The organism is Serratia sp. CY55921 (genome assembly GCF_052167655.1).
Taxonomy (GTDB): domain Bacteria; phylum Pseudomonadota; class Gammaproteobacteria; order Enterobacterales; family Enterobacteriaceae; genus Serratia; species Serratia ureilytica.
On sequence record NZ_JBJNMU010000001.1, the window covers coordinates 2592005 to 2815530 of the forward strand.

224 protein-coding genes, 1 tRNA gene, 1 other RNA gene and 1 other annotated feature (1 of these 227 cut by a window edge) are annotated in these 223526 nt (G+C 60.1%); of the genes, 75 read left to right on the plus strand and 151 right to left on the minus strand.

The genetic code is table 11. The annotated features are described in order from the left end of the window. Nucleotides 1-92 precede the first annotated feature (92 nt). Nucleotides 93-1313 (plus strand): MFS transporter, encoded by a 1221-nt coding sequence (locus ACJ8M3_RS12600; RefSeq protein ID WP_033651115.1) that lies wholly within the window; start codon nucleotides 93-95, stop codon nucleotides 1311-1313. Between the two features lie 245 nt (nucleotides 1314-1558). Next, nucleotides 1559-3250 (plus strand): YbaL family putative K(+) efflux transporter, encoded by a 1692-nt coding sequence (gene ybaL, locus ACJ8M3_RS12605; protein WP_004940247.1) that lies wholly within the window; start codon nucleotides 1559-1561, stop codon nucleotides 3248-3250. A gap of 54 nt (nucleotides 3251-3304) precedes the next feature. Here ybaL and ACJ8M3_RS12610 read toward each other — a convergent pair whose 3' ends face one another. From ACJ8M3_RS12610 to ACJ8M3_RS12665, 12 genes are all read right to left on the minus strand, one after another. Continuing rightward, nucleotides 3305-4609, minus strand: coding sequence for an inosine/guanosine kinase (locus tag ACJ8M3_RS12610; RefSeq protein WP_033651114.1), 1305 nt, complete (start codon nucleotides 4607-4609; stop codon nucleotides 3305-3307). Nucleotides 4610-4699: 90 nt separating this feature from the next. Beyond that, nucleotides 4700-5662 carry a ferrochelatase gene (hemH, locus tag ACJ8M3_RS12615; RefSeq protein WP_004940253.1) on the minus strand — a complete coding sequence of 321 codons (963 nt, stop codon included), beginning with the start codon at nucleotides 5660-5662 and terminating at the stop codon, nucleotides 4700-4702. A 119-nt stretch (nucleotides 5663-5781) separates the two neighbouring features. Further along, nucleotides 5782-6945 carry a glycerate kinase gene (locus tag ACJ8M3_RS12620; RefSeq protein ID WP_089196661.1) on the minus strand — a complete coding sequence of 388 codons (1164 nt, stop codon included), beginning with the start codon at nucleotides 6943-6945 and terminating at the stop codon, nucleotides 5782-5784. 9 nt (nucleotides 6946-6954) lie between these two features. Next, nucleotides 6955-8220, minus strand: coding sequence for a GntP family permease (locus tag ACJ8M3_RS12625; protein ID WP_089196660.1), 1266 nt, complete (start codon nucleotides 8218-8220; stop codon nucleotides 6955-6957). Nucleotides 8221-8339: 119 nt separating this feature from the next. Next, complete coding sequence (locus tag ACJ8M3_RS12630; RefSeq protein WP_089191266.1) at nucleotides 8340-9473, minus strand: sugar diacid recognition domain-containing protein; 1134 nt, start codon at nucleotides 9471-9473, stop codon at nucleotides 8340-8342. A 165-nt stretch (nucleotides 9474-9638) separates the two neighbouring features. Next, nucleotides 9639-10283, minus strand: a complete 645-nt coding sequence (gene adk, locus ACJ8M3_RS12635; RefSeq protein WP_004940261.1) for an adenylate kinase — start codon at nucleotides 10281-10283, stop codon at nucleotides 9639-9641. A 202-nt stretch (nucleotides 10284-10485) separates the two neighbouring features. Further along, on the minus strand, nucleotides 10486-12351 hold the full coding sequence (htpG, locus tag ACJ8M3_RS12640) for a molecular chaperone HtpG (protein ID WP_033651110.1): 1866 nt from the start codon (nucleotides 12349-12351) through the stop codon (nucleotides 10486-10488). A 142-nt stretch (nucleotides 12352-12493) separates the two neighbouring features. After that, the gene (recR, locus tag ACJ8M3_RS12645; RefSeq protein WP_004940263.1) at nucleotides 12494-13099 is read right to left on the minus strand and encodes a recombination mediator RecR; all 606 of its coding nucleotides are present in this window, start codon (nucleotides 13097-13099) and stop codon (nucleotides 12494-12496) included. Continuing rightward, the gene (locus ACJ8M3_RS12650) at nucleotides 13099-13428 is read right to left on the minus strand and encodes a YbaB/EbfC family nucleoid-associated protein (protein WP_004940264.1); all 330 of its coding nucleotides are present in this window, start codon (nucleotides 13426-13428) and stop codon (nucleotides 13099-13101) included. Before ACJ8M3_RS12650 ends, recR begins: the two co-directional genes overlap by 1 nt. Before the next feature lie 41 nt (nucleotides 13429-13469). Then, nucleotides 13470-15428: a DNA polymerase III subunit gamma/tau gene (dnaX, locus tag ACJ8M3_RS12655; RefSeq protein ID WP_047025747.1), complete on the minus strand. Its 1959-nt coding sequence runs from the start codon at nucleotides 15426-15428 to the stop codon at nucleotides 13470-13472. After that, nucleotides 14073-14137, minus strand: a sequence feature (DnaX frameshifting element). It overlaps the preceding gene by 65 nt. Nucleotides 15429-15520: 92 nt before the next feature. Continuing rightward, nucleotides 15521-16072, minus strand: coding sequence for an adenine phosphoribosyltransferase (gene apt / locus ACJ8M3_RS12660; RefSeq protein ID WP_019454166.1), 552 nt, complete (start codon nucleotides 16070-16072; stop codon nucleotides 15521-15523). Between the two features lie 268 nt (nucleotides 16073-16340). Then, nucleotides 16341-16721, minus strand: a complete 381-nt coding sequence (locus ACJ8M3_RS12665; RefSeq protein ID WP_016928835.1) for a DUF454 family protein — start codon at nucleotides 16719-16721, stop codon at nucleotides 16341-16343. A 134-nt stretch (nucleotides 16722-16855) separates the two neighbouring features. Between ACJ8M3_RS12665 and priC the strand changes: the two genes are divergently transcribed. After that, complete coding sequence (priC, locus tag ACJ8M3_RS12670; RefSeq protein WP_033642112.1) at nucleotides 16856-17392, plus strand: primosomal replication protein PriC; 537 nt, start codon at nucleotides 16856-16858, stop codon at nucleotides 17390-17392. A gap of 108 nt (nucleotides 17393-17500) precedes the next feature. Beyond that, complete coding sequence (rsmS, locus tag ACJ8M3_RS12675; protein ID WP_016928837.1) at nucleotides 17501-17680, plus strand: pleiotropic regulatory protein RsmS; 180 nt, start codon at nucleotides 17501-17503, stop codon at nucleotides 17678-17680. A 31-nt stretch (nucleotides 17681-17711) separates the two neighbouring features. On the opposite strand, the gene mscK is transcribed toward rsmS, so the two are convergent. The 3 genes from mscK to acrR form a co-directional block, all read right to left on the minus strand. Further along, nucleotides 17712-21104 carry a mechanosensitive channel MscK gene (gene mscK, locus ACJ8M3_RS12680; protein ID WP_089196659.1) on the minus strand — a complete coding sequence of 1131 codons (3393 nt, stop codon included), beginning with the start codon at nucleotides 21102-21104 and terminating at the stop codon, nucleotides 17712-17714. A gap of 100 nt (nucleotides 21105-21204) precedes the next feature. Next, on the minus strand, nucleotides 21205-21558 hold the full coding sequence (locus ACJ8M3_RS12685; RefSeq protein WP_042783805.1) for a DsrE/DsrF/TusD sulfur relay family protein: 354 nt from the start codon (nucleotides 21556-21558) through the stop codon (nucleotides 21205-21207). 11 nt (nucleotides 21559-21569) lie between these two features. Further along, a complete protein-coding gene (gene acrR / locus ACJ8M3_RS12690) occupies nucleotides 21570-22229 on the minus strand; it encodes a multidrug efflux transporter transcriptional repressor AcrR (RefSeq protein ID WP_033642109.1) in 660 nt (219 codons plus the stop codon). Nucleotides 22230-22371: 142 nt separating this feature from the next. On the opposite strand from acrR, the gene sdeX reads away from it, so the two are divergent. The 4 genes from sdeX to ykgO all read left to right on the plus strand — a co-directional run bounded on the left by sdeX (nucleotide 22372) and on the right by ykgO (nucleotide 27317). Beyond that, complete coding sequence (gene sdeX / locus ACJ8M3_RS12695) at nucleotides 22372-23559, plus strand: multidrug efflux RND transporter periplasmic adaptor subunit SdeX (protein ID WP_033642108.1); 1188 nt, start codon at nucleotides 22372-22374, stop codon at nucleotides 23557-23559. 17 nt (nucleotides 23560-23576) lie between these two features. Next, nucleotides 23577-26723 (plus strand): multidrug efflux RND transporter permease subunit SdeY, encoded by a 3147-nt coding sequence (gene sdeY, locus ACJ8M3_RS12700; RefSeq protein ID WP_060659858.1) that lies wholly within the window; start codon nucleotides 23577-23579, stop codon nucleotides 26721-26723. A 186-nt stretch (nucleotides 26724-26909) separates the two neighbouring features. Then, nucleotides 26910-27164 (plus strand): type B 50S ribosomal protein L31, encoded by a 255-nt coding sequence (locus tag ACJ8M3_RS12705; RefSeq protein ID WP_004940303.1) that lies wholly within the window; start codon nucleotides 26910-26912, stop codon nucleotides 27162-27164. A 12-nt stretch (nucleotides 27165-27176) separates the two neighbouring features. Continuing rightward, a complete protein-coding gene (gene ykgO, locus ACJ8M3_RS12710; protein WP_004940304.1) occupies nucleotides 27177-27317 on the plus strand; it encodes a type B 50S ribosomal protein L36 in 141 nt (46 codons plus the stop codon). Between the two features lie 105 nt (nucleotides 27318-27422). Here the strand turns inward: ykgO and ACJ8M3_RS12715 are convergent, their stop codons facing one another. Genes ACJ8M3_RS12715 through ACJ8M3_RS12725 form a run of 3 tightly spaced genes read right to left on the minus strand, consistent with a single transcriptional unit; the run spans nucleotide 27423 to nucleotide 29894 of the window. Further along, nucleotides 27423-28301, minus strand: coding sequence for a metal ABC transporter substrate-binding protein (locus ACJ8M3_RS12715; protein WP_033642106.1), 879 nt, complete (start codon nucleotides 28299-28301; stop codon nucleotides 27423-27425). Between the two features lie 25 nt (nucleotides 28302-28326). Continuing rightward, nucleotides 28327-29184, minus strand: a complete 858-nt coding sequence (locus ACJ8M3_RS12720) for a metal ABC transporter permease (RefSeq protein ID WP_047572431.1) — start codon at nucleotides 29182-29184, stop codon at nucleotides 28327-28329. Further along, nucleotides 29181-29894 carry a metal ABC transporter ATP-binding protein gene (locus tag ACJ8M3_RS12725; RefSeq protein WP_069100193.1) on the minus strand — a complete coding sequence of 238 codons (714 nt, stop codon included), beginning with the start codon at nucleotides 29892-29894 and terminating at the stop codon, nucleotides 29181-29183. The genes ACJ8M3_RS12720 and ACJ8M3_RS12725 overlap by 4 nt, the downstream gene beginning before the upstream one ends. A gap of 409 nt (nucleotides 29895-30303) precedes the next feature. Here ACJ8M3_RS12725 and ACJ8M3_RS12730 point away from each other — a divergent pair, with 409 nt between their 5' ends. The 3 genes from ACJ8M3_RS12730 (at nucleotide 30304) to ACJ8M3_RS12740 (ending at nucleotide 31439) form a co-directional block, all read left to right on the plus strand. Continuing rightward, entirely contained in the window at nucleotides 30304-30657 is a 354-nt protein-coding gene (locus ACJ8M3_RS12730; RefSeq protein ID WP_342184916.1) for a hypothetical protein, read from the plus strand. A gap of 159 nt (nucleotides 30658-30816) precedes the next feature. After that, entirely contained in the window at nucleotides 30817-31185 is a 369-nt protein-coding gene (tomB, locus tag ACJ8M3_RS12735) for an Hha toxicity modulator TomB (protein ID WP_004940312.1), read from the plus strand. Between the two features lie 50 nt (nucleotides 31186-31235). Beyond that, entirely contained in the window at nucleotides 31236-31439 is a 204-nt protein-coding gene (locus ACJ8M3_RS12740; protein ID WP_004940313.1) for an HHA domain-containing protein, read from the plus strand. A 281-nt stretch (nucleotides 31440-31720) separates the two neighbouring features. Here ACJ8M3_RS12740 and ACJ8M3_RS12745 read toward each other — a convergent pair whose 3' ends face one another. Further along, nucleotides 31721-32239, minus strand: coding sequence for a cytochrome b (locus ACJ8M3_RS12745; protein WP_033651103.1), 519 nt, complete (start codon nucleotides 32237-32239; stop codon nucleotides 31721-31723). A gap of 52 nt (nucleotides 32240-32291) precedes the next feature. Next, nucleotides 32292-33719, minus strand: a complete 1428-nt coding sequence (gbpA, locus tag ACJ8M3_RS12750; protein ID WP_046688371.1) for an N-acetylglucosamine-binding protein GbpA — start codon at nucleotides 33717-33719, stop codon at nucleotides 32292-32294. Nucleotides 33720-33972: 253 nt separating this feature from the next. Between gbpA and gspS the strand changes: the two genes are divergently transcribed. Next, nucleotides 33973-34335 carry a type II secretion system pilot lipoprotein GspS gene (gspS, locus tag ACJ8M3_RS12755; RefSeq protein WP_033642100.1) on the plus strand — a complete coding sequence of 121 codons (363 nt, stop codon included), beginning with the start codon at nucleotides 33973-33975 and terminating at the stop codon, nucleotides 34333-34335. Here gspS and ACJ8M3_RS12760 read toward each other — a convergent pair. The 16 genes from ACJ8M3_RS12760 to ffs all read right to left on the minus strand — a co-directional run bounded on the left by ACJ8M3_RS12760 (nucleotide 34332) and on the right by ffs (nucleotide 47455). Next, a complete protein-coding gene (locus ACJ8M3_RS12760) occupies nucleotides 34332-35147 on the minus strand; it encodes a prepilin peptidase (RefSeq protein WP_089196657.1) in 816 nt (271 codons plus the stop codon). The two genes, gspS and ACJ8M3_RS12760, sit on opposite strands and share 4 nt — an antisense overlap. 15 nt (nucleotides 35148-35162) lie before the next feature. After that, entirely contained in the window at nucleotides 35163-35627 is a 465-nt protein-coding gene (gspM, locus tag ACJ8M3_RS12765; RefSeq protein ID WP_033651100.1) for a type II secretion system protein GspM, read from the minus strand. After that, entirely contained in the window at nucleotides 35624-36778 is a 1155-nt protein-coding gene (gene gspL / locus ACJ8M3_RS12770; protein WP_089196656.1) for a type II secretion system protein GspL, read from the minus strand. The genes gspM and gspL overlap by 4 nt, the downstream gene beginning before the upstream one ends. A 3-nt stretch (nucleotides 36779-36781) precedes the next feature. Further along, on the minus strand, nucleotides 36782-37684 hold the full coding sequence (gspK, locus tag ACJ8M3_RS12775; RefSeq protein WP_197775623.1) for a type II secretion system minor pseudopilin GspK: 903 nt from the start codon (nucleotides 37682-37684) through the stop codon (nucleotides 36782-36784). Next, nucleotides 37681-38295 (minus strand): type II secretion system minor pseudopilin GspJ, encoded by a 615-nt coding sequence (gene gspJ / locus ACJ8M3_RS12780; RefSeq protein WP_060659863.1) that lies wholly within the window; start codon nucleotides 38293-38295, stop codon nucleotides 37681-37683. The genes gspK and gspJ overlap by 4 nt, the downstream gene beginning before the upstream one ends. Next, nucleotides 38292-38639, minus strand: coding sequence for a type II secretion system minor pseudopilin GspI (gspI, locus tag ACJ8M3_RS12785; RefSeq protein WP_232094496.1), 348 nt, complete (start codon nucleotides 38637-38639; stop codon nucleotides 38292-38294). Before gspI ends, gspJ begins: the two co-directional genes overlap by 4 nt. Continuing rightward, nucleotides 38551-39126 (minus strand): prepilin-type N-terminal cleavage/methylation domain-containing protein, encoded by a 576-nt coding sequence (locus ACJ8M3_RS12790; RefSeq protein ID WP_145957711.1) that lies wholly within the window; start codon nucleotides 39124-39126, stop codon nucleotides 38551-38553. Before ACJ8M3_RS12790 ends, gspI begins: the two co-directional genes overlap by 89 nt. Beyond that, complete coding sequence (gene gspG / locus ACJ8M3_RS12795) at nucleotides 39123-39551, minus strand: type II secretion system major pseudopilin GspG (protein ID WP_033644207.1); 429 nt, start codon at nucleotides 39549-39551, stop codon at nucleotides 39123-39125. Before gspG ends, ACJ8M3_RS12790 begins: the two co-directional genes overlap by 4 nt. Before the next feature lie 41 nt (nucleotides 39552-39592). Continuing rightward, a complete protein-coding gene (gspF, locus tag ACJ8M3_RS12800; protein WP_089197670.1) occupies nucleotides 39593-40804 on the minus strand; it encodes a type II secretion system inner membrane protein GspF in 1212 nt (403 codons plus the stop codon). Continuing rightward, the gene (gene gspE / locus ACJ8M3_RS12805; RefSeq protein WP_060659865.1) at nucleotides 40794-42290 is read right to left on the minus strand and encodes a type II secretion system ATPase GspE; all 1497 of its coding nucleotides are present in this window, start codon (nucleotides 42288-42290) and stop codon (nucleotides 40794-40796) included. The genes gspF and gspE overlap by 11 nt, the downstream gene beginning before the upstream one ends. Then, a complete protein-coding gene (gspD, locus tag ACJ8M3_RS12810) occupies nucleotides 42287-44251 on the minus strand; it encodes a type II secretion system secretin GspD (protein ID WP_080376444.1) in 1965 nt (654 codons plus the stop codon). Before gspD ends, gspE begins: the two co-directional genes overlap by 4 nt. A 51-nt stretch (nucleotides 44252-44302) precedes the next feature. Beyond that, nucleotides 44303-44806 carry a type II secretion system protein N gene (locus ACJ8M3_RS12815; RefSeq protein WP_046688363.1) on the minus strand — a complete coding sequence of 168 codons (504 nt, stop codon included), beginning with the start codon at nucleotides 44804-44806 and terminating at the stop codon, nucleotides 44303-44305. 30 nt (nucleotides 44807-44836) lie between these two features. Then, nucleotides 44837-45280: a winged helix-turn-helix domain-containing protein gene (locus ACJ8M3_RS12820; RefSeq protein ID WP_226772955.1), complete on the minus strand. Its 444-nt coding sequence runs from the start codon at nucleotides 45278-45280 to the stop codon at nucleotides 44837-44839. A 434-nt stretch (nucleotides 45281-45714) separates the two neighbouring features. Next, nucleotides 45715-46209, minus strand: coding sequence for a FidL-like protein (locus ACJ8M3_RS12825; protein ID WP_033642090.1), 495 nt, complete (start codon nucleotides 46207-46209; stop codon nucleotides 45715-45717). After that, nucleotides 46194-46991, minus strand: coding sequence for a winged helix-turn-helix domain-containing protein (locus tag ACJ8M3_RS12830; RefSeq protein ID WP_046688362.1), 798 nt, complete (start codon nucleotides 46989-46991; stop codon nucleotides 46194-46196). Before ACJ8M3_RS12830 ends, ACJ8M3_RS12825 begins: the two co-directional genes overlap by 16 nt. A gap of 367 nt (nucleotides 46992-47358) precedes the next feature. Continuing rightward, nucleotides 47359-47455: signal recognition particle sRNA small type (ffs, locus tag ACJ8M3_RS12835), an RNA gene on the minus strand. 156 nt (nucleotides 47456-47611) lie between these two features. Between ffs and ACJ8M3_RS12840 the strand changes: the two genes are divergently transcribed. After that, a complete protein-coding gene (locus ACJ8M3_RS12840; protein ID WP_089196654.1) occupies nucleotides 47612-47926 on the plus strand; it encodes an MGMT family protein in 315 nt (104 codons plus the stop codon). A 64-nt stretch (nucleotides 47927-47990) separates the two neighbouring features. Here ACJ8M3_RS12840 and ACJ8M3_RS12845 read toward each other — a convergent pair whose 3' ends face one another. Next, complete coding sequence (locus ACJ8M3_RS12845; RefSeq protein WP_033642087.1) at nucleotides 47991-48482, minus strand: YbaY family lipoprotein; 492 nt, start codon at nucleotides 48480-48482, stop codon at nucleotides 47991-47993. 231 nt (nucleotides 48483-48713) lie between these two features. On the opposite strand from ACJ8M3_RS12845, the gene tesB reads away from it, so the two are divergent. Further along, complete coding sequence (gene tesB, locus ACJ8M3_RS12850) at nucleotides 48714-49577, plus strand: acyl-CoA thioesterase II (protein ID WP_033642086.1); 864 nt, start codon at nucleotides 48714-48716, stop codon at nucleotides 49575-49577. Nucleotides 49578-49667: 90 nt separating this feature from the next. Here tesB and amtB read toward each other — a convergent pair whose 3' ends face one another. The 5 genes from amtB to ACJ8M3_RS12875 all read right to left on the minus strand — a co-directional run bounded on the left by amtB (nucleotide 49668) and on the right by ACJ8M3_RS12875 (nucleotide 55707). Then, the gene (gene amtB, locus ACJ8M3_RS12855; RefSeq protein WP_047572447.1) at nucleotides 49668-50954 is read right to left on the minus strand and encodes an ammonium transporter AmtB; all 1287 of its coding nucleotides are present in this window, start codon (nucleotides 50952-50954) and stop codon (nucleotides 49668-49670) included. A gap of 35 nt (nucleotides 50955-50989) precedes the next feature. Then, a complete protein-coding gene (glnK, locus tag ACJ8M3_RS12860) occupies nucleotides 50990-51328 on the minus strand; it encodes a P-II family nitrogen regulator (RefSeq protein WP_004940327.1) in 339 nt (112 codons plus the stop codon). A 278-nt stretch (nucleotides 51329-51606) separates the two neighbouring features. Beyond that, entirely contained in the window at nucleotides 51607-53385 is a 1779-nt protein-coding gene (gene smdB / locus ACJ8M3_RS12865) for a multidrug efflux ABC transporter permease/ATP-binding subunit SmdB (protein ID WP_089196652.1), read from the minus strand. Then, on the minus strand, nucleotides 53378-55153 hold the full coding sequence (smdA, locus tag ACJ8M3_RS12870; protein ID WP_089196651.1) for a multidrug efflux ABC transporter permease/ATP-binding subunit SmdA: 1776 nt from the start codon (nucleotides 55151-55153) through the stop codon (nucleotides 53378-53380). Before smdA ends, smdB begins: the two co-directional genes overlap by 8 nt. 92 nt (nucleotides 55154-55245) lie before the next feature. Continuing rightward, complete coding sequence (locus ACJ8M3_RS12875) at nucleotides 55246-55707, minus strand: Lrp/AsnC family transcriptional regulator (protein ID WP_004940330.1); 462 nt, start codon at nucleotides 55705-55707, stop codon at nucleotides 55246-55248. Between the two features lie 122 nt (nucleotides 55708-55829). On the opposite strand from ACJ8M3_RS12875, the gene ACJ8M3_RS12880 reads away from it, so the two are divergent. Then, on the plus strand, nucleotides 55830-56870 hold the full coding sequence (locus tag ACJ8M3_RS12880; protein ID WP_089196650.1) for a PLP-dependent cysteine synthase family protein: 1041 nt from the start codon (nucleotides 55830-55832) through the stop codon (nucleotides 56868-56870). Between the two features lie 60 nt (nucleotides 56871-56930). Here the strand turns inward: ACJ8M3_RS12880 and cof are convergent, their stop codons facing one another. Then, on the minus strand, nucleotides 56931-57755 hold the full coding sequence (gene cof, locus ACJ8M3_RS12885; RefSeq protein WP_069100182.1) for an HMP-PP phosphatase: 825 nt from the start codon (nucleotides 57753-57755) through the stop codon (nucleotides 56931-56933). Between the two features lie 104 nt (nucleotides 57756-57859). Here cof and ACJ8M3_RS12890 point away from each other — a divergent pair, with 104 nt between their 5' ends. Beyond that, the gene (locus ACJ8M3_RS12890; protein ID WP_069100181.1) at nucleotides 57860-59596 is read left to right on the plus strand and encodes an SgrR family transcriptional regulator; all 1737 of its coding nucleotides are present in this window, start codon (nucleotides 57860-57862) and stop codon (nucleotides 59594-59596) included. 94 nt (nucleotides 59597-59690) lie between these two features. Further along, complete coding sequence (gene queC, locus ACJ8M3_RS12895; protein WP_033644204.1) at nucleotides 59691-60389, plus strand: 7-cyano-7-deazaguanine synthase QueC; 699 nt, start codon at nucleotides 59691-59693, stop codon at nucleotides 60387-60389. Nucleotides 60390-60433: 44 nt separating this feature from the next. Here queC and ACJ8M3_RS12900 read toward each other — a convergent pair whose 3' ends face one another. The 9 genes from ACJ8M3_RS12900 to bolA all read right to left on the minus strand — a co-directional run bounded on the left by ACJ8M3_RS12900 (nucleotide 60434) and on the right by bolA (nucleotide 71072). Continuing rightward, nucleotides 60434-60835: an acyl-CoA thioesterase gene (locus ACJ8M3_RS12900; RefSeq protein WP_069100180.1), complete on the minus strand. Its 402-nt coding sequence runs from the start codon at nucleotides 60833-60835 to the stop codon at nucleotides 60434-60436. Between the two features lie 154 nt (nucleotides 60836-60989). Continuing rightward, nucleotides 60990-61370: a ComEA family DNA-binding protein gene (locus tag ACJ8M3_RS12905; protein WP_033642074.1), complete on the minus strand. Its 381-nt coding sequence runs from the start codon at nucleotides 61368-61370 to the stop codon at nucleotides 60990-60992. A 138-nt stretch (nucleotides 61371-61508) separates the two neighbouring features. Next, the gene (gene ppiD, locus ACJ8M3_RS12910; RefSeq protein WP_046688356.1) at nucleotides 61509-63392 is read right to left on the minus strand and encodes a peptidylprolyl isomerase; all 1884 of its coding nucleotides are present in this window, start codon (nucleotides 63390-63392) and stop codon (nucleotides 61509-61511) included. Nucleotides 63393-63570: 178 nt separating this feature from the next. After that, nucleotides 63571-63843: a nucleoid-associated protein HU-beta gene (gene hupB / locus ACJ8M3_RS12915; RefSeq protein WP_004940351.1), complete on the minus strand. Its 273-nt coding sequence runs from the start codon at nucleotides 63841-63843 to the stop codon at nucleotides 63571-63573. 216 nt (nucleotides 63844-64059) lie between these two features. After that, a complete protein-coding gene (gene lon / locus ACJ8M3_RS12920; protein WP_019454189.1) occupies nucleotides 64060-66414 on the minus strand; it encodes an endopeptidase La in 2355 nt (784 codons plus the stop codon). 194 nt (nucleotides 66415-66608) lie between these two features. Next, nucleotides 66609-67880 carry an ATP-dependent protease ATP-binding subunit ClpX gene (gene clpX / locus ACJ8M3_RS12925; protein ID WP_004940354.1) on the minus strand — a complete coding sequence of 424 codons (1272 nt, stop codon included), beginning with the start codon at nucleotides 67878-67880 and terminating at the stop codon, nucleotides 66609-66611. A gap of 143 nt (nucleotides 67881-68023) precedes the next feature. Further along, nucleotides 68024-68647: an ATP-dependent Clp endopeptidase proteolytic subunit ClpP gene (gene clpP, locus ACJ8M3_RS12930; RefSeq protein WP_103682133.1), complete on the minus strand. Its 624-nt coding sequence runs from the start codon at nucleotides 68645-68647 to the stop codon at nucleotides 68024-68026. A gap of 438 nt (nucleotides 68648-69085) precedes the next feature. Continuing rightward, entirely contained in the window at nucleotides 69086-70390 is a 1305-nt protein-coding gene (tig, locus tag ACJ8M3_RS12935) for a trigger factor (protein WP_031300019.1), read from the minus strand. A 367-nt stretch (nucleotides 70391-70757) separates the two neighbouring features. Next, nucleotides 70758-71072 (minus strand): transcriptional regulator BolA, encoded by a 315-nt coding sequence (bolA, locus tag ACJ8M3_RS12940; RefSeq protein ID WP_004940361.1) that lies wholly within the window; start codon nucleotides 71070-71072, stop codon nucleotides 70758-70760. Between the two features lie 314 nt (nucleotides 71073-71386). On the opposite strand from bolA, the gene ACJ8M3_RS12945 reads away from it, so the two are divergent. The 8 genes from ACJ8M3_RS12945 (at nucleotide 71387) to ACJ8M3_RS12980 (ending at nucleotide 80294) form a co-directional block, all read left to right on the plus strand. Continuing rightward, on the plus strand, nucleotides 71387-71965 hold the full coding sequence (locus tag ACJ8M3_RS12945) for a lipoprotein (RefSeq protein ID WP_033642071.1): 579 nt from the start codon (nucleotides 71387-71389) through the stop codon (nucleotides 71963-71965). 51 nt (nucleotides 71966-72016) lie between these two features. Then, nucleotides 72017-73495, plus strand: coding sequence for a muropeptide MFS transporter AmpG (gene ampG / locus ACJ8M3_RS12950; protein WP_033642070.1), 1479 nt, complete (start codon nucleotides 72017-72019; stop codon nucleotides 73493-73495). Nucleotides 73496-73935: 440 nt separating this feature from the next. Further along, a complete protein-coding gene (gene cyoA / locus ACJ8M3_RS12955; protein ID WP_033642069.1) occupies nucleotides 73936-74886 on the plus strand; it encodes a cytochrome o ubiquinol oxidase subunit II in 951 nt (316 codons plus the stop codon). 3 nt (nucleotides 74887-74889) lie between these two features. Beyond that, the gene (gene cyoB / locus ACJ8M3_RS12960) at nucleotides 74890-76881 is read left to right on the plus strand and encodes a cytochrome o ubiquinol oxidase subunit I (RefSeq protein WP_033642067.1); all 1992 of its coding nucleotides are present in this window, start codon (nucleotides 74890-74892) and stop codon (nucleotides 76879-76881) included. After that, on the plus strand, nucleotides 76871-77485 hold the full coding sequence (locus ACJ8M3_RS12965) for a cytochrome o ubiquinol oxidase subunit III (protein ID WP_004940367.1): 615 nt from the start codon (nucleotides 76871-76873) through the stop codon (nucleotides 77483-77485). Before cyoB ends, ACJ8M3_RS12965 begins: the two co-directional genes overlap by 11 nt. Next, a complete protein-coding gene (locus tag ACJ8M3_RS12970) occupies nucleotides 77485-77823 on the plus strand; it encodes a cytochrome o ubiquinol oxidase subunit IV (RefSeq protein WP_004940369.1) in 339 nt (112 codons plus the stop codon). Before ACJ8M3_RS12965 ends, ACJ8M3_RS12970 begins: the two co-directional genes overlap by 1 nt. Nucleotides 77824-77840: 17 nt before the next feature. After that, entirely contained in the window at nucleotides 77841-78731 is an 891-nt protein-coding gene (cyoE, locus tag ACJ8M3_RS12975; protein WP_025301761.1) for a heme o synthase, read from the plus strand. Nucleotides 78732-78929: 198 nt separating this feature from the next. Continuing rightward, a complete protein-coding gene (locus ACJ8M3_RS12980; protein ID WP_025301760.1) occupies nucleotides 78930-80294 on the plus strand; it encodes an MFS transporter in 1365 nt (454 codons plus the stop codon). 34 nt (nucleotides 80295-80328) lie between these two features. Here the strand turns inward: ACJ8M3_RS12980 and ACJ8M3_RS12985 are convergent, their stop codons facing one another. Next, a complete protein-coding gene (locus tag ACJ8M3_RS12985) occupies nucleotides 80329-80820 on the minus strand; it encodes a YajQ family cyclic di-GMP-binding protein (RefSeq protein ID WP_004940373.1) in 492 nt (163 codons plus the stop codon). 182 nt (nucleotides 80821-81002) lie between these two features. Between ACJ8M3_RS12985 and panE the strand changes: the two genes are divergently transcribed. Then, complete coding sequence (panE, locus tag ACJ8M3_RS12990) at nucleotides 81003-81914, plus strand: 2-dehydropantoate 2-reductase (RefSeq protein ID WP_033642065.1); 912 nt, start codon at nucleotides 81003-81005, stop codon at nucleotides 81912-81914. Continuing rightward, complete coding sequence (yajL, locus tag ACJ8M3_RS12995) at nucleotides 81877-82467, plus strand: protein deglycase YajL (RefSeq protein ID WP_442514689.1); 591 nt, start codon at nucleotides 81877-81879, stop codon at nucleotides 82465-82467. Before panE ends, yajL begins: the two co-directional genes overlap by 38 nt. A 66-nt stretch (nucleotides 82468-82533) precedes the next feature. Here the strand turns inward: yajL and thiI are convergent, their stop codons facing one another. Next, entirely contained in the window at nucleotides 82534-83982 is a 1449-nt protein-coding gene (gene thiI / locus ACJ8M3_RS13000; RefSeq protein ID WP_033642063.1) for a tRNA uracil 4-sulfurtransferase ThiI, read from the minus strand. 160 nt (nucleotides 83983-84142) lie between these two features. On the opposite strand from thiI, the gene xseB reads away from it, so the two are divergent. The 4 genes from xseB to ACJ8M3_RS13020 all read left to right on the plus strand — a co-directional run bounded on the left by xseB (nucleotide 84143) and on the right by ACJ8M3_RS13020 (nucleotide 88315). Continuing rightward, the gene (gene xseB, locus ACJ8M3_RS13005; protein ID WP_033642062.1) at nucleotides 84143-84406 is read left to right on the plus strand and encodes an exodeoxyribonuclease VII small subunit; all 264 of its coding nucleotides are present in this window, start codon (nucleotides 84143-84145) and stop codon (nucleotides 84404-84406) included. 5 nt (nucleotides 84407-84411) lie between these two features. Then, nucleotides 84412-85332, plus strand: a complete 921-nt coding sequence (gene ispA / locus ACJ8M3_RS13010) for a (2E,6E)-farnesyl diphosphate synthase (RefSeq protein ID WP_033642061.1) — start codon at nucleotides 84412-84414, stop codon at nucleotides 85330-85332. A gap of 34 nt (nucleotides 85333-85366) precedes the next feature. Continuing rightward, nucleotides 85367-87232 carry a 1-deoxy-D-xylulose-5-phosphate synthase gene (gene dxs / locus ACJ8M3_RS13015; protein WP_122004309.1) on the plus strand — a complete coding sequence of 622 codons (1866 nt, stop codon included), beginning with the start codon at nucleotides 85367-85369 and terminating at the stop codon, nucleotides 87230-87232. A gap of 108 nt (nucleotides 87233-87340) precedes the next feature. Further along, nucleotides 87341-88315 carry an aldo/keto reductase gene (locus tag ACJ8M3_RS13020; protein WP_122004308.1) on the plus strand — a complete coding sequence of 325 codons (975 nt, stop codon included), beginning with the start codon at nucleotides 87341-87343 and terminating at the stop codon, nucleotides 88313-88315. 32 nt (nucleotides 88316-88347) lie between these two features. On the opposite strand, the gene pgpA is transcribed toward ACJ8M3_RS13020, so the two are convergent. The 6 genes from pgpA to nrdR all read right to left on the minus strand — a co-directional run bounded on the left by pgpA (nucleotide 88348) and on the right by nrdR (nucleotide 92464). Further along, nucleotides 88348-88842 carry a phosphatidylglycerophosphatase A gene (pgpA, locus tag ACJ8M3_RS13025; RefSeq protein ID WP_033634010.1) on the minus strand — a complete coding sequence of 165 codons (495 nt, stop codon included), beginning with the start codon at nucleotides 88840-88842 and terminating at the stop codon, nucleotides 88348-88350. Beyond that, on the minus strand, nucleotides 88835-89827 hold the full coding sequence (gene thiL / locus ACJ8M3_RS13030) for a thiamine-phosphate kinase (RefSeq protein WP_033642058.1): 993 nt from the start codon (nucleotides 89825-89827) through the stop codon (nucleotides 88835-88837). The genes pgpA and thiL overlap by 8 nt, the downstream gene beginning before the upstream one ends. Before the next feature lie 52 nt (nucleotides 89828-89879). Further along, the gene (gene nusB, locus ACJ8M3_RS13035; protein WP_004940384.1) at nucleotides 89880-90296 is read right to left on the minus strand and encodes a transcription antitermination factor NusB; all 417 of its coding nucleotides are present in this window, start codon (nucleotides 90294-90296) and stop codon (nucleotides 89880-89882) included. Between the two features lie 20 nt (nucleotides 90297-90316). Continuing rightward, a complete protein-coding gene (gene ribH / locus ACJ8M3_RS13040; protein ID WP_004940385.1) occupies nucleotides 90317-90787 on the minus strand; it encodes a 6,7-dimethyl-8-ribityllumazine synthase in 471 nt (156 codons plus the stop codon). Nucleotides 90788-90894: 107 nt separating this feature from the next. Continuing rightward, nucleotides 90895-92004 (minus strand): bifunctional diaminohydroxyphosphoribosylaminopyrimidine deaminase/5-amino-6-(5-phosphoribosylamino)uracil reductase RibD, encoded by a 1110-nt coding sequence (gene ribD / locus ACJ8M3_RS13045; RefSeq protein ID WP_442514690.1) that lies wholly within the window; start codon nucleotides 92002-92004, stop codon nucleotides 90895-90897. 10 nt (nucleotides 92005-92014) lie between these two features. Then, entirely contained in the window at nucleotides 92015-92464 is a 450-nt protein-coding gene (gene nrdR / locus ACJ8M3_RS13050) for a transcriptional regulator NrdR (RefSeq protein WP_004940387.1), read from the minus strand. A 176-nt stretch (nucleotides 92465-92640) separates the two neighbouring features. Here nrdR and ACJ8M3_RS13055 point away from each other — a divergent pair, with 176 nt between their 5' ends. Continuing rightward, the gene (locus ACJ8M3_RS13055) at nucleotides 92641-93201 is read left to right on the plus strand and encodes a DUF3251 domain-containing protein (protein ID WP_046688354.1); all 561 of its coding nucleotides are present in this window, start codon (nucleotides 92641-92643) and stop codon (nucleotides 93199-93201) included. A 65-nt stretch (nucleotides 93202-93266) separates the two neighbouring features. Here ACJ8M3_RS13055 and secF read toward each other — a convergent pair whose 3' ends face one another. The 5 genes from secF to queA all read right to left on the minus strand — a co-directional run bounded on the left by secF (nucleotide 93267) and on the right by queA (nucleotide 98751). Then, nucleotides 93267-94235 (minus strand): protein translocase subunit SecF, encoded by a 969-nt coding sequence (secF, locus tag ACJ8M3_RS13060; protein ID WP_019454209.1) that lies wholly within the window; start codon nucleotides 94233-94235, stop codon nucleotides 93267-93269. Nucleotides 94236-94245: 10 nt separating this feature from the next. Further along, a complete protein-coding gene (gene secD / locus ACJ8M3_RS13065; RefSeq protein ID WP_071845087.1) occupies nucleotides 94246-96093 on the minus strand; it encodes a protein translocase subunit SecD in 1848 nt (615 codons plus the stop codon). A 24-nt stretch (nucleotides 96094-96117) separates the two neighbouring features. Beyond that, nucleotides 96118-96450 (minus strand): preprotein translocase subunit YajC, encoded by a 333-nt coding sequence (yajC, locus tag ACJ8M3_RS13070; RefSeq protein ID WP_004940391.1) that lies wholly within the window; start codon nucleotides 96448-96450, stop codon nucleotides 96118-96120. A 33-nt stretch (nucleotides 96451-96483) separates the two neighbouring features. Further along, a complete protein-coding gene (gene tgt / locus ACJ8M3_RS13075; RefSeq protein WP_016928877.1) occupies nucleotides 96484-97608 on the minus strand; it encodes a tRNA guanosine(34) transglycosylase Tgt in 1125 nt (374 codons plus the stop codon). A gap of 72 nt (nucleotides 97609-97680) precedes the next feature. After that, entirely contained in the window at nucleotides 97681-98751 is a 1071-nt protein-coding gene (gene queA / locus ACJ8M3_RS13080; protein ID WP_033651079.1) for a tRNA preQ1(34) S-adenosylmethionine ribosyltransferase-isomerase QueA, read from the minus strand. A gap of 120 nt (nucleotides 98752-98871) precedes the next feature. Here queA and ACJ8M3_RS13085 point away from each other — a divergent pair, with 120 nt between their 5' ends. The 3 genes from ACJ8M3_RS13085 (at nucleotide 98872) to ggt (ending at nucleotide 102284) form a co-directional block, all read left to right on the plus strand. Beyond that, nucleotides 98872-99453, plus strand: a complete 582-nt coding sequence (locus ACJ8M3_RS13085; RefSeq protein WP_033651078.1) for an ACP phosphodiesterase — start codon at nucleotides 98872-98874, stop codon at nucleotides 99451-99453. A 229-nt stretch (nucleotides 99454-99682) separates the two neighbouring features. Then, the gene (locus ACJ8M3_RS13090) at nucleotides 99683-100285 is read left to right on the plus strand and encodes a peroxiredoxin C (protein WP_004940403.1); all 603 of its coding nucleotides are present in this window, start codon (nucleotides 99683-99685) and stop codon (nucleotides 100283-100285) included. 235 nt (nucleotides 100286-100520) lie between these two features. Further along, nucleotides 100521-102284, plus strand: coding sequence for a gamma-glutamyltransferase (gene ggt, locus ACJ8M3_RS13095; RefSeq protein ID WP_046688352.1), 1764 nt, complete (start codon nucleotides 100521-100523; stop codon nucleotides 102282-102284). Nucleotides 102285-102337: 53 nt separating this feature from the next. On the opposite strand, the gene malZ is transcribed toward ggt, so the two are convergent. Continuing rightward, entirely contained in the window at nucleotides 102338-104161 is a 1824-nt protein-coding gene (gene malZ / locus ACJ8M3_RS13100; protein WP_442514691.1) for a maltodextrin glucosidase, read from the minus strand. A gap of 246 nt (nucleotides 104162-104407) precedes the next feature. On the opposite strand from malZ, the gene ACJ8M3_RS13105 reads away from it, so the two are divergent. From ACJ8M3_RS13105 to ACJ8M3_RS13120, 4 genes are all read left to right on the plus strand, one after another. After that, nucleotides 104408-105664: a mechanosensitive ion channel family protein gene (locus tag ACJ8M3_RS13105; protein WP_122004305.1), complete on the plus strand. Its 1257-nt coding sequence runs from the start codon at nucleotides 104408-104410 to the stop codon at nucleotides 105662-105664. Between the two features lie 132 nt (nucleotides 105665-105796). Next, nucleotides 105797-106066, plus strand: coding sequence for a hypothetical protein (locus ACJ8M3_RS13110; protein WP_122004304.1), 270 nt, complete (start codon nucleotides 105797-105799; stop codon nucleotides 106064-106066). An 85-nt stretch (nucleotides 106067-106151) separates the two neighbouring features. Then, the gene (locus ACJ8M3_RS13115; protein ID WP_033651073.1) at nucleotides 106152-106430 is read left to right on the plus strand and encodes a type II toxin-antitoxin system RelE/ParE family toxin; all 279 of its coding nucleotides are present in this window, start codon (nucleotides 106152-106154) and stop codon (nucleotides 106428-106430) included. After that, complete coding sequence (locus ACJ8M3_RS13120; RefSeq protein WP_025160069.1) at nucleotides 106430-106717, plus strand: HigA family addiction module antitoxin; 288 nt, start codon at nucleotides 106430-106432, stop codon at nucleotides 106715-106717. Before ACJ8M3_RS13115 ends, ACJ8M3_RS13120 begins: the two co-directional genes overlap by 1 nt. Nucleotides 106718-106762: 45 nt before the next feature. Here the strand turns inward: ACJ8M3_RS13120 and proY are convergent, their stop codons facing one another. From proY to phoB, 5 genes are all read right to left on the minus strand, one after another. Next, entirely contained in the window at nucleotides 106763-108169 is a 1407-nt protein-coding gene (proY, locus tag ACJ8M3_RS13125) for a proline-specific permease ProY (protein ID WP_033651183.1), read from the minus strand. Between the two features lie 73 nt (nucleotides 108170-108242). Beyond that, the gene (gene brnQ, locus ACJ8M3_RS13130) at nucleotides 108243-109559 is read right to left on the minus strand and encodes a branched-chain amino acid transport system II carrier protein (RefSeq protein ID WP_021504688.1); all 1317 of its coding nucleotides are present in this window, start codon (nucleotides 109557-109559) and stop codon (nucleotides 108243-108245) included. 485 nt (nucleotides 109560-110044) lie between these two features. Continuing rightward, entirely contained in the window at nucleotides 110045-111007 is a 963-nt protein-coding gene (locus ACJ8M3_RS13135; RefSeq protein WP_122004303.1) for a PstS family phosphate ABC transporter substrate-binding protein, read from the minus strand. 14 nt (nucleotides 111008-111021) lie between these two features. Further along, nucleotides 111022-112338, minus strand: a complete 1317-nt coding sequence (gene phoR, locus ACJ8M3_RS13140) for a phosphate regulon sensor histidine kinase PhoR (RefSeq protein ID WP_033642047.1) — start codon at nucleotides 112336-112338, stop codon at nucleotides 111022-111024. 24 nt (nucleotides 112339-112362) lie between these two features. Then, nucleotides 112363-113052, minus strand: coding sequence for a phosphate response regulator transcription factor PhoB (gene phoB, locus ACJ8M3_RS13145; protein ID WP_004940438.1), 690 nt, complete (start codon nucleotides 113050-113052; stop codon nucleotides 112363-112365). 215 nt (nucleotides 113053-113267) lie between these two features. On the opposite strand from phoB, the gene sbcD reads away from it, so the two are divergent. The 3 genes from sbcD to licT all read left to right on the plus strand — a co-directional run bounded on the left by sbcD (nucleotide 113268) and on the right by licT (nucleotide 118828). Next, nucleotides 113268-114500, plus strand: coding sequence for an exonuclease subunit SbcD (gene sbcD / locus ACJ8M3_RS13150; protein ID WP_033651069.1), 1233 nt, complete (start codon nucleotides 113268-113270; stop codon nucleotides 114498-114500). Then, the gene (gene sbcC, locus ACJ8M3_RS13155) at nucleotides 114497-117748 is read left to right on the plus strand and encodes an exonuclease subunit SbcC (RefSeq protein WP_089196638.1); all 3252 of its coding nucleotides are present in this window, start codon (nucleotides 114497-114499) and stop codon (nucleotides 117746-117748) included. The genes sbcD and sbcC overlap by 4 nt, the downstream gene beginning before the upstream one ends. A 231-nt stretch (nucleotides 117749-117979) precedes the next feature. After that, nucleotides 117980-118828: a BglG family transcription antiterminator LicT gene (gene licT, locus ACJ8M3_RS13160; protein WP_033642044.1), complete on the plus strand. Its 849-nt coding sequence runs from the start codon at nucleotides 117980-117982 to the stop codon at nucleotides 118826-118828. On the opposite strand, the gene ACJ8M3_RS13165 is transcribed toward licT, so the two are convergent. The 3 genes from ACJ8M3_RS13165 to mak form a co-directional block, all read right to left on the minus strand. Further along, nucleotides 118825-119211: a type II toxin-antitoxin system VapC family toxin gene (locus tag ACJ8M3_RS13165; protein ID WP_089196637.1), complete on the minus strand. Its 387-nt coding sequence runs from the start codon at nucleotides 119209-119211 to the stop codon at nucleotides 118825-118827. The two genes, licT and ACJ8M3_RS13165, sit on opposite strands and share 4 nt — an antisense overlap. Beyond that, nucleotides 119208-119441 (minus strand): type II toxin-antitoxin system Phd/YefM family antitoxin, encoded by a 234-nt coding sequence (locus ACJ8M3_RS13170; protein ID WP_004940455.1) that lies wholly within the window; start codon nucleotides 119439-119441, stop codon nucleotides 119208-119210. Before ACJ8M3_RS13170 ends, ACJ8M3_RS13165 begins: the two co-directional genes overlap by 4 nt. Nucleotides 119442-119543: 102 nt before the next feature. Next, nucleotides 119544-120458, minus strand: a complete 915-nt coding sequence (gene mak / locus ACJ8M3_RS13175; RefSeq protein ID WP_046688346.1) for a fructokinase — start codon at nucleotides 120456-120458, stop codon at nucleotides 119544-119546. Between the two features lie 216 nt (nucleotides 120459-120674). Here mak and rdgC point away from each other — a divergent pair, with 216 nt between their 5' ends. Beyond that, nucleotides 120675-121586 carry a recombination-associated protein RdgC gene (gene rdgC, locus ACJ8M3_RS13180; RefSeq protein ID WP_004940461.1) on the plus strand — a complete coding sequence of 304 codons (912 nt, stop codon included), beginning with the start codon at nucleotides 120675-120677 and terminating at the stop codon, nucleotides 121584-121586. Between the two features lie 65 nt (nucleotides 121587-121651). Here the strand turns inward: rdgC and ppnP are convergent, their stop codons facing one another. From ppnP to ACJ8M3_RS13230, 10 genes are all read right to left on the minus strand, one after another. Continuing rightward, on the minus strand, nucleotides 121652-121942 hold the full coding sequence (ppnP, locus tag ACJ8M3_RS13185) for a pyrimidine/purine nucleoside phosphorylase (RefSeq protein ID WP_004940463.1): 291 nt from the start codon (nucleotides 121940-121942) through the stop codon (nucleotides 121652-121654). Nucleotides 121943-122094: 152 nt separating this feature from the next. Then, nucleotides 122095-122886, minus strand: coding sequence for an energy transducer TonB (locus ACJ8M3_RS13190; protein ID WP_089196636.1), 792 nt, complete (start codon nucleotides 122884-122886; stop codon nucleotides 122095-122097). A 2-nt stretch (nucleotides 122887-122888) separates the two neighbouring features. Further along, nucleotides 122889-124220, minus strand: a complete 1332-nt coding sequence (locus tag ACJ8M3_RS13195) for an HlyD family type I secretion periplasmic adaptor subunit (protein ID WP_060432541.1) — start codon at nucleotides 124218-124220, stop codon at nucleotides 122889-122891. Next, nucleotides 124217-125995 (minus strand): type I secretion system permease/ATPase, encoded by a 1779-nt coding sequence (locus ACJ8M3_RS13200; protein ID WP_047572472.1) that lies wholly within the window; start codon nucleotides 125993-125995, stop codon nucleotides 124217-124219. The genes ACJ8M3_RS13195 and ACJ8M3_RS13200 overlap by 4 nt, the downstream gene beginning before the upstream one ends. A 72-nt stretch (nucleotides 125996-126067) precedes the next feature. Next, a complete protein-coding gene (locus ACJ8M3_RS13205; protein WP_033642038.1) occupies nucleotides 126068-126634 on the minus strand; it encodes a heme acquisition protein HasA in 567 nt (188 codons plus the stop codon). Nucleotides 126635-126712: 78 nt separating this feature from the next. Next, nucleotides 126713-129412, minus strand: coding sequence for a TonB-dependent receptor (locus ACJ8M3_RS13210; protein WP_046688343.1), 2700 nt, complete (start codon nucleotides 129410-129412; stop codon nucleotides 126713-126715). A 157-nt stretch (nucleotides 129413-129569) separates the two neighbouring features. Then, nucleotides 129570-130523 carry a FecR family protein gene (locus ACJ8M3_RS13215; protein ID WP_033642036.1) on the minus strand — a complete coding sequence of 318 codons (954 nt, stop codon included), beginning with the start codon at nucleotides 130521-130523 and terminating at the stop codon, nucleotides 129570-129572. Nucleotides 130524-130599: 76 nt separating this feature from the next. After that, on the minus strand, nucleotides 130600-131100 hold the full coding sequence (locus ACJ8M3_RS13220; protein ID WP_033642035.1) for an RNA polymerase sigma factor: 501 nt from the start codon (nucleotides 131098-131100) through the stop codon (nucleotides 130600-130602). A gap of 143 nt (nucleotides 131101-131243) precedes the next feature. Further along, nucleotides 131244-131444, minus strand: coding sequence for a YaiA family protein (locus ACJ8M3_RS13225; protein WP_015376810.1), 201 nt, complete (start codon nucleotides 131442-131444; stop codon nucleotides 131244-131246). 47 nt (nucleotides 131445-131491) lie between these two features. Further along, nucleotides 131492-131896: a nuclear transport factor 2 family protein gene (locus ACJ8M3_RS13230; RefSeq protein ID WP_089196635.1), complete on the minus strand. Its 405-nt coding sequence runs from the start codon at nucleotides 131894-131896 to the stop codon at nucleotides 131492-131494. A gap of 96 nt (nucleotides 131897-131992) precedes the next feature. On the opposite strand from ACJ8M3_RS13230, the gene ACJ8M3_RS13235 reads away from it, so the two are divergent. Continuing rightward, nucleotides 131993-132736: a helix-turn-helix domain-containing protein gene (locus ACJ8M3_RS13235; RefSeq protein ID WP_089196634.1), complete on the plus strand. Its 744-nt coding sequence runs from the start codon at nucleotides 131993-131995 to the stop codon at nucleotides 132734-132736. Between the two features lie 36 nt (nucleotides 132737-132772). Here the strand turns inward: ACJ8M3_RS13235 and aroL are convergent, their stop codons facing one another. The 4 genes from aroL to ACJ8M3_RS13255 form a co-directional block, all read right to left on the minus strand. Then, nucleotides 132773-133297 (minus strand): shikimate kinase AroL, encoded by a 525-nt coding sequence (aroL, locus tag ACJ8M3_RS13240; protein ID WP_033642032.1) that lies wholly within the window; start codon nucleotides 133295-133297, stop codon nucleotides 132773-132775. A gap of 109 nt (nucleotides 133298-133406) precedes the next feature. Beyond that, on the minus strand, nucleotides 133407-133925 hold the full coding sequence (locus ACJ8M3_RS13245; protein WP_047572482.1) for a GNAT family N-acetyltransferase: 519 nt from the start codon (nucleotides 133923-133925) through the stop codon (nucleotides 133407-133409). Between the two features lie 53 nt (nucleotides 133926-133978). Further along, on the minus strand, nucleotides 133979-136102 hold the full coding sequence (locus tag ACJ8M3_RS13250; protein ID WP_089196633.1) for a TonB-dependent siderophore receptor: 2124 nt from the start codon (nucleotides 136100-136102) through the stop codon (nucleotides 133979-133981). After that, the gene (locus ACJ8M3_RS13255; RefSeq protein WP_046688335.1) at nucleotides 136095-137210 is read right to left on the minus strand and encodes an ABC transporter substrate-binding protein; all 1116 of its coding nucleotides are present in this window, start codon (nucleotides 137208-137210) and stop codon (nucleotides 136095-136097) included. Before ACJ8M3_RS13255 ends, ACJ8M3_RS13250 begins: the two co-directional genes overlap by 8 nt. 216 nt (nucleotides 137211-137426) lie before the next feature. Between ACJ8M3_RS13255 and ACJ8M3_RS13260 the strand changes: the two genes are divergently transcribed. Further along, nucleotides 137427-137888: a GNAT family N-acetyltransferase gene (locus ACJ8M3_RS13260; protein ID WP_033642028.1), complete on the plus strand. Its 462-nt coding sequence runs from the start codon at nucleotides 137427-137429 to the stop codon at nucleotides 137886-137888. Here ACJ8M3_RS13260 and ACJ8M3_RS13265 read toward each other — a convergent pair whose 3' ends face one another. After that, nucleotides 137889-138446 (minus strand): class I SAM-dependent methyltransferase, encoded by a 558-nt coding sequence (locus ACJ8M3_RS13265; RefSeq protein WP_033642027.1) that lies wholly within the window; start codon nucleotides 138444-138446, stop codon nucleotides 137889-137891. It abuts the gene before it with no gap. Between the two features lie 240 nt (nucleotides 138447-138686). Next, on the minus strand, nucleotides 138687-138971 hold the full coding sequence (locus tag ACJ8M3_RS13270; protein ID WP_033634035.1) for a YdgH/BhsA/McbA-like domain containing protein: 285 nt from the start codon (nucleotides 138969-138971) through the stop codon (nucleotides 138687-138689). 310 nt (nucleotides 138972-139281) lie between these two features. On the opposite strand from ACJ8M3_RS13270, the gene ACJ8M3_RS13275 reads away from it, so the two are divergent. After that, nucleotides 139282-140457, plus strand: coding sequence for a low temperature requirement protein A (locus tag ACJ8M3_RS13275; protein ID WP_089196632.1), 1176 nt, complete (start codon nucleotides 139282-139284; stop codon nucleotides 140455-140457). 200 nt (nucleotides 140458-140657) lie between these two features. Here the strand turns inward: ACJ8M3_RS13275 and ACJ8M3_RS13280 are convergent, their stop codons facing one another. After that, on the minus strand, nucleotides 140658-142019 hold the full coding sequence (locus ACJ8M3_RS13280; RefSeq protein ID WP_089196631.1) for an esterase-like activity of phytase family protein: 1362 nt from the start codon (nucleotides 142017-142019) through the stop codon (nucleotides 140658-140660). 425 nt (nucleotides 142020-142444) lie between these two features. Between ACJ8M3_RS13280 and aqpZ the strand changes: the two genes are divergently transcribed. Continuing rightward, nucleotides 142445-143140, plus strand: coding sequence for an aquaporin Z (gene aqpZ, locus ACJ8M3_RS13285; protein WP_033642023.1), 696 nt, complete (start codon nucleotides 142445-142447; stop codon nucleotides 143138-143140). A 56-nt stretch (nucleotides 143141-143196) separates the two neighbouring features. Here aqpZ and ACJ8M3_RS13290 read toward each other — a convergent pair whose 3' ends face one another. Continuing rightward, nucleotides 143197-143967 carry a class I SAM-dependent methyltransferase gene (locus tag ACJ8M3_RS13290; protein ID WP_089196630.1) on the minus strand — a complete coding sequence of 257 codons (771 nt, stop codon included), beginning with the start codon at nucleotides 143965-143967 and terminating at the stop codon, nucleotides 143197-143199. Nucleotides 143968-144084: 117 nt separating this feature from the next. Here ACJ8M3_RS13290 and ACJ8M3_RS13295 point away from each other — a divergent pair, with 117 nt between their 5' ends. From ACJ8M3_RS13295 to ACJ8M3_RS13305, 3 genes are all read left to right on the plus strand, one after another. Further along, a complete protein-coding gene (locus ACJ8M3_RS13295) occupies nucleotides 144085-144888 on the plus strand; it encodes a helix-turn-helix transcriptional regulator (RefSeq protein WP_033642020.1) in 804 nt (267 codons plus the stop codon). A 107-nt stretch (nucleotides 144889-144995) separates the two neighbouring features. Further along, on the plus strand, nucleotides 144996-145727 hold the full coding sequence (locus tag ACJ8M3_RS13300; RefSeq protein WP_033642019.1) for a DUF2076 domain-containing protein: 732 nt from the start codon (nucleotides 144996-144998) through the stop codon (nucleotides 145725-145727). A 95-nt stretch (nucleotides 145728-145822) separates the two neighbouring features. Next, nucleotides 145823-146371: a GNAT family N-acetyltransferase gene (locus ACJ8M3_RS13305; RefSeq protein WP_060659894.1), complete on the plus strand. Its 549-nt coding sequence runs from the start codon at nucleotides 145823-145825 to the stop codon at nucleotides 146369-146371. Here the strand turns inward: ACJ8M3_RS13305 and ACJ8M3_RS13310 are convergent. From ACJ8M3_RS13310 to ACJ8M3_RS13335, 6 genes are all read right to left on the minus strand, one after another. Beyond that, nucleotides 146362-146613, minus strand: coding sequence for a hypothetical protein (locus tag ACJ8M3_RS13310; RefSeq protein ID WP_033642017.1), 252 nt, complete (start codon nucleotides 146611-146613; stop codon nucleotides 146362-146364). The genes ACJ8M3_RS13305 and ACJ8M3_RS13310 overlap by 10 nt on opposite strands. Nucleotides 146614-146699: 86 nt before the next feature. Continuing rightward, a complete protein-coding gene (locus tag ACJ8M3_RS13315) occupies nucleotides 146700-147152 on the minus strand; it encodes a thiol-disulfide oxidoreductase DCC family protein (RefSeq protein WP_089196629.1) in 453 nt (150 codons plus the stop codon). A 75-nt stretch (nucleotides 147153-147227) separates the two neighbouring features. Further along, nucleotides 147228-147557, minus strand: coding sequence for a hypothetical protein (locus ACJ8M3_RS13320; RefSeq protein WP_033651052.1), 330 nt, complete (start codon nucleotides 147555-147557; stop codon nucleotides 147228-147230). 239 nt (nucleotides 147558-147796) lie between these two features. After that, on the minus strand, nucleotides 147797-148972 hold the full coding sequence (locus ACJ8M3_RS13325; RefSeq protein WP_033651051.1) for a type I restriction endonuclease: 1176 nt from the start codon (nucleotides 148970-148972) through the stop codon (nucleotides 147797-147799). A 313-nt stretch (nucleotides 148973-149285) separates the two neighbouring features. Next, nucleotides 149286-149912 carry an isochorismate family cysteine hydrolase YcaC gene (gene ycaC, locus ACJ8M3_RS13330; RefSeq protein WP_004928476.1) on the minus strand — a complete coding sequence of 209 codons (627 nt, stop codon included), beginning with the start codon at nucleotides 149910-149912 and terminating at the stop codon, nucleotides 149286-149288. Between the two features lie 116 nt (nucleotides 149913-150028). Next, nucleotides 150029-150910 carry a pirin family protein gene (locus ACJ8M3_RS13335; protein WP_442514692.1) on the minus strand — a complete coding sequence of 294 codons (882 nt, stop codon included), beginning with the start codon at nucleotides 150908-150910 and terminating at the stop codon, nucleotides 150029-150031. 125 nt (nucleotides 150911-151035) lie between these two features. Here ACJ8M3_RS13335 and ACJ8M3_RS13340 point away from each other — a divergent pair, with 125 nt between their 5' ends. After that, nucleotides 151036-151944, plus strand: a complete 909-nt coding sequence (locus ACJ8M3_RS13340) for a LysR family transcriptional regulator (protein WP_033642013.1) — start codon at nucleotides 151036-151038, stop codon at nucleotides 151942-151944. On the opposite strand, the gene ACJ8M3_RS13345 is transcribed toward ACJ8M3_RS13340, so the two are convergent. Both ACJ8M3_RS13345 and ACJ8M3_RS13350 read right to left on the minus strand, forming a co-directional pair. After that, nucleotides 151945-152328: a VOC family protein gene (locus ACJ8M3_RS13345; RefSeq protein WP_047572496.1), complete on the minus strand. Its 384-nt coding sequence runs from the start codon at nucleotides 152326-152328 to the stop codon at nucleotides 151945-151947. A 2-nt stretch (nucleotides 152329-152330) separates the two neighbouring features. After that, nucleotides 152331-153113, minus strand: a complete 783-nt coding sequence (locus tag ACJ8M3_RS13350; RefSeq protein WP_033642011.1) for a DeoR/GlpR family DNA-binding transcription regulator — start codon at nucleotides 153111-153113, stop codon at nucleotides 152331-152333. Between the two features lie 138 nt (nucleotides 153114-153251). Here ACJ8M3_RS13350 and ACJ8M3_RS13355 point away from each other — a divergent pair, with 138 nt between their 5' ends. Beyond that, nucleotides 153252-153941, plus strand: a complete 690-nt coding sequence (locus tag ACJ8M3_RS13355) for a hypothetical protein (protein WP_060659897.1) — start codon at nucleotides 153252-153254, stop codon at nucleotides 153939-153941. Between the two features lie 106 nt (nucleotides 153942-154047). After that, complete coding sequence (locus ACJ8M3_RS13360) at nucleotides 154048-154665, plus strand: hypothetical protein (protein ID WP_033642009.1); 618 nt, start codon at nucleotides 154048-154050, stop codon at nucleotides 154663-154665. Nucleotides 154666-154700: 35 nt separating this feature from the next. Here ACJ8M3_RS13360 and ACJ8M3_RS13365 read toward each other — a convergent pair whose 3' ends face one another. The 3 genes from ACJ8M3_RS13365 to pagP form a co-directional block, all read right to left on the minus strand. Beyond that, nucleotides 154701-154964: a putative hemolysin gene (locus tag ACJ8M3_RS13365; protein WP_019454261.1), complete on the minus strand. Its 264-nt coding sequence runs from the start codon at nucleotides 154962-154964 to the stop codon at nucleotides 154701-154703. A gap of 51 nt (nucleotides 154965-155015) precedes the next feature. Then, nucleotides 155016-155504 carry a DUF2501 domain-containing protein gene (locus ACJ8M3_RS13370; protein WP_033651046.1) on the minus strand — a complete coding sequence of 163 codons (489 nt, stop codon included), beginning with the start codon at nucleotides 155502-155504 and terminating at the stop codon, nucleotides 155016-155018. A 126-nt stretch (nucleotides 155505-155630) separates the two neighbouring features. Continuing rightward, nucleotides 155631-156221: a lipid IV(A) palmitoyltransferase PagP gene (gene pagP / locus ACJ8M3_RS13375; protein ID WP_033642007.1), complete on the minus strand. Its 591-nt coding sequence runs from the start codon at nucleotides 156219-156221 to the stop codon at nucleotides 155631-155633. A 1047-nt stretch (nucleotides 156222-157268) separates the two neighbouring features. Between pagP and ACJ8M3_RS13380 the strand changes: the two genes are divergently transcribed. After that, nucleotides 157269-158948 (plus strand): alpha-keto acid decarboxylase family protein, encoded by a 1680-nt coding sequence (locus ACJ8M3_RS13380; RefSeq protein ID WP_089196628.1) that lies wholly within the window; start codon nucleotides 157269-157271, stop codon nucleotides 158946-158948. A gap of 52 nt (nucleotides 158949-159000) precedes the next feature. Here ACJ8M3_RS13380 and ACJ8M3_RS13385 read toward each other — a convergent pair whose 3' ends face one another. Continuing rightward, nucleotides 159001-160104, minus strand: coding sequence for a DUF1615 domain-containing protein (locus ACJ8M3_RS13385; protein WP_089196627.1), 1104 nt, complete (start codon nucleotides 160102-160104; stop codon nucleotides 159001-159003). 178 nt (nucleotides 160105-160282) lie between these two features. Here ACJ8M3_RS13385 and tehB point away from each other — a divergent pair, with 178 nt between their 5' ends. Next, nucleotides 160283-161146: an SAM-dependent methyltransferase TehB gene (gene tehB, locus ACJ8M3_RS13390; RefSeq protein ID WP_089196626.1), complete on the plus strand. Its 864-nt coding sequence runs from the start codon at nucleotides 160283-160285 to the stop codon at nucleotides 161144-161146. On the opposite strand, the gene ACJ8M3_RS13395 is transcribed toward tehB, so the two are convergent. Together ACJ8M3_RS13395 and ada are read right to left on the minus strand one after the other, a co-directional pair. After that, nucleotides 161141-161854, minus strand: a complete 714-nt coding sequence (locus tag ACJ8M3_RS13395; protein WP_089196625.1) for a 2OG-Fe(II) oxygenase — start codon at nucleotides 161852-161854, stop codon at nucleotides 161141-161143. The genes tehB and ACJ8M3_RS13395 overlap by 6 nt on opposite strands. Then, nucleotides 161851-162906: a bifunctional DNA-binding transcriptional regulator/O6-methylguanine-DNA methyltransferase Ada gene (gene ada, locus ACJ8M3_RS13400; RefSeq protein ID WP_042783753.1), complete on the minus strand. Its 1056-nt coding sequence runs from the start codon at nucleotides 162904-162906 to the stop codon at nucleotides 161851-161853. The genes ACJ8M3_RS13395 and ada overlap by 4 nt, the downstream gene beginning before the upstream one ends. A gap of 237 nt (nucleotides 162907-163143) precedes the next feature. On the opposite strand from ada, the gene leuE reads away from it, so the two are divergent. Continuing rightward, nucleotides 163144-163782 (plus strand): leucine efflux protein LeuE, encoded by a 639-nt coding sequence (leuE, locus tag ACJ8M3_RS13405; protein WP_089196624.1) that lies wholly within the window; start codon nucleotides 163144-163146, stop codon nucleotides 163780-163782. A gap of 159 nt (nucleotides 163783-163941) precedes the next feature. Then, complete coding sequence (locus ACJ8M3_RS13410; RefSeq protein WP_089196623.1) at nucleotides 163942-165441, plus strand: aldehyde dehydrogenase family protein; 1500 nt, start codon at nucleotides 163942-163944, stop codon at nucleotides 165439-165441. A 33-nt stretch (nucleotides 165442-165474) separates the two neighbouring features. Here ACJ8M3_RS13410 and feaR read toward each other — a convergent pair whose 3' ends face one another. The 3 genes from feaR to ACJ8M3_RS13425 all read right to left on the minus strand — a co-directional run bounded on the left by feaR (nucleotide 165475) and on the right by ACJ8M3_RS13425 (nucleotide 167793). After that, nucleotides 165475-166374 (minus strand): transcriptional regulator FeaR, encoded by a 900-nt coding sequence (gene feaR, locus ACJ8M3_RS13415; protein ID WP_089197668.1) that lies wholly within the window; start codon nucleotides 166372-166374, stop codon nucleotides 165475-165477. Between the two features lie 139 nt (nucleotides 166375-166513). After that, a complete protein-coding gene (locus tag ACJ8M3_RS13420; protein WP_033651040.1) occupies nucleotides 166514-167155 on the minus strand; it encodes a DsbA family protein in 642 nt (213 codons plus the stop codon). 233 nt (nucleotides 167156-167388) lie between these two features. Continuing rightward, complete coding sequence (locus tag ACJ8M3_RS13425) at nucleotides 167389-167793, minus strand: Exc2 family lipoprotein (RefSeq protein WP_089196622.1); 405 nt, start codon at nucleotides 167791-167793, stop codon at nucleotides 167389-167391. A gap of 192 nt (nucleotides 167794-167985) precedes the next feature. Here ACJ8M3_RS13425 and ACJ8M3_RS13430 point away from each other — a divergent pair, with 192 nt between their 5' ends. Continuing rightward, nucleotides 167986-168234, plus strand: coding sequence for a hypothetical protein (locus ACJ8M3_RS13430; RefSeq protein WP_016928938.1), 249 nt, complete (start codon nucleotides 167986-167988; stop codon nucleotides 168232-168234). Here ACJ8M3_RS13430 and ACJ8M3_RS13435 read toward each other — a convergent pair. After that, nucleotides 168231-168998, minus strand: a complete 768-nt coding sequence (locus ACJ8M3_RS13435) for an NAD(P)H-dependent oxidoreductase (protein WP_089196621.1) — start codon at nucleotides 168996-168998, stop codon at nucleotides 168231-168233. The genes ACJ8M3_RS13430 and ACJ8M3_RS13435 overlap by 4 nt on opposite strands. 84 nt (nucleotides 168999-169082) lie before the next feature. Between ACJ8M3_RS13435 and ACJ8M3_RS13440 the strand changes: the two genes are divergently transcribed. The 6 genes from ACJ8M3_RS13440 (at nucleotide 169083) to ACJ8M3_RS13465 (ending at nucleotide 175220) form a co-directional block, all read left to right on the plus strand. Then, the gene (locus ACJ8M3_RS13440; protein WP_046688317.1) at nucleotides 169083-169463 is read left to right on the plus strand and encodes a winged helix-turn-helix transcriptional regulator; all 381 of its coding nucleotides are present in this window, start codon (nucleotides 169083-169085) and stop codon (nucleotides 169461-169463) included. A gap of 128 nt (nucleotides 169464-169591) precedes the next feature. Continuing rightward, nucleotides 169592-171193 (plus strand): ABC transporter substrate-binding protein, encoded by a 1602-nt coding sequence (locus ACJ8M3_RS13445; protein WP_033641991.1) that lies wholly within the window; start codon nucleotides 169592-169594, stop codon nucleotides 171191-171193. Between the two features lie 269 nt (nucleotides 171194-171462). After that, entirely contained in the window at nucleotides 171463-171987 is a 525-nt protein-coding gene (gene cybB / locus ACJ8M3_RS13450; protein ID WP_089197667.1) for a cytochrome b561, read from the plus strand. 53 nt (nucleotides 171988-172040) lie between these two features. Further along, nucleotides 172041-173327, plus strand: a complete 1287-nt coding sequence (locus tag ACJ8M3_RS13455; protein WP_089196620.1) for a hypothetical protein — start codon at nucleotides 172041-172043, stop codon at nucleotides 173325-173327. Further along, nucleotides 173324-174499 carry a hypothetical protein gene (locus ACJ8M3_RS13460; RefSeq protein WP_089196619.1) on the plus strand — a complete coding sequence of 392 codons (1176 nt, stop codon included), beginning with the start codon at nucleotides 173324-173326 and terminating at the stop codon, nucleotides 174497-174499. Before ACJ8M3_RS13455 ends, ACJ8M3_RS13460 begins: the two co-directional genes overlap by 4 nt. Nucleotides 174500-174515: 16 nt before the next feature. Then, nucleotides 174516-175220 carry a hypothetical protein gene (locus tag ACJ8M3_RS13465; protein ID WP_047572518.1) on the plus strand — a complete coding sequence of 235 codons (705 nt, stop codon included), beginning with the start codon at nucleotides 174516-174518 and terminating at the stop codon, nucleotides 175218-175220. Nucleotides 175221-175223: 3 nt separating this feature from the next. Here the strand turns inward: ACJ8M3_RS13465 and ACJ8M3_RS13470 are convergent, their stop codons facing one another. Continuing rightward, a complete protein-coding gene (locus ACJ8M3_RS13470) occupies nucleotides 175224-176321 on the minus strand; it encodes a hypothetical protein (RefSeq protein WP_033641987.1) in 1098 nt (365 codons plus the stop codon). A gap of 502 nt (nucleotides 176322-176823) precedes the next feature. Here ACJ8M3_RS13470 and ACJ8M3_RS13475 point away from each other — a divergent pair. Beyond that, nucleotides 176824-177357, plus strand: coding sequence for a hypothetical protein (locus ACJ8M3_RS13475; RefSeq protein WP_033641986.1), 534 nt, complete (start codon nucleotides 176824-176826; stop codon nucleotides 177355-177357). A 50-nt stretch (nucleotides 177358-177407) separates the two neighbouring features. Here ACJ8M3_RS13475 and ACJ8M3_RS13480 read toward each other — a convergent pair whose 3' ends face one another. The 8 genes from ACJ8M3_RS13480 to gpt form a co-directional block, all read right to left on the minus strand. Next, nucleotides 177408-177626 (minus strand): TM2 domain-containing protein, encoded by a 219-nt coding sequence (locus tag ACJ8M3_RS13480; RefSeq protein WP_033641985.1) that lies wholly within the window; start codon nucleotides 177624-177626, stop codon nucleotides 177408-177410. A gap of 429 nt (nucleotides 177627-178055) precedes the next feature. Next, nucleotides 178056-178835, minus strand: coding sequence for an alpha/beta hydrolase (locus ACJ8M3_RS13485; RefSeq protein WP_089196618.1), 780 nt, complete (start codon nucleotides 178833-178835; stop codon nucleotides 178056-178058). 261 nt (nucleotides 178836-179096) lie between these two features. After that, nucleotides 179097-179172: transfer RNA gene (locus tag ACJ8M3_RS13490), tRNA-Thr, on the minus strand. A gap of 191 nt (nucleotides 179173-179363) precedes the next feature. After that, a complete protein-coding gene (gene proA, locus ACJ8M3_RS13495) occupies nucleotides 179364-180617 on the minus strand; it encodes a glutamate-5-semialdehyde dehydrogenase (RefSeq protein ID WP_015376739.1) in 1254 nt (417 codons plus the stop codon). 9 nt (nucleotides 180618-180626) lie between these two features. After that, entirely contained in the window at nucleotides 180627-181730 is a 1104-nt protein-coding gene (gene proB, locus ACJ8M3_RS13500; RefSeq protein WP_015376738.1) for a glutamate 5-kinase, read from the minus strand. A gap of 116 nt (nucleotides 181731-181846) precedes the next feature. Continuing rightward, nucleotides 181847-182248 (minus strand): sigma factor-binding protein Crl, encoded by a 402-nt coding sequence (crl, locus tag ACJ8M3_RS13505; protein WP_033651027.1) that lies wholly within the window; start codon nucleotides 182246-182248, stop codon nucleotides 181847-181849. 60 nt (nucleotides 182249-182308) lie between these two features. Further along, nucleotides 182309-183556: an esterase FrsA gene (gene frsA / locus ACJ8M3_RS13510; RefSeq protein ID WP_033637216.1), complete on the minus strand. Its 1248-nt coding sequence runs from the start codon at nucleotides 183554-183556 to the stop codon at nucleotides 182309-182311. A gap of 141 nt (nucleotides 183557-183697) precedes the next feature. Continuing rightward, on the minus strand, nucleotides 183698-184156 hold the full coding sequence (gene gpt / locus ACJ8M3_RS13515; RefSeq protein WP_033651025.1) for a xanthine phosphoribosyltransferase: 459 nt from the start codon (nucleotides 184154-184156) through the stop codon (nucleotides 183698-183700). A gap of 339 nt (nucleotides 184157-184495) precedes the next feature. Between gpt and pepD the strand changes: the two genes are divergently transcribed. Further along, entirely contained in the window at nucleotides 184496-185956 is a 1461-nt protein-coding gene (gene pepD / locus ACJ8M3_RS13520) for a beta-Ala-His dipeptidase (RefSeq protein ID WP_046688291.1), read from the plus strand. A 42-nt stretch (nucleotides 185957-185998) separates the two neighbouring features. On the opposite strand, the gene dinB is transcribed toward pepD, so the two are convergent. Beyond that, entirely contained in the window at nucleotides 185999-187060 is a 1062-nt protein-coding gene (gene dinB, locus ACJ8M3_RS13525; RefSeq protein WP_033641978.1) for a DNA polymerase IV, read from the minus strand. Nucleotides 187061-187243: 183 nt separating this feature from the next. Between dinB and ACJ8M3_RS13530 the strand changes: the two genes are divergently transcribed. From ACJ8M3_RS13530 to ACJ8M3_RS13540, 3 genes are all read left to right on the plus strand, one after another. Continuing rightward, entirely contained in the window at nucleotides 187244-188140 is an 897-nt protein-coding gene (locus tag ACJ8M3_RS13530) for a glycerophosphodiester phosphodiesterase family protein (RefSeq protein WP_089196617.1), read from the plus strand. Nucleotides 188141-188528: 388 nt separating this feature from the next. Then, a complete protein-coding gene (locus tag ACJ8M3_RS13535; RefSeq protein ID WP_072022492.1) occupies nucleotides 188529-189047 on the plus strand; it encodes a type VI secretion system amidase effector protein Tae4 in 519 nt (172 codons plus the stop codon). Beyond that, nucleotides 189044-189253 (plus strand): hypothetical protein, encoded by a 210-nt coding sequence (locus tag ACJ8M3_RS13540; protein ID WP_033651022.1) that lies wholly within the window; start codon nucleotides 189044-189046, stop codon nucleotides 189251-189253. The genes ACJ8M3_RS13535 and ACJ8M3_RS13540 overlap by 4 nt, the downstream gene beginning before the upstream one ends. 136 nt (nucleotides 189254-189389) lie before the next feature. Here ACJ8M3_RS13540 and ACJ8M3_RS13545 read toward each other — a convergent pair whose 3' ends face one another. From ACJ8M3_RS13545 to ACJ8M3_RS13585, 9 genes are all read right to left on the minus strand, one after another. Continuing rightward, entirely contained in the window at nucleotides 189390-189809 is a 420-nt protein-coding gene (locus ACJ8M3_RS13545; protein WP_047572539.1) for a putative T6SS immunity periplasmic lipoprotein, read from the minus strand. 176 nt (nucleotides 189810-189985) lie between these two features. Beyond that, nucleotides 189986-190213: a (Na+)-NQR maturation NqrM gene (gene nqrM, locus ACJ8M3_RS13550; RefSeq protein ID WP_016928987.1), complete on the minus strand. Its 228-nt coding sequence runs from the start codon at nucleotides 190211-190213 to the stop codon at nucleotides 189986-189988. Between the two features lie 7 nt (nucleotides 190214-190220). Beyond that, nucleotides 190221-191252 carry an FAD:protein FMN transferase gene (locus tag ACJ8M3_RS13555; protein ID WP_047572543.1) on the minus strand — a complete coding sequence of 344 codons (1032 nt, stop codon included), beginning with the start codon at nucleotides 191250-191252 and terminating at the stop codon, nucleotides 190221-190223. Next, nucleotides 191253-192476 (minus strand): NADH:ubiquinone reductase (Na(+)-transporting) subunit F, encoded by a 1224-nt coding sequence (gene nqrF / locus ACJ8M3_RS13560; protein WP_033634097.1) that lies wholly within the window; start codon nucleotides 192474-192476, stop codon nucleotides 191253-191255. A gap of 15 nt (nucleotides 192477-192491) precedes the next feature. Continuing rightward, nucleotides 192492-193088: an NADH:ubiquinone reductase (Na(+)-transporting) subunit E gene (gene nqrE / locus ACJ8M3_RS13565; RefSeq protein ID WP_004930235.1), complete on the minus strand. Its 597-nt coding sequence runs from the start codon at nucleotides 193086-193088 to the stop codon at nucleotides 192492-192494. Between the two features lie 6 nt (nucleotides 193089-193094). After that, nucleotides 193095-193724 carry an NADH:ubiquinone reductase (Na(+)-transporting) subunit D gene (locus tag ACJ8M3_RS13570; RefSeq protein WP_004930232.1) on the minus strand — a complete coding sequence of 210 codons (630 nt, stop codon included), beginning with the start codon at nucleotides 193722-193724 and terminating at the stop codon, nucleotides 193095-193097. Then, complete coding sequence (locus ACJ8M3_RS13575) at nucleotides 193717-194511, minus strand: Na(+)-translocating NADH-quinone reductase subunit C (protein WP_033641975.1); 795 nt, start codon at nucleotides 194509-194511, stop codon at nucleotides 193717-193719. Before ACJ8M3_RS13575 ends, ACJ8M3_RS13570 begins: the two co-directional genes overlap by 8 nt. Next, nucleotides 194501-195742, minus strand: a complete 1242-nt coding sequence (locus ACJ8M3_RS13580; protein WP_016928991.1) for an NADH:ubiquinone reductase (Na(+)-transporting) subunit B — start codon at nucleotides 195740-195742, stop codon at nucleotides 194501-194503. Before ACJ8M3_RS13580 ends, ACJ8M3_RS13575 begins: the two co-directional genes overlap by 11 nt. Before the next feature lie 3 nt (nucleotides 195743-195745). Further along, the gene (locus ACJ8M3_RS13585; RefSeq protein ID WP_089196616.1) at nucleotides 195746-197095 is read right to left on the minus strand and encodes a Na(+)-translocating NADH-quinone reductase subunit A; all 1350 of its coding nucleotides are present in this window, start codon (nucleotides 197093-197095) and stop codon (nucleotides 195746-195748) included. 552 nt (nucleotides 197096-197647) lie between these two features. On the opposite strand from ACJ8M3_RS13585, the gene dpaA reads away from it, so the two are divergent. Further along, nucleotides 197648-198415 (plus strand): peptidoglycan meso-diaminopimelic acid protein amidase, encoded by a 768-nt coding sequence (dpaA, locus tag ACJ8M3_RS13590; RefSeq protein ID WP_033641973.1) that lies wholly within the window; start codon nucleotides 197648-197650, stop codon nucleotides 198413-198415. Here dpaA and ACJ8M3_RS13595 read toward each other — a convergent pair. Together ACJ8M3_RS13595 and lpcA are read right to left on the minus strand one after the other, a co-directional pair. Then, the gene (locus ACJ8M3_RS13595; RefSeq protein WP_019454310.1) at nucleotides 198350-199153 is read right to left on the minus strand and encodes a class II glutamine amidotransferase; all 804 of its coding nucleotides are present in this window, start codon (nucleotides 199151-199153) and stop codon (nucleotides 198350-198352) included. The genes dpaA and ACJ8M3_RS13595 overlap by 66 nt on opposite strands. 103 nt (nucleotides 199154-199256) lie before the next feature. Continuing rightward, nucleotides 199257-199838 (minus strand): D-sedoheptulose 7-phosphate isomerase, encoded by a 582-nt coding sequence (lpcA, locus tag ACJ8M3_RS13600; RefSeq protein WP_004930220.1) that lies wholly within the window; start codon nucleotides 199836-199838, stop codon nucleotides 199257-199259. 246 nt (nucleotides 199839-200084) lie between these two features. On the opposite strand from lpcA, the gene fadE reads away from it, so the two are divergent. Both fadE and ACJ8M3_RS13610 read left to right on the plus strand, forming a co-directional pair. Then, on the plus strand, nucleotides 200085-202541 hold the full coding sequence (gene fadE, locus ACJ8M3_RS13605; protein WP_004930218.1) for an acyl-CoA dehydrogenase FadE: 2457 nt from the start codon (nucleotides 200085-200087) through the stop codon (nucleotides 202539-202541). 289 nt (nucleotides 202542-202830) lie between these two features. Next, on the plus strand, nucleotides 202831-202983 hold the full coding sequence (locus tag ACJ8M3_RS13610; protein WP_004930217.1) for a Hok/Gef family protein: 153 nt from the start codon (nucleotides 202831-202833) through the stop codon (nucleotides 202981-202983). A gap of 73 nt (nucleotides 202984-203056) precedes the next feature. On the opposite strand, the gene ACJ8M3_RS13615 is transcribed toward ACJ8M3_RS13610, so the two are convergent. From ACJ8M3_RS13615 to mtnK, 10 genes are all read right to left on the minus strand, one after another. Further along, on the minus strand, nucleotides 203057-204100 hold the full coding sequence (locus ACJ8M3_RS13615; RefSeq protein WP_046688284.1) for a HoxN/HupN/NixA family nickel/cobalt transporter: 1044 nt from the start codon (nucleotides 204098-204100) through the stop codon (nucleotides 203057-203059). Between the two features lie 40 nt (nucleotides 204101-204140). Beyond that, entirely contained in the window at nucleotides 204141-205118 is a 978-nt protein-coding gene (yut, locus tag ACJ8M3_RS13620; RefSeq protein ID WP_164120074.1) for an urea transporter, read from the minus strand. Nucleotides 205119-205137: 19 nt separating this feature from the next. After that, complete coding sequence (locus tag ACJ8M3_RS13625) at nucleotides 205138-206085, minus strand: urease accessory protein UreD (RefSeq protein ID WP_033641970.1); 948 nt, start codon at nucleotides 206083-206085, stop codon at nucleotides 205138-205140. Further along, entirely contained in the window at nucleotides 206082-206717 is a 636-nt protein-coding gene (ureG, locus tag ACJ8M3_RS13630) for an urease accessory protein UreG (RefSeq protein WP_033641969.1), read from the minus strand. The genes ACJ8M3_RS13625 and ureG overlap by 4 nt, the downstream gene beginning before the upstream one ends. Nucleotides 206718-206736: 19 nt before the next feature. Beyond that, on the minus strand, nucleotides 206737-207423 hold the full coding sequence (locus ACJ8M3_RS13635) for an urease accessory protein UreF (protein ID WP_042783734.1): 687 nt from the start codon (nucleotides 207421-207423) through the stop codon (nucleotides 206737-206739). After that, on the minus strand, nucleotides 207420-208016 hold the full coding sequence (gene ureE, locus ACJ8M3_RS13640) for an urease accessory protein UreE (protein ID WP_442514693.1): 597 nt from the start codon (nucleotides 208014-208016) through the stop codon (nucleotides 207420-207422). The genes ACJ8M3_RS13635 and ureE overlap by 4 nt, the downstream gene beginning before the upstream one ends. 12 nt (nucleotides 208017-208028) lie before the next feature. Beyond that, nucleotides 208029-209744 carry an urease subunit alpha gene (locus ACJ8M3_RS13645; RefSeq protein WP_033641966.1) on the minus strand — a complete coding sequence of 572 codons (1716 nt, stop codon included), beginning with the start codon at nucleotides 209742-209744 and terminating at the stop codon, nucleotides 208029-208031. 3 nt (nucleotides 209745-209747) lie between these two features. Then, a complete protein-coding gene (locus ACJ8M3_RS13650) occupies nucleotides 209748-210194 on the minus strand; it encodes an urease subunit beta (RefSeq protein ID WP_197789985.1) in 447 nt (148 codons plus the stop codon). Nucleotides 210195-210249: 55 nt separating this feature from the next. Next, a complete protein-coding gene (locus ACJ8M3_RS13655; protein ID WP_025160087.1) occupies nucleotides 210250-210552 on the minus strand; it encodes an urease subunit gamma in 303 nt (100 codons plus the stop codon). A gap of 511 nt (nucleotides 210553-211063) precedes the next feature. Beyond that, nucleotides 211064-212263 (minus strand): S-methyl-5-thioribose kinase, encoded by a 1200-nt coding sequence (mtnK, locus tag ACJ8M3_RS13660; RefSeq protein ID WP_442514694.1) that lies wholly within the window; start codon nucleotides 212261-212263, stop codon nucleotides 211064-211066. 146 nt (nucleotides 212264-212409) lie between these two features. On the opposite strand from mtnK, the gene mtnA reads away from it, so the two are divergent. Then, on the plus strand, nucleotides 212410-213438 hold the full coding sequence (mtnA, locus tag ACJ8M3_RS13665; protein ID WP_069099966.1) for an S-methyl-5-thioribose-1-phosphate isomerase: 1029 nt from the start codon (nucleotides 212410-212412) through the stop codon (nucleotides 213436-213438). Nucleotides 213439-213455: 17 nt separating this feature from the next. Here the strand turns inward: mtnA and ACJ8M3_RS13670 are convergent, their stop codons facing one another. From ACJ8M3_RS13670 to ACJ8M3_RS13680, 3 genes are read right to left on the minus strand one after another with little or no spacing between them, the layout of a single operon-like run. Then, nucleotides 213456-213998, minus strand: coding sequence for a 1,2-dihydroxy-3-keto-5-methylthiopentene dioxygenase (locus ACJ8M3_RS13670; protein ID WP_033641961.1), 543 nt, complete (start codon nucleotides 213996-213998; stop codon nucleotides 213456-213458). Next, nucleotides 213995-214684: an acireductone synthase gene (gene mtnC / locus ACJ8M3_RS13675; RefSeq protein WP_046688277.1), complete on the minus strand. Its 690-nt coding sequence runs from the start codon at nucleotides 214682-214684 to the stop codon at nucleotides 213995-213997. Before mtnC ends, ACJ8M3_RS13670 begins: the two co-directional genes overlap by 4 nt. After that, on the minus strand, nucleotides 214681-215295 hold the full coding sequence (locus tag ACJ8M3_RS13680) for a methylthioribulose 1-phosphate dehydratase (protein ID WP_163964504.1): 615 nt from the start codon (nucleotides 215293-215295) through the stop codon (nucleotides 214681-214683). Before ACJ8M3_RS13680 ends, mtnC begins: the two co-directional genes overlap by 4 nt. A gap of 164 nt (nucleotides 215296-215459) precedes the next feature. Here ACJ8M3_RS13680 and ACJ8M3_RS13685 point away from each other — a divergent pair, with 164 nt between their 5' ends. Both ACJ8M3_RS13685 and ACJ8M3_RS13690 read left to right on the plus strand, forming a co-directional pair. Further along, the gene (locus ACJ8M3_RS13685; protein WP_033641958.1) at nucleotides 215460-216620 is read left to right on the plus strand and encodes a pyridoxal phosphate-dependent aminotransferase; all 1161 of its coding nucleotides are present in this window, start codon (nucleotides 215460-215462) and stop codon (nucleotides 216618-216620) included. After that, entirely contained in the window at nucleotides 216608-217381 is a 774-nt protein-coding gene (locus ACJ8M3_RS13690) for an amidohydrolase (protein WP_033641957.1), read from the plus strand. The genes ACJ8M3_RS13685 and ACJ8M3_RS13690 overlap by 13 nt, the downstream gene beginning before the upstream one ends. Here ACJ8M3_RS13690 and hpxK read toward each other — a convergent pair whose 3' ends face one another. The 7 genes from hpxK to ACJ8M3_RS13725 all read right to left on the minus strand — a co-directional run. After that, complete coding sequence (gene hpxK, locus ACJ8M3_RS13695; protein WP_197665288.1) at nucleotides 217382-218626, minus strand: allantoate amidohydrolase; 1245 nt, start codon at nucleotides 218624-218626, stop codon at nucleotides 217382-217384. Then, nucleotides 218623-219867, minus strand: a complete 1245-nt coding sequence (locus ACJ8M3_RS13700) for a pyridoxal-phosphate-dependent aminotransferase family protein (RefSeq protein WP_033641955.1) — start codon at nucleotides 219865-219867, stop codon at nucleotides 218623-218625. Before ACJ8M3_RS13700 ends, hpxK begins: the two co-directional genes overlap by 4 nt. 46 nt (nucleotides 219868-219913) lie before the next feature. Next, nucleotides 219914-220657 carry an amino acid ABC transporter ATP-binding protein gene (locus ACJ8M3_RS13705; RefSeq protein WP_033641954.1) on the minus strand — a complete coding sequence of 248 codons (744 nt, stop codon included), beginning with the start codon at nucleotides 220655-220657 and terminating at the stop codon, nucleotides 219914-219916. After that, nucleotides 220638-221294 (minus strand): amino acid ABC transporter permease, encoded by a 657-nt coding sequence (locus ACJ8M3_RS13710; RefSeq protein ID WP_033641953.1) that lies wholly within the window; start codon nucleotides 221292-221294, stop codon nucleotides 220638-220640. Before ACJ8M3_RS13710 ends, ACJ8M3_RS13705 begins: the two co-directional genes overlap by 20 nt. Then, nucleotides 221294-221959, minus strand: coding sequence for an amino acid ABC transporter permease (locus ACJ8M3_RS13715; RefSeq protein WP_033634112.1), 666 nt, complete (start codon nucleotides 221957-221959; stop codon nucleotides 221294-221296). Before ACJ8M3_RS13715 ends, ACJ8M3_RS13710 begins: the two co-directional genes overlap by 1 nt. Before the next feature lie 12 nt (nucleotides 221960-221971). After that, nucleotides 221972-222763 (minus strand): transporter substrate-binding domain-containing protein, encoded by a 792-nt coding sequence (locus tag ACJ8M3_RS13720; RefSeq protein WP_033641952.1) that lies wholly within the window; start codon nucleotides 222761-222763, stop codon nucleotides 221972-221974. Between the two features lie 216 nt (nucleotides 222764-222979). Then, on the minus strand, nucleotides 222980-223526 hold the 3' portion of the coding sequence (locus tag ACJ8M3_RS13725) for a MurR/RpiR family transcriptional regulator (RefSeq protein WP_033644199.1). The gene runs 293 nt beyond the window's last position; 547 of the gene's 840 nt are visible here — the last part of the coding sequence; the start codon falls outside the window, past its right edge; it ends in the stop codon at nucleotides 222980-222982.

Genomic DNA, 223526 nt, shown 5'->3' on the forward strand with positions numbered 1-223526 from the left:
TGTGAGTCTGATTATTTCAGATATGGTAAAAATTGAACGCCCTGCCTAAGATGTCATCTCTGTGCTCAACAACTTATCAGGCTAATAATAATATGACCGACAGTAGCCAAAGCGCGATGCCGCCCGCCAAGGGCAGTACGGTAAAGAGGACCGCTTTCTCCATCCTTGGCGCCATCAGCGTGTCTCACCTGCTCAACGATATGATCCAGTCGCTGATCCTGGCGATTTATCCGATCCTGCAAGCCGATTTCCACCTCAGCTTCGTGCAGATCGGTATGATCACCCTGACCTATCAGCTAACGGCTTCCCTGCTGCAACCGCTGATCGGCTATTACACCGATAAACACCCGCAGCCTTACTCACTGCCTATCGGCATGGGCTTTACCCTGTCCGGCCTGCTGCTGCTGTCGGTGGCGAACACCTTCCCGCTGGTGCTGCTGGCAGCGGCGCTGGTGGGCACCGGCTCATCGGTATTCCACCCGGAATCCTCGCGCGTGGCGCGCATGGCCTCCGGCGGACGACACGGCCTGGCGCAGTCGCTGTTCCAGGTCGGCGGCAACTTCGGCAGCTCGCTCGGCCCGCTGCTGGCCGCGCTGATCATCGCGCCTTACGGCAAAGGCAACGTCGCCTGGTTCACGCTGGCGGCGCTGCTGGCGATCGTGGTATTGCTGCAGGTCAGCAAGTGGTACCAACATCAGCATCGGGCGGCGAAAGGGCAGCCGAAAAGCCCCGCAATGCTGAAACCGCTGCCAAAACGTACCGTCGCCTACTCGCTGGGCATTCTGCTGGTGCTGATTTTCTCTAAATACTTCTATCTGGCCAGTATCAGCAGCTATTACACCTTTTATCTGATACATAAGTTCGGCGTTTCGGTGCAGAATGCGCAAATTCACCTGTTCGCCTTCCTGTTTGCGGTGGCCGCTGGAACCATCATCGGCGGGCCCCTTGGCGACAAGATAGGGAGAAAATACGTTATTTGGGGCTCAATCCTTGGTGCAGCGCCATTTACGCTTATTTTACCCCATGCATCCCTGTACTGGACCGGCATTTTGACGGTGATCATCGGGGTTATTCTCGCCTCAGCGTTCTCCGCCATCCTGGTCTACGCACAGGAGCTGATCCCCGGTAAAGTCGGCATGGTTTCCGGTTTATTCTTCGGTTTTGCTTTCGGTATGGGCGGGTTAGGCGCGGCAGTTCTTGGTTATGTCGCGGATTTGACCAGTATCGAGCTGGTCTACCAAATCTGTGCTTTCCTGCCGCTGATCGGCATTATTACCGCGCTACTGCCCAATATGGAGCATAAACCGCAATAACCCCGCGAACTGCCCGGATGAAAGTATTTATTCATCCGGGTTATCCTACGGATAAATCAATGTTATTTGGTTTATCTGGCACAAAACCCCCTCATTGACGCGCCTTAAGCGAAATCCTCTGCTTTTTTACAAAAAAGACCAAATTAGCCAAGCAAGCCGCGAACAAATGCAATAAACTAAATGTATCTTTTCGTAACTTTGTTGCGTTTCTCCCGTGCCGCGATGCATAGCCAGAAGGAGTATGGATGCATAATTCAACACCGCTCATCACCACCATCGTCGGAGGGTTAGTACTCGCCTTCCTCCTCGGTATGCTGGCGAACCGCCTGCGCATCTCACCCCTGGTGGGATATCTGGCCGCAGGGGTGCTCGCCGGCCCGTTCACCCCCGGTTTCGTCGCCGATACCTCACTGGCGCCGGAACTGGCGGAAATCGGCGTTATCCTGTTGATGTTCGGTGTTGGCCTGCACTTCTCTTTGAAAGACCTCCTCGCAGTAAAATCTATCGCCATACCCGGCGCCGTGGCGCAGATAGCCGTCGCTACCCTGCTCGGCATGGGGCTGTCCAAGCTGCTCGGCTGGGATCTGATCTCCGGCCTGGTGTTCGGCCTCTGTCTCTCCACCGCCAGCACCGTGGTGCTGCTGCGCGCGCTGGAGGAGAGGCAATTGATCGACAGCCAGCGCGGGCAAATCGCCATCGGCTGGCTGATCGTCGAAGATTTGGCGATGGTGCTGACGCTGGTATTACTGCCCGCTTTCGGCAATATGCTGGGCAACGATAACGCCAGCAGCAGCCAGCTGCTGATGGAACTGGCGCTGACCATCGGTAAGGTCATCGCCTTCATTGCGTTGATGATCGTGGTCGGCCGCCGTTTGGTGCCGTGGATCCTGTCGAAAACCGCCAGCACCGGCTCGCGCGAGCTGTTCACCCTGGCGGTGTTGGCGCTGGCGCTTGGCATCGCCTACGGCGCGGTGAAGCTGTTCGACGTCTCCTTCGCGCTGGGCGCCTTCTTCGCCGGCATGGTGCTGAACGAGTCCGAGCTGAGCCACCGCGCGGCGCACGACACCCTGCCGCTGCGCGACGCGTTCGCGGTGCTGTTCTTCGTCTCGGTTGGCATGCTGTTCGATCCGATGATCGTGATTAACGAACCGCTGGCGGTGCTGGCGACGCTGGCGATCATCGTGTTCGGCAAATCCGCCGCCGCGTTCCTGCTGGTGAAAATGTTCGGCCACTCCAAGCGCACCGCGCTGACCATCTCCGCCAGCCTGGCGCAGATCGGCGAGTTCGCCTTTATTCTGGCGGGCCTCGGCATCGCGCTGGGCATGATGTCGGAACACGGGCGCAATCTGGTGCTGGCCGGCGCCATTCTGTCCATCATGCTCAACCCGCTGCTGTTCACCCTGCTGGAGCGCTATCTGGCCAAAACCGAAACCATCGAAGAGCAAATCCTCGAAGAGGCGGTGGAAGAAGAGAAGCAGATCCCGGTGGACATGTGCAACCATGCGCTGGTGGTCGGCTACGGCCGCGTCGGCAGCCTGCTGGGCGGCAAACTGGCCGAGGCGGGCATTCCGCTGGTGGTGATCGAGAACTCCCGCCCGCGGGTGGAAGCGCTGCGCGAACAGGGCATCAAGACGGTGCTGGGCAACGCCGCCAATCCGGAAGTGATGGATCTGGCGCGGCTCGACTGCGCGCGCTGGCTGCTGCTGACCATCCCCAACGGCTATGAGGCCGGCGAGATCGTCGCCTCGGCGCGCGCCAAGCGGCCGAACATCGAGATCATCGCCCGCGCCCACTACGACGACGAGGTGGCCTACATCACCGATCGCGGCGCCAATCAGGTGGTGATGGGTGAACGGGAGATCGCTAACAGCATGCTGAACATCCTGCAGCTGGATACCCTGAGCGAAGAAGAAAAAATGGGGGGCTGCCCGATCTGAGGCACCGCGCACAAAAAAAGGTCCGGCATGCCGGACCTTTTCTTTTTCAGCGGGTTAACGCTCCCAATAGGACTCTTCCAGGCTGTCTTCGCGCTCCGGCAGGCCACGAGTGAGACGCGGCGAATGCTGGTTCAACACCTGGTAGCTGACGCGGTTGGCGTATTTGCACACCTGCGCCAACGAAGAGTATGTCAGGTAACTGCGCACGTGCTTGCTCGAGTTCGGCACGTTGTGGCGGTGATAACCGTTGGCGGCGATATCGTGCAGCAACGCCGACAGCGCGCCGTCGCCGGCGCCGTTGGTGTTCATGATCTTCTCCGGCCCGCCCATATACGGCGCGATGTGCGAGTAAACGCGCAGCGGATGCTCACAGTGTTCGCGACGCATGGCGCGGCTGAACTCGTAGCGGTTGAACTCGGCGATATGCCCCGGCAACAGCGGGTGCTGGGTCTGACGCTTGTTGGCCTCTTCGGTGTAGCCCGCCATATACAGGCCGTTCGGTCCGGCGGTGCACAGCACCAGATCCACCCACTCCAGCGCCATGTCCGAGGCGGTCAACGGATCGCTCAGCCCGGTCAGCTCCAGCGCTTCGTCTTCGTTCATCGCCAGAATGGTCACATTTTCCTTCAGGAAGTCGCGCCACCACTGCGGGTTGTCGGCGATCACGTACTTGGTGCCCAGGGTTAGCACCACCGGCACATCGTGCTTTTTGGCATACTCGATCGCTTGCAGGGTAGCCTCCTTTATCGGCTCCCCTTCCTTGCAGCGCACCAGATAAGAGCTCAGCACCAGCGCCGACGCGCCGGCGATCACCTCTTCAGGGATGCTTTCCGGGCGCAGCTGGTTCATCTGGCCGGGGTTGATGGCGAAGGTGCGCTCGCCGCTTTCGCCGATCAGCGTGAAACAGCGGCCGATGGCGCCGTCAACGCCCTGCAGATAGTTAAGATCGGTGCGGCTGGAGGTATTGCACAGATAACGGTAGGCGTAGCTGCCGATTTTCACGTTGCTGCACATCACGCCGAGCAGCACCGAGCGGTCGTCCGCCAGCACCGAATAGTTGTGCATGGTGTTGCCGATGGTGCCGCCGGCGAACTGATGGGTGACCAGGTTGTTTTCATTCAATTCCTGATACAGCGCCTCGGCGACGTCATCTTCGATCACCAGAGAGTGGCCCAGGCTCAGGCCGTAGCGCTGGACAAAAGCGTCGTCCACTTTCGCCTCGATATCCACCAGCGTCTGGTCGATGCCGACGATATACGAGGTGCTGATTTCACTTTCGGGCTGGGCCTGCTGCAGAAGCGGATCGCGGGCGCTCACCGGGAAATAGTGTTTGGACTTGCGTTTACCAGGAAATTTCATGTGATTGGTGGTGGTGGCGGTTTAACAAGCGGAGAATGTTAACACATCCCCGCCCGATCACGATGCACCTAATAGACAGATTATGGATGATTACAGACGCTGCGCCACCAACTGCTGCATCATATCGATATGCGCCGGCTCGTCGTTCAACGCTGAGATGTACTCAAACTTCTCGCCGCCGGCCTTAAGGAAGATCTCGCGGTTCTGCTCTTTAATCTCTTCCAGCGTTTCCAGGCAGTCCGCCGAGAAACCGGGGCAGATCAGCTGAATGTGCTTCACGCCCTGCGCCGGCAGCCCTTTTAGGGTCTCATCGGTATACGGCGTCAGCCAAGGCTCGCGGCCGAAGCGCGATTGGTACGTCATCATCACCCGCTCCGGCGCCAGCGGCAGCGTGGCGCTCAGCGCACGCAGCGTATCCTCGCAGCGCTGCGGGTAGTCGTCGCCCAGCCGCGCATAACGTTTGGGGATGCCGTGGAAAGACAGCACCAGCCGGTCCGGCTGGCCGTGCTCGGCGAACGAGCGCTCCACGCTTTGTTGCAGCGCGGCGATATAGGCCGGGTGTTCGGCGTAATCGCGAATGAAGGCCACAGAAGGCAAGCGGCGATAGCCTTTCAGCACCCGCGCCACGCCATCCCATACCGCCGCGCTGGTGGAACAGGAATATTGCGGATAGAGCGGCAGCACCACCAGGTTGGTCACGCCCTGCGCCAGCAGCTTGTCGATGGCTTCCGCCAGGCTCGGCGAACCGTAGCTCATGCCCAGCTCCACCGGCGTATTCGGCATGCGCGCCGCCAGCGCCCGCTGTTGGCGGCGGCTGTACACCAGCAGCGGCGAACCCTCTTCCATCCACACCGACTGATAGAGTTTAGCCACGCGCGGCGAACGGATCGGCAAGATCGCGCCGTTGAGGATCGGCCACCAGATCAGCGGCGCCGTGTCGACCACGCGATCGTCACTGAGGAATTCCTTCAGATAGCGTTTGACCGCCGACGAGGTCGGCGCATCTGGCGTGCCCAGGTTCACCAGCAATACGCCGTGTTTCTCTTGCTTCATCTCAGTTCCCCTCATTTCCTTTCCGGCCGGCATTCCGTTCTGGGTCGGGATGTCAGCAGCCATTAATGCCGGCTATTGTAACGGAAAAGTCCTGCGTCGAAACCGATAACAGCAACAGGCTATGCCTGTGGGCTTCCCCCTTGCGCCAGTTGCCATACCGCCGCCACGTTGCGCGCCGTCACCTGCAGATTGCGATCGGCGCTCGCCAGCGCGTCTTCCAGCGTCACGATGCGATCGAGTACCGAAAACGCCGCATCGATGCCGTGTTGATGCACCACCGAATAATCCGGCGTCAGGCTGCCGGCGATGGCGATCACCGGCACCCCGTGGCGCTTGGCCACCCGCGCCACGCCGATCGGCGTTTTGCCGTGGACAGACTGGCTGTCCAGCCGCCCTTCGCCGGTAATCACCAGATCGGCATCGCGCACCGCCTCATCCAGGCGCAGGGTTTCGGTGACGATCTCGATGCCCGGTCGCAAGCGCGCGTCGAGCATGCCGAGCAGCGCCGCCCCCATGCCGCCCGCCGCGCCCGCGCCCGGCTGGGTGAGCACGGCGCGGCCGGTTTCCCGTTCCAGCAGTTCGCCATAGTGATGCAGCGCCGCATCGAGCTGCGCCACCATCTCCGGCGTCGCCCCCTTCTGCGGCCCGAACACCGCCGAGGCGCCCTTTTCGCCGCACAGCGGGTTATCGACGTCGCAGGCGGCGGTTACGCTCACCCGTTGCCAACGCGCATCCAGCCCGGCGAGATCAAGATGCGCCAGCTGCGCCAACGCCGCCCCGCCCACCGGCAGCGGCCGGCGATCCTTATCCAGCAACTTCACGCCCAGCGCCTGCATCATCCCGGCGCCGCCGTCGTTGGTGGCGCTGCCGCCGATGCCGAGAATGATCGCCTTCACGCCGCGCTCCAGCGCCGCCAGCATCAGTTCGCCGGTGCCGTAACTGGTGGTGATGCGCGGATCGCGCCGGTTGGGCGGCGCCAGGTGCAGCCCGGAAGCGGCGGCCATTTCAATCACTGCGGTTTCGCCGTCGCCCAGCAGGCCATAGAACCCCTGCACCGGCTCCCCCAGCGGCCCGGTGACCGTCACCTGAACGATTTCACCGCCGGTGGCCGCCACCATCGACTCCACCGTGCCTTCACCGCCGTCCGCCATCGGCAGCTTCACGTAGTGCGCCTGCGGGTAAATCTGACGGAATCCCCGCTCGATGGCGTCGGCGACGCCGAGCGCGCTCAGGCTCTCTTTGAAAGAATCCGGGGCAATAACCACTTTTTTCAGCGTTTTCATCACTGTTCCTTATCCCGCCAGGTTAAATACGCCAAACATCAGCGCCGAGATTGCCGCGATGGTGAACCCCACCAGCGTTTCATACGGCAACAGTTTGAGCCGCTCGTGCACCGCCATATTGACGCTGCCGCCGGTGGCGTGGAAGAAGCTGCCGTGCGGCAGGTGATCCAGCACCGTGGCGCCCGCATGGATCATCGCCGCGCCGGCCAATCCGCTCACCCCCAGCTCAAGCAGCGTGGAGCTGAACACCCCGGAGGCGACGGCGGTGCCGGCGGTGGTCGAGGCGGTCGCCATCGACATCAGCGCGCCGGACAGCGGCGCCAGCAGCCAGGCCGGCAGCCCGGTGTGCGTCAAACCGGTAATCAAGACATCCTTCAGCGCCGAGTTGGCGATAATGCCCGCCAGCGTGCCGGTGCCGAGCAGCATGATCGCCACCGGCGCCATGCGCGACAGGCCGGAGACCATAAACTGATTGCACTGACGAATGCGCCCCATCAGCAGCGCGCCCACCAAACCACCGGCCGGCAGTGCGATCAGCGGATCGACGGCGATACCGGCGATCGGCCGCAGCGACAGCAGCAGGATCGCCACCAGCGGCGCGCTGATCGCCGCAGCGAAGCCCGGCCGCGCCCCTTCGGCATGCTGAGTCAGCTCTTCAGCCATCACCCTGCTACCTTTATCGCTCAGGCGACGCGCCAGCAGATAGGCCACCACCAGGCCGCACAGCCCCGGCACGATGCCGGCCATCATCACCGAGGTGAGCGGCACGTGGAAGTTGTCCGCCGCCGCGATGGTGTTCGGGTTGGGCGACATCACGTTGCCGGCCTTGCCGCCGCCGATCATCGCCAGCAGGATCGCCGCACGAGAAATGCCGGCCTTTTGGGCGATCGACAGCGCGATCGGCGCGACGGTGATCACCGCCACGTCGATAAACACCCCCACCGCCGTCAGGATCAGTGTAGCCACCGCCAGCGCCAGCAGCGCGCGGGTTTCGCCCACCTTGCGTACGATAGTTTCGGCGATGGTGTGCGCCGCGCCGGATTCGATCAGCACCCCGGCCAATACCCCCGCCGCCAGAATGCGCATCACGGCGTTGGTGATGCCCTGCGCCCCGCCGATCATCAGCGTCACGGTCTGCACCAGATCGGCGCCGCCGCACAGCCCGCCCGCCAGCGCGCCGGCAATCATGCCGTAAGCCGGTGGAACCTTGCGTAGAATCAGGACGATGGCGACGGCTAACGCCACCAGCGCCCCCAGAGTGGATACGGTTGTCATTGTTGTTTTCTCCGTGGTTGATGTGCAGGCCAACATATCCCGCGCGCCCGGCGTTGGCCTGAGGGGAAACAACAAAAAATCGCCGAAGGAACGGCGCGGAATTTGTGGGTTGGCACAACTCAGTCGTGCATCAGCATGCCGATATACAACCGCAGAGAGTCAGTTAATTGATTGATTTTCATGCCGGTTATGGCTTCGATGCGCTGCAGGCGATAGCGCAGGGTATTGACGTGAATATGCAGCTGCGCGGCGGCCTGCGTCTGATCACAATTCTGCGAAAAATAGTGGCGCAGCGTGGCGCGCAGCACGCCTTTTTCATCCTGTTCGCCCAGCGTCCGCCAGGGACGCCCCAGCTCTTGCGCTCGCCAGTCCTCCCCGAGATCGCACAGCAGCGACGGCAGCGGATAGTCGTGGTAGAACAGCGTGGCGTGGCGCAATTTCAGGCGCTGCGCCATCGCCTGGGTGGCGCGCGCGGTCAGGCTGGAGCGGTAGGCGCTTTGTGGATCGTCGTAGAAACCGCCGACGATCAGCCGCACCCGAAAGCGGTGCTTGAGCTGGTTTTGCAAACGCTGCGCCTGTTGGCGCTCCAGCTTCAGGCTCCACTCGCCTTGCGCCATGCTGGCCGGGCGCAGCAGGGTCATTTCATTGAAGCCGGTAATGGCGATCAACGCATCGCGCTGGGTGGCCTCCAGCTCAGCCAGCAGTTCGCGCAGCAGGTGCGGCTGCGCCTCTTGCAGCTCGACGATCCAGACGATGCGCGCCTGGCGCAGATCCAATCCCAGATACGCCGCCATCGCTTCCAGCGACGCCGTGTTCGGCTGCGGCTGCAACAGCTGGTTCGCCAGCTCTTCCCGGTAGCGTTTTTCCCACTGGTGCTGATCCAGCAGCGCCGCCTGCTCCACCATCATCTCCGCCGCCATTTTGACCAACTCGGCGTAGGCGCGCACCTCGGCCGGCTCGCCGGAAATGCCGATCACTCCCACCCGCTGATTGCGAAAGCTGAACGGCAGGTTGATGCCGGGCCGCACGCCCTTCAGGTGTTCGGCGGTGGCGCGGTCGATTTCCACCACCCGATTCTCCGCCAACGCCAGCACTGCGCCTTCATGGCGCTGGAACAGGCGCTGTGGGTTGCCGGAAGCGATGATCACGCCGTTGCTGTCCATCACGTTGACGGAATGGCTGATGATGCCCATCGCCCGCTGGACGATCTGGCGCGCGGTGGCTTCCGCCAGAAGTTTGGTCTGTCTGAGCATGCCCGGCTCCCTGCTGAGGATGAAAACGCAGGCTTGTTATACGCCATTTGGCGCGAGCGATTAACGGTCACGGCCGCAACAAGCCGCCGCGATCACAATTTAACGGGAAAACGGCAAAAAAAACGCCGGGCCACAGGCCCGGCGTCATGCACAGCCAGCTTGCTATCAACCGAGGATAGTCGCCAGCTCTGCGCTCACTTCGGCCACCTTGCGGGTGCCGTCGATTTTGCGGTATTGGGTGTTGCCCGCTGCCGCTTCTTTGCTGTAGTAAGAGATCAGCGGCGCGGTCATCTGATGGTATTCCACCAGGCGCTTGCGCACGGTCTCTTCCTGATCGTCCTTGCGCGTGGTCAGCTCTTCGCCGGTCACGTCGTCTTTGCCTTCCACCTGCGGCGGATTGAACTTCACGTGGTATACGCGGCCGGACGGCGCGTGCACGCGGCGGCCAACGATGCGGTCAACGATCAGCTCGTCCGGCACGTCGAACTCCAGCACGAAGTCCACGTTGATGCCGGCTTCTTTCATCGCGTCAGCCTGCGGAATGGTGCGCGGGAAGCCGTCCAACAGGAAGCCCTTGCGGCAATCTTCCTGAGCGATGCGCTCTTTGACCAGCGCGATCACCAGCTCATCGGTCACCAGCTTGCCGGCGTCCATGATCTCTTTCGCCTGCTTGCCCAGTTCACTGCCGGCCTTCACGGCTGCGCGCAACATATCACCGGTGGAGATTTGCGGAATGCCGTATTTCTCCATGATGAATTGAGCCTGAGTACCTTTACCAGCGCCCGGAGCGCCCAGCAGAATGATACGCATTGCGTAAATCCCCTTGCTATGTAGTTTTTATAAAATTGCGAAAACGCTCAACGATACCATTTCAGGGGGGGCAGGCTCAAGGCGCGCGAAGGAAATCGATTGCGGAACATGCAAAAATTCAAGCGAACAAAAGAGGGGAAAATGCGGGGAAAAACCGGAAATGCGCCCCTAACGGTGCCGTTAAGGGCGCATATAATCAACTTCAGGCGGACAGCAACTTGTTCATGCGGCGGATGAACAGGTTCGGATCCTCCAGCGTGCCGCGTTCAGCCAACAGCGCCTGATCCAAAAGCAGGTCGATCCACTCGGCGAAATGTTCGTTATCGCCCACGTCGGATGCGCGTTTGACCAACGCATGCTCAGGATTAAGCTCGAAAATGTACTTCACTTCCGGCGCCTGCTGGCCCGCAGCGGCGAACAGCTTGGCCATCTGGGTGCTCATCTCGTCGGCGTCGGTCACCACGATCGCCGGCGTATCGGTCAGGCGGTGCGTCAGACGCACATCCTTCACGCGGTCGCCCAGCAGGGTTTTCACGCGTTCGATGAACGGTTCCAACTGCTTCTCGGCCGCCTTCTGCTCTTCGGTTTCATCCGCCAGTTTATCCAGCGTTTCATCCGCCTTGCTGACCGACTGGAACGGCTTGCCGTCGAACTCGGTCAGGTAGCTCATCATCCACTCGTCGATGCGATCGGACAACAGCAGCACTTCGATACCTTTCTTGCGGAACAGCTCCAGATGCGGGCTGCTCTTGGCGGCGGCGTAGCTGTCGGCGGTGATGTAGTAAATCTTTTCCTGCCCTTCCGCCATGCGGCCGACGTACTCTTCCAGCGACACGGTCTGCGCCGAGCTGTCGCCATGGGTGGTGGCGAAGCGCAGCAGTTTGGCGATCGCTTCCTGGTTGCCGTTATCTTCCGCCGGGCCTTCTTTCAGCACCAGACCGAACTGCTGCCAGAATTTCTGGTAGCCTTCGGCGTCGTCTTTGGCCAGCTTATCCAGCATCTGCAGCACGCGCTTGGTCAGCGCGCCGCGCAGGTTCTGCGTCACGCGGCTGTCTTGCAGGATCTCGCGCGATACGTTCAGCGGCAGATCGTTGGAATCGATCAGGCCGCGCACGAAGCGCAGATAGTTCGGCATGAACTGCTCGGCGTCGTCCATGATGAACACGCGCTGCACGTACAGCTTCAGGCCGTGCTTGTGATCGCGGTTCCACATGTCCCACGGCGCCTGCGCCGGGATATACAGCAGGCTGGTATATTCCTGCTTGCCTTCCACCCGATTGTGGCTCCAGCTCAGCGGATCGGTGAAATCGTGGGCGATGTGCTTGTAGAACTCTTTGTACTCTTCGTCGGTCACGTCAGCCTTGCTGCGGGTCCACAGGGCCTGCGCCTTGTTGATCTTCTCCCAGGTGACGGTGCCGTCTTCTTCGTTCTTGCTTTCGATCTCTACCGGCAAGGCGATGTGATCGGAATATTTGCCGATCACCGAGCGCAGGCGCCAGGCGTCGAGGTACTCATCTTCGCCTTCGCGCAGATGCAGGGTGATTTCGGTGCCGCGGGTCTCTTTAGTGATGTCGGCGATGGTGTAGTCGCCTTCACCGGCGGACTCCCAGAACACGCCCTCGTCATCGGCGGCGCCGGCCGCGCGGGTGCGCACGGTCACTTTGTCCGCCACGATGAACGCCGAGTAGAAACCGACGCCGAACTGGCCGATCAGTTGGCTGTCTTTCGCCTGGTCGGAACCGATGGATTCCAGGAACGCTTTGGTGCCCGATTTGGCGATGGTGCCGAGGTTTTCGATCACTTCTTCGCGGCGCATACCGATGCCGTTGTCGGCAATGGTCAGGGTGCGCTGCTCTTTATCGAAGGACAAACGCACGCGCAGCTCGCCGTCGCCGGCATACAGCTCCGGCGCGGACAGAGCGCGGAAGCGCAGCTTGTCGGCGGCGTCAGAGGCGTTGGAGATCAGCTCGCGCAGAAAAATTTCTTTGTTGGAGTACAGCGAATGGATCATCAAATGAAGCAGCTGTTTTACTTCAGACTGGAACCCGCGGGTTTCTTGACCTTTCATACTCATTGATTACCTCAAAGACAATGGCTACCAAAATCGAACAATGAGGATCAGATGAGGGTCAGGGTCTTGTTTTTCAAGCGGACGGCGGGAAATTTTTGGCAAAAAACAATGGGGCCGGGCGGCCCCATCCGGGAAAACATCAGAACTTGATGGCGTGGCGCCCCGCCAGCGAATGCGACAGCGTGGTGCCGTCGACCATCTCCAGCTCGCCGCCCACCGGCACGCCGTGGGCGATGCGGCTGGCGAGCACGCCATACTGGCCACACATCTCGGCGATATAGTTGGCGGTCGCCTCCCCTTCCACCGTCGGGTTGGTGGCGAGGATCACTTCGGTGATGCTTTCCTTTTCCAGCCGTTGCTCCAGGCGATCCAGACCGATATCGCCCGGCCCGATGCCGTCCAGCGGCGACAGATGCCCCATCAGCACAAAGTAGCGCCCGGCGAACTGGCCGGTCTGCTCGATGGCGTGGATATCCGCCGGGCTTTCCACCACGCAAATCTGGCCGTTTTGCTGGCGGCGCGGATTGGCGCAGATGGTGCAGACGTCCTGCTCGGTGAAGGTGCGGCAGTCGGCGCAGTGGCCGATCTCCGACATCGCGCGAGTCAACGCTTGCGCCAGGCGCATGCCGCCGCTGCGATCGCGCTGCAGCAGCTGAAACGCCATGCGCTGCGCCGATTTCGGGCCGACGCCCGGCAGGCAGCGCAGCGCCTCCATCAGGGATTCAAGGAGCGGGCTGGTTTGCATCAGAACGGCATCTTGAAGCCAGGCGGCAACTGCATGCCGCTGGAGACGGAGGCCATTTTCTCTTTCTGGGTCTCTTCGATGCGGCGCGCGGCGTCGTTAAACGCAGCGGCGATCAGATCTTCCAGCATCTCTTTGTCGTCTTCCATCAGGCTTGGATCGATTTCCACGCGGCGGCAGTTGTGCGCGCCATTGATGGTGACTTTCACCAGGCCGGCGCCAGATTCGCCGGTCACTTCCAATTTGGCGACTTCTTCCTGCATCTGCTGCATTTTTTCTTGCATTTGCTGGGCTTGCTTCATCAGGTTGCCCAGACCGCCTTTACCAAACATAGTCGTCTCTCGTCGCTAGGGCCGCGCACATCGCGCAGCGTTTAAAGGGGGCGAATACTCTCTTCATCCAGATCCGCGTCGAAGAATCGGCGCAGCGTCTGAATGTTGGTATCCGCTTCGATGGACTGGCGCGCCTGCGCCAGCTTTTCCTCATAGATGGCTTGTCGCCATTCCAGCGGGGTGCGCTCCGCCGGATTATCGTCCTCCACCACGGTCAGCTCGATCGGGCTGCCGTACAGCTCACCGAGCGCGTCGGCCAGCGTCTTCTGCGCCGAAGGCGAATTCAGATGGCGCTGCGAAGACCGCAGATGGAGGCTAATCTTGCCCGGCTCCGGCTGCTGCTTGAAGGCGTTCAACGCCAGCTGCTGCACCAGTTTCGGGATCTTCAGCTTATCGATTTCCGCCGCCCAGGCGTCGCGCTCCAGCGACTCCACCACCAGCTTGGCGGCCAGCTCCGGCGTTTTCTCGTGCTCCAACGCCGTGCGCAGCGCTTTCGGCGTCGCCAGCGGTTCCGGCGCCGCCTCGGGCTCGGTCTGCGCGCGCCAACGATAGGCTTCCGGTTTCGCCGGTTTTTCCGGCACCTTCTTCTCCGCCAGGCGCTGCTGGCTGCGCTCGGTCACGGAAGCCAAACGCCCCAGCGCCGAGTTTGCCGGCCGCGCTATTCCTGGCGCCGCCGGCTCATTCTTTTTTGGTGTGGATGCTCCCTGCTGCCGTTGCAGCTGGGACCGCGCTTTCAACAGCTGGGCGGTGGCATCCGGTAAAGGGGTCGATGATTGTCGCTGCGGCGCGGCCGGCTGCCCTAGCGGCGGCGGCGCGTCCTGAAACTGCGGCGGCTGTGGCGATGCGGCCTGCTGCGGCTGCGCCATCGGCGTCGGCGCGGTCTGCACCAACGCCACCGGCTCCGGGATCACCGCTTTCGGGTGAAACGCCAGCGCGCGCAGCAGGGTCATCTCAACCCCCATGCGGCGATCCGGCGCATAGGCCAGCTCTTTGCGGCCCACCAACAGCGTCTGGTAATAGAGTTGCACATCGGCCGGCGGCAGGGTGCGCGCCAGCTCACGCAGCCGTTGTTCCACGGCGGCGTAGTGGTTGTCGAGCATCGAAGGCAGCAGTTGCACCATCGCAATGCGGTGCAGCAACGCCAGCGTCTCCACCAGCAGGTTTTCCCAATCCACGCCGCGCGAAGCGGCCTGCGCGACCTGCGCCATCACCTTTTCACCGTCGGCGCTGACCAGCGCTTCGAGGATCGCCAGCGGCTGCTCGTCATCGAGCGTACCGAGCATCTGGCTGACGGTGGCGGCGGTCACCTGCCCCTGCCCCATGGCGATCGCCTGATCGGTCAGGCTCAGCGCATCGCGCATGCTGCCGTCGGCGGCGCGCGCCAGCAGCTGCAGCGCGCGGGCGTCGCTGGTGATCTGCTCCGCCGTCAGCACCGTTTCCAGCTGCTGGCGGATCTGATCAACGTCCAGCGCTTTGAGGTGAAACTGCAGGCAGCGGGAAAGAATGGTCACCGGCAATTTTTGCGGATCGGTGGTGGCCAACAGGAATTTGACGTGCGGCGGCGGCTCTTCCAGCGTCTTCAGCAACGCGTTGAAGCTGTGGCGCGAGAGCATGTGCACTTCATCGATCAGGTAGACCTTGAAGCGGCCGCGCGCCGGCGCGTACTGAACGTTGTCCAGCAAATCGCGGGTATCTTCCACCTTGGTTCGGGAAGCGGCGTCGATCTCGATCAGATCGACGAAGCGCCCCTGCTCGATCTCGCGGCAGTTGTCGCATTGGCCGCAAGGCGTGGCGGTGATGCCGGTTTCACAGTTCAGGCCTTTGGCCAGCAAGCGGGCGATGGTGGTTTTCCCCACGCCGCGCGTGCCCGAGAACAGATAGGCGTGATGGATCCGCCCCAGCGAGAGGCCGTTGGCCAGCGCGGTCAGGACATGTTCCTGGCCGACCACGTCTGCGAACGTTTGAGGGCGCCACTTACGGGCGAGAACCTGATAGCTCATTAATACCGGAGAAGTCGAGTAATCTGGAGGGTCATGCTAACACAGCCCCGCGGCAATCCGCGAGGCCGTTGTGCCCAAGGGGCGATGCCGCATCAATGACCGGCGAAGTCCACCAGGCAGTAGCAGTCGATGCCCAGCTTGTTCAGACGCGCTTCTCCGCCCAGATCCGGCAGGTTGATGATGAACGCGGCGTCTTTCACTTCACCGCCCAGACGGCGGATCAGTTTGGTGGTCGCTTCAATGGTGCCGCCGGTCGCCAGCAGATCGTCCACCACCAGCACTTTGTCGCCCGCGGTGATGGCGTCGGTGTGGATCTCCAGCTTGTCGGTGCCGTACTCCAGCTCATAGCTTTCGCTGAGCGTGGCGCGCGGCAGTTTGCCCGGTTTGCGCACCGGCACGAAACCGACGCCCAACGCCAGCGCGACGGGCGCGCCGAACAGGAAACCACGCGCTTCGGTACCCACCACCTTGGTCACGCCCGCTTCGCGATAGCGCTCAACCAGCAGCTCGATGCTGGCGGCGTAGGCCAACGGGTTTTCCAGCAGGCTGGTCACGTCGCGGAACAGGATGCCCGGCTTCGGATAATCCGGGATGGTTTTGATACTGTCTTTAATAAACTGAAGCTGCTGCGCAGTAGCGGTCATAATTGTTGCCTGATAAAACTGCCTGAAAACCGGCGCGCCGCTCACCCGCCGCCCCCGGGTGAAACACACCGGAGAAAAAATGGCAGGCGATCCGCGCACGAAAACGCCCAAATCTATGCAAACTGGCGGACAAATGCAACTCTCCCCTGCATCTTTCAACCCGCAGCGTTGTTGACCGCACGCATTACTTACCTAAGTAAGCACCCGGGGATGCCTGCGTTTGTCGCCTGGCTGCGGCTTGAAAGCTATTGAGGAGTTTAAGGTACAATCAGCGCTGTTTTTGTTGCGGCAGATCAATAACCGGCAGGCGCAGCATAAAGGTCAGCAAAATGGCCAACATCAGCAGCAACAGCCCGCGCACCCACCAGATTTTCACCAGCCACAGCGAACAGGCGAAGGTCAGCACGATCACCAGCACCGCTTTCCACTTCGCCCCCGGCGGCAGCGCGCGATGCTGCTGCCAATGGCGCAGATAAGGGCCAAACCAGGAACGGTACAGCAGCCAGTGATGAAAGCGCGGCGAAGAGCGGGCGAAGCACCAGGCGGCCAACAGCAGGAACGGCGTGGTCGGCAACAGCGGCAACACCACGCCCAACGTCGCCAGCACCACCGCCAACCAGCCCAAAATGATCAATAACCCACGCGTCATGCGATTCTTCGCTCCTCAATCGGTTGCGGCTTACTGTAGCATCGGCGCCGCGCCGGCGGAATATGCATGCGACGCTTGTTTCAGGACGGCATCGCGGGCAAGCTTACGCCTGTTGAAATCAAGAGGGAGCTTATGTGAGCACTCAGCGTCTATTACAGGTGTTGGCACAGCAGATCGCGGCGCTGGCGGCCGAAGTCAGCCCGCGCGGCGACGCCCCGATCCCGCAGGCGCGGTTCGACGCCGCCCTGTTCGCCAACCGCGGCACGCGGCTGCGCGACTACCTGGCCGAAGTGGAGAAAAACTTCGCCCAGCTGCAAAACGCCGCTAACGACAGCCGCGCCAGCCAGGTGGCTTTTCTGGCCGAAAAACTGGTGGCTCAGATCGCCGCCCTGCAGCGCGAGCTGGCGACCCAGGCGCTGCGGCGCAAGAATCAGCCGAAGGAAGCCCCCGAGGTCGATCTCTACCACAAGCTGGCCGAGCATCAGGATTACGAACGCCGGCTGATCGCCATGATTCAGGATCGGGAAAGCCTGCTGGGGCGCCAGACCACGCTGGCGGCGCAGCAAAAGCTGCAGCACGAGCTGGCGGCGCTGGAGGGGCGGCTGATGCGCTGTCGTCAGGCGTTGGCGCGCATCGAGCGCAATATCGAGCGCAAAGAAAACGGTTTTTGAAGATTTATCACAATATTTTAATGATTATTCCCCGGTTGCGCGCCGGGTTCACTATACTCTGCCGATACCCGAGTTATTCATCCCATTAATTAAATAAGCGCAGGTGCTATGTCTCTGGAAAACGCCTCACCCGAACTGCAGCTGGCGGTAGACTTGATTTACCTGCTGGAATGCAACGAGATCGATCCGGCCACCGCGCTGGCGGCGCTGGATATCGTCAAACGGGATTATCAGGAAAAGCTGCAGCGCGCCGGCGTCACCTCTCCCTATCTGCCTGCCGGACAGTAACCGGGGACAGCGCCGCTGTCCCTTTCGCCTCTCATTGCTTATCCGCCGCCGTCTGGCCGCCGTCGTCCGGCGACAGCGTTCTTTTCACTTCCTGCACTTCATTGCCCTGCTGGTTATGCAGATACACCTCCAGCTGGTTGAAGGCGATGTCGATGCCGTTTTCCCGGCACAAGCGGTCGATTGAGCGATTCAGTTCGTCCACCGTGTAGCTGCGATCGCGCAGTTCCCGCACATAGAGCCGCAGTTCGTGATCCAGCGTGCTGGCGCCGAAGTTGAGGAAGAACACCTGCGGTTCGGGATCGGTCATCACCCGCGGGTTGTCGTGCGCCGCCTGCAGCAGCACCTTTTTCACCTTGTCGAGATCGGAGCCGTAGGCCACGCCGATCTTGATCAGCACGCGGGTGATGGTATCGGACAGCGACCAGTTGATCAGACGCTCGGTGACGAACGCCTTGTTCGGAATGATCACCTCTTTGCGATCGAAGTCGGTAATGGTGGTGGCGCGAATGCGGATCTTGCTGACCGAACCGGAGAAGGTGCCGATGGTGATGGTATCGCCGATGCGGATCGGGCGTTCGAACAGAATGATCAGGCCGGAGACGAAGTTGGCGAAGATCTCTTGCAGGCCGAAGCCCAGCCCGACCGTCAGACCGGCGGCCAGCCATTGCAGTTTGTCCCAAGATACGCCGAGCGATCCCAGCGCAACCACGGCGCCCACGGCGGTAATCAGGTAAGTGAGCACGGTGGTGATAGCGTAAGACGCCCCCTGCCGCAGTTGCAACCGCGACAGCACCACCACCTCCAGCAAACCGGGCAAGTTGCGGGTGAGCACGTAGGCGACAATCACTGCGGCGATCGCCACCATCATGTTGCCCAGCGTCACCGCCTGCGACACGCTGCTGCCCGCCACGGTGCTGGTGTAATGCCACAGCGTGATGCTGTCCAGATAAGCGATGACCGTCACCAGATCCGACCAAATGGCGTAGAAGGCGCTGGCGAAGATGGCGAACAGCACCAGGGTGGTCAGGCGCAGCGACTGCTGGTTGATCTGATCGAGCGCCAGCGGCGGCTCTTCCACCACCGGTTCGCCGCCTTCGGCTCCTTCTTTCGCCACGTTTTGCCGCCGCGCCAACGCGCGCCGGTAAGCCAGACGCCGCGCCGCCACGCTCAGGCCGCGCAGCGCGGTCAGGTATACGATATTCCACAGGAAAAACAGATACAGGCTGTCTATCCAGCGGCTGGCCAGCCGCAGCGTGGTATAGAAGTAGCCGGCGAACATCAGCCCCAGCAGGATCAGCGGCGTGGCGGCCAGCGCGGTGACCACCACCAGCCGCACGGCATGCGAGCCTTTTTCACGCCAGCTGTCGCGGCACAGCGGAAACACCAGCACCGTGAGCAGCGCCAGCGTCAACATCACCACGATCTGGCCGATCACGTCTTCCACCAGACGCAGCGGCGCTTTCTCGCCCAATACCGACCAGAAGATCAACGGCTGCAGCGCCAACCCCAGCCGCAGCGTCTGACGGCGGTAATGCGCGCACAGGTTGGCGCCGAAGTTGAAATGCCGCTCGGCGATGCCGCCCGGTTTCAGCATGCGATAGCTGAAGCCGAACACCAGCCACGACAGCGCCAGCTGCTGCGACAATGCCCATATAAAGTCGCTGATGCCGAAATCCGCGCGATACATCCAGAAACCGACGCCGAGGAGTAACGCGGCGCCGGGCAACACTTTCAGCAAGGTCAGCGCGATGGCCTTCGGCGTGTGCAGTTGGCCGTCGCGCTTAAGTTGCCCCACGTCGTTGGCCAGCTTTTGCAAATGGCCGTCGATCAGCCGGTAGCGCCAGCGCAATACCCCGATCGCCAACAGCATCGGGATCAGGAACACCAGCGCATTCAGCCCGCCCTGCACCAGCTTGCCGCCGTCGAATTTGAGATCGAGACCGGCGAGCTGATCGCGCACCGCCTCGGGCATCGCCTTCAGCCACGCCAGATCGACCGGCTTGTTGCTGTTGACCCAGAAGATCTGCTGGGTCAGCGTATCTTGCAACGAACCGTAGACGCTGGTCAGCTGCTGCTGATTGATCTGCAGGTTGATCGACAGCGACAGCTGGTTGCTGAGCTGCTTGTTCAGCTGATCCAGCAGCTCGCGGCGCATATCGACGATCTCGTTTAACGCGTCGATCACCTCCGGGCCGGCCTTTTCCTTGCTTTCGGCCACAAGCTGGTTGATGTAATCCTCTCCCTTGAACAGATCGTCGCGTTGCTGATTGATATCGAACTGCTCCAGCCGCAAATCGGCGATGCGCGTGTCCATATCCGCCAACAGCGTGCCCTGCGGCAGGCTCTGCTGCTGCTGATACAGGATGCGCGACAGCACCAGGCTGCCCTTCAGCACCTGGATCTGTTCTTTCAGGTTACGCTCCGCCTGCAGCCCGCGGTCGAGCCAGTTTTTGACCCGAATGTTCTGCTGGAACAGGGTGTTGCTCTCTTCGGTGGCGGCGATCAGCCGCTGGCTCAGCTGGCGGTTGACGTCCAGTTGCTTGCTGACCAGCTGATCGTGCTGAATATCGGTGGCGTCTTCCGGGTTCTGCGCCTCTTTGGCGGTCTTTTCAGACAGCGTCAAACGTTTGCTGTTGACGATCTCCTGCAGCAACTGTACCGAGCGATCCAGCGCGTCGATATGCGCCGTGGTGTAATCACGCTGTTTTTGCAGCAGATCCTGCAGCGTGGTATTGGCTTCCAGACTTTTGCGCTGCAGCTCCAGCTGCGCGTTGAGCAACGCCTGCTCGGTGGTCAGCATCACCTGCTGGCTGTTGCGCAGCGAATCTTGCCCCGGCGTCTGGCCGCTGAGCTGGCTGCGGATCTCCTGCAGGCGCTGCGAAGCGGCGTACATGGTGCTTTGTACTCGTTCAGGCTGGGTTTGCAGCGACACCAGTTGGCTGTTGTAAGTAGAGAGGCTCTCCTGCGCGCTTTGCAGCTCGTCGAGCGTTTGATACAACCGGCTTTCCAATTGGCGCAGCGACAGCGGCAACAGCGCGGCGCGCGCCGCCGCATTGTCTACCGGCTTCTTCAGCGCATCCAGTTCAGCGGTCACCTGATTGAGCTTCGCCGGCGCCTGCTGCACCTGCTGTTTAAGCTGCGCCGCGTCCTGCCGATTGCGCTCGATGGCGTCCAGCAGCTCCAGCGTGCGGGTTAAATCCTGTTGGGACAGCTTTTCGACCGGCGTCAGGGCTTTTTGCTTGTTCAGCGCTTCCAGCTGGCTTTGCACTTCGCTGCGCTGCGGCAAATCGCCGTTCAGCGCCGCCTGCACCGGCGAGCTCAGCGCGCAAATCAGGAAAAGGAGTGTCGCGGCGGCGATGTGCCGCCGGCATGCGCCGACAAACGAGCGCGGCGTCAGAGAGGGCAGAGTCAACCAGCGATGCATGATTTAGCTTCGGATCGGTTAAGAAGCCTGAAGATTATCACGATCGCCGGCGGGCAACGAACAACAAAAACGTTGCCGGTGATGTCCCGTTGTCGCGAAATCAGAAAGTGAGCACTTTCTCCGCCGCCAGCGTCCACTGCGCCAGTTCGACCAGCGTGCCGATCTCCACGCCGTCCGCCAGCGGCAAGCGGCTGACGCCGCGCGCGTCGGCGCAGGTCTTGCACAGCTTGACCGGCACCTGCTGCGCGGTGAGGATCTCCAGCATCTGCTGCAGATGGTATCCTTCGTGCGGCTGCTGTCCTGCCAGCCCGGCCACCACCGCGTCGGACATCAGAAACAGCCGCAGGTCGAGACTGCTTTGCTGCTCTTTCAGCGCGATGGCCAACCGCAGCGCATTGAACAAGGATTCATGGCCATAGGCGGCGCCGTTGGCGATGAGAACAACTGATGACATGAAATCTCTCCTTATAAAGGAAGGCGGTCGACGTCGGGGTTGAGGCGCAAGGTGGGGCAAAACTGCAGCATCTCCAAAAACGCATCGACCAGCGCTTCGGCTTCGGCCCGCAGATCGAAACTTTCCGGCATAAACAGCCAGTTTTCCATCAGGCCGGTGATATAACCGCGCAGGATGATCGCCGCACGGCGGGTATGCAAATCGGCGGGCAATTGCTCGTGGTGAATGCAGTTATACAGCACCGCTTCGATGCGTTCGTAGCCGGCGAGGTACAGCACCTTGCGCGAATCCAGCAGCGGCATCATTTCACCGACAAACTCGCATTTGTGGAATATAATCTCCATCAACGCCCGCCTGCGGCCGTCTTCAACCGTAGACGTCAGAATGTAAATCAGAATTTCCCGGATAACCCGCAGTGGATTATCGGGAAACTTTGCCTGATACTCTGTTTCGAGCTGGTCAATTTTCGGCTCGGTAGATTCCCAAACTTCATTAAACAGGTCTACCTTATTTTTGAAGTGCCAGTAAATGGCTCCACGCGTAACCCCGGCAGCGGTGGCAATATCTGTCAGTGACGTTGCAGCAACGCCACGTTCAGAGAACTCTCTCACCGCAGCATCGAGGATTTGCTGTCGGGTTTCTTGCGCCTGCTGTTTGGTTTTTCGTGCCATGGCATTGTTATTTAGGGGGAGTGTGATTTACATACATTCGCGAATGTATGTACCATAGCACGCACATATAATTAACGCAGCAATGGGTTTTAAAGCTTGTGATCCATTGATCATTTTGAAATCGGACACTTGAGGTTTTTCTATGAACAAAAACAGAGGGTTAACGCCTCTGGCGGCCGTTCTGATGCTTTCAGGCAGCTTAGTGCTAACAGGATGTAACGATAAAGAAACCCAACAGCAAGGCGCCCAACAGCAGGCTCCTGAAGTGGGCGTAGTCACTTTGAAGGCCGAGCCTCTCAATATCACTACCGATCTTCCTGGCCGCACCGCTGCGTATCGCATCGCCGAAGTTCGCCCTCAGGTCAGCGGCATCATCCTGAAGCGTAACTTCGTTGAAGGCAGCGATATCAAGGCCGGGACGTCTCTGTACCAAATCGATCCCGCGACCTATCAGGCCAGCTACGACAGCGCGAAAGGCGATTTGGCCAAAGCGCAGGCCAGCGCTTCCATCGCGCGCGTGACGGTAAACCGCTACAAGCCATTGCTGGGCACCAGCTACATCAGCAAGCAGGACTACGACAACGCCGTGTCCACGCTGCAGCAAGCGGATGCCGCCGTGGTGGCCGCCAAGGCCGCCGTGGAAACCGCGCGCATCAACCTGGCGTACACCAAGGTGACCTCTCCGATCTCCGGCCGCATCGGCAAATCTGCCGTGACCGAAGGCGCGCTGGTCAGCAACGGCCAGGCAACCGCCCTGTCCACCGTGCAGCAGCTGGATCCGATGTATGTCGACGTCACCCAGTCGAGCACCGACTTCCTGCGCCTGAAGCAAGAACTGGCCAGCGGCGCGCTGAAGCAGGAAAACGGCAAGGCCAAAGTGAAACTGATGCTGGAAAACGGCACCGAATACGCGCAGGAAGGCACGCTGGAGTTCTCCGACGTCACCGTCGATGAGACCACCGGCTCCATCACCATTCGCGCCCTGTTCCCTAACCCGAACGATACGCTGTTGCCTGGCATGTTCGTGCGCGCCCGTCTGGACGAAGGCGTACGCAGCGATGCGTTGCTGGTGCCTCAACAGGGCGTCACCCGCAACCCGCGCGGCGACGCGACGGCGTTGGTGGTAGGGGCAGACAACAAAGTTGAGCTGCGCACGCTGAAGGCGGACCAGGCGATTGGCGACAAATGGCTGGTTACCGATGGCCTGAAAGCCGGCGATCGCGTCATCGTCACCGGCCTGATGAAAGTGCATCCGGGCGCGCAGGTAAAAGTGCAGGAAGTTGACACTCAGGCGCAAAAACAGCCGCAGTCTGAAGCGCAGAAGTCATAAAAAGGAGCCTGTAATACATGGCTAAGTTCTTTATAGACCGCCCAATTTTCGCCTGGGTAATCGCCATCATCGTCATGTTGGCGGGGGTGCTTGCAATAATGAAACTGCCAATCGCGCAGTATCCCACTATTGCACCACCGGCGGTGAGTATTTCCGCCAACTACCCGGGCGCAGATGCCAAAACGGTGCAGGATACCGTCACACAGATTATCGAACAGAACATGAACGGTATCGATAACCTGATGTACATGTCCTCCACCAGTGATTCCTCTGGTAGCGTCACCATTACCCTGACGTTTGAGTCCGGCACCGATCCTGACATCGCGCAGGTTCAGGTCCAGAACAAACTGTCGTTGGCCACCCCGCTGCTGCCGCAAGAAGTTCAGCAGCAGGGCCTGAAAGTAGAAAAATCCAGCAGCAGCTTCCTGATGGTGGCCGGCTTCGTTTCCGACGATCCGAACATGACTCAGGACGATATTGCGGACTACGTGGCGTCCAACATCAAGGACCCGATCAGCCGTTCGTCCGGCGTGGGTGAAGTGCAGCTGTTCGGTGCCCAGTACGCGATGCGCATTTGGCTGGATCCGAACAAGCTGAACAACTACCAGCTGACGACCACGGATGTGACCTCCGCCATCACCGAGCAGAACAACCAGATCGCCGCAGGCCAGCTGGGCGGCCTGCCGCCGGTGCCGGGGCAGCAGTTGAACGCCTCGATCATCGCGCAGACCCGTCTGACTTCGCCGGAAGAGTTCGGCAAGATCCTGCTGAAGGTCAATACCGACGGTTCCCAGGTGCGCCTGCGCGACGTCGCTCACATCGAGCGCGGCGCGGAAAGCTATGCCGTTACCGCGCGTTATAACGGCAAGCCTGCCGCCGGCCTGGGTATCAAACTGGCGACCGGCGCCAACGCCTTGAACACCGCCAAAGGTGTGAAAGACGAGCTGGCCAAGATGGCGCCATTCTTCCCGCAAGGGATGAAAGTGGTTTATCCGTACGACACCACCCCATTCGTTAAGATCTCCATCAACGAAGTGGTGAAAACGCTGATCGAAGCCATCATCCTGGTATTCCTGGTGATGTATCTGTTCCTGCAGAACTTCCGCGCGACGCTGATCCCAACCATCGCGGTGCCGGTGGTGTTGCTGGGGACCTTTGCGATACTCGCGGCGTTCGGCTTCTCGATAAACACCCTGACGATGTTCGGCATGGTGTTGGCGATCGGCCTGCTGGTGGATGATGCCATCGTGGTGGTGGAAAACGTCGAGCGCGTCATGTCCGAAGAGGGGCTGCCGCCGAAAGAAGCTACCCGTAAATCGATGGGCCAGATCCAGGGCGCGCTGGTGGGTATCGCCATGGTGCTGTCGGCGGTATTCGTGCCGATGGCGTTCTTCGGCGGTTCAACCGGCGCCATCTATCGTCAGTTCTCGATCACCATCGTGTCCGCGATGGCGCTGTCGGTGCTGGTGGCCTTGATCCTGACACCGGCGCTGTGCGCCACCCTGCTCAAACCGATCCCGAAAGGCGATCACGGGGTTAAAACGGGCTTCTTCGGCTGGTTTAACCGCATGTTCGAGAAGAGCACGCATCACTATACCGACAGCGTGGGCAACATTCTGCGCAGCACCGGCCGCTACCTGATCATCTACCTGCTGATCGTGGTTGGCATGGGCCTGCTGTTCCTGCGTCTTCCTTCTTCGTTCCTGCCGGACGAAGATCAGGGCATCCTGTTGACCATGGTGCAGTTGCCTGCCGGCGCCACCGAATCCCGCACCAACAAGGTGTTGGAAGAAGTCTCCGACTACTTCCTGAACAAGGAAAAGGACAACGTGGTTTCGGTGTTTACCGTCGCGGGCTTCGGCTTCAACGGTAACGGCCAGAACAACGGCCTGGCATTCGTCAGCCTGAAAGACTGGGGTGAGCGTCCAGGGGCCGGGAACAAGGTGGAAGCGATCGCGGGTCGCGCCATGGGCGCCTTCTCGCAGATTAAAGAAGGCCTGGTGTTCCCGTTCAACCTGCCGGCGATCATCGAACTCGGTACCGCAACCGGCTTCGACTTCGAGCTGATTGACCAGGGCGGCCTGGGGCACGAAAAACTGACCGAAGCGCGTAACCAGCTGTTGGGCATGGTTGCTCAGCATCCGGACGTGCTGGTGGGCGTGCGCCCGAACGGCCTGGAAGATACGCCGCAGTTCAAACTGATCGTCGATCAGGAGAAAGCCAAGGCGCTGGGCGTGAGCATCACCACCATCAACAGCACGCTGAGCACCGCACTGGGCGGTTCGTACGTCAACGACTTCATCGACCGCGGTCGTGTGAAGAAGGTGTATGTACAGGCAGACGCGCCGTTCCGTATGCTGCCGGAAGACATCAACAAATGGTACGTGCGCGGTACCAGCGGCCAGATGGTGCCATTCTCCGCCTTCTCTTCGGCGAAATGGGAATACGGCTCACCGCGTCTGGAACGCTATAACGGCTTGCCGTCGATGGAAATTCTGGGCCAGGCTGCACCGGGCAAGAGTACCGGTGAAGCGATGAACCTGATGGAACAGCTGGCGTCCAAACTGCCAAGCGGCATCGGTTACGACTGGACCGGCATGTCCTATCAGGAACGTCTGTCGGGCAACCAGGCGCCGGCGCTGTACGCCATCTCGATTCTGGTGGTGTTCCTGTGTCTGGCGGCGCTGTATGAAAGCTGGTCCGTACCGTTCTCGGTCATGCTGGTATTGCCGCTGGGGGTTATCGGTGCGTTGTTGGCCGCGACGATGCGCGGCATGAATAACGACGTGTACTTCCAGGTGGGGCTGTTGACCACCATCGGTCTATCGGCGAAGAACGCCATCCTGATCGTGGAATTCGCCAAGGATCTGATGGAGAAAGAAGGCAAAGGTCTGATCGAAGCGACGTTGGAAGCGGTGCGTATGCGTCTGCGTCCAATTCTGATGACGTCCCTGGCCTTCATCCTCGGGGTTCTGCCGCTGGTTATCAGCAGCGGCGCAGGCTCCGGCGCACAGAACGCGGTAGGTACCGGCGTAATGGGCGGGATGATCACCGCGACCGTATTGGCGATCTTCTTCGTACCGGTGTTCTTCGTGGTGGTTCGCCGCCGCTTCAGCAAGAAGAACGAAGACCTGGAACACAGCCACCCGGTAGAGCATCACTGATCGTTCAGTGAAGAGATTTCTACCCGATAATCGAAAAGGCCGCGCATGCGGCCTTTTTCTTTTGCTTCAGTTGCTTAATGCAAACCGTTCTCATTAATTCACTCGTGTGTGCAATTTACGCTTGATCGTGATGCCCGGTCGGCGCATAATTGTTGTTATAGTATAACATTGCACGAGAGAGCCATTATGAAACCCGGCATCCATCCCGATTATCGCACCGTGGTGTTCCACGATGTCAGCGCCAACGCCTACTTCAAAGTGGGATCGACCATCAAAACCGATCGCACAATCGAGCTGGACGGCGAAAGCTGGCCGTATGTCACCCTCGACGTCTCTTCCGCTTCGCATCCGTATTACACCGGCAAGCAGAAAGACTATTCCAAAGAAGGCAGCACGGCGCGCTTCCAGCAGCGCTTTGGCCGCTTTATCGGCAATAAGTAACAAGGAACCCCCATGCAGGTATTGAGTTCATTGCGTTCGGCGAAAAATCGCCACCCGGATTGCAAAGTCGTGCGTCGTCGTGGCCGCATCTATGTGATCTGTAAAAGCAATCCGCGATTCAAAGCGGTACAGGGACGTAAGAAAAAGCGTTAACTCCAAAGTGCCATCTGTCGCAAAGCCCCGTTGCTGCTCAACGGGGCTTTTTTTATGGCGAGAAAGTGCCTACAAGCTGCCCCCGCCGGCAAGCGGGGGCGGAGATTACTTCATGCTGCTCAGCAGCGCGTCGACATTGTGCTTGAACGCCTGCTCATAGGTGGCCGCCGGGCCGCCCACGCGCGAGAGCGCTTCAGGGTACAGCTCGCCGCCCGCCTTGGCGCCGGTGGCGGCGGCAATCTGTTTCACCAGCCGCGGATCGGTCTGGTTTTCGATAAAGTAAGCGTTAACTTTTTCCTGTTTGATTTGTTTGATCAGGCCGGCCACATCGCTGGCGCTGGCTTCGGCCTCGGTGGAAAATCCGACCGGCGCAAGGAAGGTGACGCCATACTCTTGCCCAAAGTAACCAAAGGCATCATGGCTGGTGAGCACCTTACGTTTCTGCGGCGGCACAGCGGCGAACTGGGTTTTGGCCCACAGATCCAGCTTTTGCAACTGCTGAATGTATTCGGCGCCGCGCTGGCGAAAATAGTTGGCATCCTCGGGATCGGCGGCGATCAGGGCGTTCATCACGTTGGTGGCGTACTGCACGCCGTTTTTCATGCTGTTCCAGGCGTGGGGATCGGTAATCGGTTTGCCGTCCTCCTCCATCTGGCGGGTGTTGATCCCCTGTGAAGCGGTGATCACCTGCCCTTTATAACCCGAAGCGCTGACCAGGCGATCGATCCACCCTTCCAGCCCCAGGCCGCTGACGAACACCACATCAGCCTGAGCCAGCTTCTTGCCGTCCTGCGGCGAAGGCTCGAAACTGTGCGGATCGCCATCCGGCCCCACCAGCGTGCTAACCTTGACGTGATCGCCTCCCACCTGTTTGACGATATCGCCCAGAATGGAAAAGCTGGCGACGGCGTCGACGGTCTTCGCCATCGCCAATGGGCTGGCCAGCAGAGCAGCAACCGCCAGCGATATAGGTAAACGTTTCATACTTTCTCCTTGCAAAGGGCACTTCTCAACGGCGCGCGAAGGCGCAAATGCCTCCGCGCGTTCCAAACAGGATCGAGACGAAAAAGATGACGCTGGCGCTGAGCACGATCGCCGGGCCGGCAGGCAATGACGCATAATAGGACCACACCAGCCCAATCAGGCTGGACAGCGCGCCGATGCCCATCGCCACCGCCAGCGTCTGCGGCAGATTGCGCGCCCAGAAGCGCGCGCTGGCGGCGGGCAGCATCATCAGCCCCACCGACATCAGGGTGCCGAGGATCTGGAATCCCGCCACCAGATTGACCACCACCAGCGCCAGAAACAGGCCGTGGATCAGCGCCAACCGGCGTGGCGCGTTGACGCGCAGAAAAGTCACATCGAAAGATTCGATCACTAACGCGCGGTACAGCGCCGCCAGCGCCAGCAGCGACACCGTGGCGATCGCACCGACCATCAGCATCGCCTGCGCATCCACCGCCAGAATCGAACCGAACAGCACGTGCAGCAGATCTACGCTGGAACCGCGCAGCGAGACCAGCGTGACCCCCAGCGCCAGTGAGCCCAGATAGAATCCTGCGAAGCTGGCATCTTCTTTTAACGGCGTGCGGCGGCTCACCAGGCCGGACAGCATCGCCACCGCCAACCCGGCGATAAAGCCGCCCACCCCCATCGCCACCAGCGACATGCCGGAAATCAGATAACCGATTGCCGCGCCGGGCAACACCGCGTGGGACAACGCATCCCCCACCAGGCTCATGCGGCGCAGCAACAGAAACACCCCCAGCGGGGCGGCGCTGAGCGACAGCGCCAGACACGCCATCAATGCGCGTCGCATAAAACCGAAAGAGAGAAAAGGGTCGATAAGCCCATGCAACAGCATCATGGCGCCACCACCCGCAGGCCCGGCTGCCGTTCGGCGGCGAGATACCGCGGCACCTGTTCCAGCACGCGCTCGGCCGCGCCCCAATGACACGCCTGCGGGGTCAGCAACAGCACCTGCGGAAAATGCTCGGCGACCATCGACATGTCATGCAGGACGGCGATCACCGTTCTCCCCTGCTGGTGCAGCTGCGCGATCACCTGCAGCAGGATCTGCGTAGTGGCGCTGTCGATGCCGGTGAAGGGTTCATCCAGCAGGATCAACGGCGCCTGTTGGACCAGCAGGCGCGCAAACAGCACCCGCTGCAGCTGGCCGCCGGAGAGCTCGCCCACCGGACTGTGCGCCAGCGCGCTCATGCCGACGCTCGCCAGCGCCTCATTAACCTGGCTCGCCGCACGCTGATTCATACCGCCGAACATGCCGCTTTGCGGCCAACATCCCATCGCCACCAGATCGCTCACCGCGATCGGGAATTGCCGATCCAGCTCCGCCTGCTGCGGTAAATAAGCCTTGCGCGGCGGCTTTTCACCGCTAAAGTCCAGGCGACCCGCCACAGGCGGCAACAAACCGGCGAGCGTTTTCAGCAACGTCGATTTCCCTGCCCCGTTGACGCCCACCACCGCGGTTAACGAACCGGCGCTAAACTGCCCGCTCAGCGGCGGGAAAAGCGGCGTGGCGCCATAGCCTATCGCCAGCTGACGTAATGAAATCATGGCAGCGACACCGCCCAAAAAATGCCGAGCCACAGCAGAGTCAACAAAACGATAGCGCCCACACAGCGCACGGCCGCGGAGGTGGTGAACAACGAATTCAGCGACGACGCGGCGTCATTTTGCGAAGTGGAAATCAAGGGAATAACCAAAGCAGCAGATTTATAGTTACAATATAACATCACAATAAATGGTATGTCTCAAGCGTTGCCGGACTCATTAATGCAACGGAACGTAACAGCTCGTCGCGCAGCAGGTCCCTCCCCCCTCGCCCCCTTATCAAACTCAGGGATATTCCCGTTCGGCAAAAATGTTGGCGGAAGGTAAAAAAACAGCGGTAAATCGAAAAATTTACCGGCGCGAGTGGAAAAGGAGTAAGATGAGCAGATAACATTGTTGTTGGCCGAGATTAATGTTTGTTACCCTTGCCTGTAACCTGGACGTCAACGCACTTTCTGTTAAAAAATTAAAGAAAGTGATTAATGACAATATTGCGGAGTTAGTGCCGTCGCTGACCAGCGGACTCAGTTTTTATTCTGAAAGCGCACGCTATGCCGAAGATTCATTAGAAATACTTGATATAGTGCAACAAGGTGACAGCGATTATTCAATGAGTTATCGCTATAAGTGGGGCATTTTTAATGCTTGCCTGGATATCAACAGCGAAGACACGATCAGCGATAGCGTCCGGTTCCGTGTGGCGCAACGGGGTTTAATCTTCGACATCATTGATAACTCACGCCCATCAACCGCGGATGAATTGTAAGTTTACGTAATAACTGCAGGCCAAACGCGAAAAAATGATTTATATTCATTTTACGGGAAGTTTATTTAACCACCGTTAAGCTGCCTCCGTTCATGATGTAAATCAGCTTACTCACATAGTGTTATCAACACCGCCATTAAGACTTACGGAGGGGATGATATGGATGAGTATTCGCCTAAGCGACACGACATTGCTCAACTCAAATTCTTGTGCGAAAATTTGTATGATGAAGGTATCGCCACCCTGGGAGACAGCCACCACGGGTGGGTCAACGATCCGACATCCTCCGTCAACCTTCAGCTTAATGAGTTGATCGAACATATCGCTTCGTTTGTGATGAGTTATAAAATTAAATACATGGACGAATCCGATTTGTCGGAGTTAGTCGAGGAATATCTCGACGATACCTATACGCTGTTCAGCAGCTACGGTATCAATGATTCCGACCTGCGCCGCTGGCAAAAAACCAAGGCGAGATTATTCAGAATGTTCTCAGGAGAGGACATCTGTACGACAATGAAAACTTAGGGGATAATTATTCCCGAGCTATTTTACGGTTATTAAACTAAAAGGCCACCATGACTAAAACCGACTATCTGATGCGTTTACGTAAATGCACCACGATTGATACTCTCGAACGTGTTATTGAAAAAAATAAGTACGAGCTTTCCGATGATGAACTGGAGCTGTTTTACTCAGCCGCCGATCATCGTTTGGCGGAGCTGACCATGAACAAGCTGTATGACAAAATCCCCACCTCCGTTTGGAAATATGTCAGATAATCAGCCCCCAACGCGTTGAGCCGATGCTTTTATCGGCTTCAATGTTCAAGTTGAATAGGTCATTTTCCTATTGACAACGGAATGTTAATTACACTCATCTTTGCCGTTAATAATAAATAGCAACAATTCTCGGTTAATGCCCGGGGTATTACGCCTTAACGCTATTCACGCGTGAAGACACTCGCCTCACATTGCCTGTGTGGTGCAAATCGCGGCGAATATCCCTGAGGCCATCGCTGCCACGCCGCCGCGCCGGGCGGCGTGATCCATCACCGCCAGGCTCAGAGCATGCGGCGCAAAATCGCCCGCCGGGCGAAACAGTGATGCTTAATCACCGCCGCGATGTGCAGCACAATCATGGCCGACAGCGCGATGCATGAATAACGGTGCACGGCGAAAAAGAAACGATTAACCTCAAGATTCGCAATCGGACGGGGAAAATCGATTGCGCCGAAAACCGCAAAGCCGTGCTCCAGCATGAGAAATCCGCTCAGCAACACCACGAAAATCAGCAGGTAGAATATTTCGTGCAGCAAATGCACCAACCCCTTCTCGCGCCCTTGCAGCATATCGCCATAAGGCACTTTAGGCCGGAAAAAACGCCAGATAAAGCGCGCCGCCATCAGCGGTGTCAGCACCAAGGCCAACGACATATTGGTCACGGAGAAAAAGGCGAAGATGCGCGCATCCGTCATAAAATGCAGTGAATAACCCACGATCATGACGTAGATCATCACGGCGGCAATGCCCCAATGCAGTAACCGACTGAAAAGATCGTAACGGGCAGGTTCGTGTGACATAAAGCTCCTTTAAAAGCGGCCATCATTGGCCGCTTGACTATCCGATGCGCACTTACTTTTTCACGACCCAGGCGTCCTGCCAGTTGGATCCCACGCCCGGCTCAAACTGAGTCGCGCCGCTGTTCCACTGCATGCAGTAACCGCTGTAAGGGAAAGGTTTGCACTGATAAACCTTGCCGTCTTTCGGTTGCAGCACCGTGGTGCCGGCGGTGTATTTACTCAGCGCGTTCGGGAAGACGAAGTTGTAGTCGCCATTGCCGCCACCGCCGGTGGATTCAGCTTCCAGATTGAAGTTTTCGATATCCGGCTGAATGCTCTGCCCATTGTCGTTGCTGGCGATCACTTTCAGCATGTGATGGCCCTCGCTGACGTTGTTCAGCGCGACGGTCAGCGGCTGGCTGGCGTCTTCCAGCGTCTCTTTCACGTAGCCTTTTTCCGTCTGGCCGTGATCGTAAACGCGCGCTTCAACGGTCAATTTGCCTTTAACCTCGGCATTGAAGGTCAGCTGAGCTTTACCGTCCTTGATCTTGGTGCTGGACAGGTTGCCGATGCGGATCTCTTCGGTGATAGTCGGCGTTTCTTCCTCATAGGAGATCACCACGCTCTTCATCGTGCTGCCTTGTTTGGCAAAGACCGCATTATTGCCAAACACCGGATTGACGTTGCCTTTACCGTCTTTCACCCCGGCACGCACCGCTTTCTGTTCGGCGTTGATCTTGCTGGCCAGCGCGTGGCTCCAGCGGTTTTTGTCGGTCAGCGCCTCACTGTCGATCGCCAGCTCGGTTTTCATCGTCAGCACTTCACCGTCCGCATCGAAGAAGCGGGCGATCACCTTGTCGCCAACCTGCAGGTTTTTGCCGGTGAGAGAGCCTTGCAGCTGCTTGCGCCATTCGGACACGACGCCGTCGTCCTCGAAGTTGACGTCAACCACCTGATAGAAGCTGTTCACCGTGTCATTAATTTCCCACACGCCATAAATCACCTGATAGCCGGTTCTCTCCGGCACCACGCACTGGTGTACTTCGCGATCTTTTGGCGCCTGAGCATGGCCATCGACTTCACAGAACGGCTCTTTTTCGAAAGCCTCGCGCGACAGCGGCTTATTCACGTCCCAGTCTTGTTTGGTGATGTAATAACGCCAGTTATTGGTTTTGTGCTTGGCGGTGTGGTACCAGGTGAACGTCTGCGGTCCCGGCTTCATGGTGTTCAACGCCCAGACGTTGACGCCCTGACGATCCAGCGGCTCGAAACCGCCCACCCCGCCGCTGGCCAGCTGGCCGTCGCGCGGCGTCGCGCCGCCAGGGAAGCCGGAAACCTGCTCGACGCTCTGCGGTTCCCACTGCGCTCGGCCGCAGTCGGTGTTGCTGCCCAGCTTGCACTTGTAAGCGCGGCTCTCGGGCACTTCGATATAACCGTGCGACCAGGCGGCCGAGGAGGCAGTGAGCGCTGCCATCATCAGGGCGATTTTGGATAATTTCATTACGACTCCAGTTAAATTTATTGGATTCCAACTGAGTGAGAAGAAACTCAAAGAGATGCGGCGATACCGCGAGAGGAATAATAAGTAGAAGCCCTGAACGCCCGGCACTTAGAATGCATTAAAATAATAAAACCTAATGCCGTCAGAATATTAAACCGCATGATAAAGGGTTAAAATATTCCTGACCTCGTAAAGCGCCGCCATGCGGCGCAAGAAAATACCGACACCGCGCCACTTCCACAGGGAAAATAACGTGACATTGAAAAACATCGCCACGGCGTTCATGGCATGCCTGCTGTTATCCGGCTGTCAGCACGCCGCCAAATCGGCCCCTGACGCCGCCATCCAGCGCGACCAGCTGTCATCGCTGGTCGGCGCCGGCCAGTTTCTGAGAGAACGCTGCAACCGCGCCGATATCCCGGCCAACGACCCACTCGCGGCGGCGGCGTTGCAGGCGGCGGAGAGAAAAGGCTGGGCGCCGGCGCTTAATCGCACCCAGTTACTTGACGCAGGCAAAAACGTCGCCGCGCAGCTGGAGGCCGACGCCACGCCGTTGCAAGAGAAGTGCAGCGGACTCAACCGAACGCTGGCGCCGTTTTTAGCCCAGCTCCGTTAACCCGCCAGCGGTAGCGCAAGCCACTGGCAGGCTACCGCGCCGGCGCCCGCCACCGCCAAACCCGGGCCAAAAGGCAGGGGCTGCGCCCCATCGCCGCCGCGCCACACCCGCAGCAGCAGCCACAGCAGGCTGCCGGTGGCGGCAAACAGCAGAATCGACGGCAAAACGGCATAGCCGCCCCAGGCGCCGAGCGCCGCCAGCAGTTTAAAATCGCCGTATCCCAGCCCCTCGCGGCCGGTCGCGAGACGAAATCCCCAATACAGCAGCCACAGCGTCAAATACCCCGCCAGCGCGCCGATGACCGCCGTCGGCAAAAATGCCGGGTGCGCCAGGCAATGCCACAACAGCCCGGCCCACAGCAGCGACAGCGTCAGGCAATCCGGCAACAGCTGACGCTCGCTGTCGATCGCCGCCAAGGCCAGCAGCAATGCAGCAAACGCCAACATGAAAAACCAATCCACACCGATGCCGACGCGCCAGGCCAGCGTTATTCCCATTAGCATCAGCAATAGCTCCACCAGTGGATAACGGATGGAAATAGGCGTGCGACAATAACGACAGCGACCGCGCAACAGCAGCCAACTTAATAAAGGAATATTATCGAGCGCCGATATTTTCATTGTGCAACACAGGCAGAATGAACGCGGCAAAAAGAGATTAAATCGTTCGGCCTGCGCCATTTCCATTTCGCGCTCAAGCATGACAGGCAGCCGATAAACGACCACATTGATAAAACTGCCGATGCACAGGCTCAACACGGCGCTAAATAGCAGCCAGTGTTCATCGGCCACTGCGTTTATTGCGGATAGCATGGTTCTCTGGATCCTCTATTGTCGTCGCGTGGGTGACATCGCCGGTTGCGCCGTTACCCGCAGTTGGCTGATTTGCACCACGCCCGGCGCCTGCCCCGCACGTTCTGCGGCGAGTGAGAGCACGCGGATCCCGTGCTCGCGTTGCAGGGCGGCCAGCCACGGCAACAGGCGTTCAAACGGCACCGGTGGCAGCGTGACCCGCACATCCGCTTCACTTTCCGTCAGTTCGGCGATGGCGATGCGATATGCCAGCGCACTCTGTCGCAGTCGCTCCGGCAGTTGCTCGCGCGCGGCGGCGCTCTGCGGCAAACGCGCCTGCAATTGTTGGATGACGCGCGCCTGCTCCCGCAGCGCCGCCAGCCGTTGTGCGTTTTTTTGCGCCTGTGAAAATTGATACAGGCAGTAGCCGCAGGCCATCAGCATCAACAGGCTTAACAGCACTGCCCGCCGCAGCGCCTTATCGCGCCAACCGATGTTCATCGCTCACCTCTCACCGTCAGGATCGCCTGGTTAGGCGCGCTTCCCTCGCTGAACGTCATGCTGACGCCACCGTCGTTGACCGGCGCCGGCAGCGGCGCGTCGTTTCTGTTTACCGTCACCACCAAACGATCGTCGGCAGCGTCGAAAGCCAGCGCCTGCAACTGCGGAGGTTCCCAGACAGCAAGCGCCTCGGCCGCGTAGGGCAACAGCCTGAACAGCTGCGGCGCATTCAGGGTGTCTTGCATACGCCGTGCCCACGCTTGCGCCGCCCGTTCGGCGAACGCCGGCGCGGTCTCGCCACTCGGCAGCAGGCGCTGAGTCAGCGCCGTTATCTGGCTTTCGCTCTGTCTGGCCATTAATTGGTGATGCAAGCCCCCCACCAGCAGCGAACCGCTGAGCAACAGCATCGCGCAGGCGGTCTTATCGGGCAGACGGCGCGGCCAGCGCACGCCCGGTTTGAAACGCCCCTGCAACAGCGTGGATGTGCTGTTCCAGGCCTCTTCCGCCAATCGCCACAGCGGATCCTCATCGATACGCGCCGTTTCCCAGCCCGCCGGCACCTCTCCGCCACTGTGCAGACACCAATCCGGCGTCGGCCACGGGACGCCCGGCGTCGGCCACGGGACGCTGTCCCCCCAGGCATCGGGCAACTGCATGCCCTGCATGCCCCCCGTTCGGAGCAGCCAGTGTCCGCGCCAGCGCAGTGCGCTGCATTGGTTCGGCAACGGCAACGCCAGCACGTCGGGCAGCAGGGCATCGACGCGAATGCCGCAGGCGTTGAGGCTATCAACCCACCCTTGCATCTGCGCCAGCGCAACGCCGGCGATAGTGAAATCGCGCTGCACCTTGCCCAGCACCGCCCAATGCATCTGCTCGACATCGGTCAACAACCCGGTCTCATGGGAGTACGCCAGCGCCAGCGGCGTCGCCTGCCGGGCCTTGCCCTGGAATGTCGTTTGTCTCAGCACCACATGACGGGCAGGCACCAGCACCACGACCCGGCTGCCCTGCGCCATGGCCGCCAACTCACTACCGCCTTCGGCCAGATCGAGGCGGGCGGCAAAGCGGCAGCGCGTCTCGCCGACGCGGCCCCAGCGCACATCGGCCATCGCATCATCGTCCAGCGCGATAAGCAGGATGGTGTTCGCCATCGTTTACCCTTCCCCTCTGTCGAACCGACGTCCGCTGACCGTGACGCCTGACGGGCCCGGCTGCAACGCGCTGACCAGCCGATAACGTCCGTCGTTCAGCCTAAGCTGCAGCTGCGCAATCCAGCGGTTATCGTCGAAAATCAGTCGCTCGCCAAGGTCATCCTCACCCAGCGCCTGCAGCGTTTTTTCCTGCGACAAAAACGCCAGCGTCTGCCAGCCCTGCGGCGGGCGGGCCGCCAGCAGCGCCCGCAGCCGCTCATCGCTCAGCGCGTTCATCAACATCGCCCGCAGCAGCGGCAGCTGAGCGTCGTTCACGGCGTCCGGATTGAGGCGCAGCTCGGCATCCGGCGCCGCACAAAGCAGCGGCGCAAGACGCAGATAAAGCTCGCGGTCGATGCCGGCCAGCTCCCGCAGCTCGCTGACATCCCCCATCAGATATCCTTCGCCATAGGCTCTGGCGACGATCGCATCGGCAATCGCGCCCGCCTGGGCAGCGGCGATCCCCTGATTGTTCAATAGCAGCATGAATATTCGCCTCTCCTTATTGGGGGGGGCCCCCTCGCTATCGCCGACATCCGCCGGGCCGGCGGCGCGGATCAGGGCGTTGAGGTTGAAACAGGCGTCAACGCGGCGCAGACGTATCGCCACTTCCCCCTCTTCGGTGCGCATGCTGAAGGTCGCCCCTGATGCCCCCCACGCCTTCCGCTGCTCTCCCGCCTGCTGCAGCCGCTGCCGGGCGTAGCTCTCGCCGCCCAGCAGCAACCATTTCGCCCGTAACCGATCCTGCTGAGACTGGGTGCGCGCCAGCGAACGCTGCCAGTTATCGTTGATATTGACCGCCACGATCGCCATCAGCGACATCATCAGCAACACCATCAACAGCGCCATACCGCGTTGTTTATTCATAGTGGCCTCGCGGCGGGCAGCGTGACGATGCGCCGGACTTCCCCCAGCGCAGAGGTGTCGATGGCGATCTCCACCGCCTGCGGCAGCAGCCCGCCGGCGCGCCAGGCCGTCAACCATTCGCCCTGCCGGTAAAAACGCAGTTGGAACCGCGTCACCTCAGACAGCAGCAGCACGCTGCGCGCCGCCGCCTGCGGGCTGCTCAAATTCGGGTAACTGAGGCGTTCGAGCCGCCCCTGCCGGTAGCGATACGCCACCCGCTCCTGCGTGGCGCGCGGCAATCGGGCCTGGGGGTTCGGCCAGCCGTTTCGGATCAGCAGCAGCTGAAAATCGCCGCCTTCCTCTCCCGCCGTCTGCAGCACCGCAAACTCCGGCGCCGCCGGCCAGCGTTTATCGCCGGTCGGCGCGCGCGCCTGCGCCTGCGTCAAATCGCGCTCGACGATCGCCAGCGCCCGTTGCAGCTGGGTCAACTGCGTCGATTTGCGCTGGGTGATTTCGTCGTTTTTCAGCACGCCTCTGAAGACCGTCAATGCGGTGAGCGACAGCATGGCGAACAGGGCAATGGCCAACAGCATTTCCACCAGCGTAAAACCCCGTTGCAAAGCGCGCTTCACGGCAACGCCCTGTAGGCGAGCATCTCCACCAGCGCATTGCGATCCTGCGGGTCGCGCCTGACTTCAATCGCGATCGCCCGCATCCCGGCGTCGCTGGTCTCCCGCCCGCGATAGCGCCAGTGCCAGGTTTCACCGGCCATCACCGTGGAGCCCGAATGCCAGGCCAGCGTCGGTGGGCGGGGATCGAGCTGCAGCAGCGTCAGCTGGTTGTCCGCCACCCACAGCGCCACGGTCTTGGCTTCGATCGCGCTCAGGCTACGCACCTGGCCGCCGGTGCTGTTGATCAGCGCCAGACAGCCGATGGCGAAGATCATCATGGCCACCATCACTTCCAGCAGCGTCATGCCCTGCTGGCGTCTCATTTTCCGCGTCATCGCAACGAATGTCCGTCGTTTCAAATACAAAGTAACCGGGCGCCTGCAATCGCCACAGACACTTGCCCTGCGATAGCTCCACGCTGAACGCCGTGGTTTCGCCCCCCGGATACAGCCACACCTGTGGCAGCGCCGCCTCTGCGGCGAGCGCGACGGTTTGCCCTTCAACGCTCAGCCGCAGCGCGACGCCGTCCGGCAGAGCGTACTGCTCCCGGCTCTCCCGCCCCGCTTCGGCGACGCTGCGCCAACCGCCGTCATCGAACGCCACGCCATACCTCACCCCTTCGCGCTCGGCCCGCTCGGCGAGGGCATTCAGCCAATGGCTCAATCGCTCTCCCTGCCGCGCCAACGGCTTCTCATCCGCCGGAAAACTCAGCATCACCAGGCCGCTGGTCACCCCCAGCAGCAGCAATACCAACATGGTCTCCAGCAGCGTAAAACCGCGTATGCGCCTCATGGCGCGTCGGCCACCCAGTTACCGATGTCATCATCGGTATCGGCGACACCGTCCGGCCCCAGCGTGAACACATCCAGCTTGCCATGGCGCCCCGGGTTGCGCAGACGATACGCTTGCCCCCAGGGGTCTTGCGGCAAGCGGCGGATATAACCGTCTTCGGGATAATTCCTTGGGATCGGTGCCAGCGTCGGCCGGGTCACCAGCGCCGCCAGCCCCTGTTCCGCGCTGGGATAACGCCCGTTGTCCAGCTTGTACATATCCAACGCGTTCTCCAACGCGACGATATCGCTGGCGGCCTTTTGCCGATCGGCCTTCTCCTTGTTTCCCATCAGGCTTGGAATGGTCAGGCTGGCCAACAGCCCCAGAATGACGATCACCACCATGATTTCCAGCAGCGTAAACCCTCGCTGCCGCGACCTGCGCATCTTGCTGATATGAATCACTTTACTCTCCATTAACGGCATGATTAGCCGACCATATTATTGAGCTGCAATATCGGCTGCAGGATGGCCAAAATGATAAACAGCACCGAACCGGCCATCGCGATCACCAATAAAGGCTCAAACAGCCCCAGCGCCAGCGTGACTTGCCGGCCGAAGGCCTCCTGCTGCATCGTCGCCGCCCGTTCGAGCATCATGTCCAGCTCACCGCTGCGCTCGCCGGACATGATCATGTGCCGCATCATCGGTGAGAACAGCGCGGTGCCCTCAAGCGACGGCGACAATCCTTCGCCCTCCCGCACCCGCTCCATCGCCGCCAGCAGCCGTTCGCGGGCAGCCTCGTTACCCAACACGCCGGCGCTGATGCGCATCGCCTCCAGCAACGGCACCGCGCTGGCGTTCAAAATGCTCAGCGTTTTGGCGTAGCGCGCCGTGTTCACCGCCAGCGACAGCTTGCCGACCACCGGCAACCGCAGGATGAACGCATGCCAGCGCACGCGCCGCGCCGGATCCCGCAGGCGATAGCGGAACGCGCCAAGGCCCGTCAGCACCGATATCAGCGCCAACGCCCCCCATCGTCGCAGCCCGTCGCTGGCGCCGAGCAGCATCCGGGTCGACAGCGGCAAGGTCTGCTTCATATGCACAAACTGTTCGATCACCTTCGGCACCACCGCCGTCAACAGGATCGCCACCACGCCGATTGCCACCGTCGTCAGCACCATCGGGTACACCAGCGCCTGCACGATTTTGTTCTTCATTTGCTGGCGCTGTTCGACGTAGTCGGCCAGCCGTTCCAGCACCGGCGCCAGATGGCCGGAAATCTCACCGGCGGCCACCATGGCGCAATAGAGGCGGTCAAAAATCTGCGGATGCTGACCCAGCGCCTGCGCCAGCGGAAAGCCCTCCAGAATGCGCTGCCGCACCTGAGCCAACGCCGCCTGCAGACCTTTTTTCTCCGTTTGCCGCGCCACCGCCATCAGCGCTTCCTCCAGCGGCAGCGCAGCGGACAGCAGCGTCGCCAGCTGCCGGGTCAACAGCGCCACATCGCCGCTGCTCACGCCGCTCATCCAGCGGCCGGCAAACATGCCGGCGAAAGCGGATCGCCTGCGCGCCTGCACCGCCAGCACCTGCCACCCCTTCTCACGCAGCCGATCGCGGGCCTGGCGCAGAGAATCCGCCTCCAACACGCCACGCCGGGCGCGCCCCTCACGATCGCAGGCGCGATAATCAAACTTCATCGCCATCCCCTTCGCGCGTCACCCGCAACACTTCTTCCAGGCTGGTCTCTCCGGCGCACATTTTGGCGATCCCATCCTGGCGCAGCGGCTGATAGCGCTCCCCGGCCAGCCTGGCGATGTCCAGCTCACCGTCGCTACGGTGGATTGCCCTGCGCATCGGTTCATCCAGCACCAACAGTTCATGCAAACCGATTCGGCCGCGATAGCCCTGCCCGCCGCAGGCCTCGCATCCTATCGGGCGCCAGCAGGTCAGCGCCCGCGTCGACGCCAGCCCCAGTTGGCGCCGCTGCGCGTCAGGCAGCGCATAAGGCTCGCGACAGTGCGGACAAAGCCGGCGCACCAGGCGCTGCGCCAACACGCCGCTCAGCGAGCTGGAAAGCAAAAACGGTTCAACGCCCATGTCCCGCAGCCGGGTCACGGCGCCGATCGCCGTGTTGGTATGCAGGGTCGACAGCACCAGATGTCCGGTCAATGAGGCCTGCACCGCGATCTGCGCCGTTTCACCGTCGCGGATCTCGCCGATCAACACCACATCGGGATCCTGACGCAGCAGCGCGCGCAGCCCGCGCGCGAAGGTCATGTCCACCTTGGGGTTCACCTGCGTCTGCGCGATGCCGGCCAGTTCATACTCGACGGGATCTTCGATCGTCATGATGTTGCGCTGTTCGTCATTGATCTGGTTCAGCAAGGTATAAAGCGTGGTGCTCTTGCCCGAACCGGTCGGGCCGGTGACCAGAATAATGCCGTGCGGCTGGCGGATCAGGCGCAGCAACGCCTGTTGGTGCGCCGCCGCCATGCCCAGGCTGGGCAGTTCGAGCCGCACGCCCTGTTTATCCAACAGGCGCATGACCACGCGCTCGCCGTGGCTGGCCGGCATCACCGACACCCGCACGTCGATCGCCCGCCCGCCAACCTTCAGCGCCATGCGCCCATCCTGCGGCACGCGCTTCTCGGCGATATCCAGCTTCGACATGACCTTGATGCGCGACACCAGCAGCGCCGCCAGCTTGCGCTGTGGCGCCAGAATGCGGCGCAGCGCGCCGTCGATGCGAAAACGAATCACCAGCTCGCTCTCGTAGGTTTCGATGTGAATATCGGAGGCGCGCTCTTTGATCGCCTCACTCAGCAAGGCGTTAATCAGGCGGATAATCGGCGCATCGTCCTGTTCGTCCAACAGGTCTTGCTGCTGCGGCAGCTCTTCCGCCAACGCATAGAAATCCAGTTCGCCACCCAGATCGTCGATCATTTTCTGCGCCTGACCGCTTTCCCGCTGATAGTGCGCCACCAACCGTTGTTCAAAGGCCTCCGTGTCCAGCCGGGCCAGCGTCGGCTCACCGGGCAGGCAGCGGTACGCCTCCATCAACGCGGCGTGGCGGGTCTCGGGATGACAATACAGTTGAATGCCGCTCTGCCCGTCGACGGCCAGCACGCCATGCTGCCGCGCCCAGCCAAAAGGCAGCCGCGGCCCCGCAGAACGGGGCTTCACGGGCGCGCTCCGCGCGAATAAAACGCCTCGATACGCGCGACGGTGGCGAGGAACGCCCGATTGTCGATCGCCTTCTTATCGCCGGCGATCTCGCTGCGCAGTGCGTTATTCAGCTCACGATCGTCCTGCTGCTCGGCGTCGAACTTGCCTAACTTGCGTTGGCTCTGCCGGGCATACCCCTCGGAGCTGCGAATGATGGTCGGGCGGATAAACAGCATCAAATTACGCTTGCTCGCTTTGGTGGCGTTCGAGCGAAACAGCGCCCCCACCAGCGGGATCTTGCCCAGGATCGGCACGCTGCTCTCCAGCTCCGAGTTGGACTTGTCCAGCAGCCCGCCCACCACCACGGTCTCACCGCTGTCCACCAGCACCGTATTGTTGACCGTGCGGATATTGAAGGTCGCCCCCAGCGAATCCGGCGTGGCGCCGGCGCTGTCGGCAACGCTGGAGACCTCCTGCTCGATCTGCATCAGCACGGACTGGCCCTGATTGATCTGCGGTTTGACCTTGAGCTTGATGCCCACCGTTTTGCGCGACACGGTATTGAAGACGTTATCGCTGTTGGTGGTTTGCGAACCGGTGAGGATCGGTACATCCTGGCCGACGCTGAACTCCGCCTCGGCGTTATCGAGCGTAACGATGCTCGGCGTAGCCAGGATATTGTTTTGGTTGTTGCTGGCGATGGCGGACAGCAATACGCCCCAGTTGCCGCTGTAGAAACCGGTCATCAGGCCGTTGGCCTTGCCGAACACATCGCTCATGCCGTTTTCGAACCCCGCCGAGATGCCGGGCGCCTGGCCGGCGAACTGCGTGCCGCCGCCGTATTTGTTGGCCCACTGCACGCCGATGTTCAGCCCCTGACCATCCTGCACTTCGACGATCACCGCTTCGACCAGCACCTGCGCGCGCCGTACATCCAGCTTGGCGACCACCGCCTCCAGATCGCGCATCACGTCCGGCGCGGCGGTGATGATCAGCGCATTGGTCTGCTCATCGGCCTTGATCACCACATTTTTCAACAGCGCCACGTTGGCGGCGGCGCTCTCTTTCTCGTTTTGCAGGCCCGCGCTCACGCCGGTCAGCACCTCGACCAGGCTCTGCGCCTTGGCGTATTTGAGCGGAATGACCTGGGTATTGCCTTGGGTGACACTCTTGTTATCCAACTGCTCAATCAGTTCTTTGGCGTGTTCGCGGGCCCGATCGTCCCCGGCGATCATCACGCTGTTGGTGCGCTCATCCGCCACCAGCCGCAGCGAGCCTGCCCCGGCCATACGCCGTTTACCCTCTTCGCGAAACAGTTCGTTCACCATCCGCGCAATCTCCGGCGCCGCCGCATGCTTCAGCGCGAAGGTCTCGACCTGATTGCCGTCGTCCTGATCCATCTCCCTGACAAGGTCGAGCAGGCCGTTGACCACCCCGGCTCGGCCGGTGATCAACAGCGCATTGCCCTGCTCGTAATGCGCCACGCTGCCCACGCCGATGCTGTCGTTAAGCTGGCGCAAGATCGGCGAAACGTCTTTGGCCGCGATATTGCGCAGCGGCACCACGCGCATCACCACTTCATCCCCTTCGGCGATCGCCTCGCCGCCGCTTTGCGACAGCGCGGCTCTTTTTCCCTCTTTGGCGGCGATCACCTTCAGGACATTGTTGGGCATGCCGATGACCGTATAGCCGTAGACGTCCAGCACATTGAGAAAGAACTGGTAATATTGCTTCTCGTTGAGCTGTTCGTAGCTGCGCACCGTAACCTTACCTTTCACCGCCGGATCGATAATGATGGTCTTGCTCAGGTTTTTACTGACCGTATTGATAAATTCCTGAATGTCCGTGCCTTTGAAATTGGCGGAGAATTGCTCCGCATGCGCCAGGCCCCCCAGGGCAATCATGACGGCCACCGCCGCTAACGCGCGCCATAAACCGGCGCTCCAGCCTGCGCGGGAACGAAAAATAAAATGCGTCATCACAGTGTTGCCTTATGCTGTAAAACACCCCACGCCGAAGCGGCGCGCCGGCTACTCTTTAAACGTCAGCGCGGCGTAATAACCGTTTTCATCGAGCAGTATTTTGTTTTTTAATATCCGCACGATAACGGCATTGCTGCCGACCAGCCGGTCGCCAACGCCATACCCGGTTTGCTTACCGCCATGTTCCACGATAACCAGGCTTTTTTCGGCGTTATCACTGAACAGCAGACCGGTTATCTTGCCGAGCGTCGCGGCCTCCGGCGCGTTAGCCAGCAGCTCGGCGCCGATCGTCCACTCGCCGACCTTATACCCGCGCGCCTTTTCGCCGCTTTTCGCCGCCTGATAGCGGCCAAACCAGTGTGCGTCGTTAATTTTCTCGATGTCATCTTCCTGGGGAAAAACGCCATGGCGCACTTGCTCACGCCCACTTTCAAGGTGCGGCTCAACGGGTTCGTTATTCACGGTTATCATTCGCCACACCTGAGAAAGCATGAACGTCAAATTAGCCAGGAAGAAAAGTAGAATAAAAAAGTCTATCAACCGCTTGCTCACTGGCCCCCCGGTTATTCAACGGCGCCAACGCTAAGCGGAAATGCCCAACACCATCGCCACGGAAAACAGCAGCGTGATGGCCAGCGCCACTTTATAATTCACGGCGTCCAGCCACGTTCGCCGCTGTTTATTAGCCGCCGGTGCCAAGCATTGCTCCCGCGTATTCGCGCGTTCGCAGGCCTGGAAACTCAGCATCACGCCAAATCGGGGAATGGTTTTGATCACCTCGCCCGGAATACCGTGGCGGGAGAGCAAAGCGCGGCATTGGAATATCATTTGATAATAGTTATTGTCGCTGATGGTCTCATGGTTGCAGAACCAGACTGCGCGAATAATGTCATTTTTCTTATAGATGCCACTCAACAGGCACAGCATGAAACGCCGCTGCAATTCGGTCATTTCGATGAGCACATTCTCTTTTTTAAATAACAGCGTCTTTTCATTGTTGTTTAAGATCACCAACTCATTTTCCAACAGAGTCTCGTTCAGGGCAATGCTATGTATGTCCATCTCTCGCCTATCAGTTTAATGAAGTCCAAAGGCTCCCTGTGCCATTACCTTTGCACGCATGCGGCAGATGCATTTTCAACGCAAATAAGTGATTCGCCGTGTTAAGAGCCGGCTCAATTAATCATGTTAAAAATATTCATGCAACTTATTTATTTAAAATAAACAATATAAAATTAATCTAACAAAACAACACAAACCTAAAGCCATTAAGTCATTTAAAAACATGGTGATAGAAGAATTTATAAAATAAGTGAACCGCCATTAAATTCGATTAGTGATGCGAAAAATAGACAATGACCGATAATAACTCATGTTATTAGTTGTGCGCTAAAAAGACGGCGGAACGCTATAAACGGCAAATAAAATACATCTTTATCGGAGGGGCAATAAAGTAAACGTCAGGATTCAATATTGCATAAGAACATCGGCGAATAGGCATTGCTAAACATCAACGTGTTTTTATCAATGCTGCGAATATGATAAAACGTCGACTCATTGCTGAAAAAGTAGGTATAAATCTCTTCCGGCAAGGTATCACGCGGCGAATAGTTGACCTCGCCATACTGAAAGCGATAAAAACTCCCCTGCGAAACATAGCTGAAGTTAACCCGCCGATTGACGAAGTATTTCTTTTCACCGTCGTTGGCTAACCCCGACAGGACCATCACGCCCTTATCGCCGGACAAAAAGATGTAGTTTATTTTCAGCGACAGCTGAATGTCGTTATGGGCCGCCTGCGCGTCCAGTGAATTGAAATAATTGAACGTGGCGTTCGCTTCACAGGAAAAATCACTGAAGTCATGATGGCTGCGTATCAGGGAATACATCACGCTGCCGGTCAACACGCACAGGCCGACCAGCGTGGCTGACAGAATATTTAACTTTTTTTCCATGCCCGAATGTACTCGCTCTCACAGTTATGCAAAACAGCCGCACTGTCCTTCGTGCATTTGGCGATAAACTGGCGTCCGCTGTCTTCATTGGCATTTTGAGAACGGTTAACCTTGGTAATGACGACCTCGCCGGATCGGCAATGCCGGCCATACAAATCTTTCCTGACCAGAAACTGCAAGTAGCCGTCCTGGTGATTCGCCAAAAAATGGCCGGCATAGTAGATCGGGCAACCGTTCACCGTGCCGACGTAGGACAATACCTGCTTCTTTTCACTGTCGCGATGGTGCTTGTAATAGATGAAACACAGCGCCAGAAAAGATAAGGGTACGACGATCGATAAACTGCGCAGCAGAATAAAAAAATAGTGATGGGTGTTTTTTGTCGTTGCGGCAGGTGACGCCAACGTCACTGAGGCATCGGCAAGCTGAGGAGGCTCGGGTAAATCAATCCGCAGTCGGTCGACAGGTATTATTCGATTAAGTCTATACCCCTTTTTGGATAGGGTAACGATGAGGCGCTCGTTGAAACCGACAGACGTCAATGCGCGTCGGGTCAGGCTGATATATTGATTTAACGTCGCGGAAGAGGCGCTCAAGCCGTGATCGGTCCAAACCTGCTGCAACAGCGTCTCGCGACTCACCGTCTCATGGCCGTGTTCAAGCAAGCATTTGAATACTCTGGCATTGACGCTGGATAAGAAAACTTCCCGCCCCTTCTTTAAACTTTTCAATGAACCGTTTTCAGTATTAAATGTAATATCTTTATCAATGATATAAATCATGTTTAGCCTGACAGCGCACACGGGTTATTATTTAAACTTATTGAGCCAGTTCGACGACCGCCGCTAAGCGCGGATAGTTTTTTCGCACAGAGAAAAAACAATACTAACGTCATCCCAACAGGTGCGCAACTTTAAGAATTTTCCCCATCTCTCCATCCTTATTTGTCCCACAAATGGCGGTATACGCGTTATTTTTTCGCCGTCATCGGATCTGTTGGCAACAATACATTTCTATCAGGGGGATAAAGGCTAAAACGGTGCAGAGGACACGCTTCGCGATCGCGAGGTGCGCAAGTAACGCCTGTTCAGCGTATCGACTTGATGAATAATGGGGAAGAGCGTTTTGCGGGACGCAAATGGGTGGGGACCCTGCCAGCTACATCCCGGCACACACGTCACCTGCTGCGGCTGCTTCCTTCCGGACCTGACCGAGTTCACAAGTTAGTGTTGCGGGAGAACCAACAGGGCCCCCATTGACGGCTTCTGTACTCCGAAGCGGTGGGCATTATCGGCGATGCCCCATCAAATAGCAAGCCAACCCGGGCCAACCGCTGTTTTCTTGCCCACCTGCATTGTGGCACACTCTCCGCCTGGGTTTTGACTCGCGCAGGAACTGCAACATGCAACCAGAAGACGCCTCTTTCAGCCAGCGGGTATTCCATATCGTGGCCGCTATTCCGTACGGCAAAGTCACCACCTACGGTGAAGTCGCCCGTCTGGCCGGTTCGCAGCGCGCCGCGCGTCAGGTCGGCGGCGTGCTGCGGCGTTTGCCGGAAGGCAGCACGCTGCCGTGGCACCGCGTAATCAACCGGCACGGGCAAATCTCGCAACAGGGGGAGGATTTTCAACGGCAACGGCAGGCATTGCTGGCGGAGGGGATTATTTTCGGCCCGCACAGCACGGTCGATTTCGATCGCTACGGCTGGCGCTGGTAAAACAAAACAGCCTTTGGCCGAAGCGCAAAGGCTGTTGATTGGGTCTTGCCGTACCGCAGCAGAATTACTGCATCGCGCTTGGCGCAGCCTGCATCGGCACGCCCTGCACCGGAACCAGCAGCAGATCGGCGCGGGTGCCGTTGCGGTTAACCACTTCCTGGATCGTGTCGGTAATGAACATCAGTCGCCCGTTGACCGTCACCGCCGCGCTCAGAATGATGCGCGCATTCGGTTGGATATCAGACGGGTTGTACGGCAGCGTAAAGTTGAACGGCGCTTGTTGCCCTTCGGTACGTATCGCGCGCTGTGCAATCACTTTGGACGGCGCATCCGCCAGCGAGGCATCAGAGAGGGTGACAGTCAGTACGGCGTCCGGCGGCAGCGCAATGCGCTGACGTATATTAACCGAACCTGTCACCGCCGGCCCCTGAATCTGCGTTTGCGCAGCCGCCGGGTTGCCGGCCGCCGGTGTAGGCACATCAGCACTCTTTTGCGCGCATCCTGCCAGCGTGATCGTCAGTGCTGCGGCACCGCCTACGATTTGCCAGAGTTTCATGGATCGGTCTCCTTTTTTATTATCAACACGTTGGTGGCTTTCACCACCTCACTCATTAAACTTAGCACAAAACACTGATAAATCCACTTTGCCCCGCCTATTAATCACTTAGCCAGCCCAATGCGCTCACTATTAAGAGCATTCTCATCGGCCCTTTAACGCAAGATATTGACGCCGCGCCGTGATATTCCGCACACTGCGCAAAATGATTATTAGAAAGGTAACAATTTTATGAGCCAGGCATTGCAAAACCTCCTCGATCTGTTGGATCTGGAGAAAATCGAAGAAGGGCTGTTCCGCGGCCAAAGCGAAGATCTGGGGCTGCGCCAGGTGTTCGGCGGGCAAGTGGTCGGCCAGGCGCTGTACGCCGCCAAACAGACGGTGCCGGACGAGCGCAGCGTGCACTCGTTCCACAGCTACTTCCTGCGCCCGGGCGACAGCAGCAAGCCGATCGTCTACGACGTGGAAACCCTGCGCGACGGCAACAGCTTCAGCGCCCGTCGCGTCAGCGCCATCCAGCACGGCAAACCTATCTTCTATATGACCGCCTCCTTCCAGAGCCCGGAAGAAGGTTTCGAGCACCAGAACCAGATGCCGGACGTGCCGCCGCCGGAAGGGCTGCTGTCCGAATCAGAGATTGCTCAGAAGCTGGCGCCGATGCTGCCGACCAAAGTACGCGAAAAATTTATCGGTCAGAAACCGATCGAAATGCGCCCGGTGAAATTCCACAACCCGTTGAAGGGCAGCGTGGAAGAACCGCATCGCTACGTGTGGTTCCGCGCCAACGGCAGCATGCCGGACGATGCGCGCATCCACCAATATCTGCTGGGCTACGCATCGGACTTTAACTTCCTGCCGACGGCGCTGCAGCCGCACGGCGTCGGCTTCCTCGAGCCGGGCATGCAGGTGGCCACCATCGACCATTCAATGTGGTTCCACCGCCCGTTCCGCATGGATGATTGGCTGCTGTACGCGGTGGAAAGCTCCTCCGCCTCCGGCGCACGCGGCTTTGTGCGCGGCCAGATATACACCCGCGACGGCGTGCTGGTCGCCACCACCGTACAGGAAGGGGTGATTCGCCAACGCGACGCCTGATTCGCGGCATAAAGGAAGGGGCGATGTTTCCATCGCCCCTTTTTGCTTCATCATTATTTTCGTATTTAGCGCACTGCCCTGCTTCGAGTCTTACTGGTTGTAGGCGCTCTCGCCGTGGCTGTTGACGTCCAACCCTTCGCGCTCCTGCTCTTCCGGCACTCTCAGCCCCACCATCGCGCCCGCGATCTTAAAGGCGATAAAGGCGGCGATGCTTGACCACACCAGCGTAATCACGACGCTCAGCAGTTGGATCCACACCTGATGCCCCATCGTCACCCCTTCGGCATAGCCGGTGCCGCCGAGGGAAGAAGCGGTGAACACGCCGGTCAGCAGACAGCCGACGATGCCACACACGCCGTGCACGCCAAACACGTCGCAGGTGTCGTCCACTTTCAGCCATTTCTTCAACGTCACTACGCCCCACAGGCCGGCGACGCCCCCCACCAGGCCGATGATCAACGCGCCGCCCACGCCCACGGTGCCCGCCGCCGGCGTAACGGCAACCAGCCCGGCGATCATGCCGGAGCAGGCGCCCAGCAACGAAGGCTTGCCGCGCAGCACCCACTCGGCGAAGGTCCAGGACAGAATAGCGCCCGCAGTAGCCACCACAGTGTTCAGGAATGCCAAGGCCGCGATGCCGTTAGCCGCGCTGGCGGAACCGGCGTTAAAGCCGAACCAGCCGATATACAAGATGGACGCGCCGGTAAACACCATCGGCAGGTTATGCGGTTTGAACGCCTCTTTACCGAAGCCGGCGCGTTTGCCGAGCAGATAGGCGCCGATCAGCCCGGCGCTGGCGGCGTTGATGTGCACCACGGTGCCGCCGGCGAAGTCCAGCGCACCGTCGGTGGCCAGATAGCCACCGCCCCACACCATGTGTGCGATCGGCAGGTAAGACAGGGTGAACCACAGGATCGCGAAGATCAGCACCGCCGAGAAGCGAATGCGTTCGGCGAAGCCCCCCACCACCAGCGCCACGGTAATGCAGGCGAAGGAGGCCTGGAAAGCGACGTGGATCATCTGGCTGATGCTGCCGGTGACGCTGTCGATGCCGATGCCTTTCAGCATCGCCGTCTGGAATCCGCCGAACACCGCATTGCCTTCGCTGAACGCCAGGCTGTAGCCATACAGCACCCACAGCACGCAGACCAGCGCGAAGGTGACGGTGACCTGCGTCAGCATCGACAGCACGTTTTTGCCGCGCAGCAGGCCGCCGTAAAACAGCGCGATGCCGGGCAGCGTCATGAACAGCACCAACGCGGTGCAGATCATCATAAAGGCGTTGTCGGCCTTATCGGCGACCGCCGGAGCGGCCAGGGCCAAAGAAGGAACCAGGGTTACCGAACTCAGGCCCAACATGGATAACAGTCTTTTCATTATCAATCATCCCCATCACTTAACTGAGTTCGCGGTTACAGTGCCGATTCGTCGGTTTCGCCGGTGCGAATACGGATCACGCGTTGCAATTCGGCAACGAAAATTTTGCCGTCGCCGATTTTGCCGGTGTAGGCGGCTTTGCTAATGACATCAACCACTTCATCCAACTGATCGTCGGCGATGGCGATATCGATTTTGACCTTGGGCAGGAAGTTGACGTTATATTCGGCGCCGCGATACAGCTCGGCGTGCCCTTTCTGGCGGCCAAAGCCCTTCACTTCGGTTACGGTCAACCCCTGAATGCCCACGGAGGACAAGGCCTCGCGCACGTCCTCCAGCTTGAACGGTTTGATTACCACGGTCACCAGCTTCATATTGCCTCTCCACGAATTAAGCCCAAACTCACCCCGGTACGCCTCATATGTAGCAAGGGCTGTGCCAAATTTTATTTTGCATGGCGATTCAGCGGATTAGCGGGCACGCGGGCGCCGCCGCGGCGCGGTGCAGTACCGATACCTTGAATGGGTTAAATAATGCGCACTGATTTGGTGCGCGTCGCGTCGAAAAAGTGCAGAAAGGGGGCGTAGCCTGGCGGAGTTGCCTGCTTGTGGTGCGTTGGGAAAAATAAGGGCCGCGATCGCGGCCCGTGGGATCAGGCGGGTTGGCTCTCTTCGTGCACCGCTTCCGCCAACTGCTCGCCCGCCAGCTGCAGCTGATACATCTGGTAGTAGCGCCCCTGCTGCGCCAGCAGCTGTTGATGGTTGCCCTGCTCCACCGCCTGGCCGCGATGCAGCACCAGAATGGAATCGGCATCGACGATCGTCGAGAGGCGGTGAGCGATCACCACCAGCGTGGTGTGCTCGCGGATCACACGCAGCGCCCGCTGGATAGCCTGCTCGGTGCCCGAGTCGATGTTGGCGGTCGCCTCGTCGAGGATCAGGATCTGTGGCGCCTGCACCAATACCCGCGCCATCGCCAGCAGCTGTTTCTGCCCGACCGACAGGTTATTGCCCTGCTCCCCCAGCCGGGTATGGATACCCTGCGGGAAGCCGCGCACCAGACTCGCCAGCTGCACCGTTTCCAGCGCCCGCCAGACGGCCTCTTCATCGATGTTGCGTCCCAGCGTCACGTTGGCCAGCACCGAATCGGCGATCACCACCGGATCCTGTTGCACCATCGCCACGCCCTGGCGCAGCGTGCGGTGCGACAGGCTGGAGAGCGGACGGCCGTCGAGACGCACTTCCCCTTCGCTGACCGGGTAATAGCCCATCAGCAGGTTAGCCAGCGTGCTCTTGCCGCTGCCGGTGTGGCCGACCAGCGCCACGAAGCCGCGTGAGGGCACCGCCAGCGAAATATGCTGCAGCACCTTTTTATCCGCACGGTAGGCGAAGCTCAGATCGGTGATGTCGATGCTGCCGCTGGCCAACGGACGATCGTCTGCGCCGTAGCTTTGCTGGCTGCGATCCATCAGTTCGAAAATACGTTCGCCGGCCACCACCGCCTGCTGCAGGATCGACTGTTGTGACGTCAACTCGATCAGCGGTTCGTTCAAACGCCCCAGGTAGTTGATGAAGGCATAGAGCACGCCGACGCCAATCACGCCTTCGCCGCTGAAGCCGAACAACATCAGCAAACCGCACAGCACCAGCGCCGAAAACAGACTGAGCAGCGGCCGCAGAAGAAAACCGTCGAGCCGCAGCGTCTGCATGCGCGCGAGATAGTGCGATTGGCTGGCGGCGCTCATGCGTTCGCCGAAGCGCACCTGCTGGCGGAATTGCTGGATCACGCCCATGCCGTTGATCACTTCGTTGAAACCGTCGTTGATGTCCGCCAGATAACTGCGCACCCGGCGCACAATCGGCGTGCTGTAATATTGATAGATGCCCATCACCACGAACACCGCCGGGAAGATGCAGATAGCCACTAACGCCATGCGCCAGTCGAGGCTGAACATCGCCACCAGCATGGCGCCGATCAGCGCGGCGCTTTTCAGCACCGTGGAGACCACCATCACGTACAGATCCTTGATCACTTCGGTGTCGTTGGTGACGCGCGAGATCAATTGCCCGACCGGTTGCGTGTCGAAGGCGCTGAGCGGCTGGCGCAGCGCGGCGTCCATCACGTCGGTACGCAGCCGCTGCACCACGCCTACCGCCGCCTGGTTGAACAGCAGCGCCTGGAAGTAGTGCAGCGCCGCCGCCAGCAGCTCCAGCAGAATGTAGGCCGCCGCCAGCCCGCCGACAATCATCAGCGGCAGTTGCCCTTTGGCGACGTAATTATCGATAAAATAGCTGACCAGGATCGGCCCGGCGACTTCCGCCGCCGCCGCCACCCACAGCATCAGCACCGCCATCCCCAGCGGTTTGCGGTACGGCGAGCCGTAGGCCAGTAGCCGCTTCAACGTCGGCCACAGCTTTTGCACTTTATTCATCGGCCAACGCCTCCTCGCCGTTTTCCGGCGCTTCGTCCAGCGCCGCTTCCAGCTGCTGATAACGGTACATATCGCGATACCAGCCCGGCTGCGCCGCCAGCGCCGCCGGATCGCCGCGCTGCGCCACGCCGCCGTGCTGCATCACCAGGATTTCGCTGGCTTCGGTCAATGCCGACAGCCGATGCGCGCTGATAATCACCGTGCGATCTTGCCCCCAGCTGCGCAGGTTGTGCAGGATCTGGTGCTCGGTACGGCCGTCCACCGCCGACAACGCATCGTCGAGGATCAGGATCTCCGCATCCAGCAGCAACGCGCGCGCGATGGAGATGCGCTGTTTCTGGCCGCCCGACAGCATCACGCCGCGTTCGCCCACTTCGGTGTCATAGCCCTGCGGCAGCCGCAGAATGTCCTCATGGACGCTGGCCAGCCGCGCCGCCTGTTCAATCTGCGCCTGCGTCGCCCCCGGCTGGCCCAGCGCGATGTTGTTCGCCACGGTATCGGAGAACAGGAACGGCGTCTGGCTCACCACCGACAGCCGCGAACGCCAGTCGTCAAGCCTGACCTGCGGAAGCGGCAGGCCGTGATAGCGGATCTGCCCTTGGTCGACGTCGAACTGACGCTGGATCAGCGACAGTAATGTCGACTTACCGGCCCCGGTCGGCCCGCACAGCCCCAGCATCTGCCCCGGCTTCAACGTCAGCGCCAGGTCATGCAGCGCCGGGTGCGGGTTTTCCGGGTAGTGGAACGCGCGGATATCCACCTCCAGCACGCCGCGCCCGGCCGGCAACGCCTGCGGGCCGTCCTGCACCGCCGGCGCCTCGTCGAGCAGGCTGCGGATACGGCTGTAGGCCGCGCTGCCGCGCTCGACGATGTTGAACATCCAGGCCAGCGCCAGCATCGGCCAGATCATCAGGCCGAGGTACATCACAAAGCTGGTCAGTTGCCCGAGCGTCAGCGAACCGTTCACCACCATCCAGCTGCCGCCGCCGATGGCCAGCAGGTTAGAGGCGCCGATGGCGATATAAATGGTCGGATCGAAGCGCGCATCCACCCGTGCCACGTGCATGTTCTTGGCGCCGGTCTGCGCCGCGACGTCGGCGAAGCGGTTGGATTGGTGATCTTCCAGCCCGAAGGCCTTGATCATGCGGATGCTGGTCATGCTTTCCTGCGCCTGATCGTTGAGGCTGGAAAACGCCGCCTGCGCCGATTTAAAGCGCTGGTGCAGCTGATCGCCGTAATATTTGATGGCGATCGCCATCAGCGGCATCGGGATTAACGCCAACACCGTCAGTTGCCAGCTGATTTGGGTGCTCATCACCACCAGCACCACCAACCCCATCACCAGCGAATCCACCAGCGTCAGCACGCCTTCACCGGCGGCGAACACCACGCGATCCACGTCGTTGGTGGCGCGCGCCATCAGATCGCCGGTGCGGTGGCGCAGGTAGAACGCCGGGTTCTGCCGACTGAGCTGACGGTAAAAGTTTTCGCGCAGCTCGACCGCCAGCTGGTAGGAAGCGCCGAACAGCAGCACCCGCCACACATAGCGCAGCAGGTAAACGACGATCGCAGTGCCGATCATCAGCCCAAGCCAGGCCAACAGCATGCCGGTAGACATCTGTTTTTCGGTGACGCCGTCCACGATGATGCCGACCAGTTTAGGCGGCAGCAGTTGCAGGATGGCGATGACGATAAGCAATACCACCGCGCCCAGGTAGCGGCGCCACTCCCGGCGGAAGTACCAGCCGATTTGTGCAAATAATCTCACGCAGTTTGATTCCAGGGTTTTATGAGGTTTGTCTCTTTTTCCGCTTCAACGGAGCAGGATACCACCGTTGAGCCGCTCGTCCGGTGAACTTTTCACTCCGGCACCGGCAGCGCGGTGGTGTATTTGATTTTTTCCATGGCAAAGCTCGAGGTGACGTCAATAAGGCCCGGCACGCCGTTCACCAGGCGCTTGTAAAAACCGTCGTAGCTTTTCATGTCCGCCACTTCGACCTGCATCAGGTAGTCGTACTCTCCCGCCATACGGTAGAACGCCAGCACCTCGGGCATTTGGCTGGTCAGCTGCACAAACGCCTGATACCACTCGCTGCTGTGCTGTTGGGTCTTGATCAGTACGAACGCCGTCAGCCCCAAGCCAAGCTTTTCGTTATCCAACAAGGCCACCCGGCCGCGGATATAGCCTTCGTCTTCCAGACGTTTCAGGCGCTTCCAGCACGGCGTAGAGGTCAAATTAACCGCATCGGCCAGCGCCTGCAGCGACTGGGTGCAATCTTGCTGCAGCATGCACAGCAGCTTACGGTCTGTTTTATCTAACATAGCGGCCACCTGGAGAAAAATTTTCTCCCATTAGGCGATTAAACAGGGAAAATGGCAATCCTTTTTTCCTGCCGACAGGCTATGCTACGCCATAAATCAGCCCCCTATTCTGAGGCCAAATCATGACAAACTCTTGGGTAAAATATGCTATCGGTGAAATAGAAGCGGATTTTCAACGCTCCGCCGATACGCACCTGATTCGCCTGAACCTGCCGGCGTTTCCCGGCATCTGCCTGTACCTGAAAGATGAGAGCACCCACCCGACCGGCAGCCTGAAACACCGCCTGGCGCGCTCGCTGTTCCTTTACGGCCTGTGCAACGGCTGGATCACCGAGGACACCACCATCATCGAGGCCTCGTCCGGCAGCACGGCGGTGTCCGAAGCCTACTTCGCGCGGCTGATCGGTCTGCCGTTCATCGCGGTGATGCCGTCCTGCACCGCACGCCGCAAGGTAGAACAGATCGCCTTTTACGGCGGCCGCTGTCACTTCGTCGATCACGCCGCCCAGATCTACGCCGCTTCCGAACAGCTGGCGAAAGAGCTGAACGGCCACTATATGGATCAGTTCACCTACGCCGAGCGCGCCACTGACTGGCGCGGCAACAACAATATCGCCGACAGCATCTTCCGCCAGATGGCGCGCGAACCCTTCCCGGTGCCGAAACACATCGTGATGAGCGCCGGCACCGGCGGCACCTCCGCCACGCTGGGGCGCTATATCCGTTATCAGGGGCACGACACCCGGTTGACGGTGGTCGATCCGGAAAACTCGGTGTTCTATGACTGCTTCCACCACGGCGATCGCACCCTGATCGGCAGCTGCGGCAGCCGTATCGAAGGCATCGGCCGCCCACGCGCCGAGCCGTCGTTCATCCCTTCGGTGGTCGATAACATGTTGCGGGTGCCGGACGCCGCCAGCGTCGCCACCATTCACTGGCTGGAGGCCGTGCTCGGCCGCAAGGTCGGCGCCTCCACCGGCACCAACGTCTGGGGCGCGCTGCAATTGGCGAAGCAGATGCGGGAAAACGGCGAGCAAGGGGCGATCGTCACCCTGCTGTGCGACAGCGGCGAGCGCTACCTCGATACCTATTACAACCCGGAGTGGGTCAGCAACAACATTGGCGATCTGCAGCCGTATCTGGCGCAGCTGGCAAATTTGTAACGCCAGGCTTCGGGTAAAAAAAAGCCGGGTAGTCATACCCGGCCGGCTGTAAGGAGAACCTCATTCTTCGGGGGAATAGGTGAGGCAAGGTGAACGCAGCCAATGTTGTAAATAGTGGGCCACCGCCTGTTGTTGGCAATGGCCGATAACAGGCAGCTGCGGCAGCAGGGATTTCAGCTGCGGCAGGGCGTTGCCCATCACCACGCCGTGTCCCACCGCCCCCAGCATCTCTTTGTCGTTCATCGCGTCGCCGAACGCCATGCAGTCGGCCATCGTCAGCCCCAGATGGCGACTCAGTCGGTCCAGCGCCGTGCCTTTGTTGCAACCGAGCGGCAGCACCTCCAGGCAGTCGTAGGCGGAAAAGCATAGGTCTGCCTCACCGCCCAGCTGCGCCCGCAGCTGTACCTGCAATGCCAGCAACTCCTCGTGCGGCGCGACAAAACACACCTTGCTGTTGCCGAACGCCGGCAGGCGGCGCACGTCGGCCAGCTGAAAACGAAAACCGCTCAGGTGATGCGCCCGCAGCATCTCTTCCGGCACGGGGAATTCGGTCAGCCAACCTTCGTCGCGGAACACGTGCATACTGGCGCGGGTGCGCCAATGATGATGCAGCACCTCTTCGGCGACCGCCGCCGGCAGATCGGTGGCGTGCAGCTGTTGGCCACGGTTGTCATACACCCGCGTGCCGTTGCCGGTGATCAGATAGCCCTGCAGCCCCAGCTGCGCCATGATCGGTTGCGCATCAAGGTAGTGCCGCCCGGTGGCGAACGTCACCACCATCTCCCGCTCCACCAGCTGGTTCAGCACCGCCAGCGTTTCCGGGCCAACCCGGTGATCCGGCATCAACAACGTGCCGTCCATATCGAAAGCCGCCAGGCGATACATAAAGACCTCATGAATGTGAACGCGATTACAATCAGTGCAGTATGGGATGGTATTTGCGGAAGTAATAGTGAACAATTTGGGAAAACTGTTCCGGATTTCTGCTCATGCGCCTGGTTCACCGTCTCAGCCAATATCAACGCCTGTATCAACAGCTCGGCAACGCGACGGTCGCCGTGACCATCGGCGAGCTGGCGGCAATATTCTACTGCAGCGAACGCCATGCCCGCACGCTGGTGCAGCAGCTGCAGGATCAGGGCTGGCTGAGCTGGCATTCGCAGCCCGGCCGCGGCAAACGCGCCAGCCTGCGCTGCCTGAAAACACCGGATGAGCTGCGCGCGCAGCTGTTGCAGCAGCTGTTGCAACAGGGCAATCATCAGGGGGCGCTGGAGATGGCGCAGCTCGATCCGCAACACCTGCAGGATCTGCTCAGCCCGCACCTCGGCGGGCAATGGCAGGCCGGCAGCCCGACGCTGCGCATTCCCTATTACCGTACGCTGGAGGCGCTCGATCCGCTCACGCTGACCGGCCGCGCCGAGCAACATCTGGTGTCGACCCTGCACGCCGGGCTGACGCGCCTGATGACCGGTAACCCGGAGCCGCAGCCCGATCTGGCGCACCACTGGCAGATAAGCGATGGCGGCCTGCGCTGGCGATTCTTTTTGCGTAGCCAGCTGCGCTGGCACAACGGCGAACCGTTGACCGGCCAGCAACTGCTGCAAACGCTGGAAAAACTGCTGGGCCATCCGCGCAGCCAACCCAGCCTGAGCAGCGTCGCGAACGTCAGCCTGCCGCATCCGCTGTGCATTCAGTTCGACCTGCACCTGCCGGACTATTGGCTGGCACACCGGCTGGCGGAGCTGCCTTGTCTGATGACGCACCCCGAACTGCCGGCCATCGGCGCCGGCCCATTTAAACTGGCGTTGAATGAACCGCAGTTGGTGAGGCTGGAACAGCATGCCGGTTACCATCTGCAGCATCCGTATCTGGACACCATCGAATACTGGATCACGCCCGATCTGCCCATCACCGGCGCCGACGCCAGCTGCCGGCATCCGGTGCGCATCACCATCGGTCAGCAAGACGATTTGGCGCAGGCCCGGCCGGTGCAGCGCAGCATGAGCCTGGGCTGGTGTTATCTGGCGCTGAACCTGCGCCACGGCGTGCTGAGCGAAGCCCAGGGGCAAAAGCTGCTGATGCTGATCCAGCAGTCCGGCCTGCTCAGCCATCTGCCGATCCCCAACAGCGTGATCACCCCCAGCCATGAAATGCTGCCCGGCTGGCGCATCCCCAGCCAACGGATTGAAGAAGATGTCCCGCTGCCCGCTCGGCTAACATTGCTGTATCGGCCGCCGGTCGAGCTGCAAACGGTGACGGTCGCGCTACAGCGGCTGCTCGCGCAGCACGGCTGCGAGCTGGAAGTGCGTTACTACGCCGGCAAGCGCTGGCAAAGCGAGGTGCAAATCGCCCAGGCCGACCTGCTGCTGGCAGACAACCTGATCGGCGAGGCGCCTGAGGCGACGCTGGAGAGCTGGCTGCGGCAGGATTCGCTGTGGCGCGGTATCCTGACGGCAAGCCGCTGGCAGCAGCAGCAGGAGACGCTGCGGGAGATCCAACAGCTGCAGGCGCAGCCACTGCGCTTCGAACGGCTGCAGGCCTATTATCAACAGCTGATGGCCGCCGCCATCATCACGCCGCTGTTCCACTACCAGTATCAGATCAGCGCGCCGCCGCGTATGCATGGCGTGACGCTGACCGCCCATGGCTGGTTCGATTTTTGCCAGGCGTGGCTGCCGCCGCCGGTGGATGACGCACCGACCGGAGCCGAACCGCCCTGCGCCTGACGGCCCTTTCTGCTACTATTGTCGCCGCAACGCAATTTTTATCCTGCCGCCCGAATGTGTATCGGGAATGGCCAAAGCCCAAAAAGGTGATTTTATGAAGCGCGCGGTTGTCGTTTTCAGCGGTGGACAAGACTCCACGACCTGCTTGATCCAGGCATTGCAACAGTATGACGAAGTTCACTGCGTCACGTTCGATTACGGCCAGCGCCATCGCGCCGAAATTGAAGTGGCTCAGGAGCTGTCGGAGGCCCTCGGCGCCAAGGCGCACAAGGTGCTGGACGTGACGTTGCTCAATGAGCTGGCCATCAGCAGCCTGACTCGCGACAATATTCCGGTTCCCGCCTACGATCCCAACCAGAAAAACGCGCTGCCGAGCACCTTCGTGCCGGGCCGCAACATCCTGTTCCTGACGCTGGCGGCGATCTACGCCTACCAGGTGGAAGCGGAGGCGGTGATCACCGGCGTGTGTGAAACCGACTTCTCCGGCTACCCGGATTGCCGCGACGAGTTCGTCAAAGCGCTGAACCAGGCGGTGGTGTTGGGCATCGCCCGCGATATCCGCTTCGAAACGCCGTTGATGTGGCTGAACAAGGCCGAAACCTGGGCGCTGGCGGACTATTACCAGCAGCTGGATCGGGTGCGTCAGGATACGCTGACCTGCTACAACGGCATCAAGGGTGACGGCTGCGGCGAATGCGCCGCCTGCAACCTGCGCGCCAATGGCCTGACGCAGTATCGCGCCAACCAGGCGGAAGTGATGGCGGCGTTGAAACAGAAGGCCGGTCTGGCCTGAGGCAGCGACGGCGGCAGCCGCCGCCGGTGAGCTGACTGCGAATGTTATTTGGGCGTGAGCGCTTCCAGGTGCTCGCGCAATTCCCCTTCAATCGGCAGCGCCCGCTGCGTTTTCAGATCGACGCACACGAAAGTCAGCAGCGCGTCGGCCACCGGCGTCCCCGCCGGATACTGCGTCACCTTCTGGCTCAGTACCCCGCTTTTGCCGTTGAGCTGCACCATCTGGCTGTCGATGCGCAGTTTATCCCCCAATACCGCCGGGCTGCGGTAATTGATATTGATGTTCACCACGATGAAAGCGATGTTGTTTTCCGTCATCCAGCGGAACCCTGCCTCGTTTTCCAGCCACTCCCAGCGCGCCTCCTCCAGAAACTCCAGATAGCGGGCATTGTTAACGTGCTGGTAGACATCAAGGTGATAACCGCGAACTTTGATAAAGGTTTGCATAGGGAACGATCGCTCCTGCCTGGTGATTACAGAAAGAGGGAGCCGCGTGGGCTCCCTCGCCCGTTTGGTCAACGCGCCAAACTGGTAAGACCTGTAAAATGTAGCAGAGTCGCCATTGCCTCAGCGGCATTTTGCCGCGCAGCCGCGACCGGGATCACATTTTCAGCCGAGTGCGGTTCTTCTCGAACAGCGCCGGTCCGATGCCCGGCACCTCCTGCAGTTGCTCAACCTGGGTGAATGGCCCGTTCTGTTCGCGATAGCGCACAATGCCTTCCGCCTTCTTCAGACCGACACCGCTCAAAGCCGCTGCGAGCTGTTCGGCGGTGGCCTGATTGATGCTGACCGCCGTCTCTTCGGCCGCCTTGGTCATCGCCTGTTGCCCGCCATTGCTCGTCGGGGTTGAGAGCATCGGCGCCGGCGCATCGGCTTTATCCGCCGCGGCGGCCGGCACCGCCAGGCATAACAACAGCGCGGCCAGCGCGGCTTTAACGTGATGACGGTAACCTGATAACGTTTTTTTCTCTGTATGTTGCATGCTGTATCCTCCTTGTGTGTGACAGCACGGCTACCTTGCCGCGGCGGCAGATATTCAGCAATCGGCGGATATCAGATGTGGAAAAGGCCGCGAAAGCGGCCTTTGTTTGTTGCACTGCGTTGCAGAAAAATGCGGCGATTACTGCGGCTGTTGCTCAGCGGCGCCCATTTTAATTTTGGCTTCTTTACGCAGGCTCGCCAGCAGCGAATCGAAGGAAACGCCGGTCGCGCCCTCTTCCATCTTGCCGACGAAGGTTTTCATTTCGTCTTCCGGCAGCGTGCCTGGCTTCACCGCATCGAGTGCGATCAGCACCACGTTGTCCTGGCGATCCTGCGACATGCCGTACACCGGTTTGCCGTCCTGCGGGTGCGGCAGCGCGAACACGCTCTCCACCAGCTGGCTGTCTTCCGGCGCGCGCGCCATCTTCTGCACGGCACCAAAGCTCAGGCCGGCGGCTTTCATCGCCTCGTCGCCCTTGCCCTGCTTCAGCTCAACCAGCAGCTTCTCACCCTGCAGTTTCGCTTCTTGCACCGCCTTGTTGCGCTTCACCAGATCCGCCACGCGGTCTTTTACCTGGTCGAACGGCTCGATGCCTTCCGGCTTGTGGCCGCTCACGCGCACCACGAAGGCGCGGTCGCCGTCTACGGTGATCACGTCGGAGTTACTGCCCGGCGCGCCGTTCTCGCCGATCAGCGAACCGTCGAAGATCGCCTGCACCACCGGCTTGAAGTTCAGCGCCGCAGGGATGTTGTCGCGGGTGAACCAGTCGGTTTGCGCCGCTTTCACGCCGGCTGCTTCTTCAGCCGAGGCCAGGGATTCGTTGTCGCTGGTTGCCGCTTCGCTCACCTTCTGCTGCAGCGCGTAATACGCATCTACAGCTTTCTCCTGCTTCACCTGCTTGGCGATAGCGTCATGCACTTCGCTCAGCGGCTTCAGTTTCTCTGGTTCGATGTCGTTCAAACGCACGATCAGGTAGCCGACGGAAGATTTCACCACGCCGGACAGCTGCCCTTTTTCAGTCAGGTTAGCCTGCTTCAGCTCGTCGGCGGTGGTTTCCGGCTCCAGCCAACCCAGTTCGCCGCCGGTACGGCGTGAAATGATGTCGGTGGATTTCTCTTTCGCCAGCGTGGCGAAATCGGCGCCCTTCTTCAGCTCATCCAGCGCCGCATTGGCTTCCGCCTCGGTTTTCAGCTGGATCACGCTGTAGTTTTTACGCTCCGGCTGGCCGTAGCTGCTCTTGTGCTGGTCGTAGTAAGCGCTGATGTCCTCTTCGCTCACTTTCACCTTGTCCTGCATGGACGCGGCGTCCAGCGGGATATAGCTCACCTTCACCTGCTCCGGGGCGATGAAGCTGTTCTTGTTCTGATCGTAATACGCCTTCAGTTCGTCGTCGCCGGCGCTCTGTTTCGCCTGCAGCGCCTTCAGATCGATAGTCGCCAGACGCACGTCGCGCTCCTGCAGCACCAACGCCGCCATGGCTAGTGATTCGGACGGCAGCACGAAGCCGGATTCGCCGAAGGCCTGGATCAGCTGCTGATTGACCAGCTGCTGACGCATCGACTGCGCGAAGTTGTCGGCGGTGTAGCCCATACGGCCGATCAGGTCGAGGTACTTGGCGTTATCGAACTGGCCGTTGGTTTGGAAATAAGGCGCCTTGCGGATGGCGTCCTTGATCTGATCGTCGCTGACCGCCAGGCCCAGCTTCTTGGCGTATTGGTCGAGCAGCATGTTGTCGATCAACTGGGACAACACCTGACGGCGCATCTGCTGCATGTAGCCTTCGTTGCCGGCCAGCGCAGAGAACTGGTCACCCAGCTGCTGCTGCATGCGGCTACGCTCGCTTTGGAAAGCCTGTTCCAGCTGAGCGCGTTCGATCGTCTGACCATTTACTTTCGCAGCATAATCGCCGGAGCCGCCGATCAGGTAGTTACCCACCCCGGTCAGGACGAATGACAGGATGATCAGGGCCAGGATGATTTTGAGCACGACGTGATTGGCAGCCGCGCGTAAATTGTCCATCATAGTGTGACAACACTCCGCTGTGATGTGGATTAACAACCCTTGTGCAGGCGCGTTCCCTGCGACAAAAATAAAAAAAGCGCATCAGTCCGATGCGCCTTGTATCTTACCTTACCAGCACCGCTGCGTCAGGTGATTGTTTATTACAAAACCCTGTTACGCTAAACGGTTAGACGCCAAATCAGTTTACAGCGTCTTTCAGCGCTTTCCCTGCACGGAAGGCCGGCACTTTGGCTGCCGCGATCTTGATTTCTTTACCGGTTTGCGGGTTACGGCCGGTACGAGCCGAACGTTCACGCACGGTGAAGGAACCGAAACCAACCAGAGCCACGTCATCCCCAGCTTTCAGAGAGTCGGTAACGGAAGCGATTACTGCGTCTAAAGCACGTCCAGCTGCCGCTTTGGAAATATCAGCACCTGCGGCAATCTTGTCGATCAGTTGTGACTTATTCACTCTATCATCCCCTCTAGAATTCTATCGTCGCACCGAAAAATCCCTACGGTTGCGACAGCGCAGCTGTTATATCAATCCCATCGAACCTTGGCAAGCCACCGACTGGGTGGCAAAACGTGGGCCGACAGAGATCTAACTTAGCGGTACAAAAAAATACTGGCAAGTCCGAAATGGCTTGCCAGTATAAGTTTTATCAATGGTTTTTGCGATTCGTCACTATTTTGCCGCTACCGGCAGTGCGCCGAAGGCCGGGTTTTGCAACGCAATGTTCAAAACTTCATCGATTCGCTGCACCGGATGAATCTCCAGATCGGCGATGACATTGTCCGGGATCTCTTCCAGATCGCGCTTGTTCTCGTAAGGGATCAGCACGGTTTTGATGCCGCCGCGATGCGCCGCCAACAGTTTCTCTTTCAGGCCGCCGATCGGCAACACCTGGCCGCGCAGCGTGATCTCGCCGGTCATCGCCACATCGGCGCGTACCGGGTTGCCGGTCAGGCAGGAGACCAGCGCGGTGCACATCGCGATACCGGCGCTTGGGCCGTCTTTCGGCGTCGCCCCTTCCGGCACGTGCACGTGGATGTCGCGCTTCTCGTAGAAATCGGCGTTGATGCCCAATTTCTCCGCGCGCGCGCGCACCACGGTCAGCGCCGCCTGAATCGATTCCTGCATCACTTCACCCAGAGAGCCGGTGTAAGTCAGCTTGCCTTTGCCCGGCACGCAGGCGGTTTCGATGGTCAGCAGATCGCCGCCCACTTCCGTCCACGCCAGCCCGGTGACTTCGCCCACGCGGTTTTCGGTATCCGCACGGCCGTAATCGACGCGCTGCACGCCCAGGTAGTCCTTCAGGTTGTCGCCGTTGATCTCAATGTGCTTGCGCTTCTTGTCCATCAGCAGCGTTTTCACCGCTTTACGGCACAGTTTGGAGATTTCACGCTCCAGGCTGCGCACCCCGGCTTCGCGGGTGTAGAAGCGAATGATGCCGATGATGGCGCTGTCGTCGACCGTCAGCTCGCCTTTTTTCAGCGCGTTGCGCTCAAGCTGCTTCGGCAGCAGGTGCTGTTTGGCGATGTTGAGCTTTTCGTCCTCGGTATAACCCGACAGACGGATCACTTCCATACGGTCCAGCAGCGGCGCAGGGATGTTCATCGAGTTGGAGGTGGCGACGAACATCACGTCGGACAGATCGTAATCCACTTCCAGGTAGTGGTCGTTGAACGCCACGTTCTGTTCCGGATCCAGCACCTCCAGCAGAGCGGAAGCCGGATCGCCGCGCATGTCGGAAGACATCTTGTCGATCTCATCCAGCAGGAACAGCGGGTTCTTCACCCCAACCTTGGCCATTTTCTGGATCAGTTTGCCCGGCATCGATCCGATGTAGGTACGGCGGTGACCGCGGATTTCCGCTTCGTCACGCACGCCGCCTAACGCCATGCGCACGTACTGGCGCCCGGTCGCTTTGGCGATCGACTGCCCCAGCGAGGTTTTACCCACGCCCGGCGGCCCAACCAGACACAGGATAGGCCCTTTGATTTTGCTGACGCGGCTCTGCACCGCGAGGTACTCGAGGATGCGATCCTTGACGCGCTCCAGGCCGTAGTGATCGGTATCGAGCACTTCCTGCGCCTTGACCAGGTCTTTTTTCACCTTGCTGCGCGCGTTCCACGGCACCTGCAGCATCCAGTCGATGTAGCCGCGTACCACGGTCGCTTCCGCCGACATCGGCGACATCATCTTCAGCTTTTGCAGTTCCGCTTCGGTTTTCTCGCGCGCCTCTTTCGGCATTTTCGCCGCATCGATCTTGCGCTTCAGCGCTTCGTGCTCGTCCGGCGCGTCGTCCATCTCGCCCAGTTCTTTCTGAATCGCCTTCATCTGCTCATTCAGATAGTACTCGCGCTGGCTCTTCTCCATCTGCTTCTTGACGCGGTTGCGGATGCGTTTCTCAACCTGCAGCAGGTCGATCTCCGACTCCATCATCGCCATCAGGTATTCCAGACGCTCGGTGATGTCGGACATCTCGAGCACCGACTGTTTGTCGCTGAGTTTCAGCGGCATGTGGGCGGCGATGGTGTCCGCCAGGCGCGCGGCGTCGTCGATGCTGTTCAGTGACGTCAGCACCTCCGGCGGGATTTTTTTGTTCAGTTTGATATAGCCTTCAAACTGATTGATCGCGGTGCGCACCAGCACTTCCTGCTCGCGCTCGTCGATAGCCGGCGATTCAAGGTATTCCGCCTGCGCGGCAAAATGCTCACCGCTGTCGGACAGCGTAGTGATGCGTGCGCGCTGCAGCCCCTCGACCAGCACTTTTACCGTGCCGTCCGGCAGCTTCAGCATCTGCAGGATCGACGCTACGGTGCCAACCGAGAACAAGTCGTTAATGCCAGGTTCATCCGTTGAGGCCTCTTTCTGTGCCACCAGCATGATCTTCTTATCGTGATCCATTGCGGCTTCGAGGCACCGAATCGATTTTTCCCGGCCAACAAATAACGGGATCACCATGTGCGGATAAACCACCACGTCGCGCAATGGCAAAACGGGGATTTCAATGCGTTCGGAACGCTCAGGGTTCATAGAGCTCTCTCTTAGTTTAATTTCCGCCAGGTTGAGGGGGAATCTCATGAGACGCAAGCATCTAACGTTTCATAAAATCTGGTTAATGAGTATATGGGGATGAATCTCTTACATTCAACGGCAAGAATGCAGGAAAAAGAAATGGGGGATGAAATCCCCCATTTTGCTGATAACGCGCTGGTTTAACTGGCTAATTATTCGCCAGATGCCTGGGCTTCCGGCTTGCCGTAAATCAGCAGCGGTTTGGATTGACCGGCAATCACCGACTCGTCGATCACCACTTTGTCCACGCTGTCCATCGACGGCAGATCGTACATGGTATCGAGCAGCGCGCCTTCCACGATGGAACGCAGGCCGCGGGCGCCGGTTTTGCGCGCCATGGCTTTCTTGGCGATGGCGTTCAGCGCTTCGTCACGGAACTCCAGCTCCACGCCTTCCAGGTTGAACAGCGCCTGATACTGCTTGGTCAGAGCGTTCTTCGGCTCTTTCAGGATCTGAATCAGCGCGTCTTCGCTCAGCTCGCTCAGGGTCGCCACCACCGGCAGACGGCCGATGAACTCAGGGATCAGACCGAACTTGATCAGGTCTTCCGGTTCGGCCTGCAGCAACAGTTCGCCTTCGGTGGCCTTCTCGGACTCGCCCTTGACGGTCGCGCCGAAGCCGATGCCGGAGCCGGTGTTGACGCGCTGACCGATCACCTTATCCAGGCCGGCAAATGCGCCGCCGCAGATAAACAGGATCTTGGAGGTATCGACCTGCAGGAACTCCTGCTGCGGATGCTTGCGCCCACCCTGCGGCGGAACCGCGGCGATGGTGCCTTCAATCAGCTTCAGCAGCGCCTGCTGCACGCCTTCACCCGAAACGTCACGCGTGATAGACGGGTTGTCGGACTTGCGGGAAATCTTATCGATTTCATCGATATAAACGATGCCGCGCTGCGCTTTCTGCACGTCATAGTCACATTTTTGCAACAGCTTCTGGATAATATTTTCCACGTCCTCGCCCACGTAACCGGCTTCGGTCAGCGTGGTGGCGTCGGCCATGGTGAACGGCACGTCCAGGAAGCGCGCCAGCGTTTCCGCCAGCAGAGTCTTGCCGCTACCGGTTGGGCCAATCAGCAAGATGTTGCTCTTGCCCAACTCGATACCGTTGCTGGTATCGCCGTTGCGCAGGCGTTTGTAGTGGTTGTACACCGCAACCGCCAGCACTTTCTTCGCCTGCTCCTGACCGATGACATAGTCATCCAGGTGGTGGCGGATTTCGTGCGGCGTCGGCAGCGCACTGCGCTCACGATGCGGGGCAACTTCTTTAATCTCTTCGCGAATAATGTCGTTACACAGATCGACACATTCATCGCAGATATACACTGACGGCCCGGCAATCAGCTTACGCACTTCATGCTGGCTTTTGCCGCAAAAAGAGCAGTACAGCAGCTTTCCTGAACCGTCTTTGCGCTTATCTGTCATCAGTCAAACCTCTTCTTTAGTCTTGTCCCGCAGGAAAATCACGGCGGCAGTGCGCCCAAACTCATATCGGGAACGCCGGGGGGCTACAACAGAGCGAGCCCCTGCCCACTCTGATTACTATAGTCCATCGGCGCCGCGTGGTTCTAGCTGCGGTGTGTCAGAATGCTGTCAACCAGGCCGTATTCCACGGCTTCTTCCGCGGTCATAAAGCGATCGCGCTCGGTATCGCGCTCGATCTGCTCCAGCGGTTGGCCGGTATGCTCGGCCATCAGTTCATTCATGCGCGCTTTCACCTTGAGGATTTCACGCGCGTGGATTTCGATGTCCGTCGCCTGGCCCTGGTAGCCGCCCAGCGGCTGGTGAATCATCACGCGCGAGTTCGGCAGGCAGAAACGTTTGCCTTTGGCGCCTGCGGTCAGCAGGAAGGAGCCCATCGAGCACGCCTGCCCCATACAGATGGTGCTGACGTCCGGCTTGATGAACTTCATGGTGTCGTAAATCGACATGCCCGCAGTGATCACCCCGCCCGGCGAGTTGATGTAGAGGAAAATGTCTTTTTCCGGGCTTTCCGCTTCGAGGAACAGCATTTGCGCCACGATCAGGTTGGCCATGTGATCTTCCACCTGGCCGGTCAGGAAAATGATGCGCTCTTTCAGCAGGCGGGAATAGATGTCGTAAGAACGCTCCCCGCGTGAAGTCTGCTCTACCACCATCGGCACCAGCGCCATGTTCGGTGCAAATTGATCTCGTTCGCCACTGTATGACATTACCGTCTCCTAATAGAAATTGCCTTGGCGGCCAGGGTGTCACCCTAATACGCCGATTCTACTTGAGAACGGCCATGATGACTATGCTCAAGCATTCGACCCGCGCCACACGTACCCGACGGTTATTTCATCCCGCGCACTTTGGCAAACAGCCCCAGAATTATTCTTTACAGATTGGGGGAGCCCGGCGCGATTTCAAGCCCAGAGGCCGATTTTCTCCGCGCGCCGGAAACGATGCCGTTATTCTGACCGTTATCATGCCAGCCAGTTCCCCAGGCAACAGGGTAAATATAGTGCATATTGCCCCGCTTAACCTGAGATTAATCAGCAACGTGGCAAAAAGAAAAGCCCGCAACCTGAGGTTGCGGGCTTTTTCATCGTGCGCCGGTTCGCCAGGCGAAACCGGGGGCGCCGTTCATCGCGCCCGGCACGCAGGCATTACGCCTGTTGAGTTTGGTTCATCAGCTCGCTGAAGGTAGTGGCTTTTTCAGTCACTTTCGCTTTTGCCAGCAGGGCTTCAACCGCTTGCTCTTCCAGAGCCACGTTGCGCATGTTGTTCATCAGCTCTTTGTTTTTGCTGTAGAACTCAATGACTTCGCTCGGATCTTCGTAGGCGGAGGCCATTTCTTCGATCAGCGTCTTCACGCGGTCTTCGTCAGCTTTCAGATCGTTGGTGCTGATCACTTCGCCCAGCAGCAGGCCAACCACTACGCGGCGTTTGGCTTGCTCTTCGAACAGCTCGCGTGGCAGTTCCAGCGCTTGCTTCTCGTTGCCGCCGAAACGCTGTGCAGCCTGACGACGCAGCACGTCGATTTCGCCGTCGATCAGCGCAGCAGGCACGTCGATTTCGTTCGCGCTCACCAGGCCTTCGATCGCCTGAGACTTGATGCGGTTACGCACGGCGCCTTTCAGCTCGCGCTCCATGTTCTTGCGAACTTCGGTGCGCAGACCGGCAACGGAACCGTCCGCCACGCCGAAACGCTTGATGAACTCTTCGGTCAGTTCAGGCAGCTCGCGCTCTTCAACTTTCTTCAGCACGATAGCGAATTTGGCCGCTTTGCCCTTCAGGTTTTCCGCGTGGTAGTCTTCCGGGAAGTTCACGTCGATGGAGAACTCTTCGCCCGCTTTGTGACCGACCAGACCTTCTTCGAAGCCTGGGATCATGCGGCCCTGGCCCATTGCCAGCACGAAGTCGGACGCTTTGCCGCCTTCGAACTCTTCACCGTCGATAGAACCGGTGAAGTCAACGGTCACGCGATCTTCAGCTTCCGCCGCGCGATCGGTTTCTTTCCAGGTCGCCTGCTGCTTGCGCAGAGTGTCCAGCATCGCGTCGACGTCTTCGTCGTTCACTTCCACTACTGGTTTTTCAACTTCGATGTTTTCCAGGCCTTTCAGCTCAACTTCTGGATACACTTCGAATTCAACGGCGAAAGTGAAGTCTTCACCTTCTTTGTACTCGCCCGGCACGTAGTTTGGTGCGCCGGCCGGATTAATCTTTTCTTTGATGATCGCGTCAACGAAGCTGCGCTGCATCGCTTCGCCCAGCACGTCCTGACGAACAGAGGCGCCGTAACGCTGTTCCACGATGTTCATCGGCACTTTGCCTTTGCGGAAGCCGTCGATACGCACGCTTTTCGCTGCGTTGATCAGCTCTTTCTTCACCGCCTGCTTGATAGTATCAGCCGGTACAGTAATAGAGAGACGGCGCCCAAGGCCTTGAGTGGTTTCTACTGAAACTTGCATCTTGTTACCTCAAAAAAATCACAGTGCTCGGTCAACTCCGTTCCAAGAACCAGGACGGCTACAAATAAGAACCGAGTTCCCTGATGACAGAAGCGTCCCGAAACCATTCCGGAAAAATAAGACGCGACATTATAGCGGCGCATGCATGGCGAGTCGAGGAAAGCTAGGCGGCGCAGGCGCGCTAAAAATCACACTTTTGTCGATTCGATCGCCAAAAGGCCGCCAAAACAGACCGAACGTTGGCCATATTGCGCATCGGCCGTGTCGTCGTCAAAAACAGAAACGGCCCGCAGGCCGTTTCAAAATTCGTCAGTAGTAATACCCTAATTCGAGGGCAAAGTTCCACTGATACCTGAAAATTTCCCCCTCAGGCCAGCGTCCCGGCGCCGCGGCACGGCGGCGAGGCCGGCACGGTATCCTGCAACCCTTCCCACTCTTTGAGCGTATAGGTGTGCAGCGCCAGCGCGTGTACGCCATCGGCCAACTCTTCCGACAATACCCCGTAGATGGAGCGGTGACGCGTCAAAAACCGTTCGCCGACGAAGCGATCGCTGACCAATACCACTTTGAAATGACTTTCTGAACCCGCCGGAACGTTATGACGATAGCTTTCATCAACGACTTCCAGATACGCGGGCTCAAACGCCGCCCTTAACTTTGCTTCTATTTGCTCGCGAATCATAGGATCTCCTTACAACACCGGCAGAGGACCGTGCCCATCTAGTTCAATATTAGCCGGTTTTCCCCCGTTTAGACCATCGCCTGGACAAATTTCTCTTTTCTGCGGTCAGAGGATGAGCGTCATCCCCGCCGCTTGGGGGATTATCCGATTGAGCGGGCCAAAAAAGCGTGTTTTTATCAACGGCAGGTAAAAATTTGTCACTCAGGCGCCTTCCGCGCTTCCACCGCACGGCGGCGATGCTATGATGTCGGCAATTCGTTGTCGGCTATCCCGCTCTGATTATTGCTAAATCCATCGAGAATGAGACAGAAAACATGTTAAAGAAACTTTGTCTTCCTTTGCTGACCGCCCTGCTGCTGGCCGGCTGCGCGACCAGCAGCAACACCCTGAACGTCACGCCGAAAATCGTTCTGCCGCAGCAGGATCCGACCCTGCAGGGCATCACCATCAGCATCAACGGCGCGGATCAGCGCACCGATCAGGCGCTGGCCAAGGTGAACCGCGACGGCCAACTGGTCACGCTGACGCCGTCGCGCGATCTGCGTTTCCTGCTGCAGGAAGTGCTGGAGAAACAAATGGGCGCCCGCGGTTACATGATTGGCGCCGACGGCCCGGTCGCGCTGCAGGTGGTCGTCAATAATCTGTACGCGGACGTATCCGAAGGCAACCTGCGCTACAACATCACCACCAAAGCCGACATCTCGATCATCGCCCAGGCGAAGAACGGCAACAAGCAGGTGAAAAACTACCGCTCGACCTATAACGTGCAGGGCGCCTTCACGGCGACCAACGACAAGATCACCGACGCCGTCAACTCCGTGCTGGGCGACGTGATCGCCGACATGGCGCAGGACACCAGCGTCAACGACTTTATCAAGCAAAACGCGCGCTAATCGGCGCGCCTGGCGCCGCCCGGCGGATCGGGCGGCGCAGACAGGGAACTCATGTCGAAACACTATCTGAACATCTTCACCCAGCGTAACTCCGCCATTCTGCTGCTGCTGGGCTTCGCGTCGGGTCTGCCGCTGGCACTGACCTCCGGCACGCTGCAAGCCTGGATGACCGTCGAAAACATCGATCTGAAAACCATCGGCATCTTCTCGCTGGTGGGCCAGGCCTACGTCTTCAAATTCCTCTGGTCGCCCTTCATGGATCGCTATACCCCGCCGTTCCTCGGGCGGCGGCGCGGTTGGCTGCTGATCAGCCAGCTGCTGCTGGTGGCGGCGATCGTGGCGATGGGCTTTATGCAACCCGCGCAGCACCTGTGGTGGCTGGCGGCGTTGGCGGTGCTGGTGGCGTTCTGCTCCGCCTCGCAAGATATCGTGTTCGACGCCTATAAAACCGACCTGCTGAAAGCCGAAGAACGCGGCGCGGGCGCGGCGATATCGGTGCTGGGTTATCGGCTGGCGATGCTGGTTTCCGGCGGCCTGGCGCTGTGGCTGGCGGATCGCTATTTCGGCTGGCAAGCCACCTACTGGCTGATGGCCGGATTGATGCTGATCGGCGTGGCTGCCACGCTGATGGCGCCGGAACCGGATGAAAGCATCCCGGCGCCGCGCACCATGGAACAGGCGGTCGTCGCGCCGCTGCGCGATTTCTTCGGCCGCAACAACGCCTGGCTGATCCTGCTACTGATCGTGATGTACAAAATGGGCGACGCCTTCGCCGGCAGCCTGAGCACCACCTTCCTGATCCGCGGCGTGGGATTCGACGCCGGCGAAGTGGGGCTGGTGAACAAAACCCTCGGGCTGTTCGCCACCATCGTCGGCGCTCTGTTCGGCGGCGTGCTGATGCAGCGTCTCACCCTGTTCCGCGCCCTGATGCTGTTCGGCGTCCTGCAGGCGGTCTCCAATCTCGGCTATTGGATTCTGGCGGTGACCGACAAGAACCTGCTCACCATGGGCAGCGCCATCTTCCTTGAAAACCTGTGCGGCGGCATGGGCACCGCGGCCTTCGTCGCGCTGCTGATGACGCTGTGCAACCGTTCGTTCTCCGCCACCCAGTTCGCGCTGCTGTCGGCGCTGTCCGCCGTGGGCCGCGTTTATGTCGGGCCGATCGCCGGCTGGTTCGTCGAAGCCCATGGTTGGCCGCTGTTCTATCTGTTTTCGATCGCCGCCGCGCTGCCGGGCTTGCTGTTGCTCGGCGTCTGCCGCCAGACGCTGGAACACACCCAGCAGCATGGCGACTTTATGCCGCGCACCGCGTTTACCCAGGCTTACCGCTGGGCGCTGCGCCTGCTGACGCTGGGCTGCTCGCTGCTGGGGCTGTGGTTGCTGCTGCTGATCGCCAATGCGCTCGACTGGACGCAGGCGCCGCTGTTGGCCGACCGGTTGCTGCAGATCGGCGCCGCATTGAGCCTGCTCGGCGTCGCGATGGGCAGCATGCTGGATTATCTGGCGCTGCGCCGCGCTCGTTTGGCGTAACCCGACCGGCCGGCGATTTTGCCGGCCGAAAAAAAAGCGATCCGGGGGTGTATTTATTTCGTTAAAAAAAGATAATCAGCGAGAAAATTATTTTTTTATCCGACTGCGGCGCTCGGAAATAAAATTAAATTCACCTTTAAGATACAATTATTTTACATTAAATAAACCTTTTCTGCGTATTTCCCCGCCGCGCATTTCTTCGCCAGATTCATCATACCTTTAGTTTTCCTTAACATACGGACTGCTCGTCACGATTCAGCGTGCCAACGCGTTGTTGTCATTGGTAAATTGTCACGCAGGGTTACATCTGTGACCCCCTTAACAGAAAGTGTCAACAAGCCGCTGACACTCCCTTAAGCATGTTTACAGTACTGCAACCTTCCCGTAAAATGCCCGCACACATGAAACGACAATTGAGCCTTTGTTATTGAGGTCGTTAGATGAGACTTAAGAAATACAATAAAAGTATTGGGATGCTGTCATTAATTGCAGGCACTGTATTGCTCAGTGGCTGCGATATGGTTTTGATGAATCCCAAAGGAGCAATTGGTGTTGAGCAACGGACACTGATTATCACTGCAATCGCGTTGATGTTGATCGTGGTGGTGCCAGTTATCTTCATGGCGTTCGCCTTTGCCTGGAAGTATCGCGCTTCCAACAAAGACGCCAAGTACAGTCCGAACTGGGCCCACTCCAACAAGATCGAAGCGGTCGTCTGGACCATTCCTATCATTATCATCGCCATCCTTGGCACCATTACCTGGAAGACTACCCACGAACTCGACCCGTTCAAGCCGATTGTCACCGACAAGAAGCCGATGACGATCGAAGTGGTGTCGCTCGACTGGAAATGGCTGTTCATCTATCCGGAACAAGGCATTGCGACCGTTAATGAGCTGGCTTTCCCGAAAGATGTTCCAGTCGAATTCAAGATCACCTCTAACTCGGTAATGAACTCGTTCTTTATCCCGCAGTTGGGTGGACAGATTTATGCGATGGCCGGCATGCAGACCAAACTGCACCTGATCGGCAACGAAGCCGGTGCCTACAAGGGCATCTCCAGCAGCTACAGCGGCGCAGGCTTCTCCGGTATGAAATTCACCGCGATCGTTACCCCGACCGAAGGCGACTTCGATCAGTGGGTGGCCAAGGTGAAGGCATCGCCTAAAAACCTGAACACCACCGACGACTTTAACAAACTGGCAGAGCCGAGTGAAAACAACCCGGTCGAGTACTTTGCCGCTGTCAAACCGAATTTGTTCAAAGAAACAATTGCCAAATTCATGGGCGACATGGATATGCACAAGGGCGCTGGCGCGCACGAAGGCATGGACATGAGCCAAGGTATGGACATGGGTGAACATGCTGCTCACGCCGGAGCCGAGGAATAACTGATGTTGGGAAAATTAACACTTGATGCGGTTCCGTACCACGAACCGATCATCATGGTCACCGTAGCCGCAATTATCGTCGGGGGCCTGGCAGTGCTGGCGCTGCTGACCTATTTCGGCAAATGGAAGTGGCTGTGGAGCGAATGGCTGACTTCGGTCGACCATAAAAAAATTGGTATCATGTATATCGTCGTGGCGATGGTCATGCTGCTGCGCGGCTTCGCCGACGCCATCATGATGCGTAGCCAGCAGGCGTTGGCGTCCGCCGGCGAAGCCGGATTCCTGCCGCCGCACCACTACGACCAGATCTTCACCGCGCACGGCGTCATCATGATCTTCTTCATGGCGATGCCTTTCGTGGTCGGCCTGATGAACGTCGTGGTGCCGCTGCAAATCGGCGCGCGCGACGTCGCCTTCCCGTTCCTGAACTCCCTGAGCTTCTGGTTCTTCGTGGTGGGCGTTGTGCTGATCAACATCTCCCTGGGGGTCGGTGAATTCGCTCAGACCGGTTGGCTGGCGTATCCGCCGCTGTCGGGTAAAGAGTACAGTCCTGGCGTCGGGGTCGATTACTGGATCTGGAGTCTGCAGATTTCCGGTCTGGGTACCCTGCTGACCGGCGTGAACTTCTTCGCCACCATTCTGAAGATGCGTGCCCCTGGCATGCCTATGATGAAGATGCCGGTGTTCACCTGGGCGGCGCTGTGTACCAACGTCCTGATCATCGTTTCTTTCCCAATTCTGACCGTCACCATCGCGCTGCTGACCCTGGATCGCTATCTGGGCACCCATTTCTTCACCAATGATATGGGCGGCAACATGATGATGTACATCAACCTGATTTGGGCCTGGGGTCACCCAGAGGTGTACATTCTGGTTCTGCCGGTGTTCGGCGTGTTCTCCGAAGTCACCGCGACCTTCTCCAGAAAACGTCTGTTCGGCTATACCTCACTGGTATGGGCAACTATCGCGATCACCGTTCTGTCGTTCATCGTCTGGCTGCACCACTTCTTCACCATGGGGTCCGGCGCGAACGTTAACGCCTTCTTCGGTATCGCCACCATGATCATTTCCATCCCGACCGGGGTGAAAATCTTCAACTGGCTGTTCACCATGTATCAGGGCCGCATCAAGCTCAACTCCGCAATGCTGTGGACCGTTGGCTTCATCATCACCTTCTCCGTGGGTGGTATGACCGGCGTTCTGCTGGCTGTGCCGGGCGCGAACTTCGTGCTGCACAACAGCCTGTTCCTGATCGCGCACTTCCACAACGTCATCATCGGCGGCGTGGTGTTCGGTTGCTTCGCGGGCCTGACCTACTGGTTCCCGAAATCCTTCGGCTTCACGCTGAACGAAAAATGGGGCATCCGCGCGTTCTGGTTCTGGATCATCGGCTTCTTCACCGCCTTCATGCCGCTGTACGCATTGGGCTTTATGGGCATGACCCGTCGTATCAGCCAGAACATTAACCCTGAGTTCCACCCTCTGCTGCTGGTTGCAGCCGGCGGTGCGGCGCTGATCGCCTGCGGCATCTTGTGCCAGCTGACCCAGATCTTCGTCAGTATCCGTGACCGCGAACAGAACCGCGATCTGACCGGTGACCCATGGGGCGCTCGTACTCTGGAGTGGTCAACGTCTTCTCCACCGCCGTTCTATAACTTTGCCGTAGTGCCGCAGATTCATGACCGTGATGAGTTCTGGGACATGAAAGAAAAAGGCGAAGCCTATAAGAAACCGGCTAAGTACGAACCGATTCATATGCCTAAGAACACCGGCGCCGGCGTTATCATCGCCTTCTTCAGCCTGGTATTCGGTTTCGCAATGATTTGGGAAATCTGGTGGATGGCTCTGGCCGGTTTCATCGGTATGATCGTCGTCTGGATCGGCAAGAGCTTCGATCACGATGTTGACTACTATGTGCAGGTTGATGAAATCGAGCGCATTGAGAACCAACACTACGAACAAATCCGTAAAGCAGGCGTGAACCATGTCAACTGAAACTCTGACCAATCATAACGCAGCCCATGCAGAGCATGGGCACCACGATGCGGGTGAGACCAAGGTCTTCGGATTCTGGATCTACCTGATGAGCGACTGTATTTTGTTTGCGAGCTTGTTCGCGACTTATGCAGTCCTGGTGAACGGGACCGCCGGCGGTCCCTCTGGCAAAGACATCTTCGACCTGAAGTTTGTCTTGGTCGAAACTTTCCTGCTGTTATTCAGCTCCATCACCTACGGCATGGCGATGATCGCCATGAACAAGGGTAAAGTTGGCGGTGTAAACACCTGGCTGTTCCTGACCTTCCTGTTCGGTCTGGGCTTCGTGGCGATGGAAATCTATGAATTCCATCACCTGATCGCCGAAGGCTTCGGTCCGGATCGCAGCGCGTTCCTGTCCAGCTTCTTCGCGCTGGTCGGCACCCACGGTCTGCACGTGACTTCCGGCCTGATTTGGATCATCGTGCTGATGATTCAGGTGAGCAAGTTCGGCCTGACCGCGACCAACAAAACCCGCCTGATGTGCCTGAGCCTGTTCTGGCACTTCCTGGACGTGGTCTGGATCTGCGTATTTACCGTTGTCTACCTGCTGGGGGTTATGTAATGAGCCATTCATCCCATGAAACCTCTCACGGCGGCGCAAGCCACGGCAGCGTGAAGTCATACCTGATCGGCTTTATCCTGTCGATCATCCTGACGGTAATTCCATTTGCGATGGTAATGAACGGCACTGCCTCTCATTCCACCATCCTGGCGGTTGTTGTCGGTATGGCGGTTATCCAGGTGATTGTTCACCTGGTTTACTTCCTGCACATGAACACCTCATCGGAAGAGCGCTGGAACCTGGTGGCATTGCTGTTCACCGCTATGATCATCGGTATCGTTGTTGTAGGTTCACTCTGGATTATGTACAACCTCAACATCAATATGATGGTCGATTAAGAGCTGAGCTGCACGTGATGATTAAGCAATACCTGCAAGTCACTAAACCAGGAATTATTTTCGGCAATTTAATTTCTGTCGTTGGGGGATTCCTGCTCGCTTCCAAAGGGAGCATCGACTATCCCCTGTTTCTCGCCACCCTGGTGGGTGTCTCGTTGGTGGTCGCGTCGGGCTGTGTGTTTAACAACTACATCGACCGCGACATCGACAAGAAGATGGAGAGAACGAAGAATCGGGTGCTGGTAAAAGGCCTGATCGCGCCGAGTGTCACCCTGGTTTATGCGACCGCGTTGGGTATTGTGGGCTTCGCGTTGCTGTATATCGCGGCCAACCCGCTGGCCATGTGGCTGGCGGTGATGGGCTTCGTGGTTTATGTCGGCGTTTACAGCCTGTACATGAAGCGCCACTCGGTCTACGGCACGCTGATCGGCAGCTTGTCGGGTGCCGCGCCGCCGGTTATCGGTTACTGCGCGGTCACCAACGAGTTCGACGCCGGTGCGTTGATCCTGCTGGCTATCTTTAGCCTGTGGCAGATGCCGCATTCTTATGCGATCGCTATCTTCCGCTTTAAAGATTACCAGGCGGCCAACATTCCGGTGCTGCCGGTGGTGAAAGGCATTTCCGTCGCCAAGAACCACATCACGGTCTACATCCTGGCGTTTATGATCGCCACGCTGATGCTGACCCTGGTGGGCTACGCCGGCTACAAATACCTGATCGTCGCTGCGGCGGTGAGCGTATGGTGGCTGGGCATGGCGCTGCGCGGTTACAAAACCGAAAACGACAGCGTCTGGGCGCGTAAACTGTTCGTGTTCTCCATCGTCGCCATCACCTCGCTGAGCGTGATGATGTCGATCGACTTCAGCGCCACGGCGGCGCCTGAAGCGCTGGTGACCTACGTTTGGTAAGCCAAATCATCTGTCAATGGGCCGCGTATGCGGCCCATTTTATTTGTCACGCCGAAAAGCGGCCAAACTGTAATATCTGTTAAACAACATTCGATTTACCCCCCCTGCCCTGCACACTAAAATGACGCAGCTTTACAGAAATCATGCCATCAGGCGCTGTCTCAACGTCTGATGGCATGGTTTTTACCGAGGTTTGACGTGAACGATAATTCAATGACCCCGCAGGAGCGCCGCGCCACCTGGGGATTGGGCACCGTGTTCTCCCTGCGCATGCTCGGCATGTTTATGGTATTGCCGGTGTTGACCACCTACGGCATGGCGCTCAACGGCGCCAGCGAAGCGCTGATCGGCATCGCCATCGGCATTTACGGCCTGGCGCAGGCGGTGTTTCAGATCCCGTTCGGCCTGGTGTCCGATCGCATCGGCCGCAAGCCGCTGATCGTCGGCGGCCTGCTGATCTTTGCCCTCGGCAGCGTGATCGCCGCCGTCACTGACTCTATCTGGGGCGTGATCCTCGGCCGCGCGTTGCAAGGCTCCGGCGCCATCGCCGCCGCGGTAATGGCGCTGCTCTCCGATCTGACCCGCGAGCAGAACCGCACCAAAGCGATGGCGTTTATCGGCGTCAGCTTCGGCATCACCTTCGCCATCGCCATGGTTCTGGGCCCTATCATCACTCACGCCTTGGGCTTGCACGCGCTGTTCTGGATGATCGCCGTGCTGGCGCTGGCCGGCATCGTCATCACCCTGGCAGTGGTGCCTTCCGCCGACACCCATCTGCTGAACCGCGAGTCCAGCATCGTGCGCGGCAGCTTCCGCAAAGTGCTGAGCAACTCGCGCCTGTTGAAACTCAACTTCGGCATCATGTGTCTGCACATTCTGCTGATGTCGAGCTTCGTGGCGCTGCCGCTGGCGATGGAAAAAGCCGGGCTGGCGGCCAGCGAACACTGGATCGTCTACCTGGTGACCATGCTGGTGTCGTTCGCCGCCGTGGTGCCGTTCATTATCTATGCCGAGAAATATCGCCGCATGAAGCAGGTGTTTATGGGCTGCGTGGCGGTACTGTTCTGCGCCGAAGTGCTGCTGTGGCTCTCCGGCGCTCATCTATGGGGCATCATCGCCGGCGTGCAGCTGTTCTTTATGGCCTTCAACGTGATGGAAGCCATCCTGCCTTCGCTGATCAGCAAAGAATCGCCGGCCGGCTACAAGGGCACCGCGATGGGGGTGTACTCCACCAGCCAGTTTATCGGCGTGGCGATCGGCGGCAGCCTCGGCGGCTGGCTGTACGGTTTGCAGGGGGCAGGCTTGGTGTTTATCGCCGGCGCAGTATTGGCCGCCGTCTGGTTCCTGGTCAGCAGCACCATGAAAGAACCGCCGTATGTCAGCAGCCTGCGCATTACGCTGTCGGAACTGGCGGTGAAGGATTCAGCGCTGGAAAGCCGCCTGAAGGCGCAGCCCGGCGTGGCCGAGGCGATCGTGGTGCCGGAAGAGCGCAGCGCCTACGTCAAGGTGGATACCAAGCAGACCAATCGCGGTCAGTTGGAAGCGCTGGTCAATTCGCTGTAAAAAATCAGGGCCGGCAATGCCGGCCCCGTCGAGATTAATCGCGGAAGTTCTTGAACTGGAACGGCTGGCCCAGATCGCCGCCGCGCACCAGCGCCATCACGCTCTGCAAGTCGTCGCGTGACTTGCCGGTCACCCGCACTTCTTCGCCCTGGATCTGCGCCTGCACCTTCAGCTTGCTGTCTTTGATCAGCTTGACGATTTTCTTCGCCACGCTGGTTTCAATCCCCTGCTTCAGCTTGGCTTCCACGCTGTAGGTTTTACCGCTGTGGGTAAACTCTTCCGGGATCTCCAGCGCGGCGCCGTCGATGCTGCGCTTGCTCAGTTTTTCGCGCAGAATGTCGAGCAGCTGCTGCACCTGGAAATCAGACTCGGTGGCAACCTTGATGCTTTGATTCTTCTCGTTTAGCTCAAAGCTGGCCGGCACGTTGCGAAAATCCCAGCGGGTGCCGAGATCGCGGGTGGCGTTCTCAACGGCGTTACGCACTTCCTGCATATCAATTTCGGAAACGATGTCGAAAGATGGCATACTTCTTCCTCCTGAATGAGTGCCTAATAGCTTAGGCGATTTTGATGCCGAGCATGATAACCGCTTTGCCGCCTCAGACAAAATCTGCTGAACGCACGCAGGGATAGCGCTTCAGGCTGCCATAAAGCCTATAGTTAGATCACGGTAATTGAGCGGTATTCCCGTGTTTCCAAGGAGACTGAATGAAAATAACCATTCTTGGTTGCGGCGCGCTCGGACAACTGTGGCTCTCCCGGCTGTATCAGCAGGGCCACGATGTACAGGGATGGCTAAGAGTGCCGCAGCCTTTTTGCGCCGTGAACGTGATAGAGCCGGAAGGCGTCTCATTTAATCGCAATTTGCCCACCAACGATCCGGAGCACCTCGCGCAAAGCGAGCTGCTGCTGGTGACGCTGAAAGCCTGGCAGGTATCCAGCGCGGTCAGCGCGCTGTTGCCGAAGCTGAGCCCCCGCTGCGCCATCTTGCTGCTGCACAACGGCATGGGCACTCAGGAAGAACTGCCGCCGAACGGCCAGCCCATCTTGCAGGGCACCACCACCCACGCCGCGCGCCACGAAGGCAGCACCATTATCCACGTCGCCACCGGCATCACCCACATCGGCCCCACCTCACCGGCCGCCCAGCACCTCAGCCACCTGGCGGAAGTGCTGCATCAGGCGCTGCCCGACGTCGCCTGGCACAACAACATCGCCTCGGCCAACTGGCGCAAGCTGGCGGTCAACTGCGTGATCAACCCGCTGACGGCGCTGTACGGCTGCCGCAACGGCGATCTGCAGCGCTACCCGGAGCAGATCGAAGCGCTGTGTCGTGAAGTCGCCAGCGTGATGGCCATGGAGGGTTACCACACCTCCTGCGAAGGCCTGATGCAATACGTGATGGACGTGATCCACAGCACCGCCGACAACGTTTCGTCGATGCTGCAGGATATCCGCAGCCAGCGGCATACCGAGATCGACTACATCACCGGCTACCTGCTGCGCCGCGCGCGCAGCCACGGCCTCACGCTGCCGGAGAATGCGCGGCTGTTTGAATTGATTAAACGAAAGGAAAATGAATATGAGCGTATCGGCGCTGGTCTGCCTGGCACCTGGTAGCGAAGAAACCGAAGTCGTCACCACCATCGATCTGCTGGTGCGGGCGGGCGTTAAAGTCACTACCGCCAGCGTCGCCGGCGACGGCGAGCTGACTATCGTTTGTTCGCGCGGCGTCAAGCTGCTGGCCGACGCGCCGCTGGTGGCGATCGTCGATGAGCCTTTCGACGCCATCGTGCTGCCCGGCGGCCTGCAGGGGGCGGAATGCTTCCGCGACAGTCCGCTGCTGGTGGAAAAAGTGCGGCAGATGCATCTGCAGGGCCACATCGTCGCCGCCATCTGCGCGGCCCCGGCGCTGGTGTTGCAGCACCACGATCTGTTCCCGATCGGCAACATGACCGGTTTCCCAGGTTTGAAAGATCGGATACCGGCGGATAAATGGATGGAGCGCCGCGTGGTGTACGACGCGCGCGTCAACCTGCTCACCAGCCAGGGGCCGGGCACCGCGATGGAGTTTGCACTGAAGCTGATAGACCTGCTGCTCGGCAAGGCCAAAGCGGCGGAGATCGCCGCGCAGCTGGTGCTGATCCCTGGGATGTACGATTTCCGCGACTGAGCGGCTTGCCGATAAAAAAAGGGCTGAACACCGGTTCAGCCCCTCTCATTTACGCCGCTGCCCGCGTTACGGGCGATAAACCTTCACGTTGCTGAAGCCCTGCTCCAGCAGGTACAGCGCCTGCAGGCGGCTCATTACGCCGCGCTCGCAGTACAGCAGATAGGTTTTGCTCTGATCCAGATCGCCGAACTGGGTGCTCAGCTTATAGAACGGCAGCGCTTTCACTTCAACCTGTTCCAGCTGCAACGGCTTCTCTTCCTGCTCGTCGTTGGAACGGATATCCAGGATCACCTCGTCGGCGCCGAAGGCCGCGACGGTTTCCACTTCGGTCACCTGCTCCTGCGCCTGCTCGGCGATGGAGCGAATATCGACGTTCTTCGCCTCGCTCACCACCCGATCGAGAATGCTGAAATCGAAGTGGCTTTCTTCCTCTTCAATCTTGGCCTTGACGGCTTTTACCGTCGGGCTCTTCGAAATCACGCCGCAGTATTCCGGCATGGTTTTGGCGAAGTCTTCGGTGCCGATTTCACGCGCCAGTTTGATGATGTGCTCTTTATCGTGCGAGATCAGCGGACGCAGGATCAGCGTATCGGACGCATTGTCGATCAAGCGCAGGTTGGTCAGCGTCTGGCTGGACACCTGCCCCAGCGCTTCACCGGTTACCAGCGCCTGCACGCCGTAGCGTTCGGCCACTTGCGAAGCGGCGCGCACCATCATGCGCTTGAGCACCACGCCCATCTGGCCGTCGTCGACTTTCTCCAGGATCTCGCCCACCACCGGCTCGAAGTCGATAGCGACGAAGCGCACCTTGTGCGAGCTGGCGAAACGGTTCCACAGGTAGTGCGCCACCTGCTTCACGCCAATCTCATGCGCGGCGCCGCCCAGGTTAAAGAAGCAGAAGTGCACGCGGCAGCCGCGACGCATCAGCATATAGCTGGACACGCCCGAGTCGAAACCGCCGGAAATCAGCGACATCACGTCTTCCTGAGTGCCGACCGGGTAACCGCCGATGCCTTCGAGGCGGCGTTTAACCAGCATCAGCTTGTCGTCTTCGATCTCGAGGTTTACCGTGACCTGCGGGCGGGTCAGGTTAACGCGCGCGCTGTCGATATGCTGGTTCAGACCGCCGCCGACGTAGCGCTCCACGTCCTGCGAGTTGAACGCCTGCTTGCCGCGGCGCTTGACGCGCACGCAGAAGGTTTTGCCTTCCAGCTGGGCGCGGTAGGCTTCCAGCGTCTGCTCGAAGATGTGGTGGATATCGGTATAAGCGCGATCTTCCACTTCCAGAATATGGTGGATGCCGGGAATGCGCGTCAGCGCGTCGGCGATGACCGGCCGCTGGTTTTCATCTTTGGCGCGAACTTCGATATGATCCCAGTGACGGACGACCGCCAGCGTTTCATCATACTGCTTCAGGACGTTGCGAATATTGGTCGAGAGAATCTTGATAAAGCGCAAGCGCACAGATTGGCTCTTGATGGTGATTTCCGGGAACAATTTAATGATAAACTTCATGGCGGTCTTTGTTGTCAGATAAGAATTACGGCGCGGAGTATATCACCATATCGCCGTGCTCTGCGCACAAAACCACACATGAGCGCCATGATTTGCTAATCAAGATCCGCTAGGATAGGCTCTGGCGCCACGGTTCACATGATGACGTAAAAAGAAAATTATGCCGAAAAAACCAGCACAATCAGCCAGTACAGAGCAAACAGCCAGCTTTGAAAGCGCCCTCGGCGAGCTGGAAAGCATCGTGACGCGTCTGGAGTCGGGCGAACTGCCGCTGGAAGACGCGCTGAACGAATTCGAACGCGGCGTGCAGCTGGCGCGTCAAGGCCAGCAGAAACTGCAACAGGCGGAACAGCGTGTGCAGATCCTCCTTAACGACAGCGCCGACGACGCGGCGTTGGCGCCTTTCACACCGGATACCGAGTAACCGACATGTCTGAGATCGTCCCATCGGCCGCTTTTGCCGATCAACTGCAGATTTTCCGCCGGCGCGCCGATCGCGCGCTGCTGGATTTCATCGCCCCGCTGCCGTTCAACAACGGCAACATGGTGGCGGCGATGCGTCATGGCGCCTTACTGGGCGGCAAGCGCCTGCGCCCGTTCCTGGTGTACACCACCGGCCAGATGTTCGGCGTATCGCTGACCAACCTGGACGCGCCGGCGGCGGCGGTGGAATGCATTCACGCCTACTCGCTGATCCACGACGATCTGCCGGCGATGGACGACGACGATCTGCGCCGCGGCCAGCCGACCTGCCACATTAAATTCGGCGAAGCCAACGCGATCCTGGCCGGCGATGCGCTGCAAACGCTGGCGTTTTCGATCCTGGCCGATGCCGAAATGCCCGACGTGGCGCTGCGCGATCGGCTGGCGATGGTCTCCGAACTGGCGGCAGCCAGCGGCGTCGCCGGCATGTGCGGCGGCCAATCGCTGGATCTGGAGGCCGAAGGCAAGCGTGTCGATCTGCAGGCGCTGGAGCAGATCCACCGCCACAAAACCGGTGCGTTGATCCGTGCCGCGGTGCGTCTGGGCGCGCTGAGCGCCGGCGAAGCAGGACGAGCGGCGCTGCCGCAGTTGGATCGTTACGCCGCTGCGGTCGGCCTGGCGTTCCAGGTGCAGGATGACATTTTGGACGTTGTCGGCGAGACTGAGAAAATCGGCAAGCGCCAGGGAGCGGACCAACAACACGGAAAGAGTACCTACCCGGCGTTACTCGGGCTTGACAGCGCGAAAGCAAAAGCGTGGGATCTCTATCAGGAAGCATTAGCTGCATTGGACACTTTGGCAGCGCAATCTTATAACACAGCGCCATTGCGAGCGTTAGCCAGCTTCATTATTGAACGCGACAATTAACGTGTGACGTTAACTCCTCTGATATGAGTATCGAATGAGTCTTGATATAGCCAAATACCCAACCCTGGCGCTAGCGGAAAACCCCGAGGAACTCCGCTCACTGCCCAAAGAGAGCTTGCCGAAGCTGTGCGATGAGCTGCGGCAATATCTGCTGAACAGCGTCAGTCGCTCCAGCGGCCACTTTGCCTCCGGGCTGGGTACCGTCGAACTGACGGTGGCGTTGCATTTCGTCTACAACACGCCGTTCGATCATCTGGTGTGGGACGTCGGCCACCAGGCCTACCCGCACAAAATCCTGACCGGCCGCCGCGACCGGATCGCCACTATCCGGCAAAAGAACGGGTTGCACCCCTTCCCGTGGCGCGCCGAAAGCGAATACGACGTGCTGTCGGTCGGCCATTCGTCAACCTCGATCAGCGCCGGCCTCGGTATGGCGGTGGCGGCAGAGCGTGAAGGCAAAGGCCGCCGCACGGTGTGCGTGATCGGCGATGGCGCCATCACCGCCGGCATGGCGTTCGAAGCGATGAACCACGCCGGCGACATCAATCCGGACATGCTGGTGGTGCTGAACGACAACGAGATGTCGATCTCGGAAAACGTCGGCGCGCTGAACAACCATCTGGCACAGCTGCTGTCCGGCAAGCTTTACTCCACCCTGCGCGAAGGCGGCAAAAAAGTGCTGGCCGGCGTGCCGCCGATCAAGGAGCTGGTGAAACGCACCGAAGAGCACCTGAAAGGCATGGTGGTGCCGGGTACGCTGTTCGAAGAGCTGGGCTTCAACTACATCGGCCCGGTAGACGGGCACGACGTACAAGGCCTGGTCGCCACGTTGAAAAACATGCGCGATCTGAAAGGCCCGCAGCTGTTGCACATCATGACCAAGAAAGGCCGCGGTTACGCGCCGGCGGAGAAGGATCCGATCAGCTTCCACGCGGTGCCGAAGTTCGATCCCGCCAGCGGCACGCTGCCGAAAAGCGCCGGCGGTCTGCCGACCTATTCGAAAATCTTCGGCGACTGGCTGTGTGAAACCGCCGCCAAAGACAGCTCACTGATGGCGATCACGCCGGCGATGCGCGAAGGTTCCGGCATGGTGCAGTTCTCGCGCGACTATCCGCAGCAATATTTCGATGTGGCGATCGCCGAGCAGCACGCGGTCACCTTCGCCGCCGGGCTGGCGATCGGCGGCTACAAGCCGGTGGTGGCGATCTATTCCACCTTCCTGCAACGCGCCTACGATCAGCTGATCCATGACGTGGCGATCCAAAACCTGCCGGTGATGTTCGCCATCGATCGCGGCGGCATCGTAGGCGCCGACGGCCAGACCCACCAGGGGGCGTTCGATCTGTCGTTCATGCGCTGCATCCCGACCATGGTGATCATGACGCCGAGCGACGAAAATGAATGCCGCCAGATGCTGTATACCGGCTATCACTACAACGACGGCCCGAGCGCCGTGCGCTATCCGCGCGGCACCGGCACCGGCGCTGCGCTGGAGCCGCTCAGCCTGCTGCCGATCGGCACAGGCGTGGTGCGCCGCCAGGGGGAAAAGATCGCCATTCTCAACTTCGGCACCCTGCTGCCGGAGGCCGCTGCGGCGGCGGAAGCGCTCAACGCCACGCTGGTCGACATGCGCTTCGTCAAACCGCTGGACGAGCAGCTGGTGCTCGAACTGGCCGCCAGCCATGAAACGCTGGTCACGCTGGAAGAGAACGCCATCATGGGCGGCGCCGGCAGCGGCGTCAACGAACTGCTGATGGCCAAACGCCGTCCGGTGCCGGTGCTGAACCTCGGCCTGCCGGACAGCTTCGTCTCACAGGGCACCCAGGAAGAACTGCGCGCCGATCTGGGGCTGGACGCCGCCGGCATTCAGCGCCAAATCGAAACCTGGCTGGCGCAGTAATTCGCCACTCGCGCCTGATAAAACGCCTCCGCCTTCGGGGGCGTTTTCATTTCCGCCCTCCGGGATCCGCGCTACAGTTACTGTCTGAGCTGTGAATGGGAGGCAAGCATGAAGTATCTCAAACTGGGCAACACCGATCTGAACGTCTCGCGCATCTGCCTGGGTTGCATGACCTACGGCGAACCGAGCCGCGGCAATCACGCCTGGACGCTGCCGGAAGAAAGCAGCCGCCCACTGTTGAAACAGGCGCTGGAAGCCGGCATCAACTTTTTCGACACCGCCAACAGCTATTCCGACGGCAGCAGCGAAGAGATCCTCGGCCGGGCGCTGCGCGACTATGCACGCCGCGAGGAGGTGGTGATCGCCACCAAGGTTTATTTCCCGCTGAGCAACCTGGAGCGCGGTTTGTCGCGCGCCAAGATCATGCAGTCCATCGACGACAGCCTGCGCCGTCTCGGCACCGACTATGTCGATTTGCTGCAAATCCATCGCTGGGATTACGAAACGCCGCTGGAAGAGACGCTGGAAGCGCTGCACGACGTGGTGAAAGCCGGTAAGGCGCGTTACATCGGCGCCTCTTCCATGTACGCCTGGCAGTTCGCCAAGGCGCTGTATACCGCCGATCTGCACTGCTGGACGCGCTTCGTCAGCATGCAGGATCAATACAACCTGATCCAGCGCGAAGAAGAGCGTGAGATGCACCCGCTGTGCGCCGCCGAAGGCATCGCCGTACTGCCGTGGAGCCCGCTGGCGCGCGGCCGCCTGACCCGCCCCTGGGGCGAAACCACCGCCCGCCTGGTCTCGGACCAGTTCGGCAAGAGTCTGTACGATGAAACCGAAGGCATCGACGCCATTATCGCCGAGCGCGTCGCCAGCCTGGCGGAGGAACGCGGCGTGCCACGCGCGCAGATCGCGCTGGCCTGGCTGCTGAACAAGCCGGCGGTCAGCGCGCCGATCGTTGGCGCGTCACGCAGCGAGCAGTTGGACGACGCCATTGCCGCGGTCGATTTGAGTTTGTCGCCGCAAGAGGTGGCGGAGTTGGAAACGGCTTACGTGCCGCATCGGGTGACGGGATTTGAATAAGAAAAGCGGGCGCGAAGAACCGCGCCCGGCTGTCAGAACAGCCCGATCGGCCAGTGGTGCCCAATCAGGTAGATGATGCCCGCAGACAGCACGCCGGCGATGATATCGTCGACCATGATGCCCATGCCGCCATGCACGTTGCGGTCGAACCAGCGGATCGGCCACGGCTTCCACATATCCAGAATGCGGAAGATGACGAAACCGGCGGCGACCCAGCGCCAATCGTTGACCGGCAGCGCCATCAGCGTGATCCACATGCCGACGAACTCATCCCAGACGATGCTGCCGTGATCGTGCACCTTCATGTCTTTTGCCGTGCGGTGGCAAATATAGACGCCGATGCAAATGCTGAACATCACCGTCAGCGAGTAGAGCTGCCACGGCAGTTGGATCAGCAGCAGCCAGAACGGGATCGCCGCCAGCGATCCCATGGTGCCCGGCATCACCGGTGACAAACCGCTGCCGAAACCGGTGGCCAGCAGGTGCCACGGATTGCTCATCCGCAGCCGACGCTTGGCTTCATCCATGGGTGCCCGGCTCCGCGTTGAAATGATCGAACCCGGCCCAGTCCAGCACCACCGCCTCGTCGTTGCGGTAATAGCGAATGCCTTCAGACAGCGGGCCAATCTGGCCGATACAGGTGTAATCGGCCCCGAGGTGGCTCAGCGCCACGTCCAGCGCGCCGCGGTTGATCTCCGGCACGGTGAAGCACAGCTCGTAGTCTTCGCCGCCCGCCAGCGCCCAACGCAGCGCCTGTTCGGCATCGGCATGGCTGCTCAGCGCCTGCGACATCGGCAGCTCGTCCAGCACGATGCGCGCGCCGCAGTCGCTGGCCTTCAGGATGTGCTTCAGATCGGAAATCAGGCCGTCGGAAAGATCGATTGCCGAGCTGGCCAGATCGCGCAGCGCCTGCCCCTGCAGCACCCGCGGCTGCGGACGCAGATGGCGAGCGACCAGATAATCGCGCGCCGCGCTATCCGTCACCGCCAGGCGATCCTGCAGGATCGCCAAACCGGCGGCGCTGTCGCCCAGCGTGCCGGTCACATAGATCCAGTCGCCGATGCGCGCGCCGCTGCGGCTCAACGCCCGGCCGGCCGGGATCAGCCCCTGAATGGTCAAGGTCATGCTCAGCGGGCCGCGCGTGGTATCGCCGCCGATCAGCTGCATGCCGTAATAATTGAGTTGATCGAACAGGCTGTCGCTGAACGCCTTCAGCCAGGGTTCGTTCACCTCCGGCAGCGTCAGGGCCAGCGAGAGCCACGCCGGATCGGCGCCCATCGCCGCCAGATCGCTCAGATTGACCGCCAGCGCTTTATACCCGAGATCGGCCGGATCGATGTCCGGCAGGAAGTGAATGCCCGCGACCAACGTATCGGTACTGACGGCCACCAGCTGTTTTTCCGGCACTGCCAGCAGTGCGCAGTCATCTCCAATGCCCAACTGTACATCCCGGCGCACGCGCTTAAACCGGTCAAAATAGCGGGCAATGAGGTCAAATTCGCCGCATGCCATATCGATATTCCACTAGAAGAAATTAAGGCCGGGAATGCCGGCCTTAATGTTTTTACTTTTTCTTGCGAAGGGTTGGCGCCACTTTATCCAGCACCCCGTTCACAAACTTGTGGCTGTCTTCCGCGCCGAAGGTTTTCGCCAGCTCGATCGCTTCGTTGATCGCCACCTTGTAAGGGACATCCTCGCGCATTTTCAGTTCAAACAGCGCGACGCGCAGCACCGCGCGTTCCACCTGGCCCAGCTCTTCGAGCTGACGCGACAGGTAAGGCGCCATCAGTTCGTCCAGCATACCTGCATTCACTGCCGCGCCGGACAGCAACTCGCGAAAATAGGCGACGTCAACATCTTTGACATCCTGCTCCGTCAGGAACTGGTGTTCAACATCGGCAAGGTCGTTTTTAGACAACTGCCAAGAGTAAAGCGCTTGAACAGCGCACTCACGAGCGCGGCGACGAGCAGCAGGTTTCACGGAATTCCCCTTAACTAAATTCAGGCTTTAATAGCTTTGATAACATTAATCATTTCAAGTGCGGTCAACGCGGCTTCAGCGCCCTTGTTGCCCGCTTTGGTGCCGGCGCGTTCGATCGCTTGTTCGATGCTTTCGGTAGTCAGCACGCCAAAGGCAACCGGGATTTCGGCATTCATCGCAACGTTGCCGATGCCGGAGCTGGCTTCGCCCGCCACATATTCGAAGTGCGCGGTGCCCCCACGGATAACGGTGCCCAGCGCGATAACCGCGTCGTATTTGCCGGTTTTGGCCAATACGCTCGCCGTCAGCGGCAGCTCGTAAGCGCCCGGGACCCAGACAACGGTGATGTTGTCGTCAGCAACCTGACCAATGCGTTTCAGCGCGTCGATGGCGCCTTCCAGCAGGCTGTCGTTGATGAAATTGTTAAAACGTGCAATTGCGATCGCCACACGGGCATTTGGAGTAGCAACAACACCTTCGATAACTTTCATGGGCTTTCCTTAAAAATGGGTTCAATACCCCGCAGGGGGGCGGATTCTATCATATTCTTTCATCGCCTGCGCGGCGCTTTTGTAAAACCGGCGCGCGGGCGCGAGATTCAGTGTTTCGCCCGCAGGCGCAAACGCAGATCGGGGCCAACCTGGCGCACGTCGCTAAAGACAAATTCCGGCGCGTCGGCCAACCGCTCCAGGCCCGGCAGATGACACAGACCGCGGCTATTATCGCCCAACAGTTTCGGCGCGATATACAAAATGAGCTCATCCACCAGGCCGGCCTGCAGCAATGCCCCGGCCAGCGATGCGCCCGCCTCCACCCAGATTGAATTCACCTGGCGCTTGGCCAACAGCATCATCATCACCACCAGATCGATACCGCCGCCGTGCGCCGGGCAGATAAACTGCTCAACGTCTTGCGGCCAGGCCTGTTCATCCGCCTGCAGCCGCGCCAGCCAGGTAGCGCCCGGCTGCTGCACCACGCGATGCTGTGGGGTGATGCGATTTTGGCTGTCGAGCAGGATACGCAGCGGCTGACGCAGATTTTCGCGCGGATAGAGGCGCTGGGTCTCGGCATCCAGCTCATCCCAACGCACCGTCAGCGACGGATCGTCCGCCAGCACGGTGGCGCTGGTGCTGAGAATGGCGGCGCTCTGCGCGCGCAGCCGCTGCACGTCCTGACGCGCTTCGGGTGAGGTGATCCACTGGCTTTCGCCGGAGGCCATCGCCGTGCGGCCGTCCAGCGACGCGCCCAGCTTCAGTTGCACATAGGGCAAACCGGTGCGCATGCGTTTGAGGAAGCCCAGGTTGACCGCTTCGGCCTCGGCCAGCATCAGGCCATGACGTACTTCGACGCCGGCTTGCTGCAGCTTGTACAAGCCGCGCCCCGCCACCTGAGGATTGGGATCTTGCATCGCCGCGACCACCCGCGTCACGCCGGCGGCCACCAGCGCATCGGCGCAGGGAGGCGTGCGGCCGTGATGGCTGCACGGCTCGAGCGTCACATAGGCGGTGGCGCCGCGCGCCTTGTCGCCCGCCATGCGCAGCGCGTGCACTTCCGCGTGCGGCTCGCCGGCGCGCAGATGATAGCCTTCACCGACAATTTCGCCGTCGCGCACGATAACGCAGCCGACGTTCGGATTGGGCGCGGTGGTGAAACGCCCCAGCCGCGCCAGCTCGAAGGCGCGCGCCATGTAAAATTCGTCGTGATGCATGAAAGATCCTTTAGTCTTGCAGGCGGGCAATCTCTTCGCCGAACTCGCGCACGTCTTCGAAGCTGCGGTACACCGACGCGAAGCGAATGTAGGCGACCTTATCCAGCTTTTTCAGCGCGTCCATCACCAGATTGCCGACTAACTTGGTCGGCACTTCGCGTTCGCCGGTGGCGCGCAGTTGGGATTTGATATGGTTAAGGGCGTTTTCCACGTCGTCCGAGCTGACCGGGCGCTTTTCCAGCGCTTTCAGCATTCCGCGACGCAGTTTGTCTTCGTTGAACGGCTCGCGCACCTCATCGCTTTTAATCACTCGCGGCATCACCAGCTCGGCCACCTCGAAGGTGGTGAAGCGTTCATTGCATACCAGACACTGGCGACGACGGCGTACTTGCGAACCGTCCCCCACCAGGCGGGAATCAATGACTTTGGTATCAACGGCGGCGCAGAAAGGGCAATGCATAACACGTCCTGATAAACGTTTTTTATAGATAAATGCAGTTTAACCCGAAGTGAAGCCACAACAAAGGGCGTCGGCCATTTGTTGCGATAAGCGGCGGGCAGGCGGCGCCGATATGACTTTCACCGCCATGCGGGCTAAGCTTGATAGCAGGAGATTCAGCATAGGAAATCGCCGTCATGACAACCCGTTATCCCAAAACCGCCCTGCTCGCCGCCGCCGTGTTGCTCACTGGCTGCGCGCACAACGCCGCCGTGCCTCAGCTGCGCCATCAGGTCGCCGCACTTAACCAAAAAGTGAGCGTATTGACCGATCAGGCCACCGCGCTGGAGCGGCAAAACCAGCTCAATCAGCACTCCGACAACGGCGTCTACCTGCTGCCGGCGGCGCGGAGCGCCGCCCGTTTGCAAAGCGGCATCGGCGAACTGAGCGTTTCGCTGAGCCACATCAAGAGCGAAGCCAACGGTGCCCAGGCGCAGCTGCATGTGCGCATCCTCTCACAGGCCACGCTGCCGCCGTTTAAAGCGGTGGTGGAATGGGGCCAACTGGACGCGGCCACCGGCCGGCCGCTGACCGCCGAGGCGCTGTCGCAACCGATCGCCAGCGCCGACTCGCTGCTGCCGAAACCCGGGCAGGACTTCGAGCTGCGCTTCAGCGGCCTGACGCCGGAACAGCTGGGCTATATCCGTCTGCACAGCCTGGTAGCCACCGCCCAGCCGGCGGTGGTGCAGCAACACTGAAATCCGAGGCAAAAAAAAGGAGCGCCGATAGGCGCTCCTTCTCATTTCGCTGAATACTGCGGCGGTTAAGGCAGAATCGAAGGCTGATCCGCGCCCTCTTTTTCCACTTTTTGCTGCAGCATGTGTTCGCGTTTCATCCCCAGCTTCAACGCCAGCGCGGACGCGACGTAGATAGAGGAAACGGTACCGATCGACACGCCGATCAGCATCGCCAGCGAGAAGCCTTGCAGCATCGCGCCACCGAAGATGTACAGCATCAGCACCACCATCAGGGTGGTCCCGGAAGTCATCAGCGTACGGCTCAGCGTCTGGGTCAACGACACGTTCATGATCTCGTAAGGCGTGCCGCGGCGGATCTTGCGGAAGTTCTCACGAATACGGTCGGAGACCACGATGCTGTCGTTCAGCGAGTAACCGATAACCGACATCAGGGACGCGACGATGGTCAGGTCAATCTCGATGTGGAACAGCGACAGCACGCCCAGCGTGATGATCACGTCGTGCGCCAGCGCGATAACCGCCCCCAGCGCCAGGCGCCATTCGAAGCGGAAGCCGACGTAGATCAGGATACAGATCAACGCCACCAGCAGCGCCATGCCGCCGGTTTGCGCCAGCTCGCTGCCCACGCTCGGGCCGACGAACTCAATGCGCTTCACGGTGGCGTTTTTATCCACCGAGTCGTTGATCACGCCGATCACCTTATTGCCCAGTTCCTGGCCTGCGGTGCCGGTCGCCGGTGGCATGCGCACCATCACGTCGCGGCTGCTGCCGAAGTTCTGGATAATCGGATCCTGGAACCCGGCCTTCTCCAGCGTGTCGCGCATCAGGTCGAGGTTAGCCGGCTTCTCCAGGTTGATTTCAATCACCGTACCGCCGGTGAAATCCAGACCCCAGTTAAAGCCGCGCACCGACATGGTGGCGATCGACGCGACCAACAGCACCAACGAGATGCCGAAAGCCACGTAGTCCCAGCGCATAAAGTCGTAGACTTTACGGCCGTAGTTGAGTTGCTCAACAGTATAATCCTGTGCCACAACGCACTCCTCAGATAGACAGCTTGTTAATGCGTTTGCCGCCGTAAAGCAGGTTGACGATGGCACGGGTACCGACAATCGCGGTGAACATGGACGTCGCCACACCGATAGCGGTGGTGATCGCAAAGCCCTTGATCGAACCGGTGCCGACTGCGTACAGGATGACCGCGGTGATCAGGGTGGTGATGTTGGCGTCGACGATACTGGAGAACGCGCCTTTATAGCCCTCATGGATCGCCTGCTGAACGGATCGGCCGTTCTTCAGCTCTTCCTTGATACGTTCGTTAATCAGTACGTTGGCGTCGACCGCCACCGCCAGCGTCAACACGATCCCGGCAATGCCCGGCATGGTCAGCGTCGCCCCCGGCAACAGGGACATCACGCCGACGATCAACACCAGGTTAGCGACCAGCGCCGTGGTGGCGATCACGCCGAACTTACGGTACCAGACCACCATGAAGACGATGGACGCCACCAGGCCCCACAGACAGGCTTCCAGACCTTGGGTGATGTTCTGCTGACCCAAGGTTGGACCGATGGTGCGCTCTTCAACGATCTGAATCGGCGCAATCAGCGCACCCGCACGCAGCAGCAGCGAAAGCTGACGCGCTTCGTTCGGGTTGCCGATGCCGGTGATGCGGAAGCTGTTGCCCAGACGCGACTGAATGTTCGCCACGTTGATCACTTCTTCCTGTTTCACCAGCACCGCACGGCCGTTGGCGTCTTTCTTGCCGCTGTCCTTGTACTCCACGAACAGGGTCGCCATCGGTTTGCCGATGTTGTCCTTGGTGAAGTTGGACATCGACGTGCCGCCGGCGCTGTCCAGCGAGATGTTAACCTGCGGCTGGTTGTATTCGTCGGTGCTCGAGGTGGAGTCGGTGATGTGGTCACCGGTCAGGATCACGCGCTTGTACAACACGATCGGCTGGCCGTCGCGGGTGTATTTCACCTCGGAATCGCCCGGCACGCGGCCGTTGGCCGCCGCGGTGGCGTCCGCATTGGTGTTCACCAGACGGAATTCCAGCGTCGCGGTGGCGCCCAGAATTTCTTTGGCGCGCGCGGTGTCCTGAATGCCCGGCAACTCAACCACGATGCGGTCGGATCCCTGGCGCTGCACCAGCGGTTCGGCGACGCCGAGCTGGTTGACGCGGTTACGCAGGATAGTGATGTTCTGCTGTACGGCGTATTCGCGCGCTTCGCTCAGACGGGCGTCCGTCAGGCTGGCTTTCATGGTGTTGGCGCCATTGGCGGACAGCACCAGATCGCGCTGACGCGGGCCGATATAGCTGATGGCCTGGTCACGGGCCGCATCGTCGCGGAAGCGAACTTCCACGCCGTTGTTATCCAGCTTGCGGATAGACGCGTAAGGAATGCCCTTCTCGCGCAGCTCGCTGCGCAGGGTATCCATGGTCTGTTCCTGCAGCTTGCTCAACGCGGTGTCCATGTCCACTTCCATCAGGAAGTGCACGCCGCCGCGCAGGTCCAGACCGAGTTTCATCGGCTCTGCGCCCAGCATGGCCAGCCAGGTCGGCGTAGCCGGCGCCAGGTTCAGCGCCACGACGAATTTGTCACCCAGCTCGGTCACCAGCGCTTCGCGGGCGCGCAGCTGAACGTCAGGATCTTTAAAGCGAGCCAGGATGGCGCCATTTTCCAGCGCAATCGACTTGCTCGCGATGTTGTCTTTTTCTAATACGGTACGGACCTGGTCCAGCGTAGTTTCACTGGCGGCGACGCCGCGCGCGCCAGTGATTTGTACGGCCGGATCCTCACCGTAGATGTTGGGAAGCGCATAAAGCAGACCGACGAGGATCACGACGATCAACATCAGATACTTCCACAAAGGATAACGGTTTAGCACGGCAATTCCCTTCGGGAAAAAAGATTACAGGGCCTTCATGGTACCTTTCGGCAGAACGGCCGCCACGAAGTCACGCTTGATCATCACTTCCGTGGTGTCGTTCAGCGCGATGGCGATGATGCCGGTGTCGGCCACTTTGGTCACGCGACCGATCAGGCCGCCGGTGGTCAGCACTTCGTCGCCCTTGCCGATGGAGTCCATCAGCTTCTTGTGATCTTTCGCGCGCTTCTGCTGTGGGCGCAGGATCATGAAGTAGAAGATCAGGCCGAACACCACCAGCATAATGATCAGAGAGTACGGGCTTCCCTGAGCCGGAGCCCCTGCGGATGCGACGGCGTCAGAAATGAAAAAGCTCATTGAAATTCCCTCATTAAGTTATCAATTATTAGATCAAGCGTTTAAAGGCGGAATCGGCTTGCCGATCCGACCATAGAAATCCGCAACAAACTGCTCTAATTTACCCTCTTCGATAGCCTGGCGTAAACCCGCCATCAGGCGCTGGTAGTGACGCAGGTTATGAATTGTGTTCAGTCGAGCACCCAATATTTCGTTGCAACGGTCGAGATGGTGCAAGTAGGCGCGGCTGTAATGGCGACACGTGTAGCAATCACAGTCTTTATCCAGCGGAGAAGTATCATCCTTGTGCTTGGCATTACGGATTTTTACCACACCGTCAGTCACGAACAAATGGCCGTTGCGGGCGTTGCGGGTCGGCATGACGCAGTCGAACATGTCGATGCCGCGGCGCACGCCTTCCACCAAATCTTCCGGCTTGCCGACGCCCATCAAATAGCGTGGCTTATCTTCCGGAATTTGCGGGCAAACGTGTTCAAGAATGCGATGCATATCCTCTTTCGGCTCGCCTACAGCCAAGCCGCCCACAGCGTACCCATCAAAGCCGATATCCACCAGCCCTTTTACTGAAACATCACGTAAATCTTCGTAAACGCCGCCCTGAATGATGCCGAACAGCGCATTTTTATTTTCCAGCTCGTCGAAACGCTGGCGGCTGCGCTGCGCCCAACGCAGCGACATTTCCATCGAACGCTTGGCGTAGTCCCAGTCGGCCGGGTACGGCGTACATTCATCGAAGATCATCACGATGTCGGAACCCAGGTCATACTGGATTTCCATCGATTTTTCCGGGCTCAGGAACACCTTGTCGCCGTTGATCGGGTTGCGGAAGTACACGCCTTCCTCTTTGATCTTGCGCATCGCCCCCAGGCTGAACACCTGGAAACCGCCGGAGTCGGTGAGGATCGGGCCCGGCCACTGCATGAAATCGTGCAGATCGCCGTGCAGCTTCATGATCTCCTGGCCAGGGCGCAGCCACAGGTGGAAGGTGTTGCCCAGCAGGATCTGCGCGCCGGTCTCTTTCACTTCTTCCGGCGTCATGCCCTTGACCGTGCCGTAGGTACCGACCGGCATAAAGGCCGGGGTTTCCACTACGCCGCGGTCAAAAATCAGGCGGCCGCGGCGTGCGCGGCCATCGGTAGTTTGTAGTTCGTACTTCACAAAGCCTCCAGCATCAGAGAAACAGTCTGATGTCGTTGAAACGGGGCCGCGCCGTGGGCGCAGCCCGGGAAATTAACCGCCGACGGACTCGTTTTCCGCCTGCGGATTACGGCTGATGAACATCGCATCGCCGTAGCTGAAAAAGCGATACTGCTCGGCCACCGCCTGCTGATAGGCGTTCATGGTATTTTTGTAGCCGGCGAAAGCCGACACCAGCATGATCAGGGTGGACTCCGGCAGGTGGAAGTTGGTCACCAGCGCGTCGATCACCTGATAGTGGTAACCCGGATAGATAAAGATGCTGGTGTCGCCGAAGAACGGCGCAATCAGCGCCTCTTTGCTGGCCGCCGCGGCGCTTTCCAGCGAACGCACCGAGGTGGTGCCCACCGCCACCACGCGCTTGCCGCGCGCTTTACAGGCCAGCACCGCATCCACGACCTCCTGCGGCACTTCGGCGTATTCGGCGTGCATCACGTGATCTTCGATGGTTTCCACGCGCACCGGCTGGAAGGTGCCGGCGCCGACGTGCAGCGTTACGAACGCCATTTCAACGCCCTTGGCGCGCAGCGCCGCCAGCAGCGGTTCGTCGAAGTGCAGACCGGCGGTCGGCGCGGCGACCGCGCCCGGCTTCTCGCTGTAGACCGTCTGATACAGTTCGCGGTCGGCGTCCTCATCCGGGCGAGCGATATAAGGCGGCAGCGGCATATGGCCGGCCGCGTTGAGAAGGGTGAAGACATCGCGTTCGTCGTTGAAGCGCAGCTCGAACAGCGTCTCGTGGCGCGCCACCATGGTGGCGGCGATGCTCTCGTCATCCCCCAGCAGCAGCTCGGCGCCCGGCTTGGGCGCTTTCGACGCGCGCACGTGCGCCAGCACGCGATGGTCGTCCAGCACGCGCTCCACCAGCACTTCAATCTTGCCGCCGCTGACCTTGCGGCCGAACATGCGCGCCGGGATCACGCGGGTATTATTGAACACCAGCAGGTCGCCGGCTTCCAGCTTGTCCAGCAGATCGGTGAATACGCCGTGCGTCAGCGCCCCGCTCGGCCCGTCCAGCTGCAGCAGGCGGCATGCGCTGCGCTCGGCCTGGGGATAGTGGGCAATCAGGGATTCGGGAAGTTCAAACGAAAAATCAGCGACGCGCATGGGTATTCACTTCTTCAATTTAAGGCTGGTTGGTAAAAAACAGGCGGCCTAGTCTAAAGCCGGGGGCGGTCAGCGGCAAGAAATAAGGAGGATTTGCCTGACTTCGGGTATAGTTGAGGGATGAATTTTCTCGCTCATCTTCACCTGGCCATGCTGGCGGACAGCTCGCTGCTGGGCAACCTGCTGGCCGATTTCGTGCGCGGCAACCCCGCCGCCGACTATCAGCCCGAGGTCGTAGCCGGCATCATGATGCACCGCCGCGTCGACGTGCTGACCGACAGCCTGCCGCAGGTGAAAGCCTGCCGCGACTATTTCAGCGCCCCCTACCGCCGCGTAGCGCCGATCACCCTCGACGTGGTGTGGGACCATTTTCTGGCGCGCCACTGGCAGCAGCTGGAGCCTTCACGCGACCTGCACCAGTTTACCCAGGAAGCCCGCAGCCAGATCGAACCTTACCTGCCGCTCACGCCGCCGCGTTTTCAGAACCTGAACGGCTATCTGTGGCCGGAACGCTGGCTGGAACGCTACGCCGAATTGCCGTTCATCGCCCGGGTATTGCAGGGCATGGCCAGCCGCCGTCCGCGCCTCGATGCCCTGGCCGGCTCGTTCGCCGACGTCGAGCGGCATTATCATCAGCTTGAAACACAATTCTGGCAGTTTTATCCGCAAATGATGCAGCAGGCGAAGGAAAAAACGCTGTGAGGTCAAGCCCAAGCGTTTGAAATTGCAGCGCCTTGCAAGAATTTACGTTTTGCCGCTTGCCCTTTTGTGGGAAAAGGTTATTTTTAAAGCCTGTCAAATTTAATTAATGAATTTAATAGGTAAAAGCTATCTCATCGATTGGTCTTTTACCCTTTATTCACCAAGTCGCGGCCCCTATACTGGCCCTTGTTTTTACATCCACCCTTTAACACCTATTACAGGAGTAATTATGGTCCTGGTAACTCGTCAAGCCCCTGACTTCACTGCAGCTGCCGTACTGGGTAGCGGCGAAATCGTTGAAAACTTCAACCTGAAGAAGCACCTGAACGGCAAACCGGCCGTACTGTTCTTCTGGCCAATGGACTTCACCTTCGTATGCCCTTCCGAGCTGATCGCTTTCGATCACCGCTATGAAGAGTTCCAGAAGCGTGGCGTTGAAGTGGTTGGCGTTTCCTTCGACTCAGAATTCGTTCACAACGCATGGCGTAAAACCCCTGTCGACAAAGGCGGCATCGGTGAAGTGAAATACGCAATGGTTGCTGACGTTAAGCGTGAAATCCAGAAAGCTTACGGCATCGAACACCCGGAAGCCGGCGTTGCGCTGCGCGGCTCTTTCCTGATCGACAAAGACGGCATCGTGCGTGCTCAGGTTGTTAACGACCTGCCAATCGGCCGTAACATCGACGAAATGATCCGTACCGTCGACGCGCTGCAATTCCACGAAGAGCACGGTGAAGTGTGCCCGGCTCAGTGGGAAAAAGGCAAAGCAGGTATGGGCGCTTCCCCAGACGGCGTTGCAAAATACCTGTCTGAAAACGCTGCCAAGCTGTAATTTCAGCCTGATAGTGAATCAACCGGCCCACGCGGCCGGTTTTTTTTATGCCCCTTTATGGGGCAGACCGCCCACCTTCAGTGCTTTATTTCCCTGTTTCCGCTCACATTTCCTACCCTGCTCGCCGCGCGCACGCCCATCTGCGGCTACTATCAATAACGCTGGCTCGCGCTTTGCAAGTGAACAGCGGCAAGCAAACACAACACAATAAAAAACTGACAGGGTAGGAATAACTATGTTTTTACAGAAATGGAGCAAACCCCTGACCATGGCGGCGCTGCTGGTCAGCGGCAGCCTGTATGCGGCATCCAACCCGGCGGTGGAAGCCAAAAACGGCATGGTGGTCACCTCGCAACACCTGGCCTCGCAGGTCGGCGTGGATATCCTGAAGATGGGCGGCAACGCCATCGATGCCGCCGTGGCGGTGGGCTATGCGCAGGCGGTGGTTAACCCTTGCTGCGGCAACATCGGCGGCGGCGGCTTTATGACCGTCCACCTGGCGGACGGCACCGACACCTTCATCAACTTCCGTGAAACTGCGCCGGCGGCGGCCAGCGCCAACATGTATCTGGACGCCGACGGCAAGGTGAAGAAAGACGCCAGCCTGTACGGCTATCTGGCGGCCGGCGTACCGGGCACCGTGCTGGGAATGGAAACCGCGCGTGAGAAGTACGGCAAACTGAGCCGCGAACAGGTGCTGGCGCCGGCGATCAAGCTGGCGCGCGAAGGCTTTGTGCTGACCCGCGCTGATACCGATATTCTCGACACCACCGTTGCACGCTTCAAACAGGATCCCGAGTCGGCCAAAATCTTCCTGCGCCCGGACGGCAGCCCGCTGCAGCCGGGGGACAAACTGGTGCAAACCGATCTGGCCAATACGCTGGAAGCCATCGCCAAAGGGGGAACCGACGCCTTCTACAAAGGCAAGATCCCGCAGGCGGTAGAGGCGGCGGCCAAACAGGGCGGCGGCATTTTGACGGCGGCCGACTTCGCCAACTATAAAGTCACCGAAACCCCACCGATCACCTGCAGCTACCGCGGCTACAAGTTCGTGTCGGCGCCGCCTCCCAGCTCCGGCGGCGTGACGCTGTGCGAAATCCTCAACGTGGTGGAAGGCTATGACCTGAAAAGCATGGGCTTCAACTCGGCGGCGGCCATTCACACCATGACCGAGGCGATGCGCCATGCCTACATGGACCGCAACACCTACCTCGGCGACCCGGAATTCATCAAGAACCCGATCGACCGGCTGGTGAGCAAGAGCTACGCCGAGCAGATCCGCAAGAAAATCGTCGCGGACAAGGCCACGCCGTCGGAAAACGTGCAGCCCGGTATGGAACCGCATGAGAAGCCGGAAACCACCCACTATTCGATCGTCGACCATGACGGCAACGCGGTCTCCACCACCTATACCGTCAACGGCCGCTTCGGCGCCGTGGTGATCGCACCGGGCACCGGCTTCTTCCTCAACGACGAGATGGACGATTTTACGGTCAAAGTGGGCGAGAAAAACCTGTACGGGCTGGTGCAGGGCACCGCCAACAGCATTGCCCCCGGTAAGCGCCCACTATCGTCAATGAGCCCGACGCTGGTGACCAAGGACAACAAGATCTTTATGGTGCTGGGCTCGCCTGGCGGTTCGCGCATCATCACCATCACCCTGCAGACCGCGTTGAACGTGATCGACCACGGCATGGCGCCGCAGGAAGCGGTGGACGCACCGCGCATCCATCACCAATGGTTGCCGGATGAGGTGTACTACGAACAGCGCGGCGTTTCCGCCGATACGCTGAAACTGCTGAGCGGCATGGGCTATAAGATGGTCGAACAAACGCCGTGGGGCGCCGCCGAACTGATTCTGGTCGGTTTGCCGGGCGCGGCGGGCGTCAGCCCGGCCAACTCCGGCAACGATTCGGCGGTTTCCGGCAAAGTGCGCGAAGGTTACCTGTACGGCGCCAACGACGTGCGTCGCCCGGCAGGCTCCGCGGTCGGTTACTGATGTAAACGCCCACTCACCTTAATCGCGGGGGCCCTTCGGCCCCCCCAGTTCCCTTAGCCTTCACAGCGCCACACGGTGGCCGATTCTTCCGTCAGCTGCAGGCGCAGCCCGCCGGCCGTTTCGCTCAACTCTCCCCGCCCTTCCACACGCCGCCACGGGCCGCGGGCCAACAGCGGGTTGTGCGGCAGCTGCGCCTGGCCGCTGCCGTCGCGCTGCAGCGCCACCAGCACCTGCTCCTGCTGATACAGGCGCACGAACACCAGCGTTTCTCCGCTGGCGTACAGCACCTGACAGCCGCCGCGACGCAGCGCCAGGCTCTGTTTACGCAGCGCGGCCATGCGCTGGAACAGCGCCAGCAGCGGCCGATCCCAGTCGCCGACGTCCCACGGGAACGGCTTGCGGCAGAACGGATCGTTGCCGCCGTCCAGGCCAATCTCATCGCCGTAATAGAGGCAAGGCACGCCGATCCAGCTCAGCAACCACACCGCCGCCATCTGCATGCGCGCCGCGTTCCCCTGCAACAGCGTGAGGAAACGCGCGGTATCGTGGCTGTCCAGCTGGTTGAACTGGATCAGCTGGCGGCCGTGCGGCAACCCGGCGCGGTAGCCGTCCATCCACTGCGCGCATCCGGCGGCGTCCAGCCGCACCGGGTGATAAGCCACGTCCAGCCCCGCCAAAAACGCCCGCACCGGCAGCGCGAACCCCATGTAGTTCATCGCCGCATCCTCCACGCCGGCGTGCAGCCAGCGACGCGCGTCGCCAAAGTGCTCGCCCACTACGTAGGCCTGAGGATTCTCCTGCTTCACCGCCTGATAGATGCCCGCCAGGTGACGCAGGTTGCCGGCAGCGCCGCCGTTCTCCCCCAGCATATGCACCACGTCCAGCCGCCAACCGTCGATGCTGTACGGCGGACGCAGCCAGTGGCGCACCACGCTGCCTTCCCCGCGATAGATCGCTTCCGCCACCTGCGGCTCGGCGAAGTTGAGCTTCGGCAGGCTGGCGTTACCCTTCCAGTCGAGCGCGCGGCCGTCCGGGTAGAAGTTGAACCAGCCGCGATACGGCGAATCGGGATGGTGGCAGGCGCCGTTTTGCCCTTGGCGATGGCGGTCGAACCACGGATGCGAGTCGCCGGTGTGGTTGAACACCCCGTCCAGCACCAGTTTCATGCCTACCTTGTGAGTGCTCACTCGCAAACGCGCCAGCGCCGCGTTGCCGCCGAAGTGCGGATCGACCTGGTAATAATCCTCGGTATCGTACTTATGCACGCTCGGCGCGGTAAAAATCGGGTTCAGGTACAGCGCCGTCACGCCCAGCTGCTGCAAATACGGCAGTTTGGCGCAAATGCCGTCCAGATCGCCGCCGTAAAAGGTCGAAGCGGCGTGGCTATCCTCCAGCGGATGCTGCCAGTCGCGCCGGATCACCTCGGCACCGGCCGCGTGATGGCGGTAACTGCCGCTTTGGATGCCGTGCTCGCCGCCGCTGCTGGCGAAGCGATCGGGGAAAATCTGGTAGAACAGCTGATCCGCCACCCATTCGGGGCCGTTGTCGGGCTCGTCGACGGCAAACTGCGCCAGCTGGCCCGGCGGCGTTGGCGACCAGCCCTGCGGGCCGAACCACTGCTGGCGATCGGCCCACAGCAGCTTGAAGCAGTAACGCCGCGTCGGCTCGCCCTCATTCAGCGTCAGGCTGGCCTGGTAGCGCCGCATCCCCTCGTGGCGCTGCGCTTTCATCACCAACAGCCACTCTTCGTTGTCCGGTTCGGCGCGCAAAAACACCCGTTCCGGCAGTTCATCCCCTTGTAACCACAGTGTGATATCCAAACGTTGCCCTTGCTTCACCACAAAAGGCGGAACCGGTTGATGCCAGGCGTTAAGCATACTGTTCTCCTGCTGTACCAAACGAAATCGACGGCGTTCTTCAAGAAGCGAACAATGCCACGTTAAGTGCAACTCCCCCTCCTCTCTGGCCGCAAAACCCGGGGATGAGCCGGGGGGCGGAGACCGAAAAATAACGCTAACTCGATGTAAAAAAAGGTAAACAGGCACAAATCCTGCACGTTAACCCTTAGGCTAACCCGTTTTGAGCTTACAGGATATTTTTTGCGCATTTTTTAAGGAGCGGTAATGCAACAACAGATAACGCGCTGGCTGGAACAATTTGGGTTGGAATTCGGCGGAGTGATGTCGCTGTTGATGGTATTGGGGTTGATTGTTCTGATCTCGGTGGTGATCCACCTGGTGCTGCACCGGGTAGTGTTGGCTGCCCTTCAGCGCCGAGGCCAGCAATCGCAGCGCGTCTGGCAACAGGCCATCACCCAATACAAACTGTTCCAGCGCGTGGCGCTGCTGCTGCAAGGGGTGATCATCAGCATCCAGGCGACGCTGTGGCTGCAGAGCGGCAGCCAGACCCAGGCGGTGATCGTTACCGCCGCGCAGGTGTGGATCCTCGCCTTCACCCTGCTGTCGCTGTTCTCGTTGCTGGATACGCTGCTGGCGCTGCTGCGCCAAAGTCCGATCTCCAATCAGCTGCCGCTGCGCGGCATTTTCCAGGGCCTGAAACTGGTGGCGGCGATCCTGATCGGCATCATGATCGTCTCGCTGCTGATGGGCAAATCGCCGCTGCTGCTGCTCAGTGGCCTGGGTGCCATGACCGCGGTTTTGATGTTGGTGTTCAAGGATCCGATCCTCGGGCTGGTGGCCGGCATCCAGCTCTCCGCCAACGATATGCTGAAGATCGGCGACTGGCTGGAAATGCCGAAATACGGCGCCGACGGCGCGGTCACCGACATCGGCCTGACCACGGTCAAAGTGCGTAACTGGGACAACACCGTCACCACCATTCCCACCTACGCGCTGATCTCCGACTCGTTCAAAAACTGGCGCTCGATGTCGGAATCCGGCGGGCGCCGCATCAAGCGCAGCCTGAATATCGACACCGGCAGCGTGCACTTCCTGTCGGAAGAGGAACAGCGCAGCCTGCAGCGCAACCCGCTGCTGCACAGCTACCTGAACGTCAAGACCCAGGAGCTGAGCCAGCACAACCAGGAGATCGCCGTCGATCTGGCCTCGCCGCTCAACGGCCGCCGCCTGACCAACCTCGGCACGCTGCGCGCCTATCTGGAAGCCTACCTGCGCGCTCACCCGCGCATTCACCAAAACATGACGCTGATGGTGCGCCAGCTGGCGCCGACGCCGGAGGGTCTGCCGCTGGAAATCTACGCCTTCACCAACACCACGGTCTGGGCGGAGTACGAAAGCATTCAGGCGGATATTTTCGACCATATTCTGGCGGTGATCGACGAGTTCGGCCTGCGCGTGCATCAGACGCCGACCGGCAATGACCTGCGCGGCATGCTGCAACAAAGCGCGAACGCTTCCTGACGTCGGCTGACGTAACTGTGTCTGCTGGTAATGATGTTCTTTCAATTGCCAGCAGATATCTCCCCCCCCTTCTTTTCCCCGGCGAAAACGGCGTTAATGCGCCTTCACCTTCACCACCGAGAGGGAAAGCCTTTGCTGAAACGGTTACGTCACCGGCTGTTTACCCTGATGGCCACCCTGCTGTTTATCGGCTGCCTGCACAACGCTTTGCTGGATGAAAGCCACATGCCCCGCAATCTGCAACCTTCGCTGAGCGCCCTCAGCAGCAACCTGCAGGACATTCGCGAAGTGCTGGCGCGCTGCGCCGGCGAGGAAGAGGAGGAACGGCTGAACGACGGCGGCATACGCATCGAAGCGCGCGCCGCCGGGGATGAGGAAGCGGAGGACAAACGCCTGGCATAATAGGTTAAAAAACGCCCCAATTTGTTGCGTGATACGCAACGCCCTACTATGATGCGTATAGCGCAACACTCATGGAGCCATCAGGATGATAAGAAGCTTCAAGCATAAGGGACTCAAAAAGTTTTTCGAAACCGGTTCAACAGCAGGTATCGACGCCAAACAGGCGAAAAAAATCGCGCTGCGGCTGAGCGTGCTGGATTTAGCGAAAGTGATTGATGACGTGGATTTACCCGGCTTCTTCTTGCATCCGCTAACGGGCGCTCGCAATGGGCAATGGTCCGTCACCGTGACCGGTAACTGGCGCATCACGTTTGAACTGGTCGAGGGTGATGTTTATATCGTGAATTATGAGGACTATCACTAATGAACCGCATGCATAATCCTCCTCATCCTGGCGAGTTGATCAAAGAAACCATGGAAACGCTGAATCTCAGCGCGCGCGCGCTGGCCAAAGCATTGGACGTCGCGCCGTCTACGGTTCAACGCCTGATCAGCGGTAAATCCGATATCTCGCCGGAAATGGCCATCCGCCTGTCCATCGTAATAGGCAGTTCCGAACAGGTCTGGATGGGAATGCAAGATGCTTACGATCTGTGGCAGGCCAGGCAGTCCATAGACGTTTCCAAACTGCGCAAGCTGGACTTCGCTTGACGCCTGCCCCTAAAAAAACACCGGCCTCAGCCGGTGTTTTTCCATTTAGTCTTGCTGCGTCGCCAGCAGCGCGCGTTTTTTCTGACGGTTGACCTTGAACCAGTACCCCGCCAGCAGCAACACCACCCAGACCAGGCCGGCGTAAAGCGAGACGCGCGTGGTCGGGAAGTAGCCGATCAGGCCGATGATGAACACCAGGAACACGATCGCCACCACCGAGGTGAACACCCCGCCGCGCAGCGGGAACGCCAGCTGCTTCACCTGCTCTTTGCTCAGGCTGCGGCGGAAGGCGATTTGCGAGAACAGGATCATGATCCACACCCACACGGTGGCGAAAGTCGCCAGAGAGGCGATCACCAGGAACACGCTCTCCGGCATGATGTAGTTGAGGTATACCGCCAGCAACAGCGCCAGCATCATCACGACCACCGTCACCCAGGGAATGCCGCGTTTCGACACCTTGCTGAACATCTTCGGCGCATGGCCCTGCTCGGCCATGCCGTGCAGCATGCGGCCGACGCCGAACACGTCGCTGTTGATCGCCGACAGCGAAGCGGTGATCACCACGAAGTTGAGGATGCCCGCCGCCACGGTGATGCCCATATGCTGGAAAGTCAGCACGAACGGGCTGCCGTTGGTGCCCACCTGGTTCCACGGGTAGATAGACATGATGACGAACAGCGTGCCGACGTAGAACACCAGAATGCGCCACGGCACCGAGTTGATGGCTTTCGGAATCGATTTTTTCGGATCCTTGGCTTCGCCGGCGGTGATGCCGATGATTTCAATGCCGCCGTAAGCGAACATCACTAGCTGCAGCGACAGGATCATGCCGATAAAGCCGTTGCTGAAGAAGCCGCCGTTCGACCACAGGTTATGAATGCCGGTCGGTTGCCCGCCGTTGCCGATGCCCCAGATGATGATGCCGATGCCGGCCGCGATCATGATGATGATGGTGGCGACCTTGAAGAACGAGAACCAGAACTCGAGCTCGCCGAACACCTTGACGCTCATCAGGTTGATGGCGCCGATGATCAGCACCACGCTCAGCACCCAGATCCAGTGCGGCACTTCCGGGAACCAGACCCCCATATAAATGCCGAAGGCGGTCACGTCGGCGATGGCGACGATCAGGATCTCAAAGCAGTAGGTCCAGCCGGTGATGTAACCCGCCATCGGGCCGAGGTAGTCCTGCGCGTAGCGGGAAAACGAGCTGGCCTGTGGGTTGTTGACCGACATCTCCCCCAGTGCACGCATGATGATGAAGGCCACGATGCCGCCGATCAGGTAAGCCAGCAGCACGCTCGGACCGGCCATTTTGATGGCGTCCGCCGAGCCGTAGAACAAGCCGGTGCCGATGGCCGACCCCAACGCCATAAAGCGGATATGACGCGTACTGAGGCCGCGTTTCAGCTTATTGTCGGGGACAGTGGTGGGTGACTGTTGTTGCATGAAAATGACCCATAGTTTTAAACGTAAAAAAGCCACGGACATGTCCGTGGCCCTAGATTAAGCCGGGGGATTATCAGTGCGCGGTCACTTGGGAACGCGTGCACACCCGATCATAAATCGCGACCAGCGCCAGCATCAGCAGCGAAGGCGGCAACCATGCCAACCCCTGCTCCGCCAGCGGCAGGTGAGTGGTCCAGGCCGGCAGCAGCTGCTGGAAGCTGGACGCTTTCACCGCGTCAAGGATACCAAACAACAGGCTGACAAGCATCACCGGCGCGATGATGCGCGGCGCGCTGTGCCACCAACGCAGGGTGAAGCTCAGCACCACCAGCACGATGCACGGCGGGTAAATCGCGGTCAGCACCGGAATGGAGATCTGGATCAGGTGGCTCAGGCCGAGGTTGGATACCACCATCGAGAACAGGCCCAGAATAAACACCAGCGTCTTGTACGAGAACGGCAGGTATTGCGCGAAGAACTCGGCGCAGGCGCAGGTCAGGCCCACCGCGGTCACCATGCAGGCGATGAAGATCAGCGCCGCCAGGAAGAAGCTGCCGAGGCCGCCAAAGGTGTTCTGAACGTAAGCGTGCAGGATCACCGCGCCGTTGGTGGCGTCCGGCACCAGCGCGCCGCTGCCGGAACCCAGTTTGAACAGGCTCAGGTACACCAGCGTCAGGCCCACGCCGGCGATCAAACCGGCCAGAATGGTGTAGCGGGTCAACAAACCGGCGTCTTTCACGCCGCGCGAACGCGCCGCGTTGACGATAACGATGCCGAACACCAGCGCGCCCAGCGTATCCATGGTCAGATAGCCGTTAACGAAGCCGGAGGAGAAAGGCACGCTCTGATAAGCCGTCGTCGCCGGAATCGGCGCACCGGCAGGCCACAGCAGCGCGGCGATGCCCAGTACGGCCAGCGCGACGATCTTCAGCGGCGCCAGCACATGGCCGACGGTATCGAGCAGGCGGCCCGGATACAGAGAGATGCCGATCACCAGCGCGAAGTACACCAGGCTGTAGATGAACAGCGGCATGGCGCCGTCGCCGGTCAGCGGGGCGATGCCCACTTCGAAGGACACGGTGGCGGTACGCGGCGTCGCGAACAACGGGCCGACGGCCAGGTAGCAGACGGTCGCCAGCAGCAAGCCGGCGCCGCGGCCGATTGGCGAACTGAGGGCGTCGATGCCGCCGCCGACGCGCGCCAGCGCGATGACGGTGATGACCGGCAGGCCCACGGCGGTGATCAGGAAGCCCAGCGCCGCAGTCCAGACGTGTTCACCGGACTGCAAACCGACCATCGGCGGGAAGATGATGTTCCCGGCCCCGACGAATAAGGCAAAGGTCATAAAGCCCAGTGCCAGGATATCTTTTGACGTTAAACGATGACTCATACGATGTCGTGTTGCCTGTTCAAATGAAAAAAAGGGTCCGATAGCGTGGTGGCGTGACGCCCCACCCGGTTGCCGGCATGCCCGATCGTCGCCGCGCCAAATAAGCACCCTAAACGCAGTCGATCCGGCGTTTATGTCCCTATTCGAAAGTGGCCGCTCATAAAGATGGGCAAAATTTTAGGAGTTATAAAAATGGAGGTTTAATCCGACAACGAAGGCTAAGGTAAACGTTTATAGCGCTTCAAGGCAAGACGCACGGCGAAAAGCAGAGCTATCGACCATATAAACTTTTGCCACCAGTCGATCATATTGGTTATCAATAAATATACACTACATGATTTGTATCATTTTTGAACAATGAATTCACAAAACGTGAAGCATATATCGCTTTACCGCTCGAAATCACCAATAAAAAGCCGATTTTCGCGTGGTATGAGCTTCGTTTCGCCATAAAAAAAGGTGAAAATTGCGCCGTTTTTTGTCGCTTATTGCGCCATGGCCGGCGCGAGCAGTGGCAACCCCAGCGCCTGACGGGTCTTCTGCAGGGTGGCCGGCGGTAGCGGCAGATAGCCGTCGTGGTTGACCAGGCTCTGGCCTGGTGTCGACAGCACGCGATCGAGGAACGCGGCGGTCAGCGGCTCAAGCGGTTGATTGGGGGCTTTGTTGATATAGATATAGAGATAGCGCGACAGCGGGTAGCGATCGTTGCGCACGTTGGCGGCGGTAGGCGCGACATAGTCTTCTCCCGACTCCGCCAACGGCAGCAGCCGCACGCCGCTGGCGCGAAAGCCGATGCTGGCATAGCCGATACCGTTGAGCGAACCGGCCACCGCCTGCACCACCGAGGCCGAGCCGGGCAGCTCATTGACGCGCGGCATAAAATCGCCGCCGCACAGCGCGCGCAGTTTGAAATAGCCGTAGGTGCCCGAAGCCGAGTTGCGGCCGAAGCGCTGCAGCGAGCGCGTCGCCCAATCGCCGCTGAGCCCCAGCTCGCCCCAGCGCGTCAGCGGTTTGCTTTCACCGCAGCGCCGGGTGGCGGAGAAAATGCGATCGAGCTGCTGCAGATTGAGGCCGCGCAGCGGGTTGTCCTGATGCACCAACACCACCAGCGCATCCACCGCCACCGGCACCGCCAGCGGCGCATAGCCGTAACGGTGTTCGAACGCCGAAACCTCAGCCGCCTTCATCGGCCGGCTCATCGGGCCCAGCTGCGCGGCGCCCGCCGCCAACGCGGTCGGCGCGGTCGACGAGCCGGCGGCCTGGATCTGCAGGTTAACGTTGGGGTAATGCCGGCTGAAATCCTGCGCCCACAACGCCATCAGATTCGCCAGGGTGTCGGAGCCGACGCTGGACAGGTTGCCCGCCAACATGCCATCGGGCTGCGCCAGCGCGCCGCGTCCGGCCAGCAGCGCCAGGCAAAGCAACAGCCCTCGGGTTATTCGGGTCATACCGGTGTCTCGCGTTAATTTTTCACCGCATTCTCTGATAAAGCGGCGGGAACAATCAACCGGTTGGGTAAGGTAAAGATAAAGCGCGTGCCGATCCCCGGCTCGCTGAGGATCTCCAGCCGCGCGTCGTGATGGCTGAGCGCGTGTTTGACGATCGCCAGCCCCAGCCCGCTGCCGCCGGTCTGGCGCGAGCGGGCCTTGTCGACGCGGTAAAAACGCTCGGTCAGGCGCGGAAGGTGTTCGGCGGCGATGCCCGGCCCGTTGTCGCTGACCTGGAACTGCGCGCCCTGCGCCGTCTGTTGCCAGCTCACTTCGATATGGGTGCCCTTCGGCGTGTGGTTGACCGCGTTGTACACCAGGTTAGACACCGCGCTGCGCAACTGGTCTTCATTGCCGAACACGTTGAGCTGCTCGTTAACCCGGAAGGTGATCTCATGATTGCCGCCGCTCAGCGATTGCGCCTCGCGCTGCAACACCCGCAGCATCAGCGGGATATCCACCCGCTCGTTCATGTCGACATTGGGCGCCGCCTCGATGCGCGACAGCGTCAGCAGTTGCTTGACCAGCCCGTCCATCCGGCGGGTCTGCTCTTGCATGGTGCTGAGCGCCTTGCTGCGCAGCGAACCGTCCTGCTCTTCGTCGCCCATCATCTCCAGGTAGCCCTGCAGCACCGTCAGCGGCGTGCGCAGCTCATGGCTGACGTTGGCGAAGAAGTTGCGCCGCGCGCCCTCCAGCTGGCGCATCTGGGTGACGTCGCGCGCCACCATCAGCAACTGCCCTTCGGAATACGGCATCACGCGGAATTCGACGTAGTGTTCGTTGTTCAACTGCAGCGTCAGCGGACGCGAAAACTCCTGCTGTTGCAGATAGTGGCTGAATTCCGGATAACGCAGCAGGTTAAGGATGTGCTGGCCGTTGTCTTCCGGCCAGCGGAAGCCGAGCAGATGCTGCGCCAGCCCGTTGCACCAGAAGATGTTGCCCTCGACGGTGGTCATCACCACCGCGTCAGGCAGCGATTCGGCTCCGCTGCGAAAGCGCTTGATAAGCAGCGCCAGCTCGCGCCGGCGGCGGCGGTTGCGCTGCTGCATCTGATACAGGCCATAAAACAGCGGCTCCCAGCTCCAGCGGCCGGGCGGCGGCGTCATGCTGCGGTCGATCCACAGCCAATGGGAGAGTTTGAGCTGGTTGTAGAAATTCCACACCAGCGCAGCCAGCGCGGAGGCCAGCAGGAACCAGGGCAGATAACCGAAAATCAGCCCCAGCAGTAAGGCGGGCAAACAAAAAAGAGCCAGCTCCAGAGCCAGCCTCTTCCACGACAGACGTTCTAACACGGCATATTCTCCAGCGCAGCGCGATCAGTAGCGCGTTGAGAACCGGTAGCCGGTGCCCCGAACGGTTTGAACCATTTTATCATGCCCACTGGTTTCTAACGCCTTGCGGAGCCGACGGATATGCACGTCAACGGTACGGTCTTCCACATAAACGTTAGTGCCCCAGACGTGATTAAGCAACTGCTCACGGCTATAAACCCGCTCCGGGTGGGTCATAAAGAAGTGCAGCAGCTTGAACTCGGTCGGCCCCATGTCCAGCGCCTGATCGTTCGCCATCACGCGGTGGGAGGACGGGTCCAGGCTCAGCCCTTGCATTTCAATCACCTCCTCCACCGCCATCGGTGAAATGCGGCGCATGACCGCCTTGATGCGCGCCACCAGCTCCTTGGGCGAGAACGGCTTGGTGATGTAATCATCCGCCCCCACTTCCAGGCCGCGCACCCGGTCTTCTTCTTCGCCGCGCGCGGTCAACATCATCACCGGGATATCGCGGGTCAGCGCTTCGCGCTTCATATGTTTGATAAACTGAATGCCGGAACCCCCGGGCAACATCCAGTCAAGCAACACCAAATCAGGGAACGGCTCAGACAGACGCGTCACGGCGCTGTCATAATCCTCGGCTTCCAACGGTTGGTAACCATTTTGTTCCAACACAAAGCACACCATCTCACGGATCGGCGCTTCGTCTTCCACCACCAGTATGCGTCTTGCCATCGTCAATCCTGCCAATGTGTTAGCGACTTTTCGGGCGCCATTATGCGTCAGTTTTGTGACACTTTTATGAAAAAAACCGGCTGTTATAGGCAGTAAGCATAGCGATTATTTCCCGCAGTAAAGAAAAATCATCCGGTTGTCATCATCATTGCGCCAGGACAGCCGCCGCCGCGGCCTTTATAATCATCGCCATTATCTTTGCATCCGGGAGTGTCATGCGCCTGATCCACACCTCTGACTGGCACCTTGGCCAGTACTTTTTCACCAAAAGCCGCGCCGCCGAGCACCAGGCTTTTCTGAACTGGCTGATCGAACAGATCGAACAGCAACAGGTGGATGCGCTGATCGTCGCCGGGGATCTGTTCGATACCGGCTCACCGCCCAGCTATGCCCGCGAGCTGTACAACCGCTTCGTGGTGGAACTGCAGCGCACCGGCTGCCAGTTGGTGGTGCTGGGCGGCAACCACGACTCGGTAGCGACGCTGAACGAATCGCGGGAGCTGCTCTCCTGCCTGAACACCACGGTGATCGCCAGCGCGCAAGGCGCCCCGGAACAGCAAATCGTGGTGCTGAACCGGCGCGACGGCCAGCCGGGCGCGGTGCTGTGCGCCATTCCGTTCCTGCGGCCGCGCGATCTGCTCACCAGCCGCGCCGGCGAATCCGGCGCACAGAAACAGCAGGCGCTGCAGGAAGCCATCGCCGAACATTATCAGACGCTGTATCAGGCGGCCTGCGAGCGCCGCGACCAGCTGGGCTTGCCGCTGCCGATCGTCGCCACCGGCCACCTGACCACCGTCGGCGTCACCACCTCCGACTCGGTGCGCGACATCTATATCGGCACCCTCGACGCCTTCCCGGCGCAGGCTTTCCCGCCCGCCGACTATATCGCGCTGGGCCACATTCACCGCGCGCAGAACGTCGCCAAATCGGAGCATATTCGCTATAGCGGCTCGCCGATCCCGCTCAGCTTCGATGAGCTGGGCAAAGCCAAAAGCGTCTTCCTGGTGGATTTCGCCGACGGCACCCTGCAGCGGGTTGACGCGTTAACGATCCCGCAGTTCCAGCCCATGCAGCTGATCAAAGGCGATCTGGCCGAGATCGAACGGCAGCTGCGGCAATTTGCCGACTATGCCGGCGAGCGGCCGGTGTGGCTGGATATCGAAGTGGCGACGCAGGACTACCTCAGCGACATCCAGCGCCGCATCCAGCTGCTGGCGGATGAGCTGCCAGTGGAAGTGGTGCTGCTACGGCGCAGCAAAGAGCAGCGCCGCCAGGCGATTGCGCAGCAGGATAAGGAAACGCTGAACGAGCTGAGCGTCAACGAAGTGTTCGAACGGCGCCTGGCGCAGGAGGCTGAGATGCCCGAAACGCGTCAACAGCGGATGCGCCAGATGTTCCGCCAGGTGGTCGAGGCGGTGCAGCATAACGCCGAGGAGACGAATTCATGAAGATCCTCAGCCTGCGGTTAAAAAACCTCAACTCGCTGCAGGGCGAATGGAAAATTGACTTCACCGCCGAGCCTTTCGCCAGCAACGGCCTGTTCGCCATTACCGGCCCGACCGGCGCGGGCAAAACCACCCTGCTGGACGCCATTTGCCTGGCGCTGTATCACCAAACGCCGCGCCTCAACGTCACGCCGAGCCAGAATGAGCTGATGACCCGCCACACCGCCGAGTCGCTGGCGGAGGTCGAATTCGAGGTCAAGGGCATCGGCTATCGCGCCTTTTGGAGCCAGCGCCGCGCCAAAAATGCGCCGGACGGCAATCTGCAGGCGCCGAAGGTCGAACTGGCGCGCCGCGAGGACGGCAAGATCCTGGCGGATAAGGTACGCGACAAGCTGGAGATCACCGCCGCCATCACCGGGCTGGACTTCGGCCGCTTCACCAAATCGATGATGCTGTCTCAAGGGCAGTTTGCCGCGTTCCTCAACGCCGACGCCAACGATCGCGCCGAGCTGCTGGAAGAGCTGACCGGCACCGAAATCTACGGGCGGTTGTCCGAACAGGTGTTCGAGTCGCACAAGCAGGCCAAAACCGACCTGGATGCGTTGCACCAGCGCGCCAGCGGCATCGAGTTGCTGAATGATGAACAGCGCCACTCCCTGACTGAACAGCTGACGGCGCTGAGCGCGCAGGAAAGTGCTCTCGGCGAGCAAACTCAGCAACAGCAACAGGCGCTGAGCTGGCTGCAGCAATGGCAACGCCTCCGGCAACAGCAAAACGAGGGTCAACGGCGGCTGGAAACCGCCCAGCGCGAGCAGGCCGAGGCCGCCCCGCAGTTGCAGCGGCTGGCGCTCAGCGAACCGGCCGAGAAATTGCGGCCGCTGCGCGGCGAACGCGATCGCTGCCGCACCGAGCTACAAACGATACAACAGCAGGCTGCCCAGCTGACGCAGCAACAGGAACAGCACTCGGCGCAGCTGGCACCGCTGCAGCAGGCGGTGGAGAAAACCCGCCAGGCGCAGCAAACCCATGCCGAGCATATGCGGCAACAGCAACAGCTGATCGACGAGCAGGTCGCCCCGCTCGATCACCAAATAGCCCAACTGCTATCGACCCAGGCCGAGCGGCGACAGGCCGGCGATGCCGCCGCGCAGCAGTGCGCTAAACAACAGACCGCGCTGGAGCAACTCACCGTCCAACGCCACCAACTGACGACGCAGGCCGCACAGCATCAGCAGCAACTGAGCGCGCTGAGCGAAGCGCTGGCCGTTCAACAGCAACAGCAGCAGGCACTGGAGGCGAAAACGCCGCTGGCCCCGCTGCGCCAGCGCCTGAGCGCCCTGGCAGACCTGCGCCCAACGCGCCAGCAGCTGTTTACTCTGACATCCCTTCACCGTCAGACTCGCGAGCGTCTGGCCCGGCAACAGGCGGAGCATGCCGAGCGGCAAACGCAGCTCGCCGGGTTGCAACAACAGCTGGAGAACGCGCGTCAGCAATTCAAACAGCACAAGGCGCAGCTGCAGGAAGTGGAGCGGATCCACGAACTGGAAAAACGCATCGTCAGTCTGGAGGCGGAGCGCGCCCTGCTGCAGAACGGTGCCCCCTGCCCGCTGTGCGGTTCCACCAGCCATCCGGCGGTAGAGCAGTATCAGGCGGTGCAGCCTTCGGCCACGGAACAGCGTTTGGTCGAGATGCGTACCCTCGCCGAGAAACTGCAAACCCAGGGCACCGAGCTGCGTACCCGCTGCGAAGGCCTGCAGGAACAACAACAGCGCCAACAGCAAACCATCGCGCAGGATGAACAGCAGCTGGCTGCCCAACAGCAGCAGTGGCGGCAGCTCAGCGCACCGCTGGCGTTCGACTTTACGTTGGCGGATGGCGAGCAACTCAGCGCCTGGCTGAACGGCTGCGACGACGAAGAGCGGTGCGGGCAACAGGCGCTGCAGCAGCATGAACAGGCGGCGCAGGCGGTACAGCAGGCGAAAGACGCGCTCACCGCTCTGCAAGCGCAGCAGCAGCAGACGCAGCAACAGCTGGCGTTGCTCGAAGAACGCTTTACGCTGCTGCATAAAGCCCACGCCGACAGCCTGCAACAGCAGCAAGAGCTGCAACAACGCTGGCAAGAAGGCGAGAAAACCCTCGCTGAACGACGTGCGCAGCGGCTGGCGCTGTTCGGCGAACAGCAGGTGGCTCAGGTGCGCGAACAGCTGCGCGCCAAACAAATCGCCTGCGAACAGGCCAGCGTTCAGGCCGCCGAGCAGTGGCAAAAGGCGCAGGAACTGCGCGAACGCCTGGCCGGCCAGCAGGCCGGGCTGCAACAACAGCTCACCCAGATGCAGGAGCGGCTGCAGCAGGCGCAGCAGCAGTGGCAGCAGGCGCTGGCCGACAGCGAGTTCGCCGATGAAACCGCCTTCGCCGCCGCGCTGCTGGACGACGCCCTGCGTCGCGAATTGCAGCAGCGCAAAGAGCGGCTGCAACAGCGGCAGGTGGAGGCCGCCGCCCTGCTGACACAGGCGACGCAAACGCTGGAGCAGCATCGGCAGTGCCGTCCTGAAGGGCTGGATGAGGCCAATGCGGATATCGATGCGCTCACTCAATCGCTGGCCGAGCTGGCACAGCAGTTGAAGGCGCTGCAGCTGAGCCAGGGCGAACTGCGCAACCAGCTGGAAAGCGACGCCGCCCGTCGTCTCAATCAACAGGCGCTGTTCGAGCAAATCGCCCGCAGCCAGCAAGACTACGACGACTGGAGCTACCTCAACCAGCTGATCGGCTCGAAAGAAGGCGACAAGTTCCGCCGTTTCGCTCAGGGGCTGACGCTCGATCATCTGGTCTATCTGGCCAACCGGCAGCTCGGCCGGCTGCACGGGCGCTACCTGCTGCAGCGCAAAACCAGCGACGCGCTGGAGCTGCAGGTGGTGGACACCTGGCAGGCCGATGCGCTGCGCGATACCCGCACCCTGTCCGGCGGCGAGAGCTTCCTGGTCAGCCTGGCGCTGGCGCTGGCGTTGTCCGATCTGGTTAGCCACAAAACCAGCATCGACTCGCTGTTCCTCGACGAAGGCTTCGGCACGCTGGACGCCGAAACCCTCGATACCGCGCTGGACGCGCTGGACAGCCTGAATGCTTCCGGTAAAACCATTGGCGTGATCAGCCACGTCGAGGCGATGAAAGAGCGTATTCCGGTGCAAATCAAGGTGAAAAAGGTCAACGGGCTTGGCGTCAGCCGGCTGGAGGCGCACTTCAGGCTGGAATGATCCCGCCGCGCGCGGCGCAGAAGTGTGACCGTGGCGGCACTCCGCGGTGAAAAGCGTTGAGCCGCGGCGAGCACGGGTTATTATGCAGGCATAACAGGATTGTTACTGTATCCCCTCCGCCGCTCAGGCCGCAGGGCAGAAAGATAAAATACAGGCAAAACCTGACGCCCGGGATCGCTTCCGGGCGTCAGGTTTTTTCGTTTTCAGGATGCTGAAACACCGGGAAAAACCATGAAAATCGCTAAAATACTCAATAATAACGTGGTGATTACGCTGGACGACCGTCAGGCAGAGACGGTGGTGATGGGAAAAGGAATCGGCTTTAAAAAGAAGCCCGGCGATACGCTGGACGAAAGCCTGATCGAAAAGGTCTTCACCCATAACGGCGGAGAAATCGCCGAGCGCTATAAAGAGCTGCTCGCCGAGATCCCATTGGCCTGCGTCACCACCGCCGACAGAATCATCACCCTCGCCCGCGAACGCCTGCCGGGCAAGCTGCATAACATCGTCTACATCACGCTGACCGATCACATCCACTTCGCCCTGCAGCGCCATGCGCAAGGGCTGGATATCAAGAATGCGCTGCTGTGGGAGATTAAAAAACTCTATCCGGCCGAATTCGCCGTCGGGCTGGAGGCGCTGGCCCTGATCGCACAGCGGCTGGATACCGTGTTGCCGGAGGACGAAGCCGGATTTATCGCCCTGCACCTGGTCAACGCTCAGCTTAACGACGAGATGCACAACACGCTGCACATTACCCGCGTGATGCAAGAGATCCTCAACCTGGTCAAGTACCATTTCCGCTTTGATTACAACGAGGAATCCCTGAGCTACCACCGGTTCGTCACCCACTTGAAATTTTTCGCCCAACGGCTGCTGGGGAAAAACTACGTCGACAGCGACGACGATTCGCTGTATCAGGTGGTGAAAGAGAAGTACCCCGAGTCATTCGCCTGCGCCGGTAAGATCAACCGCCACATCGAAAAGCACTATCAGCATCAGCTCACCACGGAAGAGATGATGTTTCTGACCATTCATATCGAACGGGTGCGCAGCGAAAGCGAGGAAAAGCCGGCTTAACGGCGGGCGTCCGCCACCCGCACGCCGTACTGCGGAAACACCGCGTCGGCGGAGATCAGCGTCAGCCCCTCGGCCTGCGCCTGTGCGATCAGCATGCGATCGAAAGGATCTTGATGATGGGGCGGCAGCTGCCCGGCCTGTTGGCAGTGAAAGGCGTCCATCGGCAAAGACAGAAAATTCTCGGCCTCGATGATCGCAAAGATGTCTTCCGGCAGCGCCAGTTTGCCCAGCGCCTGCTTGATCGAGATCTCCCAAATGCTGGCCGCGCTGACGTACACCGCATTGCCCGGATCGGCGATCTGCCTTTTGGCGTTCACGCCCAGGCAGGCGTCGTCGATCAGCCACCACAGCAACGCGTGGGTATCCAGCAACAGGCGCTTCATTCATCGCCCTCAAACAACGCCGCAATGGCCGCATCCCCGGCGTTGAAATCCGCCGGCACGGTGAACCTGCCCTTGGCAGCGCCAGGGCGGCGCGCTTCCCCCTTGATGGCGACCAGCTGTACGTACGGCTTCCCTGCTTTTGCAATAATCACGGTTTCTCCCTCCGCGGCTCTGTCCGCCAACTGGCTCAGATTGGATTTGGCTTCGTGCATATTGGCCTGAATCGGCATACGCGTCCTCCTTAGCTAAGTTAGCTAAAGCATAAAGCGCCGTCCAGTTTTTGTACAGTGAAGGGTTTAAAGCGCGAGCAGCCTCGCGCTTTGTTGCAACGCTTAGCGCTGCTGTTGCGGCCACAGCCAGGCCGCACCGCGCACGCCGCTGGAGTCGCCGTGAACGGCCTTGCGGATCGGCGTTTCACACTCGCCGCCGAACACCCAGCCTTTCACCAGTTGCGGCACCGTGCGATACAGACGATCCACGTTGCTCATACCGCCGCCGAGCACCACCACATCCGGATCCAGCATGTTGATCACGTGCGCCAGCGATTTCGCCAGCCGCATTTCGTAGCGGCCAATCGCCTGCTCCGCCAACGCATCGCCCCGCTCGCTCAGCGCCATGATCTCATGCCCTTGCAGCGCATTGCCGCTCAGGCGCGCATAGTCGGTGGCGAAACCGGTGCCGGAAACAAAGGTTTCGATGCAACCCGGCTTGCCGCAGTAACACGGCACTTCGCGGGCGTAACGCAGCTCATCGTCATCCTGCCACGGCAGCGGATTGTGCCCCCATTCACCGGCGATGCCGTTGCCGCCGGCATGCGCCTGGCCGTTCAGCGCCACGCCGGCGCCGCAGCCGGTGCCGATGATAACCGCAAACACGGTTTTCGCGCCGGCGCCGGCGCCATCGGTGGCTTCCGACACCGCCAGACAGTTGGCATCGTTGGCGATGCGCACCTCTCGCGTCAGCAGCGCCGAAAGATCCTCGTCCAGCGGTTGGCCGTTGAGCCACACCGAGTTGGCGTTTTTCACCCGCCCGGTAAACGGCGACAGCGTGCCGGGAATGCCGATCCCGACCGATCCCCGTTCGCCGGTATGATCCTCGGCCAGTTTCACCAGCCCGGCGATCGCCGCCAGAGTTTGCCGGTAGTCATGGCGCGGCGTGGCGATACGATGGCGAAACAGCTCCCGCCCGTCGTCCGCCAACGCAATCACTTCAATTTTCGTTCCACCCAAATCGATGCCAATGCGCACGTATTTTTCTCCTCGATGCCGCGCAGCGTTGCCACAGCCTAATGTAAGCGCGCGAATGAATCACCTGTTTCCCACCCTCCGTCCCGTCCTTTCTCGCTGCGTAAAGCGACGCAATTCAGAGAGAATGGGGCGATTTTTCAGCGTCAATTCGTTATCATGCCGCCCTGCTTTTGACGAATCAGCGTGCCGAACGCACGCCCAGCCTGGGATAACATTATGCTGTGGTTTAAGAATTTGATGGTTTACCGTTTGAGCCGCGAAGTGGCGCTAAACGCGGATGAAATGGAAAAACAACTCAGCGCGTTCGCCTTCACGCCGTGCGGCAGCCAGGACATGGCGAAGACCGGCTGGGTCTCCCCGATGGGCTCGCACAGCGATGCGCTGACGCACGCGGTCAACGGTCAGATCGTCATCTGCGCGCGCAAAGAAGAGAAAATCCTGCCGTCGCCGGTCATCAAGCAAGAGCTGCAGGCCAAGATTGAGCGCCTGGAGGCGGAACAACACCGCAAACTGAAGAAGACCGAGAAAGACGCGCTGAAGGACGAAGTGCTGCACAGCCTGCTGCCGCGCGCATTCAGCCGCTTCAACCAGACCTTCATGTGGATCGACACCGTCAACGATCTGATCATGGTCGATGCCGCCAGCGCCAAACGCGCCGAAGATACGCTGGCGCTGCTGCGCAAGAGCCTCGGCTCGCTGCCGGTGGTGCCGCTGACCATGGAAAGCCCGATCGAACTGACGCTGACCGAATGGGTGCGTTCCGGCGAGATGCCGGCCGGCTTCGCCATTCAGGATGAAGCGGAACTGAAAGCGATTCTGGAAGAAGGCGGCGTGATCCGCTGCAAGAAACAGAATCTGATCAGCGACGAAATCGCGGTGCACATCGAAGCCGGCAAGCTGGTAACCAAGCTGGCGGTGGATTGGCAGGAGCGCATTCAGCTGATGCTGTCGGACGACGGCTCGCTCAAGCGCCTGAAGTTCGCCGACACGCTGCGCGAGCAGAACGACGATATCGATCGCGATGACTTCGCCCAGCGCTTTGACGCCGACTTTATCCTGATGACCAGCGAGCTGGCGGCGTTGATCAAAAACACCATCGAAGCGCTCGGCGGCGAAGCCCAGCGTTAATCCCGCCTCAGAAACGACCAGGGCCCAGCGTTCGCTGAGCCCTGCGTTCCCCTAACGAGCAACCTTTATTTGCTCAGGTAGCGGCACAGATAGGCGGTCGCGTCGGCCACCTGCAGGTTGAACTCGCTGTGCCCCGGCACGAAGAATTTCTCGCCCGGCGTAAACACCTGCCAGTCCGGCGCGCCCGGCAGCAGCACTTTCAGCGCCCCGGTGATCACCGTCATTTCTTCCGGCTGCGCGGTGGAGAAGGTGTATTCGCCCTCTTCCATCACACCCACGCTGGTAAGACCGATGCTGCTACTGTCAAAACCGATAGACTTCACTTTTCCGGCAAAATACTCATTCACTTTCAGCATAGACTGGCACCCGCGTCATCATCTTGTATGGAAAATCCATATTGGGGGATTGCGGTTGATCTGTCACTGGTTTTTCACGCGAAATGCGATCGCGGCGCAGAGGCAAAGGTTTCCGTGCGTCACGCTCAGGCCATCGCCATGAAACCACCGCGTCAAAAACCCACGCCGCGTAAACTGAAATCGATCGGCAACGTCAACTCCACCGTGCCGTTGACGTAAGCGTCCGCCGGCGGCGTCGGCAGCGGCGAAGCGCGCTTGACCAGCGCCTGGATTTCACGATCCAGCGACGGCAGCCCGGCGCTGCTGACCAGCGTTACCGCCAGCACATGGCCCTGCCTGTCCAACGTAAAACGCACCTGCCCGACGCCCTGGCGCTTCAGCCGCAATGCGTCTTTGGGGTAACGCTTAAAGCGATTAAGGCGGCTGTTGATGCGGCTGCGCCAGCTATCCTCTCCTGTCTGCGCATAGGGCATCAGGCGGGTTTGCGGCGCGGCCGTTTTATCCGCCCGGCCCGGCGGCGGCGCGCCGGCGCTTTGCTCCTGAACCTTCGGCGGCGCGATCGTTTTCTCCTGCGGCGGCGTGCGCGACAGGTTTTTTTTCTTCACCGGCTTGGGCGGTTTTTTCTGCTTCGGCGGTACGGCGATGTTCGGCCGCGCGGCTTCAGGCACTTTCACCGCCGGCAACGGCTCCGGGGGCGCCGGCGGTTCAACCTGAGGCGGAGGCGTCCTTTGCCCCGGCGGTTGTTTTACCTCAGCCGGAGCCTGCGGTGCGGCGGCCATCACCACCATGACCGCAGGCGACGGCACCCACTGCGGCTCAGCCTTGTCCCGCCAGGGCCAGAACAACGCCGCGCCCAGCAGATGCAGCGCCAGCACCAGCACCAGACAACGGCGCCAGGGCATGGCAGCGCCGGGCGCGGCGAAAGGCAGCGGCGAAACCGACATGCTCACTCTTCCGTCAGCGCCAGATGAAGGCGATCGGTCAGCGGTTTGAACAGGTAGTTCATCATCGAACGCTCGCCGGTGCGGATGAAGCCTTCGACCGGCATCCCCGGGCGGATCTCCAACCCGTTCAGGCGTTGCAGCCCCGCTTCGCTGACCTTGGCGCGCACGCTGTAATAGGGCGCGCCGCTTTTCTCGTCGGTCAGGCGATCGGCCCCGACCAGTGTCACCTCGCCCTCGACGCGCGGCGTGGTGCTTTGGTTAAACGCCGAGAACAACAGCTCGACCGGCAATCCCACCTGCACCTTGTCGATCAGCTCGACCGGGATACGCGCCTCCACCTGCAGCCCCCGATCGCTGGGCACGATCTCCATCAGCTGCTGACCGGCGCCGATCACGCCGCCTTCGGTGAACACGCTCAGCCCCACCACGGTGCCCGCCACCGGCGCTTTCACCTGCGTATGGCCCAGATCGGCCTCCGCCTTGGCCAGGCGGTTATCCAGTTCGTCCAGCTTCATCCGCACCTCGGCCAGCTGGCTGCTGACCTCTTTCTGATACTCTTCCCGCCGCTGGATCGCCCGCAGCTTCAGCTCCAGGATCTGGCGCCCCAGGCGGCCGATATTGCCGGTATCCTCGGATGCCTGGCCGTCAATCTGCGCATACTGTCCTTCCAGATCCAACAGCCGGTTGCGCGCCACATACCCCTGCGCCGCCAGCTTGCGCATGCCGCCCAGTTGCTCCTGCAACATGGCCTTTTGCCGCTGTTTGCTGGCGTAAGACTGCCGGATCCCCTCCAGCATCGCCTGCGATCCGGCGATGCTCTCCGCGATCGCCGCCAGCTCGCTCTGCAACGCCGCACGGCGGCTGGTGAACAGCTGCTGTTGCAACAGCATCAACGACATCACCTCCGGCTCCTCCCGCCGCGCTTGCAGCAATGCCGGGAAAGCGATCGCCTGCAGGCCGTCGCGCTCGGCCTGCAGCCGCGCCCGCTGCGCGGCGTTGCTCAACTGCTGGCTGCGCAGCGCATCGCGCTGGGTGCGGCTGTCGACGGTATCCATCAGCAGCAGCACCTGCCCGGCGCGAACCCGGTCGCCTTCATGCACCTGAATTTGCGACACCACGCCGCCGCTCGGGTGCTGTACCGCCTTGCGGTTACCGGCCACCACCACGCTGCCGGAGACCGGTACGCCTTTGTCCAGCGGCGCCAACAGCCCCCACAGCAGGAAACCGCCAAACCCCAACAGCACCAGCCAGCCGCCGAGCCGCAGATGGCGCCCTTCGTCGAACTGCCGGGAAAGGGCGTCGATATCGCCGGGGATCACACTCTGATTGCTCATACTTTTCGTTCACCGCTGGCCGTTTTGGCAAAGTTGGCGTAGTTGACGTTGAAGCCACCGCTGCTGCGGCCGACGTTGGCCGGTACGGCAGCGGGCGCAAAACCAGGCAACTTTTTCAGGATGGCGTCACTGGGGCCGAAGTGCTGCACCTGGCCAGCGGCCAGCACCAGCAATTTGTCGGTGGTCGCCAGGATCGCCGGTTTGTGAGTCACTAACACGATGGTGGTGCCGCGCGCCTTCAACGCTTCGATCGCCCGCTGCAGCGCCTCTTCCCCTTCACGATCGAGGTTGGCATTCGGTTCATCCAGCACTACCAACGCCGGAGAACCGTACAGCGCGCGCGCCAGCGCCACGCGCTGACGCTGGCCGCCGGACAGGCCGCTGCCGCCCTCACCCAGCTCAGTTTCATACCCTTTGGGCAAATGCAGTATCAATTGGTGCACGCCGGCCAGCGCGGCGGCGGCCACCACCTTCTCGGCGTCAACCTGGCCAAAGCGGGCGATGTTTTCCGTCAGGGTACCGGCGAACAGCTGGATATCCTGTGGCAAATAGCCGATATGCGGCCCCAGCTGCTGTTTATCCCACTGCCGGATATCCGCGCCGTCCAGCCGCACGTCGCCGCTGAGCGGCGTCAACGCGCCGACCAGTTGGCGCATCAGCAGCGTTTTGCCGGAGCCGGATGCGCCAATGACGCCCAGTACCTCACCGGCCTCCAGACGAAAACTGACGCCGTGCAATACCGGTGCGCTCCCGCCGGGCGCGCTGGCGGCCAGCTGATTCACGGTCAAGGTGCCATTGGGGGCCGGCAGCGGCAGGCTCGCCGCCTGCGGCGGGTTGGCGGCCAGCATCACCTCCAGCCGCTGCAGGGACTGGCGCGCCGACGACCACTGCTTCCAGGCGCCGATCAGCTGATCGATCGGCCCCAGCACCCTGCCGATCAGGATCGATCCGGCGATCATCATGCCCGGCGTAATGTCGCCGTTGACCGCCAGCAGCGCGCCGCAGCCCAACATCAGCGACTGCAGCGCCAGCCGCACGGTTTTCGACCAGGCGGTGACGGCGGCGATTTTCTCGCTGGCGCGGTTCTGCAACAGCAGGAACTGCTGATGCTGCCGCAACCAACGCAGGCGCAAGTCGGTCAGCATCCCCATGGCGGCAATGGCTTCGGCGTTGCGCAGGTTGCCGTTGGCCTGCTGCGTGGCGCTCAGCGCGACCCGGCCGGCCTCTGCGAGCGGCGCCTGCGACACCCGCTGATTGAGCCAGGCCAGCAGCACCAGCACGATTACCCCGGCGCTGGCCAACGCGCCAAGCCAGGGGTGGAGCAGAAACACCACCAGCAGATAAACCGGGAACCAGGGCGCATCGAAGAACGCAAACAGCGCATTGCCGGTGGCGAACTGGCGCAGGTTGGTCAGATCGTTCAGCGCCTGTCCCGCCAGCGGGTTGCCGGTTTTCAGATTGGTTTCGAAGGCGGCGTCGTAGACCCGCTGATTCAGGCGCATATCCATCTGGGCGCCGAGGCGGATCACCACCTGACTGCGGACCCACTCCAGCAGCCCCATAAACAGGTAAAGGCCGACCACCATCAGGGTCAGCATCGCCAGCGTCATGCGGTTGCCCGACGGCAACACGCGATCGTAGACCTGCAGCATGTACAGCGCCGGGGCCAGCATCAGCAGGTTGATCACCGCGGTAAACAGCGCGATGCCCCAAAATCCGCGCCGGTATGCGGCCAGCACGCTCATCACTTCTCCGCGCCTGACGGCGTTTTTCATGGCGTTTTCCATCGGCTAAAAACGAGAAAATGCCCGCCGGGGCGCGCGGCGCCGGCGGGCAAACGGCCGCGATCAGGCCGCCAGCAGTTCCGGGCTGTCGGCATGCTGCACGCCCACCGCCGTCGCCGCCGCCACCTGATCGAAGGTGGAATTGACGCTCAGGCCGTAGTCGTCGAGGATGCCGTTCAGCGCGGTTTCCAGCGCGCCGGTATCGCCGGACATCAGGCCGTACACCACCTGGTGCACCACGCCATCGTGGCCCTGCGCCTGCAGGCTGCTGAGGTTCAGGCCGCCGAAGCTGACGTCAGGCACCTGGATGTTGTACGGCGTGGAGCCGCCGCCGTTCAGGCCGTCGCCGAACGACAGCGAATCCAGCTGGCCGTACAGGGTGTGCGCCGGGGCATTGAACAAGGTGTAGGTCAGGTTGCCGCCCGCCACGAACGAGGTAACGTTGTTGGCGGTGCTGGTCACGGCGTATTGGCTGCCGGACAGGCTGCCGCCATAGAAGCCGCCGCTGTTGGAGTCGGTGACGTTACCGTTGGTGTGGTTGATATCGCCAAATGACGACGCCCACTCGTTCAGATAGTTATGGATGCTGTAGCTGCCGAAGCTGCTGTCATAGTTGACTGAAAATGCCATTTCTCTATCTCCATTGATGAATGGCGCCCCTTGCGAGGCCGCCCTTGTGCTCAAGAATGAGCAACGCCCTTTTACTGCTTAAAAACGGTATTCCACCCCGCCCTGCACGGTGCGGCCGCGCCCCAGCGTGTTGGCCAGCGTCTCGCCGTAGCTGACGACGTAGGCGCGGTTGGTCAGGTTCTCCACCGAGCCGCGCAGCGTCAGGCTGTCGGTCAGCTTGTAGCTGGCATACAGATCGAACAGGGTGTACTTCGGCCAGTCGGCCAGGTACGGGTAGTTGGACGGCACCGAACTGTCCTGATAGCCCGGCGCGAAGCGCACGGTCACCCCGGCGTCCAGCTTGCGATCGAAAGCGCGGCCGCCCAGCGTGACCGAGCCGCGATCGCCCGGCAGATAGGCGGCAGTGCCGAACTGCGAGCCCCCGTCGCACGTGACGGCATCATTGGACGCGGCATCCGGTTCAACATAGAAGTTGCCGCGGCGCGAACCGTCGCCATAGCGCAGGCGTCCTCCCAGCCAGGCTTTGTTCGAGCAGAACTCGTTTTTGCCGATCATGTGGGTGTAGGTCAGATCGGCGTAGAACACCCCGGCGTCATAGTTGAGCTGGTACTCCAGCCCGCGGAAGCGGGTTTTCGACAGGTTGTTGACGTAAGCGGCATTGCCGATGCTCGGCTGCACCAGCCCCGGTTTATTGCGGTCTATCGCCAGGTTGATGTAGTTATCCACTTTGGTGTCAAAGTAGGCCACCTTGGCCACCAGCCGATCGCCCTCAAACCACAGATCCGGCTGCTGCACGTTGAACCCGACTTCCCAGGCGCGCGAGCGCTCGGGCTGCAGAAACGGGTTGGGGTATTGCGTGGAGGAGCCGTGCGCACTGCCGTTGGTCAGCGTTTCGGTGATCGCCGGCGGCCGCCAGGATTTGCCGTAGGTGGAATACAGCTCCAGCCACTCCACGCCGGGACGCACCGCCACCGCCAGCGTCGGCGACAGCTTGCCCTGATCGCGATCCACGTCCCAATCTTCGCGGGTGGTGGTTGAACAGCCGGTCAGACGCAGCGCTTTGCAAGGATTGTCAATCGTGTAGCGTTGCCCATCCTTGGCCAAATCCGGATAGCTCAGGCCGGTCTGGCCGCGCAGGCGATAGCGGTCGTAACGCAGCCCGCCCTCCAACGTCAGCCAGCCGTCGTAGTCGTAGGTCAGGTTGGCGAACAGGCTGGCGACCGAACGGTTGCCGGCCGGCGTCACCCCTTCCATGCCCTGACGAGAAGAGTCGCTGGTCGCCTTGTCGTAATAGAACTCCAACCCGTAGTTGGCGCGGAAGTCATGCCCCGGCGCCAGGCTGAAGCGCGAGGTGTTTTGCGCCTGCGCGCCATAGGTACGCAGCCGGGTACGCGTCGCGTAGCCGTTGTCCAGCAGCGAGCTGGTGCTGTAGGTGTCGCTGTCGTCCTGAGTATCGACGTAATACAGCTTGGCCTGAAAATCGAGCCAGTCGACGCCTTCCGGCGCCAGGCTGTAATCAAACGCCGCGTTGCGCGCCATCACGTCGCTGTAACCGGTGCGCTTCCAGCCCAGTTCATAGGGTGGGCGAGTGCCCAGGTTGGTCAGCGTGCCGGCGATCGGCGACGCAGTCTGGGTCTGCAGATAGCTCAGCTGCAGGCGCTGATTGGCGGGCAGATTCCAGCCCACCTTGGCCAGCCGCGAGTGCATGCGGTAATTTGTGTCGGGGATTTTGTTGTTCTTGATGCTCTCGGCGTAGCGATCGTAATTGCCGGTGTCATTATTGATACGAATGTTACCGATATCGCCCTTGTTGCCGGGCCAATAGTCGCCGAGGTGGCGTTCGCTGGCGGCCAGCAGGATATCGCCGGTTTCGTTGCCCAATGCCAGTATGCTGCTGCCGATGAAGTGGGTGCCGTTATCGCCGGTGCTGGCGTGCAGCTTGCCGCCCAGCTCTTTGCCCGGCGCCAGGAAATCGCTCGCGCTGACGGTATTGAAGGTGGCGATGCCGCCGAGCGTGCCGGCGCTGCCCATGCCGCCGGTGGTGCCCTTGTCGATGGTCACGCCGGACAGCAGTTCGGAATCGATGTACATGGTGCCATTACGCTGGCCATGGCCGCTCTTTTGAAAATTCTGCCGCATGCCGTCGATGTTCATGTTCACCCGGCCATAGTCTTGTATGCCGCGGATGTTGACCGACAGCGCCGGATCTTGCTGGCTGACGCTGGAATAGGCCCCCGTAGTCTGCTCCAGAATATCGGCCGCGTGCCGCGCCGGGCGGTTGTCCATCTGTTCGCGGCTGATGACGCTGACCGAGCGCGGTTCGTCGTAAACCCAATCGTTGGCGTTGATGCCGCCGGCGCCCAGCACCGTCAGGCTGTCCAGCGCCAGCGCGCCACCGTCGCCGTTTGCCGCTGGCAACCGGCTCAATACGATCTGCCCCTGCGGCTGCAGGCGGAAAGCCACCGGATTGTTGCCAATCAAGCGCCGCAGGCCCTGTTCAACGCTCATGCTGCCGTTCAGCGCCGCCGCCTGCATGCCGTCGAGCTTCACCTCGTCGAAAAATACCTGCATATCGGCCTGCTCGGCGAAGCGCAACATGGCGCTCTGCAGCGGCTGCGCCGCAATGTTGAAATTCTTTTGCTGTGCGGCCTGCGCGCTGCTCGCATCAGCCTGGGCGGCGAGCGCTACCGCCGGCTGAGTCAGCATCATCGCCGCCAGCGCGGCGCGTACCGCCGTGGCCAATCGGCCGGCCGGCGTGGTTCCCTTGTGAATAAACATGCGTGTGTGTTCCACCCGAAAGAATGCCAAACTAAATGATAATGGAAATCAATCTCGTTTAAACATAAGGACGTTCCGGGAGGCAAAAACCCGTAAAGATTTTTTACAGAAAGTGAAAATAGCGGCGAAACGGGCATCCCGGCCCGCCTTTAGCCGCTCAGTAAAGCAATGTGATGCCGGGGAGATTCAGTTGGCGGGCGGAGAGTTCCTGACGAATGGCGCCGACGCCGTCGTCGAGTTTATTGAGCGCGAACACGCCGCTCACCGTGCGCGCTCTTAGCGCGGGATTGACCGCCACGATGCGGGTTTCGCGATAGCGATTGAGCTGCGCGAGCGCCTGCGTCAGCGGTTGGCGGTCGATCACCAGCCAGCCGCGCCGCCAGGCGTCATCGCCGGCCGTTTGCCTCGTCAGCCACAGCAGGCCGCTGCGGTAATGCGCCGCCTGACGTTGCGCGACCACCAGCGAGCGCTCGCCGCGCTCGAGCGTCACCCGCACGCTGTGCTGATGCACGCTGACGTCTACGCCCTGCCCGGTGCGCGCCACGCTGAACTCGGTGCCCAGCGCCTGCGTAACGCCGTTTTCCGCCTCCACCCTGAACGGGCGACGTTCCGACCCGCCCAGCGGCGCGACGATAAAATAGGCGGTACCGCGCAGCAGCCGCACCTTGCGCTCGTCTGCAGAATACGCCAGCGCGATCGCGCTGCCGCTGTCCAGCGCCACCCGGCTGCCGTCCGGTAGCGCGACTTCGCGCACCTCGCCGCGAACGGTTTGATAATCCGCCTGCAGGCCGCTCCACAGATCCGGCCCGCGATAAACGCCGAAGGAAACGGCGATCGCCACCGCAGCCGCCACCGCCCAGCGGGGCCATCGATGGCGAGAGGGCGTTTTCAGCGCCGCCACCTGCGGCTGTAGCGCCTGCCGCTGCTCTGGCGGCAGCTGCCCCAGCGTCGCCCAAAGCAGGCGAGCCTGACGCAGCGCCGCCGGATGCTGCGGATCATCGGCCAGCCAGGCGTCCAGCGCTTGCCGCCGATCGTCGGGCAGCGCCCCTTCGGCCAGGCATACGGCCCAGGCCGCCGCCTGCTGTCGCACCTGTGCGGTTAGCGGTTTCATGATGACGTAGACCCCTGTTTTTTCTGGTTATAGGTTAAGACGTCTGAGGGCGGATAAACCCGTAAAAAAATTGCCATTATTGTTCGCCCATCCGCGCCATCAGCCGCTCCAGCGCGCTGGCCAAGTGTTTCTCCACCGTGCTGAGCGACACCCCCAGCTGCGTCGCCACCTGCGCCTGGGTCAAGCCATCGAGCCGGTTAAGGCGGAAAATCTGCTGCGTGCGCGGCGGCATGCCCGCCAACGCCTGTTGCAACAGCTGCAGCAGTTGGCCATCGATCGCCCGCTGTTCGAGCGCCGGTTCGCCGGAGGGGTACTGCGCCAGAATGTCGTCTTCTACCGCTTCGGTTTGCCGCCGCTGCTGCTGCCGCAGATGGTCGAGCATCAGATTTTTGGCGGTTTTATACAGGTAGGCCTCGATATCGAGAATATTGCCCTGCGGGTATTGCTCGGTGAGGCGGGTAAAACTTTCCTGCGCCAAATCCGCGGCCAGCTGAGGGTCGCGCAGTTTGGCATTCAAATAGGCTTGCAGCGGCCGCATGTGGCGCAGAAATAGCGCCTGCAACTCGGAATTGGACATCTCTTTTCCCAGAAGTGAAACACCCAATAGGGGCGATAAAAATCACATAAATGATTATCATTATCAATATTGTTCTGGGAAATATGTGCTAAGGCGGGAATAACAGGAAACCGGCCTGACGCCGGTTTCCGCTGGGCTGCAGGTCAATGCTCTAACGCCTCGTCCTCATAGCGGTGCTTGGCGTCGAGCGCTTCCTGCTCGGTTTCATGTTCACTGAGCAACGTATTCGGCTCAATGTCGTCGGTGCGCACCTCAAAACGGCGCAGATGCAGGTTCGGGTCGCCTCGAAACACCTCTACGACGCGGGCGCTTCGTGGATAAGCAGGTTGGTCATTTTCGCGCATGCCGTTCTCCCGTGTGTTTCACACAGTAGCAAGTATAGCAGCCGCCCTCATTCCGGCACGCGCGAGCCGAGATCGCGATCGCCGGAGGCGCCCGTCAACAGCTCGGTCAGTTCGTCGCAGGCGCAAATGCGCCCTTCACGCACGGTGAAGTGCGCCAGCACCCGCACGCGGCTGCGGGAACCGTCGCGCTTTTCCACCTCGACCAGATGGTGGGTCAGCACCGCCTCGCCCTGCTCCGCCGCCGCGATCACGCTCAGCGTCATGCGGCGGGTTTGCCGCTTCAGCAGCGCCATATGCTGCTCAAACTGCTCGAAGTTCAGCACCTTGCCATCCACCTGCTGGCGGTAGCCTGCGCTGAAACGGGCGGCGAGCTGCGTCGGCCGATGCTCCGGGCTGGCGATCACCTGCTGCAGCGTATCGAGCACCAGGTTCAGCGGGGTAAGTTGAGTCATCACGTTTCTCCGAAATGGGGGGAATGGCGATCCTATCCCGGCCAGGCGATGGCATAATAACCGCATCAAGACTTTCAATAACGTTAAACGGCCAATATGACGCAGATCCGCAGCCAACGCCTTCAGCATGAAAGAAAACACCTGACGCCCTGGCACCGGCACGACGGCGGCCAGATCTATCTCTTGACGCGCGGCATGCTGGCGCTGGAACTGCCTGGCCGGCAATGGGCGATCACCGGCGGTGCGCTGGGCTGGCTGCCGCCGGGGTGCCCCCATCAGGCGCTGGCCTGTGGCGATGTGGCGGGCTGGAGTCTGTATCTGCCGGTGGAAAGCGCGCCGGAGATGCCGCCGCAGCCGCAGCTGTTCACCGCCTCAGCGCTGTTGCAGGCCCTGGTGGAACGCATCGCGCAGTTCTCCGCCGGCCCGATGAGCGCGCCGCAACGGCGGCTGCTGCAGGTGCTGCTGGATGAAATGCACACGGCAAGCCGCGCGCCGTTGCAATTGCCGCTGCCGCAGGACGCCCGGTTGCTGAACATCGCCCGGGCGCTGCTGAACGATCCCGCCAGCCTGCACAGCCAGCGCGACTGGGCCGCCTGGGCCGGGCTCAGCCCACGTACCCTGAGCCGCCGCTTTCTGCAGGAAACCGGCATCAGCTTCGCGCTGTGGCGCCAACAGGCGCGGGTATTGCGTTCACTGGAGGGATTATCACGCGGCGAAGCGGTCGGCGAGGTGGCCGACGCCTGCGGCTACGACAACGTCAGCGCCTACATCGCCGCCTTTCGCCGCCGCTTCGGCGTCACGCCCGGCGCGTACTTTGCGGCCGCTCGGCAAAGGGAATAAGAAAACGGGCGCCCAGCGCCCGAAGATAAGAAAAGGTTATTTCACCGTCTCGCGCGGCAGCACCGCGAGGATTTGTTCCACCACCCGCTGAGGATCGGCGGCGCCGTCCATCACGTAATGCGCGGCATCCTGATACAGCGCTTCACGCGCGGCCAGCACCTCGAGCATCTCTTCGGCGATCGGCCTGCCGGTGAGCGTCGGGCGCTGCGCATCTTCCGGGTACTCTTCCAACCGCTGCGCCAACACGCTGGCCGGCGCGCGCAGGTAGATAACGGTGCCATGCTGGCGCATAAACTGGCGGTTTTCCTCCGCCAGGATCGCCCCGCCGCCGGTGGCAACTATAGTTGACGGCTTAGTCACGGTTTGCAACGCGATGGTCTCGCGGCGACGAAACCCCAGCCAGCCCTCGCGCTCGACCATTTCCGCCACGCTCATCTGCGCCGCCTGCTGCATAAACAGATCGGTATCGACGAACTGATAGCCCAACGCCAGCGCCAATGCGCTGCCTACCGTGGTCTTGCCGGCTCCGCGAGCGCCTATCATGAACAGGGTTTGTGTCATTACGGGTTGTCCCTTATGCGGTGACTTGAGTGCATTGCATACCAAAATACCGAGCGGGTGCGATGGCGTGGTGGCAGCATCATACCCCGCCCGCTCTGTATTTCAATATTTACGATAGTGTAAATTCCATGGCACAGCGACTGCCAGCGGCAAAGCCGTGCGCCAGATCCTCATCCAGATGCCGCCGCAAGGCGGCCGTGAGCCGCGCGTCGTCGAGCGGCCGGAACCCCAGCCGCCGGTAATAAGGCGCATTCCACGGCACGTCAATGAAGGTGGTGAGCGTCAGGCGAGCGGCGCCCTGGCGTTTGGCTTCTTCCGCCACCGCCCCGATCAGGCGGCGGCCGACGCCCTGCCGTTGCCAGGCGCCGGCGACCGACAATTCGGCGATATGCCAGTCTTTCCCCTGAGCCTGCACGGCGATAAAACCGGCGCACTCGCCGTTGTCGCTTTCGGCCAGCCATTCACGGCGTTCGACGATAAACGCGGCGTGCTGTTGCGGGCTCATCACCTCGCCTTCGGCGATAAAGCGCCACGCCGGCTGCTGGCGAAACAGCTGCGCCGCCGAGCGTTCAACCGCCATCAGATGCGCGATATCCCGCTGCTGCGCCAAACGAATTTGCAGGCTCATGGGTTCTCCTTAACGTTGGGGCGGTTATTTAAGCAAATTTCACCGCCCGCGGCTCAGAAATCGATACTGCCGCGCAGCACCACCTCACGCGGTTCCCCCACCGCCACGCGCAAATTGCCGCCGCTGGACGGGTAATAGGTTTTATCGAACAGGTTCTTCACGTTCAGCTGCCATTTCACCCGATAGCCGTTGATCGGCATGGTGTAAGCGGCGAACGCATCGGCAACGGTGTAATTATCCAGATTGAAGCTGTTGGCGGCATCGCCCGGGCGGCGGCCCACGTAGCGCGCGCCGGCGCCGATACGCATCTCATCACCGCTGTACAGGCCCAGGCTGCCCAGATTCTGGGTCAGGAACAGCGAGGCGGTATGGCGCGCCACGTTGGTCATCTCTTTGCCCTTGTTGTCCGGATCGTCCACCACGCGGGCGTCGGTATACGCATAGGAACCGATCAGGCTCAGCGAGTCGGTGAGATTGCCGGCCACGTCCAGCTCCACGCCCTGCGAACGCACGCGCCCGGCGGTGCGCGTCACGGTTTCACCCTCCACCAGCTCACTGACCATGACGTTGCGTTTGGTGATGTCGAACAGCGCCAGCGTGCCGGTGACGCCGTTCGGCAACGCCAGCTTGCCGCCGACTTCCCACGACTTGCCCTGTTCCGGCGGCAGCGAATCAATTTGGGTGGCGATAGAAGAGTTCGGCTTGAACGACTCGGTATAGCTGCTGTACAGCGACACGTAAGGCGTCAGCTTGTAGACCACCCCGGCGCGCGGCACCAGCTTGCCGTCCGAACTGTCGGTGTTGGTCTGGAACGGCCGCCCCTTGCCGGCATAGACGTCGAAAGCGTCGTAACGCAGCCCGCCCATCACCAGCCATTTATCGGTCAGTTGGATGGAATCCTGCATAAACCAGCCGTAGCTGGTGAGATTTTCCCGCTGGTCGCTGTCTTTGGCGCTGACCGCGGTCGACGGCGGCATCAGGCCGTATACCGGATGATAGATATTGAAATCGCTGTTCTTTTTACCGCGAATCATGTCGCCGCGGTAGGTACGGTTATCTTCAAAATCGAAGCCGAACAGCATCTGGTGGTTGATGCTGCCCCAATCCACGTCACCATTGAGCGTCAGCTGCACCGCATTGGCGTGGCTGACGGCATGGGCGGTCGAGTCGGCCTGGCGGCTCAATACGCCGGTCACCGGGTTCAGCGCCGTGGCGCGCGCCTGATTGTCGCTGTAGCTGTTGCGGCTGTAGGCGTAGGTCAGCGAGCTTTTCCAGCGCTCGTTGAGCGTTTGATCGATCTGCAGAGTGACGCTGTCCTGATCGCCGCGGGTGGCGTTATAGGCTTCGTCGAAACGGCGATCGCGCGGCGTATTCACCGGTTTGCCGGTGCGCGAATCGATAATGGTGCCGCGATCGAACGGCACCCGATATTCCATATGCTCGTAGGCCAGCCGCACGGTGGTGTTCTCGCCATACCACATCAGCGAGGGCGCGATCACCGTCTGGCGGTTGCGGCCGAAGTTGCGCCAGTAGTCGGTTTCATCGTGATCGACGATCATGCGATAGGCGAAGCCCGACGTGCCGAGCGGCCCGGTAACGTCGAGCTGACCGCCGCCGCCGTTGAAGCTGCTGCCCCAGCCTTCCACATGAGTGCGCTGCTGCAGCTGGGGTTTTTTGGTGATCATGTTGATCATCCCGCCCGGCTCACCCATGCCGTACAGCATTGAGGCCGGCCCCTTGAGCACCTCTACCCGCTCGGTGGTCGGCGTAAAGTTGCGCGCCTGCACCGAACGCACGCCATCGCGCAGAATGGAGCCGTCGCGGTTGTCGCCAAAGCCGCGTTTCATTACCGCGTCCTGGGTGCCGCCCAGCGTGTTGGCCTGGGTAATGCCGCTGACGTTGTACAGCGCCTCGTCCAGGCTGCTGACCGCCTGATCGGTAATCACCTGTTGCGGCACCACGTCGATCGCCTGCGGCACGTTCAGCAGGTTGGCTTCGCTGCGGGTGCCGGTGACGCTGGTCAACGGCTGATAGCTCTGCACGCCGTCGGCGTCTTTGCGGCCAATCACCACCAGACTTTCTTCCTTCGACGCGGCTTTTTCCGCCGCCCACGTCGGCGATGTTGCGCAGACCGCCAAAGGCAATGCGCACCACCAGCCGCGCTTGTTGTTATTCATTATCTAACTGACTCCAATAGGTCCCTGAAAAAGGTAACGGCAAAAACTGCTGATACAGCTGTTGGAAGGTCTGCTGCGGGTTGATGTCGGCGAACAGATCCGGGTAAAACGCTTTGGCGAACACCTCGACCAGCACCACGTGGTACGGGCTGAGGTAAAAGTTGTGCCAGACGCTCCAGGCGCGGTGGTTTTTCACCGCCTGCAGGTTGGTCAGCATCGGCTGTTTGGCGATCAGCCGGCGGAAGCTGTCAGCGGCCTCTTGGCGGCTGACCTGCGGCCCGAGGCGCAGATCGGACAGCCGTTTGCCCTGCGGCCCGGCCATGCCGGTGGCGAGGTACACGTCGGGATTGGCGCTCAGAATGGTTTCCGGGTTCAGCTCGCCATACACCCCTTTGACGCTGGCGTTGGCGATGTTGTCACCGCCGGCGAAGGTCAGCAGATCGCCAAGGTTGCCGTGCGCGGCGGTGGTGCAACAGGTGTCGCGCCGCCCCAGATGCAGGTGCAGCATCACTTTGGGCTTCGGCCCCTGATAGCCCGCCAGGCGTTGCTGAATCACCGCCATATGCTGCTGATAAAACTGGATGAACTGCTCGGCGCGCTGCCGGCGATTGAGCACGTCGCCCAGCAGCCGTACGCTCGGCACGGTGTTGTTCAGCAGATCGATGCGCAGATCGACGTAGATCACCGCCACGCCGGCCTTGTTCAACGCAGAAACCAACCGATCGTTGTCGCCGTCTTCACGCGCATAGCGCGCCAGGATCACCAGATCCGGTTTCAGCTGCAGCAGGCTTTCGACATTGACCTGGCGAAAGTTATTGCCGCTGATGACGGGGATCTGGGCTATCTGCGGAAACTGCTGCGTATAAAGCTGCCAGCTTTGCGCATCGAAACGCGCCAGATCCGCCGGCCAGCCGACGATGCGCTGCGCCGGGTTGCCCGGCTCCAGCAGCGCCAGCGTATACAACATGCGGCTCTCCCCCACCACGATGCGCTGCGGATTGTCCGGCACCACAACCTGACGGCCGGTGATATCGGTCACCGTCTTCGCCTGGGCGGAGAACACGCCGAACCACAGAGAAAGCAGCAGTAAAATGAGGAAATTGCGCATGATTGAGCCGAAAGGGGGAAATAATGTGCGCATGATAATCACTCTCATTAGCACTTGCAATCCCGCGTCGCCATTGCCAAAAGAAATCCGGGAAACGGCGCCGGGCGTGCGGCAAACACGGCGAAACCGCTAAAATAACGGCTTTAAAAAGTTAAAAAAATGGCGGGGAAATCGGTTAAATAGAACGGGGAAACAGCTAAAAACCGGGAGACCTCCATGACTCAACGCATCATTCCGCTGTCGGATTGCCCGCAGTTTGCCGATGTGTGCGCCGCCTGGGCATTCGGCCAGTGGGGTTCACAGCGGGGCGGCTCGCTGGAGCGCACCCAGCTGCGTTTCGCCCAATGCAGCCGACCGGGCGACGACCACCTGACGCTGATGATGATCGACGGCGATCGTCCGGTGGGCATGGCCAGCCTATGGCCCAGCGACGACCATCAGCGCCAGGATCTCACCCCGTGGCTGGCCGGCGTCTTCGTGCATCCCGATCACCGCCGCAAGGGCATCGCCCGCCGTCTTGAAATGGCCATCGTCGAGGCGGCGCGGCAGCGCCATCACTCGGTTCTGCATCTCATTACCGACAAATCGGAAGCGCTGTACGCCGGCTGGGGTTGGCAACCTCTGGAGCGCCGGCGGCAGCATGACGAAGAGGTGGTGGTGATGGAGAAAAAACTGTAGCTAACGCGGCGTACAGACATACACCAGCGCCGGCGGGAAGTTGCGCACCACCCGCAGGCGCTTCCAGTGAAAATAGCGCGACAGCAATTTTTCCGACAGGTGGCTGTATTGGAACAGCACCAGCGTGCCGTTGCGCGCCAGCAGCCGCTGCCGGGCCTGCTGAAGAATGCGCACGCTGATCCTGACCGGGATCGACAGCAGCGGCAGGCAGGAAAACACCACGTCGTAATCCGTGGCCATCCGGGTCGCCGAATGGCCCATCACCTGCAGCCGCCGATCGTCAATCCCGCGCAGCCGATGCACGAAATGGGGTTGGATCTCGAAGGCCTCCAGCGCCGCATCGGCGCGCATCCGCCCCAGAATGCGTTTGGTCAGCACGCCGTCCGCCGCGCCCAGTTCCGCGATCGACAGCGCCCGGGTCCATTCAACCTGATTCAGCATCGCCTGACACAGCCACGGGGAAGAAGGCGCCAGCGTACCGACGGTGCGCGGTGAAGCCATAAATTGCTGCAGGTAAGCGAAGTGATTCATCAGTTGCAGTCGGGTCGCATTTAACATTGAGGCCTCCTTGGGTTAAGCCCTCAATGTGAGCCGAATTTCTTAAGTAATCATTAACATGATTCCGAAAGCGGCGGACACAGTTGTAATAAAATGCAACCTTGTCAGCGGCGCGCAAAGAAAAACGGTCGCAATAATGATCTGAGAATAAGCGGTTTATGCGCCGACCGTTCAGATCATTATTGCGACCGTTTATTTTTTTGGCCGCGTTGCCGCGGCCAGAGGGTAAAAAGCTAACGCTTAGCGATAAATTTCCGCATTGCCGCGCCAGTTGCTGGAGTCCCCGGGGGTGTCCAGACCGATAATGCGATAATGACTGGCGCCGTCCGCCGCGGCTTTTTCTTTCAGGGCGGTGATGGCGTCATGCGGTGAGCCGCTAACGCCGGAAACCGACACGACGCCGAGGCTTTGCAGATTGGCGGCCTGCTCGCTGTTGACCTGTTTTACCGACGACAGCGGCGCGGCGAAAGTGGAAAATGAAGCGGCGGCGATCAATACGGCTGCGATGCTTGGGATAAGTTTCATGATTGACTCCAGGTGTTCTTGTTTATTCGCTCGTTGTCAGTGATGTTAATTATCCGCTAGCCAATGAAAACGGACGTCATGCAACGTAAAGAACATCAATCATTGTGAGGAGAATAAGGAGGAAGTGAGAGCGGGTGTGTATTTTCAGGCGAGAATGACTTTATAGGCTTCACCTTACCCCTATTTGATGAACAATTAAAGACGGCGCGTGATAAAGAATGCGCGCCGCGTCTATTTAAGATTTTTTACCCGCCGGAGCGCGCTGAGCTACGCTGAATTTTGTGGCTTACCCTTTTAAGGAAGAACGCTTATGTCGCAAAACCTGCTGCGCGTGCGTGACGGTCAGGGCGCGTCGGTCTCATTTTCCGAGCTGCTGTTCGATCTGATCTACGTTTTCGCCGTGACCCAACTTTCCCACTATCTGTTGCATCACCTGACGCTGACCGGCGCGCTGGAAACCCTGCTGCTGTGGTTCGCCGTCTGGCTGGCCTGGCAATACACCGCCTGGGTCACCAACTGGTTCAATCCGGATACCCGCCAGATCCGCCTGTTGCTGTTCGCGATCATGCTGCTGGGGCTGTTCGCCGCCGCCGCGTTGCCGCAGGCGTTTGGCGAACGCGGTCTGATCTTCGCCCTGTTCTACGTCGCCATTCAGGTCGGGCGCTCCGCCACGGTATTGCGCCTGCTGGCGCCCGATCATCCGTTAAAACATAACTTTCGCCGCATTCTCGGCTGGCTGTGCATCTCCGCCGTCTTCTGGATCGCCGGCGGGCTGGCGGAAGGCCATGCTCGCCTGGCGCTGTGGGCGATCGCCGTCTTGTGCGAATACGTCTCGCCGATGTTCGGTTTTCGCCTGCCGGTGCTGGGGCGCTCGGACAGCAGCAGCGAATGGACCATCGAAGGCCACCATCTGGCGGAGCGCTGCCAGCTGTTCGTGATCGTGGCGCTGGGGGAAACCATTCTGATCACCGGCGCCACCCTGAGCGAAATGGAAAGCTGGAGCCTGCCGGTGCTCATCGCTTCGCTGGTGGCCTTTCTCGGCAGCCTGGCGATGTGGTGGGTTTACTTCGACACCAGCAGCAAAGCCGGCAGCCACGCCATCAGCCAGGCGGAAAATCCCGGCCAGCTGGGCGCTTATTTCCATTATGTGCACGTCGCGCTGGTGGGGGCGATCATCGTCTGCGCCGTGGCCAACGAGCTGGTGATCGCCCATCCCGACGGCCGCATCCAACACGCCACGGCGGCGGTGCTGCTGCTCGGCCCGGCAATTTACCTGTTCGCCAACGCGCTGTACAAACGGCTGGTGTATCGCCGCTTCCCGCTGTCGCATCTGGTCGGGCTGCTGGCGCTGGGGGTATTGGCCCCGATCGCCTATTTAACCGACCTGCTGATGGTCAATGGCCTGACGACGCTGATCATGGTGGTGGTGGCGGCGTGGGAGAGCATCTCGCGCGGCAAAGCGCCACAGCGGCACGCGCAAGCCTGAATCAAACGGGGGCGCAATCGCCCCCGCTGTGAGATTGATGACAAACCTCATGCCATTACCGGGTTTGCAAAGAGCAGTGGATAAAAAACAAGGAAAATCAATTTATTGATTTTCGGCTGATGGCCACAAAGGAGGAAAAACCCATGTTTTTTCCTCCTTTGTCAGCGGTCTGACGGGGGCGCAATCGCCCCCGATGTCGGTCACTTCAAGGATTGCGGCAAGGTGAGCACCCAGAGCTCACTCAGCGATTCCGGCTGCTCCAGAGGGCGCAATTCGATGCGGGCGTCGGTTTTGTCACCGTCGAGGCTCAACCGCCCTCCTTTCTCCAACTGATAGTCGCCGATTTTCTTACTCTTTGGCGACGCATCCACCAGCGTGGCCTGCAAGCCGAAATCGTTGTCATTGATCACCGCCAGCGTGCGATCGTCGATCAGCGCCAACCCTTCCGCTTTCTCCTGGCGCCAGCCCAACTGACGCAGATCCGCCACTTCCCGTTTCTGCGCCAGCTTCACGCCGCGTTTAGCCAGATCTTTCGCATCGTCGAACTCCAGCGCTTTACCCTGGCCGTCAAACGCGCTCAGATCGCTGGCCTGCGCGAGATCCACCAGATAGATCTTGTTGATCATCGACTTATCTTTACCGGTTCCCTGTTCAATCAACAGGATGCGCTGGTTGTCCAACGCCACGACATCGCCAATTTTGGCGTCTTTGGCTTTTTTATAGCTGTCGATATCGATGGGATAGCCGTACATGGCGGTTTTGCCACTGCGCGGATCGAAGCTCACCAGCCGGGTAAACTGCGCCTTGTTTTTGCTTTTGCCATCGACATCCAGCGTGCTCTGCACCGCCGCCAGAATTCGCCCGTCCGGCATCCGGGTCAATCCTTCAAAACCGCGGTTGGGCTGACGCCATTTCAGGATGTTCGGCAAACCGCCCGCCACCGCCTGTTCGCCGGCCTGCGGCGTTGGGCCATATTTGGCGAGGATTTTACCTTTGCCGTCGATATGGATCAGAAACGGGCCGTACTCATCACACAGCCAATAGCCGCCGTTGCCGTCACCGGTCACCCCTTCGGTATCCAACCCGCGGCGATCGCCGGACAGCGGCTGCAACGCGTCGTTCAACGCCACTTCGTTTGTAGAACCAATCAGCTCGCCCGGCAACGGCAGCCCGCCGATCGGCCCTTTTTCGTCGTGCAAGGGCCGCGCATTCTCGGCTACGGCCTTGCCGCCGCCGATACGAATGTCCATCAACAGAGGCGTGAATTGCGGATTGGCGAAAATCTTGGCCTCTTGCTTGCCTACCGCCGGGGCATCGGCATTCGGGCCGCGATCGGTCAGCGTCGTCAGCACCAAATCGTCGCCCTGCTTCTTGTTGAACATCAATCCGGAGCCGATCCCTACCGGCAATCCCTGTGGGAAATGCTTGGCAAACGCCCCCTGATAGGCGACGCGTTCCCCGCCGGGGAAGCCGACCACATAACGCGCCACCTCAATGTCGGCAGCGTGAGCCAATACCGGAAACAGTGAAGCCAACAGCAGGGAGAGCGATTTTATTTTCATATTTTTACCCGAGGTCAAATGAAGCGTTGTCAGGCAGAAGACGATATTAATTTAGCATGACACTTAGATGACAATAGGCAATTCGTCAAATGCACATCAGGCAATAAGGCTGGCTGGCAAATAGAAATTAGCAATTAACCTGAGCGTATTGAATGGAGAAAGCCGCTGGAAAAAACCGCCCGGAAATAGCCCGCCGTTTTGCTTAGGGTAAATTCTTATAGCAAAGATAAAAAAATCGGCAAACGCGCGTCAACACGGCGAAAAACGGTGTTTTTCTCATAGACAAAATAAAATGTCAGGGATTTAATACCGCCGTTATTCAAGGTGCATTAAGAAAATTCTATAGAATATCTGCATGAACTTAAAAAGCTGTTCTATAGTTTTTAGTGCTAACGCCCGTTAGTCTATTCCGCAGGATGGAATCTATGTCAAAGCGACTTTTTGCTGAATTTTTTGGCACATTTTGGTTGGTGTTTGGTGGTTGTGGTAGCGCAGTATTGGCAGCGGCATTCCCACAGCTGGGTATTGGTTTCCTCGGCGTCGCGCTCGCTTTCGGTCTGACCGTAGTGACGATGGCCTATGCCGTCGGCCATATTTCCGGCGGGCATTTTAACCCGGCGGTCACCGTCGGCTTATTCGCCGGCGGCCGTTTCGCGGCGAAAGACGTGATCCCTTACGTTATCGCACAGGTGATCGGCGGTATCGCCGCAGCGTCGGTGCTGTATTTGATCGCCAGCGGCAAAGCCGGTTTCGACGCCACGGCAGGCGGTTTCGCCTCTAACGGTTACGGCGAACACTCACCGGGCGGTTACTCTCTGCAAGCCGCAATCGTGATTGAGCTGGTGCTGACCGCCTTCTTCCTGATCGTTATTCATGGCGTGACCGACAAGCGCGCGCCGGCAGGCTTTGCCCCGCTGGCTATCGGCCTGACGCTGACGCTGATCCACCTGATCAGCATCCCGGTGACCAACACCTCCGTCAACCCGGCGCGCAGCACCGGCGTAGCGATCTTCCAGGGCACCTGGGCGCTGCAGCAGCTGTGGGTGTTCTGGCTGGTGCCGCTGGTCGGCGGCATTATCGGCGGCCTGATCTACCGCTGCCTGCTGGAAGACAAAAAATAAGCGTATCGCAGTCGACGCGTTTCACGGGGCAGCCTTCATCGGCTGCCCCGTTGCTTTCAGCCCTTCGTCACTTCAAACATCATGATATCGCTGGTGAAGGAGCCGTCCGGCTGGATGGCGAAATGCTCCACCACCTCCTGCGACACGCTTTGCTGCAGCGCGCGGATCGCGGTGACGAAATGCGCCGGCGTGCGCATACGCGCCACCCAACTGCCGAACTCCAGCGTCAATCGATCCGCCGTCACCTCGCGTACCACCAGCCCGGCCTCGGTCAGCAACGTCAGCCACTCGCCCGGCGCATAGTTGCGCACGTGCGAGGTGTCGCGCAGCACTTCCACGGTTTGCAGGTAGATATCCAGCAGCGGGTGCCCCGGCGAGACCACGTCCATAAATATCGCGCTGCCGCCCGGTTTGAGTACACGCCTGACCTCGCGCAGCGCCTGGCCGACATCGCGCCAGTGGTGCGCCGAATAGCGGCTGATGACCAGATCGAAACTGGCATCCTCAAACGGCAAAGACTCCGCCACGCCCTGCTGCTGCTGAATGTTGTTCAGGCCTTTTTCCGCCGCCGCCTGCTTCACCACCGCCAACATTTGCGCCGACAGATCGTAGGCCACCACCTGCGCTACGCTGGCCGCCGCGGTGAAGCTGGCATGCCCCGCGCCACAGCCCAGATCGAGCAGGCGCGCTTCGGCGTGCGGCGCCAGTAACTGCGCCAGACGTTGCAAATCCTTGCCCTGCGCATGCACCGCGCTGGTTAAATAGGCGTTGGCCTGCTCGCCGAACTGCCGGTCTACCGCATTGTTATGGCTGTTGCTGTTGCTCATGTTTGCTCCTGTTATTATCCGGCTTGCGCCTGTGCCTGAAGGCTTTCGGCTACTATAATCAGGCTACTATACGGGTACAATATGAGCAGTTATCCTGGTATAAATAGGTACCATGCTATGTCATCAGAAGCCTTATCCGGGCCAAAAGCCCTCGGCGCGTTTCTGCGCGCGCACCGCGAACGCATCACGCCGGAAATGATCGGCCTGCCCAGCTCTTCGCGCCGCCGCACCAGCGGCCTGCGACGCGAAGAGCTGGCGCAAATCAGCGGCATCAGCGCCACCTGGTATACCTGGATCGAACAGGGCCGCGAGGTGTCCATTTCCCCTTTCACGCTGGCGCGCATCGCCAAAGCGCTGCGGCTCGGCCCGGCCGAACGCCACTACCTGTTTACCCTGGCGCGTATCGCCGACCCCGAGCAGGAAGCGCACCGCGAAACCGCCAATGACGCGGTGCTGCAAAGCGTGCATCAGATGACGGTGCCCTGCTATCTGCTGGACGTGAGCTGGAACGTCGTCGCCTGGAACCCGCAGGCGGCGGCGCTGTTCAGCGGCTGGCTGGATGTGGCCAACAGCCCCAACCTGCTGCACTTCATGTTCTTCCACCCGTTGGCGAAAACGCTGGTCAGCGATTGGGAAGAGCGCGCGCGCCGCGTGGTGGCCGAGTTTCGCGCCGAGACCAGCCATCATCAAAATACCGAAGAGATGCGCGCCTTCGTGCGCAACATGACGCACAACAGCGCGGACTTTAATCACTGGTGGAAGCAACATGACGTCATGGCGCGCGAAGGCGGCGAAAGAGCGTTCGAGCATCCTCAGCGAGGCGCGCTGCGCTATCGCCAACTCACCTTCCATCCGGCGGAGCACGCCGGTCTGAAGCTGGTGATGCTGATCCCGCTGCCGCAATTGGTAACAAATTCATAGGCAGGTTTACCCGCCATTTATTTATTGGTTCATGTAAACGCGCTAGGGTAATTGATACCGATGATAGTGATCATCCAGCACCGTTATTTATCTCCTGAGGTACTCCTATGCAATCCGAAGAACAACGCCTTATCGATGGTCTGTTTGGCCGCCTGAAAGAAGCCGAGACCAAGACGGGCCCACGGGATCTCCAGGCAGAGCAGCAAATCAACCAGCATATTCGCGAGCAGCCTTCCGCCCCTTATTACATGGCGCAGGCGATGATTATTCAGGAAGCGGCGCTCAAGCAGATGGATCAGCGGGTCAAAGAGCTGGAGGCCCAGGTGGCGCAGCTGCAGCAAACCGCCAACGGCCAGCAGAGCAGCGGCGGCTTCCTGGCCGGCCTGTTCGGCGGCGGCAGCCGCAGTACGCCAAGCCCGCGCGAACAGTATCAGGCGCAGCAGCAAAATACGGCGGCCTGGAACAACGCGCAGCAGCCGCAGCAACCGGCCTATGCCCCACCGCAGCAGGCGGCGCCTTCACGCGCCGGCGGCTTTCTGGGAGGCGCCTTGCAAACGGCGGCGGGCGTCGCCGGCGGCGTAGTATTGGCCGACATGCTGACCGGCATGTTCCGCCATTCACAACCACAGGAAATCGTAAATATTATCGAGGAAACCCCGGCGCCGCTGGACGACAGCGCAATGCGCAATTTCGACGCCTCCAACAACCTGGATACCTTCAACAACGGCGATGGCGGTAGCTTCCTCAACCAGGACAACGGCTTCCAGAACGCCAACTATCAGGACGACACGGACTACGCCGACGACGATTACAGCGACGACGACGACTCCTTCCTGTAATTCCCTTCGCCCCCTCTCACCCGCAGAGGGGGATTTCCCGTTTCGCCATTCTGGTCTACAGTGAACACTGTTCATTTATCCAGCAGAGAGAAACGATGACAAGCTTTAATCCTTCCACTCCTTTCTTCAGCGAACGCCTGCAGATGCGCCCACCGGTGATGGCGGATCTCGCGCGTTTCTACGCCATCTTCGGCGATCCGCAAACGCAGCGTTTCAATCCCGCCGGTCCACTCACCAGCGAAGCGCAGGCCGCAGCGGCGCTGCAAGAGAGGATTTCCGGGTGGCAACAACACGGTTACGGTTCCTGGGCGATCGCTCTGCGCGAACGGCCGGATTGGATTATCGGCTTTGGCGGATTGTCCCGGAAACCGCTCGGGGCGCAGCGCACCGTGAACCTCGGCTATCGCTTCGATACTCGCGTTTGGGGCATGGGATTGGCCACCGAGATGGCGCGGGCATCGCTGCAATACGGTTTTGTCGGATTGGCGCTGGAGGAGATTTCCGCCATTGTGCGTGCGGAGAATCAGGCGTCGTGGCGAGTGCTGGAAAAGATCGGCATGCAGCGGGTGGATACACTGGATGACGTGCCCGGCGCGGCGCCGAGCCTGGTGTATACGCTAAAGCGCTGCGACTATCAGGGCTGATCGTCGCTGATTTTGGCCAACGCCATGCGGTAAGATTTGACCTTCTGGCGCTTTTTCAACCAGGTGGCGGTAGAGACAATGAATACCGCGCCCGACATCGCCAATACGCCGGTTGGATGGCCATAAAACACCATCAAGGCAAAGTAGACGGCGGAAACGATCGCCACCCATTTCGCCGTATTGCCCATGTCGTTTTTCTCTTGGGTCAAACGGCGGATGTGCTCTTCTTCACTGATTCCCATACGCGCTCCTTGTTGGCTGAATGACCCATTATATGGAGCTGGAGTGCTGATATTTCAAGCGGTTGGATGGTAAAGAAGCGTAAAGCTCAGGCCGGCGGCTCCCGCCGCCGAGGCAGATAGCGCCCGGGCTGGTCGGCACCCGGCAGGCCGCTGCCGTCGTTGCGGCCAAACAGCCGGTAGCGATTGCCGGCGACCGCATCGTAGATCTTGTCCGCCAGTCGCGGCGGCAAGCAACGCGCCAGCGCCAGCGCGCGGTACGGCCATTCCACTTGGCGCAGCGCCCGAAACAACGCCGCCGAACGCAGCCAACAGCGCCCCTGTTCCACATAGACCACGGAATCGAAACGGTCGGTCGGCAATCCCAGCGCCTGCAGGATCGCCTGTCCTTCGACGGATTGCACCGTCGCCAACAGAATGCGCCGCTGCCGATCGGCGCGAACAAGGTATCTCACCAGCCCATGACACAGGTTGCATTCGCCGTCGAACAACAACGCGCGATCGCCGGGCTGCAGATAAGGCAGCTGTGATAAAGGGGTCATCCCGCCTCCCGAAAAATGCTCGCCTTAGCCTAACGCGCCTGGTGCGCCCAGGCCAGAGCGGGATGACGGGGCGTGTTAAGGCGCGGGCGGTGCGTCAGGCACCGCCACCACCGCGACGCGCACTTCGTAATGTTTGGCGCTGCCCGCCGGGATCACCGCCGTCAGTTTGTTGATGGTTTCCACCGGATTGTCGCTGGCCGAGGTGGCGCAGAACAGCTCACCGCCGCGGCAGAACCCCGGCTTGGGCGGGTGCCCGCCCGGGAAAGGCGGCATGCGCATCGGTTCATCCGCCACAGGCGGCAACGCTTTGGCCGCAGGCGCCTCGGGGGCAGACATCGCGCTCGCGCTGAACAACAGCGCCATGCCCATGCAGGGCAGCGCCAGGATCTTGATTGCTTGTTTCATTGAATTAGCCTCATTTGCCGGGTTCGGGATTACGCTACCCCGCCCCCGGCCCATGAGAAAGCCGCTTTTCGCTACCTTTTCGCCCCGCTGCGCTTTGCTTACATCCCGCGTCTAACGTGATGAAAACAGAAGATTTGGTAAGCATTCCGATCTTTCCCACTTTCCGCACGACACATGCCGCCCTGCGTGGAAAGCTCTTCATGTTCTTTTGCCAATCAACGGCTTAAAGTGGGTATGGACTAACTTTCCTGCTTATCTTTTCTCTTCTGCCTAAAGTTTTCGTCATTAATACAATATTGGTAAGAATCAACGATCAAACCCGTTAGCCGCAAAATATTTTCCGGACGGTCGATAATGATATGCCCCCCTGCAGCCAACTCCAGGCCGGCGCGAGTTATCTCAGCCTGTCTGGCCTCGTCTATCTCAAGCGGAAGCAAAATGGTTGGACGTTGCTTATTGTCGAAATAGCGCAGAACCCATCGCGTCGTCTTCCCTTGAAAGAGGATGCTGTAATAGCTTTCCGTGTCTTTCGCAATCAGCTCTGCCTCAGTGCCCAAGATCATCGCCACATTGTCAAACAAGCACCTTTCTGCAAAGGTCGTCACTATTTTACTATTATCGGGATCAACGATCGGGGCGAGCGGATCCGGTCTGTTTTGCGCTTCACCTTCATCTGGTGACTCAGACGCTACAACATTTTCCGACGTCACTGACAGACCAGAAACGACCATCGCACTCACCGCTTTTTCAACAGCCAAACGAACCAATGGCGTTATTGTGTCCAAAAATCGTTGGTTTAGCTGACGCTGAACGTTAGAGCGACTTGCTACATAGCGAACAAAATCAGAATCAACATCTCGAAGACTGGCGCTGATAGTTTTTGTAAATGAAGTCAGATAGATGCTTTCTTCAGCTAATGTCCGCAGCGCTTCCGGCTGAAATTGGTCGTGCCTAAATCGATAGAGCTGATCAATATCAGAATCGTTTAGATTATTAAAATCTATCTTCAAGAATGGTGTATCATCCATGATGTTTTTATCTTTCAGATCGGTGAAAAATCGCCATTCTTTCCCATTGGTTATTGCAGAAACCGTAACCTCCGGTGTCGCATTAAAATAGCGAGATAGCTGGGGGCTATGATTTGACAAATTTTGATTGAAGGACTTCGCCTCGATGAACATGACGGGAACCGCATGGCAAAAAAGGGCGTAATCAACGCGCTCACCCACCTTAACACCTGGAAAATCAGCACCATACTCTGCCTTCACCTTAGTAGGATCATATGGATGAAAGCCTAGGGTTTCTAATAACGGCAAAATTAATGCCTGCTTAGTCGTTTCCTCAGTATTGCAATGCTGACCTACCGAGGCCACATGAAGAACATGGGCCTTAAGCTTATCTCTGAATGCATTCATCAATCATCCCTCTGCTGTGTTAAATCGCTGTAGTCTTAAATTACACGTTCAAAAGCGCTTTTCTTGCAACAAAGCGGGGCTCTTAAATAGAACTCCGTCAATATTTAATAGAATTAGCATTAATTATTAGTTATATAGCAGAACAAATAGCCTTAATCAAAATGGGAACAAAAAGACCTAAAGTCGATCACAATAAAAAAAGAGAGAAGTATTAAAAGATGGGAATTTATAGCGAGTGAACCATTGCTGGTACTGATATTTATACAGAATCCAAATACAAATGATGGGCAGCAAATACTGCCCATCTATCGCGTTACTTGCCGTTCGTCAGCGTGTTGTAGCTGGTCATCAGATTGCGGTAGTCCGGGATATGGTTGGAGAACAGCGTGCCCAGGCCTTCGATGTCGTTGCGCCAGTCGCGGTGCAGCTCGCAGGCGACGCCGAACCAGGTCATCAGCTGCGCGCCGGCGGCCTCCATGCGGCTCCAGGCCGACTGACGCGTCAGCTCATTGAAGGTGCCAGAGGCGTCGGTCACCACAAAGACCTCGAAACCTTCATTGAGCGCCGACAGCGCCGGGAATGCCACGCACACTTCGGTCACTACGCCGGCGATGATCAGCTGCTTGCGGCCGGTGGCTTTTACCGCCTTGACGAAATCGTCGTTGTCCCAGGCGTTGATCTGGCCAGGGCGAGGAATGAAGGGAGCATCGGGGAATTGGGCTTTCAGTTCGGGCACCAGCGGGCCATTGGGGCCGTTTTCGAAACTGGTGGTAAGAATGGTCGGCAGGTTGAAGTACTTCGCTAAATCACCCAGCGCCAGCACGTTGTTTTTAAACCGATCGGGATCGATATCACGCACCAGCGAAAGCAGCCCTGCCTGATGATCCACCAGCAATACGGCGGCCTGGTCTTTGTCGAGGCGCTTGTAATTTGCAGTCATGGTTTTACTCCTGTGGGGTTGATGTTGCGGATGAAACGCCCCGCCGCAGGGCGGGGCGTTGAGGTTTAAGTGTAGCGCCTGAGCCGGGGAACACTGTCCGCCCCAGGCGCCAAGGTTCAACCGGCGCTCGCTTCGGCGTTCATGCTGCCGAACTTGCCGCTGTTGAAATCGCGGAACGCCTGCTGGATTTCCGCGTCGCTGTTCATGACGAACGGGCCGTAGCCGACGATAGGCTCATCGATCAGTTCGCCGCTCAGCACCAACAGCGCGACGTCGTTGTTGGCTTCGATGGTGATCGAATCCCCCGCCCGGTCGAAACGCACCATTTGGGTTTCGCGCACCACGTCTTCGCCGTTAACCAGGATCGCGCCGTGCAGCATCACCAGCGCCAGCGTATGGCCTTCTTTCACCGTCAGCGTGGTGGTATGGCCGGCATTCAGCTTCATATCCCACACGTTAAGCGGGCTGAAGGTGCGCGCCGGGCCGGCGTGGCCGCCAAAGTCACCGGCGATCACCCGCACCTGCCCTGCGCCGTCCGCCAGAGGAACCACCGGAATATCGGCGTTCAGCAGCGTCTGATAGCCCGGCTCGGCCATTTTGTCCTTGGCCGGCAGGTTGACCCACAGCTGCACCATTTCCATGGTGCCGCCCTTGCGCGAGAAGTCCCGCGAATGGAACTCTTCGTGCAGAATGCCGGAGGCGGCGGTCATCCACTGGACGTCGCCGGGGCCAATCACCCCGCCGCTGCCGGTCGAGTCGCGGTGTTCCACTTCGCCCTGATAGACGATGGTCACCGTTTCAAACCCGCGATGCGGGTGTTGACCCACGCCACGGGTGCCGGAGGCGGAGCGGAATTTGGTTGGCGCTGCGTGATCCAGCAGCAGGAACGGGCTCATTTCCGCTCCCAAATCGTTATAAGAGAACAGCGAATTCACCAGGAAACCGTTACCGACCCAATGTGCTTCCGGGCTGTTGTGAATACCGAGGATTTTTTTCATCTTGAACTCCCGTTTCAGACCTCACGGCCTTAAGTTGATGTCAGAAGTTTAATCCGCCGGGGTTTGCTGCAGTAGTAGGCAAGATGTACACTCAGCGTTCTACTGGTAGAACGATAAGGGATGCGATGCTGACCGATCTGAACGACCTGTTTTTCTTCGCCAGCGTGGTCGATCACCAGGGATTCGCCCCCGCCGGCCGGGCGCTGGGCATTCCCAAATCCAAACTCAGCCGCCGCGTGGCGCTGCTGGAAGAGCGGTTGGGCGTGCGCCTGATCCAGCGCTCGACGCGGCGCTTCTCGGTGACCGAACTCGGCCAAACCTATTACGCGCACTGCAAGGCGATGCTGGTGGAAGCGGAAGCCGCGCAGCAGGCGATCGAACAGACGCGCGCCGAGCCCTGCGGCACGGTGCGCATGTCCTGCCCGGTGGCGATCCTGCACACTCGCGTCGGCAGCATGGTGGCAGCCTTTATGGCCGATTATCCCAAGGTGACGGTGCATCTGGAGGCCACCAACCGCCGGGTGGACGTGGTGGGGGAAGGGTTGGATCTGGCGATCCGCGTGCGGCCGCCGCCGCTGGAGGACAGCGATCTGGTGCTGAAGATCCTCGCGCAGCGCACCTGGTGCGTCGCCGCCAGCCCGGCGCTGGTGCGCACCCTCGGGCCGGCGCAAACGCCGGAAGACCTGCGTAAATACCCGACGCTCGATCTCGGCCCGGCGCGCGCTCAGCACCAATGGCGGCTGACCGGCCCACAGGGTGAACGGGTGGAGTGGGAGCACTCGCCGCGGCTGGTCACCGACGACATGCTGATGCTGCGCACCGCCGCCATCGCCGGCGCCGGCATCGTACAACTGCCGGCGATGATGATGCGCGACGACATGCTGCGCGGCGAGCTGGTGCAACTGTTGCCGGGCTGGCAGCCACAGGGCGGCGTGGTGCACGCGGTCTACCCGTCGCGCCGCGGCCTGCTGCCGGCGGTGCGGCTGCTGCTCGACTATCTGGGGGAGCAGTTCGCCAGCATTGAAGAAGAGTGATCAGGCGGTGATTTCGATCGCGTTGCCATCCGGATCGCGAATGACGGCCTCGTAGAAGCCGTCGCCGGTCCAGCGCGGCGCGGACAGCAAGATGCCCTCCTGCCGTGCGCGCTGCGCCAACCGATCGACCTGCCGCTCATCCCCCAGCGACAGCGCGATGTGCGCCCAGCCCACCCGCTCCTCCTGCGCCTGCGCCGGCAGCAACGTCGGCACGCGCATGATCTCCAGCGTCGGCCCGGCCGCCAGATTGACGAAGCGGGAAACGAACCCCGGCCGATTGCGGCTGACGTACTCCTCTCCCGCTTCACCGTTGAAATAGCGCTGCCAGAACGCCAGCTGCGCGTCGATGTCACAGGTCCACAGGGCAACATGGGCTATTTTCATCATCATTCTCCGGTCGATAAATCGCTGTGCCAGATCTGGCCGCCGCCCTGCGCCACCTGCTGCTCAAGCTGCGGGTGCGCACCGCGCGCCGTCACCAGATGATCCACCCGCCCGGCGGGCAGGAAGGGGTAAGGGGCGTAGGTATTGAGTTTGTCGCGGGTGCACAGCACCGCCACGCTGCCGGCGCGCGTCAGCAACCGCTTTTTGAACGTGGCGTCCTGGTAACTCAACGCGGAGAAGCCGCCGGCCGGGTCGTAGGCGCAAATGCCGGTGAACACCAGATCGAAATGAAATCCGTCGATCTCTTCCGCCGCCTTGGCGTCCACGCAGCCGCCGACCTGCGCATCCAGTTCGCCGCCGATCAGGATGGTGCGGATCCCCGGCCGTTCCAGCATTTTGCCGGCGATGCTCAACGCATTGGTTACCACCGTCAAACGCCGATCGCGCGGCAACAGATCCGCCAGATACAGGTGGGTGCTGCCGGCATCGAGGAAGATCAGCTGTTCTTCGCCGATCACCCCCAGCGCGGTCTGCGCCAGCGCCAGCTTCTCATCACCGCTGAGGGCAATGCGCGCCGCAACGGGGCCTTCGGCCGGCGTCGGCGCCAGCGCACCGCCATAGATGCGTTTGCACAGATTTTGCGCCGCCAGCTGACGCAGATCGCGGCGGATGGTCGCTTCGGTGGTATTCAGCCGCTGCGCCATCTCCAGAGCCAGCACTCGCCCCTGTTGGCGGAGCGTGTCGAGAATGGCCTGATGGCGCTCATTCGGTAACAGTTTGGACATCATGTCAATCCGGCGATGCTAAAGTGATCATGAATGTACACAAACGTACACAATCGAACAAACACTTTTTTGGCAACACTCAAGCGGCGGCGCTCGTCTAGACTGAAAGTGACATCACAGATAAGGGATTATGACGCGATGACCTCCGCCGTGCTTTATACGCTGTTTCCCGCCGCAGCCACCGTCGTCGGCGCAGCGGTGGCGCTCTATCGCCGCCCCGGCGACGCCGCGATGCGCGTCATCCATCACTTTACCGCCGGCATCGTGTTCGCCGCCGCCGCCGCCGAAATCTTGCCCGATCTCAAACAGCAGTCGCCTTTGGCGGTGTTGCTGGGCGGCGCTGTGGGGGTGCTGTTAATGTTGCTGGTTCGGCGGCTGGGCGAAAAAGCGCAGGGGCCGGTCGGTTTTATCGCCGCGGTCGGCGTCGATATCTTTATCGATGGGCTGGTGCTGGGCATTGCCTTCGCGGCCGGCGCCAAAGCCGGCCTGCTGTTGACGCTGGCGTTAACGCTGGAAGTGCTGTTCCTGGGATTGTCGATCGTCGGCGATTTGCAAGACTTTCTCGGCAGGCGGCTGCGCGTCATGGCGGCGATAGTTGGCCTGGCGCTGCTGTTGCCCATCGGCGGCCTGCTGGGAGCGCCGGTGGCCATGCTGGGCGCATTTTGGCTGACCGCCTTTCTGGCCTTTGGCCTGATCGCCCTGCTCTACCTGGTGACCGAAGAGCTGCTGGTCGAAGCGCATGAAGGCGGAAAGGAAACCCCGTTCGCCGCCGCGATGTTCTTTGCCGGCTTCCTGCTGCTGTTGCTGTTGGAAGAAGGTTTAGGATAAAAAAACAGGAATTTCATGGCGCATGCCGCCCGGTGGCAACGCTTTGGCTATACTGAGGCAAGCGAAGTTACCGCAGACGTAACGGCTTGGGCGTAAAGGGAAAACGATGTTATTGACGATCGCAAGGTGGCTGTTTCAATTACCCGGGAAGCTGTTTGGGCTGATTTTTAAAAATCGCCTGAGGGTATTTCTGTTCTTCATGCTGGTCGCCCTCGGGGTGCTCGGCGTCAAACGCTATCTGCTCACCCACCAGTATGACGACGAATTCAGCCTCGCCGCCCCCACCGATTACAACCGCGCCATCAAGCGCGAAATGCCGCAGCGCGAAGCACGTGAGCAATGCGGCGGGCCGCTGCACGATAATGCCGGGCAACCCTGGCCCGCGTCAGCCGGCTATCTGCATCAGCCGACCGGCCTGCCCGCAACCGGCCTGCATCGGCTGACGCTGGACAATCAAGGCAACGATTTCGCGGTGTTGGTCAAAATGGAAACGCCCGCCGCGCCGCAGCAGCTGGCGGAAGTCTTTATTCCGGCCGCCGGCAGCTTCGAGGTTAAAATGAATGCGGATGCGGAACACGTGATGAAAATCAAGAACATCAAGACCGGCTGCATGTTCCGCTCCCGGCCGTTCAACCTGGATAAACGGAGCGATTGGCGCATACCGTTATCGCTGCAAAAGGACGGCAGCCTACAGCTGCAGTCGATAGGCGATCGGCAATTCTGATCGGGCACCGGGCAGAGTCGCCGGCGCCGCAGAGGTTACTTTTTCACCGGGTGATCGCGGCGGAACAGCTCCCAACTTTCAATTTCCTGCCCATTCGGCAGCGTACAGGTCGAATACTGGCCCGCCGCGTTTTCTTTGGCGTTCAGCTTGCCGCCGATTTTGGTGCAATACACGTCGGCCGGGTTCGCCATGCCGATCGGTTTCACCTGCGGCGGTGGCGGCGCATCGTTGGATTTCACGGAACACCCCTGCAACATCGTCATCCCTGCCAGCAGGGAAAGCATCAACGTTTTTTTCATTTTTCCAGCTTATGCAAAATACCCACGGCGGAACGCTCCGCCGTGGGTTGATCATGAAATAAAGGATTTGCCCTGTTTCAGCACCAGATCGCAGGCTTTTTGTTTCACCTTCTCGGTGATCTGCGAGGTGCCCAGGCTGTTGAGATCCAGGCTCTTGCCTTCACCGGTCTGCAGCAAGCCACCCAGGCCCTGCTGATAATCCTGGCTCTTGGCGTTTTCAGTGCTGGTGATGCCCAGTTTGCTGAGCAACTGATCTTTCACCCCTTCGGCGCCGTTAGCCGACAGCACGTTGTTTTTCACACAGTACTGCAGGATGCCGGCGGCGTTGGTCATGCTGCTGGAGCTTAACGCCTTGTCGCCGCCGTTCAGCAGGCCGGTCAACGAGGAGAGCGACATGCCGCCGCCGCTTTCGCCGCCAGACTTGCTCAGTTCGCCCGCCGCGCTGTTGAGAGAATCCATCAGACCGGCGGCCTGGGTGGCGCCGCTGGCCAGGGTCGCGGACAGCGCCAAAGCCAGCAGTAAACGATGTTTGGTGATCATAGTGATAAAACTCCTGTAAGAACGGCATGCAATCGGCGCAGCGCGCCGGGATACCTCTCCGACGCCGCCTGCGGCGACAAGTTCCTTTTATCTCGCCGCCGCGCCGTTTTTCGGAATTCAGGAAGTTTAGAACTGCCAGCGCAGCCAGGCGAAGAACACGTTGCCGTTGTTATAGGTGCCGGGAATGTAGGTCGCCTGGAACGTCAGCCGCTGATAGCCGATAGAAGCCAGCGGCAGCGGCGCCGGGATAGGAATATATTTCCAGTTATCGCGCGCGGTGACGCTGGCGGTGAAACCCAGCCCCAGGCGGAAATCCTTGTCATCCAACGGACGCCAGATCTTCTCGTAGGCGTAGCCGCCGATCGGCTCCCACTTGTTGAAGGAATCCTTGAACGCCATGATGTAGATGCCGTGCCAGTCACCGTCGCTGTCGTAGCGGGAGATGCCATAACCGGCGCCCCACGGGCGCTCGTTGTACTTATCGATATGTTCGTCATCGTAAGTCCAACGGTTATGCCAGGTGATGGCCGGAATATAGAGATCGTGGTTCGGCGAATTGTTCCAGGTCTCCGACACGTTATGGGTAAAGCGCTGCCATAGACCCGGTTTTTCGGCCTGCGCGGTATTGCCACTTTCTGTACTAACCTCAGCGTAAGAAGGCAGTGCAGGAAATATCAACGCCAGAGAACATGCCAACAGAGTCCGTTTGAGAAACATGGTAAAGCTCCTGTAAAAATACGGCCGAAGATTTTTACCGATAGCCCAGGCAAGATCAAGCTGTATCCAATTTATCCAACGCCCGTTTCGCCTTGGTTAAACTTAGCATCGGAAAATTCGCATTGGTTTATAACGGGTTGCACCGACATCTGCATGTTAGCGCCTTTCGGACGGCAAAACCGTGGGAAAAGTCCGCTTTGTCGTTCGCTACTCGCGGGCCAGGTGCTTGACCAACACATCGACATCGAGGCGGTTCACGAACGCCAGAGAATAAGGCCGAACAGTCGATTTTAAAACGCCGAAGGGTGACGCGCGGCAACGGCAACCCATCACGCTCGTCGTGGATCAGCACCAGCACATGTCGATAGCTTTTCATGGCTATTTCCCCCTCAGACGAGCCCCGCTGGGACGCAGGCCCTTTGGTAGGTATACGCCATCCAGGCGCACGTAGAGAAAAGTTTACGTATCGGCCCCAAGGAATGTGATGGTCGCCACGTTATATTAGCGCCCGTAACGACGCTTGTTTACGCCGGCCCGAGGCGGCGCGCATTGCAGCCCCGTAAAATAAAACTGACAACACGACGCGAATAAAAAAGCGACATTGTTAATTTTTTGTTTTTGATTGGTTACGCGATGGTTTCATGAAATAAGCGTGCGGTGGATCACCAAAATGCCCCTTTGCGCCGGCTTCTGCCTTTCTTTACCAGCAAAAGAGCGTTACGCCACCCGATGGGATTTAACGCGGCGTCAAAAGTACCGGATGATTCGCTCTGCATCATGATAAATGCCAATACGCCGCCATTTTTCTGTCGATATACCGCCAGGGAAAAATACCGCACCGTCCTCCTGCATAATAACCACACTATTTATACATTATTCAATCGCGTAAAGCGCCGAATACAAACCGCCTATTCATCGGCTGCCACGCCTGTCTTGAACAAGCCGACACTTTAAATAACTGTTAATGCTAACGACACAACATCGCCAGCAATTTATTTTTGCTGATTTTCGCCTGACAAAATAAAGATAAATAATTCGGAGCAATCAATGAAAATAACTATCGGGTCATTCATTCTGCAACAGCTTCACGCCCTGAACGTCGATCGTATTTACGGCGTGCCCGGCGACTATAATCTCAGCCTGCTGGAGCTGCTGGAAAACGACGAGCGGCTGGCGTTTGTCGGCAACTGCAATGAATTGAACGCCTCCTACGCCGCCGACGGTTACGCCCGCATGAAAGGCGCCGGCGCGCTGATCGTCACCTACGGCGTCGGCGATCTGGCCGCGCTGTCCGGCATCGCCGGGGCCTATGCCGAATCTTCGCCGGTTATCTGCATCGCCGGCACGCCGCCGCTGCATGCGATGAAAAATCACCAGCTCTTGCACCATACCCTGGGCGATGGCAATTTCGACAACGTCATGAACTGCTTTAAACAATTCACCGTTGCGCAAGCCTTGATTACGCCGGAAAATGCCGCACAAGAAATCCCACGCGTTATTTCCCGCGCCTGGATAGAGAAGAAACCGGTGTATTTACAGCTGCCGTCGGATATTTGCGATGTGGAAATTGAAATCGCCGCGGCGGCGACGGCACCGCAATTACCGGCCAGCGATAAATACAATGTGCAATTAGCGGCGATGGCGCTGTTAACCAAAATCAAACGCGCACAGCGCCCAATCATGTTGGTCGATCAAATGGTGGATCGCTACCAGTTGCAGCAGTTGGTCATCGCGGTCGCTCACCGCTTCGCCATTCCGCTGACCAATATGCCCACCGCCAAATGCATTATCCCGGAAAACACCGCCGGTTGGATGGGCGGCTACAGCGGCAATCTGTCGCGCCCCGAACTGTATGAACACATGGCCCACTCGGACTGCGTGCTGAGCTTCGGCGTGCGTTTGGTGGATTCCACCACCGGCTATTTCTCCCAGCACATTCCCGCCGCCGCTCAGGTGGACATCCAACCGTTCTCAATGAAGCTGGGCAACACCTCCTACCCGGCGGTGTCGACGGCGGATCTGCTGCAGGCGCTGTTGGATCTGAGCGAAGACGCGCCGGCGCAGCCCCTGGCGCCGTTGGCCAGCCCACATGAGAAGCTGGCGACGCCGAGCGACGCGCCTATCGACCAGGCCTATCTGTGGCGGCGCATCCAACGCTTCATCCGGGCGGATGACGTGGTGGTGGTGGAAAACGGCACCTCCGGCGCGGCCATCGGCGGCATGCGCATGCCGGACGGCGTCAAGGTGGTCAACCAACCGATTTGGGGCTCAATCGGCTATACCCTGCCGGCGCTGCTCGGCACCCTGATGGCGGCCCCTGAACGCCGCCACCTGCTGTTCATCGGCGACGGCTCTTTCCAGTTGACCGCGCAGGAAGTGTCCACCCTGCTGCGCTGCGAGCAAAAGCCGATCATCTTCCTGATCAATAACGACGGCTACACCATCGAACGCTATATCCTCGGCGAAAGCTCGTCCTACAACGACATCAGCCCGTGGGACTACGCCAAACTGCCGGCGGTGCTGAATACTCGATCGCAGCCGTTCAGCGTGGCGGTGGAAACCACGCAACAGCTGGAAATGGCCCTGGAACACGCCTCGCGGCAGGATAGGCTGGCGTTTATCGAGGTGAAAGTGCCGATGATGGACACGCCGCCGGTGATGAAAGAGTTCTGCAACCGTTGCAACAGCTTTAACTTCGGCCTGACCAACCCGCGCCGCAGCGCCTGATGCGCGATCGCGCCGCCGGTGGCTCAGGCCACCGGCGGCGTTTTCTTTAGGGTTAACCGCCGGCGCGCGCCATGCAGCGCTGGCGGCGTTCATCCACCCGCTTGGCGAACCAGGCGGTAGTCAACTTACGGGTGATTTTCGGGCTTTCCAGTTGGATGCCCGGCAGCATCTCGCGCGGCAGCTTGCCGCCCGCCAGCGCATAGACCTTCTTATACAGGTCGGTATCGGCAAAGCCGGCCGTGTCGCCTTTCTCCAGCGCCCGGCGAATGGCGCTGTCGCTCATGTTCAGGCGCTTGCCGAGCGTGCGCACCGCCAGCTCGGTGGAGCCGGGCTTGTCGCTGCCAAAGTCGATCAGATCGCCGTCCAGCGCCAGCGGAATGGCGCTCGCCCGGCTGACCGCGTTTTGGAACGCCGCGTTGCGGCTGGCATACCAGCCGGCGTTGAAGTCGGCAAAACGGTAAATTGGCCGGCTATAGTCGGCCGGGTACCCCAGCAAATGCATAATGCCGAAGTACATGCCGCCACGTCGGCTGAAGACTTCGCGCCGAATCGAGCCGTCGATCGAATAAGGGTACCCTTTGGCGTGCGCCTCGGCGAAGGCGATGCTCACCTGCATCGGGCCGCCGGTATGTACCGGATTTAAATGGCCGAACAGCTTCTGCCCCATCGGCACGCGGTCGATCATGTCATCGAAGATATCGCTCAGATCCTTCTCGGTGCGCACCTTATCCAGCCGCTCGCTGTAGCTCTGGCCGTTCGACGATGAAATCTTCAATGCGGTGTGCACCAAAAAATTCGGGATGTGCATCTGATCGGCGCGGCGGTCGATCTCTTTCCAGGCGATCTTCGGCAGCCCCGGCACCTGCGGGTTAGCCTGGAACGTCGACTCCTGTTCAGTCACCGCCAGCACCGAACACAGGTTCTCATCGCTCGGCTCGATGCCCTGCGCGGCAAAGGCGGCGGTAATATCGGTAGCCCAGCCCTGACGATCGCCGGCGTTGGCCGGGATCAGCGTCATCAGTCGCGCTTTGACGTCGGCGGGGCGCGCCGCCGGCGAGGTGGTGGTGGTTTTGCTGGTACAGCCCGCCAGCGCCAGCAGCGCGGCCAGGCTCAGCAAACGGAGGGGCTTCGGGTGGCATAAACGGCGTATCGGCATCTTTTCCCTGAACGTGATGACATGAACAGCACTGAAATTAGCCCAGCCGCCGCGCACAATCCAGTATAAAGATCTCCCCGCGCCTTTCCTTCAGGCTGCTATGTTCAAACGATCGATAAAAATGTATTTTATATACATCATATAAATCACTTTGCTTGCCCAGCCAGAGGAGCCCCCTATGGAGCAGCAGTTGCTTTGCTATAAAACCCTGCCGGAATGGAACAGCGAAACGCTGCCGGAAGCCTTTCGTCAGCGCCACAACACCCAGAGCGGCACCTGGGCGAAGCTCACCGTGCTGAGCGGCAGCCTGACGTTCGCCATGATGACCGAAGACGGCGCCACCACCGAGACCTGGCAGTTTAGCCCTGAAAGCCAGCCGCCGTTTATCGCCCCCCAACAGTGGCATCGCATCGTTTCCTTTTCGGACGACATGACCTGCCGGCTGGCGTTTTACTGCACGCCGGAAGATTACTACCACAAGAAATACGAACTGACGCGCACTCACTCCGAAGTGGTTGAGGCGGCGGCGCGCATCGCGCCGGGCAAGGCGCTGGATCTGGGCTGCGGCGGCGGGCGCAATTCGCTCTATCTCAATCTGAAAGGTTTCGATGTCACCGCCTGGGACAAGCATGCGCCGTCGATAGCCCGCCTCAATCAGATCGTCGACGCCGAGCAATTAACCCGCCTGAGCGCCAGGGTGCAGGATCTCAACACCCACCGCTTCAGCGGCGACTACGACTTTATCCTGTCCACCGTGGTCTTGATGTTCCTCGAGCGGCAACAGATCCCGCATATCGTGCAAGACATGCAGGACAGCACCGTGCGCGGCGGCCATAACCTGATCGTGGCGGCGATGGATACCGAGGATTATCCCTGCCCGCTGCCGTTCCCGTTTACCTTCCGGCCGGGTGAGCTGAAGCATTATTATCGCGACTGGGAGATCCTCAAATACAACGAAGACGTCGGCCAACTGCACAAGACCGACGCCGCCGGCAACCGCATCTCGCTGCGCTTCGCCACCCTGCTGGCGCGCAAGCTATAGCGCGTCGTGAAAGATAATCCCCAGCGAGTGGCGTTGGCCGGCGCGTATTCGGCTGACGCCGTGGCGCAGATTGACCCGATAACAGCCTTTCACCCCCGCCACCGGCCGGTGATGCACGGCGAACACCACCGCGTCGCCCTGCTGCAGCGGCACCACCTCCGCCCGGCTCTGCATCCGCGGCCGCTGTTCGGTCAGCACGAACTCGCCGCCGGTGAAGTCCTGCTCGGGGGCGGAGAGCAGAAACGCCACCTGCAGCGGAAACACCCACTCGCCGTACAGGTCCTGATGCAGACAGTTGTAATCCCCCGTTTCGTAGCGCAACAGCAGCGGCGTCGGCCGCCGCTGGCCGGCCCGGTGGCATTCCGCCAGGTAGGTTTCATGTGCGGCGGGATAACGCGTCTCCAGCCCCAACAAGGCGTTCCAACGGTTGGCCACCGGCGCCAGCCGCGCATACATCAGTCTGCGCGCTTCGGCCACTGGCGGCGGCAGCGGATAGGCGAAATAGCGGTACTCGCCGCGGCCAAAACCGTGCTTCGCCATCACGACGCGGCTGCGAAAATGCGCATCCTGCGGGTAGAGCGCCGAAAGCTCGCGGCACAGCTCTTGGCTGAGCACGCCCGGCAGACGCACGCAGCCCTGCGCATCGAGTTCACGTTCAATTGCCGCCCAGTCCAATTCGGCCAGCCGGGTCACCAGCGCGCCGCTCATCGCTGCGCCTCTTTTTCCAGCAACGCTTTCTTGCGATCGACGCCCCAGCGGTAGCCGGACAGCGTGCCGTCGTTGCGCACCACCCGGTGGCAGGGGATCGCCACCGCCAGCATGTTGGCGGCGCAGGCGCCGGCTACCGCGCGCACCGCTTTGGGCGCCCCAATGCGCCGAGCGATATCGGCATAGCTGACGGTTTCGCCGACCGGTATCGCCTGCAGCGCCCGCCAGACCCGCTGTTGAAACGCGGTGCCGCGAATATCCAGCGGCAGCGCCAACCCGTTCTCCGGCGCTTCAATCAGGCCCACCACCTGCGCCATCAGCGCTTCATACTGCGCGTCGCCGCCGATCAGCTCGGCGTTGGGGAATTTGTCCTGCAGATCCTGCACCAGCTGCTGCGCATCGTCCCCCAGCAGAATGGCGCAGATGCCCACCTCGCTCTGGGCCGCCAGGATCTCGCCCAGCGAACAGCGCCCGACGGCGAAATGGATGCGCATGCCTTTGCCGCCCGCCCGATAGGCCTTCGGCGTCATGCCCAACGCGGCGTTGGCCTGCTGGTAGAAGCGGCCGTTGGCGCCATAACCGGCGTCGAAGATCGCGTCGGTCACCGTTTCCCGCTGCGTAAGACCGGCGCGTAAGCGTTGGCTGCGCTGCGCGTCGGCGTAGCCTTTCGGCGTCAGGCCGGTGATCGCTTTGAACAGCCGGTGGAAATGGTATTGGCTCAACCCGACGTGGCGCGCCAGCGTCTGCAGCGACGGCGCTTTTTCCGCCTGCTCGATATAGCGGCAGGCCTCAGCTATCTGCCGCGCATGCTGTTCCGTCAGCGGCGTCAGCCCCTGCCGGCAGCGTTTACAGGGCCGATAGCCGGCCGCCTCCGCCTGCTCCGCGTCGTCAAACAGCTCCACGTTTTGCCGATTCGGTTGGCGTGACGGGCAGGAAGGCGAGCAATACACGCCGGTGGTTTTCACCGCGTAGATAAAGCGGCCGTCGGCGTGCTTGTCGCGGCTGACAATCGCCAGCCAGCGCGGATCGGCGCTGTCGATTACGTTTTTCATCATCCGTTCCTCACTGCGGTTTCGATGTTAACCAGCATAGTGACGGGCCGTTGGCGAAACACGCCGACTCTTGCTTTTTAATTCGGCGCCGACGTTTTCAACAATCTTTCGACAATTTTTAACCAACAACATGAAGTTTATTACGTTGCCAACCCGGTTGCACGGCGTTAGGATCGCGGCCGGCCACGGGCGTGGCCAGTGTTTCTGCCTGTTAGTTGCGCGCATGGAGAGGTTATTGTGTTAGAGAGTTTTGGCGTCCTGAATTTATGGACCTATTTGGCCGGGGTGATCTTCATCATCATTCTGCCGGGGCCGAATACGCTGTACGTGCTGAAAACCGGCATATCGCGCGGCGTGCGCGCCGGCTATACCGCGGCGCTGGGCGTGTTTATCGGCGATGCGATCCTGATCTTTTGCGCCTATATCGGCGTGGCTTCGCTGATCCGCACCACGCCGTTCCTGTTTACCCTGGTGCGTTTTCTCGGCGCGATTTACCTGCTGTTCCTTGGCGCAAAAATCCTCTACGCCACCTTCGTGCAGAAGGCGCAGGCGCAACAGCAACAGATTGAAGGCGGCCACAGCATTCTGCGCAAATCGCTGACGCTGAGCCTGACCAACCCGAAAGCTATTCTGTTTTATGTGTCGTTCTTCGTGCAGTTCATCGATTTCAACTACGCGCACACCGGGCTGTCGTTCACCATTCTGGCGCTGATCCTCGAAGCCGTCAGCTTTATCTACATGAGCACGCTGATCTTCTCCGGCGCGATGCTGGCGCATTTCTTCAACCACAAGAAAGGCCTGGCGAAGCTCGGCAACGGCCTGATCGGCCTGCTGTTCCTCGGTTTCGCCACCCGTCTGGCGACCCTGAGTTCGTAATCCTTCCCGGCCGGCGCCCGCCGGCCGCAGTTTACTGTTCCGTCACGGCAAAATGACACGCAGGACAAATCGAATGTCAGGCAGAGCAAAGCCGCCGCTTTACCGCTGATCTAGACTCTCAGGGTTAACGATAACCTGATGAATCTGATCGGAGGATGTATGTCTGACAATACCGTAGCCGTGCTGGATAGCGTGTCGCGTTTTCTCGATCGTCAGCATGGGCTGTATATCGACGGCCAGTGGCGCGCGTCCGCCGCGGAAGGCCGCCTGGCGGTGTATAACCCCGCCAATGGGCAGCAAATCGCCACCACCGCCGACGCCAACGAACACGACGTGGCGCAGGCGGTGGAGTCCGCCCACAAAGCCTTCAGCGAAGGCGTCTGGGCGCAGCGTCTGCCGGTCGAGCGCGAACGCATCCTGCTGCGCTTCGCCGATCTGGTGGAGCAGCACGCCGAAGAGCTGGCGCAGCTCGAAACCCTGGAGCAGGGCAAATCCATCAACATCGCCCGCGCTTTCGAAGTCGGCAGTACCCTGAACTGGATGCGTTACACCGCCGGGCTGGCGACCAAAATCACCGGCCAGACGCTGGACGTGTCCATTCCGATGCCGCCGGGCGCCAAATATCAGGTTTATACCCGCAAAGAGCCGATCGGCGTCGTCGCCGGCATCGTGCCCTGGAACTTCCCGCTGATGATCGGCATGTGGAAAGTCATGCCGGCGCTGGCGGCGGGCTGCTCCATCGTCATCAAGCCGTCGGAAACCACCCCGCTCACCCTGCTGCGCATCGCCGAACTGGCGAGCGAAGCCGGCGTACCGCCGGGCGTGTTCAACGTGATCACCGGCCGCGGCACCGTGTGCGGCAAGGCACTGACCGAACATCCGCTGATCGCCAAAGTCAGCTTTACCGGCTCCACGCCGGTGGGCAAAAGCATCGCGCGCGCGGCGGCGGATCGCCTGACCCGCGTGACGCTGGAGCTGGGCGGTAAAAACCCGGCCATCGTGCTGCAAGATGCCGATCCGCAGCAGGTGATCGAAGGCCTGATGCTCGGCAGCTTCCTCAACCAGGGGCAGGTGTGTGCCGCAAGCTCGCGAATTTATATCGAAGCGCCGATTTACGATCGGTTGGTGGCCGGATTCGAACAGGCGGTGAAATCGCTGTCGGTCGGGCCGGGGATGGATACCGGGGCGCAAATCAACCCGCTGGTGTCGCTCGCGCACCGCAACAAGGTGGCGGCCTACCTGGACGACGCCCGGGCGAAAAACGCCGAGCTTATCGGCGGCGCGGCCGGCCCGGACGCCAACGGCTTCTACATTCCGCCGACGCTGGTGATCAACCCGGATGACCGGCTGAACCTGACGCGCGAGGAAGTGTTCGGCCCGGTGGTCAACCTGATCCGGGTGGCGAGCGCCGAAGAGGCGCTGAGCAAAGCCAACGACACCGACTTCGGGCTGACCGCCAGCCTGTGGACCACCAGCTTGCAAAAGGCGATGGCGCTGACGCCGCGCATTCAGGCCGGCACCGTGTGGGTCAACACCCATACGTTGATCGACCCGAACATGCCGTTCGGCGGGTTCAAACAGTCGGGCAGCGGCCGTGATTTCGGCCCGGATTGGCTGGATGCCTACACCGAGTCGAAATCGGTCTGCATCCGCTATTGAGTGCAGCGGCGCGGGCCTGGCCCGCGCCCTGACTTATTGATACTGTCGACGGTACTCGCTCGGCGACATGCCGAAACGCTGCTTGAAAGCGGTCGAGAAATGGCTGTGATCGGCGAAGCCCCAGTCAAGGCCAATGCCGGCCAGCTTTTCCTGCCCGGCGGCGCTGCGCAGCGCCTGCGCGCACAGATCCAACCTGCGGTTCCTGATGTACTGCGCCACCACCAGCCCCTGACGGGCGAACAGCCGATACAGACTGCGTAACGATACCCCCAGCTCGGCTGCCACCCACTCAGGACGCAGCTGCGGCGACTGTATATGCCTGTCGATCAACGCCAGCGCCTTGTCGAAGACCGGTTGCTGCCCCTCCGGCCGCGCCTGTTCGAGCGCCAGAGCCGGGCGCAGCAGCGCCGCCAGCGCATTCAGCACCGCCTCGCTTTCCGCTGCGGCGAGCTGAGGATCCTGCATGCTGCTCAGCACCAGCTGGCGGCTGAGGCGCACCGCGCTGAGCTCCGCCCCCAGACGCTGCGCGCAGGGCGGCGGCAGCGGCAGGCAGCCGCGCGGCAGTAGCAAAGAGATTTGGCGCGAATCGCGCTGGAAGGTGAAGCTGCTGGGCTGTGAGGCGTCGATCAGCGTCATGTCGCCGGGAGAGAGCATCGTTTGGCGATCGCCCTGCTCCATCAACGCGCTGCCGCGCAGCTGGAAGACGGTAAAAAAGTGCGCGCCGTCGCTGCGGGCGATTTCACGCGGCGTGCGATACAGCCGGGCCTGGGCCACGTCGACCACGCTCAGACGCAGCGCATGGGCGCGGAACTCCTGCATCGCCCCGCTGAAACCCGGCCCCAGCGTTTTCGCGCAGAACCTGCCGCAGGCGGTGTTGATTTTCCCCAGCCACTCTTCGAAGCCGGCGTCGCGGAGCGTTGCCAATGCCGTCATGATCTCTCCCTTCAAACGCCGGCGGCGCTGCGCCGTTGAACAGAAAATCACCATAACAATCCGTTAACACACAATCAATGGCGAGCGGGGGATTTGGCACCGCGATCACAGATCATCGGGTGCCGAAGGGAGAACCACCTTAAGGCTGTTTGTCCAACAGGTAACGCACCACCGCCGCGTACTCTTTGGCGTAGCCTTCAACACTGGTGGCGGCCATGCCGGCATTGTCTATCTTGTATTGGCCGGCCACGTAGAACGACGGGGTGCCGCGCACGTCAAACGCTTTCACCGCTTCATTCTGCTTGGCGATCAACCCTTTGACCAGCAGGCTGTGGCGCGCGTTTTCATAGGTGGCGGCATCGATGCCGGCCGCCGTGAACACCCGCTGTATATCGTCGGCGCTGTTGACGGCGCGCTGTTTTTGCACCGCGTCGAACATCGCCCCTTCAATCTTGTCTTCCACGCCCAGCACCGTCGCCACCGCCCAGGCTTCGGTCAGCGCATTGCCCAGTTTGCCCATCAGGCTGACGTGATATTTGGTGACCTTCTCGCCCGCGGGCAGCGCCTGCGCCACGGTGCTGCCCACGCGGTAAGTTTCGGCGAACTGATAACAAGGGCCGCAGTAGAAGGAGAAGAACTCCACCACCGCCGGCGCGGCGGCCACCGGCTTATCCAGCCGGGTGTATTGCTCGCCCGCGCGGTAATCCGCGGCCTGAACCGCGGGCAGCGCCAACATCAATACGACGGCGGCGGCGAACGAACGCTTAACTTTTGCCAACATAAACACTCCTGGTTTCATCTATGAACATCGTCCTTAGCGGCGGTTTTTATAATCAAATAACCGCCAGAAGACCAGTTTTTATTACCTTCTATACCCTAAATAATTGGAGTTGCATCACGGCGGCAAGAGCGGGAGTCCCCAGGAGCTTACTCAAGTAAGTGACTGGGGTGAGCGCTCGCAGTCAACACTGATGCAGCTTCAAGCATGACGGGTATATTTGTGAGGGATTATGTTCAGCGCCCTTCGTAACCATCCCAGTAGGCACCTACCGCTTCCTGCGAGAGCACCTGACGGCGCTTAGGATTGTCGGCGCTGCTGTAGGCGCGATTGATGAAAATGGTTTTGTGTTCCATGTTCTGCTGGAATTCCGGGCTGGCCAGATAGTCGGCCTTTTTCTGCGCCTCGCTGCGCACCACGCCTGCCGCGCGATCCTTTTTCCCCAGCTGGTAGAACTGTTCGAACATCGGCACGGCGTTCTTAATACTGCCGTTCACATCGGTGCGGAATTGCGGATCGAAATCGTCGCGGGTTTGATAAATGTAGTGCTTGGCATGCAGCTCGGCGCTGCTGAGGTGATGGGTGCAGGCGCTGAGCGCCAACAGCGGCAACAACAGCGCCGCGCTTTTCAGTCTTTTCATGTCGTCTGTCCCTGTCAGTGAGGAAGGTTCCTTTAGCGCCAAGAGCATAGCGCCGGCCCCCGGCGAACGTCAAACGACAAAACGCGCATCACCTTGTTTTATATTAATATTATATACATTGATTGGTATTCATTGCCTGAAACACTATGCTTTAACAGACAGGGTAAACACTCACCGACAGCGAGGCGGCCAATGAAACCGATCGACAAAAACGTGGGGGAGTACGACCTCACGGCGGAAAAAAAAGCGGGCATGATCACCGGCACCATCCGCGGTGAACTGCCGGACAGCGACGCGAATCTGCCGCTGGTGCCCTTCTCCGGCACTTTCGCAGGCCCCAGCGTGGCCGAAGCCATCGCCGATATTCAGCAGCAGTTCCCCGACATCGAACCGGCGATTATCGACGATTTGCGCGAGGAACTGCTGAAGGCCGGGTTCTAAGCCGGATCGCAGTGCCGCACGAACGGGCTGTACACCGGCGCGCCGGGCTTCAGCGCCAGATCGGCGTCAAAATCTTCATTGCGATTGAACGGCACCGCCGGCCAGGCGGAAAACGCGTTCAAACCGTCCCGGTACGCCTGTGTCACCTGCGCCAACGCGGCGTTTTGCGCCTGCAGAGCTTCACCCGCCAACCCGCCGCGCACGCCATAGACCAGGAACGGCTCCAGCACGCTAAAGCCGATATAGTGCAGCGCATGCATGATTGGCCACAGCATCAGCCGCATGTCGCCGTCGCGCCCGTCTGGCGCACAGGCCTGTGCGGAAGCGCCGGCGGTGACGGTCAGCAGCGCCCGTTTGCCGCGCATTACGCCGTTCTCATGGCGGTGGCGGCTGTCGTAGATCCCGCCGTAAACGAACACCCGATCCATCCAGCCCTTGATGATGGCCGGCGCGCCGAACCACCAGAAAGGAAACTGCAGCACCAGCGTATCCGCCCAATGCAGCAGCTCGATATGCCGCAGGATCTCCGCCGGCAGCGCCTGAGTCGTCCAGTGATGGCGCTGCTCCTGCATCGCATCAAATCTGTCCGCCTGCTTTCTGCTGGGGTAATGGCCGGCGCCCTCGCGCGGATCAAATCCCTCCTGATACAGATCGACCGTCTTCACCTGATGCCCCTGCGCCAGGCAGACCTGCCGCGCCTGTTCGGCCAAATGGGCATTGAAGGAATGCGGCTCGGGGTGAGCCAGCACAATCAGCACGTTCATCCTGTTTCTCCCGTTGTAAGGTGGTGCTGCTATGCTGTGGCTTTATCGCACCCTTGGCAATTACGCACCTGAAGGTAACCCCCAATGGCTTATCCCGGCGACGTCTATTCGAGCAAGTGCTCCGCGCGCGATGCGCTGGCGCTGATCTCCGGCAAGTGGGTGATGTTGATCCTGCCTGCGCTGGCGCAGCGGCCAATGCGCAACGGCGAACTGCTGCGCCGCATCGACGGCATTTCGCAGAAGGTGCTGACGCAAACGCTGCGCCAGTTGGAACGCAACGGGCTGCTCGAACGGCTGGATTTAAGTGAAAAGAATCAGGCACATGTGGAATATCGGCTCAGCGCCGTCGCCTGCTCGCTGGTCGAGACGCTGACGGCGCTGGACCGCTGGGCGGAATACCATTTCCCCGAGCTGGACGCCGCTCGCGAGCGCTATGATGCCGACCGCAAGCGCGAGAGCGAGTAAAGCGGTTTGGCAAGCAACGCGCGGCGCACAGAATGCGCAGGTGAGACGCTTGTTCCCGGTCTCGCCATCCGTTATCTATAGTTAATTCAATTCGCCGGTAACGGCCCACTCCACCTGAGGATCTTGCCTTGACGTTTTTAAAACACCCAATCGCCGCGCTGGTGCTGGCCGGCTGCGGCCTGCTGTCGGCGGGCGGCGCGCTGGCCGCTTCCGATGCGCTGGTGTACTGCACCGTTGCCTCGCCGGAATCGTTCAACCCGCAGCTCTCCAGCTCCGGGCCAACCTTTATCGCCACCTCGCAGGTGCTGTACAACCGCTTGGTGACGCTGCGCGAAAGCGATAAAACGCCCGCCCCGTCGCTGGCCACCGAGTGGAGCGTCAGCCCGGACGGCAAGACCTACACCTTTACCCTGCGCCAGGGGGTAAAATTCAACAGCAACAAATACTTCACCCCGACGCGCGACTTCAACGCCGAAGACGTGGTGTTCACCGTGATGCGGCAGAAGGATCCCGCCAACCCGTATCACAAGGTCTCCGGCGGCAACTATGAATACTTCACCGACATGGGTCTGGATAAGCTGATCACCAAGGTGGAAGCGGTGGACGAACACCACGTGCGCTTCACGCTGAGCCAGCCCAACGCCGCCTTCGTCGCCGACTGGGCGATGGATTTCGCCTCGATCCTGTCCGCCGAGTACGCCGACGCGATGCTGAAAAAGGGCACGCCGGAATACGTCGACAACTGGCCGATCGGCACCGGGCCGTTTGCGCTGCAGCAGTACAAGCAGGATTCGCTGATCCGCTACATCGCCAACCCGCACTACTGGCAGGGCGAAGTGGCCAGCAAGCACCTCATCTTCTCCATCACGCCGGATCCGCAAACCCGGCTGGCCAAGCTGAAAACCAACGAATGCCAGATCATCCCCGCGCCGCTGCCGGAACAGTTCGCCGCCATCAAGGCCGACGGCAACCTGCAGTTGCACGACATTACCGGGCTGAACGTCGGCTATCTGGCGTTCAACACCCAGAAAAAACCGTTCGACAACCTGCTGGTGCGTCAGGCGCTGAGCTACGCGGTAGACAAGAAAGCGATCGTCGCCGCGGTGTTCAAAGACAGCGGCACACCGGCCAATTCGCTGCTGCCGCCGGGCATGCTGGGCTACAACGACAAGCTGCCGGAATACGCCTACGATCCGCAGAAGGCGCGCGAGCTGCTGAAGCAGGCCGGGCTGGAACAGGGTTTTGAGACCGACATCTGGTCGATGCCGGTACAGCGCCCTTACAACCCGAACTCGAAGCGCATCGCCGAGATGATCCAGAGCGACTGGGCGAAGGTGGGCGTGAAGGCCAAGATCGTCACCTGGGAGTGGGGCCAGTATCTGGCCGGGCTGCGCAAAGGCGAGCAGCAGAGCGCGCTGTACGGCTGGGTATCGGACAACGGCGATCCGGACAACTTCGCCACCCTGCTCGGCTGCGCCGGGGTGCAGAGCGGCGCCAACGTGGCGCGCTGGTGCGATAAGGATTACGACCGGCTGATCCAGCAGGCGATCCAGGAGAACCAGCCGCAAGCGCGCGCCAAGCTGTACCAACAGGCGCAGGTGATCTTCGCCAAACAGGCGCCGTGGCTACCGCTGGCCACCGGCAAAGTGTTCTACGCCACCCGCAGCAACCTGAGCGGCTACGTGGTGGACGTGAACGGCAGCGATTTCGCCAAGGCCAAATTGAACTGATCCCAGGCGCCGCAGCGAGGGCTGCGGCGCAACCCGCTTCATCACTTAATAAGCTGCCAGCCTCTGAAACTGTCGTCCATTAGCTTCACAACTTACGATGCCCCTCTACCGCCTGGCGCATAACCCACTAAACCAATCGCTTAATAAGTGAGTTGAGCCTGGCGTTTTGCCTAAATTGCGCGCACGCGCTTTCCTCCGATGTAACATTTCGTTACCATCGGCGCACAGACCCTTTAACATCAAAAGGTAACCCGGTGCAGAACACCTATATGCCGTGGCAAATTCGCCTGCACTGGCTGGTGGCTATCCTGCTGGTCATCACCTGCGTCACCATCGAGCTGCGGGGCTTTGCCGAACCGGGCAGCGCACCGTGGTACGCGCTGGTTGTCACCCACTTCAGCAGCGGCGTGACGGTGTTTGCGCTGATGCTGGCCCGCCTGTTCCTGCGCCGGCGCCACGCCTCGCCCGCCATCGCGCCCAAACCGCCGAAGTGGCAAACCGGCATGGCGCACCTGACGCACACCCTGATCTACCTGCTGCTGCTGACGCTGCCGGTGCTGGGGGTCTATTCGCGCTATCTGGGCGGCAAAGAATGGTTTCTGTTCGGCCTGCCGATGCCGTTTGCCGACGTGGCCGATCGGCCGCAGGCGCGGGCGATTATCGGCTGGCACAAAACGCTGGCATCATTCGGCTACTGGCTGATCGGCCTGCATGCCGCCGCCGCGCTGTTCCACCACTATATCGTCAAGGACAATGCGCTGGTGCGCATGCTTCCGTTGCTGAAAAAGCGCTGATTACCCGGCGCCAGGGATGAATTTTCGGGCCACGCCCGCCGACAGGGAATGACATGCAAACCCAATTTTTTCATGTGACCGTCGAACAATGCGCCTGCCAACAGACGGCGCCCGACAATCTGGTGAGGATCATCGCCTCCGGCCAGACGTTCTTTTTTTATCGCGATGACTTCAGCGACAGCGAAAATCTGCTGGCCACGCTCGCCGCCGGCGATCGGGTGAAGATCGGCGCCCACCGCCTGCGGGACGGCAGCTACTGGCTGCACTGGCTGCTGCACGGCACGAAAGGCCGCCTGGAGCCCGACAGAACGCTGAAATACAAGCTGAAATACTTCGCCCTGCTGCTGCTGGGCGTCGTGATGGCCGGCGGTTTCCCGGCGGGCTTTTTCATCATGGACCGGGAAGACTCCTGGCTGACCATCGTCCTGTTCTTTATCGCCATCATCGCCGGCCTTATCGGCATCGGCCTGGTGCTGTTCGTCGGCTCAGAGCTCCTGTTGATTGCGCACCGCGGCCGCAGGCGCCTGCTCAGGGCGCTGGATCGCGTGCTGCTGGGGCAAGACGTCACGCCGCCCGGCTCGCTCAGCCTGAACATCCCCGGCATCAAATACCGGGCCGTCCGCACAGACGCCGTGCCGGCGGCCGCACCGCTGCAGACCGCGCCTCCGCTCCCGGACGGCGTCGAGGCCTCCGGCATCGAGACGGTCAACGCCCTGAGCTACGAACTCCGCGACTATAAGCTCCCGCGCCAGGTGCAGTATTTGGACACTTATGCGTGGCGCCAGAAGGAGACGCACTTCGCGTTGACGACCCGCGCGCTCAACGTTCCCAATACCAAACTGCATCCGGTATTTCGTCGGCAACATCCGCTTTTCATCGCCAAAGGCGATCCGCTGCAGGTGCTGTATTGCGAAAACGACACCGTCCCCGAGTTGCCGACGGTGCGGGGGATCATCAATCACCGCGACCGCCAGACCTATCTTATCGGCGGCAGCCGCTACTTCACCGAAGCCGGCCTTAACCTGAGCGCACGCGTCGTCTTCATCCTCGGCGCGATCATGATGTGTTTGATGCTCGGCATGATCGTGTGGGATAACGCCGATACCCCAGCGGGCTTTTACCTGGATGCCTGGACCCTGAAGCGCCTCGGCAGTGAATTGCCGCCGATTCTGCTGCTGATGATGCTGATGATCAGCGGCCTGGCGCTGCTGATCGAGGGCTTCGCCCAGATCTGCCGCCTCTACGCGTTTGACCAGCACCGCACGTTTAAAACGTTCAAATACCTGCGCCATCTGCGCCGCAGGCTATGGCGGCAGGAGCAGGTGACGGAGCTGAAATGATGACGTTAGCGCTTTATAAAAGACCCCTTATTATCCTGACGCTGTTTTTGGCCAGCGCGCTGGGCGTCTATTTCCTCGCCCCTGAACAACGCTATGCACAGTGGCAATGGACCCAGAGCGACGAAGCCTTGCCGACGATAGCCCGTTACGATCTCATCCACAGCTACCCGGCGCAGGACGGCGCTCTGTTGCTCATCAGCAAAAGGAGTGAACGCGGGGCCTACAATAGCTTTTACGGCTGGGCGGCCAGCTACCTCAGCCAAGTGTTATTCACCGGCCCGAAGGGGTTGCAGATGCTGGGGCAACTCGACGAGTTGATCTACGATGCAGTTTGCGTCGAGCAGGAGTGCGTGCTTTTTCTGTCCAAGGGACGCCGGCTGGTCGATGTGCAACGTGGCACCCTCGGGGCGCTGATCCCCTGGCCGGAGGGTGACGACAACCTGCCTTCCTTTATCGGCGGCAAACTGGTGGCGCTGCCGGGGCAACGCGCGCTGTATTTCATCAGCACCGAAGGCGTATTCTACAGCCCGGACTTTGGCGCCCATTGGCGGCAAACGCTGGATCTGCCGGCACAGCTGGACGCGCGGCAGCTGCTGGGCTTTGAGCGCGGCGAGGAGGACTCACCGACGGCTAACGCCGCCGGTAAGCGCAAATCCATGCCCGAGATCTTTACCGCCGTTGATGGCGATCGCGTGCTGTTCTGGATGAACCCGGTGCTCGGTTCCGGCGCCCTGCACATCGCCGTTAACGGCAAAACCGGCGAGGTGGCCGAACTGCATTGGCTAACGGTGCGCGTGAAGGAAAGCGCGCAGGCTCCGGATGGCGGCATCTACCTGATCGCCCAAACGCTGGACAGAGGGCTGTATCAGCTCCTGCGTTATCAATCCGACGGGCAGTTGGCGGTACTGTTGGAAAACGGCGATAAATCGCTGTATCAGCTGTGGGCGGGCAACGACAAGCTGGTCTCCCAAACGGATAACGGCGATGCGCGTCTTTCGCTGATTTTCGATCTGCGCTCATCCGACGTGCGCTACCGACAGCCGTTGGAGTACCGCTACAACGGGCGCGACGACGCACGCCAAACCGTGATCGAACCGGAAAGCCACTATGGCGATGACGGGAAGACCCCGCCACTGCCCTACTTCGTTCGCTATCGTTCCACTACGCCATGAACAGAAGGAACTTGCCATGCTGTTAGGCTATGGCGCCGGCGCCGCAGGATTGCTGGCGCTGTTGTTGGCCCTGCTGCTCGCCGGCATCCTGATCGCCTGGTGGGGCCGGCGCTACATCGCCGCCCGCTGCGGCCGACCGCGACCGCCGCTCTCCTGGGGCGGCTATCTGCTGGCCTCGGCGCTGGCGGTCTACCCGGTGGCGTGCGCGCTGATGCTGATCGACATTGCCATCCAGGACATCAAGAGCCAGCGGGCGGAAGATCGTTGGAATCAACGCAGCTACCTGACGCTCGACGAGGCAAAGCCGTTCGGTGAAACGACGCTGCCGAAAGGCAGTTGGGTAAACCGCCAGGATCCACGCCTGCCCGGCACCGAAGACAGCCCTATCACGATGAACGGCGTGACCGCCGTGCGTTTTCCTCAGCCACAGAGCGTAGCCGGCGTGCCGATCATCGCCTTCGAGGTTTTACCGCCGGTGATGGAGCTGGCGAGCGCGCACACCTTTACCCGCCCGAGCGGCCAAAGGGTGCACTGCGAAGCCGGTTGGCTGGTCACCTTCTTGTTGCCGCCGGATCGGCCGGCCCCGCAGTGGGAGGAGTGGCAGGCCGGGCTGCCTGCGGCGGCGTTTCGGCCCAGCGACTGGATCTTTAGGGAGTGCTTCTCCGGCAGCCCGATCGCGGTGCTGACCTTGCACGACGGCGAAGTCAGGGTGCTGCCCTAAGCCTTACGCCGTGGCGTTGGGCAAACGCACGGTCACGCGGTTGTTGGCCGTTGGCAACTGCAGCGGCGTTTCCTGCCAACTTACCGCGATAACCAATACCGGCGGGGCCGGCACGCGCGGCTCACGCCCGCCTGGCCCCACGCTGTAGGCATCCCATTCAATCACAAACACCCCGCCGTCTTGCGGCTCGACCCGCTCGACGAAAAAGGTGGTGTCCGAACCGCGCCCGCCCGCCGGTTTATGCGCATAAGAGAGCAGGCTGAACCACTCGCCGGCGAAGTAGAGATGGTATAGGCCATCGACGATATGCTCGCCGCGGAACTGGCAGCCGCCGACGCTCAAACCGTCACCCGACGGGGATTCCGCCACGCGTTCGAGATCGCGCACGAAGCGATCGGTCGGCCTGTTATCCAACAACAGTTCATAAGGCGGCGTGTGCAGCAGCGCGGCAGGATCGTCCGCCTGGCGCAGATCCGCCGGCAACATCGCGCGCGCCGCCAGCACGCGGCCGCTGGGCAACGTGATCTCCAGCCGATCCGCCGGATCCGCTACCCACTGCGGCACCCACAGACCGCGCACAAGGTGCAACGGCGTGGCTTCCACCTGCCGACACGTCGCCCGCAGCCGCACCAACGCCTCAACGGAACCGGCGGCCAAGGCTCCCAGCTCGCGATCGGTCAACGCAGGCAGCGCATACATCGCCCGGGCGGCGGGCTCGTATACCGTCAGCTCCTCTCCCTCGCGGCTGCGGGTCGGTATCAGGCGCAGCTTGCCATCGTCCACGTCCTGCGGCGCGGCACAGGCGCCATGCACAATCGCCCCGTCGCGCAGCAGCAGCGTCCAAAAGCTGGGGCCGCCCATGCCCAGTTCCCCCACGCCGCCAATCTGCCGGTCGCTGTCGCCGGCGTGCGCCATCTCAATCGGCTGCGAACGCCAGTCGGTCTTACGCCACTCTGTCGCCTCTTCGGGTTCTTGCCCGCTTTTAGCGGCGCGCTTCGCCCATTGCAGCACGGCAAACAGCGCGATGCACAGCACACCCCAAACCGAGTGATCCTGCCAAATCAATAACCAACCGACGATCAAAAGCGCCCAGGCGGCCATGGCGATATCCTTTTCGAAGAGAAAACCGCCTGATTCTAGCTCAGGCGGTTAGTGGGGTTGAAGCCTATGCCATGAATAATTAGCCGTTAAATAGAAAGGTAATAATTTCAGCGTTATTTCTGTGACTATGAAGATCACATAAATAATGCTTCACTGCGTGATTCCAACATAAAAACATAACCCTCTGTATCTCAATAAATATTTATTGCTCGATTAAGAAACAGAAAGCGTAACGAGGAAAAAAATCGCAATAATTTGTACATATTCTAAACATTGACTATGTTTAGACATACTATTTATATGCAGGAAAAAATACCGAATAAAAAATCAGACAGGCGCTTAAAAAATTAACACCACCTTGCTTACCGCGAGGAAGAAAAACTCTTTTCCAGCAATATTCCGAGGATATTTTATCTCCACGGAACGGGTCACTTTGCGTTTTATCAGGCCAATAGGCTACACACCGCAATTAATATCATTATTAGCATTCCGGAGACCGACAATGAAAATCGTTACGGGCATTATCCTTACCTCTGTAGCCGCCTTCAGCGGCGCGGCTTACGCTGCCGATGCACAACCTACCACCGGCAACGCGGAAGTGATGCTGGAACACGTGCACGCCGTGATGGAAAACGGCAGCCCGGCGCCGCAGCACGACGCCGCCTGCCAAAAAGAACTTTCCATGCCGGAATCGAAATATATGGGCATGAAGGTCAAAACCGATTACACCATCAACAGCAGCACTATGATGATGTCGGCCAAGTCGATGTTCCCATCGCCGGATTCCATGAAACCCATGGAGCTGACGGTCGATCTCTCTGCGCTGGGCCTGGCGGATATGTATGCCTTCGGCGCCTTTAAACCGGCTGCACTACCGCAGGCCTATATTTATTTCACCATCGACAAGGATTTTAAAAATCCGGTCAGCACCTTTATGATCATTAACCAAGGCAAGCAATATAACTGCGTGATCTCCAGCTCGAATAAAATGATGAGCAAAGAGATGCGCGGCAAGATGATGATGAAGAAACAGTAACGGAATAAAAAACGGCGCTTCCCGCAACAGGAAGCGCCGTCAAAAAAACCTTAAATCAGACCAGGATTGTATTTCTGGTTGAACTTCTCTTCCGATTGGAACAGATAAATAATGCCTTCGATAAAGCCGACAATCGATGGGATCCCCGTCCAGCAGAACAGCAGGTAGAACAGCCCCCACCACTTCATCCCCAGGTAAAACTTGTGAATGCCCAGTCCGCCCAGGAAGATGGCCAACAGGGCCGCCGCGAGCTTGTCTTTTCTGCTCATAGTTCACTTCTCCTAACTTCTCACCGAACCACCGGCATGCCTAAAAACGGATGCCGCTCCACAGAGCGCCGCATCGCAATGCTTGAGGAGGAAAACATTCATCCATCAAGGCTCAACAGGGGTAATTATAACAGCGATTAATTAAACGGTTGTTTAACCGGCGAAAGGATAAGCAGGGGGATGCATGGAAAGTGAGGCTACAGATACTCGGTTTCGGCTCAAAAAAACACGCACGCTCGCAGGAGCTCGTCGGCATAATAGATGAGCGAAAATTATCCCGCAGCCGTCATTGTAAGAGATAAGGTTAAAACAGATTTTCATTGCCTGATATCGGCATATCGTTATAATTTTTAGTTTCCCTGGTGAATGCCTGCAGACGATTAATAGCAGCTCACTTGCAGGTGTTCAAAAAATGATTATATCACGACGCTAAAGCCCATCACGTTGAGTATTATGCGCCGCAATCGCATTCGCCATCAGTGCATAATCCTTGATGACCCCTTGGTGACGACGCCCTGAGCAGAAAATAAAATCACAGCGTTGCTCATCTTCGATCAGTTTTTTTGCCAGATGCCTGACTCGCAATTTGGGTGTTGCATTAATTCTGGTCACCCGCCCTCTTTCAGTTTCATTACTTTGCGGATGAACCTTTTCTTCATACTCGCCAATCATCAGGGTTATTTTATTAACGCTTTCAGCTATTGTTAACTTGCCATCAGGAAGCAACGCCCCATTCCCCCACCAGATCGATGGACTGGCCGCTAGATAATTTTGAAACGCGTCAGGATGGTTCAACAGCGTATAAAGTACAAAATGCCCGCCATGTGAATGACCTGCCAGCGTTTGTTTGTCTGTATTGATTGAGTAGCGTGACTCAACCCAGGGCTTAACGCATGCGGTGATAAACTGATAAAATGCCGGCGCTCCGCCACCGTCAATAAACTCTTTATCATCAGAGGGAACCGTATAGTCGCGGGTTCTTGCTTTTAGTATATCCACCCCATCCTGATAGCCGATGCCCACATAAAGAATATTGTCGTTGTTTCTACTCTGATGGCGTTCGGTCAGCTTGGAGAATTGAGTATTGGCATCGAGAAAGTAAAGCGCTTTTAAATCGCCATGCGCTTGCTTGTCATGAGCAATAAAAACCCTATAACGTTGACCATTAAAGTTAAAGTCCTTCGTTCTTGAAATCAAACATCCACACATAACAACCTCACTTTATAAATAAGCCAGTGATTTAACATTGGCGATAATGTCTTTTCCCAGATAAAAAAAGACGGTGAGGTTCAACCGTAGCAACGTATTATTCTGCTTACGACGCTTGCTGGTTGTGTGAATGATTAAACAAACACGTTTGTATTATACCTTGCAGCATATTGCCACATAGCGATAAGCAGAAATATCAACCGCAAGCGTTGCAGACGCCAGTGCTGCGTATTTTTACAAGGAAGGCAGTGAAACTTGAAATGGTGCCGATAATAGGAGTCGAACCTACGACCTTCGCATTACGAATGCGCTGCTCTACCAACTGAGCTATATCGGCATCGAGCCGGGCCTGCGGGGCAAGCCGGAAGTGCGTTGAACAAGGTAGACCTGCGCGCGAAATGAGTCAATAGCCCGCCGGGGCGTTTGGTTGTTTTGCAAGCAACCAGACTGTCGTGCAGTCCCCCTTTTCCAAAAACAATCAGGGCGCAGCATGGTGCGCCCTGACCTCTTTATGACCGCAATGCGGCCTTAGCTACGCACCAGATCGTCGCCGTAGCCAATCCACTTGTAGGTGGTCAGCGCGTCCAGGCCCATCGGGCCGCGGGCGTGCAGTTTCTGGGTGCTCACCGCCACTTCAGCGCCCAAGCCGAACTGGCCGCCGTCGGTGAAGCGGGTGCTGGCGTTGACGTACACCGCCGAGGAGTCCACCGCGCGCACGAAGTGCTCGGCGCTGCTCAGCGAACGGGTGAGGATCGCGTCGGAATGGTTAGTGCCGTGGGTGCGGATGTGATCGATGGCCTGATCGATATCGTCCACCAGCAGCACGTTCAGATCCAGCGACAGCCATTCGTCGTCGTAATCCTCCGCGTTCACCGGCACCACCGTCGCCGGGCCGCCCTGCAGCAGCGGCAGCGCGTTTTCCGCCGCGTGCAGCGTCACGCCCGCCGCCGCCATTTTGGCGCTCAGCGCCGGCAGGAACTCGGCGGCGATGCTGCGGTTCACCAGCAGCGTCTCCAGCGAGTTACAGGCGCTCGGGCGCTGGATCTTGGCGTTTTCAATCACCGTCAGCGCCTTGTCGAAATCAACGTCGGCATCCACATAGGTATGGCACACGCCGATGCCGCCGGTGATCACCGGGATGGTCGATTGCTCGCGGCACAGCTTGTGTAGGCCGGCGCCGCCGCGCGGGATCAGCATGTCGACGTAGCGATCCAGGCGCAGCAGTTCGTTCACCAGCGCGCGATCCGGGCTGTCGATCGCCTGCACCGCCGCCGCCGGCAGGCCGCACTGTTCCAGCGCCTGCTGGATCACTTTCACAGTCGCCTGGTTGGTGTTGTGCGTCTCTTTACCGCCGCGCAGGATCACCGCGTTGCCGGTTTTCAGGCACAGGCTGGCGACGTCGATGGTGACGTTCGGCCGCGCCTCGTAAATCACGCCGATCACGCCGAGCGGCACCCGCCGGCGCTCCAGCTTCAGCCCGCTGTCCAGCAGGTTGCCGTCCAGCACGTGGCCGACCGGATCGTTCAGGCGGCATACCTGGCGCACGTCGTTGGCGATCGCCGCCAGCCGCGCCGGGGTCAGCAACAGGCGATCGAGCAGCGCTTCGCTCATGCCGGTGGCGCGCGCCTGCGCCATGTCTTGTTCGTTCGCCAGCAGGATCGCTTCGCTGTTGGCTTCCAGCCTGTCGGCCATCACCGACAGCACCTGATTCTTCTTCGCCGTGCTCAGCACCGCCAGCTGCCAGGAGGCCTGCTTGGCGGCCTTCCCCATCTGCTCCAGCATGCTCACTCCTTAACTGACAATCATATCGTCGCGGTGCACTGCCACCGGACCGTATTCATAACCGAGGATCTCGCTGATTTCCTGCGAGTGGTGCCCGGCGATCATGCGCATCGCGTCGCTGTTGTAGCGGCTGACGCCGTGCGCCAGATCGCGCCCCGCCAGGTTGCGAATGCGGATCACTTCGCCGCGCGAGAAGTCGCCCTTCACTTCGCGAATGCCCTTCGGCAGCAGCGAGCTGCCGCGCGCCATCATCGCTTCCACCGCGCCATCGTCGACGGTGATCTCACCGGCCGGCGGCGCGCCAAAGATCCAGCGCTTGCGGTTTTCCAGCGGGGTTTCCAGCGCGTGGAAACGGGTACCCACCGGTTTGCCTTCGATCACGTCCGCCACCACGCCCGGCTTGCTGCCGGCGGCGATCACCACGTCGATGCCGGCGCGGCAGGCCACGTCGGCCGCCTGCAGCTTGGTGCCCATGCCGCCGGTGCCCAGGCCGGAGACGCTGTCGCCGGCGATGGCGCGCAGCGCGTCGTCGATACCGTGCACTTCACGGATCAGTTCGGCCTGCGGGTTGTTGCGCGGATCGGCGGTGTAGAGGCCCTGCTGATCGGTCAGCAGCAGCAGTTTATCGGCCCCGGCCAGAATGGCCGCCAGCGCCGACAGGTTATCGTTGTCGCCCACCTTGATTTCGGCGGTGGCGACGGCGTCGTTCTCATTGATTACCGGCACGATGCGGTTGTCCAGCAGCGCCGTCATGGTGTCGCGCGCGTTGAGGAAGCGCTCGCGGTCTTCCAGATCGGCGCGCGTCAGCAGCATCTGCCCGACGTGGATGCCGTAAATGGAGAACAGCTGTTCCCACAGCTGGATCAGCCGGCTCTGCCCCACCGCCGCCAGCAGCTGCTTGGAAGCGATAGTGGCGGGCAGTTCGGGGTAGCCCAGGTGTTCGCGCCCGGCGGCGATGGCGCCGGAGGTGACGATGACGATGCGGTGGCCCGCGGCGTGTTGCTGCGCGCACTGGCGCACCAATTCGACGATGTGGGCGCGGTTCAGACGCAGCGAGCCGCCGGTCAACACGCTGGTGCCCAATTTCACAACCAATGTCTGGCTGCCGTTCATAGTATTTCTGCCGTGTGTAATGATGAGAAGAAGAGTGCAAAGGTCTTTGTAACAGGAGAGACGCGTTATGCCAACAGGCACAACGCGAAATCAGCACAATACGTGGTCAAACGGGGTCAGGCGGAGAGTTTGATCAGTTTTTCTTTGAAATCATCGGCGGGTTCCAGCCCCAGTTCCATGGTCGCCAGCAGTTCGCCCAGGCGGCGATGGAAGTCGCGCAGGGTGTCTTCCAGTTTGGCGTTCACTTCATCATCCTTAATGTTTTGCGTCGTCCAGTTGCCTTCCTTGTCGAACAGGCCGAATTGGTACGAATAGGTGAAGCGCGCCTCTTCCGCCTGCAGCTCCATCCACCAGCCCCAGAACTCACGCTTCTCCGGAGCGGGCTTTACATTGACGCAGACGGCCAAACAATCAAAGAAAAACCGGTCGTTCTCACATTGCCCTTCACGCAGGTACGGCCCCAAGCTGGCAAAACGTTTCATTAGTCGGCTTTTAGGGTGACCACTCGGTAACGTCATTCTCTAACCTCCTCAATGTAGACCACTCTTTTTAACAAATTGTTAAAATTTAGCAACTAATTAACGCATTTTATCCTTCAGCCAACCGGACATCTGCAGCAACGCCCGGTGGAAGCTGTCGTACACCGGGGTGCGCGGGATGGCGACCAGCTTGCCGCTCACCGAAGAGGTGACGATCAGCTGCGACTCCTCTTTCGGACTGAGCGTATCGCGCTCCCAGTAGCCGGAGATCATCGGCGTCGGGCAACGGCGCCCCAGCAGCCCCTGCATTTTCAGCGAGTAGCTGTTCAGCTCCACCTTCAGCACGTTGTCCGAGGCGTTAGCCATGCCCATGCGGCTGGCCAGCACGTCCATATACATGTCCGGCACGTTCAACTGGGTGCTGCTGTCGCACAGCAGGCGATGCACCACCGGCCCCAGGCAGGCTACGCCGCGTAGCCGCTGCGGCTCCAGATAGGCCAATCGCACCGCCACGTTGGCGCCGAAGCGGAAGCCGAAGGCGCTCACCCGCTGATGATCCACCCACGGCACCGAGGCCAGCTGGATCAGCACCTGCTGGTGCAGGTAGCTGGAGTCCTGCGTCAGCTTCCATTTGCACGAAGAACCGATCGACGGCATGTCGAGCGTCAGCATGGCGATGCCGTGCGGCGCCAGGTAGTCGCGGAACAGGCGATGATAGTCGGTCTGCAGCGTATCGAGGCTGCCGCACATCAGCACCGTCGGGAACGGCGCCTCGCCCTTCTCCGGCATGTGCAGGAAACCGGTGACGCTGCCGCCGCCTTCGATGCGGAACTCCAGCTCTTTCAGCTGATACGGCAGCAACAGCGCCGCCTCTTCGTAAGCGCGGTTGGCGAGCATCTCCGCCTGTTCGGCCAGCTCGTCGCCCTTCAGGTGCGGGTAACCGGCGATGCTGTACAGGCTCGCGGCCTTCAGCCAGTACTCGCCGCCGAGCAGCGGATCCTGCTGTTCCGTCGCCCGCTGCTGCCACTGCATGCCCTGATGGATCCACTCGTAGATCCAGTTGCCGTTGCGGTAGCCCACCACGGTATCCAGCCGCTGCGGATTGCTGCGCTCGGCGTCCGAGGCGGCGATGCGCGCCAGCACTTCGTGAATTTCGATCGGGCTGACGCCGCGCCAGGCCCACAGCAGCGGGTTCAGCATGCGGTACCAGCTACCGGTGGTGTCGCCCTCCAATGCGGAATGCATGGCGGCGCTCACTTTGTTGCGCGCGCGCAGCACCAGCGTCGAGGTTTCAGGGTGTTTGAATTTGGGCTTGAAAAGAATTTCAGAAAGGTTGGCCTGTGCCATGGTAACAACAGCCTCCGTAAATCTGGCGATAGGCCGCAAAAGGCCTACTTAACTGGAGGTAGTGTACCTAACTCTGGCGGGATAAACCAAGATAACGCAAACGCCCGGCATAACCGGGCGTTGACTTGGAACTGGCTGGACTTAGCGACCGCCGATCGGGGGAACGAAGCTGACGCCCATGTCCCACGGCTGTTCGATCCAGGTATCCTGCGGGATGTCGACTTCGTAGTCGTCCACCAGCGGACGGCCCGCCGGCTTGGCGAAGATGGTGACGAAATGCGCTTTCGGGTACATGTCGCGGATCGCTTTCGCGGTGCCGCCGGTATCCACCAGATCGTCCACCACGATGAAGCCTTCACCGTCGCCTTCGGCGCGCTTGAGCACTTTCATTTCGCGCTGGTTGTCATGGTCATAGCTGGAAATGCAGACGGTATCCACATAGCGGATGCCCAGCTCGCGCGCCAGCAGGCCCGCCGGCACCAGGCCGCCGCGGCTGACGGCAATGATGCCCGTCCATTTGTCGGCAGGCAGCAGGCGGTGCGCCAGCTTGCGTGCGTGTATTTGCAGCATATCCCAGGTAACAACGTATTTTTCGCTCATAGAATCGTGTCCCAGCCGGCTGGTGAAGCGGCTTACTTTATAGTTCAGGGGAAAAAAGGTTGCGCGAGATTATAGAGACTGGCCGCGTTGAATTCCAGCTGTACCGAGGAAAACCTCGCGATTTCCGCCGGGCGGCTTTTCGGTGATTGATGCTGAAAAAACGAGCGTTCCCGCCGCGAAGCCGTGTGATCAAGCGCTTAAACCGCACAATACGGGGCGCGCACCGCCGGAAATAAAGTGATATTCTCTGACGATCGTGCCACGACGCACAGATACCCGCTCACCTTAACCGCGCGGCACGCCCGTCCTGTCGGAGCTTGCCGTCACAGGAGACTTATAGTGTCTGAATTGTCTCAGCTTTCGCCACAGCCGCTGTGGGATATTTTCGCCAAGATCTGTTCTATCCCGCACCCTTCTTATCATGAAGAAGCGCTGGCGCAGCACATCCTCACCTGGGCCAAAGAAAAGAACCTGCACGCCGAGCGCGATCAGGTCGGCAATATCCTGCTGCGCAAACCGGCCACCAAAGGCATGGAAAATCGCAAGCCGGTGGCGCTGCAAGCGCACCTGGACATGGTGCCGCAAAAGAATAACGACACCGTGCACGACTTCGCCAAGGATCCGATCCAGCCTTATATCGCCGGCGAGTGGGTGAAAGCGCGCGGCACCACGCTGGGCGCCGATAACGGCATCGGCATGGCCTCCGCCCTGGCGGTGCTGGCCGACGACAGCGTTGAGCACGGCCCGCTGGAAGTCCTGCTGACCATGACCGAAGAAGCGGGGATGGACGGCGCCTTCGGGCTGCAGCCGAACTGGCTGCAGGCGGACATCCTGATCAATACCGATTCCGAAGAAGAAGGCGAAATCTACATGGGTTGCGCCGGCGGTATCGACTTCATCACGACCCTGCCGCTGCAGCGCGAAGCGGTGCCGGCCGGTTACCAAACCCTGAAGCTGACCCTCAAGGGCCTGAAAGGCGGCCATTCCGGCGCCGAGATCCACGTCGGGCTGGGCAACGCCAACAAACTGCTGGCGCGCTTCCTATTCGCCCATGCGGAGGCGCTGAACCTGCGCGTGCTGGACCTGAACGGCGGCACCCTGCGCAACGCCATCCCGCGTGAAGCCTCCGCGGTGGTAGCGGTGCCGGCAGAAAAAGCCGACGCGCTGAAAGCGCTGAGCCAAGAGTTCCTGGCCGTGCTGCAGAACGAACTCTCCGCCAAAGAGAAGAACATCACCGTGCTGCTGGAGCCGACCACCAGCGCTTCGCAGGCGCTGAGCGCCGACAGCCAGCAACGCTTCCTGGCGCTACTGAACGGCACGCCGAACGGCGTGATCCGCATGAGCGACGCGGTGAAAGGCGTGGTGGAAACCTCGCTGAACGTCGGCGTAGTCACCACCAGCGAAAACGAAGCGGAAATCATCTGCCTGATCCGCTCCCTGATCGACAGCGGCAAAGATTACGTTGTCGAGATGCTGACCGCGCTGGGCCAGCTGGCCGGCGCCAACGTGGCGCCGAAGGGGGGCTACCCGGGCTGGCAGCCGGACGCCGACTCGCCGGTGATGCACCTGGTGCGCGAGCTGTATCAGGAGCTGTTCAACAAGACGCCGAACATCATGGTGATCCACGCCGGTCTGGAATGCGGTCTGTTCAAAAAGCCGTATCCAAACATGGATATGGTATCGATCGGGCCAACCATCACCGGCCCGCACTCGCCGGATGAGCAAGTGCATATCGAAAGCGTCGGTCTGTACTGGAAGCTGCTGACCTCGCTGCTGAAAGCAATCCCTGAGCGCGCGTAATCTGCACGCTTAACGCAAAAAGCCGGCGACTCGCCGGCTTTTTTATTCCCAAGGCAGCGCCAGCTGCCGCTCCAGCTGCGGATCGAGCAGCGTCACATGCAACCCCACCAGCCGCACGCCGCGCCCTTCGCGCCGCTCGCGCCACGCCTGCCGCGCCACCTCCAGCAAATCCTGCCGGTTCAACACCGGGAAGACGTGCTCCTGGGTGGTTTGCTGAAAATCCTGAAACTTCAGCTTCACGCCCTGCCGGGCGATGTGCAGATCCGGCTTTACCTTGCGCAGCCGCATCTCCAGCTCGGGATAGAGTTTGTCGATAATCAGCGTTTCGCAGTCTTCCCAGTCGTGAATGTCTTCCGCCAGCGTGCGCTCCACCCCCACCGATTTGCGCAGCCGCTCCGCCGAGATTTCGCGCCGATCGATGCCCTGGCACCGCTCCCACAGCACCCGGCCGAATTTGCCGAAGCGCTTGAGCAGCTGCGCCAAATCGTATTGCTGCACGTCGGCGCAGGTGATGAGCCCCACTTCCTCCAGCCGTTTGGCGGTCACCTTGCCGACGCCGGGGATCTTGCTGAGCGGCAGCTGCTGCAAAAACGCCGGCACCTGCGCCGGCGTGATCACGTATTGCCCGTTCGGCTTGTTCATCTCGGAGGCGATTTTGGCGAGAAACTTGATCGGCGCGACGCCGGCCGACGCGGTCAGGTTCAGCTCGTCGGCGATCGCCTGACGGATTTCCTGGGCGATCAGCGTCGCCGAACCGTTGCATTGCGGGCTGTCGGTCACGTCGAGATAGGCTTCATCAAGCGACAGCGGCTCGATCAACGGGGTATAGCGGGCGAAGATTTCGCGGATGTGCAGCGAAGCCTCTTTATAGGCCGCCATGCGCCCCGGCAGCAGGGTGAGATGCGGACACAGCTTGAGCGCCATCGCCGTGGACATGGCGCTGTGTACGCCATAGCGCCGCGCCGGGTAGTTGGCGGTGCTGATCACCCCGCGCCGATCGGCGCTGCCGCCAATCGCCAACGGAATATCGCGCAGGCTGGGATCGTCGCGCATTTCCACCGCCGCGAAGAAGCAGTCCATATCGACATGAATGATTTTACGCATCGCACCCTCCAGTAACACTGTATAAGTATACAGTCAGATACCGAAAGCTCAAGGCCGCAGGGTTCGATGAAAGCGCCGTTTCCGCCAGATATTTCCGCGTTGTTAAAAAAGCTTAATTTTTCAATAGTATGATTTCCGCCATCCCGTGCGGCTCACCACAACGATAACGACAAGGTACCCTACATGATCAGATTTTCTCATTTGCTGCTGGCTTCCGCGCTGTCGCTGAGCGCGCTGGCGGCCAGCACCGCCGCCGGTCATGCGCCGGCGATCGTCGCCCACCGCGGCGGCACCGCCGATGCGCCGGAGAACACCCGCATCGCCATCGAAACCGCGCTGAAAAACGGCGCCGACGCCATCTGGATCACCCTGCAAGAATCCAAAGACGGCGTCATCGTGCTGTATCGCCCCTCGGATCTGAAAGCGTTGACCAACCGGCAGGGCCCGGTCTCTGCCTATACCGCCGCGCAGCTGGCCGAGACCGATGCCGGCTGGGCCTTCGCCAAGGGTGACGCCCACCCGTTCCGCGGCCAGGGCATCGGCATTCCGCGCCTCGACGACGTGCTGAAGGCGTTTCCGCACGTCACCTTTTATCTGGACATCAAATCCCCGGACGCCGATCCGGCGCAGTTTGGCCAGGCGCTGCTGGCGACGTTGCAAAGCACCGACAGCCTGAACCGCACCCGCGTCTACTCTACCGACGCCAAATACCTTCAGGCGCTGCCGCCGGCCATCCCGCGCTTTGAAAGCCGCGACGAGACCCGCACGCTGCTGGCCAACGTCACCATGGCGCACCAGTGCGACGTCAAACCGGACAACCAGCAGCCGCGCTGGTACGGGCTGGAGCTGAAGCGCGAGGTGGAGGTGGTAGAGAAATATACTCTCGGCGAAGGGCGTTCGAAGGCGTTTCTGACCTGGGATAAAGAGTCGATAGACTGTTTCCGCTCGCAGGGCCCGGCGCACATCATCCTGTTCGGGGTCAACTCGCCGCAGGAATATCAGCAGGCGCTGGCGCTGGGCGCCGACGGCGTGATGGTTAACTCCCCGGCCGAGGCGAAAAGCTTCCGCAAGGCGAAATAACAATAGAACACCGGAGAAAATCTGAGGAAATGGGGATACTCATGCTCCCCAATGAAGGGAATTTCTCCGGGATTTCACAATCAATCAATATTAATATTTTATTTATTATCAATTAAATATATTAAAAATAAAACGTATAGCCACATAATATTCGGTGCATAAATATCCTCTTCTCATAATGCGATCAACGTCTATTTTTCGAACAAAACATCACCATTAGTGACGGCAATACTCTAGGATCTGGCCATCTTTGGAAAGACGCCAACAATCAGTCTTTCTTAGACTTTTCTAAATAGCACCTCCACTCATCTAAATAGCTCTACGGGTATCAACATATGCTATGGCATCGGAGGGCTAGAGAATAATGGAATGCTTTAAAAGGAATTATATGTCGATAACTTTTAACAAACTTTGGGAAAAACATCCTCAAATCAATGGGGATGAGTATCCATGCCGCACTGTCCATGGTGATAAAGCCTTTGATGATCAGTGTGCTATACGCATCGGTGCAGCTTTGGTTCATTGTGGGTATGATGTCAGTAAATTGTCAGGCGTGAACTTTTGTTGGTTACACAAGAAAAGTGAGGGCCATATTTTGCGTGCTGAAGAACTGGCAAATGCTTTAGCACGAACACCGATACCGGGGCTAGGACGCATGGTAAAAGTCACACCCAACCAGTTTGAGCGGGTGCTGAAAGGCAAAACCGGCATTATCTTTTTTAAAGATTACTGGCAGCGAGGGAAAGAAAACTTTCGCAATCGCTCGGGAGATCATATAGATCTGTGGAACGGTTCTCGTTTAACCACACTATCGAGCTATTTTCGTATTCAATGGGGGCTTTCTTGGGATGGGCGTTTTAGCGATTTTTTTAAATCAAAAGAAGTCTGGTTCTGGCAGGTGATATGAAACGGATAGCAGCAATTATTGCCGGTGCGATAATAGGTATCGGCCTCATGCTCCTGGCTTTTCCCTTTCTCTCAGACTGGATTATTGGCCACGTTGAGGGCGAGGATCAGATGTCGGCTAACTTCGAGTTACTGGCGATTGGCCTGGTGTTGTGCTGTTTCGTGGGAGGTTCACTCGGCAACCTGGCCTATTCCAAAAGTAAATAACCCCTCATAAATGAATGCGTTGAACGCTGATGCCTTACATCGATACGAAAAGCTTCCGCAAGGCGAAATAAGTAACCGGCTACGGCATAAGGCGGTTCGACATCCCACCTTATGCCCGTATGGCTTTCAACATCCGTTAGCGAGCAGGAACTACCTGGATGAAGCCATTTTCATTGCGAACACTAAACCCAACGCCGAATAGCCGGGCGGCAGGCTCAAGGCCTTTATTTCGTTTATCCGGCGACAACAGCGTCACCGATACCCCGTAAGACTTCCCGTCTTCGAATTTATAATTATCGCCGGGAATGCACGTAGCCGCGGTGACCGCAGGCATCTCGTTATCCGTGAAGTGCTTGCCGAAGATAGCGTTGGCGTTGCCGATTTCTTCGATAATAACGCCGGCCAACCGCTCGTCCCCTTCAGGTTGAACCCGCACACAAACGTGGTTATCAACGACAGTGACGTTGGCCGCATAGTTTTTTGGCCTCGGATCGTTCATGTGCATGCAGCCGGCGAGCAGCAAAGTTAGCGTTCCAACCAAAATAATGCGGTTCATCCTGTTACCTCTGCTTAAGAAACTGAGAAAGCGTATATTCGTATTTTCTGGCGATCGTTTTATCCGTTACGCCCTGAAAATTCACGCCATTGTTAATCGCACCCAGCCAAACGTTCATGCGCCTTTCGGCAAGGCCTCAAATAAAAAACCCGGCCAAGGCCGGGTTTTCGCTACAGCTACAGAATGCGGTGCTTTTCCAACTGCTCGCGCCTCTGCGCCGCTTTGGCTTCGCGTTTTTTGCGCGCATCGCACGGCTCCGGGCAGTCGCAGACTTTCTCCATGCCCAGCGCGGTGATGCCGCCGCAGCTGCCCTGCAGGCTTTTGCGTTTGAACACATAGCCCAGCGACATGCCGCCGACGATCAGCAGAAACAACACGAAGGTAGCGGCGAATACCGTCAACATAGCAACCTCACGAACGCTTTTTCAGATAGGGCTTGAACGCGTCTGAATAACGCTCCTCAAAGCCGTCGGCGGTTTTCACGATCATGAACACCGGGATGCCGAGCAGGTTGGCCAGCGCCATGCCGCGCTCCGGCCCCATCACATTCAGGCCGGTGGACAGGCCGTCGGCGGTCATGCAGGTCGGGCTCAGCACAGTGATCGACACCAACCGATGATGGATTGGGCGCCCGGTGACCGGATCGATGGTGTGCGAATAGCGCATCCCGTCTTGCTCGAAGTAGTTGCGATAGTCACCCGAAGTGGCGATCGACATCTCCCCGGGTTGGATCACCAGCTGCGCCTGCTGCTGCGTACCGGCGGTCGGGCGCTCGATGGCGATGCGCCACGGCTTTTGTTCGCCGTTATGCCCGCGCGTGCGCACCTCGCCGCCGATATCCACCATGTAGTTCTTCACATGCCGGGACTGCAGATATTCCGCCACCACGTCCACGCCATACCCTTTGGCGATCGACGACAGATCGACGTACAGCTCAGGGATGCTTTTCACCAGCGCGCTGCCCTGCACCGACAGTTTGTCGGCGCCGGTCCAGGCGCGGCGATGCTCCAGCTCCGCCTCGCTCGGCACTTTGTCCGGCCGCCCTTCCGGGCCGAAGCCCCACAGGTTGACCAGCGGCCCGACGGTCACGTCCAGCGCGCCATCGGTGACGCGGTTGATGCGCAGCGCTTCGCGCACCACTTCGGCGGTGGCCGGCGAAACCGGGAACGGCCGGTCAATGTCGCGGCTGGCGTTGAAGCGGCTCAGCTCGGAATCCGGCCGGTAGGTGGACATCTGATCGTTCACCTGCTCCAGCCGTTTGTCGATCTCCGCCTGCATCTCGCGCGCCGACGGCGTATCTTCGCCGGTCACGTAACGGATCGAATACGAGGTGCCCATGGTTTTACCCGTCAGGTCCACCTGTTCCGGCCCGCAGCCGGTCAGCAGCAGGGTGGCGCTCAGCGCCACGCCCGTCAGCCAGTTCTTCATCGCCAATGCGCGCATTTAGCCACCAAAGTCATCCAGCATGATGTTTTCGTCTTCGACGCCCAGATCTTTGAGCATCTTGATCACCGCGGCGTTCATCATCGGCGGCCCGCACATGTAAAACTCGCAGTCCTCCGGCGCCGGGTGGTTCTTCAGGTAGTTCTCCAGCAGAACATTATGGATAAAGCCGGTGTAGCCGGTCCAGTTATCTTCCGGCTGCGGATCCGACAGCGCCACGTGCCAGGTGAAGTTTTCGTTCTCCGCCTGCAGCTGGTTGAAGTCGTCTTCATAGAACATCTCGCGCAGCGAACGCGCGCCGTACCAGAAGGTGATCTTGCGTTTCGAGTTCAAACGCTTGAGCTGATCGAAGATGTGCGAACGCATCGGCGCCATGCCCGCGCCGCCGCCGATAAAGATCATTTCGGCGTCGGTGTCCTTGGCGAAGAACTCGCCGAACGGCCCGGAGATGGTCACCTTGTCGCCCGGCTTCAGCGACCAGATATAGGAAGACATGATGCCCGGCGGCACGTCCGGATTGTTCGGCGGCGGCGTGGCAATACGCACGTTGAGCATGATGATGCCCTTCTCTTCCGGGTAGTTGGCCATCGAGTAGGCGCGCACCGTGGTGTCGTTCACCGTCGAACGGTAGCGGAACAGGTTGAACTTGTCCCAGTCGCCGCGATACTCCTGCGGCACGTCGAAGTCGGCGTAACTGATGTCGTGCGCCGGCGCTTCGATCTGGATGAAACCGCCCGCGCGGAACGGCACGTCTTCGCCATCGGGGATCTTCAGCTTCAGCTCTTTGATAAAGGTGGCTTTGTTATCGTTGGAGATAACCTCGCACTCCCATTTCTTCACGCCGAAGATCTCTTCCGGCAGCTCGATCTTCAGGTTCTGCTTCACGTTCACCTGGCACGCCAGGCGGCACCCTTCTTTCGCTTCGCGCTTGTTGATGTGCGAGAGCTCGGTCGGCAGGATATCGCCGCCGCCCTCTTTGATCACCACCCGGCACTGGCCGCAGGAGCCGCCGCCGCCGCAAGCCGAGGAGACGAAGATCCCCTGGCTGGAGAGCACGTTGAGCAGCTTGTCGCCCGCAGGCGCATGGAAGCTTTTATCCAGATCGCCATTGATTTCCACCGCGATGTCGCCGGTGTTCACCAGCTTCGATTTGGCGAACAGGATCAGCAACACCAGCACCATCACGATGGCGGTGAACATCGCTACGCCTAAAATAATTTCCATAAATTCTTCCCGCCTTTACAACTGAACACCGGAGAAGGACATGAAGCCCAGCGCCATCAGTCCGGTGGTGATAAAGGTAATGCCCAGACCGCGCAGCCCTGCCGGCACGTTGGCATACTTGAGTTTTTCGCGGATCCCCGCCATGGCGACGATCGCCAGCATCCAGCCGGTGCCGGAACCAAAGCCGTACACCACCGATTCGGCGAAGTTGTAGTCGCGCTGCACCATGAAGGACACGCCACCGAAGATGGCGCAGTTCACGGTGATGAGCGGCAGGAAGATGCCGAGCGCGTTATACAGCGACGGGAAGAAGCGATCGAGGATCATCTCCAATATCTGCACCAGCGCTGCGATCACGCCGATGAAGGTGATGAAGTTGAGGAAGCTCAGATCGACGCCTTCCACCAGCGCGCCGTCGCGCAGGATCAGGTTGTAGACCAGGTTATTCACCGGCACCGAAATGCCGAGCACGATGGTCACCGCGATACCCAGGCCAAAGGCGGTCGACACCTTCTTCGACACCGCCAGGAAAGTACACATCCCGAGGAAGAACGCCAGCGCCATGTTCTCGACGAACACCGCGCGCACAAACAGGCTGATATAGTGTTCCATCGGCCTTTACTCCTTTTCGATCTGCGCCGGCTTCAGGGTGCGCAGCACCCAGATCAGCAGGCCGATGATGAAGAACGCGCTCGGCGCCAGCAGGAACAGGCCGTTCGGCTGATACCAGCCGCCGTTCTGCACCGTTTCCAGCACCGGAACGCCGAACAGCTTGCCGGAGCCAATCAGCTCGCGCAGGAAACCGACCAGCACCAGGATCACCCCGTAACCCAGCCCGTTGCCGATGCCGTCCATAAAGCTCTCGATCGGCGGCGACTTCATGGCGTAGGCCTCGGCGCGCCCCATCACGATGCAGTTGGTGATGATAAGGCCGACGAACACCGACAGCTGCTTGGAGATCTCGAACGCATAGGCGCGCAACAGCTGATCGACCACGATCACCAGCGAGGCGATGATCGCCATCTGCACGATGATGCGCACGCTGTTGGGAATATGATGACGGATCAGCGAGATGAAGAAGCTGGAGAACGCGGTCACCAGCGTCACCGCAATGGTCATCACCACCGCCGTTTCCAGCTTGGTGGTCACCGCCAGCGCCGAACAGACGCCCAGCACCTGCAGGGCGATCGGGTTATTGTCGAACAGCGGCCCCAGCAGGACCCGCTTTATCTCTTTGGAATCAGCCATTTTTCAACGCTCCTTCACGAACTTTTTTCAGGAACGGGCCGAAGCCGTGCTCGCCCAACCAGAAATCAAACGTATGCTGCACGCCGTTGGAGGTCAGCGTGGCGCCGGACAGGCCATCCACCCCGTGTACGTCCCCCTGACGCGCGCCGCCTTTCACCACGCGGATCGCCGGCTGGCCGTTGTCGTCGAACAGCTGCTTGCCGACCCACTGCTGGCGCCAGGACGGGTTCTCGACCTCACCGCCCAGCCCCGGCGTTTCCCCCTGGTCGTAGTAGGTGATGCCCTTGACCGTGTTGCCGTCGTTATCCAATGCCACGAAGGCGTACATCATCGACCACAGACCGGTGCCGTATACCGGCAACACAATCTTGTTCACCTGGCCGCTTTCATCGCGCACCAGGTAGATTTCCGCCTGGTTGCTGCGGCGCTTGATGCCGGCCGGATCGTCGCCCGCGGGCAACGCCACGCTTTTGGCGTCGTCGCGCAGCGCGGCGCCCAGATCGAACGCCGCCGCCTTGCCGGCGACAAATTCGCCGCTGTTCAGATCCACCAGGCGCGGTTCGATGCGCTCGCTGTACAGGCGCTTGACCTGTTCGCTCTCCATTTTCGGCTGCAACAGGCCGGCTACGTCGAGAATATTGCGCTGCTTGTCGAGCAGCTTTTGCTCCTGCTGTTTGGACTTCAGGCCGACGGCGGAGCCCGCCACCACCACTGAACACACCAGACACAGCAGTAGCACTACCAGCAGCGTTTTACCGATGCCGTCGTTTTTCGCTTCATTCGCCACGGGCTTTTCTCCGCTTGATGTTGGCCTGCACCACCAGGTAATCGAACAGCGGCGCGAACAGGTTGGCGAACAGGATCGCCAGCATCATGCCTTCCGGATAGGCGGGGTTGACCACCCGGATCAGCACGCACATCACGCCGATCAGAATGCCGTACCACCATTTCCCCTTGTTGGTGAAGGAGGCGGAAACCGGGTCGGTCGCCATAAAGATCATGCCGAAGGCGAAGCCGCCCAGCACCAGATGCCAGTACCACGGCATGGCAAACATCGGATTGGTGTCCGAACCGATGGCGTTGAACAACAGGGCGGAAGCCACCATGCCGAGCATCACGCCGGCGACGATGCGCCAGGAGGCCACGCGGCCGAACAGGATAATCGCCCCGCCGATCAGGATCATCAGCGTGGAGACTTCACCGATGGAGCCGGGAATGTTGCCGAGGAAGGCGTCCAGCCAACTGATGGACTGGCCGGTGGCCACGTTGCTCAGGCTGTGCGCCCCGCCTGCGCTCCACTGCGCCAGCGGCGTCGCGCCGGAGAAACCGTCCGCGGAGGTCCACACCAAGTCACCGGAGATCTGCGCCGGATAGGCGAAGAACAGGAAGGCGCGGCCGGCCAGCGCCGGGTTGAGGAAGTTGCGCCCGGTGCCGCCGAAGATCTCTTTGGCCACCACTACGCCGAAGGTGATGCCCAGCGCGGCCTGCCACAGCGGCAGGGTCGGCGGCACGATCAGCGCGAACAGGATAGAAGTGACGAAGAAGCCTTCGTTGACCTCATGCTTGCGGATAATGGCGAACAGCACTTCCCAGAAGCCGCCGACGACGAACACCACGGCGTAGATCGGCAGGAAGTAACAGGCGCCCAGCACCATCTTGCTGACCCAGCCGGCGTCGGCCGCCAGCGAGGCGCCGAGCCACTGCGCCAGGCGATAATGCCAGTCGCCCGCCAGCACCTGTTGCAGCGCGTCGCCGCTGTACAGATGGTGCAGCGCCGGGATCGCCTGCTGGCCGACGTTGTACATGCCCCAGAACATCGCCGGGAACACCGCCAGCCACACCAGGATCATCATGCGTTTCAAATCGATGGCGTCGCGCACGTGCGAAGCGCCGCGCGTCACCGTGCCGGGGGTATAAAACACCGTGGTGGTCGCTTCATACAGCGGGTACCACTTTTCCAGTTTGCCGCCCGGCGTGAAGTGATGCTCTATCTTCTCAAAATAATTCTTCAGGCCCATCGGTTATCCTTCCTGCTCAATCTTGGTCAGCACCTCGCGCAGCACCGGCGCGTACTCATACTTGCCGGGGCAAACGAAGGTGCACAACGCCAGATCTTCCTCGTCCAGCTCCAGGCAGCCCAGCGCCTGCGCACTGTCGCTGTCGCCCGCCAGCAAATCGCGCAGCAGCAGCGTCGGCAAAATATCCAGCGGCATCACCCGCTCATAGTTGCCGATCGGCACCATGGCGCGTTCGCCGCCGTTAGTGGTGGTCGAGAAGGCGAACAGTTTGTTTTTCAGGAAGTGGCCCAGCGTGGTGCGGGTAATGGAGAACTTGTTCGGCGACGGCACGATCCAGCCGAACAGCTCTTTGTCGCGCCCTTCTTCCAGCACCGACACCTGCGAGTGGAAACGGCCCAGCCAGGCGTTCGGCCCGGCGGCCTGCATACCGTTCAGCACCGAACCGGAGATCACCCGGTTCTCGCCCTCTTTCAGGCGGCCGGCGGTCAGCTCATCGAGGCTGGCTCCCAGGCGGGTGCGCAGCAGCGTCGGCTGCGCCACCTGCGGCCCGGCCAGCGCCACGACCCGTTGGGTATCGAGCTTACCGGTGGTGAACAGGGTGCCGATGGCGATCGCGTCCTGGTAACCGATGTGCCAAACGGTTTTCTTCAGGCTGACCGGTTCAAGGAAGTGAATGTGGGTGCCCGCCAGCCCGGCGGGATGCGGGCCGGCAAATTCGCTGTAGGCGATCTGCGGGCCGCTCTGCTGGCCAACCGAGGCGCCGGCGGCGTGGCATACGTGTACCTTACCCGCCGTCAGACGCGCCAAGACCACCAGCCCGGCGTTGAACGCCGCCTGTTGTTCGGCGATGATCACCTGCGGATCGGCGGCCAACGGTTGGGTATCCATCGCGGTGACGAAAATGGCGCGCGGTTCGCTGCCGGGGCTTGGCGTTTTGCTGAACGGGCGGGTGCGCAGCGCGATCCACAGGCCGCTGGCGATCAGTTCGCTTTCGACCTGTTCGCGCGGCAGTTGGCTGAGTTCACCCAACGGATAATGCGCAAACTCGAGCTGATCGTCGCCGCCGTTTTCCAGCGCAATCACCACCGATTGCAAGACGCGCCGCTCGCCGCGGTTAATCGCGACGATGCGGCCGCTGGCGGGAGCCGTGAAGAAAACCCCGGGGTTTTTCTTATCTTCGAACAACGCCTGGCCTTTCTTAACGGTATCGCCTTCCTGCACCAGCATGGAGGGACGCATTCCGACATACTCTTCCCCAAGCAGGGCGACATGCTGAATGTTCGGGCCATCTTGGATCGCCTGAACCGGGGCTCCGGCTATCGGCAGATCTAACCCTTTTCTGATCTTAATCATAGGATTTATACGATGTAGTTTGGTTTACACGTCTGACCGGCCCCAGAGGCGGGTGCTGACGATGCCAGGATTGCCGGGCAGTGCGCACAACGGCACGCCCAACATGAACTTTCTCGCAGTGAAAAACTGGGGTAACGCGCATTCCCTTGAATCCCCCTTCCGTTGTTTGCGCGACAGTCGATGTGTTAACGGCATGTAGCCAAATAACCATCAAAACGGCCGGGTTATATGCAATAACTCTTGCCGCTTCAATCGCCACAGCGCGTTAAATTGAAGAGAGAATATTAACATTGTTCGCAACATTGTTCTGCGTTCCGTCGTGACTTGTGTCAAGCAAACGCAATTAAATTTCGCCTGTTTTTCACTACTTATCGTTAAAATCTGCCGGTCATTTCACTTTTATCGAGCTTTGTCGTTTTTTTATACATATCACGTATTGCTAAAAATAAACGCGCTGGTAATCTGGCGGTGTTTTGCAGCAGTAAAAACAATAATCAGTGGCACGCTGGCCAATCTCATTGCGCCGGCAGATAAATATAAGCAGGAATAATAATGAGCAAAATCGCGCTGTTGTTTGCGATGCTTGTTTCTATGCCGATGATCACGGCCTGCAGCGCCAGCGAGCAGGTACCCGAAGCGCCGGTAGTTAAACAGCAATTATTGGGGTCGCCGGTCTATATTCAGATCTTCAAAGAGGAACGCAAGCTGGAATTGTATGCCAAAATGGGCAATGAATTCCGCTTGGTCAATACGTTCCCGATCTGTAATTTCTCCGGCGGGCTGGGTCCTAAACGTCGTGAAGGCGACTTTAAAAGTCCGGAAGGCTTTTATAGCGTTGACGCGCGCCATCTGAAACCCGACAGCAAGTATTATCGGGCGATCAATATCGGTTTCCCTAATGATTACGATAAGTCGCAGGGCTATTCCGGCGCTTATCTGATGATCCACGGCGAATGTAAATCGATCGGCTGTTACGCGATGACCAACACCTATATGGATGAGATCTATCGCTACGTCGAAGCCGCCTTCGCCTATGGCCAAAGCCGCGTCGACATCAGCATCTACCCGTTCCGCATGACCGAACAGAACCTGAAGCGCCATGCGTCATCCAGCTATATCGCCTTCTGGCGCCAGCTGAAGCCGGGCTATGATTACTTCGCGAAGAACCACCAGCCGCCGATGATGACCGTGGACAACGGCCAGTATGTGCTGGGTCAACCGTTGATGAGCAGCGGCCAGATGACGCAGTACGCGTCAACCAGCCCGACGCCCAACACCAATCCCTTCGCTCAGAACAAGCCGCTCACCGAAGTGAAATAACGCGAACTCGCCTGGCTCAATCTTGTGCCAGGTTTCGTTGGCGGTCAGCGGTTGGGTGGCGATCACCGTGACCACATCGTTCGGTGTGGTCTGCTGCTGAAAATCGATTTCCACGTCCTGATCCAGTAGCGTCGCCTTGCCGAACGGCGCGCGGCGCGTGATCCAATACAGGTTGGTGGAGCAATAGGCCATCACGAAGCGCCCGTCCGACAACAGCATGTTGAACACCCCTTTCTTGCGCAGCTGGCTCGCCAACAGGCCGATATAGCGGAACACCGCCGGCCACTGGCTCGGCGTGCGCGGGTATTTCAACGCCAGCTGATGCAGCAGCCAGCAAAACGCGTATTCGCTGTCGGTCTGGCCGACCGGGCGAAACGTGCCGGTATCCAGTTGGCGATAGCCTTTCAATTGGCCGTTGTGCGCGTAGGTCCAGTTGCGGCCCCACAGTTCCCGGGTGAACGGATGGGTGTTTTCCAGCGCCACTTCGCCGCGGTTGGCCTGGCGAATATGGGACACCACCGCGCAAGACTTGATCGGATAGTCCTGCACCAGGCGGGCGATCGGCGAGTTGAAGCTCGGCTGCGGATCCTTGAATGTGCGGCAGCCGTTCCCTTCATAGAAGGTAATGCCCCAGCCATCCTTATGCGGCCCGGTGCGGCCGCCGCGCTGTACCAGGCCGGTAAAGCTGAAGCAGATATCGGTCGGTACGTTTGCGCTCATCCCGAGCAGTTCACACATCGCCAGCACTCCTTAACCACACTGACATACGCTGTGCGGGCGCGGCATGCATGCGGCGCCCGCTGTCTTATTCCTGGGGGAGCCGGAGCCCCCCCGAAGGCTATCAAGCCTTAACCATCTCTTTTTCGATCAGCTGAATCAAGATGTGAATCGCTTTGATGTGGATTTCCTGAATGCGATCGGCGTAGCCGAAGTGCGGCACACGGATTTCCACATCGGCGGAACCCGCCATTTTGCCGCCGTCCTTGCCGGTCAGGGTGATCACTTTCATCCCCTTGGCGCGCGCCGCGTCGATGGCCTTGATGATGTTGCCGGAGTTGCCGGAGGTGGAAATGCCCAGCAGCACGTCGCCTTCGCGGCCCACCGCTTCCACATAGCGGGAGAACACATACTCATAGCCGAAGTCGTTGCTGACGCAGGACAGATGGCTCACGTCCGAGATGGCAATCGCCGGGTAGCCCGGGCGGTTTTCACGGTAGCGGCCGGTCAGCTCTTCGGCGAAGTGCATCGCGTCGCAATGGGAACCGCCGTTGCCGCAGGAGATCACTTTACCGCCGGCTTTGAAGGAGTCCGCCAGCAGCACCGCCGCGCGTTGGATGGCGTCGATGTTGGCGTCGTCATTGATAAATTTCGCCAGGGTATCAGCCGCTTCGTTCAGTTCACTGCGAATAAGGTCGTGGTACATGAGGAACCTCTTGTTATCGTCAAATCTTCCGCTCCGCAGTGTACCGGATCGCGGAAACAGCGAGAAGCATTCTCAGCCAAACAGCGCGCCGGTTAAGGAAGCGGAGAGGTTTTTGATGATTGGTGCTGTCAGTTTGTGACCTGAGTTGTAATTAAACTGTAAACGCATTGATAAAAATTCTGCCTTGTACTAAAACCTATTACATACACACAACAGGTCAGACCTCTTACTACTTCGGAGCTTCTTATGATGGTTCTTAGTATTGTCGTTTTACTGGCTCTCCTCGGCGTGGTGTTCTACCACCGAGTGAACCTTACCCTCAGCAGCCTGATCCTGGTGGCGTACACCGCCGCCATGGGCGCGATCGGCCTGTGGAGCTTCTGGCTGTTGCTGCCGCTGGCGATCGTGCTGCTGCCGCTGAACCTTTCCTCTGTGCGTCGCTCTCTGCTCTCCGCGCCGGCGCTGCGCGCCTTCCGCAAGGTGATGCCGCCGATGTCCACCACCGAGAAGGAAGCGATCGACGCGGGCACCACCTGGTGGGAAGGCGATCTGTTCCGCGGCGCGCCGGACTGGAACAAGCTGCACAGCTACCCGAAACCGCGCCTGACGGAAGAAGAGCAAGCGTTTATCGACGGCCCGGTGGAAGAAGCCTGCCGCATGGCCAACGACTTCCAGATCACCCACGAACTGGCCGATCTGCCGCCTGAACTCTGGGCGTACCTGAAAGAACACCGTTTCTTCGCGATGATCATCAAGAAAGAGTACGGCGGTCTGGAATTCTCCCCTTACGCTCAGGCGATGGTGCTGCAAAAACTGGCCGGCGTTTCCGGCATCCTGGCGATCACCGTCGGCGTGCCGAACTCCCTCGGCCCGGGCGAACTGCTGCAGCACTACGGTACCGAAGAACAGAAAAACCACTATCTGCCGGGCCTGGCGCGCGGCGACGAAATTCCTTGCTTCGCGCTGACCAGCCCGGAAGCGGGCTCCGATGCCGGTGCCATTCCAGACGTCGGCACCGTGTGCATGGGCGAATGGCAAGGCAAGCAGGTGCTGGGCATGCGCCTGACCTGGAACAAGCGCTACATCACGCTGGCGCCGGTCGCCACCGTACTGGGTTTAGCATTCAAACTGCATGACCCGAACCGCCTGCTGAGCGACAACGAATCCCCGGGCATCACCTGCGCGCTGATCCCGACCAGCACGCCGGGCGTGGAAATCGGCAACCGCCACTTCCCGCTGAACGTGCCGTTCCAGAACGGCCCGACCCGCGGCACCGACGTGTTCGTGCCGATCGATTACATCATCGGCGGCCCGAAAATGGCCGGCCAGGGCTGGCGCATGCTGGTTGAATGCCTGTCGGTCGGTCGCGGCATCACCCTGCCGTCCAACTCCACCGGCAGCCTGAAATCCATCGCCCTGGCGACCGGCGCCTACGCGCACATTCGCCGTCAGTTCAAGATCTCCATCGGCAAGATGGAAGGGATCGAAGAGCCGTTGGCGCGCATCGCCGGCAACACCTATGTGATGGACGCCGCCGCTTCGCTGATCACCTACGCGCTGGTGCAGGGCGAGAAACCGGCCGTGCTGTCGGCCATCGTCAAATACCACTGTACGCACCGCGGCCAGCAGTCGATCGTTGACGCCATGGACATCGCCGGCGGTAAAGGCATTATGCTGGGCGAATCCAACTTCCTGGCTCGCGCTTATCAGGGCGCACCGATCGCCATCACGGTGGAAGGCGCGAACATCCTGACCCGCACCATGATGATCTTCGGTCAGGGCGCGATCCGCTGCCATCCTTATGTGCTGGATGAAATGGCGGCGGCGCAGAACAACGATCTGAACGCCTTCGATAAATCGCTGTTCGGCCACCTGGGCCACGTCGGCAGCAACAAGGTACGCAGCTTCTGGCTGGGCCTGACCAACGGCCGCACCAGCGCCACGCCGACCAAGGACGCGACCCGTCGTTACTATCAGCAGTTGAACCGCCTGAGCGCCAACCTGGCGTTGCTGTCGGACGTTTCCATGGGCGTGCTGGGCGGCAGCCTGAAGCGCCGCGAGCGCATCTCCGCTCGCCTGGGGGATATCCTCAGCCAGATGTACCTGGCTTCCGCCGTGCTGAAACGCTTTGACGACGAAGGCCGTCAGAAAGAAGATCTGCCGCTGGTGCATTGGGGCGTGCAAGACAGCCTGCATAAAGCCGAACAGGCGCTGGATGATCTGCTGCGCAACTTCCCGAACCGCTTTATCGCCGGCGCGCTGCGCTTCGTGGTCTTCCCGTTCGGCCGCGTGCATACCGCACCGTCCGATCGCCTGGATCATCAGCTGGCCAAGATCCTGCAGGTGCCTTCCGCCACCCGCAGCCGTCTGGGACGCGGCCAGTACCTGACGCCGAGCGAGCATAACCCAATCGGTCTGCTGGAAGCGGCGCTGGCCGACGTGATGGCCGCCGAGCCGATTCACGAACGCCTGTGCAAGGCGGCCGGCAAAAACCTGCCGTTCACCCGTCTGGATCGTTTGGCGGAGCGCGCGCTGGAAGAAGGCAAGATCAGCGCCGACGAAGCGAAGATCCTGGTGAAAGCCGAAGAGAGCCGCCTGCGCTCCATCAACGTGGACGACTTTGCGCCGGATGCGCTGGCGGCCGCCAAGCCGGAAAAGCCGGCGGCGCAGTCTAAGCGCCAACAGCAGACCGAAGCGGCTTAACGCCAATTCCTACTCCACGCATCCAAGGGGCGATCATCATCGCCCCTTTTTCTTTTCTTGCATCACGAACTGCGCACCGCGCCGCAGGTTGGCGCAACGGCGGATTTCACGGGAAGGAAGTTCGGGTAGACTGCGCAGCGGGTGCTCTGGATCTTTCTGTCCGGAGCCTTGGCAAAGGAGAGAAAGAGAAAGGCCCCGAGTCGATATTATCAACCCGAGGCCACTCTGATGCCTAGCAACATCAGGTTAGCCTCTTACCCGCCGCAAGGCAAGGATAGGGAGGTCAAAAATGCAGCAAAAACGGGTCGTGCTTAAGCTGGTGATCGTCTGTATGACGCTGATCGCGTTCATCTGGCTAACCCGCGGTTCGCTGTGCGAACTGCGCATCAGGTTGGGAGACTCGGAGGTTGCGGCCACTTTGGCTTACGAATCCGAACGGTAAGGCAACCCAACGGCGGGGTTCGCCCCGCCCGTTGGCGGATGGTGTCAGGCAGGATCCACGAGCACCCGCCTTTTCAGCCGCTGACCGTCAGCTTGTCATAGCCGCGCAGGCGGTAATTCACCACCGACACCAACCAGCAGAAAATGAACACGGCGATCACCCAATAACCCATCTCCCCCAGATGATCGTTGAGCCGCGCCACGGCGTCCCACAGCGGGCCGGACAGCGCCAGCTTGTCGGCGATAAGTCCGAGCGCTTCGATGCCGCCGATAAACACCGCGATGATCACCGACGCCGCCGTGATGGTCATGTTGTAGTACAGTTTGCGGATCGGTTTGGAGAACGCCCAGCCGTAAGCGCCAATCATCACGAAGTTGTCGATGGAGTCGATCAGCGCCATGCCGGCGGCGAACAGCGCCGGGAACAGCATGATGCTCCACAGGTTCATGCCGTGGCCGGCGCCGGCAGCCGAAATCCCCAGCAACCCGACCTCGGTGGCGGTGTCGAAGCCCAGGCCAAACAAGAAGCCCACCAGGTACATGTGCCAGCTCTGATTCACCAGCCTGAACAGCGGGCGGAAGCAGCGCGCCAGCGCACCGCCGCCGCTCATCAACAGATCCAGCGATTGATGCGCAGGCAGCTCGCCCGCCTTCACCTGCCGGAAAGCGCGCCACACGGAGATCAGCACCAGCAGGTTGATAAAGGCCACCGTCAGCAGAAACAGCGCGGACACCAGTGTGCCGATCAAACCGCCGGTTTCGTGAAACCAGCCCATCTGTCGGCTGAACATCATCGCCGTGGCGGCAATGGCGGCCGAGGCCAGCACCACGATGGTCGAGTGGCCGAGCGAGAAGAAGGTGCCGACCGCCACCGGCGTTTTGCCCTGTTGCATCAGCTTGCGGGTCACGTTGTCGATCGCGGCGATGTGATCGGCATCCACCGCATGGCGCAGACCAAAACTGTAGGCCAGCAAGGCGGTGCCCATCAGCGCCGCATTGTCTTTGAACACCGCCAGCGCCAGCAGCCAGACAACGACGTTGACCGCCACCAGCCCCAGCAGCAGGGATACCGCCCGCCGCCGGGCCGCGCCATGCAATCCTTCGGAAATTACCGCCATACCCACACTCCCGTTTTCTCGTTATGTTGAAATCAATGGATTAGCGCCGCGCCGCGATCACCGCCGGATTGGCGCTCAAAAACACCCAGGACGCGATCACGAACGGCATGGTCAGCGACGGCATCCCCAGCGGAGCCAGCAAGGTATTGAAAGCCCCCTGCACCAGCACCGTGAAAATCACGCCGAGCAGCGTATAGATAAGCACCCGCCGCCCGGGCGGGTTGAAGACGGAACCCAGCGCCACCGCCGTCAGCACCGCACTGAAAGCATACAGCCCGGCGAAGACCGCCTGCGGATCGGCGCCAATCGCCAGCGCGGTGATCACCGCCAGCAAGGCGCCGAAGAAACCCAGCGCCATCGCGCGCGGCGACGAAACCGCCAGCCCGAGCAACAGCAGCACGCCGCCGCTCACGCTGCTGCACAAAAAGACCTGGGAGACGCCGTGCAACGCACCGCTCAACACCTCCGCCAGGTCGGGATGCGGGTTGAACACCGCGCCGTCGGCCGGGATGGCCGCCGGCGGCAACCGCACATGCCGCAGATGGCTGAACGGGTAGCTGGCCAGCAGCACTGTCCAGGTGGTCAGCACGAAAGGCGCGGTCAGCGCCGCGATCTTCCAGGTACGCAGCAGCCGATTGAGGCCGACGGTGACGATCACCGAGATCGCGCTGCTGAAGATCACGCCGATCCACAGCCAGACTGAGGGCAGCAAAAAGGTCGGCAGCGCGGCGCCGACCAGGCAGCCGTTGTAGCCATAGAGACCTGTGCGCAACGCTGTGCGATCGTCCACCAACCACGCCGCGCTGAGCGTCGCCGTCGCCGCGCCCAGCAGGCAGCCGAAGGCCACCTGCGGTAGCCCCTCTTCCCAGGCGCCCACGAAAATGGCGATGAAAAACAATAATCCGGTCAACGGGTTATTTTGAAACATCACCTGCGAACAGCCGCGCAGCACCGCATCCGTCACCGCCGCTATTCGGCTGCGGGCGCACAACGCCGCCCAACTCCACTTTGTCGTCATGACCGCTTCCCGCTGCAGACTAGCGCCAGATAAAAGGCTCGGGCAGCGTCACGCCCAGGATTTCCTCCCGGGCGACGCGCCAGAAAGCGCGAATCGCCGCCTTCACCTGGCGCGCCTCTTTGCCCAAAGCCTTAAAGATCAGCCCGCACTCATTGGGCAACCGGCTGACGCCGCTGGCGATCCCCTCAGCCTCGTCATAGCGGGGCGCGATGCGATCGAGGAGCCGCTGATGATGCTCGGGCGGCGTCAGCAGGATCACATTGCCGAACACATCGAACGGCCCCATTACGCCGACCCCGTTCAGCGGGTGTTTATGCGGTTCCAGCACATAGCGCTCGACAAACAGCGTGTTGCCCTCGGGGCGACAGGCGCTGATGCGCGAAGAGTAAACGTCGAATCTGAAACCGCGATCCGCCTGATGGTGTTTGCGTCCCGACATCAGGATCTCGCCATAGAGCAGCGTCGCCGTGGGGTGCAGCGTAATGCGGGTATCGGTAATGAAGCGCGAGCCGCAGTGAGGGATCACCGGATCGGGCATCATCTCCAGATAGCTGCCCTCTTCGAGCGTCAGCGTCTGCATCTGCGCCGCGTAGTTATTTTCCATGGCGTGGATCTTGGTCGCCGATTGAGTGGTGACATGCCCGCAGGCCCGGGGGGCGACCTGCACCTCGAGCGTCAGGCGATCGCCCTGCAAGATGCAGCCCGAGGTGGAGATGACGAATACGCACGGCATCTGCGGCAGCGCCTCGTCCCAATACAGCGCCCGCTGCACCAGAAATGGCACGCGCCGCTCCATTTGCCGCAGCACGCTGCGATGCCCGTTCAGCGCGAACCCCAGCCGCAGATAGCCGGTTTTGCCCACGCCGCCGCTGGCCATCTGCGGCGGTTCGTCCTGGTAGGCGGCCAACTCCGGCGCGTCGGCGCCGAGTTGCGCCACGCGCCTCGCCGCTTCGCTGACGGCCGTCATACCGCCGCCGACGGCGCGTGGGTGAACAGGAAATCACGCATGATCATATCCACCAGTTCGTCGATGCCTTCGCCGGTTTTGCAGTTGGTGAGGATATAAGGCCGCTCGCCGCGCACCACGCGCGTATCGTGCTCCATCACCGCCAGGCTGGCGCCGACGTACGGCGCCAAATCGATTTTGTTGATCACCAGGATGTCGGCCTGCACCAGGCCCGGGCCGTTTTTGCGTGGGATCTTTTCACCTTCGGCGACGTCGATAACGTAGATGTAAAAGTCCGCCAGCGCCGGGCTGAAGGTCAACGTCAGGTTATCGCCGCCGCTCTCGATCATCACCACGTCGCTGTCCGGGAAACGGGCCTCCATCTCCTCCACCGCGGCGATATTCATGCTCGGATCCTCGCGCACCGCGGTATGCGGGCAGGCGCCGGTTTCCACGCCCAGAATTTTCTCCTCGTCGAGGATCCCCTTGAGCGTGCGCTTGACCTGTTTGGCGTCTTCGGTAGTGACGATGTCGTTGGTGATGATTAACGGGCTGATGCCCCGTTCGATCAGACGCGGCGTAATGACTTCGATAATCGCGGTCTTGCCCGAGCCTACCGGGCCGCCGATGCCAATGCGGGTAATTTTCTTCACTCTGCTCGTTCCTTTGTCATTAGTTGCTGAACAGTCGGGTAAATGCGCCGACGTGCAGCGCGGCCAGGACGTCGGTCACCGGCGCGTAAGAGGCCATTTGTTCAACGCCGCCGCGTTCGGCTTCGTCACAAAAAACGTCGATGTCCCGGTTGAGTTGAAACAGGATGCGTTGGGTGTCGATATGGGTGACGCGCATCAGGCGCATGGCGGCGCTGAGAATGGTCATCGCCACGCCGTACTGATGCATCACCGCCACCTCGCGCGGCCCCGCGCCCAGCGCCGTCATCACTACCGCCTGCGTCACCGGATAGGTGCCGGCGGCGCGGCCGGTTTTGATCTGCTCAAGCCACCAGACCACCTGGGGCTCATCACAGATGGCCGCCGTCATTTCCGCCAGCTTCTTTCCCATCCTCACCACCATGCTGCGGCCTTCTTCATTCAGCTTGCGGTTGAACAGCGCCCAGTCGTGCCCGATAACCGCCTCGCGATCGCCCCCCTGCAGCGCCCGGCAGGCCGCCGCGACCGCCCGGCCGTCGCCGCCCGCCGCCTGTTGCAAAGCGGTGCGGGTGAACGATTTCAGCGTGTCGACATCGCGCACGATGCCGGCCTGGATCGCCGACTCGACGCCATTGGAAAAGGCAAACGCCCCCACCGGCAGCACCGAGTCGGCAAACTGCAGGATGCGAATCAGCTGAACAGCGTTCATTTCAATTTGATCACATGCTGACCGAGGAATGGGCTGTCAACATGCACATGGGTGGCGGAATCCTCCGCGCCGCCGAACAGCAGGCGCGCTTCGGGCTGGGTCAGATGCGGCAAAATGCTTTCACCCTTCACGAACGAATAAGGCAGCGCATGAAAGCCGTGGGTTTTCATCACCGAATCCATCACCTTGGTCGCCACCGTCAGCGGAATAAAGATGCGATTCCCTTTGATGACCGATTTCCAGTGCTGATTGCCCAGGGCATGCCCCAGTTCGAATGCGGTCTTCAGCACCGTCGCCATATCGGTCGCCAACAGCGACTGCAGGTGGATCACCATCACGTCGCGCAGGTCCATCTGCACCACCACCGCGCTGCGGTTCGCTTCGTCCCAAAGCAGCACATCGCCGTCGGCCAGCACCTGGTGACGATCGAGGGAAATGCCGAGATCCTGACCATCGCGGGTGGTTTTGCGGCAGCGGCTTTTCTGCGCCTCCCACTGCGAAAGCGCCAACACGTCCAACGAGGCGTGTTGCAAGCGCTCACGCCAGTCGGCATCCCGTTTGATATTGCCGAGTATCTTTTCAATCACGATCATGAGCGGCGGTTCCTAGCTGAAGAAGTAGCGTTGATTAAGCACGGCGGTGGCGATCGGTTTCACCGTGGCGTGTTCGCCGTTGACCTTGACGGCGAAGGTTTCGGGGTCCACCTCGATGTGCGGCGTTTCCGCATTGCGCACCATGTCCTGCTTGGAGATCGCGCGGCAGTTATGCACTGCCATCACCTGCCGCTCCAGCCCCAGTTTCTCTTTGATGCCGTCGTGCAACGCCGCGCCGGAGACGAAGGTGACGCAGGTTTCCTGCAGCGATTTGCCCATGGCGCCGAACATCGGTCGGTAGAACGTGGGCTGCGGCGTCGGCAACGACGCGTTGGGATCGCCCATCACCGCCCAGTTAATCATCCCACCCTTGATCACCAGCTTCGGCTTGGCACCGAAGAAGCGCGGCTCCCACAGCACCAGATCGGCCATCTTGCCGACCTCGACCGAACCCAGCACGTGGCTGATGCCCTGCGCGATCGCCGGGTTGATGGTGATCTTCGCCACGTAGCGCAGCACGCGGAAGTTATCGTGTTCCGCCGCATCTTCCGGCAGCTTGCCGCGCGCGGCTTTCATCGCGTGTGCCGTCTGCATCACCCGCAGCCAGTTTTCGCCAACCCGCCCCATCGCCTGGGAGTCGCTGGAAAACATCGACAGCACGCCCATGTCGTGCAGCACGTTTTCCGCGGCGATGGTTTCCGGCCGCACCCGGCTTTCAGAAAACGCCACGTCGGCCGGCACATTGGGGTTGAGGTTGTGGCACACCATGATCATGTCGAACAGTTCGGCCTGACTGTTGATGCCGAACGGCAGCGTGGGGTTGGTGGAGCTCGGCAAGACGTTCATCTGCGCGGCGACCTTGATGATATCCGGCGAGTGCCCGCCGCCGGCGCCTTCGGTGTGGAAGGTGTGGATAGTGCGCCCTTCGAAGGCGTCGATGGTGTCCTCGACGTAGCCGCCCTCGTTCAGGCTGTCGGTATGCACCGCCACCTGAATATCCATGTCGTCGGCCACCCGCAGCGCGTGGCGCAGCGCGGAGTTGGTGGCGCCCCAGTCCTCATGCACCTTCAGCCCGGCCACGCCGGCGGCGATTTGTTCGACCAGCGGCGCAGCGTGCGAAGCGTGCCCCTTGCCGAGCATCCCCACGTTGACCGGCATGCTCTCAAAGGCGCGCAGCATGCGGTGGATATGCCAGGGCCCGGCGGTCACCGTGGTGCCGTTGGAACCGTCGGTCGGCCCGACGCCGCCGCCGAAGAAGGTCGTCACGCCGTTGGAGAGCGCATGTGCGGCCTGCTGCGGCGAAATGAAATGAATGTGCGTATCGATGCCGGCGGCGGTCAGGATCAGGTGTTCGCCCGAGATGGCGTCGGTGCTGACGCCCACCACCATGCCGGGCGTGACGCCGTTCATCATCGCCGGGTTGCCGCTTTTGCCAATGCCGGCGATCAGGCCGTTTTTAATGCCGACGTCCGCCTTGATCACCCCTTGCCGGGCGTCCAGAATGGTCACATTGGTAATGACCAGATCCAACACATTGTCGCTGGTTAATCGGTTATCGGCGCCCATGCCGTCGCGCAGCGACTTACCGCCGCCGTAGACCGATTCCTCACCGTAACCGCGCAGATCTTTTTCTATTTCAATAAACAGTTGCGTATCGCCCAAGCGAATTTTATCGCCGGTGGTCGGGCCGAACAGCCCGGCATATTCCTGCCTGGAGATCGTTGGCATGCTTTATTCCTCGTCCGTCTTGATGGGCGCCTGGTCGCGGTTTTTATAACCCAGCTCAATAGCTCGCTTTACATCTATAGTTTTCTTTACTCTTTCACCGGCGGCTACCGGGCTGTCGCCCGCCCAACCGTCCACCAGATTATTAAAACCATAAACCGTTTGCTTGCCGCCGATGGCAATAAGCGCCACCTCGATTTCATCGCCGGGTTCAAAGCGGATCGCCGTCGTGGCGGTGATATTTAACCGTTTACCAAAGGCGGCGGCGCGATCGAACTGCAGCGCTTTGTTGGCTTCGAAGAAATGAAAGTGTGAGCCGACCTGAATAGGCCTGTCGCCGGTATTGCGCACCGTTAAAATAACCGTCTCGCGATCTTCATTGAAGGTGATGGGACTTTCGGACAGGATATAGCCGCCTGGCGGCACGTACTTTTCTTTGTCATGCTTTTTCATCGGAATACCTGTGCTGATAAGATTCGTCCATGGGATTCAGGAAGGCCATCGGCGCTTATTGAATAGGATCGTGCACCGTCACCAGGCGGCTGCCGTCGCTGAATATCGCCTCGACCTGCACATGCGGGATCAAGTCCGCCACGCCGTCCATGACGTCATCGCGGCTCAAAACCTGCCGCGTGTCGTTCATGACTTCTTCCAGCGTTTTTCCCTCGCGGGCGCCCTCCAGCGCCGCGGTGGTAATAATGGCCACCGCCTCGGGATAATTAAGCTTTATCCCTCTGGATTTTCGTTTTAATGCGACGTCAGCCAGGGTATAGACCATCAGCTTTTCGATTTCTCTTGGCGTTAATTGCATGTAGCACTCCGATCTCGATAGAAATAATCAGACAAAGTGAGGCCAAAGGTTACTTATAGTTAATAACCTTGCGTTATTTATTTACGATTGTCCGACACTCGAATAATCTAGGGGGTAATATTGAGATAATCAACCCGCTGCTTTATTCAAACCCGAGCATGAGCTGTCCCATTTCCTAAAAAAGTAACGGCGACGTGATAGTTTTTATCGATAAAAAGTCTTTTTTCATCTTCCCACTCCCACAATAAAACGATCAAAAAAAGAACGGATGGCGTTTTTTTATTTTAATTACCGTCATGAAATCCAGATAAATAAGCACTGTCCTTATGGATGACATTAATATTAAAGACATGTAACCAACGGTCAGAAAATATAATTAAATTTACAAATAAGACGCGAGTGAAAATACCTTTTTAGTTAAAAACAATTTATCTATTCTGTTACTGATGCCAATAAGTTATTAAAAAAAAACCCGGCCGCAGCCGGGTTTGCCTCATTACTGTCGGGCTCTTCAGCCTTGCTGACGAATGCGCGCCAACAGCGCGTCGATATGCTCGATCTGCGGCGCATTGACGATCAGCGTGCGCCCCAAACCCAGCGCATGACGCTGACAGTCGAGGCGCATGTCGGCGTCGGCGATGCTGTCCAGATCGGCGACGTGCGCCAGGCCGATAGTGCGCCGAATCAGCTCGGTGCCGCAGTACCCTACCGCATCAGTCCAGACCTGCTGCAGGAACTGCTCGGCGTAACCCGGCGTCGCCAGCGCCGCATCACGGCTTTGCTGATGGCACAGCGCCAGGAAACGATCGGCAAAGATCAGCCACAGCTCGCGCACATCCTGCAGACGCTGCTCGCGCCCGGCGGCGGCGTCGCGCGGCCCGAACAGCCCTGGCTGGCCGCAATAGTTGAGCAGCAGATTGCCTAACGCAGTGCCGACATCAAAACCGATCGGGCCGTAGAAACCGAATTCAGCGTCGATCGCTTTCAATCGCCCTTCCGCCACGAAAATTGAACCGCTGTGGATATCCCCGTGCAACAACGCCTCCGCCTTGCTGAGAAAGCGGTGTTTCAGGCCGGCGACCGCCAGCTTCAGCGGCGCATCCTCACGCAGCGACTGCACCTGCGGCAACAGCGCCGCCTCGAACTGATTGCGCTCATGGTCGATATAGGGATCGGTAAAGAACAGATCTTCGGTGATCTGGCACAGCTCGGGGTTGGTGAAGCGGCTGACTTCCGCTTTTTTCTGCTGCGCCGACTGATAAAAATCGGAGGTGTGGAACAGCGTCTGCGCCAGGTATTCCGCCAGCTGACCGGCCGCCAGCGGATGATAGTTCCCCTGCACCAGTTCGCTGCGCCAGATGCGATGATCGGAGAGATCTTCTTGCACCATCACCGCCAACTCGGGATCGTGGTGCAGGATTTTTACCGTATGTCGCGGGCAGAAACCGCCGTGGATCAACAGCGTTTCCGCTTCGATGCGCGCCCGATCCAGCGTCAGCGGCCAGGATTCGCCCACGCAGCGCACGTACGGCAAGGCCTGTTTGACGATCACCCGGCTCACGCCTTCGCGATCGCGGATCTTGAACACCAGGTTCAGGTTGCCGTCGCCGATCTCGTCGGCGCTGACCAGCGCCTGCGGATCGGCCACCTGCCCGTATTGGCGGGCGTATTCAACGGCATCGGCAGCCGTAAACGTACGATAAAGCGACATTCCCCAACCCCTCTGTTCTCTCTCGCTGCCCCCAGCGATTCTGTTTATTTAGACGTAAAAGCATTTGGACGTCTATACATCTGGAAGTCATGTTGGCAGAATAGCGTTTCAGATGCAATAACCTCGCAACAAGGAATTAACCGCCGATGCAAGCGCTTAACACCACCAGTTTGACCCTGCGGGACAACCGCCTTTGGATCCTCGATCAGCAAGCCCTGCCGCAGGAAAAGCGGTGGCGCGCCTGCGACAGCGTGGAGGAGTTGGTCGGGCACATTCACAGCCTGCGGGTGCGCGGCGCGCCGCTGATCGGGCTGTCCGCCAGCCTGCTGTTGGCGCTGCTGGCGGAACGCGGTGTGCCGCGCGCCGAGCTGGAACAGGCGCTGCACACGCTGCGCGCCGCCCGCCCGACGGCGGTTAACCTGATGAACAATCTGGATCGCATGAAGCTGGCGCTGGCGGAGCCGGACTGGGCGCCGGCGATGGTGAACGAAGCGCTGCGGCTGGTGGAGGAAGATCGCCGGCTGTGCGATCGCATCGCCGATCACGGCGCTGGGCTGGTCAAGCCAGGCAGCCGCCTGCTGACCCACTGCAATACCGGCGGGTTGGCCACCGCCGGCGTCGGCACCGCCATCGGCGTGCTGCTGCGCGCCCACCAGCAGGGCAAAGTGCAACAGGTATGGGTTGATGAAACCCGGCCGTTGCTGCAGGGCGGCCGTCTGACCGCCTGGGAACTGGGCGAGCTGGGCATTCCCTATCGCCTGATCTGCGATTCGATGGCCGCCAGCCTGATGGCGCAGGGCCAGGTCGATGCGGTGTGGGTCGGCGCGGATCGCATCGCCGCCAACGGCGACGTCGCCAACAAGATTGGCACCTACAGCCTGGCGGTGCTGGCGCACTACCATGGCATTCCATTCTACGTGGCTGCCCCGCATACCACCCACGATCCGCACTGTCCGGACGGCGCCGCCATCCCGATCGAGCAACGCGCGGCGGCCGAAGTCACCGGCGTTTCAGGCAGCTTCGGCGCCTGCCAGTGGGCGCCGGCCGATGCGCCGGTCTGCAATCCGGCGTTCGACGTCACGCCGGCCAAGCTTATCAGCGGGTGGGTGTTCGACAGCGGCGTGATCACGCCGCAACAGGTTGAAGCGGGGATTTTCCAGCGGGCGCTGGGTTAACGCCCGCCGGTTGACGATCAGTCCAGGCGCGGATAGGCATCGGCGATCGTGTCGCCGGTGAAATGCGCCACCCAGCCTTCCGGGTTGTCAAATACCCGGATCGCGGTAAAGTGCGGCGCCGAGCCCATATCGAACCAGTGACGGGTGTTGGCCGGCACCGAGATCAGATCGTTCTTTTCGCACAGGATCTGGAAGATCTTGCCGTCCAGATGCAGGCAAAACAGCCCCGCCCCTTCAACGAAAAAGCGCACTTCATCCTCGCCGTGCGTGTGTTCGGACAGGAATTTTTCGCGCAGCGCCTGACGCTGCTCGTGGTCCGGCCGCATGCTGATCACGTCCCAACTCTGGTAGCCCTTTTCCGCCACCAGCCGGTCGATCTCATGCTGATAGGCGGCGATCACCGCCTCCGGCTGCGGGTTGTCGCCCAACTCGCGATCCGCCTGCCAACGCTCAAAGCGCACGCCGATCTGCGCCAGCTGGCGCTGGATTTCCTGCGCGTCGCGGCTCTGCCACAGCGGCTGCTGCGGTGCTGTATCACTGAAAATGGTCAATCCACTCATGAGACAAACTCCCCTAAATCGATGTGATCAAAACGGCTGACCTGCGGATGCCGGCTCTGTGCGTCCGCCTCATCGCGGATCAGCTGGCAGGTATGCCAGCCGGCGGCCTGCGCGGCGTCCAGCTCCTGGTGAATATCGGACAGGAACAGCAGTTCGTCGGGCGCGATGCCGATAGCCTGCGCGATGTTGCGGTACGACGCGGTTTCACGCTTGGCGCCGACGCGGGTGTCGAAATAGCCGCTGAACAGCGGCTGCAGATCGCCGGCGTCGCTGTGGCCGAACAGCAGCTTCTGCGCCTCCACCGAGCCGGAGGAATAAACGTAAAGCTTCAGCCCCTGGCGCTGCCAGGCAGCCAACTGCCCGGCGACCTCCGGATAAAGATGTCCGCGGAAGTCGCCCTCGCGATAGCCGCTGCGCCAGATGATGCCCTGCAGCGCCTTGAGCGCGGTGGATTTGCGATCTTCATCCATAAAGCGATACAGCGCGGCGATCAGCGCATCGAGATCCGCCTGCGGCTGGTCAATTTCAGCGCGCAGCGCCGCCAACGGCGCGGCGACTTCGCTCTCCGTGGCGTGACGGCGTACAAAATCCGCCAGCCGCTCGCGGGCATAGGGAAACAGCACCTGATGCACGAAGCGAATATCGCTGGTGGTGCCTTCAATATCGGTCACGATAGCGCGGATCATTTCGCCTCCAGCAAGCGACGTTGCAGTTCACACTGGAACAGGAATTCCAGCCCTTCGAGATGGCGGCGGGCTTCCGCCACCTGACCTCCCCAGCAATAGAGACCGTGGCCGCGCACCAGAAAACCGTACTGCAGCGGCGTGACCTCGGCATAGGCCGCGACGCGCGACGCCAGCCGGGGAATGTCCTGATCGTTATCGAAAATAGGGATCGCCACGCAGTCCAGGTGGCTGCGCTGACCGGCGAGCGACTTTTGCATTTCGTACCCCTGCAGCACCAACGCATCGCCGCGTTCCACCCGCGACAACACGGTGGCGTTGACGGAATGGGTATGCAACACCGCGCCAAGATGCGGGTACAAACGATAGAGCAGCGTATGCAGCCCGGTTTCCGCCGACGGCGTACGGCCGCTCGGCACGTGATTGTCAGCGATATCCACCCGCAGAAAATCGGCGGCGCTCAGACTGCCTTTGTCTTTGCCGGACTCGGTGACCAGGCACTGGCGTTCGTCGAGGCGCAGCGACATGTTGCCGCCGGTCGCCGGACACCAGCCTTTGTCGCCAATCCAGTGGCAGGCCGCCAGTAATGCGGTAAGTTGCGGATTCTCCGTCATTGTTATCGTTTCCCGTTCGGTATAGCGGTCAGCAGGTGAGGCTTAGCCGGCTGCGCGACAGGCTAAGCACTTTTTCGTATTTAGCCATCTAAGCGTCTTGATTGCCAAATACTAGCATCGTGTTATATTGACGGCAATATAAGCGCCTGGAGTATTCACCTGCTATGAGCACTTCCGCATTGATTCCCGACAGTAAACTGCCTGCCCTGGGCACCACCATCTTCACCCAGATGAGCGCGCTGGCGCAGCAGCATCAGGCGATCAACCTGTCGCAGGGCTTCCCTGATTTTGACGGGCCGGACTACCTGAAAGCACGCCTGGCCTGGCACGTCGCCCAGGGCGCCAACCAATATGCGCCAATGACCGGCGTGGCGGCGCTGCGCGAAGCCATCGCCGACAAAACCGCCGAGCTGTATGGCTGGCAGCCGGATGCCGGCAGCGAAGTGACCGTCACCGCCGGTGCCACCGAAGCGCTGTTCGCCGCCATCACCGCGCTGGTGCGCCCCGGCGATGAGGTGGTCTGTTTCGATCCGAGCTACGACAGCTACGCGCCGGCGGTGACGCTGGCCGGCGGCGTACTCAAACGCCTCGCCCTGCAGCCGCCCGCATTTGCCGTGGATTGGCAACGGTTCGCCGCCGCGCTGTCGCCGCGCACCCGTCTGGTGATCGTCAATACGCCGCACAACCCGTCCGCCACCGCCTGGCAGGCGGAAGACATGCAGCAGCTGTGGCACGCCATCGCCGAGCGCGAGATCTACGTGCTCAGCGACGAAGTCTACGAACACATCTGCTTCGCCAAAGGCGGGCACGCCAGCGTGTTGGCCCACCCACAATTGCGCCAACGGGCGATCGCGGTGTCCTCCTTCGGTAAAACCTTCCACATGACCGGCTGGAAAGTGGGTTACTGCGTGGCGCCCGCCGCGCTGAGCGCCGAGGTGCGCAAGGTGCATCAATACCTGACCTTCTCGGTCAACACCCCGGCGCAGCTGGCGCTGGCGGATAGCCTGCGCGCCGAGCCGGAGCACTGGCGACAGTTGCCGGCATTCTACCGCGCCAAGCGCGACCGCTTCGTGCAAGCGCTGGCGAGCAGCCGACTGGAAATTTTACCCTGCGCCGGTACATACTTCTTGCTGGCGGACTACAGCGCCATCTCCGATCTGGACGATGTGGCGTTCTGCCATTGGTTAACCGAGCACGTGGGCGTGGCGGCCATTCCGCTGTCGGTCTTCTGTGCCGATCCTTTCCCCCATAAATTGATCCGGCTGTGCTTCGCTAAACAGGACGCCACGCTGGATGCAGCTGCGGAGCGGTTATGTCGACTTTAAAAATTACCCTGTTGCAGCAACCTCTGGTCTGGCGCGACGGCCTCGCTAACCTGGCCGCCTTCGACGCGTTGCTGGCGCCGATCGTCGGGCGCGATCTCATCGTCTTGCCGGAAATGTTCACCACCGGTTTTGCCATGGATGCCGGCGAGAGCGCCCTGCCCGAACAGCAGGTGATCGACTGGCTGCACGGTTGGGCGGTGAAAAGCCACGCGTTGATCGGCGGCAGCGTGGCGCTGAAAACCGCCGAAGGCGCGGTCAATCGCTTTCTGCTGGTGGAGCCGGGCGGCCAGGTGCATGCCTATGATAAACGCCATCTGTTCCGCATGGCCGGCGAACACCTGCACTATCAGGCCGGCAACCGGCGCGAAATCGTCGAGTGGCGCGGCTGGCGCATCCTGCCGCAGATCTGCTACGACCTGCGTTTCCCGGTCTGGGCGCGCTATCAGCAGGATTACGATCTGGCGCTGTACGTCGCCAACTGGCCGGCGCCGCGCAGCCGCCATTGGCAAACGCTGCTGGCGGCGCGGGCGATTGAAAATCAGGTGTATGTGGCGGGCTGCAACCGGGTGGGCGACGATCCGAACGGCCTGAACTACAGCGGAGACAGCCTGATCATCAGCCCGCAGGGCGAGATCCTGGCGGATGCCGAGCCCGGCGCAGCCGCGCGGCTGGACGCCGAGCTGTCGCTGGAAACCCTGCAGAGTTACCGCAGCGCCTTCCCGGCCTGGCGCGATGCCGACAGCTTTCTGCGTCTTGACTGATTAAACGCGATCCCAGCCGGCGATCGTCAGGCAATAGGCCTGGATCGCCAGCGCTACGTCCGCCTGCCGCACCGCTTCAGCCGGATGATGGCTGACGCCGCCGGCGCAACGCACGAACAGCATGCCGACCGGCCATTGCGCCGCCGCGGCGATGGCGTCATGACCGGCGCCGCTCGGCAGCGCCAGACTCTGCCCCTGTACCTGCTCGACGGCCGCCTGCCAGCGGCGCTGCAGATCGCCATCGCAGGCGGTGGCGTCAATGCGGTAAAACTCCTCGCTGGCGAAGCGCGCTCCGCGGCGTGCGCAGATCGTCTGCGCCTGCGCCAGCAACGTCGCCAACAGCGCCGCCAGCGGCGCATCCTGCGGGCCGCGCACGTCGAGCGTCAATCGCACTTCGCCCGGGATCACGTTGGCCGCGCCCGGCAGGCTCTCGATGCAGCCGACGGTGGCCACCAGATGCGGATCGGCGGCGCGGGTCAACGTTTCAACCGCCGTTATCCATTCCGCCGCGGCCGCCAGCGCGTCTTTGCGCTGCCCCATCGGCACCGTACCGGCATGGCCCGCCTCCCCGCTAAAGACGCAGTTAAGCCGACGCGCGCCGTTGATCGCCGTCACCACCCCCAGCGCCAGGTCGGCCGCCTCCAGACATGGGCCCTGTTCGATATGCAATTCCAGATAAGCGCGGATTTCCTGCGGCGCGCGGCGCGCCTGCGCGATCGCCGTCGGCTCCAGCCCGAAGTCGCGCATGGCCTGCGCGATGCTCACCCCGTCCGCGTCAGTCTGCGCCAGCCATTCCTGCGGCCATTGGCCGGTCAAGCCGCGGCTGCCCAGCAACGTCACGCCGAAGCGAGCGCCCTCTTCGTCGGCAAAGCCGATCACCTCCAGCGCCAGCGGCAAACGACGCCCCTGGCGGTGGTATTGCGCCACCGTTTCCAGCGCCGTGAGCACGCCGAGCATGCCGTCATAACGCCCGGCGTTGCGCACCGTGTCCAGATGCGAACCGAGCAGCAGCGCGGGGGCGCCGGGCGTTAGCCCTTCATAACGGCCACAGATATTGCCGACGCTGTCTTGCCACACCCGCATGCCGCTCTCGCGCATCCATTCGCCCACCAGAACGTTGGCGCGCCGATGTTCCGCAGACAGATAAAGACGCGTCAGTTTACCGGGCTCCGCGCTGATCGCCGCCAGCTCGTCACAGCGCGCCATCACCCGCGCGGCAGCCTGCTGCGCCTCCTGCGGCGTCATTCTGGCCGTCCTGCATCGTACAGGTTCCAGGCCGCCTGGAGGGCCTCCCCCTGTTGCGTGGCGAAGCCCAACCGGTTCAACACCGCCTCCAGCGCCGCCAGCGTTTGCAGCACGCAATCTTTGCGCGCGTTGTAGCCCATGGTGCCGATGCGCCAGATCTTGCCCTGCAGCGGGCCGAACGAGGTGCCGATTTCGATAGCGAAATCGTTCAGCATCATCTGCCGCACCTGCTCGCCGTGCACCTGCGGCGGGATCATCACGCCGAGCACGTTATTCATGCGGTGCTCGAGATCGCCGAACACCGCCAGCCCCATGCCTTGGATGCCCGCCAGCATCGCCGCGCCGTGCAGCCGGTGGCGGGCAATGGCCTGATCCAGCCCTTCCTCGAGGATCACCCGCGCGCATTCTCGTGCCGCGAACAACATGCTGGTGGCTTCGGTATGGTGATTCAGGCGTTCCGGCCCCCAATAATCCATGATCATGCCGAGGTCGAAATAGTTGGAGTAGATCATCTCGTCGTCGCCGTCGGCATGTTCGGCGGTGCGGATCCCCTCCTCCACGCATTTGCGACGGCGCACGATCTCTTCAAACTGCGGGCTGAGGGTGACCGGCGAACTGCCGGAAGGGCCGCCCAGGCACTTCTGCAGCCCGGCGGAGACCGCATCCAGCCCCCAGGCGTCGGTCTCCAGCGGGTTGCCGCCAAAGGACGCCGTCGCATCGGTATAGAACAGCACGCCGTGGCGGCGGCAGATATCGCCCAGCTCATGCAGCGGCTGCAGCATGGTGGTGGACGTGTCGCCCTGCACCGTCAGCAGCAGGCGCGGGCGCACCCGCTTAATCGCGTCTTCGATGCGATCGGCGCTGAACACCTCGCCCCACGGCGCGTCTATCGTGTGTACCTCGGCGCGACAACGGCGGGCAATTTCGCACAGCAGATGTCCGAAGCGGCCGAATACCGGCACCAGCACCTTATCGCCCGGACGAATGGCGGAAACCAACAGCGCCTCGATGCCGGCGCGTGAGGTGCCGTCCACCAGCATCGTCCAGCGGTTTTCGGTGCGGAACAGCGCGCGATACAGCGCCATGACCTGATTCATGTAACCGGTCATTGCCGGATCGTACTGCCCGATCAGTTGGCTCGACATGGCGCGCAGCACGCGCGGATCGGCGTTGATCGGCCCCGGCCCCATCAACAGGCGCGCCGGCGGGTTAATCTGTTCGAACTGCGGAGTAGTTAGCATGTTATTTCCTTACCAGCTTAATAACTTGTCATTTTATTTGCCGAAATCAGGCTTCTGACAACCCGCGCACAGAAGCGATAAACTGTTTCAATTCCTGCGTTTGCGGATTGGCGAACAGCGTGCGGCTATTTCCCTGCTCCCACACCTTGCCCTGGTGCATAAATACCACCCGGTCGCCCACCTCGCGGGCGAAGCTCATTTCATGAGTGACCAGAATCAGCGTCATGCCCTCTCGCGCCAACTGTTCCAGCACCTTCAGGACTTCACCCACCAGCTCGGGATCCAGCGCCGAGGTGATCTCATCGCACAGCAACACCTTCGGTTTCATCGCCAGCGCCCGGGCGATCGCCACCCGCTGCTGTTGCCCGCCGGAAAGGTTGGCCGGCGCGTAATGCATGCGCTCACCCAATCCCACCTTGTTCAGCATCTGTTCGGCCAACTCGCGGCACTCGGCAGCGCTTTTTTTCAGCACCCGGCGCGGCGCCAGCATCACGTTTTCCAGCGCCGTCATATGCGGGAACAGGTTGAAGTTCTGAAACACCATGCCAATCGAGCGGCTGATTTCACGCGCCTGCGAATCGCGATCGGTGATGGTCATGCCGCCCAGTTTGATGCTCCCTTCCTGATACCCTTCCAGCCCGTTGATGCAGCGCAATAGCGTGCTTTTACCAGACCCGCTGCGGCCGATGATCGACACCACCTGCCCCATGTCGATATCCAGATCCACGCCCTTCAACACATGATTCTGACCGTAATATTTTTGAACCTGATTAATGGTGATGATCGGCATGGCATTTCTTCTCCAGATAATGGCTGTAACGCGACAAGGGATAGCACATCAGGAAATAGCCCAATGCGACCAGACCAAACACCTTGAAGGGCTGATAAGTCACATTGTTCAGCATGGTGCCGGCCTTGGTCAGCTCGACGAAGCCAATGATCGACGCCAAGGCGGTGCCCTTGATCACCTGAACCGAGAAACCGACGGTCGGCGCAATGGCGATACGCACCGCCTGCGGCGTGATGACGCGCATCAGCGTCTGCGTGAAACTCAGCCCGAGACAACGGGCTGCCTCCCACTGACCTTTCGGCAAGGCGGCGATGCTGCCGGACCAGATATCCACCAGAAAAGCGCTGGTGAATAGCGTCAGCGCCAGCGCGGCCGCGGTCCATGGGCTGACGTCGACGCCGAACAGCGCCAGACCGAAAAACGCCAAAAACAGCTGCATCAGCAGCGGCGTGCCCTGAAACAGTTCAGCGTAAACGCGGACAAAACGCATTGCCCAGCGGCGCTTGCTCAGGCGCATCAACACCAGCGGCAGCGCCACCAGCGTGCCGCCGAAAAATGCCGTCAACGACAGCAGCAGCGTCCAGCGAGCCGCCAACAGCAGATTGCGCACGATGTCCCAATCGGTAAACGTCAGCATCAGTTCCGGCTCCCTAAAAAACGCCGCCCGGCGGCCAGCAACAGTTGACGCATCAACAGCGACAACAACAGATAAAGCAGCGCCGTCACCAGATAGACTTCAAAGCTGAGGAAGGTGCGCGACTGGATCAGGTTGGCGGCGAAGGTCAGCTCTTCGAACGAGACCTGCGACACCACCGAGGATCCCAGCATCACGATGATGCACTGGCTCACCAACGCCGGATAAATACGCTGCAGCGACGGCGGCAGTACGATGCGTAAAAAGGTCTGGCTGCGGCTGAGGCCCAACACGCGTCCCGCTTCCCACTGCCCCTTCGGCGTGACCTGAATGCCGGCGCGAATAATTTCGGTGCTGTAGGCGCCAAGGTTGATCACCATCGCCAGCAGCGCCGCCTGCCCGGCCGTCAGTTTCCAGCCCAAGCTCGGCAGGCCGAACACGATGAAGAACAACTGCACGACGAACGGCGTGTTGCGCACCACTTCGACGTAAACGCCCCAAAGGCGGCTCAGCGCGCCGGCCCGGCCGCTGCGGATCGCCGCGCCGCAAATGCCCAGCGCAACCCCCATCAACGTCGCCAGCGCCGTCAGCGCCATCGTCGTCAGTAACCCCGCCAACAGCTCAGGCATGTAGGGCCAGAGCGCGGAGAAATTCAGCTGATAGGTCATCCGCCGCTCCCGTTATGCGCCAAAACCATCGGGCAGCGGCGCCTTCAACCATTTCTCCGACAGCCCATTCAGCGTCTTGTCCGCCAGCGCCTGTCCAATCAGCGCATCCACCGCCGCTTTCAAGGCCGGTTCTCCCTGGCGCAACCCCACGAAGCACGGCGAATCTTTCAACATGAACTTGGCGGCCGGCGCCTTGCCCGGATTCTGGCGCGCCAGGGCGCTCACCACCATGTTACCGGTGGCGATGTACTGCACCTGCCCGGAGAGATAGGCCGACAGCGTCGTGTTGTTATCCTCATAACGCTTGATCTGCGCCCCTTTAGGCGCGCCGTCGCTCAGAACCATATCCTCCACCGCACCGCGCGTGACGCCGACGGTCTTGCCATCGAGCTGCGCCATGTCCGCCAACGCGCCGTCTTTAGGACCAAAGACCCCCAGGAAGAACGGCGCATAGGCGCGGCTGAAGGCGATGGTCTTTTCACGCTCCGGATTTTTGCCCAGGCTGGAGATCACCAGATCCACTTTATTGGTCTGCAGATAAGGCACCCGGTTGGCGCTGGTGACCGGCACCAACTGCAACTTAAGTTTCATCTTATCGGCCAGATAACGCGCCATATCGATGTCATAACCCTGGGGCTGCAGATCGGTGCCCACCGAGCCGAATGGCGGGAAATCCTGCGGCACCGCCACGCGCAGGACGCCGCGCTGCCGGATCTCTTGCAATTGATCCGCCATGGTCGGCGCGGCCTGCGCCAGCAAGGCGATCCCAGTGAAAACCGTCCACAGCGTTTTTTTGATGTTCATAGCGTATCCCCGATGGTGAAAAGATGAAACAAAAGATTCTTACACCACAAACGCTGCAACTAATGTGCCAATCGAAAATACGTCGAACCCATGCCTTAACTGGCGCTGATTAACGAGAAAAAACCTGCCGGCCTCAGCGGGCCGGCGACGGAGAAAGGGAAGGCAGGCAGGCCAGAGATGCACTAAAAATGTGCATCAGCACCAAAAAAGCGCCGGTTAGCGCGGTTCCAGTTCGTCCAAATCCTGATACAGACCGGCAATGTGATGAATACGCGATCGCCCCTGCTCCAACATCTCATGCAGCAGGGCGTTACTGAGCAGGTTACATAAGCTCATGGCGGCTGAATAGCTGTCGAAGGCGGAGACGCTGTCCAGCGAAGCGGCCAAATGCCAGTCCGCCAGCGGGATCAGCGACTGCGCCTGCGGTTCGCAGATCAACAGCGTCGGCACCCGGCGAGTTTGCAGCTGCGTCAGTATCGCCTTGAGCTGACGCGGCCGGCGCCGAAACGCCACCACCACCGCCATATCCTGCGGCGCGAGATCGACCAGCTCCTCCGCCAGCGTCTGGCCGGGCTGCGGCATCAGCAGCACCCGCTCCCGCACCTGCATCAGCTGCTGACGCAGATGCATGGCTATCGGATAGCTGTTGCGAAACCCTAGCAGCGCGACCCGCCGCGCCCGCGCCAGCGCGGCGATCACCGCGCCGAATTGCTCCACATCGAGATGGCTCACCCAGTGCGAGAGGTTAGCCATTTCCTGCTTG

What these genes read in the sequence shown, in the direction of transcription:
- ACJ8M3_RS12600 (WP_033651115.1), top strand. Translation starts at nt 93, where the DNA reads ATGACCGACAGTAGCCAAAGCGCGATGCCGCCCGCCAAGGGCAGTACG.
- ybaL (WP_004940247.1), top strand. Translation starts at nt 1,559, where the DNA reads ATGCATAATTCAACACCGCTCATCACCACCATCGTCGGAGGGTTAGTA.
- ACJ8M3_RS12610 (WP_033651114.1), bottom strand. Translation starts at nt 4,609, where the DNA reads ATGAAATTTCCTGGTAAACGCAAGTCCAAACACTATTTCCCGGTGAGC.
- hemH (WP_004940253.1), bottom strand. Translation starts at nt 5,662, where the DNA reads ATGAAGCAAGAGAAACACGGCGTATTGCTGGTGAACCTGGGCACGCCA.
- ACJ8M3_RS12620 (WP_089196661.1), bottom strand. Translation starts at nt 6,945, where the DNA reads ATGAAAACGCTGAAAAAAGTGGTTATTGCCCCGGATTCTTTCAAAGAG.
- ACJ8M3_RS12625 (WP_089196660.1), bottom strand. Translation starts at nt 8,220, where the DNA reads ATGACAACCGTATCCACTCTGGGGGCGCTGGTGGCGTTAGCCGTCGCC.
- ACJ8M3_RS12630 (WP_089191266.1), bottom strand. Translation starts at nt 9,473, where the DNA reads ATGCTCAGACAGACCAAACTTCTGGCGGAAGCCACCGCGCGCCAGATC.
- adk (WP_004940261.1), bottom strand. Translation starts at nt 10,283, where the DNA reads ATGCGTATCATTCTGCTGGGCGCTCCGGGCGCTGGTAAAGGTACTCAG.
- htpG (WP_033651110.1), bottom strand. Translation starts at nt 12,351, where the DNA reads ATGAAAGGTCAAGAAACCCGCGGGTTCCAGTCTGAAGTAAAACAGCTG.
- recR (WP_004940263.1), bottom strand. Translation starts at nt 13,099, where the DNA reads ATGCAAACCAGCCCGCTCCTTGAATCCCTGATGGAGGCGCTGCGCTGC.
- ACJ8M3_RS12650 (WP_004940264.1), bottom strand. Translation starts at nt 13,428, where the DNA reads ATGTTTGGTAAAGGCGGTCTGGGCAACCTGATGAAGCAAGCCCAGCAA.
- dnaX (WP_047025747.1), bottom strand. Translation starts at nt 15,428, where the DNA reads ATGAGCTATCAGGTTCTCGCCCGTAAGTGGCGCCCTCAAACGTTCGCA.
- apt (WP_019454166.1), bottom strand. Translation starts at nt 16,072, where the DNA reads ATGACCGCTACTGCGCAGCAGCTTCAGTTTATTAAAGACAGTATCAAA.
- ACJ8M3_RS12665 (WP_016928835.1), bottom strand. Translation starts at nt 16,721, where the DNA reads ATGACGCGTGGGTTATTGATCATTTTGGGCTGGTTGGCGGTGGTGCTG.
- rsmS (WP_016928837.1), top strand. Translation starts at nt 17,501, where the DNA reads ATGTCTCTGGAAAACGCCTCACCCGAACTGCAGCTGGCGGTAGACTTG.
- mscK (WP_089196659.1), bottom strand. Translation starts at nt 21,104, where the DNA reads ATGCATCGCTGGTTGACTCTGCCCTCTCTGACGCCGCGCTCGTTTGTC.
- ACJ8M3_RS12685 (WP_042783805.1), bottom strand. Translation starts at nt 21,558, where the DNA reads ATGTCATCAGTTGTTCTCATCGCCAACGGCGCCGCCTATGGCCATGAA.
- acrR (WP_033642109.1), bottom strand. Translation starts at nt 22,229, where the DNA reads ATGGCACGAAAAACCAAACAGCAGGCGCAAGAAACCCGACAGCAAATC.
- sdeX (WP_033642108.1), top strand. Translation starts at nt 22,372, where the DNA reads ATGAACAAAAACAGAGGGTTAACGCCTCTGGCGGCCGTTCTGATGCTT.
- sdeY (WP_060659858.1), top strand. Translation starts at nt 23,577, where the DNA reads ATGGCTAAGTTCTTTATAGACCGCCCAATTTTCGCCTGGGTAATCGCC.
- ACJ8M3_RS12705 (WP_004940303.1), top strand. Translation starts at nt 26,910, where the DNA reads ATGAAACCCGGCATCCATCCCGATTATCGCACCGTGGTGTTCCACGAT.
- ykgO (WP_004940304.1), top strand. Translation starts at nt 27,177, where the DNA reads ATGCAGGTATTGAGTTCATTGCGTTCGGCGAAAAATCGCCACCCGGAT.
- ACJ8M3_RS12715 (WP_033642106.1), bottom strand. Translation starts at nt 28,301, where the DNA reads ATGAAACGTTTACCTATATCGCTGGCGGTTGCTGCTCTGCTGGCCAGC.
- ACJ8M3_RS12720 (WP_047572431.1), bottom strand. Translation starts at nt 29,184, where the DNA reads ATGATGCTGTTGCATGGGCTTATCGACCCTTTTCTCTCTTTCGGTTTT.
- ACJ8M3_RS12725 (WP_069100193.1), bottom strand. Translation starts at nt 29,894, where the DNA reads ATGATTTCATTACGTCAGCTGGCGATAGGCTATGGCGCCACGCCGCTT.
- ACJ8M3_RS12730 (WP_342184916.1), top strand. Translation starts at nt 30,304, where the DNA reads ATGTTTGTTACCCTTGCCTGTAACCTGGACGTCAACGCACTTTCTGTT.
- tomB (WP_004940312.1), top strand. Translation starts at nt 30,817, where the DNA reads ATGGATGAGTATTCGCCTAAGCGACACGACATTGCTCAACTCAAATTC.
- ACJ8M3_RS12740 (WP_004940313.1), top strand. Translation starts at nt 31,236, where the DNA reads ATGACTAAAACCGACTATCTGATGCGTTTACGTAAATGCACCACGATT.
- ACJ8M3_RS12745 (WP_033651103.1), bottom strand. Translation starts at nt 32,239, where the DNA reads ATGTCACACGAACCTGCCCGTTACGATCTTTTCAGTCGGTTACTGCAT.
- gbpA (WP_046688371.1), bottom strand. Translation starts at nt 33,719, where the DNA reads ATGAAATTATCCAAAATCGCCCTGATGATGGCAGCGCTCACTGCCTCC.
- ACJ8M3_RS12760 (WP_089196657.1), bottom strand. Translation starts at nt 35,147, where the DNA reads ATGCTATCCGCAATAAACGCAGTGGCCGATGAACACTGGCTGCTATTT.
- gspM (WP_033651100.1), bottom strand. Translation starts at nt 35,627, where the DNA reads ATGAACATCGGTTGGCGCGATAAGGCGCTGCGGCGGGCAGTGCTGTTA.
- gspL (WP_089196656.1), bottom strand. Translation starts at nt 36,778, where the DNA reads ATGGCGAACACCATCCTGCTTATCGCGCTGGACGATGATGCGATGGCC.
- gspK (WP_197775623.1), bottom strand. Translation starts at nt 37,684, where the DNA reads ATGAATAAACAACGCGGTATGGCGCTGTTGATGGTGTTGCTGATGATG.
- gspI (WP_232094496.1), bottom strand. Translation starts at nt 38,639, where the DNA reads ATGACGCTGCTGGAAGTGATGGTGGCCATGATGATCTTCGCCATCGGC.
- ACJ8M3_RS12790 (WP_145957711.1), bottom strand. Translation starts at nt 39,126, where the DNA reads ATGAGGCGCATACGCGGTTTTACGCTGCTGGAGACCATGTTGGTATTG.
- gspG (WP_033644207.1), bottom strand. Translation starts at nt 39,551, where the DNA reads ATGCGCAGGTCGCGGCAGCGAGGGTTTACGCTGCTGGAAATCATGGTG.
- gspF (WP_089197670.1), bottom strand. Translation starts at nt 40,804, where the DNA reads ATGAAGTTTGATTATCGCGCCTGCGATCGTGAGGGGCGCGCCCGGCGT.
- gspD (WP_080376444.1), bottom strand. Translation starts at nt 44,251, where the DNA reads ATGACGCATTTTATTTTTCGTTCCCGCGCAGGCTGGAGCGCCGGTTTA.
- ACJ8M3_RS12825 (WP_033642090.1), bottom strand. Translation starts at nt 46,209, where the DNA reads ATGGAAAAAAAGTTAAATATTCTGTCAGCCACGCTGGTCGGCCTGTGC.
- ACJ8M3_RS12830 (WP_046688362.1), bottom strand. Translation starts at nt 46,991, where the DNA reads ATGATTTATATCATTGATAAAGATATTACATTTAATACTGAAAACGGT.
- ACJ8M3_RS12840 (WP_089196654.1), top strand. Translation starts at nt 47,612, where the DNA reads ATGCAACCAGAAGACGCCTCTTTCAGCCAGCGGGTATTCCATATCGTG.
- ACJ8M3_RS12845 (WP_033642087.1), bottom strand. Translation starts at nt 48,482, where the DNA reads ATGAAACTCTGGCAAATCGTAGGCGGTGCCGCAGCACTGACGATCACG.
- tesB (WP_033642086.1), top strand. Translation starts at nt 48,714, where the DNA reads ATGAGCCAGGCATTGCAAAACCTCCTCGATCTGTTGGATCTGGAGAAA.
- amtB (WP_047572447.1), bottom strand. Translation starts at nt 50,954, where the DNA reads ATGAAAAGACTGTTATCCATGTTGGGCCTGAGTTCGGTAACCCTGGTT.
- glnK (WP_004940327.1), bottom strand. Translation starts at nt 51,328, where the DNA reads ATGAAGCTGGTGACCGTGGTAATCAAACCGTTCAAGCTGGAGGACGTG.
- smdB (WP_089196652.1), bottom strand. Translation starts at nt 53,385, where the DNA reads ATGAATAAAGTGCAAAAGCTGTGGCCGACGTTGAAGCGGCTACTGGCC.
- ACJ8M3_RS12875 (WP_004940330.1), bottom strand. Translation starts at nt 55,707, where the DNA reads ATGTTAGATAAAACAGACCGTAAGCTGCTGTGCATGCTGCAGCAAGAT.
- ACJ8M3_RS12880 (WP_089196650.1), top strand. Translation starts at nt 55,830, where the DNA reads ATGACAAACTCTTGGGTAAAATATGCTATCGGTGAAATAGAAGCGGAT.
- cof (WP_069100182.1), bottom strand. Translation starts at nt 57,755, where the DNA reads ATGTATCGCCTGGCGGCTTTCGATATGGACGGCACGTTGTTGATGCCG.
- ACJ8M3_RS12890 (WP_069100181.1), top strand. Translation starts at nt 57,860, where the DNA reads ATGCGCCTGGTTCACCGTCTCAGCCAATATCAACGCCTGTATCAACAG.
- queC (WP_033644204.1), top strand. Translation starts at nt 59,691, where the DNA reads ATGAAGCGCGCGGTTGTCGTTTTCAGCGGTGGACAAGACTCCACGACC.
- ACJ8M3_RS12900 (WP_069100180.1), bottom strand. Translation starts at nt 60,835, where the DNA reads ATGCAAACCTTTATCAAAGTTCGCGGTTATCACCTTGATGTCTACCAG.
- ACJ8M3_RS12905 (WP_033642074.1), bottom strand. Translation starts at nt 61,370, where the DNA reads ATGCAACATACAGAGAAAAAAACGTTATCAGGTTACCGTCATCACGTT.
- ppiD (WP_046688356.1), bottom strand. Translation starts at nt 63,392, where the DNA reads ATGATGGACAATTTACGCGCGGCTGCCAATCACGTCGTGCTCAAAATC.
- lon (WP_019454189.1), bottom strand. Translation starts at nt 66,414, where the DNA reads ATGAACCCTGAGCGTTCCGAACGCATTGAAATCCCCGTTTTGCCATTG.
- clpX (WP_004940354.1), bottom strand. Translation starts at nt 67,880, where the DNA reads ATGACAGATAAGCGCAAAGACGGTTCAGGAAAGCTGCTGTACTGCTCT.
- clpP (WP_103682133.1), bottom strand. Translation starts at nt 68,647, where the DNA reads ATGTCATACAGTGGCGAACGAGATCAATTTGCACCGAACATGGCGCTG.
- tig (WP_031300019.1), bottom strand. Translation starts at nt 70,390, where the DNA reads ATGCAAGTTTCAGTAGAAACCACTCAAGGCCTTGGGCGCCGTCTCTCT.
- bolA (WP_004940361.1), bottom strand. Translation starts at nt 71,072, where the DNA reads ATGATTCGCGAGCAAATAGAAGCAAAGTTAAGGGCGGCGTTTGAGCCC.
- ACJ8M3_RS12945 (WP_033642071.1), top strand. Translation starts at nt 71,387, where the DNA reads ATGTTAAAGAAACTTTGTCTTCCTTTGCTGACCGCCCTGCTGCTGGCC.
- ampG (WP_033642070.1), top strand. Translation starts at nt 72,017, where the DNA reads ATGTCGAAACACTATCTGAACATCTTCACCCAGCGTAACTCCGCCATT.
- cyoA (WP_033642069.1), top strand. Translation starts at nt 73,936, where the DNA reads ATGAGACTTAAGAAATACAATAAAAGTATTGGGATGCTGTCATTAATT.
- cyoB (WP_033642067.1), top strand. Translation starts at nt 74,890, where the DNA reads ATGTTGGGAAAATTAACACTTGATGCGGTTCCGTACCACGAACCGATC.
- ACJ8M3_RS12965 (WP_004940367.1), top strand. Translation starts at nt 76,871, where the DNA reads ATGTCAACTGAAACTCTGACCAATCATAACGCAGCCCATGCAGAGCAT.
- ACJ8M3_RS12970 (WP_004940369.1), top strand. Translation starts at nt 77,485, where the DNA reads ATGAGCCATTCATCCCATGAAACCTCTCACGGCGGCGCAAGCCACGGC.
- cyoE (WP_025301761.1), top strand. Translation starts at nt 77,841, where the DNA reads ATGATTAAGCAATACCTGCAAGTCACTAAACCAGGAATTATTTTCGGC.
- ACJ8M3_RS12985 (WP_004940373.1), bottom strand. Translation starts at nt 80,820, where the DNA reads ATGCCATCTTTCGACATCGTTTCCGAAATTGATATGCAGGAAGTGCGT.
- panE (WP_033642065.1), top strand. Translation starts at nt 81,003, where the DNA reads ATGAAAATAACCATTCTTGGTTGCGGCGCGCTCGGACAACTGTGGCTC.
- yajL (WP_442514689.1), top strand. Translation starts at nt 81,877, where the DNA reads ATGAGCGTATCGGCGCTGGTCTGCCTGGCACCTGGTAGCGAAGAAACC.
- thiI (WP_033642063.1), bottom strand. Translation starts at nt 83,982, where the DNA reads ATGAAGTTTATCATTAAATTGTTCCCGGAAATCACCATCAAGAGCCAA.
- xseB (WP_033642062.1), top strand. Translation starts at nt 84,143, where the DNA reads ATGCCGAAAAAACCAGCACAATCAGCCAGTACAGAGCAAACAGCCAGC.
- ispA (WP_033642061.1), top strand. Translation starts at nt 84,412, where the DNA reads ATGTCTGAGATCGTCCCATCGGCCGCTTTTGCCGATCAACTGCAGATT.
- dxs (WP_122004309.1), top strand. Translation starts at nt 85,367, where the DNA reads ATGAGTCTTGATATAGCCAAATACCCAACCCTGGCGCTAGCGGAAAAC.
- ACJ8M3_RS13020 (WP_122004308.1), top strand. Translation starts at nt 87,341, where the DNA reads ATGAAGTATCTCAAACTGGGCAACACCGATCTGAACGTCTCGCGCATC.
- pgpA (WP_033634010.1), bottom strand. Translation starts at nt 88,842, where the DNA reads ATGGATGAAGCCAAGCGTCGGCTGCGGATGAGCAATCCGTGGCACCTG.
- thiL (WP_033642058.1), bottom strand. Translation starts at nt 89,827, where the DNA reads ATGGCATGCGGCGAATTTGACCTCATTGCCCGCTATTTTGACCGGTTT.
- ribH (WP_004940385.1), bottom strand. Translation starts at nt 90,787, where the DNA reads ATGAAAGTTATCGAAGGTGTTGTTGCTACTCCAAATGCCCGTGTGGCG.
- ribD (WP_442514690.1), bottom strand. Translation starts at nt 92,004, where the DNA reads ATGCATCACGACGAATTTTACATGGCGCGCGCCTTCGAGCTGGCGCGG.
- nrdR (WP_004940387.1), bottom strand. Translation starts at nt 92,464, where the DNA reads ATGCATTGCCCTTTCTGCGCCGCCGTTGATACCAAAGTCATTGATTCC.
- ACJ8M3_RS13055 (WP_046688354.1), top strand. Translation starts at nt 92,641, where the DNA reads ATGACAACCCGTTATCCCAAAACCGCCCTGCTCGCCGCCGCCGTGTTG.
- yajC (WP_004940391.1), bottom strand. Translation starts at nt 96,450, where the DNA reads ATGAGCTTTTTCATTTCTGACGCCGTCGCATCCGCAGGGGCTCCGGCT.
- queA (WP_033651079.1), bottom strand. Translation starts at nt 98,751, where the DNA reads ATGCGCGTCGCTGATTTTTCGTTTGAACTTCCCGAATCCCTGATTGCC.
- ACJ8M3_RS13085 (WP_033651078.1), top strand. Translation starts at nt 98,872, where the DNA reads ATGAATTTTCTCGCTCATCTTCACCTGGCCATGCTGGCGGACAGCTCG.
- ACJ8M3_RS13090 (WP_004940403.1), top strand. Translation starts at nt 99,683, where the DNA reads ATGGTCCTGGTAACTCGTCAAGCCCCTGACTTCACTGCAGCTGCCGTA.
- ggt (WP_046688352.1), top strand. Translation starts at nt 100,521, where the DNA reads ATGTTTTTACAGAAATGGAGCAAACCCCTGACCATGGCGGCGCTGCTG.
- malZ (WP_442514691.1), bottom strand. Translation starts at nt 104,161, where the DNA reads ATGCTTAACGCCTGGCATCAACCGGTTCCGCCTTTTGTGGTGAAGCAA.
- ACJ8M3_RS13105 (WP_122004305.1), top strand. Translation starts at nt 104,408, where the DNA reads ATGCAACAACAGATAACGCGCTGGCTGGAACAATTTGGGTTGGAATTC.
- ACJ8M3_RS13115 (WP_033651073.1), top strand. Translation starts at nt 106,152, where the DNA reads ATGATAAGAAGCTTCAAGCATAAGGGACTCAAAAAGTTTTTCGAAACC.
- ACJ8M3_RS13120 (WP_025160069.1), top strand. Translation starts at nt 106,430, where the DNA reads ATGAACCGCATGCATAATCCTCCTCATCCTGGCGAGTTGATCAAAGAA.
- proY (WP_033651183.1), bottom strand. Translation starts at nt 108,169, where the DNA reads ATGCAACAACAGTCACCCACCACTGTCCCCGACAATAAGCTGAAACGC.
- brnQ (WP_021504688.1), bottom strand. Translation starts at nt 109,559, where the DNA reads ATGAGTCATCGTTTAACGTCAAAAGATATCCTGGCACTGGGCTTTATG.
- ACJ8M3_RS13135 (WP_122004303.1), bottom strand. Translation starts at nt 111,007, where the DNA reads ATGACCCGAATAACCCGAGGGCTGTTGCTTTGCCTGGCGCTGCTGGCC.
- phoB (WP_004940438.1), bottom strand. Translation starts at nt 113,052, where the DNA reads ATGGCAAGACGCATACTGGTGGTGGAAGACGAAGCGCCGATCCGTGAG.
- sbcD (WP_033651069.1), top strand. Translation starts at nt 113,268, where the DNA reads ATGCGCCTGATCCACACCTCTGACTGGCACCTTGGCCAGTACTTTTTC.
- sbcC (WP_089196638.1), top strand. Translation starts at nt 114,497, where the DNA reads ATGAAGATCCTCAGCCTGCGGTTAAAAAACCTCAACTCGCTGCAGGGC.
- licT (WP_033642044.1), top strand. Translation starts at nt 117,980, where the DNA reads ATGAAAATCGCTAAAATACTCAATAATAACGTGGTGATTACGCTGGAC.
- ACJ8M3_RS13165 (WP_089196637.1), bottom strand. Translation starts at nt 119,211, where the DNA reads ATGAAGCGCCTGTTGCTGGATACCCACGCGTTGCTGTGGTGGCTGATC.
- ACJ8M3_RS13170 (WP_004940455.1), bottom strand. Translation starts at nt 119,441, where the DNA reads ATGCCGATTCAGGCCAATATGCACGAAGCCAAATCCAATCTGAGCCAG.
- rdgC (WP_004940461.1), top strand. Translation starts at nt 120,675, where the DNA reads ATGCTGTGGTTTAAGAATTTGATGGTTTACCGTTTGAGCCGCGAAGTG.
- ppnP (WP_004940463.1), bottom strand. Translation starts at nt 121,942, where the DNA reads ATGCTGAAAGTGAATGAGTATTTTGCCGGAAAAGTGAAGTCTATCGGT.
- ACJ8M3_RS13190 (WP_089196636.1), bottom strand. Translation starts at nt 122,886, where the DNA reads ATGTCGGTTTCGCCGCTGCCTTTCGCCGCGCCCGGCGCTGCCATGCCC.
- ACJ8M3_RS13195 (WP_060432541.1), bottom strand. Translation starts at nt 124,220, where the DNA reads ATGAGCAATCAGAGTGTGATCCCCGGCGATATCGACGCCCTTTCCCGG.
- ACJ8M3_RS13200 (WP_047572472.1), bottom strand. Translation starts at nt 125,995, where the DNA reads ATGAAAAACGCCGTCAGGCGCGGAGAAGTGATGAGCGTGCTGGCCGCA.
- ACJ8M3_RS13205 (WP_033642038.1), bottom strand. Translation starts at nt 126,634, where the DNA reads ATGGCATTTTCAGTCAACTATGACAGCAGCTTCGGCAGCTACAGCATC.
- ACJ8M3_RS13210 (WP_046688343.1), bottom strand. Translation starts at nt 129,412, where the DNA reads ATGTTTATTCACAAGGGAACCACGCCGGCCGGCCGATTGGCCACGGCG.
- ACJ8M3_RS13215 (WP_033642036.1), bottom strand. Translation starts at nt 130,523, where the DNA reads ATGAAACCGCTAACCGCACAGGTGCGACAGCAGGCGGCGGCCTGGGCC.
- ACJ8M3_RS13220 (WP_033642035.1), bottom strand. Translation starts at nt 131,100, where the DNA reads ATGTCCAATTCCGAGTTGCAGGCGCTATTTCTGCGCCACATGCGGCCG.
- ACJ8M3_RS13225 (WP_015376810.1), bottom strand. Translation starts at nt 131,444, where the DNA reads ATGCGCGAAAATGACCAACCTGCTTATCCACGAAGCGCCCGCGTCGTA.
- ACJ8M3_RS13230 (WP_089196635.1), bottom strand. Translation starts at nt 131,896, where the DNA reads ATGACTCAACTTACCCCGCTGAACCTGGTGCTCGATACGCTGCAGCAG.
- ACJ8M3_RS13235 (WP_089196634.1), top strand. Translation starts at nt 131,993, where the DNA reads ATGACGCAGATCCGCAGCCAACGCCTTCAGCATGAAAGAAAACACCTG.
- aroL (WP_033642032.1), bottom strand. Translation starts at nt 133,297, where the DNA reads ATGACACAAACCCTGTTCATGATAGGCGCTCGCGGAGCCGGCAAGACC.
- ACJ8M3_RS13245 (WP_047572482.1), bottom strand. Translation starts at nt 133,925, where the DNA reads ATGAGCCTGCAAATTCGTTTGGCGCAGCAGCGGGATATCGCGCATCTG.
- ACJ8M3_RS13250 (WP_089196633.1), bottom strand. Translation starts at nt 136,102, where the DNA reads ATGAATAACAACAAGCGCGGCTGGTGGTGCGCATTGCCTTTGGCGGTC.
- ACJ8M3_RS13255 (WP_046688335.1), bottom strand. Translation starts at nt 137,210, where the DNA reads ATGCGCAATTTCCTCATTTTACTGCTGCTTTCTCTGTGGTTCGGCGTG.
- ACJ8M3_RS13260 (WP_033642028.1), top strand. Translation starts at nt 137,427, where the DNA reads ATGACTCAACGCATCATTCCGCTGTCGGATTGCCCGCAGTTTGCCGAT.
- ACJ8M3_RS13265 (WP_033642027.1), bottom strand. Translation starts at nt 138,446, where the DNA reads ATGTTAAATGCGACCCGACTGCAACTGATGAATCACTTCGCTTACCTG.
- ACJ8M3_RS13270 (WP_033634035.1), bottom strand. Translation starts at nt 138,971, where the DNA reads ATGAAACTTATCCCAAGCATCGCAGCCGTATTGATCGCCGCCGCTTCA.
- ACJ8M3_RS13275 (WP_089196632.1), top strand. Translation starts at nt 139,282, where the DNA reads ATGTCGCAAAACCTGCTGCGCGTGCGTGACGGTCAGGGCGCGTCGGTC.
- ACJ8M3_RS13280 (WP_089196631.1), bottom strand. Translation starts at nt 142,019, where the DNA reads ATGAAAATAAAATCGCTCTCCCTGCTGTTGGCTTCACTGTTTCCGGTA.
- aqpZ (WP_033642023.1), top strand. Translation starts at nt 142,445, where the DNA reads ATGTCAAAGCGACTTTTTGCTGAATTTTTTGGCACATTTTGGTTGGTG.
- ACJ8M3_RS13290 (WP_089196630.1), bottom strand. Translation starts at nt 143,967, where the DNA reads ATGAGCAACAGCAACAGCCATAACAATGCGGTAGACCGGCAGTTCGGC.
- ACJ8M3_RS13295 (WP_033642020.1), top strand. Translation starts at nt 144,085, where the DNA reads ATGTCATCAGAAGCCTTATCCGGGCCAAAAGCCCTCGGCGCGTTTCTG.
- ACJ8M3_RS13300 (WP_033642019.1), top strand. Translation starts at nt 144,996, where the DNA reads ATGCAATCCGAAGAACAACGCCTTATCGATGGTCTGTTTGGCCGCCTG.
- ACJ8M3_RS13305 (WP_060659894.1), top strand. Translation starts at nt 145,823, where the DNA reads ATGACAAGCTTTAATCCTTCCACTCCTTTCTTCAGCGAACGCCTGCAG.
- ACJ8M3_RS13310 (WP_033642017.1), bottom strand. Translation starts at nt 146,613, where the DNA reads ATGGGAATCAGTGAAGAAGAGCACATCCGCCGTTTGACCCAAGAGAAA.
- ACJ8M3_RS13315 (WP_089196629.1), bottom strand. Translation starts at nt 147,152, where the DNA reads ATGACCCCTTTATCACAGCTGCCTTATCTGCAGCCCGGCGATCGCGCG.
- ACJ8M3_RS13320 (WP_033651052.1), bottom strand. Translation starts at nt 147,557, where the DNA reads ATGAAACAAGCAATCAAGATCCTGGCGCTGCCCTGCATGGGCATGGCG.
- ACJ8M3_RS13325 (WP_033651051.1), bottom strand. Translation starts at nt 148,972, where the DNA reads ATGAATGCATTCAGAGATAAGCTTAAGGCCCATGTTCTTCATGTGGCC.
- ycaC (WP_004928476.1), bottom strand. Translation starts at nt 149,912, where the DNA reads ATGACTGCAAATTACAAGCGCCTCGACAAAGACCAGGCCGCCGTATTG.
- ACJ8M3_RS13335 (WP_442514692.1), bottom strand. Translation starts at nt 150,910, where the DNA reads ATGAAAAAAATCCTCGGTATTCACAACAGCCCGGAAGCACATTGGGTC.
- ACJ8M3_RS13340 (WP_033642013.1), top strand. Translation starts at nt 151,036, where the DNA reads ATGCTGACCGATCTGAACGACCTGTTTTTCTTCGCCAGCGTGGTCGAT.
- ACJ8M3_RS13345 (WP_047572496.1), bottom strand. Translation starts at nt 152,328, where the DNA reads ATGAAAATAGCCCATGTTGCCCTGTGGACCTGTGACATCGACGCGCAG.
- ACJ8M3_RS13350 (WP_033642011.1), bottom strand. Translation starts at nt 153,113, where the DNA reads ATGTCCAAACTGTTACCGAATGAGCGCCATCAGGCCATTCTCGACACG.
- ACJ8M3_RS13355 (WP_060659897.1), top strand. Translation starts at nt 153,252, where the DNA reads ATGACCTCCGCCGTGCTTTATACGCTGTTTCCCGCCGCAGCCACCGTC.
- ACJ8M3_RS13360 (WP_033642009.1), top strand. Translation starts at nt 154,048, where the DNA reads ATGTTATTGACGATCGCAAGGTGGCTGTTTCAATTACCCGGGAAGCTG.
- ACJ8M3_RS13365 (WP_019454261.1), bottom strand. Translation starts at nt 154,964, where the DNA reads ATGAAAAAAACGTTGATGCTTTCCCTGCTGGCAGGGATGACGATGTTG.
- ACJ8M3_RS13370 (WP_033651046.1), bottom strand. Translation starts at nt 155,504, where the DNA reads ATGATCACCAAACATCGTTTACTGCTGGCTTTGGCGCTGTCCGCGACC.
- pagP (WP_033642007.1), bottom strand. Translation starts at nt 156,221, where the DNA reads ATGTTTCTCAAACGGACTCTGTTGGCATGTTCTCTGGCGTTGATATTT.
- ACJ8M3_RS13380 (WP_089196628.1), top strand. Translation starts at nt 157,269, where the DNA reads ATGAAAATAACTATCGGGTCATTCATTCTGCAACAGCTTCACGCCCTG.
- ACJ8M3_RS13385 (WP_089196627.1), bottom strand. Translation starts at nt 160,104, where the DNA reads ATGCCGATACGCCGTTTATGCCACCCGAAGCCCCTCCGTTTGCTGAGC.
- tehB (WP_089196626.1), top strand. Translation starts at nt 160,283, where the DNA reads ATGGAGCAGCAGTTGCTTTGCTATAAAACCCTGCCGGAATGGAACAGC.
- ACJ8M3_RS13395 (WP_089196625.1), bottom strand. Translation starts at nt 161,854, where the DNA reads ATGAGCGGCGCGCTGGTGACCCGGCTGGCCGAATTGGACTGGGCGGCA.
- ada (WP_042783753.1), bottom strand. Translation starts at nt 162,906, where the DNA reads ATGAAAAACGTAATCGACAGCGCCGATCCGCGCTGGCTGGCGATTGTC.
- ACJ8M3_RS13410 (WP_089196623.1), top strand. Translation starts at nt 163,942, where the DNA reads ATGTCTGACAATACCGTAGCCGTGCTGGATAGCGTGTCGCGTTTTCTC.
- feaR (WP_089197668.1), bottom strand. Translation starts at nt 166,374, where the DNA reads ATGACGGCATTGGCAACGCTCCGCGACGCCGGCTTCGAAGAGTGGCTG.
- ACJ8M3_RS13420 (WP_033651040.1), bottom strand. Translation starts at nt 167,155, where the DNA reads ATGTTGGCAAAAGTTAAGCGTTCGTTCGCCGCCGCCGTCGTATTGATG.
- ACJ8M3_RS13425 (WP_089196622.1), bottom strand. Translation starts at nt 167,793, where the DNA reads ATGAAAAGACTGAAAAGCGCGGCGCTGTTGTTGCCGCTGTTGGCGCTC.
- ACJ8M3_RS13430 (WP_016928938.1), top strand. Translation starts at nt 167,986, where the DNA reads ATGAAACCGATCGACAAAAACGTGGGGGAGTACGACCTCACGGCGGAA.
- ACJ8M3_RS13435 (WP_089196621.1), bottom strand. Translation starts at nt 168,998, where the DNA reads ATGAACGTGCTGATTGTGCTGGCTCACCCCGAGCCGCATTCCTTCAAT.
- ACJ8M3_RS13440 (WP_046688317.1), top strand. Translation starts at nt 169,083, where the DNA reads ATGGCTTATCCCGGCGACGTCTATTCGAGCAAGTGCTCCGCGCGCGAT.
- cybB (WP_089197667.1), top strand. Translation starts at nt 171,463, where the DNA reads ATGCCGTGGCAAATTCGCCTGCACTGGCTGGTGGCTATCCTGCTGGTC.
- ACJ8M3_RS13455 (WP_089196620.1), top strand. Translation starts at nt 172,041, where the DNA reads ATGCAAACCCAATTTTTTCATGTGACCGTCGAACAATGCGCCTGCCAA.
- ACJ8M3_RS13460 (WP_089196619.1), top strand. Translation starts at nt 173,324, where the DNA reads ATGATGACGTTAGCGCTTTATAAAAGACCCCTTATTATCCTGACGCTG.
- ACJ8M3_RS13465 (WP_047572518.1), top strand. Translation starts at nt 174,516, where the DNA reads ATGCTGTTAGGCTATGGCGCCGGCGCCGCAGGATTGCTGGCGCTGTTG.
- ACJ8M3_RS13470 (WP_033641987.1), bottom strand. Translation starts at nt 176,321, where the DNA reads ATGGCCGCCTGGGCGCTTTTGATCGTCGGTTGGTTATTGATTTGGCAG.
- ACJ8M3_RS13475 (WP_033641986.1), top strand. Translation starts at nt 176,824, where the DNA reads ATGAAAATCGTTACGGGCATTATCCTTACCTCTGTAGCCGCCTTCAGC.
- ACJ8M3_RS13480 (WP_033641985.1), bottom strand. Translation starts at nt 177,626, where the DNA reads ATGAGCAGAAAAGACAAGCTCGCGGCGGCCCTGTTGGCCATCTTCCTG.
- ACJ8M3_RS13485 (WP_089196618.1), bottom strand. Translation starts at nt 178,835, where the DNA reads ATGTGTGGATGTTTGATTTCAAGAACGAAGGACTTTAACTTTAATGGT.
- proA (WP_015376739.1), bottom strand. Translation starts at nt 180,617, where the DNA reads ATGCTGGAGCAGATGGGGAAGGCCGCCAAGCAGGCCTCCTGGCAGCTG.
- proB (WP_015376738.1), bottom strand. Translation starts at nt 181,730, where the DNA reads ATGAACGGCAGCCAGACATTGGTTGTGAAATTGGGCACCAGCGTGTTG.
- crl (WP_033651027.1), bottom strand. Translation starts at nt 182,248, where the DNA reads ATGACGTTACCGAGTGGTCACCCTAAAAGCCGACTAATGAAACGTTTT.
- frsA (WP_033637216.1), bottom strand. Translation starts at nt 183,556, where the DNA reads ATGGCACAGGCCAACCTTTCTGAAATTCTTTTCAAGCCCAAATTCAAA.
- gpt (WP_033651025.1), bottom strand. Translation starts at nt 184,156, where the DNA reads ATGAGCGAAAAATACGTTGTTACCTGGGATATGCTGCAAATACACGCA.
- dinB (WP_033641978.1), bottom strand. Translation starts at nt 187,060, where the DNA reads ATGCGTAAAATCATTCATGTCGATATGGACTGCTTCTTCGCGGCGGTG.
- ACJ8M3_RS13530 (WP_089196617.1), top strand. Translation starts at nt 187,244, where the DNA reads ATGATCAGATTTTCTCATTTGCTGCTGGCTTCCGCGCTGTCGCTGAGC.
- ACJ8M3_RS13535 (WP_072022492.1), top strand. Translation starts at nt 188,529, where the DNA reads ATGTCGATAACTTTTAACAAACTTTGGGAAAAACATCCTCAAATCAAT.
- ACJ8M3_RS13540 (WP_033651022.1), top strand. Translation starts at nt 189,044, where the DNA reads ATGAAACGGATAGCAGCAATTATTGCCGGTGCGATAATAGGTATCGGC.
- ACJ8M3_RS13545 (WP_047572539.1), bottom strand. Translation starts at nt 189,809, where the DNA reads ATGAACCGCATTATTTTGGTTGGAACGCTAACTTTGCTGCTCGCCGGC.
- nqrM (WP_016928987.1), bottom strand. Translation starts at nt 190,213, where the DNA reads ATGTTGACGGTATTCGCCGCTACCTTCGTGTTGTTTCTGCTGATCGTC.
- ACJ8M3_RS13555 (WP_047572543.1), bottom strand. Translation starts at nt 191,252, where the DNA reads ATGCGCGCATTGGCGATGAAGAACTGGCTGACGGGCGTGGCGCTGAGC.
- nqrF (WP_033634097.1), bottom strand. Translation starts at nt 192,476, where the DNA reads ATGGAAATTATTTTAGGCGTAGCGATGTTCACCGCCATCGTGATGGTG.
- nqrE (WP_004930235.1), bottom strand. Translation starts at nt 193,088, where the DNA reads ATGGAACACTATATCAGCCTGTTTGTGCGCGCGGTGTTCGTCGAGAAC.
- ACJ8M3_RS13570 (WP_004930232.1), bottom strand. Translation starts at nt 193,724, where the DNA reads ATGGCTGATTCCAAAGAGATAAAGCGGGTCCTGCTGGGGCCGCTGTTC.
- ACJ8M3_RS13580 (WP_016928991.1), bottom strand. Translation starts at nt 195,742, where the DNA reads ATGGGCCTGAAGAATTATTTTGAGAAGATAGAGCATCACTTCACGCCG.
- ACJ8M3_RS13585 (WP_089196616.1), bottom strand. Translation starts at nt 197,095, where the DNA reads ATGATTAAGATCAGAAAAGGGTTAGATCTGCCGATAGCCGGAGCCCCG.
- dpaA (WP_033641973.1), top strand. Translation starts at nt 197,648, where the DNA reads ATGAGCAAAATCGCGCTGTTGTTTGCGATGCTTGTTTCTATGCCGATG.
- ACJ8M3_RS13595 (WP_019454310.1), bottom strand. Translation starts at nt 199,153, where the DNA reads ATGTGTGAACTGCTCGGGATGAGCGCAAACGTACCGACCGATATCTGC.
- lpcA (WP_004930220.1), bottom strand. Translation starts at nt 199,838, where the DNA reads ATGTACCACGACCTTATTCGCAGTGAACTGAACGAAGCGGCTGATACC.
- fadE (WP_004930218.1), top strand. Translation starts at nt 200,085, where the DNA reads ATGATGGTTCTTAGTATTGTCGTTTTACTGGCTCTCCTCGGCGTGGTG.
- ACJ8M3_RS13610 (WP_004930217.1), top strand. Translation starts at nt 202,831, where the DNA reads ATGCAGCAAAAACGGGTCGTGCTTAAGCTGGTGATCGTCTGTATGACG.
- ACJ8M3_RS13615 (WP_046688284.1), bottom strand. Translation starts at nt 204,100, where the DNA reads ATGGCGGTAATTTCCGAAGGATTGCATGGCGCGGCCCGGCGGCGGGCG.
- yut (WP_164120074.1), bottom strand. Translation starts at nt 205,118, where the DNA reads ATGACGACAAAGTGGAGTTGGGCGGCGTTGTGCGCCCGCAGCCGAATA.
- ACJ8M3_RS13625 (WP_033641970.1), bottom strand. Translation starts at nt 206,085, where the DNA reads ATGACGGCCGTCAGCGAAGCGGCGAGGCGCGTGGCGCAACTCGGCGCC.
- ACJ8M3_RS13635 (WP_042783734.1), bottom strand. Translation starts at nt 207,423, where the DNA reads ATGAACGCTGTTCAGCTGATTCGCATCCTGCAGTTTGCCGACTCGGTG.
- ureE (WP_442514693.1), bottom strand. Translation starts at nt 208,016, where the DNA reads ATGATCGTGATTGAAAAGATACTCGGCAATATCAAACGGGATGCCGAC.
- ACJ8M3_RS13645 (WP_033641966.1), bottom strand. Translation starts at nt 209,744, where the DNA reads ATGCCAACGATCTCCAGGCAGGAATATGCCGGGCTGTTCGGCCCGACC.
- ACJ8M3_RS13650 (WP_197789985.1), bottom strand. Translation starts at nt 210,194, where the DNA reads ATGAAAAAGCATGACAAAGAAAAGTACGTGCCGCCAGGCGGCTATATC.
- ACJ8M3_RS13655 (WP_025160087.1), bottom strand. Translation starts at nt 210,552, where the DNA reads ATGCAATTAACGCCAAGAGAAATCGAAAAGCTGATGGTCTATACCCTG.
- mtnK (WP_442514694.1), bottom strand. Translation starts at nt 212,263, where the DNA reads ATGTCGCTTTATCGTACGTTTACGGCTGCCGATGCCGTTGAATACGCC.
- mtnA (WP_069099966.1), top strand. Translation starts at nt 212,410, where the DNA reads ATGCAAGCGCTTAACACCACCAGTTTGACCCTGCGGGACAACCGCCTT.
- ACJ8M3_RS13670 (WP_033641961.1), bottom strand. Translation starts at nt 213,998, where the DNA reads ATGAGTGGATTGACCATTTTCAGTGATACAGCACCGCAGCAGCCGCTG.
- mtnC (WP_046688277.1), bottom strand. Translation starts at nt 214,684, where the DNA reads ATGATCCGCGCTATCGTGACCGATATTGAAGGCACCACCAGCGATATT.
- ACJ8M3_RS13680 (WP_163964504.1), bottom strand. Translation starts at nt 215,295, where the DNA reads ATGACGGAGAATCCGCAACTTACCGCATTACTGGCGGCCTGCCACTGG.
- ACJ8M3_RS13685 (WP_033641958.1), top strand. Translation starts at nt 215,460, where the DNA reads ATGAGCACTTCCGCATTGATTCCCGACAGTAAACTGCCTGCCCTGGGC.
- ACJ8M3_RS13690 (WP_033641957.1), top strand. Translation starts at nt 216,608, where the DNA reads ATGTCGACTTTAAAAATTACCCTGTTGCAGCAACCTCTGGTCTGGCGC.
- hpxK (WP_197665288.1), bottom strand. Translation starts at nt 218,626, where the DNA reads ATGACGCCGCAGGAGGCGCAGCAGGCTGCCGCGCGGGTGATGGCGCGC.
- ACJ8M3_RS13700 (WP_033641955.1), bottom strand. Translation starts at nt 219,867, where the DNA reads ATGCTAACTACTCCGCAGTTCGAACAGATTAACCCGCCGGCGCGCCTG.
- ACJ8M3_RS13705 (WP_033641954.1), bottom strand. Translation starts at nt 220,657, where the DNA reads ATGCCGATCATCACCATTAATCAGGTTCAAAAATATTACGGTCAGAAT.
- ACJ8M3_RS13710 (WP_033641953.1), bottom strand. Translation starts at nt 221,294, where the DNA reads ATGCTGACGTTTACCGATTGGGACATCGTGCGCAATCTGCTGTTGGCG.
- ACJ8M3_RS13715 (WP_033634112.1), bottom strand. Translation starts at nt 221,959, where the DNA reads ATGACCTATCAGCTGAATTTCTCCGCGCTCTGGCCCTACATGCCTGAG.
- ACJ8M3_RS13720 (WP_033641952.1), bottom strand. Translation starts at nt 222,763, where the DNA reads ATGAACATCAAAAAAACGCTGTGGACGGTTTTCACTGGGATCGCCTTG.